This window comes from Cryptosporangium minutisporangium (assembly GCF_039536245.1).
GTDB lineage: Bacteria > Actinomycetota > Actinomycetes > Mycobacteriales > Cryptosporangiaceae > Cryptosporangium > Cryptosporangium minutisporangium.
The window spans coordinates 1-202,264 of the sequence record NZ_BAAAYN010000001.1; the positions used below are offsets into that span (position 1 = coordinate 1).

At 70.6% G+C, this 202,264-nt stretch carries 215 protein-coding genes, 1 tRNA gene and 3 pseudogenes; 116 read left to right on the forward strand and 103 right to left on the reverse strand.

Features of this window, described 5'->3' with window-relative positions:
- The first annotated feature begins 1,424 nt into the window (after positions 1-1,424).
- The gene (locus ABEB28_RS00005) at positions 1,425-1,751 is read left to right on the forward strand and encodes a hypothetical protein (protein WP_345725797.1); all 327 of its coding nucleotides are present in this window, start codon (positions 1,425-1,427) and stop codon (positions 1,749-1,751) included.
- Positions 1,748-2,836: a tyrosine-type recombinase/integrase gene (locus tag ABEB28_RS00010; RefSeq protein ID WP_345725798.1), complete on the forward strand. Its 1,089-nt coding sequence runs from the start codon at positions 1,748-1,750 to the stop codon at positions 2,834-2,836. The genes ABEB28_RS00005 and ABEB28_RS00010 overlap by 4 nt, the downstream gene beginning before the upstream one ends.
- A 192-nt stretch (positions 2,837-3,028) precedes the next feature.
- Here the strand turns inward: ABEB28_RS00010 and ABEB28_RS00015 are convergent, their stop codons facing one another.
- The 3 genes from ABEB28_RS00015 to ABEB28_RS00025 all read right to left on the reverse strand — a co-directional run bounded on the left by ABEB28_RS00015 (position 3,029) and on the right by ABEB28_RS00025 (position 6,643).
- The gene (locus ABEB28_RS00015) at positions 3,029-4,129 is read right to left on the reverse strand and encodes a tyrosine-type recombinase/integrase (RefSeq protein ID WP_345725799.1); all 1,101 of its coding nucleotides are present in this window, start codon (positions 4,127-4,129) and stop codon (positions 3,029-3,031) included.
- Complete coding sequence (locus tag ABEB28_RS00020) at positions 4,126-4,461, reverse strand: AbrB/MazE/SpoVT family DNA-binding domain-containing protein (protein ID WP_345725800.1); 336 nt, start codon at positions 4,459-4,461, stop codon at positions 4,126-4,128. The genes ABEB28_RS00015 and ABEB28_RS00020 overlap by 4 nt, the downstream gene beginning before the upstream one ends.
- 364 nt (positions 4,462-4,825) lie before the next feature.
- Entirely contained in the window at positions 4,826-6,643 is a 1,818-nt protein-coding gene (locus tag ABEB28_RS00025) for an AAA family ATPase (protein ID WP_345725801.1), read from the reverse strand.
- 497 nt (positions 6,644-7,140) lie between these two features.
- Here ABEB28_RS00025 and ABEB28_RS00030 point away from each other — a divergent pair, with 497 nt between their 5' ends.
- Complete coding sequence (locus tag ABEB28_RS00030) at positions 7,141-8,676, forward strand: endonuclease NucS domain-containing protein (protein ID WP_345725802.1); 1,536 nt, start codon at positions 7,141-7,143, stop codon at positions 8,674-8,676.
- A gap of 224 nt (positions 8,677-8,900) precedes the next feature.
- Here the strand turns inward: ABEB28_RS00030 and ABEB28_RS00035 are convergent, their stop codons facing one another.
- On the reverse strand, positions 8,901-9,188 hold the full coding sequence (locus ABEB28_RS00035; RefSeq protein ID WP_345725803.1) for a hypothetical protein: 288 nt from the start codon (positions 9,186-9,188) through the stop codon (positions 8,901-8,903).
- 194 nt (positions 9,189-9,382) lie between these two features.
- Complete coding sequence (locus ABEB28_RS00040) at positions 9,383-10,102, reverse strand: XRE family transcriptional regulator (protein ID WP_345725804.1); 720 nt, start codon at positions 10,100-10,102, stop codon at positions 9,383-9,385.
- A 146-nt stretch (positions 10,103-10,248) separates the two neighbouring features.
- On the opposite strand from ABEB28_RS00040, the gene ABEB28_RS00045 reads away from it, so the two are divergent.
- Together ABEB28_RS00045 and ABEB28_RS00050 are read left to right on the forward strand one after the other, a co-directional pair.
- Complete coding sequence (locus ABEB28_RS00045; RefSeq protein WP_345725805.1) at positions 10,249-10,722, forward strand: GntR family transcriptional regulator; 474 nt, start codon at positions 10,249-10,251, stop codon at positions 10,720-10,722.
- A 29-nt stretch (positions 10,723-10,751) separates the two neighbouring features.
- Positions 10,752-11,306: an HD domain-containing protein gene (locus ABEB28_RS00050; RefSeq protein ID WP_345726037.1), complete on the forward strand. Its 555-nt coding sequence runs from the start codon at positions 10,752-10,754 to the stop codon at positions 11,304-11,306.
- Positions 11,307-11,472: 166 nt separating this feature from the next.
- On the opposite strand, the gene ABEB28_RS00055 is transcribed toward ABEB28_RS00050, so the two are convergent.
- Genes ABEB28_RS00055 through ABEB28_RS00065 form a run of 3 tightly spaced genes read right to left on the reverse strand, consistent with a single transcriptional unit; the run spans position 11,473 to position 13,209 of the window.
- Complete coding sequence (locus tag ABEB28_RS00055; protein ID WP_345725806.1) at positions 11,473-11,973, reverse strand: hypothetical protein; 501 nt, start codon at positions 11,971-11,973, stop codon at positions 11,473-11,475.
- Positions 11,974-11,977: 4 nt separating this feature from the next.
- Positions 11,978-12,454, reverse strand: a complete 477-nt coding sequence (locus ABEB28_RS00060) for an NUDIX hydrolase (protein ID WP_345725807.1) — start codon at positions 12,452-12,454, stop codon at positions 11,978-11,980.
- A gap of 17 nt (positions 12,455-12,471) precedes the next feature.
- On the reverse strand, positions 12,472-13,209 hold the full coding sequence (locus ABEB28_RS00065; protein ID WP_345725808.1) for a DUF5919 domain-containing protein: 738 nt from the start codon (positions 13,207-13,209) through the stop codon (positions 12,472-12,474).
- A 443-nt stretch (positions 13,210-13,652) separates the two neighbouring features.
- Between ABEB28_RS00065 and ABEB28_RS00070 the strand changes: the two genes are divergently transcribed.
- From ABEB28_RS00070 to ABEB28_RS00090, 5 genes are all read left to right on the forward strand, one after another.
- The gene (locus ABEB28_RS00070) at positions 13,653-13,835 is read left to right on the forward strand and encodes a hypothetical protein (RefSeq protein ID WP_345725809.1); all 183 of its coding nucleotides are present in this window, start codon (positions 13,653-13,655) and stop codon (positions 13,833-13,835) included.
- Between the two features lie 56 nt (positions 13,836-13,891).
- Positions 13,892-14,641 (forward strand): DUF2637 domain-containing protein, encoded by a 750-nt coding sequence (locus tag ABEB28_RS00075; protein ID WP_345725810.1) that lies wholly within the window; start codon positions 13,892-13,894, stop codon positions 14,639-14,641.
- Positions 14,631-14,852: a hypothetical protein gene (locus tag ABEB28_RS00080; RefSeq protein ID WP_345725811.1), complete on the forward strand. Its 222-nt coding sequence runs from the start codon at positions 14,631-14,633 to the stop codon at positions 14,850-14,852. Before ABEB28_RS00075 ends, ABEB28_RS00080 begins: the two co-directional genes overlap by 11 nt.
- Positions 14,849-16,630: a cell division protein FtsK gene (locus tag ABEB28_RS00085; RefSeq protein ID WP_345725812.1), complete on the forward strand. Its 1,782-nt coding sequence runs from the start codon at positions 14,849-14,851 to the stop codon at positions 16,628-16,630. Before ABEB28_RS00080 ends, ABEB28_RS00085 begins: the two co-directional genes overlap by 4 nt.
- Positions 16,631-16,919: 289 nt before the next feature.
- Complete coding sequence (locus tag ABEB28_RS00090; protein ID WP_345726038.1) at positions 16,920-18,569, forward strand: recombinase family protein; 1,650 nt, start codon at positions 16,920-16,922, stop codon at positions 18,567-18,569.
- On the opposite strand, the gene ABEB28_RS00095 is transcribed toward ABEB28_RS00090, so the two are convergent.
- Positions 18,551-18,633, reverse strand: a tRNA-Leu gene (locus ABEB28_RS00095). The genes ABEB28_RS00090 and ABEB28_RS00095 overlap by 19 nt on opposite strands.
- An 882-nt stretch (positions 18,634-19,515) precedes the next feature.
- Here ABEB28_RS00095 and ABEB28_RS00100 point away from each other — a divergent pair.
- From ABEB28_RS00100 to ABEB28_RS00110, 3 genes are all read left to right on the forward strand, one after another.
- Positions 19,516-20,850, forward strand: a complete 1,335-nt coding sequence (locus ABEB28_RS00100; RefSeq protein WP_345725813.1) for an FAD-dependent oxidoreductase — start codon at positions 19,516-19,518, stop codon at positions 20,848-20,850.
- Between the two features lie 121 nt (positions 20,851-20,971).
- The gene (locus ABEB28_RS00105) at positions 20,972-21,583 is read left to right on the forward strand and encodes a DJ-1/PfpI family protein (protein WP_345725814.1); all 612 of its coding nucleotides are present in this window, start codon (positions 20,972-20,974) and stop codon (positions 21,581-21,583) included.
- A complete protein-coding gene (locus ABEB28_RS00110; RefSeq protein ID WP_345725815.1) occupies positions 21,580-22,077 on the forward strand; it encodes a MarR family winged helix-turn-helix transcriptional regulator in 498 nt (165 codons plus the stop codon). Before ABEB28_RS00105 ends, ABEB28_RS00110 begins: the two co-directional genes overlap by 4 nt.
- Positions 22,078-22,106: 29 nt before the next feature.
- On the opposite strand, the gene ABEB28_RS00115 is transcribed toward ABEB28_RS00110, so the two are convergent.
- Both ABEB28_RS00115 and ABEB28_RS00120 read right to left on the reverse strand, forming a co-directional pair.
- Positions 22,107-24,458 (reverse strand): MMPL family transporter, encoded by a 2,352-nt coding sequence (locus tag ABEB28_RS00115; RefSeq protein WP_345725816.1) that lies wholly within the window; start codon positions 24,456-24,458, stop codon positions 22,107-22,109.
- A gap of 111 nt (positions 24,459-24,569) precedes the next feature.
- Entirely contained in the window at positions 24,570-25,337 is a 768-nt protein-coding gene (locus ABEB28_RS00120; protein WP_345725818.1) for a TetR/AcrR family transcriptional regulator, read from the reverse strand.
- A gap of 79 nt (positions 25,338-25,416) precedes the next feature.
- Between ABEB28_RS00120 and ABEB28_RS00125 the strand changes: the two genes are divergently transcribed.
- The 4 genes from ABEB28_RS00125 to ABEB28_RS00140 all read left to right on the forward strand — a co-directional run bounded on the left by ABEB28_RS00125 (position 25,417) and on the right by ABEB28_RS00140 (position 28,446).
- Complete coding sequence (locus ABEB28_RS00125) at positions 25,417-26,415, forward strand: ATP-binding cassette domain-containing protein (RefSeq protein ID WP_345725819.1); 999 nt, start codon at positions 25,417-25,419, stop codon at positions 26,413-26,415.
- Positions 26,412-27,200: an ABC transporter permease gene (locus tag ABEB28_RS00130; RefSeq protein ID WP_345725820.1), complete on the forward strand. Its 789-nt coding sequence runs from the start codon at positions 26,412-26,414 to the stop codon at positions 27,198-27,200. Before ABEB28_RS00125 ends, ABEB28_RS00130 begins: the two co-directional genes overlap by 4 nt.
- Positions 27,201-27,257: 57 nt before the next feature.
- On the forward strand, positions 27,258-28,094 hold the full coding sequence (locus ABEB28_RS00135) for a PIG-L family deacetylase (RefSeq protein WP_345725821.1): 837 nt from the start codon (positions 27,258-27,260) through the stop codon (positions 28,092-28,094).
- 118 nt (positions 28,095-28,212) lie between these two features.
- On the forward strand, positions 28,213-28,446 hold the full coding sequence (locus tag ABEB28_RS00140; protein ID WP_345725822.1) for a PX domain-containing protein: 234 nt from the start codon (positions 28,213-28,215) through the stop codon (positions 28,444-28,446).
- 8 nt (positions 28,447-28,454) lie between these two features.
- Here the strand turns inward: ABEB28_RS00140 and ABEB28_RS00145 are convergent, their stop codons facing one another.
- A complete protein-coding gene (locus ABEB28_RS00145; RefSeq protein ID WP_345725823.1) occupies positions 28,455-28,994 on the reverse strand; it encodes a GNAT family N-acetyltransferase in 540 nt (179 codons plus the stop codon).
- A 221-nt stretch (positions 28,995-29,215) separates the two neighbouring features.
- On the opposite strand from ABEB28_RS00145, the gene ABEB28_RS00150 reads away from it, so the two are divergent.
- Complete coding sequence (locus ABEB28_RS00150; protein ID WP_345725824.1) at positions 29,216-30,175, forward strand: NAD-dependent epimerase/dehydratase family protein; 960 nt, start codon at positions 29,216-29,218, stop codon at positions 30,173-30,175.
- Here the strand turns inward: ABEB28_RS00150 and ABEB28_RS00155 are convergent.
- Positions 30,169-30,771, reverse strand: a complete 603-nt coding sequence (locus ABEB28_RS00155) for a hypothetical protein (RefSeq protein ID WP_345725825.1) — start codon at positions 30,769-30,771, stop codon at positions 30,169-30,171. The genes ABEB28_RS00150 and ABEB28_RS00155 overlap by 7 nt on opposite strands.
- Positions 30,772-31,028: 257 nt before the next feature.
- Between ABEB28_RS00155 and ABEB28_RS00160 the strand changes: the two genes are divergently transcribed.
- The 3 genes from ABEB28_RS00160 to ABEB28_RS00170 all read left to right on the forward strand — a co-directional run bounded on the left by ABEB28_RS00160 (position 31,029) and on the right by ABEB28_RS00170 (position 33,923).
- Complete coding sequence (locus tag ABEB28_RS00160; protein ID WP_345725826.1) at positions 31,029-31,238, forward strand: hypothetical protein; 210 nt, start codon at positions 31,029-31,031, stop codon at positions 31,236-31,238.
- A 350-nt stretch (positions 31,239-31,588) separates the two neighbouring features.
- Complete coding sequence (locus ABEB28_RS00165) at positions 31,589-32,671, forward strand: magnesium transporter CorA family protein (protein ID WP_345725827.1); 1,083 nt, start codon at positions 31,589-31,591, stop codon at positions 32,669-32,671.
- 286 nt (positions 32,672-32,957) lie between these two features.
- Positions 32,958-33,923, forward strand: coding sequence for a hypothetical protein (locus tag ABEB28_RS00170; protein WP_345725828.1), 966 nt, complete (start codon positions 32,958-32,960; stop codon positions 33,921-33,923).
- Between the two features lie 174 nt (positions 33,924-34,097).
- Here ABEB28_RS00170 and ABEB28_RS00175 read toward each other — a convergent pair whose 3' ends face one another.
- From ABEB28_RS00175 to ABEB28_RS00200, 6 genes are all read right to left on the reverse strand, one after another.
- Positions 34,098-34,574 (reverse strand): group II truncated hemoglobin, encoded by a 477-nt coding sequence (locus ABEB28_RS00175; protein ID WP_345726039.1) that lies wholly within the window; start codon positions 34,572-34,574, stop codon positions 34,098-34,100.
- Positions 34,575-34,998: 424 nt separating this feature from the next.
- Entirely contained in the window at positions 34,999-35,676 is a 678-nt protein-coding gene (locus ABEB28_RS00180) for an ABC-2 transporter permease (protein WP_345725829.1), read from the reverse strand.
- A gap of 1 nt (position 35,677) precedes the next feature.
- Positions 35,678-36,520 (reverse strand): ATP-binding cassette domain-containing protein, encoded by an 843-nt coding sequence (locus ABEB28_RS00185; protein WP_345725830.1) that lies wholly within the window; start codon positions 36,518-36,520, stop codon positions 35,678-35,680.
- Positions 36,517-36,891: a GntR family transcriptional regulator gene (locus tag ABEB28_RS00190; RefSeq protein ID WP_345725831.1), complete on the reverse strand. Its 375-nt coding sequence runs from the start codon at positions 36,889-36,891 to the stop codon at positions 36,517-36,519. Before ABEB28_RS00190 ends, ABEB28_RS00185 begins: the two co-directional genes overlap by 4 nt.
- A 367-nt stretch (positions 36,892-37,258) precedes the next feature.
- Positions 37,259-38,269 carry an aldo/keto reductase gene (locus ABEB28_RS00195; protein ID WP_345725832.1) on the reverse strand — a complete coding sequence of 337 codons (1,011 nt, stop codon included), beginning with the start codon at positions 38,267-38,269 and terminating at the stop codon, positions 37,259-37,261.
- 49 nt (positions 38,270-38,318) lie between these two features.
- A complete protein-coding gene (locus ABEB28_RS00200; protein ID WP_345725833.1) occupies positions 38,319-38,711 on the reverse strand; it encodes a hypothetical protein in 393 nt (130 codons plus the stop codon).
- Positions 38,712-38,924: 213 nt separating this feature from the next.
- On the opposite strand from ABEB28_RS00200, the gene ABEB28_RS00205 reads away from it, so the two are divergent.
- From ABEB28_RS00205 to ABEB28_RS00220, 4 genes are all read left to right on the forward strand, one after another.
- The gene (locus ABEB28_RS00205; RefSeq protein ID WP_345725834.1) at positions 38,925-39,593 is read left to right on the forward strand and encodes a histidine phosphatase family protein; all 669 of its coding nucleotides are present in this window, start codon (positions 38,925-38,927) and stop codon (positions 39,591-39,593) included.
- 151 nt (positions 39,594-39,744) lie between these two features.
- A complete protein-coding gene (locus ABEB28_RS00210; RefSeq protein WP_345725835.1) occupies positions 39,745-40,707 on the forward strand; it encodes an ABC transporter ATP-binding protein in 963 nt (320 codons plus the stop codon).
- Positions 40,704-41,555, forward strand: a complete 852-nt coding sequence (locus ABEB28_RS00215; protein WP_345725836.1) for an ABC transporter permease — start codon at positions 40,704-40,706, stop codon at positions 41,553-41,555. Before ABEB28_RS00210 ends, ABEB28_RS00215 begins: the two co-directional genes overlap by 4 nt.
- Before the next feature lie 7 nt (positions 41,556-41,562).
- Positions 41,563-41,817, forward strand: coding sequence for a helix-turn-helix transcriptional regulator (locus tag ABEB28_RS00220; RefSeq protein ID WP_345725837.1), 255 nt, complete (start codon positions 41,563-41,565; stop codon positions 41,815-41,817).
- 8 nt (positions 41,818-41,825) lie between these two features.
- Here the strand turns inward: ABEB28_RS00220 and ABEB28_RS00225 are convergent, their stop codons facing one another.
- Positions 41,826-42,821 carry a helix-turn-helix transcriptional regulator gene (locus ABEB28_RS00225; protein ID WP_345725838.1) on the reverse strand — a complete coding sequence of 332 codons (996 nt, stop codon included), beginning with the start codon at positions 42,819-42,821 and terminating at the stop codon, positions 41,826-41,828.
- 89 nt (positions 42,822-42,910) lie between these two features.
- Here ABEB28_RS00225 and ABEB28_RS00230 point away from each other — a divergent pair, with 89 nt between their 5' ends.
- Positions 42,911-44,020, forward strand: coding sequence for an epoxide hydrolase family protein (locus tag ABEB28_RS00230; RefSeq protein ID WP_345725839.1), 1,110 nt, complete (start codon positions 42,911-42,913; stop codon positions 44,018-44,020).
- Positions 44,021-44,137: 117 nt separating this feature from the next.
- A complete protein-coding gene (locus tag ABEB28_RS00235) occupies positions 44,138-45,337 on the forward strand; it encodes an FAD-dependent monooxygenase (protein WP_345725840.1) in 1,200 nt (399 codons plus the stop codon).
- A 16-nt stretch (positions 45,338-45,353) separates the two neighbouring features.
- Here ABEB28_RS00235 and ABEB28_RS00240 read toward each other — a convergent pair whose 3' ends face one another.
- Complete coding sequence (locus ABEB28_RS00240; RefSeq protein WP_345725841.1) at positions 45,354-46,115, reverse strand: PIG-L deacetylase family protein; 762 nt, start codon at positions 46,113-46,115, stop codon at positions 45,354-45,356.
- Positions 46,116-46,459: 344 nt separating this feature from the next.
- Entirely contained in the window at positions 46,460-46,918 is a 459-nt protein-coding gene (locus tag ABEB28_RS00245) for a hypothetical protein (protein WP_345725842.1), read from the reverse strand.
- Positions 46,919-47,131: 213 nt separating this feature from the next.
- Here ABEB28_RS00245 and ABEB28_RS00250 point away from each other — a divergent pair, with 213 nt between their 5' ends.
- The 3 genes and pseudogenes from ABEB28_RS00250 to ABEB28_RS00260 all read left to right on the forward strand — a co-directional run bounded on the left by ABEB28_RS00250 (position 47,132) and on the right by ABEB28_RS00260 (position 48,552).
- Entirely contained in the window at positions 47,132-47,455 is a 324-nt protein-coding gene (locus ABEB28_RS00250; RefSeq protein WP_345725843.1) for a YciI family protein, read from the forward strand.
- A pseudogene (locus ABEB28_RS00255) lies at positions 47,452-47,645 on the forward strand (RNA polymerase sigma factor); the annotation flags it as partial. The gene ABEB28_RS00250 and the pseudogene ABEB28_RS00255, both read left to right, overlap by 4 nt.
- 103 nt (positions 47,646-47,748) lie before the next feature.
- The gene (locus ABEB28_RS00260; protein ID WP_345725844.1) at positions 47,749-48,552 is read left to right on the forward strand and encodes an LLM class flavin-dependent oxidoreductase; all 804 of its coding nucleotides are present in this window, start codon (positions 47,749-47,751) and stop codon (positions 48,550-48,552) included.
- Positions 48,553-48,577: 25 nt separating this feature from the next.
- On the opposite strand, the gene ABEB28_RS00265 is transcribed toward ABEB28_RS00260, so the two are convergent.
- A complete protein-coding gene (locus ABEB28_RS00265) occupies positions 48,578-49,333 on the reverse strand; it encodes an aquaporin (RefSeq protein WP_345725845.1) in 756 nt (251 codons plus the stop codon).
- A gap of 59 nt (positions 49,334-49,392) precedes the next feature.
- On the opposite strand from ABEB28_RS00265, the gene ABEB28_RS00270 reads away from it, so the two are divergent.
- Both ABEB28_RS00270 and ABEB28_RS00275 read left to right on the forward strand, forming a co-directional pair.
- Complete coding sequence (locus ABEB28_RS00270) at positions 49,393-50,115, forward strand: arsenate reductase/protein-tyrosine-phosphatase family protein (protein WP_376980474.1); 723 nt, start codon at positions 49,393-49,395, stop codon at positions 50,113-50,115.
- A gap of 22 nt (positions 50,116-50,137) precedes the next feature.
- On the forward strand, positions 50,138-50,551 hold the full coding sequence (locus ABEB28_RS00275; RefSeq protein WP_345725846.1) for an arsenate reductase ArsC: 414 nt from the start codon (positions 50,138-50,140) through the stop codon (positions 50,549-50,551).
- 12 nt (positions 50,552-50,563) lie between these two features.
- Here the strand turns inward: ABEB28_RS00275 and ABEB28_RS00280 are convergent, their stop codons facing one another.
- Positions 50,564-51,253: a DUF998 domain-containing protein gene (locus tag ABEB28_RS00280; RefSeq protein WP_345725847.1), complete on the reverse strand. Its 690-nt coding sequence runs from the start codon at positions 51,251-51,253 to the stop codon at positions 50,564-50,566.
- 64 nt (positions 51,254-51,317) lie between these two features.
- Complete coding sequence (locus ABEB28_RS00285) at positions 51,318-51,728, reverse strand: VOC family protein (protein ID WP_345725848.1); 411 nt, start codon at positions 51,726-51,728, stop codon at positions 51,318-51,320.
- An 87-nt stretch (positions 51,729-51,815) separates the two neighbouring features.
- Here ABEB28_RS00285 and ABEB28_RS00290 point away from each other — a divergent pair, with 87 nt between their 5' ends.
- The 3 genes from ABEB28_RS00290 to ABEB28_RS00300 all read left to right on the forward strand — a co-directional run bounded on the left by ABEB28_RS00290 (position 51,816) and on the right by ABEB28_RS00300 (position 54,152).
- Positions 51,816-52,847, forward strand: coding sequence for a helix-turn-helix transcriptional regulator (locus ABEB28_RS00290; RefSeq protein WP_345725849.1), 1,032 nt, complete (start codon positions 51,816-51,818; stop codon positions 52,845-52,847).
- A gap of 47 nt (positions 52,848-52,894) precedes the next feature.
- Positions 52,895-53,200 (forward strand): hypothetical protein, encoded by a 306-nt coding sequence (locus tag ABEB28_RS00295; RefSeq protein WP_345725850.1) that lies wholly within the window; start codon positions 52,895-52,897, stop codon positions 53,198-53,200.
- 76 nt (positions 53,201-53,276) lie between these two features.
- Entirely contained in the window at positions 53,277-54,152 is an 876-nt protein-coding gene (locus tag ABEB28_RS00300) for a 5,10-methylenetetrahydrofolate reductase (RefSeq protein ID WP_345726041.1), read from the forward strand.
- A 17-nt stretch (positions 54,153-54,169) separates the two neighbouring features.
- Here ABEB28_RS00300 and ABEB28_RS00305 read toward each other — a convergent pair whose 3' ends face one another.
- On the reverse strand, positions 54,170-54,562 hold the full coding sequence (locus ABEB28_RS00305; protein ID WP_345725851.1) for a nuclear transport factor 2 family protein: 393 nt from the start codon (positions 54,560-54,562) through the stop codon (positions 54,170-54,172).
- A 113-nt stretch (positions 54,563-54,675) separates the two neighbouring features.
- Here ABEB28_RS00305 and ABEB28_RS00310 point away from each other — a divergent pair, with 113 nt between their 5' ends.
- Positions 54,676-55,290: a glyoxalase gene (locus tag ABEB28_RS00310; RefSeq protein WP_345726042.1), complete on the forward strand. Its 615-nt coding sequence runs from the start codon at positions 54,676-54,678 to the stop codon at positions 55,288-55,290.
- Between the two features lie 44 nt (positions 55,291-55,334).
- On the opposite strand, the gene ABEB28_RS00315 is transcribed toward ABEB28_RS00310, so the two are convergent.
- Positions 55,335-56,207, reverse strand: coding sequence for an oxidoreductase (locus ABEB28_RS00315; RefSeq protein ID WP_345725852.1), 873 nt, complete (start codon positions 56,205-56,207; stop codon positions 55,335-55,337).
- A gap of 182 nt (positions 56,208-56,389) precedes the next feature.
- Here ABEB28_RS00315 and ABEB28_RS00320 point away from each other — a divergent pair, with 182 nt between their 5' ends.
- Together ABEB28_RS00320 and ABEB28_RS00325 are read left to right on the forward strand one after the other, a co-directional pair.
- A complete protein-coding gene (locus ABEB28_RS00320) occupies positions 56,390-57,190 on the forward strand; it encodes an META domain-containing protein (RefSeq protein WP_345725853.1) in 801 nt (266 codons plus the stop codon).
- A gap of 51 nt (positions 57,191-57,241) precedes the next feature.
- Positions 57,242-57,685, forward strand: coding sequence for a hypothetical protein (locus tag ABEB28_RS00325; protein ID WP_345725854.1), 444 nt, complete (start codon positions 57,242-57,244; stop codon positions 57,683-57,685).
- A gap of 11 nt (positions 57,686-57,696) precedes the next feature.
- On the opposite strand, the gene ABEB28_RS00330 is transcribed toward ABEB28_RS00325, so the two are convergent.
- Both ABEB28_RS00330 and ABEB28_RS00335 read right to left on the reverse strand, forming a co-directional pair.
- Complete coding sequence (locus ABEB28_RS00330; protein ID WP_345725855.1) at positions 57,697-58,779, reverse strand: winged helix DNA-binding domain-containing protein; 1,083 nt, start codon at positions 58,777-58,779, stop codon at positions 57,697-57,699.
- A gap of 29 nt (positions 58,780-58,808) precedes the next feature.
- A complete protein-coding gene (locus ABEB28_RS00335; RefSeq protein ID WP_345725856.1) occupies positions 58,809-59,921 on the reverse strand; it encodes an epoxide hydrolase family protein in 1,113 nt (370 codons plus the stop codon).
- A gap of 61 nt (positions 59,922-59,982) precedes the next feature.
- Here ABEB28_RS00335 and ABEB28_RS00340 point away from each other — a divergent pair, with 61 nt between their 5' ends.
- On the forward strand, positions 59,983-60,963 hold the full coding sequence (locus tag ABEB28_RS00340) for a helix-turn-helix transcriptional regulator (RefSeq protein WP_345725857.1): 981 nt from the start codon (positions 59,983-59,985) through the stop codon (positions 60,961-60,963).
- A gap of 51 nt (positions 60,964-61,014) precedes the next feature.
- On the opposite strand, the gene ABEB28_RS00345 is transcribed toward ABEB28_RS00340, so the two are convergent.
- A complete protein-coding gene (locus ABEB28_RS00345; protein WP_345725858.1) occupies positions 61,015-61,422 on the reverse strand; it encodes a RidA family protein in 408 nt (135 codons plus the stop codon).
- Between the two features lie 54 nt (positions 61,423-61,476).
- Between ABEB28_RS00345 and ABEB28_RS00350 the strand changes: the two genes are divergently transcribed.
- Together ABEB28_RS00350 and ABEB28_RS00355 are read left to right on the forward strand one after the other, a co-directional pair.
- Positions 61,477-62,121 (forward strand): TetR/AcrR family transcriptional regulator, encoded by a 645-nt coding sequence (locus ABEB28_RS00350; protein WP_345725859.1) that lies wholly within the window; start codon positions 61,477-61,479, stop codon positions 62,119-62,121.
- Positions 62,122-62,153: 32 nt separating this feature from the next.
- Positions 62,154-62,396, forward strand: a complete 243-nt coding sequence (locus ABEB28_RS00355) for a hypothetical protein (RefSeq protein WP_345725860.1) — start codon at positions 62,154-62,156, stop codon at positions 62,394-62,396.
- A 103-nt stretch (positions 62,397-62,499) separates the two neighbouring features.
- Here the strand turns inward: ABEB28_RS00355 and ABEB28_RS00360 are convergent, their stop codons facing one another.
- Positions 62,500-62,850, reverse strand: coding sequence for an SCP2 sterol-binding domain-containing protein (locus ABEB28_RS00360; protein ID WP_345725861.1), 351 nt, complete (start codon positions 62,848-62,850; stop codon positions 62,500-62,502).
- Between the two features lie 38 nt (positions 62,851-62,888).
- Between ABEB28_RS00360 and ABEB28_RS00365 the strand changes: the two genes are divergently transcribed.
- Positions 62,889-63,161, forward strand: coding sequence for a RidA family protein (locus ABEB28_RS00365; protein ID WP_345725862.1), 273 nt, complete (start codon positions 62,889-62,891; stop codon positions 63,159-63,161).
- A 25-nt stretch (positions 63,162-63,186) separates the two neighbouring features.
- Here the strand turns inward: ABEB28_RS00365 and ABEB28_RS00370 are convergent, their stop codons facing one another.
- The 3 genes from ABEB28_RS00370 to ABEB28_RS00380 form a co-directional block, all read right to left on the reverse strand.
- On the reverse strand, positions 63,187-63,933 hold the full coding sequence (locus ABEB28_RS00370) for an MBL fold metallo-hydrolase (RefSeq protein ID WP_345725863.1): 747 nt from the start codon (positions 63,931-63,933) through the stop codon (positions 63,187-63,189).
- Between the two features lie 239 nt (positions 63,934-64,172).
- Positions 64,173-65,063, reverse strand: coding sequence for a PaaX family transcriptional regulator C-terminal domain-containing protein (locus tag ABEB28_RS00375; protein ID WP_345725864.1), 891 nt, complete (start codon positions 65,061-65,063; stop codon positions 64,173-64,175).
- Positions 65,060-65,692, reverse strand: a complete 633-nt coding sequence (locus ABEB28_RS00380; protein ID WP_345725865.1) for a GNAT family N-acetyltransferase — start codon at positions 65,690-65,692, stop codon at positions 65,060-65,062. Before ABEB28_RS00380 ends, ABEB28_RS00375 begins: the two co-directional genes overlap by 4 nt.
- A gap of 82 nt (positions 65,693-65,774) precedes the next feature.
- Here ABEB28_RS00380 and ABEB28_RS00385 point away from each other — a divergent pair, with 82 nt between their 5' ends.
- Entirely contained in the window at positions 65,775-66,830 is a 1,056-nt protein-coding gene (locus ABEB28_RS00385; RefSeq protein WP_345725866.1) for an alpha/beta hydrolase family protein, read from the forward strand.
- Positions 66,827-68,047, forward strand: coding sequence for a DUF418 domain-containing protein (locus ABEB28_RS00390; RefSeq protein ID WP_345725867.1), 1,221 nt, complete (start codon positions 66,827-66,829; stop codon positions 68,045-68,047). The genes ABEB28_RS00385 and ABEB28_RS00390 overlap by 4 nt, the downstream gene beginning before the upstream one ends.
- A gap of 104 nt (positions 68,048-68,151) precedes the next feature.
- Here the strand turns inward: ABEB28_RS00390 and ABEB28_RS00395 are convergent, their stop codons facing one another.
- The gene (locus ABEB28_RS00395) at positions 68,152-68,493 is read right to left on the reverse strand and encodes a cupin domain-containing protein (protein ID WP_345725868.1); all 342 of its coding nucleotides are present in this window, start codon (positions 68,491-68,493) and stop codon (positions 68,152-68,154) included.
- 24 nt (positions 68,494-68,517) lie between these two features.
- Positions 68,518-68,790: an antibiotic biosynthesis monooxygenase gene (locus tag ABEB28_RS00400; protein ID WP_345725869.1), complete on the reverse strand. Its 273-nt coding sequence runs from the start codon at positions 68,788-68,790 to the stop codon at positions 68,518-68,520.
- 168 nt (positions 68,791-68,958) lie between these two features.
- Here ABEB28_RS00400 and ABEB28_RS00405 point away from each other — a divergent pair, with 168 nt between their 5' ends.
- On the forward strand, positions 68,959-69,843 hold the full coding sequence (locus ABEB28_RS00405) for a S41 family peptidase (protein ID WP_345725870.1): 885 nt from the start codon (positions 68,959-68,961) through the stop codon (positions 69,841-69,843).
- A 173-nt stretch (positions 69,844-70,016) separates the two neighbouring features.
- Here ABEB28_RS00405 and ABEB28_RS00410 read toward each other — a convergent pair.
- Positions 70,017-70,380 (reverse strand): annotated as a pseudogene (locus ABEB28_RS00410) (aldo/keto reductase); the annotation flags it as partial.
- 176 nt (positions 70,381-70,556) lie between these two features.
- Between ABEB28_RS00410 and ABEB28_RS00415 the strand changes: the two are divergent.
- The 4 genes from ABEB28_RS00415 to ABEB28_RS00430 are packed head-to-tail and all read left to right on the forward strand — an operon-like array spanning position 70,557 to position 73,295.
- Complete coding sequence (locus ABEB28_RS00415) at positions 70,557-71,228, forward strand: enoyl-CoA hydratase-related protein (RefSeq protein WP_345725871.1); 672 nt, start codon at positions 70,557-70,559, stop codon at positions 71,226-71,228.
- Between the two features lie 47 nt (positions 71,229-71,275).
- A complete protein-coding gene (locus ABEB28_RS00420) occupies positions 71,276-72,238 on the forward strand; it encodes an NAD(P)H-dependent flavin oxidoreductase (RefSeq protein WP_345725872.1) in 963 nt (320 codons plus the stop codon).
- A gap of 56 nt (positions 72,239-72,294) precedes the next feature.
- Positions 72,295-72,846: a TetR/AcrR family transcriptional regulator gene (locus ABEB28_RS00425; RefSeq protein WP_345725873.1), complete on the forward strand. Its 552-nt coding sequence runs from the start codon at positions 72,295-72,297 to the stop codon at positions 72,844-72,846.
- Positions 72,843-73,295 (forward strand): hypothetical protein, encoded by a 453-nt coding sequence (locus ABEB28_RS00430; RefSeq protein WP_345725874.1) that lies wholly within the window; start codon positions 72,843-72,845, stop codon positions 73,293-73,295. Before ABEB28_RS00425 ends, ABEB28_RS00430 begins: the two co-directional genes overlap by 4 nt.
- A 62-nt stretch (positions 73,296-73,357) precedes the next feature.
- Here the strand turns inward: ABEB28_RS00430 and ABEB28_RS00435 are convergent, their stop codons facing one another.
- Positions 73,358-73,612, reverse strand: coding sequence for a hypothetical protein (locus ABEB28_RS00435; RefSeq protein WP_345725875.1), 255 nt, complete (start codon positions 73,610-73,612; stop codon positions 73,358-73,360).
- Between the two features lie 61 nt (positions 73,613-73,673).
- The gene (locus ABEB28_RS00440) at positions 73,674-74,879 is read right to left on the reverse strand and encodes an MFS transporter (protein WP_345725876.1); all 1,206 of its coding nucleotides are present in this window, start codon (positions 74,877-74,879) and stop codon (positions 73,674-73,676) included.
- Between the two features lie 165 nt (positions 74,880-75,044).
- Here ABEB28_RS00440 and ABEB28_RS00445 point away from each other — a divergent pair, with 165 nt between their 5' ends.
- On the forward strand, positions 75,045-75,662 hold the full coding sequence (locus ABEB28_RS00445) for a helix-turn-helix domain-containing protein (RefSeq protein WP_345725877.1): 618 nt from the start codon (positions 75,045-75,047) through the stop codon (positions 75,660-75,662).
- On the opposite strand, the gene ABEB28_RS00450 is transcribed toward ABEB28_RS00445, so the two are convergent.
- From ABEB28_RS00450 to ABEB28_RS00465, 4 genes are all read right to left on the reverse strand, one after another.
- Positions 75,643-76,614 carry a hypothetical protein gene (locus ABEB28_RS00450; RefSeq protein WP_345725878.1) on the reverse strand — a complete coding sequence of 324 codons (972 nt, stop codon included), beginning with the start codon at positions 76,612-76,614 and terminating at the stop codon, positions 75,643-75,645. The genes ABEB28_RS00445 and ABEB28_RS00450 overlap by 20 nt on opposite strands.
- 1 nt (position 76,615) lies before the next feature.
- Positions 76,616-76,963 carry a GntR family transcriptional regulator gene (locus ABEB28_RS00455; RefSeq protein ID WP_345725879.1) on the reverse strand — a complete coding sequence of 116 codons (348 nt, stop codon included), beginning with the start codon at positions 76,961-76,963 and terminating at the stop codon, positions 76,616-76,618.
- A gap of 73 nt (positions 76,964-77,036) precedes the next feature.
- The gene (locus tag ABEB28_RS00460) at positions 77,037-78,215 is read right to left on the reverse strand and encodes a glycoside hydrolase family 1 protein (RefSeq protein WP_345725880.1); all 1,179 of its coding nucleotides are present in this window, start codon (positions 78,213-78,215) and stop codon (positions 77,037-77,039) included.
- 23 nt (positions 78,216-78,238) lie between these two features.
- Positions 78,239-80,446 (reverse strand): glycoside hydrolase family 3 C-terminal domain-containing protein, encoded by a 2,208-nt coding sequence (locus ABEB28_RS00465; protein ID WP_345725881.1) that lies wholly within the window; start codon positions 80,444-80,446, stop codon positions 78,239-78,241.
- Positions 80,447-80,574: 128 nt separating this feature from the next.
- Here ABEB28_RS00465 and ABEB28_RS00470 point away from each other — a divergent pair, with 128 nt between their 5' ends.
- From ABEB28_RS00470 to ABEB28_RS00500, 7 genes are all read left to right on the forward strand, one after another.
- Positions 80,575-82,113: an ABC transporter substrate-binding protein gene (locus ABEB28_RS00470; RefSeq protein WP_345725882.1), complete on the forward strand. Its 1,539-nt coding sequence runs from the start codon at positions 80,575-80,577 to the stop codon at positions 82,111-82,113.
- A 64-nt stretch (positions 82,114-82,177) separates the two neighbouring features.
- The gene (locus tag ABEB28_RS00475; RefSeq protein WP_345725883.1) at positions 82,178-83,119 is read left to right on the forward strand and encodes an ABC transporter permease; all 942 of its coding nucleotides are present in this window, start codon (positions 82,178-82,180) and stop codon (positions 83,117-83,119) included.
- The gene (locus ABEB28_RS00480) at positions 83,116-84,813 is read left to right on the forward strand and encodes a dipeptide/oligopeptide/nickel ABC transporter permease/ATP-binding protein (protein ID WP_345725884.1); all 1,698 of its coding nucleotides are present in this window, start codon (positions 83,116-83,118) and stop codon (positions 84,811-84,813) included. The genes ABEB28_RS00475 and ABEB28_RS00480 overlap by 4 nt, the downstream gene beginning before the upstream one ends.
- Positions 84,810-85,631: an ATP-binding cassette domain-containing protein gene (locus ABEB28_RS00485; protein WP_345725885.1), complete on the forward strand. Its 822-nt coding sequence runs from the start codon at positions 84,810-84,812 to the stop codon at positions 85,629-85,631. Before ABEB28_RS00480 ends, ABEB28_RS00485 begins: the two co-directional genes overlap by 4 nt.
- The gene (locus tag ABEB28_RS00490; RefSeq protein ID WP_345725886.1) at positions 85,628-87,133 is read left to right on the forward strand and encodes a family 20 glycosylhydrolase; all 1,506 of its coding nucleotides are present in this window, start codon (positions 85,628-85,630) and stop codon (positions 87,131-87,133) included. Before ABEB28_RS00485 ends, ABEB28_RS00490 begins: the two co-directional genes overlap by 4 nt.
- A gap of 10 nt (positions 87,134-87,143) precedes the next feature.
- Complete coding sequence (locus ABEB28_RS00495; protein ID WP_345725887.1) at positions 87,144-87,794, forward strand: TetR/AcrR family transcriptional regulator; 651 nt, start codon at positions 87,144-87,146, stop codon at positions 87,792-87,794.
- Positions 87,791-88,828, forward strand: a complete 1,038-nt coding sequence (locus ABEB28_RS00500; protein ID WP_345725888.1) for an alpha/beta hydrolase — start codon at positions 87,791-87,793, stop codon at positions 88,826-88,828. Before ABEB28_RS00495 ends, ABEB28_RS00500 begins: the two co-directional genes overlap by 4 nt.
- Here ABEB28_RS00500 and ABEB28_RS00505 read toward each other — a convergent pair.
- Entirely contained in the window at positions 88,800-89,066 is a 267-nt protein-coding gene (locus tag ABEB28_RS00505; RefSeq protein ID WP_345725889.1) for a hypothetical protein, read from the reverse strand. The genes ABEB28_RS00500 and ABEB28_RS00505 overlap by 29 nt on opposite strands.
- Before the next feature lie 213 nt (positions 89,067-89,279).
- Positions 89,280-89,804 carry a MarR family winged helix-turn-helix transcriptional regulator gene (locus tag ABEB28_RS00510; RefSeq protein ID WP_345725890.1) on the reverse strand — a complete coding sequence of 175 codons (525 nt, stop codon included), beginning with the start codon at positions 89,802-89,804 and terminating at the stop codon, positions 89,280-89,282.
- A gap of 223 nt (positions 89,805-90,027) precedes the next feature.
- Between ABEB28_RS00510 and ABEB28_RS00515 the strand changes: the two genes are divergently transcribed.
- The gene (locus tag ABEB28_RS00515; RefSeq protein ID WP_345725891.1) at positions 90,028-90,231 is read left to right on the forward strand and encodes a cold-shock protein; all 204 of its coding nucleotides are present in this window, start codon (positions 90,028-90,030) and stop codon (positions 90,229-90,231) included.
- 274 nt (positions 90,232-90,505) lie between these two features.
- On the opposite strand, the gene ABEB28_RS00520 is transcribed toward ABEB28_RS00515, so the two are convergent.
- The 3 genes from ABEB28_RS00520 to ABEB28_RS00530 form a co-directional block, all read right to left on the reverse strand.
- Complete coding sequence (locus tag ABEB28_RS00520) at positions 90,506-91,333, reverse strand: SDR family oxidoreductase (protein WP_345725892.1); 828 nt, start codon at positions 91,331-91,333, stop codon at positions 90,506-90,508.
- 72 nt (positions 91,334-91,405) lie between these two features.
- Positions 91,406-92,071: a response regulator gene (locus ABEB28_RS00525; RefSeq protein WP_345725893.1), complete on the reverse strand. Its 666-nt coding sequence runs from the start codon at positions 92,069-92,071 to the stop codon at positions 91,406-91,408.
- Positions 92,068-93,204 carry a sensor histidine kinase gene (locus ABEB28_RS00530; RefSeq protein ID WP_376980478.1) on the reverse strand — a complete coding sequence of 379 codons (1,137 nt, stop codon included), beginning with the start codon at positions 93,202-93,204 and terminating at the stop codon, positions 92,068-92,070. Before ABEB28_RS00530 ends, ABEB28_RS00525 begins: the two co-directional genes overlap by 4 nt.
- A gap of 133 nt (positions 93,205-93,337) precedes the next feature.
- Between ABEB28_RS00530 and ABEB28_RS00535 the strand changes: the two genes are divergently transcribed.
- The 5 genes from ABEB28_RS00535 to ABEB28_RS00555 all read left to right on the forward strand — a co-directional run bounded on the left by ABEB28_RS00535 (position 93,338) and on the right by ABEB28_RS00555 (position 98,382).
- Positions 93,338-94,288: an ABC transporter ATP-binding protein gene (locus ABEB28_RS00535; protein ID WP_345725895.1), complete on the forward strand. Its 951-nt coding sequence runs from the start codon at positions 93,338-93,340 to the stop codon at positions 94,286-94,288.
- Positions 94,285-95,778: an ABC transporter permease subunit gene (locus ABEB28_RS00540; protein WP_345725896.1), complete on the forward strand. Its 1,494-nt coding sequence runs from the start codon at positions 94,285-94,287 to the stop codon at positions 95,776-95,778. The genes ABEB28_RS00535 and ABEB28_RS00540 overlap by 4 nt, the downstream gene beginning before the upstream one ends.
- Positions 95,751-96,560: an ABC transporter permease gene (locus tag ABEB28_RS00545; RefSeq protein WP_345725897.1), complete on the forward strand. Its 810-nt coding sequence runs from the start codon at positions 95,751-95,753 to the stop codon at positions 96,558-96,560. The genes ABEB28_RS00540 and ABEB28_RS00545 overlap by 28 nt, the downstream gene beginning before the upstream one ends.
- Before the next feature lie 191 nt (positions 96,561-96,751).
- Complete coding sequence (locus ABEB28_RS00550; RefSeq protein WP_345725898.1) at positions 96,752-97,300, forward strand: dihydrofolate reductase family protein; 549 nt, start codon at positions 96,752-96,754, stop codon at positions 97,298-97,300.
- Complete coding sequence (locus ABEB28_RS00555) at positions 97,297-98,382, forward strand: RNA polymerase subunit sigma-70 (protein WP_345725899.1); 1,086 nt, start codon at positions 97,297-97,299, stop codon at positions 98,380-98,382. Before ABEB28_RS00550 ends, ABEB28_RS00555 begins: the two co-directional genes overlap by 4 nt.
- 369 nt (positions 98,383-98,751) lie before the next feature.
- Here ABEB28_RS00555 and ABEB28_RS00560 read toward each other — a convergent pair whose 3' ends face one another.
- Entirely contained in the window at positions 98,752-99,567 is an 816-nt protein-coding gene (locus ABEB28_RS00560; protein WP_345725900.1) for an aminoglycoside adenylyltransferase domain-containing protein, read from the reverse strand.
- Positions 99,568-99,670: 103 nt separating this feature from the next.
- Here ABEB28_RS00560 and ABEB28_RS00565 point away from each other — a divergent pair, with 103 nt between their 5' ends.
- The 4 genes from ABEB28_RS00565 (at position 99,671) to ABEB28_RS00580 (ending at position 102,578) form a co-directional block, all read left to right on the forward strand.
- Positions 99,671-100,201: a VOC family protein gene (locus tag ABEB28_RS00565; RefSeq protein ID WP_345725901.1), complete on the forward strand. Its 531-nt coding sequence runs from the start codon at positions 99,671-99,673 to the stop codon at positions 100,199-100,201.
- 88 nt (positions 100,202-100,289) lie between these two features.
- Positions 100,290-100,679: an ester cyclase gene (locus tag ABEB28_RS00570; protein ID WP_345725902.1), complete on the forward strand. Its 390-nt coding sequence runs from the start codon at positions 100,290-100,292 to the stop codon at positions 100,677-100,679.
- Between the two features lie 126 nt (positions 100,680-100,805).
- Complete coding sequence (locus ABEB28_RS00575; protein WP_345725903.1) at positions 100,806-101,729, forward strand: endonuclease/exonuclease/phosphatase family protein; 924 nt, start codon at positions 100,806-100,808, stop codon at positions 101,727-101,729.
- Positions 101,730-101,816: 87 nt separating this feature from the next.
- Entirely contained in the window at positions 101,817-102,578 is a 762-nt protein-coding gene (locus ABEB28_RS00580; RefSeq protein ID WP_345725904.1) for a hypothetical protein, read from the forward strand.
- Positions 102,579-102,622: 44 nt separating this feature from the next.
- Here ABEB28_RS00580 and ABEB28_RS00585 read toward each other — a convergent pair whose 3' ends face one another.
- On the reverse strand, positions 102,623-103,567 hold the full coding sequence (locus ABEB28_RS00585) for a sigma-70 family RNA polymerase sigma factor (protein ID WP_345725905.1): 945 nt from the start codon (positions 103,565-103,567) through the stop codon (positions 102,623-102,625).
- Positions 103,564-104,982, reverse strand: a complete 1,419-nt coding sequence (locus ABEB28_RS00590) for a DHA2 family efflux MFS transporter permease subunit (RefSeq protein ID WP_345725906.1) — start codon at positions 104,980-104,982, stop codon at positions 103,564-103,566. The genes ABEB28_RS00585 and ABEB28_RS00590 overlap by 4 nt, the downstream gene beginning before the upstream one ends.
- Positions 104,983-105,112: 130 nt before the next feature.
- Here ABEB28_RS00590 and ABEB28_RS00595 point away from each other — a divergent pair, with 130 nt between their 5' ends.
- The gene (locus ABEB28_RS00595; protein ID WP_345725907.1) at positions 105,113-105,424 is read left to right on the forward strand and encodes a hypothetical protein; all 312 of its coding nucleotides are present in this window, start codon (positions 105,113-105,115) and stop codon (positions 105,422-105,424) included.
- Between the two features lie 62 nt (positions 105,425-105,486).
- Entirely contained in the window at positions 105,487-105,936 is a 450-nt protein-coding gene (locus ABEB28_RS00600; protein WP_345725908.1) for a DUF4440 domain-containing protein, read from the forward strand.
- A 38-nt stretch (positions 105,937-105,974) separates the two neighbouring features.
- Here ABEB28_RS00600 and ABEB28_RS00605 read toward each other — a convergent pair whose 3' ends face one another.
- Positions 105,975-106,955 (reverse strand): DUF4034 domain-containing protein, encoded by a 981-nt coding sequence (locus ABEB28_RS00605; RefSeq protein WP_345725909.1) that lies wholly within the window; start codon positions 106,953-106,955, stop codon positions 105,975-105,977.
- A 113-nt stretch (positions 106,956-107,068) separates the two neighbouring features.
- On the opposite strand from ABEB28_RS00605, the gene ABEB28_RS00610 reads away from it, so the two are divergent.
- From ABEB28_RS00610 to ABEB28_RS00620, 3 genes are all read left to right on the forward strand, one after another.
- Entirely contained in the window at positions 107,069-107,851 is a 783-nt protein-coding gene (locus tag ABEB28_RS00610) for a hypothetical protein (protein ID WP_345725910.1), read from the forward strand.
- A 354-nt stretch (positions 107,852-108,205) separates the two neighbouring features.
- A complete protein-coding gene (locus ABEB28_RS00615) occupies positions 108,206-109,171 on the forward strand; it encodes a lytic polysaccharide monooxygenase auxiliary activity family 9 protein (RefSeq protein ID WP_345725911.1) in 966 nt (321 codons plus the stop codon).
- 121 nt (positions 109,172-109,292) lie between these two features.
- Positions 109,293-109,847, forward strand: coding sequence for a hypothetical protein (locus ABEB28_RS00620; protein WP_345725912.1), 555 nt, complete (start codon positions 109,293-109,295; stop codon positions 109,845-109,847).
- 2 nt (positions 109,848-109,849) lie between these two features.
- Here ABEB28_RS00620 and ABEB28_RS00625 read toward each other — a convergent pair whose 3' ends face one another.
- Positions 109,850-110,209 carry an MmcQ/YjbR family DNA-binding protein gene (locus ABEB28_RS00625; protein WP_345725913.1) on the reverse strand — a complete coding sequence of 120 codons (360 nt, stop codon included), beginning with the start codon at positions 110,207-110,209 and terminating at the stop codon, positions 109,850-109,852.
- A gap of 121 nt (positions 110,210-110,330) precedes the next feature.
- Here ABEB28_RS00625 and ABEB28_RS00630 point away from each other — a divergent pair, with 121 nt between their 5' ends.
- A complete protein-coding gene (locus tag ABEB28_RS00630) occupies positions 110,331-110,618 on the forward strand; it encodes a hypothetical protein (protein WP_345725914.1) in 288 nt (95 codons plus the stop codon).
- Between the two features lie 55 nt (positions 110,619-110,673).
- On the opposite strand, the gene ABEB28_RS00635 is transcribed toward ABEB28_RS00630, so the two are convergent.
- The gene (locus ABEB28_RS00635; protein ID WP_345725915.1) at positions 110,674-111,510 is read right to left on the reverse strand and encodes a class I SAM-dependent methyltransferase; all 837 of its coding nucleotides are present in this window, start codon (positions 111,508-111,510) and stop codon (positions 110,674-110,676) included.
- Positions 111,511-111,533: 23 nt separating this feature from the next.
- Positions 111,534-112,421 carry a sigma-70 family RNA polymerase sigma factor gene (locus ABEB28_RS00640; RefSeq protein ID WP_345725916.1) on the reverse strand — a complete coding sequence of 296 codons (888 nt, stop codon included), beginning with the start codon at positions 112,419-112,421 and terminating at the stop codon, positions 111,534-111,536.
- A 142-nt stretch (positions 112,422-112,563) separates the two neighbouring features.
- Here ABEB28_RS00640 and ABEB28_RS00645 point away from each other — a divergent pair, with 142 nt between their 5' ends.
- The 3 genes from ABEB28_RS00645 (at position 112,564) to ABEB28_RS00655 (ending at position 116,673) form a co-directional block, all read left to right on the forward strand.
- Entirely contained in the window at positions 112,564-113,043 is a 480-nt protein-coding gene (locus tag ABEB28_RS00645; protein ID WP_345725917.1) for a carboxymuconolactone decarboxylase family protein, read from the forward strand.
- Positions 113,044-113,090: 47 nt separating this feature from the next.
- Complete coding sequence (locus tag ABEB28_RS00650; protein WP_345725918.1) at positions 113,091-115,166, forward strand: P-loop NTPase; 2,076 nt, start codon at positions 113,091-113,093, stop codon at positions 115,164-115,166.
- Between the two features lie 91 nt (positions 115,167-115,257).
- The gene (locus ABEB28_RS00655) at positions 115,258-116,673 is read left to right on the forward strand and encodes an FAD-dependent oxidoreductase (RefSeq protein ID WP_345725919.1); all 1,416 of its coding nucleotides are present in this window, start codon (positions 115,258-115,260) and stop codon (positions 116,671-116,673) included.
- Positions 116,674-116,736: 63 nt separating this feature from the next.
- On the opposite strand, the gene ABEB28_RS00660 is transcribed toward ABEB28_RS00655, so the two are convergent.
- Positions 116,737-117,192 carry a MarR family winged helix-turn-helix transcriptional regulator gene (locus ABEB28_RS00660; protein ID WP_345725920.1) on the reverse strand — a complete coding sequence of 152 codons (456 nt, stop codon included), beginning with the start codon at positions 117,190-117,192 and terminating at the stop codon, positions 116,737-116,739.
- 85 nt (positions 117,193-117,277) lie between these two features.
- On the opposite strand from ABEB28_RS00660, the gene wrbA reads away from it, so the two are divergent.
- Both wrbA and ABEB28_RS00670 read left to right on the forward strand, forming a co-directional pair.
- Positions 117,278-117,955: an NAD(P)H:quinone oxidoreductase gene (gene wrbA / locus ABEB28_RS00665; protein WP_345725921.1), complete on the forward strand. Its 678-nt coding sequence runs from the start codon at positions 117,278-117,280 to the stop codon at positions 117,953-117,955.
- On the forward strand, positions 117,952-119,373 hold the full coding sequence (locus tag ABEB28_RS00670; protein WP_345725922.1) for an MFS transporter: 1,422 nt from the start codon (positions 117,952-117,954) through the stop codon (positions 119,371-119,373). Before wrbA ends, ABEB28_RS00670 begins: the two co-directional genes overlap by 4 nt.
- A gap of 63 nt (positions 119,374-119,436) precedes the next feature.
- Here the strand turns inward: ABEB28_RS00670 and ABEB28_RS00675 are convergent, their stop codons facing one another.
- The 5 genes from ABEB28_RS00675 to ABEB28_RS00695 form a co-directional block, all read right to left on the reverse strand.
- Complete coding sequence (locus ABEB28_RS00675; protein WP_345725923.1) at positions 119,437-120,228, reverse strand: MBL fold metallo-hydrolase; 792 nt, start codon at positions 120,226-120,228, stop codon at positions 119,437-119,439.
- On the reverse strand, positions 120,225-121,019 hold the full coding sequence (locus ABEB28_RS00680) for an alpha/beta hydrolase (protein ID WP_345725924.1): 795 nt from the start codon (positions 121,017-121,019) through the stop codon (positions 120,225-120,227). The genes ABEB28_RS00675 and ABEB28_RS00680 overlap by 4 nt, the downstream gene beginning before the upstream one ends.
- Positions 121,020-121,157: 138 nt before the next feature.
- Positions 121,158-122,153, reverse strand: coding sequence for an AraC-like ligand-binding domain-containing protein (locus tag ABEB28_RS00685; protein ID WP_345725925.1), 996 nt, complete (start codon positions 122,151-122,153; stop codon positions 121,158-121,160).
- Between the two features lie 99 nt (positions 122,154-122,252).
- On the reverse strand, positions 122,253-123,188 hold the full coding sequence (locus ABEB28_RS00690) for a helix-turn-helix domain-containing protein (RefSeq protein ID WP_345725926.1): 936 nt from the start codon (positions 123,186-123,188) through the stop codon (positions 122,253-122,255).
- A 74-nt stretch (positions 123,189-123,262) separates the two neighbouring features.
- Entirely contained in the window at positions 123,263-124,135 is an 873-nt protein-coding gene (locus tag ABEB28_RS00695; RefSeq protein ID WP_345725927.1) for a LysR family transcriptional regulator, read from the reverse strand.
- Between the two features lie 80 nt (positions 124,136-124,215).
- Between ABEB28_RS00695 and ABEB28_RS00700 the strand changes: the two genes are divergently transcribed.
- The 3 genes from ABEB28_RS00700 (at position 124,216) to ABEB28_RS00710 (ending at position 127,600) form a co-directional block, all read left to right on the forward strand.
- The gene (locus ABEB28_RS00700; protein ID WP_345725928.1) at positions 124,216-125,421 is read left to right on the forward strand and encodes an MFS transporter; all 1,206 of its coding nucleotides are present in this window, start codon (positions 124,216-124,218) and stop codon (positions 125,419-125,421) included.
- Between the two features lie 10 nt (positions 125,422-125,431).
- Entirely contained in the window at positions 125,432-126,316 is an 885-nt protein-coding gene (locus ABEB28_RS00705; RefSeq protein WP_345725929.1) for an arginase family protein, read from the forward strand.
- 198 nt (positions 126,317-126,514) lie between these two features.
- Positions 126,515-127,600 carry an MFS transporter gene (locus ABEB28_RS00710; protein ID WP_345725930.1) on the forward strand — a complete coding sequence of 362 codons (1,086 nt, stop codon included), beginning with the start codon at positions 126,515-126,517 and terminating at the stop codon, positions 127,598-127,600.
- Positions 127,601-127,658: 58 nt separating this feature from the next.
- Here the strand turns inward: ABEB28_RS00710 and ABEB28_RS00715 are convergent, their stop codons facing one another.
- Positions 127,659-129,809: an MMPL family transporter gene (locus tag ABEB28_RS00715; protein ID WP_345725931.1), complete on the reverse strand. Its 2,151-nt coding sequence runs from the start codon at positions 129,807-129,809 to the stop codon at positions 127,659-127,661.
- Positions 129,810-130,000: 191 nt separating this feature from the next.
- Between ABEB28_RS00715 and ABEB28_RS00720 the strand changes: the two genes are divergently transcribed.
- Together ABEB28_RS00720 and ABEB28_RS00725 are read left to right on the forward strand one after the other, a co-directional pair.
- Positions 130,001-131,143 carry a sensor histidine kinase gene (locus tag ABEB28_RS00720; protein WP_345725932.1) on the forward strand — a complete coding sequence of 381 codons (1,143 nt, stop codon included), beginning with the start codon at positions 130,001-130,003 and terminating at the stop codon, positions 131,141-131,143.
- Complete coding sequence (locus tag ABEB28_RS00725; RefSeq protein WP_345725933.1) at positions 131,140-131,817, forward strand: response regulator transcription factor; 678 nt, start codon at positions 131,140-131,142, stop codon at positions 131,815-131,817. The genes ABEB28_RS00720 and ABEB28_RS00725 overlap by 4 nt, the downstream gene beginning before the upstream one ends.
- Positions 131,818-131,842: 25 nt before the next feature.
- Here the strand turns inward: ABEB28_RS00725 and ABEB28_RS00730 are convergent, their stop codons facing one another.
- Positions 131,843-132,646, reverse strand: a complete 804-nt coding sequence (locus ABEB28_RS00730) for a hypothetical protein (protein ID WP_345725934.1) — start codon at positions 132,644-132,646, stop codon at positions 131,843-131,845.
- A gap of 31 nt (positions 132,647-132,677) precedes the next feature.
- On the opposite strand from ABEB28_RS00730, the gene ABEB28_RS00735 reads away from it, so the two are divergent.
- Positions 132,678-133,115: a helix-turn-helix transcriptional regulator gene (locus ABEB28_RS00735; RefSeq protein WP_345725935.1), complete on the forward strand. Its 438-nt coding sequence runs from the start codon at positions 132,678-132,680 to the stop codon at positions 133,113-133,115.
- 125 nt (positions 133,116-133,240) lie between these two features.
- Entirely contained in the window at positions 133,241-133,906 is a 666-nt protein-coding gene (locus ABEB28_RS00740; RefSeq protein ID WP_345725936.1) for a maleylpyruvate isomerase family mycothiol-dependent enzyme, read from the forward strand.
- Between the two features lie 9 nt (positions 133,907-133,915).
- On the opposite strand, the gene ABEB28_RS00745 is transcribed toward ABEB28_RS00740, so the two are convergent.
- Both ABEB28_RS00745 and ABEB28_RS00750 read right to left on the reverse strand, forming a co-directional pair.
- Complete coding sequence (locus tag ABEB28_RS00745; RefSeq protein WP_345725937.1) at positions 133,916-134,536, reverse strand: pentapeptide repeat-containing protein; 621 nt, start codon at positions 134,534-134,536, stop codon at positions 133,916-133,918.
- 33 nt (positions 134,537-134,569) lie between these two features.
- Positions 134,570-134,944 carry a nuclear transport factor 2 family protein gene (locus tag ABEB28_RS00750; protein ID WP_345725938.1) on the reverse strand — a complete coding sequence of 125 codons (375 nt, stop codon included), beginning with the start codon at positions 134,942-134,944 and terminating at the stop codon, positions 134,570-134,572.
- 83 nt (positions 134,945-135,027) lie between these two features.
- Here ABEB28_RS00750 and ABEB28_RS00755 point away from each other — a divergent pair, with 83 nt between their 5' ends.
- Positions 135,028-136,065, forward strand: coding sequence for an RNA polymerase subunit sigma-70 (locus ABEB28_RS00755; RefSeq protein WP_345725940.1), 1,038 nt, complete (start codon positions 135,028-135,030; stop codon positions 136,063-136,065).
- 3 nt (positions 136,066-136,068) lie between these two features.
- Here ABEB28_RS00755 and ABEB28_RS00760 read toward each other — a convergent pair whose 3' ends face one another.
- Positions 136,069-137,106 carry a LacI family DNA-binding transcriptional regulator gene (locus ABEB28_RS00760; RefSeq protein WP_345725941.1) on the reverse strand — a complete coding sequence of 346 codons (1,038 nt, stop codon included), beginning with the start codon at positions 137,104-137,106 and terminating at the stop codon, positions 136,069-136,071.
- A gap of 55 nt (positions 137,107-137,161) precedes the next feature.
- Here ABEB28_RS00760 and ABEB28_RS00765 point away from each other — a divergent pair, with 55 nt between their 5' ends.
- On the forward strand, positions 137,162-138,409 hold the full coding sequence (locus ABEB28_RS00765; protein WP_345725942.1) for an MFS transporter: 1,248 nt from the start codon (positions 137,162-137,164) through the stop codon (positions 138,407-138,409).
- Positions 138,410-138,489: 80 nt separating this feature from the next.
- On the opposite strand, the pseudogene ABEB28_RS00770 reads toward ABEB28_RS00765, so the two are convergent.
- Positions 138,490-139,602 (reverse strand): annotated as a pseudogene (locus ABEB28_RS00770) (MerR family transcriptional regulator); the annotation flags it as partial.
- Positions 139,603-139,924: 322 nt separating this feature from the next.
- Between ABEB28_RS00770 and ABEB28_RS00775 the strand changes: the two are divergent.
- On the forward strand, positions 139,925-140,134 hold the full coding sequence (locus ABEB28_RS00775) for a hypothetical protein (protein WP_345725943.1): 210 nt from the start codon (positions 139,925-139,927) through the stop codon (positions 140,132-140,134).
- 43 nt (positions 140,135-140,177) lie between these two features.
- Entirely contained in the window at positions 140,178-140,630 is a 453-nt protein-coding gene (locus tag ABEB28_RS00780) for a hypothetical protein (protein ID WP_345725944.1), read from the forward strand.
- Here ABEB28_RS00780 and ABEB28_RS00785 read toward each other — a convergent pair.
- Both ABEB28_RS00785 and ABEB28_RS00790 read right to left on the reverse strand, forming a co-directional pair.
- Positions 140,627-141,409, reverse strand: coding sequence for an EI24 domain-containing protein (locus tag ABEB28_RS00785; RefSeq protein WP_345725945.1), 783 nt, complete (start codon positions 141,407-141,409; stop codon positions 140,627-140,629). The two genes, ABEB28_RS00780 and ABEB28_RS00785, sit on opposite strands and share 4 nt — an antisense overlap.
- Positions 141,410-141,590: 181 nt before the next feature.
- Entirely contained in the window at positions 141,591-142,487 is an 897-nt protein-coding gene (locus ABEB28_RS00790) for an RNA polymerase sigma-70 factor (protein WP_345725946.1), read from the reverse strand.
- 212 nt (positions 142,488-142,699) lie between these two features.
- Between ABEB28_RS00790 and ABEB28_RS00795 the strand changes: the two genes are divergently transcribed.
- Positions 142,700-143,914, forward strand: coding sequence for a PucR family transcriptional regulator (locus tag ABEB28_RS00795; protein WP_345725947.1), 1,215 nt, complete (start codon positions 142,700-142,702; stop codon positions 143,912-143,914).
- An 85-nt stretch (positions 143,915-143,999) separates the two neighbouring features.
- Here the strand turns inward: ABEB28_RS00795 and ABEB28_RS00800 are convergent, their stop codons facing one another.
- A complete protein-coding gene (locus tag ABEB28_RS00800) occupies positions 144,000-144,848 on the reverse strand; it encodes a hypothetical protein (RefSeq protein WP_345725948.1) in 849 nt (282 codons plus the stop codon).
- A 156-nt stretch (positions 144,849-145,004) separates the two neighbouring features.
- On the opposite strand from ABEB28_RS00800, the gene ABEB28_RS00805 reads away from it, so the two are divergent.
- Entirely contained in the window at positions 145,005-146,246 is a 1,242-nt protein-coding gene (locus tag ABEB28_RS00805) for an SMI1/KNR4 family protein (protein WP_345725949.1), read from the forward strand.
- Positions 146,247-146,293: 47 nt separating this feature from the next.
- Here the strand turns inward: ABEB28_RS00805 and ABEB28_RS00810 are convergent, their stop codons facing one another.
- From ABEB28_RS00810 to ABEB28_RS00840, 7 genes are all read right to left on the reverse strand, one after another.
- Positions 146,294-146,686, reverse strand: coding sequence for a hypothetical protein (locus tag ABEB28_RS00810; protein WP_345725950.1), 393 nt, complete (start codon positions 146,684-146,686; stop codon positions 146,294-146,296).
- A 39-nt stretch (positions 146,687-146,725) separates the two neighbouring features.
- Complete coding sequence (locus ABEB28_RS00815) at positions 146,726-147,130, reverse strand: hypothetical protein (RefSeq protein ID WP_345725951.1); 405 nt, start codon at positions 147,128-147,130, stop codon at positions 146,726-146,728.
- Positions 147,131-147,512: 382 nt separating this feature from the next.
- Positions 147,513-147,818 carry a hypothetical protein gene (locus tag ABEB28_RS00820; protein ID WP_345725952.1) on the reverse strand — a complete coding sequence of 102 codons (306 nt, stop codon included), beginning with the start codon at positions 147,816-147,818 and terminating at the stop codon, positions 147,513-147,515.
- A gap of 152 nt (positions 147,819-147,970) precedes the next feature.
- Positions 147,971-148,522 (reverse strand): hypothetical protein, encoded by a 552-nt coding sequence (locus ABEB28_RS00825; RefSeq protein WP_345725953.1) that lies wholly within the window; start codon positions 148,520-148,522, stop codon positions 147,971-147,973.
- Complete coding sequence (locus ABEB28_RS00830; RefSeq protein WP_345725954.1) at positions 148,519-149,541, reverse strand: hypothetical protein; 1,023 nt, start codon at positions 149,539-149,541, stop codon at positions 148,519-148,521. The genes ABEB28_RS00825 and ABEB28_RS00830 overlap by 4 nt, the downstream gene beginning before the upstream one ends.
- A 38-nt stretch (positions 149,542-149,579) precedes the next feature.
- On the reverse strand, positions 149,580-150,233 hold the full coding sequence (locus ABEB28_RS00835) for a response regulator (RefSeq protein WP_345725955.1): 654 nt from the start codon (positions 150,231-150,233) through the stop codon (positions 149,580-149,582).
- Positions 150,230-151,399, reverse strand: coding sequence for a sensor histidine kinase (locus ABEB28_RS00840; protein WP_345725956.1), 1,170 nt, complete (start codon positions 151,397-151,399; stop codon positions 150,230-150,232). Before ABEB28_RS00840 ends, ABEB28_RS00835 begins: the two co-directional genes overlap by 4 nt.
- 35 nt (positions 151,400-151,434) lie before the next feature.
- On the opposite strand from ABEB28_RS00840, the gene ABEB28_RS00845 reads away from it, so the two are divergent.
- Complete coding sequence (locus ABEB28_RS00845) at positions 151,435-151,887, forward strand: hypothetical protein (protein ID WP_345725957.1); 453 nt, start codon at positions 151,435-151,437, stop codon at positions 151,885-151,887.
- 71 nt (positions 151,888-151,958) lie between these two features.
- On the opposite strand, the gene ABEB28_RS00850 is transcribed toward ABEB28_RS00845, so the two are convergent.
- On the reverse strand, positions 151,959-152,927 hold the full coding sequence (locus tag ABEB28_RS00850; protein ID WP_345725958.1) for a serine hydrolase domain-containing protein: 969 nt from the start codon (positions 152,925-152,927) through the stop codon (positions 151,959-151,961).
- Between the two features lie 243 nt (positions 152,928-153,170).
- Here ABEB28_RS00850 and ABEB28_RS00855 point away from each other — a divergent pair, with 243 nt between their 5' ends.
- Positions 153,171-153,962: an SGNH/GDSL hydrolase family protein gene (locus ABEB28_RS00855; RefSeq protein WP_345725959.1), complete on the forward strand. Its 792-nt coding sequence runs from the start codon at positions 153,171-153,173 to the stop codon at positions 153,960-153,962.
- 72 nt (positions 153,963-154,034) lie between these two features.
- On the opposite strand, the gene ABEB28_RS00860 is transcribed toward ABEB28_RS00855, so the two are convergent.
- Together ABEB28_RS00860 and ABEB28_RS00865 are read right to left on the reverse strand one after the other, a co-directional pair.
- The gene (locus ABEB28_RS00860; protein WP_345725960.1) at positions 154,035-154,655 is read right to left on the reverse strand and encodes a YdeI/OmpD-associated family protein; all 621 of its coding nucleotides are present in this window, start codon (positions 154,653-154,655) and stop codon (positions 154,035-154,037) included.
- A gap of 41 nt (positions 154,656-154,696) precedes the next feature.
- Positions 154,697-155,308, reverse strand: a complete 612-nt coding sequence (locus ABEB28_RS00865; protein WP_345725961.1) for an FMN-binding negative transcriptional regulator — start codon at positions 155,306-155,308, stop codon at positions 154,697-154,699.
- Positions 155,309-155,761: 453 nt separating this feature from the next.
- Between ABEB28_RS00865 and ABEB28_RS00870 the strand changes: the two genes are divergently transcribed.
- Both ABEB28_RS00870 and ABEB28_RS00875 read left to right on the forward strand, forming a co-directional pair.
- A complete protein-coding gene (locus tag ABEB28_RS00870; protein ID WP_345725962.1) occupies positions 155,762-157,603 on the forward strand; it encodes a GAF domain-containing SpoIIE family protein phosphatase in 1,842 nt (613 codons plus the stop codon).
- Between the two features lie 117 nt (positions 157,604-157,720).
- Positions 157,721-158,116: an ATP-binding protein gene (locus ABEB28_RS00875; RefSeq protein WP_345725963.1), complete on the forward strand. Its 396-nt coding sequence runs from the start codon at positions 157,721-157,723 to the stop codon at positions 158,114-158,116.
- A gap of 34 nt (positions 158,117-158,150) precedes the next feature.
- Here ABEB28_RS00875 and ABEB28_RS00880 read toward each other — a convergent pair whose 3' ends face one another.
- Both ABEB28_RS00880 and ABEB28_RS00885 read right to left on the reverse strand, forming a co-directional pair.
- Complete coding sequence (locus ABEB28_RS00880) at positions 158,151-159,092, reverse strand: magnesium and cobalt transport protein CorA (RefSeq protein WP_345725964.1); 942 nt, start codon at positions 159,090-159,092, stop codon at positions 158,151-158,153.
- Positions 159,093-159,437: 345 nt separating this feature from the next.
- A complete protein-coding gene (locus ABEB28_RS00885; protein WP_345725965.1) occupies positions 159,438-162,794 on the reverse strand; it encodes a PAS domain S-box protein in 3,357 nt (1,118 codons plus the stop codon).
- Positions 162,795-162,986: 192 nt separating this feature from the next.
- Between ABEB28_RS00885 and ABEB28_RS00890 the strand changes: the two genes are divergently transcribed.
- On the forward strand, positions 162,987-163,853 hold the full coding sequence (locus ABEB28_RS00890) for a PPK2 family polyphosphate kinase (RefSeq protein WP_345725966.1): 867 nt from the start codon (positions 162,987-162,989) through the stop codon (positions 163,851-163,853).
- A gap of 36 nt (positions 163,854-163,889) precedes the next feature.
- On the opposite strand, the gene ABEB28_RS00895 is transcribed toward ABEB28_RS00890, so the two are convergent.
- A complete protein-coding gene (locus ABEB28_RS00895; RefSeq protein ID WP_345725967.1) occupies positions 163,890-164,510 on the reverse strand; it encodes a HEAT repeat domain-containing protein in 621 nt (206 codons plus the stop codon).
- A gap of 1,544 nt (positions 164,511-166,054) precedes the next feature.
- Here ABEB28_RS00895 and ABEB28_RS00900 point away from each other — a divergent pair.
- The 3 genes from ABEB28_RS00900 to ABEB28_RS00910 all read left to right on the forward strand — a co-directional run bounded on the left by ABEB28_RS00900 (position 166,055) and on the right by ABEB28_RS00910 (position 169,140).
- Positions 166,055-167,578 carry an ABC transporter substrate-binding protein gene (locus ABEB28_RS00900; RefSeq protein ID WP_345725968.1) on the forward strand — a complete coding sequence of 508 codons (1,524 nt, stop codon included), beginning with the start codon at positions 166,055-166,057 and terminating at the stop codon, positions 167,576-167,578.
- Between the two features lie 271 nt (positions 167,579-167,849).
- Positions 167,850-168,362 (forward strand): hypothetical protein, encoded by a 513-nt coding sequence (locus ABEB28_RS00905; RefSeq protein WP_345725969.1) that lies wholly within the window; start codon positions 167,850-167,852, stop codon positions 168,360-168,362.
- A gap of 184 nt (positions 168,363-168,546) precedes the next feature.
- Positions 168,547-169,140 (forward strand): hypothetical protein, encoded by a 594-nt coding sequence (locus ABEB28_RS00910; RefSeq protein WP_345725970.1) that lies wholly within the window; start codon positions 168,547-168,549, stop codon positions 169,138-169,140.
- 116 nt (positions 169,141-169,256) lie between these two features.
- On the opposite strand, the gene ABEB28_RS00915 is transcribed toward ABEB28_RS00910, so the two are convergent.
- Positions 169,257-169,709: a hypothetical protein gene (locus ABEB28_RS00915; protein ID WP_345725971.1), complete on the reverse strand. Its 453-nt coding sequence runs from the start codon at positions 169,707-169,709 to the stop codon at positions 169,257-169,259.
- Between the two features lie 667 nt (positions 169,710-170,376).
- On the opposite strand from ABEB28_RS00915, the gene ABEB28_RS00920 reads away from it, so the two are divergent.
- A complete protein-coding gene (locus ABEB28_RS00920) occupies positions 170,377-170,751 on the forward strand; it encodes a DUF2784 domain-containing protein (RefSeq protein WP_345725972.1) in 375 nt (124 codons plus the stop codon).
- Positions 170,752-170,946: 195 nt separating this feature from the next.
- Here the strand turns inward: ABEB28_RS00920 and ABEB28_RS00925 are convergent, their stop codons facing one another.
- The 6 genes from ABEB28_RS00925 to ABEB28_RS00950 form a co-directional block, all read right to left on the reverse strand.
- Complete coding sequence (locus tag ABEB28_RS00925; RefSeq protein ID WP_345725973.1) at positions 170,947-171,408, reverse strand: hypothetical protein; 462 nt, start codon at positions 171,406-171,408, stop codon at positions 170,947-170,949.
- Between the two features lie 134 nt (positions 171,409-171,542).
- On the reverse strand, positions 171,543-171,866 hold the full coding sequence (locus tag ABEB28_RS00930) for a hypothetical protein (RefSeq protein ID WP_345725974.1): 324 nt from the start codon (positions 171,864-171,866) through the stop codon (positions 171,543-171,545).
- 504 nt (positions 171,867-172,370) lie between these two features.
- Positions 172,371-172,775 (reverse strand): hypothetical protein, encoded by a 405-nt coding sequence (locus tag ABEB28_RS00935; protein ID WP_345725975.1) that lies wholly within the window; start codon positions 172,773-172,775, stop codon positions 172,371-172,373.
- 403 nt (positions 172,776-173,178) lie between these two features.
- Positions 173,179-173,466: a hypothetical protein gene (locus tag ABEB28_RS00940; protein ID WP_345725976.1), complete on the reverse strand. Its 288-nt coding sequence runs from the start codon at positions 173,464-173,466 to the stop codon at positions 173,179-173,181.
- Positions 173,467-174,027: 561 nt separating this feature from the next.
- The gene (locus ABEB28_RS00945) at positions 174,028-174,660 is read right to left on the reverse strand and encodes a hypothetical protein (protein ID WP_345725977.1); all 633 of its coding nucleotides are present in this window, start codon (positions 174,658-174,660) and stop codon (positions 174,028-174,030) included.
- A gap of 307 nt (positions 174,661-174,967) precedes the next feature.
- Positions 174,968-175,390, reverse strand: a complete 423-nt coding sequence (locus ABEB28_RS00950) for a helix-turn-helix transcriptional regulator (RefSeq protein ID WP_345725978.1) — start codon at positions 175,388-175,390, stop codon at positions 174,968-174,970.
- A 56-nt stretch (positions 175,391-175,446) separates the two neighbouring features.
- Here ABEB28_RS00950 and ABEB28_RS00955 point away from each other — a divergent pair, with 56 nt between their 5' ends.
- Complete coding sequence (locus tag ABEB28_RS00955) at positions 175,447-175,809, forward strand: hypothetical protein (RefSeq protein WP_345725979.1); 363 nt, start codon at positions 175,447-175,449, stop codon at positions 175,807-175,809.
- A gap of 18 nt (positions 175,810-175,827) precedes the next feature.
- Here the strand turns inward: ABEB28_RS00955 and ABEB28_RS00960 are convergent, their stop codons facing one another.
- Positions 175,828-177,834 carry a sensor histidine kinase gene (locus tag ABEB28_RS00960; protein WP_345725980.1) on the reverse strand — a complete coding sequence of 669 codons (2,007 nt, stop codon included), beginning with the start codon at positions 177,832-177,834 and terminating at the stop codon, positions 175,828-175,830.
- A 168-nt stretch (positions 177,835-178,002) separates the two neighbouring features.
- Here ABEB28_RS00960 and ABEB28_RS00965 point away from each other — a divergent pair, with 168 nt between their 5' ends.
- Positions 178,003-178,206, forward strand: a complete 204-nt coding sequence (locus ABEB28_RS00965) for a DUF4287 domain-containing protein (RefSeq protein WP_345725981.1) — start codon at positions 178,003-178,005, stop codon at positions 178,204-178,206.
- Positions 178,203-178,952, forward strand: a complete 750-nt coding sequence (locus ABEB28_RS00970; RefSeq protein WP_345725982.1) for a maleylpyruvate isomerase N-terminal domain-containing protein — start codon at positions 178,203-178,205, stop codon at positions 178,950-178,952. The genes ABEB28_RS00965 and ABEB28_RS00970 overlap by 4 nt, the downstream gene beginning before the upstream one ends.
- Here ABEB28_RS00970 and ABEB28_RS00975 read toward each other — a convergent pair.
- The 3 genes from ABEB28_RS00975 to ABEB28_RS00985 form a co-directional block, all read right to left on the reverse strand.
- Positions 178,949-180,379 (reverse strand): RNB domain-containing ribonuclease, encoded by a 1,431-nt coding sequence (locus ABEB28_RS00975; protein ID WP_345725983.1) that lies wholly within the window; start codon positions 180,377-180,379, stop codon positions 178,949-178,951. The two genes, ABEB28_RS00970 and ABEB28_RS00975, sit on opposite strands and share 4 nt — an antisense overlap.
- Positions 180,380-180,392: 13 nt before the next feature.
- The gene (locus ABEB28_RS00980; RefSeq protein ID WP_345725984.1) at positions 180,393-181,571 is read right to left on the reverse strand and encodes a hypothetical protein; all 1,179 of its coding nucleotides are present in this window, start codon (positions 181,569-181,571) and stop codon (positions 180,393-180,395) included.
- Between the two features lie 85 nt (positions 181,572-181,656).
- Positions 181,657-182,211, reverse strand: a complete 555-nt coding sequence (locus ABEB28_RS00985; RefSeq protein WP_345725985.1) for a dihydrofolate reductase family protein — start codon at positions 182,209-182,211, stop codon at positions 181,657-181,659.
- Between the two features lie 154 nt (positions 182,212-182,365).
- On the opposite strand from ABEB28_RS00985, the gene ABEB28_RS00990 reads away from it, so the two are divergent.
- Positions 182,366-183,046, forward strand: a complete 681-nt coding sequence (locus tag ABEB28_RS00990; RefSeq protein ID WP_345725986.1) for a hypothetical protein — start codon at positions 182,366-182,368, stop codon at positions 183,044-183,046.
- A 16-nt stretch (positions 183,047-183,062) separates the two neighbouring features.
- On the opposite strand, the gene ABEB28_RS00995 is transcribed toward ABEB28_RS00990, so the two are convergent.
- Positions 183,063-183,950 (reverse strand): endonuclease/exonuclease/phosphatase family protein, encoded by an 888-nt coding sequence (locus tag ABEB28_RS00995; RefSeq protein ID WP_345725987.1) that lies wholly within the window; start codon positions 183,948-183,950, stop codon positions 183,063-183,065.
- A 79-nt stretch (positions 183,951-184,029) separates the two neighbouring features.
- Between ABEB28_RS00995 and ABEB28_RS01000 the strand changes: the two genes are divergently transcribed.
- Both ABEB28_RS01000 and ABEB28_RS01005 read left to right on the forward strand, forming a co-directional pair.
- Positions 184,030-184,608 (forward strand): TetR/AcrR family transcriptional regulator, encoded by a 579-nt coding sequence (locus ABEB28_RS01000; protein ID WP_345725988.1) that lies wholly within the window; start codon positions 184,030-184,032, stop codon positions 184,606-184,608.
- Between the two features lie 52 nt (positions 184,609-184,660).
- Entirely contained in the window at positions 184,661-184,840 is a 180-nt protein-coding gene (locus ABEB28_RS01005; RefSeq protein WP_345725989.1) for a hypothetical protein, read from the forward strand.
- Positions 184,841-184,947: 107 nt separating this feature from the next.
- Here ABEB28_RS01005 and ABEB28_RS01010 read toward each other — a convergent pair whose 3' ends face one another.
- On the reverse strand, positions 184,948-185,319 hold the full coding sequence (locus ABEB28_RS01010) for a PASTA domain-containing protein (RefSeq protein ID WP_345725990.1): 372 nt from the start codon (positions 185,317-185,319) through the stop codon (positions 184,948-184,950).
- Between the two features lie 141 nt (positions 185,320-185,460).
- Here ABEB28_RS01010 and ABEB28_RS01015 point away from each other — a divergent pair, with 141 nt between their 5' ends.
- Complete coding sequence (locus tag ABEB28_RS01015; RefSeq protein WP_345725991.1) at positions 185,461-185,982, forward strand: DinB family protein; 522 nt, start codon at positions 185,461-185,463, stop codon at positions 185,980-185,982.
- Between the two features lie 3 nt (positions 185,983-185,985).
- On the opposite strand, the gene ABEB28_RS01020 is transcribed toward ABEB28_RS01015, so the two are convergent.
- Both ABEB28_RS01020 and ABEB28_RS01025 read right to left on the reverse strand, forming a co-directional pair.
- Positions 185,986-186,762: a sigma 54 modulation/S30EA ribosomal C-terminal domain-containing protein gene (locus ABEB28_RS01020; RefSeq protein WP_345725992.1), complete on the reverse strand. Its 777-nt coding sequence runs from the start codon at positions 186,760-186,762 to the stop codon at positions 185,986-185,988.
- Between the two features lie 164 nt (positions 186,763-186,926).
- Positions 186,927-187,328 carry a DUF6314 family protein gene (locus tag ABEB28_RS01025; protein WP_345725993.1) on the reverse strand — a complete coding sequence of 134 codons (402 nt, stop codon included), beginning with the start codon at positions 187,326-187,328 and terminating at the stop codon, positions 186,927-186,929.
- Between the two features lie 182 nt (positions 187,329-187,510).
- On the opposite strand from ABEB28_RS01025, the gene ABEB28_RS01030 reads away from it, so the two are divergent.
- On the forward strand, positions 187,511-187,915 hold the full coding sequence (locus ABEB28_RS01030) for a hypothetical protein (protein WP_345725994.1): 405 nt from the start codon (positions 187,511-187,513) through the stop codon (positions 187,913-187,915).
- 4 nt (positions 187,916-187,919) lie between these two features.
- Here the strand turns inward: ABEB28_RS01030 and ABEB28_RS01035 are convergent, their stop codons facing one another.
- Positions 187,920-188,708: a class I SAM-dependent methyltransferase gene (locus ABEB28_RS01035; RefSeq protein WP_345725995.1), complete on the reverse strand. Its 789-nt coding sequence runs from the start codon at positions 188,706-188,708 to the stop codon at positions 187,920-187,922.
- Between the two features lie 47 nt (positions 188,709-188,755).
- Positions 188,756-189,577, reverse strand: coding sequence for an IclR family transcriptional regulator (locus ABEB28_RS01040; protein ID WP_345725996.1), 822 nt, complete (start codon positions 189,575-189,577; stop codon positions 188,756-188,758).
- A gap of 118 nt (positions 189,578-189,695) precedes the next feature.
- Here ABEB28_RS01040 and ABEB28_RS01045 point away from each other — a divergent pair, with 118 nt between their 5' ends.
- Both ABEB28_RS01045 and ABEB28_RS01050 read left to right on the forward strand, forming a co-directional pair.
- Positions 189,696-191,288 (forward strand): PP2C family protein-serine/threonine phosphatase, encoded by a 1,593-nt coding sequence (locus ABEB28_RS01045; protein WP_345725997.1) that lies wholly within the window; start codon positions 189,696-189,698, stop codon positions 191,286-191,288.
- Between the two features lie 125 nt (positions 191,289-191,413).
- Positions 191,414-192,160, forward strand: a complete 747-nt coding sequence (locus tag ABEB28_RS01050) for an alpha/beta fold hydrolase (RefSeq protein ID WP_425558903.1) — start codon at positions 191,414-191,416, stop codon at positions 192,158-192,160.
- Positions 192,161-192,164: 4 nt separating this feature from the next.
- Here the strand turns inward: ABEB28_RS01050 and ABEB28_RS01055 are convergent, their stop codons facing one another.
- On the reverse strand, positions 192,165-192,632 hold the full coding sequence (locus tag ABEB28_RS01055; protein ID WP_345725999.1) for a GNAT family N-acetyltransferase: 468 nt from the start codon (positions 192,630-192,632) through the stop codon (positions 192,165-192,167).
- A 77-nt stretch (positions 192,633-192,709) separates the two neighbouring features.
- Here ABEB28_RS01055 and ABEB28_RS01060 point away from each other — a divergent pair, with 77 nt between their 5' ends.
- From ABEB28_RS01060 to ABEB28_RS01070, 3 genes are all read left to right on the forward strand, one after another.
- A complete protein-coding gene (locus ABEB28_RS01060) occupies positions 192,710-193,210 on the forward strand; it encodes a SigE family RNA polymerase sigma factor (RefSeq protein ID WP_345726000.1) in 501 nt (166 codons plus the stop codon).
- The gene (locus tag ABEB28_RS01065) at positions 193,207-194,346 is read left to right on the forward strand and encodes a hypothetical protein (protein WP_345726001.1); all 1,140 of its coding nucleotides are present in this window, start codon (positions 193,207-193,209) and stop codon (positions 194,344-194,346) included. Before ABEB28_RS01060 ends, ABEB28_RS01065 begins: the two co-directional genes overlap by 4 nt.
- Positions 194,347-194,599: 253 nt before the next feature.
- Entirely contained in the window at positions 194,600-196,906 is a 2,307-nt protein-coding gene (locus ABEB28_RS01070) for an Hsp70 family protein (protein ID WP_345726002.1), read from the forward strand.
- Here ABEB28_RS01070 and ABEB28_RS01075 read toward each other — a convergent pair.
- Together ABEB28_RS01075 and ABEB28_RS01080 are read right to left on the reverse strand one after the other, a co-directional pair.
- On the reverse strand, positions 196,895-197,599 hold the full coding sequence (locus ABEB28_RS01075; RefSeq protein WP_345726003.1) for a response regulator transcription factor: 705 nt from the start codon (positions 197,597-197,599) through the stop codon (positions 196,895-196,897). The two genes, ABEB28_RS01070 and ABEB28_RS01075, sit on opposite strands and share 12 nt — an antisense overlap.
- Complete coding sequence (locus ABEB28_RS01080; protein ID WP_345726004.1) at positions 197,596-198,912, reverse strand: sensor histidine kinase; 1,317 nt, start codon at positions 198,910-198,912, stop codon at positions 197,596-197,598. Before ABEB28_RS01080 ends, ABEB28_RS01075 begins: the two co-directional genes overlap by 4 nt.
- A gap of 166 nt (positions 198,913-199,078) precedes the next feature.
- Between ABEB28_RS01080 and ABEB28_RS01085 the strand changes: the two genes are divergently transcribed.
- The 3 genes from ABEB28_RS01085 to ABEB28_RS01095 are packed head-to-tail and all read left to right on the forward strand — an operon-like array spanning position 199,079 to position 202,220.
- Positions 199,079-199,813, forward strand: coding sequence for a hypothetical protein (locus ABEB28_RS01085; protein WP_345726005.1), 735 nt, complete (start codon positions 199,079-199,081; stop codon positions 199,811-199,813).
- Entirely contained in the window at positions 199,813-200,697 is an 885-nt protein-coding gene (locus tag ABEB28_RS01090; protein ID WP_345726006.1) for an ABC transporter ATP-binding protein, read from the forward strand. Before ABEB28_RS01085 ends, ABEB28_RS01090 begins: the two co-directional genes overlap by 1 nt.
- The gene (locus ABEB28_RS01095; RefSeq protein ID WP_345726007.1) at positions 200,694-202,220 is read left to right on the forward strand and encodes an ABC transporter permease; all 1,527 of its coding nucleotides are present in this window, start codon (positions 200,694-200,696) and stop codon (positions 202,218-202,220) included. Before ABEB28_RS01090 ends, ABEB28_RS01095 begins: the two co-directional genes overlap by 4 nt.
- Positions 202,221-202,264: the final 44 nt, after the last annotated feature.

Sequence of the window (202,264 nt, forward strand, 5' to 3'; positions counted from 1 at the left end):
TCCAGGCTCAGGGGTCAAGGCCCAGCAGCGCACGGAAGGCAAGTTTGTTCCGGGATACCGACTGGGCAAGTACCTGCGATTCCGCCGGTCGGCTGTTCTCCGGTGGCTCGAGGAGCACGCGGACGAAGTCTGACCGGCCCACGTAAGTCACCGTGGTGAGCCTCCGTTGCGTCTGCCGACTCTCTGCACATGCCGACGGGTCACACGGCGAGGTCTGCAGACGCGACGGTAGGCGTCTCCGCGATGTGGGCAGGCTGGCGTTCAGAACCCCCGCCTGAACGGCCGAGGGCCGCCGGCTCTTGGGTGTGCCAGTTCACCAGCGAGCCGTCGTGCCCGTGAGGTGCGGGTAGAGCCCATGGCCCTACCCGCGCTTCCGCGCGTCAGGGCCAGAGTTTTGTGGGACTTCTGTGGGACAGCGCTTCCGTCCCGTACACTGGCAGCACCACAATCTACGGCCTGACCTGCGCTTTTGGCTTGCGAAGCTCCCCCGACTGGACTCGAACCAGTAGCCCTTCGAATTTATGTCCGCGGTTCTCGCGCTCCGACTCGCTGCGCTGAGTTCAGCGACGCAGGTGCTTCCACCACGAATCGCGGCGCGCCTGGTCCGACGTTGTTCCCATGCAGTGCTTGCCCCGGTGGGGATTCGAACCCGCGCGCGGCACCGCCACCCGGCTCGCGTCCATCCCCAAAGTCGCCTACTGGCCTGTTCGCGCGAAGTCCCCGTCAGGCCAACACACTGGAGGTTTGACTCGAGTGCGTGGTCCTCGACGGACCGGCGGGCAAGGCACTCGCCCCACCGGCCGCTTAACGACCCAACGGATCGTCGGATCGTCGGCGCTGCGGCCAGCTCCATGCCGTTGTTGGGTTCACGTTGGGTGAATCGATCACCGCACCCGCAGCCTGTCGCCCGGTTGTTGGGCAGTGGGTAGATGCGAACACGACACTCGTGCGCGGGAGTCACCGCAGCCATGCCCACCGAAAACTATCGCGAGCCTGAACATCAGGATTGGACCGCTTTCGACGGAAAACTCGCGGCGCCCCGCGAGTACAGTGCTTCGCCTGTAATCGATAGCAACACAGCCCGTCCCGGTGACGACTCAGGCGGTGGTCTCCGCGACACACCGCGAGTCGGCGCCGCTCATCTGCCACACGGATTTCAGACGTCGAGCGAGCCAGACAACGCCGCCCCGGTCACCGCGTCGCACAGTGCTTCCGCCAGGTGGACGGAAGCGGGTACGGCGACAGACCCCCACGACACAAGCTCGACCAGCAACCGGTTCGAAACACTCCCAACGTCCGGCGAATGGACCCAAGGCAGCGCGCCTCAGCCCCTCGAGTCGGTGCCCTTCCACCGGGGGCGGCTCACGCTGCCCCTTCCACCACTCAACCCTGACGGGCATGCTTCGACGGCCCTACGCTGCGCCGTGTCCGCGATCGACGACAGTGGACGGATCGCCGACCGGTCGACGGTGCGCGCGCTGGGCTGGCTCCCCGGTACCGCCGTCGCGGTCAGCGCCGCTCCCCGCATCGTTGCCGTCATCGCGCGCGCCGATGCAGCCGAGTCGATCACTCAGCAGGGACGGCTGCGGCTGCACCACACCACCCGGGCGGTCGCCGGTATCCGGACCGGCGATCGGCTGCTGCTGGCTGCCTATCTGGACCGGCGCCTGCTGATCGTTTACACCATGCGGCTGCTGCATCAGCTGCTCGATGCCCATCACGCCCGGCCCGGAGCGGAGTTCCCGTCGTGAGCGGCGATGAGCCGACGGCGGCGTCCGATGCCGAACTGGCCGCCGCCAAGGTTCTCCTCGCGCGTCTGGGTGTCACCCCGGAACAGCTACTTGCCGGCAGCACCGTCCCGTCCGCAGCAGTGGTCGTCGCGCCGCCGATGCCGACCATCGGGGAGTACATCGACCGAGTCATCGGCGCCGTCACCCCTGGAACCCGTCGCCTGTATGAGACCTACTGGAACCGCGTGCGCGCGCACTGGGGCGACCGCCAGCTAGATGAACCGACCCCGTTGGAGATCACCCAGCTGGCGCAACGCGTCCGCGGCGAGGCGGCCGTGCGCCGCAACGCCCGCGGCGGACGATCCGCCGCCGAGCACCTGATCTCCGCGCTGCGCTGCCTCTACCGATACGCCGTCACCGACGGGCTCATCCCCGAGTACCGCAACCCCGCCATCCGGGTCCGCAAACCCCGCCGGCTGGCCAGTACCCGCCACGCCCTCACCGACGCCAGCCTCGCCGCGATCAACCAGGTCGCCACGACCACCGGCAACGATCCCCACCTCGACGCGCTCCTCATCCGCCTGCACAGCGAGACCGCGTGCCGCCGCGGTGGTGCCCTGGCGCTGCGACCCGCCGACCTCGACTCCCAGCAATGCCTGATCAGGCTCCGGGAGAAAGGCGAAACCGTCCGCTGGCAACCGGTCTCCCCCACCCTCATGGACCACCTCGAACACCACCGTGATGCCCGCGGCGAGGGCGATCCGGATGGGCCGCTGCTGCGCTATCGCAATCGGCGGCCCATCACTGCGCGCCGCTACGACCACCTCTGGACCCGCATCGGCAAGCACCTGCCCTGGGTGGCCACCCAGCAGATCAGCACCCACTGGCTGCGCCACACGACGCTGACCTGGGTCGAACGCCGCTTCGGTTACGCCGTTGCCCACGCCTACGCTGGACACCAGGGACGCAGCGACCCGTCGGCCACCGCCACCTACGTCCGGGCCAGCACGTACGAAGTCGCGAGCGCGCTCGCCGCGCTGGCCGGCGAACCGCATCCGCTGGCGATCGGCTCCGCCGAGACCCCGACGCCGGGCTGGCCCGGGTGACAGGTGACCAGCCCTCATCACCCGGCCCAGCCCTGCGGCCTTGCAGGGATCCGACCGGCGGCACTCGGCGGCTTTCGCTCTTCTAGACCGCCGCGGCCGGTGGCGAGGTTCTGCCCCCGGAACCCTCGCACTCCGGCCCCCGGCACCGGGTCCTGCCCGAGCGCAGTTCTCGCCGCTGGCACCGCCAAATGACTAGTCCGCCGCGCCCGCCCCCGCCGCTGAAGCCGGGAGCGGCGCGAGCGGGTGCGGCTCGCCGACCAGGCCGGTCAGCGCCGCCGCGATCTCCTCCTGGGAGGCGCGCACGTAGGTGATCGTCGTGCCCGCCTCTCCGCCGCTGCTCTGGTCGGTGTGGCCGGCGTAGGCGTGGGCGACGGCGTACCCGTAGGTGCGCTCGACCCACGTGAGCGTGGTGTGCCGTAGCCAATGGGTGCTGATGCCTTGCGCGGCGACCCACGGCAGGTGCTGCCCGATCCGCTTCCACAGATGGTCGTAGCGGCGTTTGGTGATCGGCTGCCCGGTGCGGTAGCGCAGCAGCGGGCCGGTCGGGGGCGCGCCGCGTTCGTCGGCGTGCCGCAGCAGGTGGCGCATCAGGGTGGGCGAGACGGGCTGCCAGCGGCTGGTCTCGCCTTTCTCCCGCAGAAGGATCAGGCACTGCGTCGCGTCCAGGTCACACGGGCGCAACCCGAGCGCTCCGCCGCGCCGGCACGCGGTCTCGGTGTGCAGGCGCAGCAGCAACGTATCCAGCGCGGGATCGTTGCCGGTGGTCGCGGCGACCTGATTGATCTCCGCCAGCCGCTCCGGGCCGACCGCGCGGCGGGTACTGGGCACCCGCCGCGGCTTGGGAACCTTCCGCGCCGGGTTGTCACCCTCACGGATCAGCCCGTCGGCGACCGCATGCCGGTACAGACAGCGCAGCGCCGCGATCAGATGCTCAGACGTGGACTGGCCACCGCGGGCGTTGCGACGCACCACCCGCCGCGCCCGCAGCGCCTCCGACAGCTGCGCGATCTCCGACGGGCTCGGCTCATCTAGCCGACGCTCACCCCACTGCTCGACGACCCGGTTCCAGTAGGAGCTGTACACCCGGCGGGTGCCCACCCCCACCGCGGCGGCCACCACCGGCACGTACTGCGCGAACGTCGGCACCGGCACCCGCTCGGCGCCGGCACCCACGAGGTCTTCCGGACGCACCCCTAGACGGGCCAGCAGCACCAGCGCCGCGTCCAGCTCTGCTCGGCCGGCCGCCGCGGGCGGCACCGACGACTCGGGCGGCACGGGCGTGGCGGCGCTCATCGCGGCTCACCGCCCCACACCGCCGTGTGCACCGCGGACACCATCGCCTCCAGCGCCGCCGGAGGATGCACCACCATCCACCCGGCGCCCGGATCGGCCACCACCAGCACCCGGTCGCCGGGGCGCAGCCCGCACCAGTGCCGAACCGCCGCAGGCAGCACCACGAATCCCTGCCCGGTCACCCGGAACACCCCGGCCGGACCCCTGGCCACGACGATCAGACCCTCGCGCTCACAGACCTCCACCGGGGTCCCAGGAGCCCAGCCCAGCGCGGCCAGCAGAGAACGATCGCGGATCCGCCCGCTGTCATCCAGCGCGGTCAGGCAGTACACCAGGGCCCCGGACCTACCCGCAGGCGCAAGCCGTGCCAGCGGCAGCGGCCACGTTGCCGGGCGGCCGGAACCCGGACCCCGGCTGGGACGGAACGTGCCGGAGAACGGAACCACGGAGGGAACCGGCGTAGTCACGAGACCCACCGCCGGACGCCCATCACGGCGTTGAAGAGCGGCAGATGTGCCGCGGAGGAGTGGTCAACGAGGCCTGACCACGAGACCATCAGGAACGGCATGTATGCCGTGCGCGTGTGTCCGAGGACCGAGCCGAACCATAAGCACACCGCCCCTAGTCCTAAGCGGTGAGTTCTGTCTAGGGGTGATCAACAGGCGCGACATGTAGCGATCGCCCATCGCCGTCAAACTAGGGCACGAATGTGTGCGGCTCATAACTGGGGGGCATGTCGTTAGCTACACAGATGTAGGCGACTAGCTCACGAACATTTTCGACGAGATCGAGACTGTCGATCTCCTGACCATCCCAGATTTCCACGACTCGTTCCGCAATCTTTGCCTTATTCGGGCTGGATACCGACAAGTGAGCGAATCGATCTGCAAACACGTCGTCTACAACGCGAGTCGACTTTACGGAAGGATGAACCTGCGTAAGTGCTCGAACGAAGTCTTTAGCTGGCACATAGTTTTCTATCTCGCGACCGTAAGTCACCCAGGCAGGACAGCCCTTATCTGCAAACTCTTGGCAAATCCGTTCCTTGGTGGCGTTCAGAGGACTATCAAGATTCGATTTATCCGAATCGATGACTATTGCCATACTCCGATTGATCCTCAAGAGAGAGATGAAATCCTCGACGTTTCCGTCCGGAGTATCCATCTCCTCGCCGGTCAAATGCGCCAAGAGTCGGCCGCCATAAAACATTATAGAATAGTGTATACCCTCGACCAATCGAGGCTCCGCCACCTCGATCCAGTATCTGAGATAGATTCGGTCCGAAGGACCCTCCACCCATATGATTGCATTCGATTGAATTAGGTCGGATGCGCGGTACCCTAGATGACGCGATACCTGGGCGCGGTCGGCATCGGATATTGCGGCAGAAAGGATAGTTCCCTGATCCGCGGAGTAGGAGACCCGCACAATGCCGATCTCCGGCGCGTCCAGCAGGTGCGCCGAGTGTGTAGTCAAAACAAACTTAGTTCCAGACCTGACCAGAAAGTTGACAAGCTTCCGAAGCATCAAAGGGTGCAGATTGAGTTCCGGCTCTTCGACACAAACCAGGTCGTCCTGATGCCACGTCGCGAAGACGGCAAGGAGAATTAACTGTGATATACCAGTTCCGAGGTTCTCCAGGGGAAGAACTCTGTCATTGATGATGACGTGAACAGTGCTCCGATTATACGGGATAGTAATTTCGACATCTTTATCTTCCAATACCGACTTCAGCAGCTGATTGATCCGACGGAACTTCTCGGAGTCTTCGCGATACCTCTCGGCTGCGGGAGCCTGCCATGCCTGAAGCATCCCGGGAACGCCCAGTCCCGTCGACTCCCTAAGCTCCGGAGACGGCTCACCTCCGTCGGCTCGGATTTGTCGCATCGTGGGAATTACCACCGCGTCCGGAATTTTTAAATTCGCGCGGGTTCGCTGCAATAGTTCTCCTATATTCGGCTCTAGTTCGCTGGTGTGGCCGAAAACCTGGAGCATAAAATCGCTGATATCACGTTGGACATGGCTAAGATGGGCTAGCGCCGCCGTCATCTGAGCTGGTGAGTGCTCAAAGGCTTCGCCAGAGTCTGACTCCATCAGGAGCCACATGAAGCCATCGCCTTCTCCGCCGTCGAGCTGAAACGCTGGACAAGTGACCAGTCGTTCGATTATCGGAGCCCATCGCTGTGAATATTGAGGACTATTTCCGGCGAGTTGCTCCCAACTTCTGAGGACATCGGCTTGCTCGACTCCGACACCGACAATTAAAGGCGGCGAAGAATTACTCTTCAAGATAGGTCGGTCAAGGGGATTATTGGACACACCTGAGCCACCCTTAAATACATGCGCTCTGAGAAGTTGGGTCAAGGCTATCAGGACATTGCTCTTTCCAGCATTATTTGGTCCCGCTAGCACCGTCATAGGGGCAGAAAGATTGAGGTATTGGATCTCGCCGAAAAAGCTGCGAAATCCCGTCAGTGCAAACCCCTTGATCTCGATTTCCTCGTTCGGGTTCAACGAAAGCCTTTCCCTAATGACTTGTTGCCTAGGCGCCCCGGCGCGGGTATTGCAAATCTAGTTTCAGGGTGCGATCTCTGCACGCGGCTGACGCTAGTGGATACTTCGACGGCGCGTTGCCCATTAGCGAAACGATAGCCACACGGGCACACCGTATAGCCCGCTAAATCCGAAGAAGTCACCCGAAAGGGGCATTCGACAGAACGCTGAGTGGCTCGACCACCAATCTATGCGGATCGCTATCCACAGTAGAGCGGGTCATGCGACAAGACAGCTGGGCACGTCCTCGCTGATGCGCCCAGTAAAGCGGCGCAGCGACGAGCGAGGATAACGGCGCTGCGGATCATCGTGCTCAAGGCGACGGCGATGCTTCCTCGACGCCACGTGTCGGCCCTTCGTCGGCTTACCAACCGTGCGGCCAGCTGCAACGCGGGCTTGGACGACCTCTCGATAGTATTGGCCGCTACCACCCAAACTCAGGTCTAAGACGGAGTGCTATGCCAAAGGCGGTCCATGAGAACGAAATCCGAGATGCGCTATCTACGCGCCTGCACCTAATTGAGCCCGGATTGCGCTGTCTTGCAACCGAATACCCACTGTCCAGTGGAATCGGCGGAGCAGGAGGCAGAGTCGACATTCTCGCTCGCGATGTCACGGGCAGTCTCGTTGTGATTGAGCTCAAACGCACGGAAGATGCGGCCGAAAAGGCTCTTCATGAGCTGCACAAATATGTCGAACTCTTCCGGCGCGAGCGGGGGATCGGGCCCGCCGATTTACGGGTTGCGGTGGTTGCCGTGGAGTGGCGCACTCTTCGATTGGCTTTCAGTCAGGCCGCTCGTGAGTGGTCGGCTGACTTTCGTGGTTACCAATTGACCCTTGACGAGGACGGCGTCACGCCGATCGCGGCCGAACGGGTAGAACCGTTGTCCGAGGCGACGATCCGAAGCCTTACACCGATCCAACTGTTGATTCAGCCGCGAGACGGCGACCTAGACGCGGCGTGGAAGTGGGCAGTCGATGGCCTAGCTGCGGTCGGCGCTCATGACGTCGTCGGGTTCGATTTTCGACATCAAACTTACGACGCGGGCGTCTATATCGTCGTCGGCCGAATGCCGCAATACAGTTCGCCCATTGTTGTCATCGTGGATGAACACGGGGAGCGAGAATTGGATGAGGATTCGGACGCACCCGCAGGCTACAAGACCGAATATCGCGCTTTGACGGCACTACTTCGTCGGCCTAATCGCTCGACAATAGAGTGGACCCACCCTGATGCGCTAAACCAGCTACTTTCGGATTCCACCGGCTGGACTCTGGGGGCCGTTCGCAGGGCTGGCGTGTATTCTGACGCTGTCCTATTTTCCGACAGAGATTTGATTCTTGACTCGGCGTCGGGCGGCCTGTCCGATGTAAAGTACACCGGCGCAGCACGCGCGGACCATGCGCGGCGGTGGACGAGATTCTTAGATCGCGCGGAATTCGCCCTCGGCGGCAATCCGAACTGGGGAAAGCTAGTCCCAGCGTGGTGCAAGGAGAGGGCGGCCGAAAATGCCCACGCCGATCTGACGATCCATATCTACAACCCGTGTGACTTCGCGGCGGCCATCGGGTTTGGCTGGCCCGAGCATATACAGAACTATGTCCCCACGCTGTTCTGTGTCGCTACCGCACCAGGCCAACCACGTCGCACGCTGAGGGGCACGTTGTTCGCCACCGGTAGAGGTTTCAGCCCGATTGACGCTTTTCTGATAGCGCACGGTGACGCGCAGAGTTGGCAATTGAGCCGCATGTTCGGCAGTTTCTGGATCCATGACCAGGAGTTCCTTCGGACCCTTGGGCTGGAGTACGTCCTGATAGAACAGGTCGGAGGGGCCGACCAACCTGTAATCCTCCAGTGGGAAGAGGATCGTATAGCCCGACTGCCACAAGCGTCAGGCGCCGCGCAACCACTAGACATTTGGATTACAAGAAATTTCGACACTCTGACGGAGCTTGCAATCATGCTCAAGATCGAGCTTGGGTTGACACAGTAACGGGGCGGATGTCGATCACAGGCGGAGCGGCTTGGAAGCGAATTGCCCGCTTGTGCGCGCTCGGCCGGCACCACGCGCCTAGGAAGTGCCGTCGATTCTTTGGCCCTCATATCCGCCAGTCGGTATGGGGCGGACACTGCGGACGATGGCGCATGCGCAGGCACGTCGGCGCATGACACTCAGAGCTTATCGAAGCGAGCAGCTTCGCCGCCGTGTTTACGCAATCACAGTAGCGGCGTCAGCAGGAATATCAAATCGCGCGCCATTCCGCGATCCCCGCAAGCCAATTCGGCCAGAGCGGTGGCGAGTTCGTCGTCTCCCGTGTTTCCCATCCAATGAGCCATCGCATCGACTAGGGCGATCCGCTGAATTGCGGTGAGGCTCGACTTCCGGACTTCAAGCATCCTGCACGCTTCTCGCCGCTGCGCAAGGGTAATGGTGCTTCCGATCGTCACGCTGTCGCCATCAAGCGTCATCACTTGTTGGCGGACGCGGTCTGCTCTGTCGGCCATACACTGGATTGCATCGGCGCATCCCACCCCGTGAGTACGCGCTACTTGGTGCGTCGACATTGGCACCGCCTTCAGACAGGCTGTCGTAATCGTTCAGTCCACGTAGTCGACATGAGCGAGCAGGACGGTAGAACCTCAGAGAGGGACGCCCTGTGAACGTCCCTGCCGTCCCCAGAAGCCTTGCGTGTCTGTTGCTAGGTTTTTCCGAGTGGCGTAGCACTGGTCCAGATGCGTTCGAAGCTCGCCAGATACGTACTTGCCATAGAGGCCGCCCCCGTCTGACGGAGTCGAAGTACAGGCGCACGTGAAGCACCGACGCCGTGTACGTGGGTGTTGACCAGAAGGTCGGAGTCCGCGCGGTAGAGCGAGTTGTAGAGGACGGTCTGATGCGTTCGCCCCTCGACTCCCGGTAGGTCAAGTAGCGGTTCGGCGAGGATCAGTGCACTCCGAACTTTGGCGCCGAGGGCGTCGTTGATGCCCTCCTCGACGCCTCGCGCCGCGACGCCGGGACTCTCTGGGTCGCCGAAGGCCAGTCGCACGCGCACGCCGGCCTTGGCCCGGTCTGCGATGGTCGTCAGCAGCCGCCCATCCTCAACGAGGAACAAGCCGCTGTACACAAGGACGTCGATGTGCTCCTGCGCGGAGGCAAACAGGCTCGACCACACATCGCGCGGTACGGCACTCCGGTCCGGGTAGACGGTTGCCGTTCCACTGGCGGCCGACTCGACTGCGGCCGGCCAGAGGTCGACCTCGGCTACGTCCAACAGGTCGGCTAACGCCCATCGGTGACGCTGCCTTGGCTGTCGGCCGGCGCACCAGCGTTGGACGGTCTTGGGGTCGACGCCGAGCGCGGTAGCCACGTCGACGTCTTGGAGGCGCTTGTTCGCGAGCGCCTGTTGAAGCGCACGGTTCATGCATCCTCCACGGTCGGTGAAGAGTTAGCCCTTAGCCAACCACAAGACGTCCCCAGACGTCCCCCCCTCGCGGTAGAAGCGTCCGATCGCATCACTGACACTCGGATCCGTCCAGTAGGGGACCTGGCTACTCAGGTGCGAGAGGGGTGCGGACGTTGGCCGGCACGCATGCCGCATGGCGCGCATACGTCGACATCGCTGCCGTCCTGCGGCAGCGCATCGCGGATGGCACCTACCGATCCGGCGCTCTCATGCCCTCCGAGGCGAAGCTGAGCGAGGAATTCGGCGTCGTGCGGAACACGGTCCGCCGCGCACTCGCCGGGCTCGAACTGGAGAACCTCGTCGTCACCATCCCCGGTCACGGGCGCATCGTGCCCAAGCCCGGGGCCACGGCCGAAGAGGCTGCCGCCAACACCGGCTATCGACTCATCGCGTCGAAGCTACGAGCCAGCATCGATGCTCGCGACGTCGTCCCGGGTCAACGGCTCCCGTCCGAAGCATCGCTGGCCGCGGTGCATGGCGCGTCCCGCGCGACCGTGCGACTCGCCCTCTCGGAGCTTGAGCGTGACGGGCTTGTCGAGGCGATTCAAGGAAAGGGCTGGTTCGTCCGTTCTGACTGACCGGCTCTAACCTTGCACATGTGCGACATGTGCAAGTTGACCGGGCGCGCGCGCTCGCAGAGTCTCTGCTCGCTGAGCCGCTGCCCCGTCGCTGGGCACACTCGCGGGCCGTGGGCGCACAGGCCGAGACGCTCGGACCGCTCCTCGGCCCAGACACTGAGCTGCTCGTCGCTGCCGCATGGCTCCATGACATCGGCTACGCGCCCTCGATCGCTCACACGGGCTTCCACCCGATCGACGGAGCGCGGTACCTGCGGAACATCGAGCAGGCCGACGACGTGCTTTGCCGTCTGGTCGCGCACCATTCGTGCGCCGTAATCGAGGCCGAGGAGCGTGGCTTGGCCGACAAGCTGACGACCGAGTTCGCCCCGCCCCCGGACTACCTCGCCGATGCGCTGCTCTACTGCGACATGACCACAGGACCGTCCGGCGAACGCCTGGACGTCGAGCAGCGGTTGGAGGAGATTCACGGCCGCTACGGCGACAAAGACGTCGTTAGCCGCTCGATTCGTCGCGCGACCCCGGGCATCCTAGCCGCGGTGAAGGCGACTGCCGAGGCGCTCGCTCGCGCGAGAAGCGCATGAAGCGGCAGGTTGTCCGGCACGATGGGCCTGTGCGGAGGTTGTCACTGTCGGGCCGCGTCGCGGGCGTCATCGCCGCTGCAAGCGTCACCTTCATCGTGCTCGTTGTCCTTCTGGGGCTGGCCTACCTTGCGATGACTGGCGCGCTGATCGGAGACATGCCCGCGGATTAGCCGGCCGGCTTGCCGTCCCGGTTCGTATCCGGGCTCATGCGCTCCGGGTTGCGACAGAGGAAGCCCTGCTCGTCCCGCGTCCAGAACCAGCCGGCGCTGTCCAGGAATTCGAGCTGCACCGGCTCTGGCGAGTAGTACGAACTGAGCCAGTCCGCCGGGGCCGGTCGTTGGATGGTCTGCCCCGGCGGCACGAGACCGACGAACTCGGACTCCGCTTCCTCGCCGGGTCGCGCAGGTAACGGCAGCGCGGTCTCGTAGATCGGCATGTCGCTGGCGTTGTGGACGTGGAACATCAGCTCTGGCTTGCCGTCGCGCGCGTGCTGGACGGCGACCCAAGCGCTGACCTTGGCGGCTTGTGCCCGCCGTGAATCCTCGGCGTGGCTCTCCTCGCGTCGGTGTTCGCGGCGGAACAGCACCAAGCCGACGCCGAACGCGCCGACGGTCCCGAGCGCGGCGAACGCGTCCGCGCCTGCTTGGATCCAGTCGGTTGCCGCCATCCGGCTACCCGAGGTAGGGCGTCGGGCGTTGTTCGAGGTAGTGGCCGATGCGCAGCCGCATGGACCGATCCATCGTCAGGCCGTCGACGTCACCGGGCTTGACCCAGTGCACCTCGCGGGACTCGCTGCTCGGCGTGGGCTGACCGCCGACGCAACGGGCGGTGAAGACGACGGAGAACTCCTGCCGGGCCTCATTGTTGCTCGTGTAGAGGATGACGTGCTTCGGGTCTGTGTAGATGCCGACCAGGCCGGTGATCTCGCAGTCGACGCCGGTCTCTTCCTTGGTCTCCCGGACTCCGCACGTCGGTAGCGACTCGCCGGGGTCCATCGCACCGCCCGGGACGGCCCAGTTGCCGTTGTCGGTGCGGCGAATCATCAGGATTTCGCCGGCGTCGTTGGTGACTACGACGTTCGCGGACGGGACGACGCTGTTCGCGGCCGGCCCGTCTGGGTCGTCGTAGTAGTCAATCCGTGCGCCCACCGGGCCGCCTCTCGTGGTTACTCGACACGTCGGGCTTCTGACCAGACCCGCTCGAAGCTGTCCAGGTACGTGGTGACCATGCCGCCGCCCGCGACCTTGCGTAGATGCAGCACGGGGGCGTTCGCTGCGGGCGAGCCGTAGATGTGCGTGTTGACGTACAGCTCGTCGTCGGCCCGGTAGATCGAGTTGTAGAGCGTCGTGTCGTGCAACCCGATCTCGACGTTGTCCCGCCCGCGAAGAGGCCGGTAGAGCGCGAGCGCGTTGCGGATTCGGGCGGACATGCCGTCCTCGATGCCCTCATCTGCGCCGCGCTGTGCGACGTGCGGACTGTCCGGGTCGCCGAGCAAGAGACGGACGCGGACGCCGGTGTCGGCCTTGTCGGCGAACAACCGGACCATGCCGGTGTCATCGGCGAGGAACAAGCCGCTGTAGACCAGGACGCTGATCTCGTGTTCGGCCGTGCCGAATAGCCGGCCCCAGGTCTCCCGCGGCACCGCCCAACGGTGCGGGTACACAGTGACGATCTCGCTCTCCGAAGCGTCCGCAGCCTGCTCGGGGGTGAGGGCATCCGGCCACAGGTAGTTTTCGTCGAGCTTGAGCAGAGCCGCGACGAGGTAACGGTGACGCCGGTACGGGATGCGGCCCTGGGTCACCCAACGCTCGGCGGTCTTGGGATCGACGCCGGCCTGAGGGGCAAGGCTCTCGGGCGTCAGTCCCTGCTGTAACAACGCTGCCCGCAGCCGCTCGTTCGCCATTGCCCCCGGAACTCGTCCCTAGACGTCGCTGGACGCGCTCACGCTAGCGAGACGTCTTGCACACGTCTAGTCACGTGGTGAAGTCGTCCCCCTCTTTCGGCGGATTCTCGTTCACGTCCCGCCGCGAGGAACGGACGCGATCAACCCCAGCAGATGAGCGCCGAAATTGCACCTAGCGCCTGGCAGATCGAGTTCTTGCACATGACTAGTCATGTGCCTTTCCTCCCGGCAGATCGATCCGAGAGGAACTCGCCATGCACACCCTCGAATTAGGACTCCCGGCCCGACCGCTCTGCCTCTGCGGACGCCCCGCCGAGCCCCATCGCGACCTCTGCCGAAAGTGCCTCGGCCGCACTCGCTGGATTCGCCGCCGGACCGGCCGCAAGAACCGCCGACCCGCCACCGACGACGCCTGACTACTCGACTCGCAAAGGAGGTTCCTGTTGGTACTGACTCTCTCCGCTGTCCTGTGCTTCGGCGCAGCCGTCGCTTTCCTCTGCCGCTATGCCGGCCTTCGGATCTGGCACGCGATCGTCTGCACGCTGTTCGGCTTCTACCTCGCCTCGTCGGCCGCCGCTCCCTTCGTTCGTGAGGCCGTCTTCGCCGTCCTTGGGTTCCTGTCCTGAACGCCAACCCGCAGCCGGCGAGCGTGGTCGGGCGCGACTGGTGGGTTATAGCCGGCATGACCGTCTCGGCAGCCTCCGCCGCCGTGGCGAGTTTCTCCGGCCTCCGAGGTCTGGCCGAGGCATCCGGTTGGGCGGCCGAACTCGCCTGGCTCCTGCCGGTAACGGTCGACGCCTACGCCACCACCTCGGCGCGCGTGTGGCTCACCGCCTCGACGCAATCGCCGGAGGCCCGTCGGTTCGCCCGCGCCAACGCGCTTGGCGCGATCACCGTCAGCATCGCGGGGAACGCCGTCTATCACGCGGTCGGCGCTGGACTGCTGACGATCACGTGGCCGGTCGTCGTCACGGTCGGCGCGATTCCGGCTGCTGTTCTCGGACTGACGGCTCATCTTCATGCGCTCCGTACCCGTCCCGGACCGCCCGCGGACTCGACGTCAGTACCGCCAGGCTCGCCGAGTTCCACGCTGGTCCACGCCGAGCAAGAGGCGTCCGCCGAGGTGCCGCTGCCGGCCTCGGTCGCGCCCAACTGGCCCACTCGCCGTACTCCGCCCACGAGCAACCACGGAACGCGATCGGACGCGGACCTCTTGGTCGCCGCCCGCGTCGCGGACCAGCGGTACCGCGCCGAACACGATGGCCGGCCGATCACCCGCGACGCACTCCGTGCAGCCCTGCACATCGGTGGCCGTCGAGCCACCGAACTCCGTCGCCGACTCGCCGCCGAACCGGCCGGACCTACTCCCGTACCGGCCGCCGAGACCCCCGTACCCAAGCGAGAGGAGAACTCCAACCCCGATGACGCCTGAGCCGCTCAGCTCCGAGAACGCCCGTCTTCGCGCCGCTGTGACCGACCTCCGGATCCGGTACGCCTTCCTGCTCGCCGCCGTTCGCGCGACGCTCGCCGCCGACCGCGACGGAGAGCCGGACCCGCTGTACTACGTCCGCGACGAACTGAGCGCGAACCCGGTCCTGCCGCCGTACCCGGATGCGCCGGAACCTCCTTGGGGCGGCCGATGACCCGACGCTCCTACCGCCGCACCCAACGCCGGCTCCGCCCCCGGTACGGCACTCGAACTACTCCGGTCGTGCTCGTCGATGATGGGTACGGCAGCACGGACCTCGCCATGCTGGGACGAGTCCTCTACCGGTACCGCTCCGAACTCGCCCCGTTCCTCCTCGGAGGCATCACCGGCTTGGCGGGACTCTTCCTGCACGCCCGGCACCAAGGCTGGTGGCCCGGACTAACCAGCGCCACGATTCTCGGTACGGCCGGAGTCCTGTTCCTCGCCCGCCGATGGCTACCCCGCGGCGTCGAGCGCGCATACGCGGCCATCGTGCTATCCGCCATCGGAGCGTGGCTCACGCTCGCAACCGCCTACGGTCCCGGCGCCGGCCCGCTGGCGAAGGTTCTTGGACTCGGCACGATCGTCGCCGGCATTCCGTGGTGGTGGCACCGACGGCGCCGAGCCCGAGTCCAGGTCGAGAGGACCTTGGAGGCGTGGCCCGAGATCACGGAACAAGTAGGGCTGGCCGGTTCCCGGGTGATGTCCGCACTTGTCGACGCCTGGGGGTGGCGCGCCCGCGTCGCGCTCCGCCGAGGCCAGACCGTCACCGATGCTCTTAACCGTCTGCCAGCCCTGGAATCCGGACTCGGTACCCGACCCGGGGCGCTCCGGATCGAAGCCGACCCGAATCGAGCCGACCACGTTCTCTTGCGAGTGCTCAACCGTGACCCGCACGCCGAACCGCTCCCGTGGCCAGGCTCCACCGCCCAGACCATCACCCAGCCCGCGGACCTCGGTATCTACGAAGACGCCGGCCCGGTCCGCGTCTCCCTGCTCCGCCGACACGGACTGATTGGTGGCGTCGCCGGATCCGGCAAGAGCGGAGTGCTCAACGTCGTACTCGCCGTCCTCACGGGATGCCGTGACGTCGTCCTGTGGGGCATCGACCTCAAGGGCGGCATGGAACTCCAGCCGTGGGCCGGATGCCTGGACCGGCTGGCGACTACGCCACGCGAAGCCGCCGAGCTGCTCGCCGATGCCGTGCGCGTTCTCGACGCCCGCGCGGCCGACCTAACCGCCCGCGGACAACGCGTCTGGGACCCGACGCCCGATCGGCCCGCGCTGGTCATCGTGATTGACGAGTACGCCGAGTTGGACGATGAGGCAGCCGGCTACGCCGACTCGCTCGCCCGCCGAGGACGCGCGCCTGCAGTGACCCTGCTCGCCGCGACACAGCGACCGACCCAGGACGCCATGGGCAACGGCGCTGTCCGCTCGCAGATGGACATTCGCCTATGCCTCCGCGTACGGGAGCGACGCGACGTCGACCTGGTCCTCGGCCAAGGCATGCTCGTCGTCGGCTGGCACGCACACACGCTGGACGCCCCGGGCAAGTTCCTGCTCTCCGCACCGGGGCTCGACGTTCCCCACCGGGCGCGCGCCTACCTGATGACCGACGCCGCGGTGAGCAAGACCGCGGCCCGCCACGCGCCCACACGGCCACGGCTGGACCCCCTCTCGGCCCAGTCCCTCCGCAGCGGCCTCAACGGCTCCCAAGGCCACGCAGACGTCATCGACGCCGAAGTCGTAGACGAACACCCGGCCGACGCAGCCCAAGCACTCTGGAGCGCTCTGCTCGCCGCGCCGAACAGCGGGCTCTCGCTGCCCGACTTGATCGCAGCGACCGGGCTGAGCCGCTCGTGGGTCTACGAGCGGCTCCGCGAACATGCAGACGCCGGCCGCGTCTACCAAGTCACCCGCGGACGCTGGCGCGCACACAACGTCCAGTAACCGCGTGGACGTCCACGGCCTCGCGCGCGCCTGCGCGCGTAGGGACACGCGCGCCCCGTGGACGTCCGCGTGGACGAGTACGCACCGTCACCGAGTGAAGGGAGACCACGACGCCAAAGAACACGCGCCGCCTCGACCCATCGCGTTACCCTGCCGAGGAGTCAACCGAGAACCTGATCCGGGTGACGATGCCCGATCAGCCTCCGGTGCTGTCGCCCCGGGCCGCCGCAGCACTCCTTCGCCTCATCCGATCAGCCACCGCACGGCGCGGCCGATCCGAGGAGTTCGCGTGAGGTTCGCATTCGCCGGCCGCGTCTCGACCGAGGACCAGCAGGACCCGGAGGCATCGCGACTGTGGCAGCGCTCGCGCTCCGAGGCGCTCATCGCGCCGGTCGGTGGCGAAATCGTGGCCGAGTTCTTCGACGTCGGGATGTCCCGATCGCTTCCTTGGTCTCGGCGCCCGCGCGCCGCCGGGCTCCTGGCGGCGCTTCGCGACGCCGGCCGCGGCTTCGAGGCCGTCGTCATCGGCGAGCCGCAGCGTGCGTTCTACGGCAACCAGTTCGGGCTGACGTTCCCGCTCTTCGTCCACTACGGCGTCGAGCTGTGGGTGCCCGAGGTTGGTGGCGCGATCGACCCGGGCTCGGATGCTCACGATCTCGTGATGCAGATTTACGGCGGCATGAGCAAGGGCGAGCGCAGCCGGATCAAGATTCGCGTTCGCTCGACGATGGCCGCGCAGGCCGCGACTGAGGGACGGTTCCTCGGCGGACGACCGCCGTACGGCTACCGGCTCGCAGACGCCGGGCCGCACCCCAACCCCGCGAAGGCTGCCGACGGTAAGCGGCTACACGTGCTCGAACTCGACCCGGTCGCTGCGCCGATCGTCGTACGGATCTTCGCGGAGTACCTCGACGGCCGAGGGTTCTTCGCCATCGCCCAGGGCCTCACGCGCGACGGCATTCCGTGCCCGTCGGCGCACGACCGGAAGCGCAACAGCCACCGAACCGGCGTCGCCTGGAGCAAGTCCGCCGTCCGCGCCATCCTGCTCAACCCGCGATACACGGGCCGCGAGGTTTGGAACAAACAGCGCAAGGACGAGGTCCTGATCGACGTCGAAGATGTCGCGCTCGGCCACGAGACCAAGATGCGCTGGAACGACCGGGACACCTGGATCTGGTCAGCCAAGCCCACGCACCCCGCGATCGTCACGCCCGAAGACTTTGAGGGTGTCCAGGCGCTCACAGCCGCTGGGGCTCGCCGACCCAATGTGCGCAAGACCCGCACCATGCAGCGCCACTACCTGTTCTCCGGCCGAGTCCGCTGCGGGCTGTGCGGCCGACTCATGCAGGGCAACTTCAACAACGGTCGGAACCACTACCGGTGCCGTTACCCGGCCGACTACGCCGCCGCTAACCACGTCGAGCACCCGAAGGCGGTCTACCTCCGGGAAGACGTACTCGCCGGCCCGGTCGACGAGTGGCTCACCCAGGCGTTCGCGCCGGCCAAGCTGACCGAGACGCTCACCGCTATGAGCGAGGCAGAAGACAGCACGGACGACACTGCACTCGCTGCCGCGAAGGAAACCATCCAGTCCTGCGGACAGCGACTCCAGCGCTATCGGGCCGCGCTGGAAGCTGGCACCGACCCGGCGCTCATCCAACAGTGGACCGCCGAAGTGCAGGCCGAACGGGTCCAGGCGGAGGCCAAGATCCGCGAACTGACCGGACGCCAGCGGATGACCACCGAAGAGATAAATGCGCTGGTTAACGCGCTAGGGGGTATTCGGCGAGTCCTGATCGACGCCGACCCGATCGACCGGGCACAGGTCTACCGGAGTCTGAATCTGGATTTGACCTACCACCCGGGCCGGCGAACCGTCACGGCCGAAGCCAGGCCCGAAGGCCATGTGCTTATGGGTTGTGTCCGAGGGGGGACTTGAACCCCCACGCCCTTTCGGGCACTAGCACCTCAAGCTAGCGCGTCTGCCATTCCGCCACCCGGACGCGGGACCGCCTTGCGGCGACCGCTGGGAAAACCTTACCCAATGCTCTGACCAACTCCCAAGTCGGGTCGCACCCACCGCCCAGTCGAACACAGGTCCGACTCCTCGACGATGCTGCACACCCGCGTCGAGCGCACCCACGACCCCCTGCCGCCACCCAAGGCACGACCGCGACGAAGCCCACACTTCCGAGCCGGCGCGACTCCGCGTGCACCACCCGGCCAGGCACAACACTGCGCCGGCCACGTACCGTGCCGGACGGCTGCGCAAGAACTCCTCCCCTCTGGTGCGATCGCTGTTCATAGAGCCCGAGATTAGGCATTAGGGCTTGTTATTTTGGACCACGATCTTCGTCGGGAGCGTCCTGACAATCGGGAGCGGCGCCGTGGACCGGCCCGTTCGTAGGTTCCGTATAGGTACTTCGTCGTCGTACTTCGCGGCTCCCCTGACGACGGTGCTGGTGGCCGCGGCGTGCGCAGGGCTCGCCACAGTGGCGGCACGGCTCGGGTCCAGGTGGCCGGCCACCGCGACTAGCAATGGCGAGGCCGGGCCGGCCGGGCGTCGCGGCGAGTCCGCACGGACGGACGTCGCACACGCCCCGCTGTCGTAGCCACCCGAGGCCACCGGTGACGGAGTGGACTACCGGGTCAGAACTGCGATGCTGCGTCCCTGCTGGACCTATCCGCGCGATCAGGGCATTACTCCCCCGGCCATACCCTCTCCGTCACCGCGTCGCCGGACGTCGGCTTTTCCGGGGGCGGTTCGCGGCCCGACCTGTCGCATCCCTAGCAGCAGCGGTGCTGGAGCCACCGGCCACTGTCAGCCTCGCTGGATCACCCGGCCGCCTCCGATGCAGCCGGGACCGACAGGAAGTTGACGAACCATGGCATTGACCAACGGGGGACATGCGCTGGTTCTCGGTGGCAGCATCGCCGGCCTACTGGCCGCCCGCGTACTCGCCGAGCATTACACCAGCGTCACGATCGTCGAGCGCGATCGCTTACCGAGCTCGGCGGACCACCGCCAGGGCGTGCCGCACGGGCAGCACGTGCACGGCATGCTGCCCGGCGGGCTGGAGATCATCGAGAACCTGCTGCCGGGCTTCGCCGACCAGATGACCTCGGCCGGCGCGTTGACCGGCGACATTCTCGGGAACGCCCGCTGGTACCTCAACGGCCGGCCGCTGCGTAGGGCGGTGACCGGACTGACCGCCCTCTCGGCCAGTCGGCCGCTGATCGAGGCGACGCTCCGGGGGCGGGTCCGGGCGTTGCCCAACGTCACGGTCCGCGATGGACTCGACATCACCGGGCTGTGCACCTCGGCCGGCGGCGACCGGATCACCGGTGCGACGGTGACCGACCGCGCCGACGGGAAGGCGTGGGCCCTGTCTGCGGGCCTGGTCGTCGACGCGACCGGCCGCGGCTCGCGGACGCCGCGCTGGCTGGCGGATCTGGGTTACGCGCCGCCGCCGTCCGATCGTGTCGGCATCGACCTCGCGTACACCTCGTGCGTGTTCACTGCGGCGGACGAGTTCTTCGACGGTGACATCGTGATCGTCACCGCTCGCTTCCCCGGGCAGCGGACGAGCTCGGTCATGCAACGGCTGGAGGGCGGTCGGGTCCTGCTGACGCTCGCCGGCGTGCTGGGTGAGCGGCCTCCGTCGACGCTCGACGGGTTCGCCGCGTACGCGCGGACGCTCGCGACGCCGGACACCGCCGAGATGCTGCGGGTGGCCGAGCCGATCGGGGCTCCGGCGACGTTCCGCTTCCCGACGTACGAGCGGCACCGGTACGAGCTCCTGGACCGCTTCCCGGCTGGTCTGCTCGTCGCGGGTGATGCGGCCTGCGCGTTCAACCCGGTCTACGGGCAGGGCATGGCGGTGGCGGCGATGGAAGCCGCGGCGTTGAGCGAGGAGCTGCACCGCGGCGGCGAGCCGGACCGGGTCCGCTACTTCGCGGCGGTCGGCCGGGCGCTGGAGGCGCCGTGGCGTCTCGCGGTCGGCGCCGACCTGGCGCTGCCCGAGGTGACCGGTCCTTCGCTGCCCGACTCGCCGCTGACCGGTGAGTACCTTGGCCGGCTGCAGCTCGCCGCCACCGAGGACGCGGAGCTGGCGACGGCCTTGATCCGGGTGATGGGTCTGGTGGATCCGCCGCCGATGCTGCTGCGGCCCGACGTCGTCGAGCGGGTCATGGCCGCGCCGGTGGGCACGGGCGGCTGATCAGCGCTGCCCCAAAAGATGCGCGGTCGGCTGAGCTTCACGCCGACGCGCTCCTTGCACGGCTCCAATTGACAGGGTACTGTCAAATCAGATGACAGCAGCCTGTCAATTGGAGCGCCTCATGAAGAACGTCGTGCTGTACGCCACCGACACCATGTCCGACTGGGAGTACGGCTACCTGGTCGCGGGCCTGGCGATGGCCGAGGCGCAGATGCCAGGGCGGTACCGCCTGCGGGTCCTCGGCGCCCCCGGCAAGCAGACTGTCCGCACGCTGGGTGGTCTGGGCCTGCTCGTGGACGGTGCCGTCACCGAGGCCGCGATCGCCGACACCGCGGTCCTCGTCCTGCCCGGCGCCGAGACCTGGGAGTCCGGCCACGAGGAGGTTCTCGACCTGGCCAGGCGCTGCCTGGCGGCGGGCGTTCCGGTGGCCGGGATCTGCGGGGCGACGTTCGGGCTGGCACGCATCGGGCTGCTCGACGACCGCGCGCACACCAGCAACGCGCCGGAGTTCCTGGCAGCGTCCGGCTACGGCGGTGCCTCCCGGTACCGGGAGGAGAAGACGGTGGTCGACCGCCAGCTCATCACCGCACCGGCAACCGCGCCGGTCGACTTCGCCCGCGCGGTCTTCGAGGCGCTGGAACTGTTCCCCGCCCCGATCATCGAGGCCTGGCACGGCCTCTACACCACCGGCGAGCGACGCTACTTCGACCAGCTCATGGGTGCGGGCGCGTGAGCGAAACGAGACGGTCACCGGCCGGCGACGCGCTGACGGACCTGGTGCTGCCGGTGTTCGACCTCAACAGCGAGATGCTGGCCGCAGCGCGCGACATCAGCGAACCGGCCGGGCTGACGCCGGCATGGTGGCAGGTGCTGGGCGCCACGCTCGACGAGCCGCTGAGCGTCTCCGACATCGCCCGGCGCGTCGGGCTGGGGCTGGCCCGGCAGAGCGTCCAGCGCACCGCCGACGTGCTGGTGGAGAAGGACTGGGCGGTCTACCTCCCCAATCCGCGTCACCGCCGGGCCAAGCTCGTCGCCCCGACCGAGGGCGGGCGGGCGACGCTGCTGCGGCTGCGCGCCGCACAGCACGCGTGGGCCGACGCGGTGGGCACGGCGGTCGGCGAAGCGGAGTTGCGGGCGTTCCGCGAGACCGCACAGCGGATCGCCGAGGCGTCGCGCGCCTACCGCGCGAGCGCCACTTCCGGGGCGGACCCCCGAGGATCCGGCTGACGGCGTCCCTCGGGCGGGCCGCTACGCGCTCAGTCGGCGCCGGACGCGAGTTTGGAAGGCCACCAAATCCGCTTGCCGATGTCGTAGCTGAGCGCCGGCACCAGCACGCTTCGCACGATGATCGTGTCGAGGAGGACGCCGAACGCCACCGCGAACCCGATCTCGGCGAGGAACACCAGCGGAAGGATGCCGAGCACCACGAACGTGGCCGCGAGCACGATGCCTGCCGAGGTGATCACGCCACCGGTCACCGACAGCCCGCGCAGAACGCCCTGGCGGGTCCCGAAGCCCAGTGCCTCCTCCCGGACCCGCGTCATCAGGAAGATGTTGTAGTCGATGCCGAGCGCGACCAGGAACACGAACGCGAACAGCGGGAACGACTGATCGGCGCCGGCGAACCCGAAGACGTGCTCGAACACGAACCCGCAGACACCCAGCGTCGCGGCGAACGAGAGCACGACGGTGGCGATCAGCAGCACCGGCGCGAGCAGCGCCCGGAACAGCGCCGCCAGGATCAGGAAGATGACCGCGAGGACGATCGGGATGATCAGGTTCCGGTCGCGGACCGACGCGTTCGAGACGTCGAGGTTGGCCGCGGATGCACCGCCGACCTGGGCATCGGCGCCGGAGACCCCGTGGACCGCACCCCGCAGCCGGTCGATCGTGTCGTACGCGGCTGGCGAGTCGTAGGAGTCGGCGAGCGTGGCGTTGATGACCGTGCGCCCGTCGATCGGAGCGACCTGCAGCGCCGGCGGGAGGCAGCCGTCCGCCCCCGCCTGCGGCGGCCCGGTGCCACTACCGGCCGCCGCGGCCAGCTTCGCGTAGTCGGGCTGCACGCACACCGCGCCGGGCGTTCGCGCCACGCCCTCGGTGCCGCGGGCCGCGGCGATCACCGCGTCCGCCGAGTCCGCGTCGGCGACGATCACGGCGGGAGCCCCGGCGCCCTTGTCGAAGTTCTCGTCGTAGAGCTCCTGGCCGATCACCGCGTCCGGCTTCGTGGTGAACCCTTCGGCGGTGGTCAGCCCGTCGGTCTTCAACGAGGTCAGACCGGCCAGGCAGATGAGCAGCAGAACGGTCGCGCTGATCCACGCCACCCGGTGCCGGCGACCGATCAGAGCCGCCAGCCGGCTCCAGAACCCGTGCGAGGCGACGTCGCTCTGGTGGTCACGCCGCGGGATGCGGGGCCAGAACACCCACGAGCCGTCGAGCGTCCAGAAGATGCCCCGGGCGCCCTCCGGCCGGGCGCGCCGCAGCCGCGGCACGACGTACGCCAGCAACTGGGGAATCGGCCAGAACCAGAGCTTCGGGACGAGGACCAGCGACAGCGGCAGGAACGTCGTCATCACTACCAGGGTGCAGACGATGCCGATCGCGGCGACGGGGCCGAGGCTCTTGTTCGAGTTCAGCTCGGAGAAGCTCAAGCACAGCAGCGCGATCGTCACCGTCGCCGCCGAGGCGGCGATCGCCTGGATCGACGCCTTCCAGGCCGCGATCATCGCGTCCACCGGCGGGTACTCGTGCAGCTCCTCGCGGTACCGGGCGATGAGCAGGAGTGCGTAGTCGGTGCCCGCACCGAGCACCAGCACCGACAGGATGCTCTGGCTCTGCCCGGTCAGCGTGAGCACCTCGTTCTTCGCGAGGTAGTAGATGATCAGCGAGGACAGGCCGAGCGCGAGGCTGGCGGAGATCAGCGGCAGGAACGGCAGGACGATCGAGCGGTACACCAGCAGCAGGATCACGAAGATGACGCCGACCGCGGTCAACAGCAGCGTGGTGTCGAGCCCGGAGAACGCGTCGATGAACGCGACGAGCAGGCCGCCCGGGCCGGCGGAGTGCACCGCCAGCCCCTCGGGTGCGGCCTCACGCGCGGTGCTGAGGACCCGTTTTTCGTTCTCCAGCAGCTCCTCGCCGTTGAGCTCGGCGCCGTCCGCGGACGCGATCAACGGCGCGTACACCGACGCCGTGCGGCCGTCCTCGGAGAACTCCGGCGGGGTCACCGCCTGCTTGTCGACCCCCGGCAGATCGCGGACCGCGGTGGCCACCGAACCGACCGCCGCCTTGTCGGCCGCGGTCAGACCGGCCTCGCGGTGGAAGACGACGAACCCGGGGATGTTCTGCACCGGGTTGAACTTCTCGGCCTCGTTGCCGGCCTCGGTCGACTCGGCCGACGGCGGCAGGTAGGAGGCGTTGTCGTTCTTCTGGACCTCGCTGAGTTTGCTCTGGTACGAGCCGCCGGCGCCGCCGAGCAGGAAGACCGCCACGCCCACGGCGATCACCGCGAAGACGGGCCAGGTCCAGCGGCGCGGCCGAGCGGGAGGCTCGGGCGGACGCGTGTCGAGGTCGATGGTGCCGCGCGTTCCGGTTGACGGTTCGTCCGTCATAGCCTGTCCCCTGGCGATCGAGTGGCGCCGTCCGTGGAGCTTTTGACCTCCACAGTGAACCATCGGGGTGCGACTCTTTTTTCGTGCGCTCCCCGGCGCGAAGGCCTCCGGCTAGCCGGGGTCCGCGCGGATCAGCGCCTCCACCCCGTCGAGCAACCGCTGCAGGCCGAACTCGAACGCCCGCGCCGGATCCACCGCGGCGTTGTACTCCACGCCGGCCGCGGCCCCGACGCGCGCGGCCGTCGGATACCGCGCGGGCTCGTACACCTTCTCCAGGACCGGCCCGGCCTGGCTCCACCACTGCTCGTCGGTGAGCCCGGTGCGCTGGGCGACGAGCGTGGCGGCGACCGCGGTGCGCGCGGCACCGTGCACGTAGTCGCCGAGCATCTGCACCACGAGGTCCATCTCCAGGTCGGTCAGGCCGATGCCGTCGACGGCGCGCAGCTCGTCGTCGTACTTGGCGACGAGGTTGGGGCCGAGCGGAGGACGAGCGGTCGCGACCTGCAGCAACCACGGATGACGAAGGTAGAGCTCCCAGTTCGCCCGGGCGATCCGCTCCAGGCGCACCCGCCAGTCCGCCGTGTCCTCGTCGCTCCGCGGCACCTCCGCGTAGACCGTGTCGAGCATCAGGTCGATCAACTCGGCCTTGCCCGGCACGTAGGTGTAGAGCGACATCGCGCTCACGTCCAGGCGTTCGGCCACCCGGCGCATCGACAGCGCGGCGAGTCCCTCGGTGTCGGCGAGCGCGATCGCCGCGGCGGCCACGTCGTCGACGGTGAACCGCGGCTTCGGCCCGCGACGGGGGCGCAGCGGCGGCACCCGCCACAACAGTTCGATGCTGCGCCGCGGATCCCCCGCGCCACTGAAATCGGTGGTCACGGTCGATCACTTTACATCGTACGGAGTTCGGCTACACTTCGGCTCCCGAACTCCGTATGGCGTAAGGAGATTGAGTCCCATGAACGAGCCAGCGGTCCTCGCCGACGGCCTCACCAAACGGTTCGGCGACGCCCTCGCCCTCGACGGCTTCGACCTGACGGTGCCGGCAGGCACGGTCCACGGCCTGCTCGGCCCCAACGGGGCAGGCAAGACCACCGTGGTGCGGATCCTCACCACGCTGCTCCAGGCGGACGCCGGGCACGCGCGGGTGGCCGGACACGATGTCCGGCGCTCCCCCGACCGGGTCCGGGCCCGGATCGGCCTGGTCGGCCAGAACGCCGCCGTCGACGAGCAGCTCAGCGGACGACAGAACCTGGAGATCTTCGGCCGCCTGTACCACCTCGGTGCGTCTACGGCACGGCGTCGGGCCGACGAGCTGCTGGCCCGGTTCGACCTGGTCGAGGCGGGACGGAAGCCGGTCGCCGCCTACTCCGGCGGCATGCGGCGCCGGCTCGACCTCGCGGCGAGCCTCCTCGTCGACCCGGCGGTGCTCTTCCTCGACGAGCCCACCACCGGCCTCGATCCGCGCGTCCGCACCGAGGTGTGGCGCATGATCCGGTCGCTCGTGGCCGACGGCACCACGATCGTGCTCACCACCCAGTACCTCGAGGAGGCCGACCAGCTCGCCTCCGCCCTCACCGTGATCGACCACGGCCGGGCCATCGCGACCGGCACTGCCGACGAGCTCAAGGGCCGGCTCGGTGCCGACCACGTCGAGGTGGTCCTCCACACGCCGGACCAGCTCGACAGGGCGGCAGCGCTGCTGGCCCGGATCGGCGACGGCGAGCCGCAGCAGGATCCCGACCGCCTCCGGGTGAGCGTCCCGGTCCGCGACCGCGTCACCGCGCTGGCCGACACGGTCCGCGCGCTGGGCGAGCACGGCCTCGACGCCGCTGACCTCACCGTGCGCCGGCCGACGCTCGACGAGGTCTTCCTGTCCCTGACGGCGCCGGACGACGCACCTCCCGCGTCGACCGGCCCCCTCACCGCAGCGGCCTCCGAAGGGCGGACCCGATGACCACCGCGTACTGGATCGCCGCCGACAGCTGGACCCTCACCCGCCGCGCGCTGCTGCAGTGGGCGCGCCAGCCGGCCGCGCTGCTGCTCGGCCTGCTCTTCCCGGTCATGGTGCTGTTGATGTTCGGCTACCTCTTCGGCGGCGCGATGGCGGTGCCCGGCGGCGGGGACTACCGCGAGTTCCTGCTGCCCGGGATGTACACGCTGACGATGGTGTTCGGGCTGGAGACCACGTTCACCGCGGTGAGCACCGACGCGGCCCGCGGCGTCACCGACCGCTTCCGTACGATGCCGATCTCCGCCGCCGCGGTGGTGACCGGCCGCAGCGCCGCCGACATGCTCAACGCCGCGACCGGCCTGACCATGATGGTGCTCTGCGGGCTGGCGATCGGCTGGCGCTGGCACCACGGTGCGGGCGACGCCCTGCTCGCGATCGGGCTGCTGCTGTTGCTGCGGTACGCGCTGCTGTGGTTCGGCATCTGGCTGGCCCTGGTGTCCGGGCGTCCGGAGACCTTGATCGCACTGCAGGTCCTGGTGTGGCCGCTGGGCTTCCTCTCCAACATCTTCACCGCGCCGGAGACGATGCCCGGCTGGCTGGGCGCGGTCGCGGAGGCCAACCCGCTCTCGGCCACGGCCACCGCGACCCGCCGGCTGTTCGGCAACCCCGGCTGGGAGGGCCAGTCGTGGCTGTCCGACCACGCCCTGCTGCTGGCGGTCGCCTGGCCGGTGCTGGTCCTCGCGGTGTTCGCGCCGCTGGCCGCCCGCCGGTACCGACGGCTCACCTGACCGGCCCCGCGGGTGACGGCGAGCCGGACTGTCACACCCGATGCCTACGCTAACGGCATGAGCGATCGCCCCTTGACTCTCATGGCCGTGCACGCCCATCCCGACGACGAGGCCACCGGCACCGGTGGTGTCCTCGCCCGCTACGCGGCCGAGGGCTTCACCACCATCGTCGTCACCTGCACCGACGGACGCTGCGGCGACGGGCCGGACGGCGTCAAACCGGGCGAGCCCGGCCACGATCCGGACGCGGTCGTGGCCACCCGGCGGGCGGAACTGGAGGCGAGCTGCGCCGCGCTGAAGGTCACTCACCTGGAGGCGCTGGGCTACCCCGACTCCGGGATGATGGGCTGGCCGACCAACGAGGCACCCGGCTCGTTCTGGACGACGCCGGTGCCCGAGGCCGCCGGGCGGCTCGCGGAGCTGATCCGCCGCTACCAGCCGGACGTCGTGGTCACCTACGACGAGAACGGCGGCTACGGCCACCCCGACCACATCCAGGTCCACCGCGTCACGATGGCCGCGGTCGAGCTGGTCGGCTCGGCGGGCACGGCGGTGCCGAAGGTCTACTGGAGCACGGTGCCGCGCTCGTGGATGGAGAACATCGGCGAGCACATGCGTGAGCTCGGTATCGAGTGGGACGAGCCAGAGCCGGTCGACGCACCCCCGATGGGCATGCCGGACGAGCAGATCACCGCCTGGGTCGACGTCACCGCGTTCACCGACCAGAAGTACGACGCGCTGGCCGCGCACGGCAGCCAGAGCGACGGCGCGTTCTTCCTCAACCTGGGGCGGGAGCGGTTCGGCCAGCTGATGGGCACCGAGACGTTCGTCCGCGTCCGCGACACCACCGGCGCCCCTACCCAGGAGGACGACCTGTTCACCGGCCTGCGCTGAGGAAAGACACCGAAGATTTCGCGGGCCACGTATCACCCGGTACGTGGCCCGCTCTGTGTCTGCGGAGGAAACACGTCGTCCCGCGGTACGGCGTCCACGCAGGGCAAGGGGAGCAGTGATGGACTACGCCACGACCTTAGAGGTGGTCCGGTTGGCCGAGCAGTTCCACGGCGTCTTCGACGACGCCCGGCGCGCCGGTCGGTTCGACGGGATCGCCGAGCAGCGCCGCAAGGCCTGCGAGGCACTGCCGTACGACGCCGAGGCCATGTTCCGCCGGCTCACGACGCTGCCGTGCCTGATGGGCCGCCCGGACCTCGCCGAACACTTCCTGGACGGCAACTTATCCGAGTGACGGCGGCGTTACCCGCTCGACGGCAGCCGCCGCCGCATCCGCACGCGGGTGAGGACCTGACCGTCCAGGTGCACGGTCTCGACCTCCTCGCGGGCGTAGCCGTACCGCTCGAACACCGGCGCCGCGCGCCAGGAGGCGTGGGTCACCAGCCGGTCCAGCCCGTGTTCCGCCGCGGCCGCGTCCACCGCCGCGAGCAGGGTCCGCGCCACACCCCGCCCGCCGAACGCCGGGTCGACGAACAACTGGTCCACCTCGCCGCGCTCCAGCTTGCTCCAGGGCTCGAGCGCGAGGCTCGCGAAGCCCGCGGGAGCGTCGTCGACAACCGCGAGGAGCGTATGGGTGTGCTCGATCAGGAGCTGGTGCTGCTCGATCGAGCGGGCGCCGACCCAGGCGTCCAGCTGGGCGGCGTCGTAGTGCTCGGCCGCGGATCCACGGATCGCACGCAGGCTCAGCGCGTAGAGCTCGGCGGCGTCCTCCGGGGTCGCCCGCCGGAGCTCACCGGGGCGGGGGGACGGCCCGGTCGGCGAGAGGTCTGCTGGCTGCGTCACCCGGTGACCGTACCCCTGGCTCGACAACCACCGGCTCGGCGTCCTCTGATGTCCCTGTTTCGCCGATCTCCAGCCGGGAATCCGACTCCGACCGGAGGAGGTCACGATGACACGGTGCCCGGAGGACCTGCGCCTGGAGGTCGACGATCACTAGGCCGCCGACGCCGAGCGCGACGCCCACCAGCGGCCGCGCCACCCCTGAGACCAGGCTCACCATCGCCGTGACCGGCCCGACCGGCACTCTCGGCGCCGGACTGCTGCCGCTGCTGGAGTCCGACGACCGCGTCGCCCGCGTCGTCGGCCTCGCCCGCCACCCGGTCTCCCCCGATCCGGACAGCAAGCTCACCTACCACCAGGGCGACGTCCGCGACCCGGACGATCTGCACACCGCCTTCGACGGCGCGGACGCCGTCGTCCACCTGGCGTTCGTAGTCGTTCGCGCGGCGTCGCCGGAGACCACGCGGCAGATCAACATCGACGGGACGCTGCAGGCGTTCCGGGCGGCCGCGGCAGCGGGCGCGCGGCGGTTCGTCTTCGCGTCCTCGCTGGCGGCCTACGGTTTCCACCCGGACAACCCGGTCTGGCTGACCGAGGACTGGCCGACCCGCCCGGCCGCGCGCCTCTGGTACGCCCAGGAGAAGGCCGAGCTGGAGACCCGGCTGGCCGACGAGGCCGCCCGCCATCCGGAGACCGACGTCTACGTGGTGCGTCCGTGCGCGGTCGCCGGTCCGCGGTTCGTCGGGGCGAAGGGCCCGGCCTGGGCGCAGCGGCTGCTGTCGCGGCTGCGCGACCCGTCGGGTCGCGTACGGCGGCTGCCTCCGCTCCCGGTGCCGGCCCCGGCGATCGACGTGCAGTTCGTGCACGCCGACGACGTCGGGCAGGCGCTCCACCGGTGTGCGCTGGGTACCGGGCCGGCAGGCGCATACAACCTGGCCGGCGACGGTGTGGTGAACCTCGCCGAGGTCGCCAGGGCGGTGGGCCTGCGGCCGATTCCGATCCCCGCGCGGGTGGTCAGGCCCGCGGTGCGCGCAGCGATGCGCCTGCCGCTGCCCGGGGCGCTGACCTGGCTGGAGTTCGCGGTCCGACCGGGTTTCCTGGACACCTCGAAGGCCCGCGAGCAACTGGGTTGGGCGCCGCGCTACACCGGCCTCGACGCGATCCGGGACACCGTCGGTCAGTAGTAGTCGCTGCGCTCGCCGCCGTACCAGCCGTAGCCGCACAGCCGACGGTCGTAGCCGCCGAGCGCCACCGGGTCGCCGTCCTCGCAGGTCCCGTCGGCGCCGGCGAACCCCACGACCTTGAACATGAACGTCTGCGTCCCGCAGTCGACCCGCTCGATCGGCACCCACGCGTCCTTCAACGACTTCAGGCACTCCCCCGGGCCGGCGATGTTGCCGCCGTCTCCCTGTCCGAGGCAGGCCACCATCCCGGTCTTCACCGGGTGCAGCACGCGGCTGAGCGTGCCGGCCGGGCACGGCGGATCGCTGGCCGGGGTGCCGCGGACGACCCCGGTGACGGTGGCGAACCAGCCCTTCGTCGCGCACGGGGTCTCGACGATCCGGTCGTTGGGGGCGGTCGTCGAGTTGGCCCGGATCACGCTGACGCAGTCGCCGGTGACCAGTTGACCCTGGCCGCCGCCGGGATCGCCGGGGTGCGGGGCGGCCAGCCTCCGGACGCAGGCGATCTGCTCGGAGCGGTCGGCGGGTGCGACCCAGTGGACGTCGTCGGTGTCGTCGGGGCAGCGTCCGACGGCTTGTGTCTCCTGGGCTGCGGTCACGTCGACGACCGCGGTGATCTTCGCTTGCGCATCGGATGCGTCGCAGCCGATCAGTTCGAACGTCTTCCGTTTGTCGTCGGCGAGCCGGTCGGTGGCGGACGGGCTGCCGGTGGGCGCCGCGGTCGGACCGTCGACCTGGTGCAGGCACCGGCCGACGGCCCAGGTGTTCTCGGCGGCCGCGCGGGCCTCCGGCCCGCCGCCGAGGTACCAGACCCCGGGGCCGGCGCTTCCCGTGNCCGCCGAGGTACCAGACCGCGGTGCCGGCGCTTCCCGTGATCAGCAGGGCGGTGACCCCGAGCGCGATGATCGGTACGGCCCGGCCGGGTACGGCCGCGAACGTCGCTGATCCGGACGCCACGGAGCGGGGCGCCGACGTGACAGGCGCGCGCCGCGGCCGGATCGCGGCACGGGCCATGGCGAGCACCACGACCAGCGCGACCAGCGCGCCGACGCCGATCAGCGCGTAACCCCCGAGCCGCCGGGTGCGGTACTTCGCCGCGAGCTTCTCCGGAGTGACCGTCTCGTTGTACTCGGTCCGCGACTTCGCCTCGTCACCGCCGCCCAGGCAGACGTCCCCCTCGCCCAGCTCCTGGTCGCCGCATTTCGGAACGTAGTTCGCCATCAGCAGGGTGGATTCCCGCTCCAGCTCGGCCGTGGTCCGCGTGTTCTCTCCGACGACCCACACGCCCGGCGCAGCCAGTAACCCGGCTACGAGCAGGCCGATGATCCACCCCACGACTCTGCGGTTCACAGGGACGATTTCTAGCAGTCCGCCCTCCGTCGGCCGCGCCACCACCGGGTGGAAAGCTGGGCCACTGTGACCGACGCTCCTGTTCCCGCTCCCCGGCCGGCCGCCGGTGACCCGCAGACGCCCGGCGCGCACGACCGCAGCGTCACCACCGCCCAGCCGCCGCAGTGCCCCACCCGCACCCGGCTCTACCAGCAGGGACGCATGACCGCCGAGGGCTTCCCGGCCGAGGAGATCAGCGACCGCCTGGCGTCCGCGCCGGACGCCGTCGTCTGGCTGGACCTGCACGAGCCGAACGAGGCCGACCTCGGCATCGTCGTCCAGGAGTTCGGCCTGCACCCGCTCGCGGTCGAGGACGCCATCCAGGACGAGCAGCGCCCCAAGCTCGACCGCTACCCCACCCACCTGTTCGCCAACATGTACGCGGTGGCCTTCGACGCGGAGTCCGCGGACCTCAGCGCCACCGAGATCAGCGCGTTCGTCACCCCGCGGGCGCTGATCACGGTGCGCAAGTCCGCGTTCGACGTCGACGCACTGCAGGACCGGTGGGACGCCAGCCCGGAGCTGGCCTCCGGCGGCGTCGGGTTCCTCGTGCACGGCTTGTTGGACGCCGTCGTCGACGGGCAGTACGACGTGTCCGAGCAGCTGGACGACACGCTCGACGACCTCGAGGACCAGGTGTTCGTCCCCCGCCGCGACGCCGGCACCGACATCCGCCGCCGCGCGTTCGAGCTGCGTCGCGTCGTCCTGCAGCTGCGCCGGCTGGTCGCGCCGATGCGGGAGGTCGTCGAACGGGTCCTGCGCAACACCGGCGAGCACCATCTCGCACACGACTTCCTCACGCCGTACTACGAGGACGTCCACGACCACGTGCTCCGGGCCGCCGAGACCGTGGAGAACGCCCGCGACCGGATTGCCAGCATCCTGGAGAGCGAGCAGAACATCCAGGGCCAGCAGCTCAACGAGGTGACCAAGAAGCTCGCCGCGTGGGCGGCGATCATCGCGGTGCCGACCGCGGTCACCGGCTACTACGGCCAGAACGTTCCGTACCCGGGGTTCGACCAGCACTGGGGGTGGATCACGAGCACGGCGGTGATCGTGATCCTTTCCGCGGGGTTGTGGTTGCTGCTGCGCCGGCGCAACTGGCTCTGAGCTTCGCTCCTGCAGCCCTCGCTCCCAAAGTCCGACAGAGTTCGCGAATTACACGAAGTTCACGTGTTTTGACGCCATTTGCGCGGATACACGGGGACCGCGCGTTCCGCCGACGAGCATCTCGGGGTACAGCTAGGCCACCCCTGGGAGACCAGGCCGAGATGCCGCCGCGTGGTCACGAGGCCGCTCCCCGCAGCAGGGCACTGTCTGCGTCGTGGTAGCCACGGCCCCGGTTCGCGCAGTCCAACGTGTACACACGCACTCTGTTTTGGAACGGAGCCTCGTTGTGAAAGCGAAACTCTTCCGCAGTGCGATCCTCGCCGGCGCGGTTGTTGCCGGTCTCGCGGCCGGTGCGCCGGCCGCCTACGCCGAGACGTCCGGAACGGAAACACCGAGCCCGAGTGGAGCATCGGTGATGCCGGGCACCGTGTCCGGTTCCTTCCCGGGCTTCGGGCAGCACGGAACGTCGACCCCGCCGTCCGGCTCGTGGTGGGTCGGCTTCTACATCGTCTTCGGCGCGAACGGGCCACAGATCATCCCGGCAACCAACCCGAGCCAGGGACAGCCGGATCAGGGGACGACCAGCCCCTCACCGACGCCGACACCGACTACCGGAACTCCGACTACGGGAACCGACACCGGAACCACGCCGACGACCGGAACCGACACCAGCGGGACCGACACCGGCACGGACACCACCCCGGCCACCGGCACTGACACCACCGGGACCGACACCGCCGGAACCGGAACCGACACCGGGACCGGCACCACCCCGACCACCGGAACCGACACCGGGACCGGCACCACCCCGACCACCGGAACCGACACCGGGACCGGCACCACCCCGACCACCGGAACCGACACCGGGACCGGCACCACCCCGACCACCGGAACCGACACCGGGACCGGCACCACCCCGACCACCGGAACCGACACCGGGACCGGCACCACCCCGACCACCGGAACCGACACCGGGACCGGCACCACCCCGACCACCGGAACCGACACCGGGACCGGCACAGACGCGGGCACCGGCACAGACGCGGGCACCGGCACCACCCCGACTACCGGCACTGACGCGGGCACCGGCACAGACGCGGGCACCGGCACAGACGCGGGCACCGGCACCACCGGGACCGACGCCGGCACGGGCACCACCCCGGCCACCGGGACCGACGCCGCTGGCACCGACGCCGGCACCACCCCCGCGGCGGGAGCCGACGCCACCGGCGCCACCCCGGCAGGCACCTGACCTCGACGCCCGGGACCGATCACCCCGGCTGACGCCGGGCAGTCGAGTCCACACGGGTTGGCAGCTGAGACACGATCGACCCGAAGCGCCCCGACGCGGCGGCTGACGCCCCGCGTCGGGGCCGACCTCGGGCTGCGGGAGTTCGCCGTCAGCCAGGCGTGCGTCCCGGAACGGTCACGTGCCCGGCACGTACGGCGGCGCGACGCCCCAGCCCCAGCGGGGCACCGGCGCCTGCTGCACCACGTCCGCGCCGGGCGCGGAGTTCGCCAGCGCGATCCGCGTCCCCCACTCGACGTAGCCGACGAACGCGGCGCGGAACTCCGGGTCGTCCGGCAAGCCGGCGTCGTCGGCCGCCAGGCTCATCAGCGACGCGAAGCGGTTCCGCTGCTCGGCGCTGATGCCGAGGTTGACGTGCTTGTTCACCATGCGGTGGTAGCCACCGTGGGAATCGGTGTAGTCGGCGGGGCCACCGAAGACCTCGCTCCACCACGCGGTGACGTGGGTGCGGTGCTCGTCGGTCACTCCGCCGGGGAACAGCGGGGACAACAGCTCGTCGTGCTCGACGCGGTCGTAGAAGGCGTTGATCAGCCGCTCGAACGCCGCTGATCCACCGGCCCAGTCGAAAAGCGTGGGAGTCTCTGTCACCTGCAACACTGTAATCATTGCCCGCGCTCGACGGTGGCCGAACGGCTGATCCCCGCGCAGCTCTCGAACGCATTCGCGACGACGGAACCGGCTCTCGCCAACGCAGACCAACTCCGACGGCCGCCCGTCACCGTCGGGCAGAAAGTCACCGCCGGACAACCGATCGGCGTCGCGGGCACCAGCGGCCACTCCTCCGGCCCGCACCTGGTTCCGAGATCCATTCAGGACTGGAGGCGAGTCCTGTCAACGCCCTCGACCCGCCAACCTTCCTAGCCGGCCGCGGAGTCTCACTCCATGCCGAGACCCGGTTGAGCAATCCACGGCCGGCGGCGCTCCGCCATGCGGTTTGCGTTTTGGGGTAGGGCGGGCCTTGGGGTCCAGATCTTCATCAATCCCAGCATCGGGGCCTTGAAAGGTGAAAGCGGTCGAGCTAGAGATCGCGCCGGGCGTACAGGCGTGCGGAGAGCGTGGTGGAGGCGAGTCCGAAGATGCTGAGGGTCGCGATCGCGGTGATCGCGGCGACGGCGAGCCGGGCGGGGCTGGCGTCGTCGAGCCACGACAGCACTGCGGCGCGGACAGCGGGGAACCCCCATGCTCCGAATACGACGGCCATGACGATGGCGGGAGGGAAGATGGCGACGATGCGAATCGGGCCCGGGCCGGTCGCGAAGTACGCGGGTAGTTGGGTGGCGAGCAGCGTGCCGATGAGTGTGACGCTGGCGGCGGCGACGGTGGCGGCGACGGCCCAGTCGAACTCGGCGCCGAAGGCGAGCGCGGCAATCGGAGCCAGGAGGGTCCCTGCGACGGTGAATGCGATCAGCATCAGTAGGCAGGTCGCATGACGGCCGAGGACGACGTGCTGGCGCCGGATGCCGAGCGCGGTGTAGAGGGTGTCGAGGCGGCCGCGTTCGTCGTTCCCGAACAGGTGATGCACGGTGTTGAGGACCACCAAGCAGGACATCGTCGGGATCAGCGGGTACGGGCTCAGGAGCACTGCGCTGGACGCCAGGTTCGCGACGACGACGATCGCCCCAGGGATGATCAAGAACTTCGCGTTGGGCCGCATGGACCGCAGGTCCAGGCCGACGAAGCGGGCAATGGCATACATGTCAGGGCTCCTCGTCTCTGGGCCGCATATGATGAACGACGATCCGCTCGATCGTTGGGGTCTCGATCTGGACGCCCGGCCCGAACCCGGCGGTGTCGGCGGTGCGGATGATGCCGTCGAAGTTGTGCTGGCCGCGGCGCAGGCCCCGGATCAGTGGTGTGTTCTCCGCGGTGAGGTCCGTCAACGCTCCTTGAATATGGGCGAACTCCTCGACGAGTTCGTCCACGGCGCCGGAGTAGACGACCTGGCCGCCATCGACGAACACCAGGTAGTCGGCGAAGTGCTCCAGGTCGCTGGTGATGTGCGTGGAGAACAATAGCGACGCATCCTGACGGCGCATGTGCTCGCGCAGAAGGTCGACGAGGTCGGCGCGCGCGGCCGGGTCGAGACCGCTGGTGGGCTCGTCCAGGATCAGCAGATCGGGATGGTTACCCATCGCCAGCGCGATCATCAGCTTGTTGCCCTGGCCCCGCGACAGCTTGTTCACCCGCTCGTCGGCCCCCAGTCTTAACCGGCGGCACAACCGGTCGAACCAGTCCTGGTCCCAACCGGGTCGAGACGCGGCATAGACGGCCGCCGCGTCACGGACACGCCAGTACGGCAACACGAACGGCTGGTCGAACACGACCCCGACCTCGCCGATCGGCGGCATCGCGATCCTTCCCGCATCCGCGCGGACGAGCCCGAGCAGCGTCCGCAGCGTCGTCGTCTTGCCCGAGCCGTTGGCACCGACCATTCCGGTGACGAATCCCCGCGGAACACGAAGGTCCAGCGGGCCGAGCGTGAAGTCTCCGCGGCGCTTCACGAGCCCGACGGTCTCCACCACGTGCTCTGTCGTGTTCATCGCTCCCACTCCTCCGCGAGCATCGCGGTCAGCTCCTCCAGCGAGACCAGCCCGGTGTGCCGGGTGCGGGCGACGATCTGCCGCAATCCGGCCCGGGCCCGCTCCAGCGAGCTCCGGCGGGCCTCGTCCGGGTCGATCTGTGCGACGAACGAGCCCTTGCCGGGCACGTTCACGATCAGCCCTTCGGCGGCCAGGTCGTTGTACGCCCGCGTGGTCGTGATCAGGCTGACCCGCAACTCTCCGGCCAGCGCGCGCAATGACGGCAGCGGCGTCCCGGCCGCGAGCTCCCCGGCCATGATCTGCTGTCGAATCTGCTCAACGATCTGCTCGTACAGGGGTACTCCGGGGACAGGCGAGACGATGACGTGCATCCGCGAAGCCTCCAACACCTCTACTGTCTATATTCAGTATGGACAGTAGTCGCCTGCGGGGTCAAGGGGGCGAGGTCGCGCTGGCCTGCGAAGCCGGCCGAGGTACAGACCGGCACCCGCGTTGTTTCGTTTCTGAACTGAACCGTCGCTACGGTCACCACAGGCCCCGGGCTCAGCCGTACGCAGTGACAATCACGAGATCTTGGGTACCCGCACCGGCGACGGCGACGAGACACACGCCGCGGGGCCGGCCGGGGCCTGAACCGATGACTCAGCCGCAAGCTCCGCGAGGGTCTCCCGCGTAGCCCTGCCGCCTAGCTGCCGGACCTGGCCGGTTTCCGCGCCCGCGCTCAGACGAGGGAAAGAGTCAGCGGCCGGTGATCAGATCGCGCATCGTCGCGTCGTACGGATACTGCCCGTCGATCTCGCTGACCGCGGTGAGCCGGTCGAGCTCCTCGTCCGTGAGGCTCCAGCCGGTCGCGCCGAGGTTGTCCTCCAGCTGATCGAGCCGGGACGCGCCGATGATCGGCGCGGTCACGCCCGGCCGCTGCGCGACCCAGCGGAGCGCCACCTGCGCAACGCTCTTCCCGCGTGCCGCGGCGATCTCCTGGAGCGCGTCGATGATGCCCCAGGTGTGCTCGTTCGCGTAGACGGACCAGGTCTCGCTCCAGCCCTCCTTCTCCGCGGTCTCCACCCGCGAACCGGCCGGCGGCCCGGACATGTCCCGGGTGTAACGACCGGACAGCCACCCACCGCGCAGTGGCGACCAGGGCACGACGCCCAGGCCTTCCTCCTGGCAGACCGGGATCAGCTCCCATTCGGTGGCGCGCGCCAGCAGGTTGTACTGCGGCTGCAGCGTGAGGAACCGTTCGTAGCCGAGCGCCCGGCTCACGTCGAGCGCCTTCTGCAGCTGCCAGCCGGTCACGTTGCTCGCCCCGATGTACCGGACCTTGCCGGCGGTGACCAGGGCGTCCAGCGTCGAGAGCGTCTCCTCCAGCGGCGTGGCCCGGTCCCACGCATGGATCTGGTAGAGGTCGACGTAGTCGGTCTGCAGGCGGCGGAGGCTGGCGTCGATCGAGGCCATGATGTGCTTGCGGCCCAGTCCGACGTTGTTGACACCGGGGCCCGACGGCATGCGCACCTTGGTCGCGATGACCCACTGGTCGCGGTCGCGGCCCTTCAGCCAGCGGCCGGTGACCTCCTCGGAGGCGCCCTCGCCGTAGACATCGGCGGTGTCGATGAAGTTGCCTCCGGCGTCGGCGAAGGCGTCGAGCATGCGGCGGCTGTCGGGCTCGTCGGCCTCGCGGCCGAACGTCATCGCGCCGAGGCACAGCTCGCTGACGGTGGTCCCGGATCGTCCGAGGTATCGGTATTCCATGTCCGGAAGTCAAACGCCTGGAGCGCACTCCAGGTCAAGCCGTCGGCGCTCAGTCCGGCGTCGTCAGCGCCGAGGTGGACGCGCAGACGCGGCTGACCTGCTGGGAAAGCTCTTGTGCCCGGTCGAGCCTGGCCCGGGTGATCTCGGTCCACTCGTCGACCACCCGCAACTGCGCTCGCATGACGTCGGCGCGGGCGGCGTCGACGGCCGAGGTCGCCGCCACGACGTCGGCGCGCGGGCCACCCTCACGGGTCACCGCGGCGAGTTCGGCGGCGCGCGCCGCGAGTCGCTGCACGCTCCCGGCGAAGTCGTCGAGGATGGCAGCGCACCGGGCCTGGGCGACACCGTCCTCCGCGTCGGCGACCACGCAGGCCTCGGTGAGCGCCTCCCGCTGCGCACGCTGGGCCTCGAGCAGTTCCGGCAGGGACGGTTCCGCCGCCATCGTCAGTCCTCTCTTGGGTCACGCGGAGGCGGCTCGCCCCACCTCGTCCTCGTGCTCCGGCGGTCCGGGTCGACCGACAGTTACCCGTTCCGATCGGCCGCCGCCGACCGGGGTTGAGCATTCTGCTCCGGGCAGGCACCCGCCCTGCACCTGTCACACGGTTTGAGACAATCGGTCGGTACGTCCCCTCACCTTCGCGGAGTTGACCCCGGCATGCGCCTGATCCTGATCCGCCACGGCCAGACTCCGTCGAACGTCGCCCACCTGCTCGACACCGCTGTGCCGGGACCGGGGCTGACCGAACTGGGCCACGAGCAGGCGGCGGCTCTGCCGGAGGTGCTCGCCGACGAGGACATCGACGCGATCTACGTCTCCACGCTGGTCCGCACGCACCTGACCGCGGCGCCGCTGGCGGCCGCCCGCGGTCTGCAACCGCTGGTCCGGGACGGCCTGCGGGAGGTCGCCGCGGGCGACCTGGAGATGCGCAGCGACGAGGACGCGGTCCACACCTACCTGACGACGCTCTTCGGCTGGTCGCAGGGGGACCTCGAGCTCCGGATGCCGGGCGGCGAGAACGGCGTCGAGGCCCTCGGCCGGTTCGACGCGGTCGTGGACGAGGCGGCGGCGAGCGGCGCCGGCTCGGTGGCCATGGTCAGCCATGGTGCGGCGATCCGGGCGTGGGTCGCGGCGCGTGCGGTCAACGTCGACGTCGAATGGGCAGCCGAGCACGCGCTGAGCAACACCGGCGTCGTCATCCTGGAGGGCTCGCCGACCGACGGCTGGAAGGCGCTGACCTGGGAGGGCAACGCGGTCGAGCTACCGGAGGCCGACGTCGACAGCGGACCAGCCGGGCAGCCGGTCCACGATCAGGCGGGGCGGTGACCGGCTCCGGAGGAGCCGCGCACAGCTGCTGGCCTCGGCGCCGCGCTGAGTAGCCGAATCGAGCCGATCCGCATCGCTCTATTGTCCGCCTACTCATAGATGTAGTACACCTACTATCAACGGAGGTACCCGTTCGACTTCTGGGGTAGCCATGTTCCTGCTGAGCGAGGAGGCGACCGAAGTGACGGCCGCCGACGACTTCGACCGCACGATCGACGTCCGGGACCTCCGGATGCGGTACGGGAAGACCGATGTTCTGACCGGCGTGACGTTCAGCGCCCGGCCGGGCGAGGTCATCGTGTTGCTCGGCCCGAACGGCGCCGGCAAGACGACGACGATCGAGATCCTCGAAGGATTTCGGATGCGGTCCGCCGGAGAGGTCACCGTGCTCGGCGCGGACCCCGCCCACGAGGGGGAACGCTGGCGCGCACGGATCGGCATCGTGCTCCAGTCGTGGCGCGACCACAGCCGCTGGCGGGTGAGCGAGTTACTCGAGCACCTCGGGATGTACTACCGGGCGTTCGCGGCCGACTCCGACCGCCGGCCGTGGAACGTGGGCGACCTGCTCGACGCCGTCGGGCTGAGCAGCCAGGCCAACGCGAAGATCGGTTCGCTCTCCGGCGGTCAGCGGCGGCGGTTCGACGTGGCCATCGGCATCGTCGGCCACCCGGAGTTGCTGTTCCTCGACGAGCCGACCGCGGGCTTCGACCCCGAGGCGCGCCGCGAGTTCCACGACCTCGTCCACGAGATCGCCGACGACGACACCACGATCCTGCTCACCACCCACGACCTCGACGAGGCCGAGAAGCTGGCGGACCGGATCCTGATCCTCGCCGGGGGCACGATCATCGCCGACGGCTCGCCCGACGCGCTGTCGCGCCAGGTGTCCAGCCAGGCCGAGGTGCGCTGGAGTCTCGACGGCACGCGGTACGTGCACTCCAGCGACAACGCGACCGCGTTCGTGCGCGACCTGTTCCGGCAGCACGACGAACGGATCACCGATCTCGAGGTACGCCGCGCCAGCCTCGAGGACACGTACATGGCGATGGTGCGGCAGTTCGAGGCCGGCCGCCGGGACGCCGCGGTCCGCGAGTTCGAGGTGGTGACCCGATGAACCCGACCCTGAGCGCCGTCCGCGCCGGGCTGATCCGCGGCCGGATCGAGCTCCGGCAGACGCTGACCACTCCCCAGGACCTCTTCAGCCACGTGCTACCCAGCGTCATCTACGTAGCGGTCATGTTCTTCACGCGCGGCTCGACGCTGCCGGGCACCGACTTCTCGCTCGGCTCCCGCACGCTGGCCAGCCTGATCGGCATGACCGTGGCGTTCAGCGGCGTCATGACGATGATGATGACGCTGGCGGTCGAACGTGAGGACGGAACGCTGCTGCGGGCCAAGGCCGTGCCCGGCGGCACGGTGGGCTATCTGGTCGGCAAGATGGTCATGGTGGCCGCGATGACGCTGATCAACATCCTGATCTTCCTGGTGCCGAGCGTGTTCTTCCTCGACGGCCTCGCGATCGGCAGCGTCTCGGGCTGGCTGACGCTGCTCTGGGTCCTGGCCCTCGGGCTCGTCACGATGCTGCCGCTCGGCGCGATCTTCGGCGCCGTGCTGACCCATCCGCGCAACGCCGGGCTCGTCACGCTGCCGTTGATGGGGGTGATCGCCCTCTCCGGGGTCTTCTACCCCATCGACGGTTACCCGGGGTGGCTGCAGACCATCGGGCACCTCTTCCCGGTGTACTGGCTGGCGCTCGGCACTCGCGCGGCCTTGCTGCCGGACAGCATGGCCGCGGTGGAGAGCGCCGGCTCCTGGCAGCACCTGGAGACGCTCGGTGTCCTCAGCGCGTGGGCGGTGGTCACGCTGATCGCGGCGCCTATCGTGCTTCGGAGGATGGCGCGCCGGGAGTCCGGCTCCACCGTGGCGGTGCGGCGGGAACGGGCGCTCCAGCGCGCCGCGTGAGGGAGACATGGACAAGAAGGACAGCCACGAGACGATCTACAACCGGATCGCGATGCTGCGGGCCGAGCGTGGCATCTCGCGGCGCGAGCTGGCCGAAGCGCTCGGCGTGCACTACCAGACGGTGGGTTACCTGGAGCGTGGCGAGTACAGCCCGTCCCTGCACCTCGCGCTGCGGATCGCCGAGTACTTCGAGGTGGCGGTGGAGGTGGTGTTCTCCACCTCCCCGTTCCCCCGCCTGGGCAGTTCGCGCCGCTCGGCCTGAGTCCCGCCTCAGTGAGCGGGCAGGCCGGGCCGGGCGCTCGGTGGGTCGTCGGGAGTGATCGCGCGGCGGTAGCGCTCGGCGAGCCGGCCGACCGCCTCGACGAGCTCGGGACCGTCCACGACCGTGAAGTCCGCGTCGAGCAGACCGAGGTAGTGCGCGAGCCGCTGCGGGTTGTCCGAGCCGGGCGTGAACTCGCACCGGTCCGGGCCGAGTGGCTGCACGTCGACCGGTACCGGAATGCGATCCCGGACGTACTCCGCGGGCGCGTGCACGATCACCCGGGCCCGGTAGTGCCAGGGCGCCGCGCCAACGCTCCGGGCCACGGCGGCGGTGATCTCCGCGTCCGGCGGCAGCGCCCGCGGGGTGAAGCGCGGGCCGCCCGGCGTGCGGGGCGTGATCCGGTCGGCGCGGAACGTCCGCCAGTCCGCCCGATCGGTGTCCCAGGCCACCAGGTACCAGCGGCTGCGGTCGTGGACGAGGCGGTACGGCTCGACGTCCCGCCGGGTCTCGGTGCCGTCGTGCGACCGGTAGTCGAAGCGGAGCCGCTCGTGGTCACGGCAGGCGCCGGCGATCGTCGTGAGCACCGCCGAGTCGACCCGCGGGCCGGACACGGGCATCGGCAGCGCGAACTCCCGGAAGGCCGCGGCCCGGTGACGCAGCCGCGCCGGCAGCACTTGGTGCACCTTGGCCAGTGCTCGCACCGAGGTCTCCTCGATCCCGGCGACCGAGCCGCCCGCGGCGGTACGTAGTCCGACGACGACGGCGACGGCCTCCTCGTCGTCGAGCAGCAGTGGCGGCAGGGCGGCACCGGTGCCCAGTCGGTAGCCGCCGGCCACCCCGGGGCGGGCGTCCACCGGGTAGCCGAGGCCGCGCAGGCGCTCGACGTCCTTACGGATCGTCCGCGCAGTCACCTCGAGCCGCGCCGCGAGCTCCGCCGAGGTCCAGTCACGACGGCTCTGCAAGAGCGACAGCAACCGCAGCAGGCGTCCGGAAGTTTCTTGCATGCCCACCATCTTCGCTGCAATTGCGGAACGAACTGATCCGCAATGGACTCTACCGTCGCTCTCGACACCAACTCAGAGGGAGACGCACGATGAGCGAGGCCGTCCGACCGTTCCGAATCGCTGTTCCGCAGTCCGACCTCGACGACCTGCATGCGCGCCTCGCGGGCGCCCGCTGGCCCGCCGAGTCGCCCGGCGAGGGCTCCACCCGGGGAGTGTCGCTGGCCCACCTCCGGGAGCTGGCCGACCACTGGCGGACGACGTACGACTGGCGGGCCGCGGAGGCCGAGCTGAACCGCTATCCACAGTTCGTCACCGAGGTCGAGGGCCAGCGCATCCACTTCCTGCACGTGCGGTCGGCGCGTCCGGACGCCACCGCGCTGATGCTCACGCACGGGTATCCGAGCTCCCCCGCCGAGTTCCTGGACCTGATCGAGTTATTGACCGCGGACTTCCACCTGGTCGTGCCGTCGCTGCCGGGGTACGGCTTCTCGACACCGCTGTCCGGAGCGGGCTGGACGTTGAGCCGGACCGCGCGGGCGTGGGCGGAGATCATGCGCCGGCTGGGCTACCCGCGCTACGGGGTGCACGGCGGGGACATCGGCGCCGGCGTCTCCGGCGCGGTCGCGGCGATCGACGGTGACCACGTGCTCGGCATCCACGTGGTGACCGAGCCGTTGACGGCTGCGGCCACCGCGACGTTCATCCCGGGAATGGCCGACAACCTCGACGAGTCCGACCCCGTCGACAAGCTGATCCTGGACCGGATGGCCGCGTTCCGCGACGAGGGCTCGGGCTACCTGGCCATCCAGAACAGCCGCCCGCAGACGATCGCTTACGGGCTCAGCGATTCGCCGGTGTTCCAGCTCGCCTGGATCGCCGACAGCTTCGAGGCGTGGACGCAGCTGCCGGTTGACCGCGATCGGCTGCTGACCAACGTCAGCCTGTACTGGTTCACCGGTGCGGGGTCGGGCGCCGCGCACACGCTCTACGACCAGGCGCACTCGTCGGACTGGGGCGGGCCCGTGTCGGCGCCGCAGGGGTTCGCGGTCTTCGGTGCCGACGAGACGGTCCGGCGGCTCGTTCCCGCCCCCGAGGGGACGCACTGGACCGAGTTCGCCCACGGCGGGCACTTCCCGGCGCTGGAGGCACCGGCCGATCTCGCCGCCGACCTGCGGGCGTTCTTCGGGCCGCTGTCCTGATCTCCGGTTCCTCCCGCCTCGGCCGGCCGTCGGATATTCGACGGCCGGCCGAGGCGGACGCCGGTAACGTCGCCGTCGCAGCGCACCCACCACGCCGGCCGGGCGAGGAGGAGGACGATGAGCACGCCGGGATTGTCGATCGGGGTCATCGGCGGGGGGATCGGCGGTCTGAGCGCGGCGTTGTCCCTGCGGGCGGCGGGCTTCGACGTGCACGTGTACGAGCAGGCGTCCGCGCTGGGTGAGGTGGGTGCCGGCGTCCAGGTCAGCCCGAACGCCTCCCGCATCCTGCACCGCCTGGGGCTGGGTCCCGCGCTCGCACGCACCGGCGTCGAACCGCTGGCCATGCACCAGCGTCGCTGGGACGACGGCCGGACGCTCCTGCGTACGCCCCTGGCCGAGCGGCTTCGAGCCCGATTCGGCTTTCCGCACTACCAGATGCACCGCGCGGACCTGCTCGCCGCGCTCGCGGCTGCGCTGCCCGCCGAGCGGATCCACCTCGGACACCGGCTGGTCGACGTCGTCGACCACGGCGACGTCGTGGAGGCGCGATTCGCCGGCGGGCAACGGGCCGAGGTCGACGTGCTGGTGGGCGCCGACGGCATCCACTCCCCCGTCCGTGCCGCGCTGTTCGGACCCACCCAGCCCCGGTTCACCGGCTGCGTCGCCTACCGCGGGCTGGTCCCGGCCGAGCGGCTCGAGCACCTCTCGCTGGAGGTCACCGCGCAGATCTGGATGGGGCCCGGCCGGCACTTCGTGCACTACTTCGTCGCCGGTCGGCGGCTCGTCAACTTCGTCGCGGTCGTCGAACAGGACAGCTGGACCCGGGAGTCCTGGACCGACGCCGGCGACGTCGCCGACGCGCTCGCCGCGTTCGACGGCTGGCACCCGCAGCTGCGGGAGATTCTGAAGGCCGTCGACGGGACGTTCGTCTGGGCGTTGTTCGACCGGGCGCCGCTCGACCGGTGGTCCAGCGGCCGGGTGACGCTGCTCGGCGACGCCTGCCACCCGATGCTGCCATTCATGGCGCAGGGCGCGGCCATGGCGATCGAGGACGGCGCCACGCTCGCCGCGTGCCTGGCCGACGCGGGAGCCGCCGGAAGCGCCGCGGACCCGGCCGAGGCGTTACGCCGGTACGAGCAACTCCGGCTCCCCCGCACCGCACGCCTGCAGGCGATGTCGGCGGAGAACAAGACACGCTTCCACCTGCCCGACGGGTCCGACCAGCACCAGCGCGACGCGCTGATGGCCGCCGGCCGGACGGACTTCTCCTTCGACGCGGTGGCCTGGATCTACGAACACGACGCCGGCGTGCTCTGAGACCGCCGGAGCGACCTCAGAGGAGCCCGAGCCGGAACACCTCGAACGCGGCTCCGTACGTGACGCCCAGGCGGCTGCCGATCTGCCGGGCGAAGCCCTCCAGGAATTCCTCGGCGTCGAAGTCCCCCGAGCCGAGACCGCGCAGGTAGACGGCGTGCGCCTCGAGCGACCGGACGCCCAGCCCGAACGTGTCAGTGGTGTCGACGCCGTGCTTGGACAGCGGTGAGCTCGCCGCCCACACCTCTCGGACGCCGCCCCACCGCTCCAGGCCCTCGTCGATCTGCTCGCGGAACACCCAGCGGTTCGCGGCGTCGCGCACGGCGTCCAGGACGGCCCGGCCGGTGACGATGTGGTCGGACATGTTCAGCGCGTCGCCGGTCTCGTCCCAGCTGTCCCGGAAGTTGTTCGTGATGACGATCTCCGGCCGGTACTCGCGGATCACCCGGCTCAACGTCCGGCGCAGCGGGATGCCGTACTCCAGGACGCCGTCGGGCAGCCCGAGGAAGTCGACCCGGGACACTCCGACGATCTCCGCGGACGCCCGCTGCTCCGCCTCCCGCGCCGGTCCGGCCTCGGCGGGGTCCATGCCGTCGATACCGGCCTCGCCGCTGGTGAGCAGCGTGTAGGCGACCTCTTTGCCCTGCGCGGTCCAACGGGCGACCGCCGCCGCGGCACCGAACTCCAGATCGTCGGGGTGAGCCACGATGGCCAGCGCGCGCTGCCAGTCCTCGGTGACGGGCTCGAGCGGATTCGGAACCGCAGGGGCGTCAGCAGTCATGGACCTATCTTGGTGGACCGGCGGTTGCCGCGTCAGCAGGCCCGACCCCCGTTTACACCATGATCCTGAGGAATCGGCAGCCGACCGAAGACCATTTCGGACGGCAGAGCAGGCCCTCGGTGGAGGTAATCGAGAGCGAGTCACGAGGAATGGTGGGACGACCTGGAGCCTCGTACTGTCGGGTGACGGCAAAGCCGGGACCGCGGGTCATGCGACGACGCAATCGACGGCGGGGTACAGGTCGGTCGACCAGCGTGGGAGTGGTGGTCATGGGCCCTCCTCAAAGTGAAACGGGCAGATAAAAGAAGCAGTAATCAACAGCCATGAGATTCGAGCGCTCTCGGTCAGCGCCAGACTTTGTATCGGAGCGCTTGGAGGTCGGGCTCGATGTAGTCCACGTCGTACAGGACCATGAAAACGGCACCGTTGGGCACGTTGGTGGCGAGCACGGTCCGCTTCCATGCCGGGGTCGAACAGGCGCGAACCGGCTCGGTGTAGGTCGGGTCGGTGCCGTCCTTGGACAGGAACGCCACCAGGAACGTCTGGCACCGGTCGCGGGGAACGCGCGGGTCACGGATGTGGGAAACGGCGATCGTCGTGCAGCGGGAGCGGGGCACCGTGATCGGTTTCGAAGCGACACGACCCGCCTCGTAGAACGCGATGTCTGGTCGGGTGGGCAGGCATCTGTTGCCGTGTCCTGCGCTGCTGGAGGCGGGTTGGTGGGCGGCGGCGGGGGTGAGGGGAGTCAGGGCAGCCAATCCGGCTGCCGCGAGTACGGTCGTGGCCGATACGAATCGTTTCATGAAAATTACTATCTTCTGTCCGGCGTTTTTTTATTCGTCTCATTTCTGACAGATTGCCGGATCCAGAATTGGCCTACCGGTTGCGTCCCGGGAAGTTCGTCGAAGAAATCCAAGAAAAGGTGTCCGATCGGCGCGCTCGCGTTCGTAGCAGGAGTACGGCCGCTCGTACGGGGGCGGCGCCCGCTGTCTCGACTCCACAGGAGATGACTTCCGATGCAGTACCTGGTTTCGGTGATCGACGACAAGGACAACCCCGGCAGCACGGACAGCAGGCCCGCCATCAGCGCGTTCAACGAGCGACTGATCGCCGAGGGTTACTGGGTATTCGCGGGCGGACTCGCGGACACCGACACCGCCACCGTCATCGACAACCGGGGCGAGCAGGCGGTGTTCAGCGACGGGCCGTTCGTGGAGTCGAAGGAGTACCTCGCCGGCGTCTGGGTGTGGGAGGCACCCGACTTGGATGTGGTGCTCAAACTCGCCGCCGAGGCGTCAAAGGTCTGCGACCGGAAGATCGAGGTGCGGCCGTTCCAGTGAGCGACCTCGAGGAGGCGATCACCCGGGCCCACCGCGGCGAGTGGGCACGAGTGTCGCCGGCCTGGCGCGGCGGTTCGGGGACCTCGACGTCGCCGAGGACGCGGCGGCCGAGGCGTTCGCGATCGCCGTCGAACGGTGGCCGACCGACGGGGTACCGCCCAACCCCGGCGCCTGGCTGACCACCACCGCCGCCGCGACCAACTGCGGTAGCGCACCCGATCACCATCCCGCGCGCGGCGGTGGCCGACCCCCGGGCCGCCCTGCCGATGCCTGCTGAGCCGAGGAGTACCGGCATGACCAGACCATTCCGCTTCGGGGTCGTGGCCCCGCTCACGACCGACCTGCCGACGTGGCTGGCCCACGTGCGCCGCATCGCCGACAGCGGCTACTCGACGCTGCTGATGCCGGACGTCCCGCGATGGCAACCCGCGCCCGGCCCCACGCTGGCCGCCGCCGCGGCCCTGACCGACCTGCGCGTCGGCACCTGGGTGTACGCCTCCCCGCTCCGCCCGGCGTGGATGACGGCGTGGGAAGCGCACTCGCTGTCGGTGCTCACCGACGGTCGCTTCGAGCTGGGCATCGGCACCGGCCGGCCGGGAATCGAGGACGAGCTCCGCGAACTCCGACTGCCCGCGGTCCCGCCGAGCGAGCGGCTGGCTCGGGTACGGGAGACCGTCAGCGCACTGCGAGAGCTCGACGGCCCCGACCGTCACACGCCGGTGGTGATGGCCGTCAGCGGTCCGAAGGCTCGGGCTCTGGCGGCCGACGTCGCGGACACGGTCACCTTCGCCCTGCACGAGGTGCCTCGGGGCGAGGTCGCGCGCCTGGCACACGACGTCCGCGCCGTCCGGGACCTCGAACTCGCGCTCCACGTACCGGTGGTCGGTGACACGGTCGCACCGTTCATGGCGCATCCCGCCACCGACCCTGCTGCGCTCCGCGCGATGGACTCGCTGGCGGTACTTCCGGCTGACCCGACGGCGGCCGCCGAGGAAATCCAGCGGCGACGGGAGGAGACCGGCTTCTCCTACTTCGTCTTCGGCGCCCACGTCGCCGACGCGTTCGCTCCGGTCGTCGCCGAGCTCGCCGGACGTTAGGGCGCGTTTCCCAGGCCCGCTCGTTTCAGCGGCGGGCCGACGGCTCGGCGGTCCCCGCGGCGTCCGAGGGCACGACGGCGTCGGCGGCTTGCGCCGGGGTCAACCGGGGGTAGAGCACCGCGATCAGCGCGACCCCCACCGCACCCCCGACCAGCTGCGCCGCGATGAACGCCGGTGCCGACGACGGGGCGATCCCGGCGAAGGTGTCGGAGAACATGCGGCCGACCGTGATCGCGGGGTTGGCGAAGCTGGTCGAGGAGGTGAACCAGTAGGCCGCGCCGATGTAGGCCGCGACGGCCGCCGGTGCGGTCGCGGCTCGGCCGGAGCGGGCGAGGGAGAAGATCACGAGCACCAGGCCGGCGGTGGCCACGACCTCGGCGAGCAGATGTGGGCCGGTGGCCCGCTCGGTGCCGCTGACGCTGACCGCAGGCTGGGCGAACATCGCGTTGGCCAGCACGGCTCCCGCGACACAGCCGACGATCTGCACCGGCACGTAGGCGGCGGCGGTACGCCACGGCAGCCCGCCGAACGCGGCGTCGGCCAGCGAGACGACCGGGTTGAAGTGGGCGCCGCTGACCGGTCCGAACATCAGGATGATCGCGAACAACCCGGCCGCGGTGGCGGCGGCGTTCTCCAGCAGCTGCAGCCCGACGTCGTCGGAGAGCTGCTGCGCCGCGATGCCGGATCCGACGACCAGCGCCGCGAGCAGCGCGCTACCCAAGCCCTCGGCGAGTAGTGGTCGGACCAGCGGAAAGGGGACCCGGCCCTTGACTCCAGACATGCGCACACCATACTTGGCTCAAGATTTATTGAGTCAATAGCGATTGAGGTGAATGTCGGGTGGGCGTGTCCGAGGACGTCCGGCGCCGGGCGGCGCTGCACGCCGCACTCGGCGAACCGGTCCGTCTGGCGATCGCCGACCGGCTCGCCTTCGGCGACGCTTCACCCGGCGAACTCGGCGCCGCGCTCGACGTCCCGACCAACCTCCTCGCCCATCACGTCCGCGTCCTGGAGGAAGCCGGAGTGATCCGGCGAGGCCGTTCGGAAGGCGACCGGCGACGCAGCTACCTCCGCCTGGCGCTCGACGACCCCCGGGTGGCTCGCCTGACCGCTCCGTTGCCGACGCCTCGGCGTGCGGCCGCTGATCAGACCGGCTCGAGCGCCGAGCGGGTCGTCTTCGTCTGCACTCGCAACTCCGCACGCTCGCAGCTGGCCACCGCCGCGTGGGCCCGCGTCAGCCCCGTACCCACCGCCTCGGCGGGAACCCATCCGGCGCCGCGGGTCCATCCGCGGGCCGTGCGCATCGCGCACCGGCACGGCCTGCACCTCGACGCCGCCGGAACCGCACGCCTCGACGAGGTCGTCCGCACCGGCGACCTCGTCGTCGCGGTCTGCGACAACGCCCACGAGGAACTCGCCGGCCCGTCGAGCCGCCTGCACTGGTCGATTCCCGATCCGGCGCCGCTCGATACCGACGAGGCCTTCGAAGCCGCCTACCAGCTGATCACCGAACGCGTCGACCGACTCGCCCACGCCGTCCACACCGACGCGCTCCCGGCCTGAACTCCGAGTAAGGAACCCCGTCATGGCTGACAAGCCCAGTGTCCTGTTCGTCTGCGTCCACAACGCCGGCCGCTCCCAGATGGCCGCCGGGTGGCTCACCCACCTGGCCGGCGACACCGTCGAGGTCCGCTCCGCCGGATCGGCCCCCGCCGACTCGATCAACCCGGTGGCGGTCGAGGCGATGCGCGAGGTCGGCATCGACATCACCGACCAGAAGCCGAAGATCCTCACCACCGACGCCGTCCAGGCCTCGGACGTCGTCATCACGATGGGCTGCGGCGACACCTGCCCGATCTTCCCCGGCAAGCGCTACGAGGACTGGGAGCTCACCGACCCGGCCGGCCAGGGCATCGAGACCGTCCGCGCGGTCCGCGACGAGATCCGCGGCCGCATCGAGAAGCTCCTCGCCGAACTGGGCGACGCGCCGCGCGCCTGACGCGTCGAGGGCTCAGCGTCGGGCGGTGACCGCGGTCGCCCGGTCCGGCGTCCGCGCCGACCGGGCGGCCGACACCGCCCACCGCGCCAGGAGCAGCACGGTGGTCACCTCGGCCAGCCCGAGCAGCCGCTCCACCCCGCCCAGCGGGATCGCCCGCCACCAGCGGACGCCCGTCCACGGCTCGGACAGCAGCGCCCAGAGAATCGGCGAGAAGCAGAGCAGCGAGGCCACCCCGCCCAGAGCGACCAGCCGCGCCGGACGCTGGGCACCCGGCCCGCGCTGGTGCGGCGCCGCGGCCAGCAGCGCGCCGGCGGGCAGGCTCAGGAACGCGAGTAGGCTCGCCGCCCGGTGGACGTCCCCGCTGAACGACGGACCCACCGCCCAGTTGTGCTTCTCGAACCACACCACGCCGACGAGCCCGGCGACCCACAGCAGGAGCGCCACCACCGCCCCCTGGCGTGCCACGCCGGCGCGCCGCAGCGCGGCCAGCACCGCCAGCGACCCCGCGGCGAGCAGCAGCGTCGCGACGTCGAACACCCAGCCGTTGGAGAGCAGCGCGTACGAACTGATCGTGCGGCGGGTCCACCCCAGCGCCGCCGACGGCGGCACCAGGTGCAGCAGCGCGTACAGGGCCAGCGACGCCACCACGCACCCGACGCCCAGGCCGGACAGCGTGAGCACGGCGCGGTATCGGTTCCTCATCGCCGTCCAGCGTGCCACTCGCCGGACGGCGGGCGGGCACGGGACCGTGCCCCCCGCGCGTCGCTCAGGCGACGACGTCCAGTACCCAGACGACGCCGAACCGGTCCCGGAGCATTCCGTAGAGCGGCGCCCAGCCGGCCGGTGCGAGGTCCTGGACGATGGTGGCGCGGTCGGACAGGCTCTTCCAGTAGGACGTGATCTCCTCGGCCGACGTGCCGCGGACCGAGACGAAGAACGCGTTCTGGCCGGGCTCCCACGGCAGGCTGCCCGGGACGTCGTAGGCCATCACCGCGAACCCGTCGGCGCTGCGGACCTGGCCCCACATGATCTCCTCCGCCGCGGCGGGGTCCTGCACATTCTGCGCGTCGGCGTAGCTGACGAGGGTGAGCTCGCCGCCGAAGACGCCTCGGTAGAACTCCAGCGCGGCGCGGGCGTCGCCGCGGAAGTTGAGGTGGGTAGTCGTGGTCACGGCCATGAGGGCTCCTTCGTCGATAGGGACGGCCGCCAGCCTCGGCGGAGAAGAGGACAGGATCTGGCCGCTACTCCGGGCATGCTGGGTGCCATGCGTCACACCTCCGGGCGGCTGCTCGCTCTGCTCTCGCTGCTGCAGGCCCGCCGCGACTGGCCGGGCCAGCTGCTCGCCGAGCGGTTGGACGTCAGCCCGCGCACCGTGCGGCGCGACGTCGACCGGCTGCGCGAGCTCGGCTACCCGATCCGGGCGGTCAAGGGCCCCGACGGCGGCTATCGGCTCGACGCCGGCACCCAGCTGCCGCCCCTGCTCTTCGACGACGAACAAGCGGTAGCGCTGGCCGTGGCGCTGCGGATCGCGGTCACCTCCGGGGCGGGTATCGAGGAGGCCGCCGCCCGAGCGCTGACCACCGTCCGGCAGGTGATGCCCGCCCGCCTGCGGCACCGCATCGACGCCCTGGAGCTGACCGCCGTCGAGCGCGGCGGCGTCCGCACGACGCCCCAGGCCGACAGTGGGGTGCTGCTGACGCTGGGCGCCGCGATCCGCGCCCGCGAGGTGCTGCGCTTCGACTACGCGCCCGCGACGCGCCGGGCCACCGGCGCCGCGGAGGGCGCCACGGACGACGCCGCGCAGGACCTCGTGCCGCCGCGCCAGGTGGAGCCGCACCACCTGGTCACCTGGGGCGGACGGTGGTACCTCGTCGCCTGGGACCTCGACCGGAACGACTGGCGTACGTTCCGCGTCGACCGGATCGTCCCGCGCACCCCGACCGGCCCGCGGTTCACTCCGCGCGAGGTGCCCGGCGGAGAGGTGGCGGCCTTCGTCGCCCATCGTTTCCGTGGCTCCGTCGGGCCGGATCCGTGGCCCTGCCGCGGCGAGGTGATCCTCGCGCTGCCCGCCGAGGTCGTGGCCCGTTACGCCGGCGACGGCGTCGTCGAGGAGCTGGCCCCCGACCGCTGCCGGCTGGTCCTCGGCTCCTGGTCGTGGACCGGGCTGGCCGCCGCCCTCGGCAAGTTCGACGCCGACCTCGAGGTGATCGACCCGCCCGAGCTGCGGCACGCGTTCGCCCGGCTGTCCCGGAGATACGCGGCCGCCGCGGCGTCGAAGGGCACCGCCTCCGCCTAAGGCGGGTCTCCGGCCGGGGCGCCACCGCCGGGAGGTACGGTCGGCACATGCGCCTCCCTACCGCAGCGATCACGGCAGGCTCTCTCATCGGCGGCTGGCAAGTCGCCCGCCGGACCGGCGTCCGGCCCCTCGGCGGCCTCGTCCTCGCGGCCGGCGGCGTCCTGGCGGGGCGTGAGTGGCTCCGCCTGACCAGCCCGGCGGTCACCGGCGCGCTGGTGGCGACGTACGTCGGCGCGTTCGGCCTCTCGCACCCGCTCGCCAAGAAGATCGGCTCCTGGCCGTCGGTGCTGACTGTCTCCGCGCTCACCGCCGCCGCTTCCTACGCCGCCGCGGACCGCCGCACGCTCTCCTGACCAGCGGGGGCCTCGATTGACTGATCGACGGTTGTTGCCGGCGCAGCTCGCCGCCGCGTCGGGCGAGGTGCTGCTGATGGGGCTCACGCCCCCGCGCCGAAGCGTCTCCCCCACCGAGGCGGCCCGGATCGCCGACGTCACGCTGGCCCGCCTGGACGGGCTGGGTCTGGACGGCCTGATCCTCTACGACATCGACGACGAGAGCGACCGCAACCCGGAGCAGCGACCGTTCCCCTACCTCCCGACGATGGACCCCGCCGTGTTCCACGCGGAGTACCTGTCCGCCTGGCGGGAGCCGGTGGTGATCTACCGCTGCGTCGGCAAGTACCCGGAAGCCGATCTCTCCGGCTGGCTGCGCACGGTCGACACCGACCGGGTGCTGAGCGTGTTCGTCGGCTCCTCGTCCTCCGCCAAGCCGGTACACACCCGTCTGAACCGGGCGCTCACACTGCGCGACCAGCTACGCCCCGACCTCGCCCTCGGGGCCGTCGCGATCACCGAGCGATACACCGCACGGGGCGACGAGCACCTGCGGATGGCGACCAAACAAGACTCCGGCTGCTCGTTCTTCGTCTCGCAGATCATCTACAACGTCGACGCGACGAAGAGCCTCGTCTCGGACTACTTCTACTCCTGCGTCGAACGTGGCGCGCAGCCCCGCCCGGTGATCTTCACGCTCTCGGTGTGCGGGTCGCTGAAGACGCTGACCTTCCTGAAATGGCTCGGGGTCGACGTCCCCCGCTGGCTGGAGAACTCACTGCAACGGTCACCGGACCCGCTGACCGACTCCTACCAGCAGTGTCTCGCCAACGCCCGGGAGCTGATCGGCTTCTGCCGGAGCATCGGGATGCCGTTCGGCTTCAACGTCGAGAGCGTCTCGATCCGGAAGGTCGAGATCGACGCGTCGGTGCTGCTCGCCAAGGAGATCGGCGCCCTGCTCCACCGGCTGTGAGCCGGACGACGGACGCGTCACCCCATGACGTCGGGGTGGAAGTAGTCGCGTAGCGACGCGATCAACCCGTCTTGCAGACGGAAAATCTGCACCAGCGACACCGACGAACCGTCGACGAACACCGCGTCGACCTCGGCGATCAGCAGCTCGGACGCCGGCAGGTGCAGCACCAGCCGGGACCGACCGGCGTCCACGGCACCGGTCGCCGGCTGCGGACGCCGGTAGTACTCCCCCAGGCCCCGGCGGATCTCCGCGCGCCCTTTCAGCCGGGCGGGGAACGGATGTCCGGGCGGCACCAGTGGCGCCTCGAAGACACCGTCCTCGGTGAAGAGGTCGGCGACCGCGTCGGCGTCTCGCCGAATCGCCCCCGCCCCGACGTAGCGCTCGTAAATCTCCTGTGGCGACGGCACGACACCTCCCGTTGAGGACCGGTCAGGAATCAAGAAGCACTGGTCACCGGCCCGCGCCTAGCGTGATCGCCATGGACGTCACCGTCCACCGAATCCCCGGAAAGGACCTCACGATGACCGCCATCAAGTCCCTCGTCCTCGAGACCCCCGACGCCGAGGCCGCCGACGTTTTCTACACCACCGCCTTCGGCCTGAACGGCCAGGTGGCCGTCCGCTCCACCGACGCACCGAGCGAGGGCTTCCGCGGATACACCCTCTCGCTGGTCGTGTCCCAGCCCGCCAACGTCGACGCGCTCGTCGGTGCCGCCCTCGACGCCGGCGCCACCACGCTGAAGCCGCCGTCGAAGAGCCTGTGGGGCTACGGTGGCGCGATCCAGGCACCGGACGGCGTCATCTGGACGATCGCGTCGTCCTCGAAGAAGAACACCGGTCCGGCGAGCCGGGAGTTCGACGACATCGTGCTCCTGCTCGGCGTCGACAACGTCTCCGCGACCAAGCAGTTCTACATCGGCCACGGCCTGACCGTGACGAAGAGCTTCGGTAGCAAGTACGTCGAATTCGCGGCCCCGGACGGCCACGTGAAGCTCGCGCTGTACAAGCGCCGCGCGCTGGCCAAGACCGCTGGTGTCTCGCCGGAGGGCTCGGGCTCCCACCGGATCGTCGTCAACAGCGACGCCGGATCGTTCACCGACCCGGACGGGTTCGTCTGGGACGTCGCGCCGGTGTGAGGCCGCCGTCGGAGGCCGCGCGGTTGTCTCTGCGGGCGAGACGATCAGAGCCGCGCGAGCGAGTACCGGACCCCGGTGAGTCGTTCGGACCGCGCCCACAAGTCGGCAGCGAGTTCTGCGTTCCGGGAACTGCGACTGGTCCGGACGGTCGTCGGATGGCCACGACGCTGCAGCAGCCCGTCCGGCCCGACGCAGACGCCATCGAGACCGGGCACGGTCGCCGCGTAGAGGATGGGCAGCGCACCCATCCGGGGCGACTGCGCGGGCCCGCCGGCCAGGATCTTGCCCTGCAGCGACCGGTCCCGTCGCTGCCCTTCGGTCGCGGCGACGCCCGGGTGCGCCGCGACCGAACCGGTGCTCCGACCGGCCGCGGACAATTGCCGGTCCAGTTCGTAGGCGAAGAGCAGGTTCGCCAGCTTCGACTGCCCGTACGCTAGCCAGCGCTGGTAGCGGCGACGTTCCCAGTTCAGGTCGTCGTCGATCCGGCCGAGCCGGTGCAGACCACTGGAGACGGTGACCACCCGGTCGCGCACCCGGTCGAGCAGCAAGCCGGTGAGCGCGAACGTCCCGAGATGGTTGGTGCCGAAGTGCCCCTCGAACCCGTCCGTGGTCGTGCCTTTCGGCACGCCCATGACACCGGCGTTGTTGATCAGCACATCGACGTCGTCCGCGACGCCGTCGGCGAACGCGCGCACCGAGGAGAGATCGGCCAAGTCCAGCGTGCGCACCTCGGTATCCCCGACGATCGTGTCGGCCACCGCGCGTGCCTTACCCGGGTCGCGGCAGGCGAGCACGACCCGCGCGCCCGCTCCGGCGAGCACCCTGGCTACCTGGGCGCCGAGCCCGCTGTTCGCTCCGGTGACGATCACCGTCGTACCCGTCCGATCGGTGACGTCGTCCGCGGTCCACTTCGTCATCTCGCGCTCCTCGGCCAGTAGTTGTGTCCACTCGCAGGTCCACGATCGCGCCCGGGCCCGCCCGGCGCGTCGTCCGGCGGGTGGCACCGCGGCTACGCCCAGCGCGGCAGGAGCGGGCACCCCGTACCGCGCGGGGCGCACGCGCGCGGGAACCGGAGCGTTCCGGCGCGCGTCGAAGGCTCATGATCCGGACCGCGTTCGTCGTCCTGGCCGCTCTCGTGCTGACCGGCTGCACGGAACGATCGGACTCGACCCTCACGCCCGCCACCCACGCCGCCTCGCCGGGAACCAGTCTGATCGGCAAGTCGTTCGAAGCCGTCGAGGTGACCGAGGACGGCGCCCGGCGGCCGCTCGTCCGCGGCACCACGCTCGAGGTCCGCTTCGGCGCGGACGGCTCGGTCGAGATGGAGGCCGGCTGCAACCGGCTCAGCGCCCCGGTCACGATCGGTCGCTCCCGGCTCGACGTCGGGCAGATCATTCAGACGGACAAGGGCTGCAGGGGTGTGCTGCATGCGCAGGACGACTGGCTGGCCGACTTCTTCGGCGGCGACCCGTCCTGGCGTCCGGAGGACACCGAGGTCGTGCTCGAACGCGGCACGACGACGATCCGGCTGGCGGTACCTCCGCCCGTGCGCCCGGAGGCGATCGTCGGCCGGAAGTGGGTGATCTACGGCCTGATCGACTCCGGGACCGAGGGCGGCATCCAACCCGGGTTCCAGCCGGACCTGAACTTCGACGGCTCGTACGTCACCGGAGACACATCGTGCGCCCAGCTGAGGGCTCCGGCGAGCGTCGGTGCGGGCACCATAGAACTGGGCACCGTCCGGCTGACCTCGGTGAGGCCGTGCCCCAGCGGGGGCGACGCCATCCACACCGCGATCATGGGCGTACTCGGCGGGGGCGCGACGCTCACCGTGACCCTCGAGGACCGCACGCTTCGCCTCATGTCCGGCGACAAGGGCCTGCTCCTGAAACCACGGTGACCGGCCGTCCGCCCGCGTTTGGCGGCGGCTCGGACCGGCAACGAGCGTGCCATGTGGACCACGGAGCACATGGGAACCGGCCGGATCGTCCGTCGCGCGATCGTGCTGGCGGCCGCCGGAGCCTTCGTCGCAGGCCTCGCGATCGTGGTCGAAACGCTGCGCAACCCGGACGTGAGTACGTCCGACGTGATCTGGGCGATCGTCCGCGGCCTCGTGTTCGCCTCCCTGGCCGCCGCGTGGGAGCCGTTGGCGCGACGGTTCGACCTCATGCAGCTTCCGAAACGGTCCGCCGAGCCGACCCGGGCCCACACCGTGGTGCTCAGCCTGATCGCTGTCGTGGCGCTCGTCGGACTGGGGTGGCTGATCGCCCAACCGGACGCGTCCGCGCTTCGGCGTACCGGCCTGCTCCTGGTAGCGGCGGGAGGAGCGCTGAGCGTCGGCATCGTGAGCCGTCGCCTACTGGGCCGGCGTGCCGCACGTCGGTCACCGTGCTGAGCGCCTGACCGTCAGGACACCGCGTCGAACCTGACGTCGTGTGACGCATCGGGTTCGAGGAATGCGAGCAGGTCGAGCCCTTCCGCCGTCGCGGCGTCCCGGTCGGCGGTGGACAGCGGCAGGAACGTCCGTACGACCAGTGTGGCATCGCCGCGGGTCTTCTCGACCGTCCACGCCGCCGCGGTGACACCGTCGACGAGCACGGGGTGCGGTACCGGCCCGTGCGGCGTCACCGCCTTGGTGCGGAACTCCTCGGAGACGAATCGGCCGCGGTCCTTGTGTGAGAGCAGCAGGTTGTCGAAGTCGTACAGGAACCGCACGGGTGCCGGCGTGTCCGGATCGGGACGCGGGGCGTCGGGCAGGTCGAGGTACCCGCCGGCGAACTCGACCAGCCGGAGCCGCTCGACGATCTCGCTCAACTTCGTGAGCCCGCACCACATCTGGATGTCCTGGACCGTCGCCGGTCCGTACGCGGCCAGGTACCGCAGCACCAACGTCTCCAGCGACGCGGTCCGTGCCGGCGCGTCGACCCATTCGTCCAGCGGCGCGTGCGTCGTGCGGCCGCTGCGTTTCCACACTCCCCGCGGCGGGATCTGCACCACCGGCAGAAGGTTGCGCACCGTGTACGCGAGCGCCGCGGCATCGTTGTCGGGCCACCGCTCCAGCAGCGCCTCGCCGAGCTCCGCCGGGGTGCGCGGCCGCTCGGCCAGGATTTCGTGGCCGGCCGCCACGACCGCGTCGGTGTCGAGCCCGCGCGTCCAGCGCCCGTGGGTGCTGTTGCGGAACAGGTCCCGGTCGAGTGCCGGCTGCACGAGCGGGCGCAAGGCCACCGCATCGGCCGCGCTGACGAAGTGGATCGTCGAACGCATCAACGCCATCCGCACCGCCCGGCGCGAGGTGAGCAGATCGGCCACGTCGGCGGGCGGGCATCCGGCGACACGCGCCCACAGACCGACGTACCAGGTATGCGGCGTCTGCGCCTGGAGGCCGACGAGGTGCTCGGTCACCTCCAGCGGCGGCAGCCCGGTCCGCCGCAGCAGGAACTGCCGCGCCAAGGTGGCCCGGTTCAACGCCCGGTGATCGAGCACGCTCATCGGCGTCCCCTCTCCTGGTTGTCGCGTACCTACTGGTTGTTACGGAAGAACTCGCGCATGTCGGCGACCAGCGTCGCCGGCGCATCGTGCGCGGAGTAATGGCTACCTTCGTCGTAGTACCGCCACGAGACGATGTTCGCGTGGTCGCGTTCGCCGAGCGCGCGGATCGACTGGAAGTCGTACTTGAAGTTGGCCAGCCCCAGCGGGACCGTCGTCGGCCCCTCCGGCTTGTCGGACGCGTGCCGGTCCTCGAAGTACAGCCGCGCCGCCGATCCGGCCGTGTTCGTGAACCAGTAGATGCTCACGTTCGTGAGCACGAGGTCGGAGTCGAGCGAGCCGATCAGCTGCGCGCTCCACGCCAACTGGGCCACCGGCGAGTCGGCCAGCGCGTGCGCGATCGTCTGCGGCGCGAGCGACTGCATCTTGTCGTGCGCGCCGCCGTTCTCATTCCACCACTGCAGGAACTGCACCCGGCCCCGGTCCTCGTCGGACAGTCCCTCGAGTTCGGCCGGGTCGCCCGACGGGAACGAGAACACCTGCGTCACGTGGACGCCGGCCACGTGCTGCGGGTCGGCCCGCCCGACCTCCGGTGCGATGAGCGCCCCGGCGTCGTTGCCATGGACGCCGTACCGCTCGTAGCCGAGGCGGCGCATGAGCTCCGCCCACGCCCGGGCGATCCGGTACCGGTTCCAGCCCTTCTCCGCGGTACGGCCGGAGAAGGCGAATCCAGGGATCGACGGGATCACGAGGTGGAACGCGTCGGCCGGGTCGCCGCCGTGCGCCCGCGGGTCGCTCAACGGCCCGATCACGTCGATGAAGTCGAGTACCGAGCCCGGCCAGCTGTGCGTGAGGATCAGCGGCGTCGCGTCGGGCTCCGGCGAGCGGACGTGCAGGAAGTGCACGTTCTGCCCGTCGATCGTCGTCGCGAACTGCGGAAAGGCGTTGAGCCGCTTCTCCCAGGCGCGCCAGTCGTACCCGTCGCGCCACCGCTGGACCAGCGACCGGACCCGCTCCAGTGACACGCCGTAGTCTTCACCCGCGTCGGGCAGCTCGTCGGTGAACCGGGCCCGCGCCAGGCGGTCGGCGAGGTCGTCGAGGTCGGCCTGCGGGATGTCGATCGTGAATTCGCGGATCTCTGTCATGCCGGAACCCTCGCACCGCATTAGGAGAGGTTCGTTCCTAATAGCGTGGGATCCTGAAACCATGTTGGAGACGTCCGCGCGCCTGTTGCGCCTGTTGTCGCTGCTGCAGAGTCAGCGGGATTGGACCGGCACCGAGCTGGCCGCACGCCTCCAGGTGAGCGGGCGCACGATTCGGGCCGACATCGAACGCCTGCGCACCCTCGGATACCCCATCGAGGGACTCCGCGGGGCGGTCGGCGGCTACCGGCTCGGCGCCGGCGCCGACATGCCTCCACTGCTGCTCGACGACGACGAGGCGGTCGTGGCCACCGTCGCGCTCCAGGCTGCCGCGTCGGGGTCGATCGGCAGCTCACCGCGCGGCGTGGAGGAGACCGCGCTCCGCGCCCTCACCAAACTCGAACGGGTGCTCCCGCCCCGGCTCCGCCGCCGGGCCACCGCCCTACGGATGGTCACCGTGGCCGTGCGTCCCGATACGGCCGGCCCGGTCGTCGACCCCGCCGTGCTGTCGACGCTGGCCGCCGCCTGCCGCGAGCACGAAGGCATCCGCTTCGACTACGAGTCCCACGGCGCGGTGGCCTCGCGGCGCGAGGTGGAGCCATATCGGCTCGTCAACTGGGGCCGCCGCTGGTACCTGTTCGCCTACGACCTGAGCCGCTCTGACTGGCGCTCGTTCCGCGTCGACCGGATCAGCCTGCGGACGCCGAACAACCCACGGTTCACCCCACGCCCGCTGCCCACCGACGACGTGGCCGCGCACGTCTCCCGCGGCGCCTCCGCGGCTGCCTGGCGGTACCGGACCGCCGTCATCGTCCACGCCCCGGCGGCCGACATCGCGGCCCGGATCAACCCCGCGGCCGGCTCCGTCGAACCCGGCGACGACGGCCAGTCCTGCGTGTTCCACACCGGCGCCGACTCCATCGAGACACTGGCGGTACACCTGAGTCTCCTCGACGCCGACTTCACGGTCACCGAACCGGTGGAACTGGTCGCCCATCTCCGCGCGCTGGCCGACCGTTACACGCGCAGCACGCGGGGAGGCTGACCGTACCCGCCCCGCGGCGACGCCGCCCAGCAGGCCCAAAAGGCGAGCCGCTTACGGGAGAACCGCGACCGCTTCCACCTCGACCAGCAGGTCGGGCTCACCGAGCGCCGCCACGCCGATCAACGTCGTGGGCTTCATCGGGTTGACACCCAGCCGCTCGGCGGCGCGGATCGCGCCTGACATCAGCGCCTCGCCCTTGTCGAGGCTCCAGTCGACCACGTAGATCGTGAGCTTCGCGATGTCGTCGAAGGTACCGCCGGCGGCCGCCAGCCCGGTCGCGACGTTGAGGTACGCCTGCTCGGTCTGCGCGCTGAGGTCACCCGCCCCGACCGGTTCCCCCTCGGCCGTCCGGGCCACCTGCCCGGACAGGTAGACGGTCCGGGTTCCGGTGGCGATGGCCACCTGCACGTACGCGTCGGGCTTCGGTAGCCCGTCCGGATTGATCAGTTCGATCGCCATGGCTCCTCCTCAGGTTCCATAACAACGCTATATCAGTGCTATATAATCGGCAAGGTGCCGAGAAATCGAGAAGCGGGCGTCCGTCTCACGTTGGTGGAGAAGGCCGCGGAGCTACTGATGACCAACGAACCGGTGACGCTGCGGCGGGTCGCTGCCGCCGCCGGCACATCGACCATGGCCGTGTACACGCACTTCGGCGGTATGCCCGGGCTCCTGCGGGCGGTCCGCCAGGAGGGGTTCACCCGGCTGGGCGCGCGGCTGCGGACGATGGCGGGCACTGACGACCCGGTACGGGATGCGATGGCCCTGGCCTCCGGTTATGCCGCGAACGCGTGCACGAACCCGGCCCTGTACCGGGCGATGTTCGACACGCGCTACGACCTCGACGACCCGCTGGCCGCCGACGAGACGTTCGGGGCACTCATCGGCGCGCTCGGCCGAGCGGTCGAGGTTGGACGGTTCGATCCCGACACCGATCCGACGGGCGCCGCGGTCGAACTCTGGGCGATGGCCCACGGTCTGATCATGCTGATCCTCACCGGGGCACTCCCGTTTCCGACACTCGCCGAGCACCTACCGTCGATGGCGGTGGCGGCGTTCGTCGGGTTCGGCGACGATCCAGCCGCGGCGCGGAGATCGGTCGACGCCGGCTGGTCACCACCCGAGCCACCCTCCGGGGCGGAGCCCCAGCCTGGGTGAATGATGGGGGAAGTCGCCGAGAAGGGCTCGCCATGATCCCGACACTGATCGTGTTCGGCTTGGTAACCGGACGGTGGTGGCGGTCGTCGCTCATCGCCGCCGCGGTCGGTTGGCCAGTCCTACTCGTCACCGCCGACGTGATGGGTGTCGAGGTGGGACTGCTCGGGGCGTCGACGCTCGCCGTCGTCGACGCCGCCGCGGGCGCCCTGATCCATCAGGCGATCTGGCGGACACTCCGGCGACTGCGGTCGTGCGAGTCCTTGGTTGATCCGTAGCACCGGCCCCGCCGGAGCGGCTGCGATAGCGCGTTCCGGTTCCGCATCGGCGCCCGGCGGTGCCGCCGGGCGCCGTCGATGCTGGCGGCCGCACCGAGCCGTCTCAGTGAATGGCCGGCCGAACGTCGAACCCGTTGCCCGTACTGTGCCCGAGATCGTTGGGTCGCACGGCGTCGAAGAGGCGTTGGCCGGCCTGCCCGTCTCCGGCGATGGTGAGCCGGTCCTCGTTGATGGCCTCGGTGAGCGCCTGAGGTGAGCGGAGGACGCGGACCAGGGTGTCGGGATCCGTGTCGAGGATGGTGTCCGGCCGTTCATGCGGTTCGCCGCGATTCATTTCGACGAGGCGGCCGTCGGCGACCCGGACGGTGAAGCGGTCGCGGTCCAGACGCATCTCGTAGACGGCGGTCCAGGGGTCCTCTGGCTGCGTGTTGAAGAGGGTGCGCAGCCAGATCATCGCCGAGTCCGCGCCCACCGGAACTGCGAAGGATTCCGGTGCCTGCGCAGCATCCGGGCGACATGGCTTCCCAGCTCAAAGCGTCGCTGGACAACCTCGAAGCCGTCCTCGCGGGCGCCGAGATGACGCTCGCCGACGTCGTCAACCTCCACGTCTACACCACCGACGTCGACACGCTTCTGGGGCACTTCGGCGTGCTGACCGCACGGTTCGAGGGCACTGGTGAGCGCTTCGCCAGTACCCTGCTCGGCGTCGCGCAGCTGCCCGCCCCGCAACTGCTCGTCATGCTCGAAGCCACCGCGATGGACTGAGACGCCGGCCGGCCTGCCGATCGACCTACGCTCTGCTGCGCAGGTAGTTTTCGGCCAACTGGCGCAGACGTGTCCGGTCGAAGCTCTGCCCGTGGCCGGGATGGACGACGGACACGTCGAGGTCGACGAGGAACTCCATGCTGCGGCGATAGGCAGCCACATCGGAGTTCGGCAGGTCGTCGATCAAGGCGCCGTCGTAGACGATGTCGCCGGAGTACAGCGTTCCGGTGCGCTCCTCCAGCAGGGCGACGCTCCCCGGCGTGTGGCCGGGAAGGTGCAGCACAGTCAATACCCGCCCGCCCACGTCGATTCGGTCGCCGCCGTCGAGCATGCGGCTGAGGGTCATGGGCTCGACGCGGTAGGTGCGCGGGTCGTAGTCGGGACCGGGCAGGACGTCGATCATGAGCTCCGGGACGGGTTCCCCCGCAGCGGCGATCCCCAGTTTGTCGTAGAGCTCCGCGCCGTACAGGCTCGCCGGTACGCCCGCCGCCAGCAGCCCCGCCTCGGCGGGGTGGGCGGCCCGGTCACCGAACTCGGGTGCCCCGCCGACATGATCCAGGTGCGCGTGGGTGAGCAGGACCATCGGATCCCGCTCGAACAAGCCCGGGATCGCCTCACGCAAGGCGACGACGCCGAGCCCCGCGTCGATGACGAGGTCACGATCGTTGCCGCGCAACCACCAGAAGTTCGCCGACAGCAGCTCGTTGACGTGCGGCTCCGAAATCCGGATGACCCCGCTACCCACCTCGGCCTGCGTGAACCAGTCGACCATGTCCGCGAGTGTGCCAGCGCGGCGATTCCGTTTCGCCGGGCCGGTCCCGGCAACCGGGCCTCGGCGGGCCCGCCCGGTGGACCACCGCCGTACGGCACGGCAAGGTCACCCGCTGGCAAGTTGCCGATGCTTGACGGCGCCCGAGCGCTCGCTGCGGCGGCTGACACGTGAGAGTGGTGTGGGCGTTCGCCCACACCACTCTCAGGTGTCAGGACGCGTGGCCCGCACGGGCACGGCGGTCACGCGGGACGCAGTTCGCTGTAGAGCCGGAACAGGCGCAGGCGCGAAGCCTCCGGGGCTTTCTCGGGTGCGGCCTGGTCGAGTCGTTCCCAGCAGGCCGCGGCGAGGTGGCGCGCCGTGACGCCGGGCCAGGGCGATGGCAGCAGCTCCGGGGGCAGCAGGGGGTCGGGCTCCATCGCCCGGGTGAACTCGGCGGCGAGTTCGACGGCCATCGTCAGCCGCTGGGTCGCCGCGCGGTCGGGGTCGGTCGCCGGTGCGGCGTCCAGGGCCGCGAGACACTGCTCGGCGAAGGCGGCGAGCCGTTCGTGCCGGGCGCGGATCTCCCCTAGTGGCCAGAGCGTTGCGGCCACCGCAGTGGGGTCGGTGATCGTTCCGAGGCGTAGGTCGGTGCTGGTGAGGAACGTGACCGAGTCGAGGACGTCGAGCGACTCGGCGTGCGCCTCGACGATGTCGGCGACGGGGTTGGCGGTGACGTAGAGGCCGCCTTGGAGCGGCGCGGCGCCGAGGTGGAGGAGCGTCTCGCGCAGGGCGTCCCGGGCGGAGCGGCGGGATTCGGGTATCGCGAACGCGAACAAGCGCCAGGTCCCGTCCCAGGGGGCGAGCCCTGCGTCCTGGCGATAGGCGAAGCGGACGTAGTCGGCGTCGGGCGCGAGGTTCCCCGCGGGGTCGGACACCGCCCGCAGCAGGGCCTTGCGCCCGCGGCCGGACTGCGTGAAGCGGCCCTCGTCGACCAGGCGTTTGACGCAGAGCCGGACCTGCTGGTCGGTCATCCGGAGAAGGTTCGCGACGGTGTAGAGGTCGCCGGCGTCGACCGTGCCGTCCTCGCGCAGAAGGGCGTGGACGAGCAGGCGGGTCGGGATCTCCGGTCGCCCGGTGGCGATGGCGCTCACTCGCCACCCCGGCTCGCGGCGGGGAGTGCGCGGTGCATGGTGGTCACCGCGCCGAAGCCCAGCAGGCGGCGCAGGTAGGGCGTCTGCTCGGTGCGCTTCGCCACGAAGCCGTGGCGCTCGTACAGGACGCGTGCGCCGGGATTCGTGTCGATGACGTCCAAGCGGATCCGTCGGCACGCGTTCTCGGCCGCGATGGCAGTGATCTCCGTCAGCAGCCTGCTGCCGATGCCGTTGCCGCGGTGCTGCGCGTCCACCGCGATTCCGTCCATGACCAGTTCTCCCGGTTCGGGGGTGCGCTCGAACAGCGCGAGGATCGCCAGCCGTCGCAGCCCGCGGAGGACACCGTAGGCGGACAGCACATCCGCCGCACCGCCGCCGGTCAGCGCTCGCCCGCCGAGCTGGTAACCGGCCACGCCGACCACTGTGCCGTCGGCGATCGCTGTCACGCCCCGGTCGGGGTTCAGGTGAGCGGCGATGAAGGCGCGTCCCGCATCCGGCGGATCGAGCGCCGGGCCGAGTTTGCGGCCGAACGCCTCCCAGTAGAGCGCGGCCACCACCTGCTCGCTGCCTGGTGGGACGCCGCGCCGATACACCAGCCCGCGACCGTCCGAGTCCTGCTCCGAGTTCACTACGCCTCCCTGTCACTTGCATGATCAACTCTATACGTTCATTCTCAGAACGAGCGTTTAAGAAACGAGCGATTGGGCGACGGTGAAGCGACTCACACAACTGGGACGTGGGCAGCGACGGGTCCTCTGGGCTCTGCTGGCCGCGTTCGTGCTGGTAGCCGGGGCGACCGGGGTGGTGGTGCACCAGAACGCGTACGCGCTGCGCGAGGCGCAGGTGGAGTTGTCGCACGACGGACGGACGCTCCAGGGGGTGCTGGCACGACCCAAGACCGGCGACGGGCCCTTCGGTCTGGTCGTCTTCGTCCACGGCGACGGACCGATCGACGCGACGCACGAGACCTTCTACCGCCCGGTGTGGGAGGCGTTCGCTCGCGCGGGGTACGCGTCGCTCTCGTTCAGCAAACCGGGTATCGCCGGGTCGGAGGGCGACTGGCTGGCGCAGAGCATGGCCGACCGAGCGGACGAGACCCTGGCCGCGGTGGCCTGGGCACGCGCCCGGAGTGATATCGACGGCGAGCGGATCGGTCTCTGGGGAGCCAGTCAGGCCGGCTGGGTACTGCCGAAGGTGGCCGCGGCGGATCGGCAGCTCCAGTTCGTCATCGCGGTCTCACCGGCGATCAACTGGCTGCGGCAGGGCCGCTTCAACCTGCTCGCCGAGCTCCGCCGGGACGGCGCCGACGAGCGGCAGGTCGATGAGGCGCTGCGGCGGAGCGACGCGACGATCGGCCGGCTCCGGCGGGGGGCGTCCTACCAGGAGTACCGCGCCGCGGTCGGTGACGCCGAGGCCATGACGCCTGCCCGGTGGCGCTTCGTCAGCAAGAACTACACCGCCGACGCCGTCGCTGACCTGCGCGCCATGCGCAGGACGCCGGTCCTGCTCGTGTTGGCCGGCCACGACGTCAACGTGGACGTCGCCGAGACGGAGACCGTCTACCGGCAGATCCTTCCGCCCACGACGATCGACGTCGCGCACTATCCCGACGCGTCGCACTCACTGGTCGACCACGACCTCGAGCGCTCGGAGTGGCGTCTGGCCCTCACCGCGATCTGCGCGCCGCGGAGGCTCTACACCGACGGTTTCCTCGCAGACCAGCGCCGGTACGTCCGTGAGCTGAGCACAGGCGAGACGCAGGCATGAGCGGAACCACCGCGCTCGGCACGCCTGCCGAGGCGACCGCCGGACGGCTGGCCACGATGGACGCCCTGCGCGGTTTCGCCCTGCTCGGCATCCTGATGGTGAACATCACCTACCTCGCCTCCGCCTACCACGGCACCGGCGTCGAGGACCCGGCCTTCGACGGCGCCTTCGACACCGCGGTCCGCTGGCTGGTGGCGATCTTCTTCGAGGCCAAGTTCTTCCTGCTGTTCTCGTTCCTCTTCGGCTACAGCTTCACCCTGCAGATGGCGTCGGCCGCGCGCGCCGAGGCCCGGTTCGCACCGCGGTTCGCTCGACGGCTCCTCGGCCTCTTCCTGCTGGGCGTCGTGCACGCGGTGGTGCTCTTCCCGGGCGACATCCTCACCACCTACGCCGTTCTCGGCCTGCTGCTGCTCGCGCTGCGTCGGCTGCGCCCGCGCACCGCCGTGCGGGCCGCGGTGGTCCTGTTCGTAGGCACCGCTGCCGCGTACGCAGCACTCGCCGCGATGCTGTGGTCGGCGGGCGGTGCGGGAATCGATGAGGACGCCGCGGCAGCCGACGCGGCCCGTGCCACCGAGGCGCTACGGGGCGACGCCGCGTCGGTGGTCGTCACCCACTTGCAGCAGCTGCCGGACGTCGTCCTTCTGCTGGTGTTCTTCCAGGCCCCGGCCGCGCTGGCCGCGTTCCTCCTCGGGCTGGCCGCCGGCCGCACGAAGGTGTTCAGTGACCTCGCGCGCCACCACCGCGTCCTCGTGCGGCTGCAGTGGGCCGGCTTCACCGCGGGGCTTGCCGGCGGCGTCATCTACGCCCACGCCAGCCTGACGCACCCCGGCGGCGCCTACCAGGTCCTCGCGCTCGGGGTGGACATGATCACCGCTCCCCTGCTGGCCTCCGCGTACGCGGCCACCCTGCTGCGCCTCACCGGCGGACGCTACGGGCGAGCCTTGGTCAGCGCCTTGGCCCCGGCCGGACGGATGACGCTGACCAATTACCTCGGCCAGTCCCTCGTCTGTGCCCTGCTGTTCACCGGCTACGGAGCCGCACTCGTCGGCCGCATCCCACCGCCCGGCGTCGCGGCGATCGCCGCCGCGCTGTTCGGGCTGCAAGTGGCCTGGTCGCGCTGGTGGCTCCGGCGCCACCCCTACGGGCCCATGGAATGGCTGCTCCGGGCGTGGACGAACCTCGTCCTGCCGCCGTGGAGCGGCGCCGCGGTGCGGTAACCGGCGAAACTCCGTCGCCGCCGCGACGGTCAGGGCCCCTCTCGGCCCGCCGGCCGTGAGGCCCGCGTCGCCGTGGCCCATGGTGCCCTTGAGCACTCACTCGGTCAGTGAGCGGGTACCGAGACGCAGACCATGGTGGTGTCGTCGAGCGCCTCGACGACGCCGGGGGCCTGTTCGGGGACGTGGAGGTAGTCACCGGCTCGGGCCGTCACAGCGTCACTGCCGGCGCCGACGCGGAGCAACCCGCTGAGCACCACCCAAACCTCCGCGTAAGGCGCCGGTAGCTCGGCCCGTGCCCCCTCTTGGAGGAACGTTGTGTAGGCGCTCATCGACCCGCCGGTCTCTTTGTCGAGCCCGGAAGCGATGAGAATGCGGTCGCCGAAGGGAACGGCGTCGTCACCGATCGCCGAGCTGAACCTCTGGACCCGTGAGGGCAGATCAGCCATGCGGACATCCTTTCGCGTCGTCGGTCAGGCGTCGAGGGCGGTTGCGGCGACGGCGTGCACGGGTGGCGCCTCCAGCCCGAGCTGGCGTGCGATCGCCGGGATCTCGGGGTCCGCGAGGAAGCCTTCGTAGTCCTGGGAGTCCCAGTCGAAGACCGACCACACCCGGTGGGCGTCGTCGGGATCGACGTAGACGCGGGCGCCCCGGCAGCCGTGTTCCCTCCGTTTGGCGACGCCGACAGTCTCGAAGATCTCCAGAAACCGACGGAGGTCGGTCACCCTGGCGACGGTGACGATCATTCGATACTCCTCTGCGTTCTCAACGCCTCACCCGATCGACCCAGAACGGTAGGACCTCAACCGAAGTTGACGTCAAGCCGAGCGCGTCGCGGCGCACGCTGTTCGGACGGTGCGCGCAACTGATCAGAGGGACGAGCGAAACCATCCGGCCGTGGTTAGCTTTCGGCGATGGATGTCGACAGGGTCGTCGGGCAGATCGTCGACCTCGTGGAGGAGCACTACGTCTTCCCCGAGATCGGCGAACGGATCGGCCGGTTGCTGCGCCAGCGGCTCGAAGCCGGAGCTTATGCGGGTCTGTCGCCGGAAGAACTCAGCGCGCAGGTCACGACTGACCTCCAGTCGGTCAACGGTGACGGCCATACCCGCCTGCGTTACCACGCCGACGCGCTTCCCGAGGATCACGGCGACGCTGCGGCGGATGCCGTCCGGCGGCGCGAGTTCGCTGCCGAGTGGGCCGGTGGAGTCGCGCAGGTGCGGCGGCTCGAGGACAACGTCGGCTACCTCGAACTCGCTCCGCTGTTGTTCGCGCCGGGCGACGCCGGACCGGCCGTCGGGGCTGCGATGACCGTGCTCGCCGACACCACGGCGCTGATCATCGACGTTCGCCAGTGCCTCGGCGGCGACCCTCGAACGGTCGCGCTGATCTGCGGCTACCTTCTCGATGACGAAGCCGTGCTCGTCAACAGTCTGCGTGACCGCCAGGGCGACCTCGTGCAGTTCTGGACGTCACCCGCGGTACCGGGCCGTCGCTACGGATCCGAACGGCCAGTCGCAGTACTGACCAGCGACGTCACCTGGTCGGCGGCGGAAGAGTTGGCCTACGACCTGCAGCAGCTCGGCCGGGTACGGGTGGTCGGCGAACGAACGCTGGGCGGCGCACACAATCGGCGGACGTTCAAGGTCGACCCGCACCTGGAGGCAACGATCTCGACGTCGGCGGCGGTGAACCCGATGACCGGAAGCAACTGGGAAGGCGTGGGGGTGCAGCCGGACATCGTGGTGTCCTCCGACGACGCCCTGGAGACGGCACACCGGCTCCTCCGAGGCCGCTAGATCGGCGAAGCGTGGTTCGGGCGTCGGTCCGTGACGTCATGTGGACGCAACCGCGGCGTCGGTTACGTCCACATGACGTCACGGCGGTGGGCAGGTTGAGCACCCCAACACGGCGGTACGACAGTTCGGTCAGGCGCAAGCCCTCGGTATCTGCTCGGCGATCGCTCACCACGCGTATGCAGCCGCCGGAGGCTCGCCTTGCACGCGCGCCGGAGGTGGTACGCGGACAGTCGGCGGTCGTTCGGACCCAGCCCCATCGGTTGGTACACCTTGGTGGCCAACACGATGTCGTCGCGACGCCCGGTGCGCTGCAACCACCGGCCGACGGTCTCTTCCGAGACGCCGTACCCCTTCTTCATGTCCGGCGACTGCGGCCCGCCGTAGACGTCGGCCGTGTCGAAGAAGTTGATGCCTGCCTCGAACGCGGCGTCCATCACCGCATGACTGCTCGGCTCGTCGACGAGATAGCCGAGTTCATCGTCCCCAGACCGATCCGGCTGACGAGCAGACCTAGCGTCCCAAATGTCCGTAGGTCATCACGTCGCTCATGTCGTGAGCATAGGTAGCCCTCGCCACGCACAGCCCGCAGCGGCGGCTCCGGCGTGAGCTACCCCACGCTTGCATGTTCTATGTCATACACCTTAAGTTACTGCCGAGTAGCAGGCGAGAGCGCTCAGCTCCGCCCGCCCGGTCTTCCACTCGAAGGAGTCGCCATGCCCACGCTCGACCGTCAGGATTCGGTGTTCGTGCTCGACCTCGGCGATGGCGAGAACCGATTCCACCCCGACTGGATCGGTGCCGTGCAGGCCGCGCTGGACGAGGTGGAGAAAGCGGAAGGGCCGCGCGCGCTGGTGACCACCGCGACCGGGAAGTTCTTCTCCAACGGCCTGGACCTCGACTGGATCTTCGCGAACGCCGACCAGCACGAGAACTACGTCGTCGCTGTTCATGCGCTCCTGGCCCGGGTGCTGAGCCTCCCGGTGATCACGGTGGCGGCGCTGCAGGGTCACACCTTCGCCGCCGGCGCGATGTTCTCGCTGGCCCACGACTTCCGCGTGATGCGCGCGGACCGCGGCTACTGGTGCCTGCCCGAAGCCGACATCAACATTCCGTTCACCCCGGGGATGTCCGCACTGATCCAGGGCCGGCTCACCCCGCAGACCGCGCACGAGGCGATGACCACCGCCCGGCGCTACGGAGGCACGGACGCCCTGGCGGCCGGCATCGTCAATTCCGCCGTCGAGGAGGACGCGGTCCGCCGTACCGCCGTGGAGATCGCCCAATCGCAGGCGGGTAAGGCGGGCTCCACCCTCGGCACCATCAAGAGCCGGCTGTACGGGACTGCCCTGGACCTCTTGCAGACGAAGGACAACCCGCTCGGCTGAGAACCGCGCGACCTGACCACCGCTCCCCTCACGACGGAGGAACCTCCATGCCCCTGCCCGCTGTCTTGGCGACGCCCTTCACCGTTCCGGTGGTGGCCGCACCCCTGTTCCTCGCCTCCGGCCCCGACCTGGTCATCGCCCAATGCCAGGCCGGTGTCGTCGGGTCCTTCCCGGCCTTGAACGCCCGGCCCGCCGCCCTGCTCTCGGAGTGGCTCGACCGGATCACCGAGGAGAACGTCGCCTTCCAAGCGGCACATCCCGAGGCCATCGTCGCCCCGTTCGCGGTCAACCAGATCGTGCACCGATCCAACGATCGGCTCGAGCAGGACATGGCCGTGCTCGTCGAGCACCAGGTCCCGATCGTGATCACCTCGCTGGGAGCGCGCAAAGAGATCAACGACGCGGTCCACTCCTACGGTGGGATCGTCCTGCACGACGTGATCAACAACGACTTCGCGCGCAAGGCCATCGAGAAGGGCGCGGACGGCCTCATCGCTGTCGCTGCCGGCGCCGGTGGCCACGCCGGAACCCAGTCGCCGTTCGCCCTTGTGCAGGAGATCCGCGAGTGGTTCGACGGCCCGCTACTGCTCTCCGGAGCGATCGCACACGGCCGGTCGATTCTGGCCGCCCAGGCCGCAGGCGCAGACCTCGCCTACGTCGGGTCCGCCTTCCTGGCGACCACCGAAGCCAACACGGTTCCCGGCTACAAGCAGATGATCGTCGACAGCACCGCGAAGGACATCGTCTACAGCAACCTGTTCACCGGCGTCCACGGCAACTACCTGCGGGGCAGCATCCAGGCCGCAGGCCTCGACCCCGACGACCTCCCGCTCTCCGACCCCTCGGCCATGGACTTCCGGTCCGGCGGGCGCATGGACGCCAAAGCCTGGCGAGACATCTGGGGCGCCGGTCAGGGAGTCGGCACGATCACCGAGTCCACGTCGGTCCAGGCGCTGATCACACGGCTCAAAGCGCAGTACGACGCCGCGCGACTGGCGCTCACCGCCTGACCTCCGCCATGAGAAGCTGACGCGTGAGCCCACGCAAGAGCGATAGCCGCGCACGCATGGTAGCGACCACCGCAGCGATGTTGAGCGAGTACGGGGCCACCGCCACCAGCATCGACCGCGTACTCGCCGGCAGCGGCGCTCCGCGCGGATCGGTCTACCACCACTTCCCCGGCGGGCGTACCCAGCTCATCGACGAGGCGGTGGCGTTGGCCGGTGATTTCATCACCGGTCTGATCGAGACCACCATCAAGGACGACGAGGACGCGCTCCAGGCGATCGACGCCTTCTTCGCCCTCTGGCGGTCCCGGCTCGTGGACAGCAACTTCCGTGCCGGCTGTCCGATCGTCGCGGTCGCCGTGGAAACCAACGACGACGCCCCGCAACTGAAACAAGCCGCCGCGGCGGTGTTCACCCGCTGGCGCGAGGCACTGGCCGCCGCGTTCGCCCGGCAAGGCCTGCCCGAACACCGCAGCACCCGGCTGGCCACCTTCGTCATCGCCGCCGTCGAGGGCGCCGTCATCATGTGCCGCGCCGAGCAGTCGATCGCCCCGCTCGAAGCGGCCGCCGACGAGATCCATGACCTGCTGATGGCCGCGTTCCGCCGATGATCACCGACCCCACCCTCCTCCGCATCGGCCAGGCGGTGCAGCTCAGCCACCAGGGCCAGCGGCAGGTCGCGCATCGCCTCTTCGCAGAGATCTGGGACGAGATCGGCGGCGAGCAGGGAGACCCCCTGCACCGGTCCACGCTCGCGCACGCGATGGCCGATGTGCAGGATGACGTGCACGAAGAGCTGGTCTGGGACCTACGCGCACTGACCGCCGCTGCCCTGATCACCGACGCGCGCATGGGGCAGGCCGGGCTGTCGCTTCCGGTGGCCGGCTTGTACTCGTCGTTGCACCTGAACCTGAGCGAGTGTTACCGGAAGCTCGGCGATCTCGACCGTGCCCGTGAGCACCTCGAGCAGGCGCGGGCCACGCTCGGCGCGCTCGGCGACGACGACTACGGACGTCTGATCAGGGATGGGCTGGAGCGAGTGGCCGAGCAACTGCGCTGACGCGTCGGCAGCGTGCTGACGTTCGCGATCCCGCAGGAGAGCGTCCGCACGGGGTCGGCCGGTCACGGCAGCCGGTCGTCCGCCTCGCGGTAGCCGTGAGCCGACAGCACGGCCAGCAGCCGTTCCTCCCACGCTCGCTGATCCGGCTCACTCCAGCGATGCCACTGGGAGCACTGCCAATCGGCCGGCCGCTCGGGCAGGACGCAGCCGCCGAGCGCCACCTGACCCTCCGCAGCAGCCGCCATCGCCTCGGGGCCGGGGAGACCGAAGAGCAGCGGCACACCCGCCGCGCCGCACTCGGGACACTCAGAGATCACCATTCGTACGGTATCCGCATCCGTGGACGGCCAACGGGCCACGGCCAGAAACTGCGGCAAGTCACCGCCGTCGGGTCGTGGGCTGGGCGGCGGAACGCCCGACGAGGACGAGAGGAATCGTCGCTGCCGCCAGGCCGGCGCCGATCCAGGCGACGGTCGTGATCGGCGCGTCGGCCCTGAGCGCGAGGCCGGCCAGCAGGGGCACGAGGCTGATACCGAGTTGGAAGGCGGACACCGTGGTTGCCCCGGCGAGGGTGGGTGCGTCGGAGGCGATGCTGAAGACTCGGCCGTAGAGGGCGGGGTTGAGCACGAAGCCGGCGACGCCGAGAAGCAGCACGAGCGGGACGACGGCGAGAGCGTGCTCGGCCAACGCGGCGATCAGCGCGGAGCAGACGACGATCCCGATCAAACCGGCGGCCATCGCGTGGTGGGGCCGCCGGTCGGCGATACGTCCCCCGATCGCCAGACCGAGGTACGCGCCGACGCCGAACAGCATGAGGACGGCCGCGATCCACTCGTCCGGGATCCCGGTGACACGGTCGAGAAGTTCGGCGAGGTAGTTGAACGTGACCATGTACGCCGCCGTACTCAGCAGCGTCACCGAGTAGACGAGCCACAGGGGTGGCTGCCGCATCGTCCGGAGTTCTCGTTCGATGCTGAGGTCCGGCGCAGCGTCCGTCCGTGGCATCGCGGCAGTGACGGCGGCGGCAGCCGCCAGCGTGAGGGCGACCACGGCCCAGAAACCCCCTTCCCAGCTCGTGCGGTACCCGATCAGAGTCCCGGCGGGACCGCCCAGGATCATGGCGAGGCTGAGACCACTGACCACGACGCCCGACGCGCGGGCCGCCCGGTCGGGCGGGACCAGGCTGACCGCGGTCACGGCTGCGACGGCGAAGAACCCCGCGTAGGCGAGTCCGGCGACGAAGCGGGTGATCAACAGGGCGGGGTAGCTGCCGACGATCAACCCGCCGGCGATGCAGGCGGCGAAGACGAGTTGGGTCAGCACGAGCGCGGTCCGACGTGGCCACCGCAGGCTGACGACCGCGAACGGCGGACCACCGACGACGACCCCGATCGCGAACGCCGTGATCAGCCCGCCCGCAGTGGCCAGCGTGACCTCGAGATCGGCGGCGACCGCGGGAAGCACCCCGGCAAGGAGGAACTCCGCGCTGCCCATGGCGAACAGGCTGAACGCCAGCAGATAGACCCCGAGCGGCAGAAGACGCCCGGCCGAGCGAGCGGGCCGGGTCGCGGTGTCGACGTTCACCGGGCGACCCCCCGCCGCCTCGGCCCGGCCTGCGCGCCAGCCAGAACGATTCCTACAGTGCGATGGTTCTCCACCACTGTCACCTCCGGGAACGACCGTGACGCAGCACATCGCTCAACGGCAACGAGCGTTGCCGAAACCGGAACGAGCTGATGTGCTGGGTCGGTGAAGTCTCATCCCGCGATCGACGCGACCCTCGACCAGATCGGTCACCGCCTGCGTCGGGTCAGAGAGACGAGAAACCTCTCGCTCGCGGAGCTCAGCCGCACCACCGGTATCTCCAAGAGCACCCTGTCGAGGCTCGAATCGGGGCACCGGAAGCCCAGCCTGGAGCTGCTGCTGCCGATCGCCGCCGCCATGGCCGTCCCACTCGACGAGATCGTCGCGGCGCCGCGCATCGTCGACCCACGGATGCCGCAGGCACCCCGGCGAACCGGCGGCCGCGTCATCGTTCCGCTGTCGCGGACACAAGGTGAGCCCAAGGCGTACAAACTCACGATCCCCGCGAGCGAATCCGAGCCGTTCCCGCGCACCCACACCGGATACGAGTGGCTCTACGTACTCAGCGGCCGGTTGCGCCTCATTCTCGGCGACTACGACCTGCTCCTCGGTCCCGGGGAGGTCGCCGAGTTCGACACCCAGCAGCCCCACTGGTTCGGATCGACCGGACGGGGCAGCGTCGAGGTTCTCAGTCTCTTCGGCGGGCAGGGCGAACGTGCCCACATCAGGGCGAGGCCGAGTCGCGCTGCCGCTCGGAAAGGTCCTACCGGACCGATGGCGTAGGGGACGGGCCGCGGCCCGCTCGGAGCGTCTCCAGAAGCGCCGCCGGCTCGTGTGGATCGTCGAGCGTCACCGCGAACCGCTTGCCGTTGGTCGTCGTGACGACCAGCCCTGGGCCGTGCCGCAACACGATCGCCGACCGTCCGGGCATCCAGCGGTAGCCCCAGCCGCCCCACTCCGCTGGATTGACGTCGACGGCGCCGACCTCGGCGACGCGGTCGAGCGGGATCCGCTTGAGGGGTATCCGCAACGCCGCCGGCACGACACGGAGCCCGCGCCAGTCAACGGTCACTCGCAGCCGGACGAACAACGCGACGACCAGTCCGAGGAGGATCAGCGGTGTGAGGCTGAGCGCGCCCGATCGCTGGCCGGTCGCCCACATGATCGCGCTGTGGACGACCCCGATCGCGAGCAGGCCCGCGCCGGCCCAGGCGAACAACGGTGCGGTGATCGTGCGGCTCCAGGCGCCGGTCTCCCCTGGACGCAGATCGACCCGATCCGCGGAGACCGGAGACACCGGGGCCGAGCCGGGCGGCGACAGCAGGTACGGCACCGCGCCGTAAGCGCCGCTGGCCACCAGCGCCACGACCCAGCCGCCCAGCACCGCGTCGTCCGGTGAGCCGGCGCGGAGCGTCAAGGCGGTCGGTACCAGCCAGAGGCCGGCCGCCATGCCCCCGATGAAGCCGACGACCGCGAAGGCTCCGCGGCGGGTCGCGTCCGACTGCGTCGTCACCGCCGCGGTCACGGCGCCGGCCACCGCGGCGCCGAGCGCCGCCGCACCGGTGCCCGCCAGGGCGGCATCGGTGGCCATCGTGCCGTCGGGCGCGGAGGTGAGATCGGGCCAGTGCGACGCCACACGCATGGGGAGCCGGTCGTGCCAGGCGAGCCAGGAGACCCCGATCGCCAGCGGCGGCACCAACAGTGAGGCGGCGGCCACTACTCGTCGAATCCGCATCTCACGCCCTCCCGATCAGCCGGACGATCTCCTCGTGCGTCATCCCGAGCCGACGCGCCTCGGCCGTCAACTGGTCAGCCAGCTCGCGGACGCGGATGAGCCCTGCGTTCGCCTCTGGACGCACCCGCGCACCCCGGCCCTGGCGCATCTCGATGACGCCGTCGTCGCGCAGCGCGGCGTAGGCGCGCAACACCGTGTGCATGTTGACCTGCAAGGCCGTAGCGAGGTCGCGCGCGGGCGGCAACCGCTCGCCCGCCGTGAGCGACCCGTCCACCACGCCACGACGCACCTGCCGGGCGATCTGCTCGGCTAGCGGCACCGTGGACGAGTGGTCGATCCGGAACAACATGTTCACAATGATACTAGAACAATGCTCGAAGAAGTCGGTCGCGGTGCAACGGTTTCGTCGCGCTCGGAACGCATCAGCGGTCATCCGGCAGCCGGCTGGAACGGGCTACGTCGCTGTACCAATGTGCGCTGGGTTTCACGGTGCGGCGGAACGTTTGTCGATCGACCGCGACGAGCCCGAACGTGTGCGCCCAGGAGCCCCACTCGTAGTTGTCCAGAAGCGACCAGTGCAGGTAGCCACGGACGTCGACGCCGTCGGCGACCGCTCGCCCGAGGCCCGCGAGAGCCCGCTGGGTGTACTCCCGACGCTCGCCGTCGTCGGCGGTGGCGATGCCGTTCTCGGTGACCAGAATCGGTACCGGGATCCGACCGGCGGTGTGCCGGACGGCGTACTCGAGGGCCTCCGGGTAGAACTCCCAACCGGTCTGGGTGCGGCGGGCCGCCGGGTCGGTCGGCACCGGTCCGTCCGGTCCGATCACCACCCGGGTGTAGGCCTGTACGCCGATGAAGTCGTCGGCGCGGGCGGCGTCGAGGAACTGGTTCTCCCGCGACCACGCCCATTCTTCGGTGACCGCTTCGGCTCCGGGTAGGGCCTGGAACGTCTGGTTGGCCACGGTCCAGCCGCTGGCCGTTCCGTCGAGGTCGGCGAGCTCCGCGCGGGCCGCGTGGTGTGCGGCGACGAGCGCGTCGGCGAGGCCTTGATCCGGCGGTGGCAGGGCACCGGCGACCAGGTCGGGGGCGTCGTGGCGCAGCCGGGCGGCGACCATCGCCAGCATGTTCGGCTCGTTGATCGTGCACACCCACGGCACGCCGTCGAGGATGGGGCGGACCGCGCGGACGTAGTCGGTGAACCGTTGGATGCCGTCGGGCCCGGTCCAGCCGCCGCCGTGGCGGAACCAGGCGGGCGAGGTGAAGTGGTGCAGCGTGACCACCGGGGTCAGGCCGCGCTCCAGGCAGCCTTCGATCATCCGCCGGTAGTGCGCCAGCGCCGCCCGCGAGAGGTGGCCCGGCACCGGCTCGACGCGGGCCCACTCGATGCCGAACCGGTAGGCGTTGAGGCCGAGGTCGCACACGAGGTCGAGATCCTCGCGCCAGCGGTGATAACTGTCGCAGGCGTCCCCGCTCCGGTCGGGCAGGGGCGAGCCGGGTGCGTTCTCCAACGCCCAGAGGTCGCTGGCGGTGTTGTTGCCCTCCACCTGGTGCGGCGAGGTGGCCGCGCCCCAGAGGAAGGACGGGGATACGGGTACGGGCACGGGGCGGTCCTTCGGGAGCAGGGTCACCGGTCGCGGTACGCGCCGGAGCGGATCAGGTCGGCGCGAGCACGCTCCGCCTGGTCGACCAGTTCGGCCACGACGTCCTCGGTGAGGCCGACGCCGAACGTGCGCAACGTGCGCAGCGGTATGCCGTCGACCATCCGCAGCAGCTCGGGAGCGATCGGGGCAGCCTGCCTGCGTCGAGCCAGAACCCGGCCGAGCAGCGGACCGCCGGCCGGATGGCTACGCCACTCGCCGACCGTGGAGGTGGCCGACAGCGGCGGCAGGAACCGGTCGCCGTTGGTCCGCAGATCACCGGTGAGTCGAATGTCGCGGGACGAGGCACCCACCCGGATCGGATAGCTGCCGGGGTCGACCGTCCAGCGCTGGTGCCGCACGTCCCAGACCGCGAGGTCGCGTGGGGTGAGCACCAGCGCCACGCGACGCTCCGCCCCCGGCTCGAGGGAGATCTTCGTGAACGCGCGTAGCCCGGTCGGGGTGTACAGCTGGACGACTTCCTGCCCGGCACGATCCCCGGTGTTGGTCACCGTGCAGCCGATCTCCCAGCGCTCGTCGTCGACCGGAGTGATCGTCAGGTCGGCGTAGCCGAACGTGGTGTAGGTCAGACCGTGGCCGAACGGGTAGGCGACCGGGGCGTCGACCGCGTCGAAGTGCCGGTAGCCGACGAAGACGCTCTCGCCGTAGACCACCTGACCGTCGCGGCCCGGGAAGGTCAGATGGCTCGGGTGGTCGGCCAGGCGCAGCGGAATGGTCTCGGCCAGCCGCCCGGACGGGGCGTGCACGCCGAGCAGCAGATCGGCGAGGGCGTCGCCGCCGGCCTGACCGGGCAGCCAGCCCTCCAGAATGGCGCGGGCGTGCTCACGCCACTCGGCTACCGAGACGACGCCGCCGTTCGCCAGCACCACCACGATCTCCGGGTTGACCTGCGCCAACTGCGTGAGCAGGCGCAGCTGATCGGCGGGCAGCGAGATCGTGGTGCGGTCGAAGCCTTCCGATTCGGCCTCCGCGGGCAGTCCCAGTAGCAGCACGACCGCGTCGGCGCCCTCGGCAGTGGCCAGCGCCTCGGTGAGCAGCGCGGAGTCGCCGGTGCCGTCCAGGCGATAGCCCGGGGCGAAAGTGACCGCGTCGCCGAGCCGGTCGGTCAGCGCGTCCAGCAGCGACGAGACCGCGGTGGGGACCACCCGGGAGGAGCCGCCGCCCTGGTAGCGCGGGGTGCGGGCGAGCTCGCCGACGACGGCGATCCGGCGCAGCGTGACCGCGTCCAGGGGAAGGACCGCGTCGTCGTTCTTCAGCAGCACGGCGGCCTCGGTGGCGGCCTGCCGGGCCAGTTCGGCGCCGGCGGCCTGCGCCTCCTCCAGCGAAGCGGCGGCGGTTCCGCGCACGCGCTCGTGTAGCCGGTGCAGGCGGTCCCGTACCCGCTCGAGGGCGGCCGCGTCCAGGGTGCCGGCGCGGACGGCGTCGGCCACCAGGTGGTCGGTTCCGGTCGGCGGCATCTCGACGTCGCAGCCGGCGCGTACCGCTGCGACGCGGTCGACGACCGCACCCCAGTCGGAGACCACCACACCGTCGAAGCCCCACTCGCCGCGCAGGACGTCGGTGAGCAACCACGGGTGCTCGCTGGCGGGCACCCCGTTGACCCGGTTGTAGGCGCTCATCAGCGCCCACGGTCGGGCGGTGCGCACCACGTGCTCGAATCCGGCCAGGTAGACCTCGCGCAGCGCACGCTCGTCGACCTGGGCGCTGATCCGCATCCGGTCGGTCTCCTGGTTGTTGACCGCGAAGTGCTTGACGCAGGCGCCCACCCCGGCCGACTGGACGCCGTCCACCAGGGCCGCCGCGAGCACTCCAGTGAGGAGCGGATCTTCGGCGAGGTACTCGAAGTTGCGTCCGCCCAGCGGCGACCGCTTGATGTTCATGCCGGGACCGAGCAGAACGTCGACGCCGAGCGCGCGCGCCTCGCGTCCGAGCGCCTGTCCGACGCGCCTGAGCAGTGCCGGGTTCCACGTCGACCCGAGCGACACCGCCGGCGGGAAGCAGGTGGCCGGGATGCTGTCACCGATGCCGAGCGCGTCGCCGCCGGGGCGGGTGCGCCGGACGCCGTGCGGGCCGTCGGCCAGGGTCAGCGGCGGCAGGCCGGCACCGTCTCCGGTCGTGTGCCACGTGTCGCTGCCGGACGTGAGAGCGGCGAGCCGATCCGGATCATCCGTCATGCGGACCCCTCCTGAGCAGGCGTTTCAATGAGGCGAGAAAAATCTACCACGTGGTAGATTTTTCGCTATGCTTCGTGCCGCACGCGGGGCTCCGCGGCGCATCACCAACCACAACGAGGTGTTTGTCGATGAGACGGACTCTGCGCACCGCCACGGCCGCGCTCGCGTTCGGCGCGCTCCTCGCCTCGGGCGCGTGCACGACCGACGGCGACACGTCCACCGGCGCGACCAAGACGACCTTGACGATCGGCACCATGACGCCGGCGCGCAGCATGGACCCGATCGACGCCGGCGGCGGCGGTACGCCGTACTTCCAGGCGGTCTACGACACGCTGATCAAGCGGGAGCCGGACGGCAAGCTCACGCCGATGCTGGCCAGCGCCTGGAAGTACGACGCGAGCCTCACCTCGCTCACGCTGACCCTGCGCGACGGAGTCACGTTCGACGACGGCACACCGCTGGACGCACCGGCGGTGAAGGCGAACCTCGACCGGTTCCGCAAGGCCGCGAGCGCGGAGGCCGCGCAGGCGCTGAGCACCAAGTCGGTCGCGGCCCCGGACGCCAAGACGGTCGTCCTCACGCTGAACGGCCCGGACCCGGCGCTACTCGACAGCCTCTCCGACGCGTACGGCTTCATCGCGAACCCGGCCAAGTTCGGCCGGGACAAGCCGTTCGCGACGCTCCCGGACGGCACCGGCCCGTACGAGCTGGACGCCGAGAACACCACCACCGGCTCGATCTGGACGTTCACCCGCAAGAGCAAGTACTGGGGTGAGGCGCCGCCGTTCCAGAAGGTGACGATCCGCGTGTTCGACAACGAGAACGCGATCGTCAACGGGCTCAAGACCAACCAGATCGACGCCGCCGTGCTGCAGAACGTCGACCAGCAGGTGGCCGCCACCTCCGGGACGAAGCTCAAGACCGCGTCCCAGGAGATCGACCTCAAGCTCTTCAACATCTTCGACCGCAAGGGCGCACGGGTGCCCGCGCTGGGCGACGTTCGGGTCCGGCAGGCGATCAACTACGCCCTCGATCGCGACGTGATGGTCAAGCAGATCCAGCAGGGTCGTGGCACGGCCACCAACCAGATCTGGGGCACGCAGGCGCCGGGGTACGACAAGGAGTTGGACTCGTATTACGCGCACGACCCCGCCAAGGCGAAGGCGCTGCTCGCCGCGGCCGGCTACGGGTCCGGCTTCACGTTGACGCTGTCCCGGCTCGCCGCGCTGGTGCCGGACTCGCTGGCCGAGGCGATGAAGTCAGATCTCGCCGCGGTCGGCATTACCCTGAAATGGGACGACCTGGACCAGGCTTCGTTCCTGACCAAGACGTTCCGTGAGTTCAAGTACCCCGGCGTCGTGATGAACGGCGGCCAGCCCGCGAAGGACTGGGCCACGGTCAGCGCGTCCCTCCTGCCGAGGACGATCTCCAATCCGTTCGGCGACACCGACCCGACGGTCGAGCAGTTGGCGGCCAAGATCCGTGCCAGCGAGCCGGCTCGGGCCGCGACCTACGCCCAGCAGCTCAACCGGCACATCGTCGAGCAGGCGTGGTTCGTTCCGCTGTACCGGATGCAGTACCTGCACGTCACCGTCCCCACGGTGACCGCCGTACCGCAGGCAGGCCTTGCCGTACCCGCCCTGTACAACTACCGCCCGGCCGCCTGAGGCCGACTCGTCGCCCGGCGCCACGGTGGCGTCGGGCGGCGCTGCCCCGAGAGGAAGATCCGGCGTGCTCGGATTCGTGCTCCGGCGAGCGGGCGCAGGACTGCTGCTCGTGTTCGTCATCTCCTTCGTGACGTACCTGCTGTTGTCGATACCGGACAACGACGTGGCGCGTGCCCTGCTCGGGTCGAACGCGCCGGAGTCCCTGGTCCGGGCGAAGAACGCCGAGCTGGGCGTCGACCGGCCGGTGCTCGTGCAGTACCTGGACTGGCTCAGTCATGCGGTCCGCGGTGACCTGGGGCGGTCGTGGTTCACCAGCGAGAACGTGTCCACCGCGATCGCGGCCCGGCTCCCGGTCACGCTGAGCCTCATGGTCGGTGTCACGCTGCTGACCGCACTGGTCGCCTTCGCGCTGGGGACCTGGGCCGGAGTACGCCGGGGCGCGGCCGACCGGTTCGTCCAGGTGCTCGGCGTGCTCGGCTACGCGCTGCCGGGCTTCCTCGTCACGCTCGTGATCGTCCTGGTCTTCGCGGTACGGCTGGGCTGGTTCCCGGCGATCGGCTACATCCCGCTGACCGACTCGGTGAGCGGCTGGTTGTCCACGATCACCCTGCCCATCCTGTCGCTCTCGATCAGTGCGGTGGCAGGCACCAGCCAGCAGGTGCGCTCGGCCGTGATCGAGGTGTCACGCCAGGACTACGTCCGGACGTTGCGCTCCCGCGGGCTGCCCACGCGAACCATCCTGTGCAAGCACGTGCTGCGCAACGCCTCCGCGCCGGCGCTGACCGTGCTCGGCATGCAGTTCGTCGGCCTGCTCGGCGGCACGGTCCTGGTCGAGCAGATCTTCGGCCTCCCCGGCCTGGGGAGCATGGCCGTGCAGTACACGACCCGAGGCGACATTCCGGTGATCATGGGGCTGTTGACCGTCACGGTGATCGGCGTCGTCCTGATCAACCTCGCCGTGGACCTCGCCATCGGCCTGCTCAACCCGAAAGCGAGGCGCGCATGAGATCCGCTCGCCGGCTGCTGCGCAATCCGCTCGGCGTGGTGTCCGCGCTGATCCTGATCCTGGTCGTCGGTGCAGCGCTGGCCGCGCCGCTGCTCACCCAGCAGCAGCCGGACGCCGCGTCGCTGCGCGACGCCTTCGGCGCCCCGCGCGCCGACCACCCGCTCGGCTTCGACTCCGCCGGACGCGACATCTTCAGCCGCCTGCTCTACGGGGCCCGCAACACGCTGGGCGGCGCCGCCCTCGCCGTCGCGGTGGCGGTCGCGCTCGGCATTCCCTCCGGCCTACTCGCCGGATACGCCGGCAAGTGGTTCGACGCGATCGCCAGCTGGCTGGTCAATCTGATCATGGCGCTGCCGGCCATGATCGTGCTGCTGGCGTCGCGAGCCGTCCTCGGGCCGACGGTCTGGGCCCTCATGGTCATCCTGGGCGTGCTGGCCGCCCCCAGCTTCTTCCGGCTGGTCCGAGGCATCGTCGTCAACGTCCGCGGCGAGCTCTACGTCGACGCCGCCCGGGTCTCCGGGCTGCCGCCGTGGCGGATCGTCGTGCGGCACGTGCTGATCGTGGTCCGCGCGCCGATCATCATCCAGCTCGCCCTGGTCGCCGGCCTCGCACTCAGCCTGCAGGCCGGCCTGGAGTTCATCGGCGTCGGCTCGAGCAGCGCCCTGCCCACCTGGGGCGCGATGCTCAACGAGGGGTTCCAGAACGTCCAGCGTGCTCCCCGGCTCATGCTCTGGCCCGGCCTGGCGCTCGGGCTGACCAGCGCGGCGCTGGTGCTGCTCGCCGCCGCGCTGCGCGATGCGCTGGAGGATCGAGGCACCGATCCCGCCCCGGTACGCCGCCGGCGAGTCGCCGAGGCACGTCCCGCACGGACGGACGGGAAGCCGGAACGGGCTGCCCTGCTCTCGGTGCGTTCGCTCGCGGTCGCGTACCGGCTACCGGACGGCACGGAACGGGAGGTCGTCCACGACGTCGACCTCGACGTGGCGGCGGGCCGCATCGTCGGCCTGGTCGGAGAGTCCGGATCCGGTAAGACCCAGACCGCCTTCGCGATCCTGGGCATCCTGCCGGACGGCGGCCGGGTCAGCGGCGGGAGCATCACGATCGACGGTGAGGACGTCGCCGGGTTGAGCGCCCGCCGGTGGCGCACGCTGCGCACCTCGGTCGTCGCGTACGTCCCGCAGGAGCCGATGAGCAATCTCGACCCGTCGTTCACCGTCGGCTCGCAGCTCGTCGAGGCGATCCGGGCGGCAGGCGGGCGATCGCGCGCCGCCGCCAGGCAGCGCGCCGTCGAGCTGTTGCGGGCGGTGGAGATCCGGGACCCGCAGCGGGTGCTGCGCAGCTATCCCCACCAGATCTCCGGCGGGATGGCCCAGCGGGTGCTGATCGCCGCCGCGATGGCCGGCGACCCGCGACTGCTGATCGCCGACGAGCCGACCACCGCGCTCGACGTCACGGTGCAGGCGGAGATCCTGGCCCTGCTGCGCCGGCTCCAGGCCGAACGCGGTCTCGGGGTGCTGCTGGTGACCCACAACCTCGGTGTGGTGGCCGACCTGTGCGACACCGTCGCGGTGATGCGCCAGGGCCGGATCGTCGAGAGCGGGCCGGTCGCCGAGGTGCTCGGCGCACCGTCCCACGACTACACCCGTGCGCTGGTCGACGCGGTGCTCGATCGGCCCGAAACGGAGGTCCGGTGACCCTGCTGCAGCTCACCCAGGTGCGGGTCAGCTATCCGGGCCGCGGCTGGCGTGGCCGTCCCACCGAGGTACTGGCCGGCGTCGATCTGGCGCTCGAGGCCGGGCAGACCCACGGCCTGGTCGGCGAGTCCGGATCCGGCAAGACGACGATCGGGCGGGCCATCCTCGGGCTCGTCCCGATCAGCGGCGGCGCCATCCACCTGGACGGCGTACCGATTCACGGCCTGCGCCCACGGCAGCGACGTGCGCTGAGCCGGGACGTCCAGGTGGTCTTCCAGGACCCCTACACGTCGCTGAACCCGTCCCGGCCGATCGGGGACACGCTCGCCGAGCCCCTGTACGCCCAGGGGCGTCGACCGCGTACCGCCCGGGACCGCGTGGCCGGGCTACTGGAGCGAGTCGGACTGCCCGCCGACGCGATGCACCGGCTGCCGCGGGAGTTCTCCGGCGGCCAGCGACAGCGCATCGCGATCGCCCGCGCGCTCGCCATCGAGCCGCGCCTGATCGTGTGCGACGAGCCGGTGTCCGCTCTGGATCTGACCACCCAGCGCACGGTGCTCGACCTGTTGCTCGAGATCCAGCGTGACACCGGGGTGGCGTACCTGTTCATCTCGCACGACCTGGCCGTGGTCCGGCACGTCAGCCACGTCGTCTCGGTCATCCGGCACGGCGAGATCGTCGAGTCCGGCCCGGCCGCGACGGTGACCGGCGCGCCGCAACATTCCTACACGCGCCAGTTGCTGCTGTCCGCGCCGGTCGCGGATCCGGTGCGGCAACGGGCACGGCGGGAAGCCTACGAGCGGGAGTTCGCCCGATGATCCGAGCAGTTGTTCCGAACCCGCAGCAGCTCGCCTGGTCCGGACGGGTCCGCCCGTTGGAGGCGGGTGTGCTGCGGGTCTGCGGTCCGGACTCGCTGATCGCCGACGTCGCGGCCCTGGCCGCCCGCTGCGGCGGTCCGACGCTCCGGGCCGCCGCGGCGGACGCCGCCGACGTGGTCGTCGAGATCGACGCCGAGTGGCGACCCGATCCGGTGTGCGAGGAGCCGATCGGCCTTGACCCGGGCTGCGGCCCGGAGGCGTACGCCGTGCACGGGCGGCTGGTGCAAGCCGCCACCGAGGCCGGGGCGTACCGGGCGCTGACGGTGATCCTGCAGGCGATCGATGCGGACGGGCTCCCGCTGTTCGAGGCCGTGGACGCACCGGCCCTGCGCTGGCGAGGTCTCACCCTCGACGTTTCTCGCCACTTCCTTTCGATCGCCGAACTCGAGGCGATCGTGGACCTGCTGGCCTACTACCGGCTGAACGTGCTGCACCTGCACCTGACCGACAACCAGGCGTGGCGGCTCCGGATGCCGGGCCGGCCCGCGCTGACTCCGCCCGAGGGCAGCTACAGCGCCGACGACCTGGCCGCACTCGCCGCGTACGCGGGTCGTCGGCACGTGACCCTGCTGCCCGAGATCGACATGCCCGGGCACGTGCTCGCCGCCCTGACCGCGTACCCGGACCTGGTCGGCGATCGGCCCGCCCCGCTGCCGGGGCTGGGCCATCTGCGGCCGCGCGTCCCCGCCGCGGTCCGGTTCGCCGAGGAGGCCGTCGACCTGCTCTGCTCGCTGCTGCCCGGGCCGTACGTGCACGTCGGCGGGGACGAAGCGATCGGCATGGACCCGCAGGAGTACGCGGAGTTCGTCCAGCTGGTCCACGCCCGGGTCCGCGGCCACGGAAAGCGCCCGGTGGCCTGGCAGGAGGCGTCCCGGGCACGGGTCTTCCGCGAGGGTGACGTGCTGCAACAGTGGATCTCACCGCGCGATGCGCCCCGGCCGGAGGACCTCGACCGGCTGCCGCCCGAGTACGCCGCATTCCGCGACACCTTCGCGGCCGCCTTCCGCCCGGCGCCGCAGGACCTGCCGCGTGCGCTGGCAGACGGCGCCTGGCTCCTGCTGTCGCCGAGCCATCCGTGCTACCTCGACCGTCGATACGCCGAGCCGTCCCTCGATCCGGCGCAGGACGCGCTGATGACCCGCCTCGGCCATCCGGGGTATCCCGCGGAGCACACCCGAGATCTTTACCGAACCACCTGGGACGACCTGCCCCGGGTGGCCGGCGCGCAGGCGGCTCTGTGGGCGGAGACGATCACCGGCATCGGTGATCTGGCCGCGCTGTTGCTGCCGCGCCTGCCGCTGCTGGCGGAGATGATGTGGAGCCGACGCCGCCGCCCCTGGCCGGAGGTGGCCGCTGGGATCGCTGGGCACGCGCCGGTCTGGGAAAGCCTGGGGCTGGCCGGCTACTACCGTTCCGCCGATGTCTTCGTCCGCCATTCCTAGGAGAGATCGCTTGTCCCAGACGGAACGCCTCACCAAGGGTGAGCGCACGCGTCAGCGGATCCTGGCCGCGGCCCTGAAGATCTTCGCCGAGCGTGGCTACGCCGGCGTGTCCCTGCGCGAGGTCGCGGCCCGCGCGGATATCACCCACGCCGGCCTGCTGCACTACTTCACGGGCAAGGACGACCTGCTGCTGACGATGATGATCGAGCGGGACCGGGCCGAGATCGAGGCGATTCGGAGTTACGTCGCCCGGCGCGGTGCCGGCGCCGAGCAGGTGATCATCCCGTGGATGATCCGGGACATCGCCCGGAACCAGAGCCGCCCGGACATCGCGCCGCTGTTCGTGAAGCTCTCCGCCGAGGCCACCGAGAGCAGCCACCCGGCGCACGAGTACTTCCGCAATCGGTACGCCCAGCTTCGCGAGTCGCTCGCCCGCGGCTTCGCGTACGCGTTCGCCACTGCCGACCCACCGGTGCGCGGACGCGACCCGCAGCACTGCGCCCAGCAGCTGATCGCGCTCGCCGACGGACTGCAGGTGCAGTGGCTGCTCGACCCGAACTCCACCGACATGGTCGCCTCGCTCCTGGACTACCTGCGCGGCGTCGGTGTCGAGGCGGACGGGTGGGCCGACATCGCCGTCCCCGAGGACCGGTCCACGTGACGTGGTTACTGGTCGCGGTGGTGACCGTGGCCGCGTTGGTTATCGGCACCTGGTCGGCGTTCCGGCTCAGCCCCTGGCCGCTCGTGCTGCTCATCCGGCACCTGCCCGCGCTGTCCGGCGAAGCGCTCAACGACCGCTTGGCCGGCCTCGTGCCGGACGGTGTCGCCTCGGTGGTCGACGAGCGATACGACGACGCCGACCGCGACGCCTACCTCGACGTGTTCCGCCCGGCCGGGAGCGCCGCCCTGCCGACGATCGTCTGGGTGCACGGCGGCGCCTTCATCGCGGGCACCCGCCTCGACATCCGCAACTACCTGCGCATCCTCGCGGACCGCGGCTTCACGACGGTCGGTGTCGAGTACTCGCACGCCCCCGAGCGCCGGTATCCGACCCCGATCCTGCAGGTCACCGCGGCACTGAGGTACCTGCAGCAGCACGCCGACCGACTCGGCGTCGACCCGGACCGGATCGTGCTCGCCGGGGACTCCGCGGGTGCGCAGATCGCCGGGCAGACCGCGTTGGCCCTCTGCGACCGGGAGTTCGCGGCCAAGGCCGGGTTGCCGCTGGTCCCACCGGCGGTCCGGATCCGGGCGACGGTGCTCGCCTGCGGGCCGTACGACCTGCACCTGCCGGACTACCAGGGCCAGTACGGCCGGTTCCTGCGCGCGATCATGTGGGCGTACACCGGCACGAAGGACTTCGAGAGCGATCCCCGCGTCGCCTGCGCCTCCCTGCCGCAGCACGTGAGCGCGCACTTCCCGCCGACCTTCCTGACCGTCGGCAACGGCGACCCGCTCCGCCGCCACTCAGTGGCCCTGGCCGAGGCACTGCGTGCGGCCGGTGCGCCGGTGGACACGTTGTTCTACCCCGACGACCACACGCCGCTGCTCGATCACGAGTACCAGCTCGACGTCACGACCGAGGCCGGCGCGGCCGCGTTGGAGCGGATCGTGGCGCACGTCGACGCGTACACGTCAGCTGAGCGGCCCGTCCGTCCCTCAGGACCTAGCCGGCGCGGCGCAGCCCGCGACTGAGCAGCGCGGACAGACCCTTGACCAGCGCGCCCGCGGCGTTGACCAGGCCGGGACGCCGCCGGCCCAGCCGCGCGGCCAGCGGGAGCGTCGCGACCGCACCCAACCCGAAGAGCACCCACAGCACGCTGTACGTCGCCTCGCCGGCGCCCAGCCGTTCCCGGACGAACGCCGGGCTCGCCGACTCGAAGGGCCCGTACACGAAGTAGTACGCGGTCGACAGGGCGATGAACAGCGCCACCCCACGCCCGGAGCGCGTCGCGGCGCGGTCCTCGCCGCCGGAGCACCAGGATCACCAGCGCGGTCTGCAGCCCCGACCAACCCTGCGGCTGCGCGATCCAGAGCAGCAGCATCAGCACGAAGTTCTCCGCCGACGCGGAGAGGAACGACACCGCGCTGATCTGCCAGACGACCCGCGGAAGCCGTCCGCTTCCGGGCCGCGTGGCGGTGACCGTCACCGGACGTCCGCCGAACCGGCGCCACCGTCCTCGCGGGGCACGCTCAGGTCGACCGGGCAGGTCCGGCCGCACGCGGACCAGGTGCAGGTCCGGCAGGTCGTGTCGGCCTCGGCGCGCTGCCGTGGCTCGGTGATCAGGACGGTCGCCAACGCCTCGACGAACGGCCCGCGTTGCTCCGGGGGGAGCCGGACGAGCAGCGAGTCGACGGCGGCGTCCCGCGCGTGTTGCCAGGCGGCGAGCCGCTCGGCCCCGGCCGGGGTCAGCCGCAGCGGCACCCCCCGCCCGGTCGATCGGTCACGGCGCAGCAGGTCCCGGGACGCCAGCCGGTCGACGAGGCGCACGGTGCCGGACTGGGTGAGCCCGACCCGCGTCCGCAGCCACTCCACCGAGCAGCCGTCGTGCTCCGCGACCAGGGTCAGCGCGGCGAGTTCGCGAGGGTCCACGTCGGCGTCCCGGGCCGCGTCGCACATCCGGTCGTGTAGCACCGAGGCGAACGCCATCACCACGTTGGCGGTATGCATGAGTCATTCATATCGCATCGACGACTCGCGTCATGGCGGTCGGGCGCAAACAAAGGTCGTGTGGTATTGGCCATCGCCGATCCCCGCTCGTGCCCTGTGATTCGCGATAAAAGAGGCGACCTGAGCGAGATCTCTTTCGATTGAGCCTTGACGCGCGGCGTGAACCTGGCAGCCTTATACCCAGTGGTTCGCAATGGGGCCGCGCTTTCAGAGGACATTGAGTATGGCTACTGGCACCGTTAAGTGGTTCAACGCTGAGAAGGGCTTCGGGTTCATCGCACCCGACGGAGGCGGCGCAGACGTCTTCGCCCACTACTCGGCTATCCAGACGCAGGGTTACAAGGAGCTGAACGAGGGCCAGTCGGTCGAGTTCGACGTCACTCAGGGGCAGAAGGGCCCGCAGGCGGCCAACATCCGCCCGCTGTAGGCCACCGCGCCACCGCCTCGGCGGTGGCGTTTTGCACGTAGACGCAGCGGGCCTGCGCCCGGTCAAGCGACCGGACGCAGGCCCGCTGCTCTGTGCTCAGAGGCGGAACGCCGGCGCGGCGGTCCGTACACCTAGCCGACCATCCGGCAGGCGTCTGCTCAGGACGACTCGGCGACCGAGTACCGCCGCGGTTATACGGCACGACCCTGGCGAACCCCCGGATGGATCGACGGACCGTCAGGGGCCGAGACCCATTCGTGATCGGTCCCGGAGGTCACCGGAAGTCGTCGGCGTGGAGCGCCGCCCACTCTCCGAAGGAACGCGGTGGGCGCCCGGTGACCTTCTCGACGTCGGGGAAGACTTGGGACTCGTCGAGCGTGCCGTCGCCGTAGAAGCTGAAGAACGCGTCGACGTACTCGGCCGGCGTGCCCTGCTCCATCTCGGCGCGGGCCTCGTCGTCGGAGAGCCCCACGCAGCGCAGCTCGCGGCCGATCGCGTCGGCCAGCACGGCGACCTGATCGGCGGGCAGCAGCGACTGCGGGCCGGTCAGATCGTAGATCCGCCCTTCGTGCCCGCCGCCGCTCAGCGCCCGGGCGGCGACCGCCGCGATGTCCTCCGGAGCGACGCACGCGACCCGGACGTTCGGGAACGGCACCCGGACGACGTCGCCCTCGCGCAGCTGCGGCAACCAGCGCAGAGCGTTGGACATGAACGCCCGCGGCCGCAGCATCGTCCAGGTCAGGCCCGAATCGCGCACCGCCCGCTCGGAGAGCGTCATGTAGCGGGAGATCGCGTTGGTCAAGTCCTCCAGCGCCGCCGACCCGCCCGACAGCAGGACCACGTGCCGCACACCCGCCGACCGGGCCCGCGCCAGCATCTCCGGCATGCCGGCGTAGCCGGGCAACAGGAACATCGCGTCCACGCCGGCGAATGCCTCGTCCAGGGACTCGGGACGATTGAGGTCCCCCAGGACCGCCTCGACGCCGTCCGGGTGCGCGGCCTCGCGCCTGCGGACCAGGGCACGCGCCGGTAGCCCGGCTTCGGCCAGCGTGCCGACCAAAGCACTGCCCACGTTGCCGGTGGCGCCGGTGATCAGAAACATGCTGCTCCTCGTCTCACGGGGACCCTGAATCCTCTCATCACGCCGCCAGGACGAGACTGAACAGCGCGTCGCTCAGGGGCCACCGGGGACGACCAGGCCGGACTCGTACGCCACCACCACGGCTTGCGTGCGGTCACGCAGTCCCAGCTTGGCGAGCACCCGGCTGACGTGCGACTTGACCGTCTCCTCGCCGACCACGAGACGAGCGGCGATCTCCGGGTTCGACAGGCCCTCGGCGATGAGCCGGAGCACCTCGGTCTCGCGGGCGGTCAGCGTGCGGAGGGCGGGGCCGAGCTCACGCCGTCGCACGCGCATCCGGGCGAACTCCGCGACGAGTCGCCGGGTCACGGTCGGGGCGAGCAGAGCCTCCCCGGCGGCGATGACGCGGACGGCGTCGAAGACCCGCTCGGCGGTCGCCTCCTTGAGCAGGAATCCGCTGGCGCCGGCGTCGAGGGCGTCGTAGACGAGCTCGTCGAGGTCGAACGTCGTCAGGATCAGGACGCGCGGTGGCTGACGGCCGGCGAGTAGACGGCGGGTCGCCTCGATGCCGTCCATGCCCGGCATCCGGATGTCCATCAGCACGACGTCGGGGTGCAGCTCGCGGCAGACCCGCAGTGCCTGCTCGCCGTCGGCGGCCGAGCCCACCACGGTGAAGTCGGGCTGGGTGGAGAGCAGAAGCTCGAAGGCCGTCCGCACGACGTCCTGGTCGTCGACGACGACGATGCGGGTCGCCGTCATCGGGTCGCTCCCTTCGTCGGCAGAACCGCTTCGACCAGGAACCCGGCGCCCGGCGCGGCCCCCGCCACGACCCGGCCACCGACCACCGCGGCCCGTTCCCGCATCCCGGCCAGGCCGTGTCCGTGTCCGCTGTCGGCCTCCGGCTGCGGGCCGGGGCCGTTGTCGTGGATGCGAACGACCAACTCCTCGCCGTTGTACCGCAGTTCGACGTCGACCGCCGCGCCGGCGGCGTGCCGGCGGGTATTGGTCAGCGCCTCCTGCACGATCCGGTAGGCGGCCAGCTCGATCCCGGGGTCGAGTGGTTCGACCGCGCCACTCACGATCAGCCGGACACCGCTGCCGGACGCCGCGTCGCGTACCTCGTCGAGGAGCGCATTGAGCTGGTGGAGTCCCGGCTGGGGCTCCAGTGTGGACTCCGCGTCGACGTCCTCCCGTAACACGCCGAGCAGCCGCCGCATCTCGGTCAACGCGGTGCGGGCCGTGTCGCCGATCGCGGTGAGCCGGCGGGCGCCGTCGGGCGGCAGCCCCGGGGTGGCGAGCCGAGCCGCCTCCGCCTGCAGGGCGATCATCGTGATGTGGTGCGCGACGACGTCGTGGAGCTCCCGGGCGATGCGGGCGCGCTCACCCCGGGCGGCGTACTCCATCAACGAAGCGGCCGCGGACTGCTCGGCCGCACGGTGTCGGCGGCGGGCCTCGCGCAGCCGTAGCGTCGCTCCCACCGCGGTCGCCAGCGTCGTCACCCCCAGGAGGGCGAGGGCGAGGGCGAGCCCGCCGGGCCGGTCGTCCCACGCCGCCAGGGCGGCGTACGCGACGAACGGCAGGACGAGCGGGGCAGCGATCCGCAGTGGACGCGTCCGTCCGGCGGCGCCGTAGAGCACCACCAGCGCGGCGATTCCGGCGACCGTCACCGGGGACACGATCAGCAGACCGGACAGGACGGCCACGGCCGACAGCGCGGCGGCCGTCGCCGGCCAGAGCCGCACCAGCGCGACCGGAGCCACCCCGGCGAGCGCGACGAGCACGGCCAGGGCCAGCGGAGGGCGATCGGAGGCGCGCACCACCACCTCGGTCACCGCGGCGGCACCGAGCGCGGCCGTCAGGGCAGCCGCCCCCACTCCCTTCACCTCCGTCATTGTGACCGGCCCGGACATCGGTGTCGTCCATCCCGGCAGGGATGCGTACCCCCCAACTGAGGGAGATCGGCGGCGGCGAAGAACCCCCTGCGCCGGGACGCGTGCGGCGACCCCGGCTGCATAGCCTCCCGACATGGACCCCACCATCGAGGTACGCGGACTGCGCAAGCGTTACCGCACGACCGTCGCGGTGGACGGACTCTCGTTCACCGTCCGGGCCGGCGAGGTGACCGGCTTCGTCGGACCCAACGGCGCCGGTAAGTCGACGACGATGCGGCTGATCCTCGGGCTCGACTCGCCGGACGAGGGCGAGGCCTTGGTCAACGGTCACCCCTACCGCCGGTTACGGACGCCGCTCACGCAGGTCGGTGCGCTGCTGGACGCCGCGGCCCTGCACCCGGGCCGGCGGGGTCGCGATCATCTGCTGTGGCTGGCCCAGAGCAACGGCCTCGGCAAACGCCGGGTGTCGGAGGTACTCGACCAGGTGGGGCTGGCGTCGGCGGCGCGTCGCCGCGCCGGCGGCTACTCGCTCGGGATGCAGCAACGGCTGGGCATCGCCGCCGCGCTGCTCGGCGACCCGCCGATCCTGCTCTTCGACGAGCCGGTGAACGGGCTCGACCCCGACGGCATCGTCTGGATCCGCGGCCTGATGCGATCGCTGGCCGCGGAGGGCCGCGCCGTCCTGGTCTCCAGCCACCTGATGGGCGAGTTGGAGGAGACCGCCGACCGCCTCGTCGCGATCGGCCGGGGCCGGGTGGTGGCCGACACGAGCGTGGCCGAGCTCCTGGCGGCGGCCTCGAAGGGCCGGGTGGAGGTGACCACCGCGCGGCGGGCGGACGCAACCAGAGTGCTCGCCAACGCGGGCGCCACCGTCGCGGTGGCCGGCCCGGAGACCGTCATCGTCGAAGGCCTACCCGGCGACCGCGTGTCGGCGCTGCTGACCGAGGCCGCCATCCCCTTCTCCGAGCTGCGGCGGCACCGGGCTTCGCTGGAGGCGGCCTACATGGACCTGACACGCGGTGCGGTCGAGTTCGCACCCGACGCTCCCGGTGGCGCACCCGAGACCGAAGGGAGCGTCCGGTGACCGGCCGCGAGTCCTTCCGTGGCCTGCTGCTGGCCGAGTGGACGAAGCTGCGCTCGGTGACGCGGTGGGTCGTCACCCTGGTCGCCGCCGTGGCCCTCACGATCGGCTTGAGCTACCTGGCCGCCTCGGGTAGCCGCAGCGACATCAACAAGCACGCCGACTTCGTCGCCGGGCCGCTCGACGAACCGGTCGCCGACTCGTTCTACTTCGTGCACCAGCCGATCACCGGGGACACGACACTGACCGCCCGGGTCGCGTCGCTGACGCCCCACTCCCAGGGCGGCTCCCCCGGCAACGGGCTGACCCGACTGGACGATCCGAGCCCGTTCGCGTCGCCGGCCGCCGGACTCATGATCAAGGACGGCACCCGCCCGGGCTCCTCGTACTCCTCGCTGATGCTGACCCCTTCGCGGGGCGTCCGCATGCAGTGGGACTTCGACGCCGACCGCGGAGGCAGCGCGAGCAGCGGTACCCGCTGGCTACGGCTGGTCCGCTCCGGCGACACGATCACCGGCTACGAGTCGGCCGACGGCGTCGCCTGGGAAAAGGTCGGGACGGCGACGCCGAAGAGCCTCCCAGACACGGTGGAGGTCGGCTTCTACGTCTCGTCGCCCCCGGACGTCTTCACCTCGCGGGGCGGGGGCAGCTCGTCGGTGGGCGAACGCCCGACCCTCACGTCGGCGACGTTCGACAGCGTGCGGGTCGACTCCGGGACCGCGTGGCGCGGTGAGCAACTCGGCCGGACGGTCGTCGGCGAGAAGGGCGCGCCGCCGGGCGGCCGCGTCACTGAGCGCACCGGGACGTTCACGGTGACCGGCACCGGCGAGGTGGGCCCCGAGCCGCCGGACGACGACATGGTCTCGATCGCCCTGATCGGCATCATCGCCGGCATCATGGCGCTGGTATCGGTCGGCGTCCTGTTCGCCACCTCGGAGTACCGCCGAGGGATGATCCGCGCGACGCTGGCCGCGACGCCCCGGCGTGGCCGGGTGCTGGCCGCCAAGGTGATCGTTCTCGGCGGCACGTCGTTCCTGGTCGGTCTGGCGGGAACGGTCGGGTCGTTCCTGCTCGCGATCCCGGCCCTGCGTTCGCGGGGATTCACGCCACCCGGCTTCCCGCAGCCGTCGCTCACCGACGGTGCGGTGCTGCGGGCGATCGTGCTGACCGCCGCCTTCATGGCCGGGGTCGCGCTCGTCGGACTCGGCATCGGCATGGTGCTGCGGCACACGGCGGGTGCCATCACGATCACGATCGTGCTGGTCCTGCTGCCGCTGATCGTCGGGATGATCCTGCCCGGCAGCTCACCGAAGTGGTTGATGTACACCACGTTGGCCGGTGGAATGGCGACGCTGCGCGCCAAGCCACCGACGATCACGCTCGCCGAACCGTGGGCGCTGATCGGTCCGTGGGCCGGGATCGGCGTCGTGGCGGCCTGGGTCGCCCTCACCCTCGGGCTGGCCTGGTGGCGCCTGCGGACGCGGGACAGCTGATGCGGGCGGCCCACGCCGAGTGGACGAAGCTACGGACCCTGCCGAGCACGGGCTGGCTGATGCTGCTCACCGTGGCCGGCACGGTGGGCCTCGGCCTCGCGATCACCGGATCGCTGGACTACACCCACTGCGCGCCACCCTGCCGTGTCGACACCACCAAGCTGTCGCTGACGGGTGTGCGGCTGGGCCAGGTCGGGGTCCTCGTCCTCGCGGTGCTGGCGACGACGGCGGAGTACAGCACCCGAACGATCCGGCCGACGCTGCTGGCGGTGCCCCGGCGGCCTCGGGTGGTGCTCGGCAAGCTCGGTGTGCTGACCGTCCTCGGAGTCGTCACCGGCGTTCTGGCCGTCGCCGGATCCCTGGTCGCGGGGCGGGCCGTTCTGCCCGGCAACGGGTTCACCGCGGCGCACGGGTTCCCGGCGCTGTCGCTCGCCGACGACCTCACTCGGCGAGCGGCGCTCGGCACGGTGGTCTACCTCGGTCTGGTGGCGCTGCTCGGGGCCGGGCTCGGCCTCCTGCTGCGGGACACCGCAGGAGCGCTCACCGCCGCCCTCGGCCTCCTCTACGGCGCGCCGGTGCTCGCCCTGTTCGTCAGCGACCCGACCTGGCAACACCGCATCCACCGGTACGCCCCGATGGACGCGGGCCTCGCCATTCAATCGACCCGCGACCTCGCCGCCGCACACATCGGACCGTGGGCAGGGCTCGGCGTGCTGTCCGCGTACGCCGCGGCGGCGGTCGTCGCCGGCCTGGTCCTGTTCCAGCTGCGCGACACCCGCTGACGCTCCCCGCTGACGCCGGGACCGGACGGCCGGCGGCACAATCGGGCCCGTGCGCGAACGCTCGGCCTCACCGTGTTCCGGCCGTGGGAAGCCTGAGTTGCCGACCTCGGTCGATGAGTTCTCGTCGCTCGTGGCGTCAATGGTGGTGTGCCGACCGCCGTCGGCCGGATTCCGAACGAGGAGGGTCACGAGTGGGCAGCATCTGCGCGTCGGTGTTCATGACGCTGGACGGTGTCGTCGAGGCGCCGCACGTCTGGCACCCCGCTTTTGTCAGCGAGGAGAGTCTGGCCGCACTCTCCGACCAGCTGACCGATGCGACGGCCATGCTGCTCGGTCGCCGCACCTACGAGGAGTTCGCCGACTACTGGCCGGACCAGCCGAGTGACGTGCCGCTCGCCGATGCGACCAACAGCATCCCCAAGTACCTGGTGTCCCGGACCCAGCCGGCCGCGCAGTGGAACAACACCACGGTGTTGGACGCCGGCCTCGTCGCGGCCGTCCGCGCCGTGAAGGAGCGGGAGCGCAGCGTCTTGGTACCGGGCGGAGCTCAACTGATCCGCGGGTTGCTGCGCGAACACCTCCTCGACGAACTGCGGATCACGCTGGATCCGGTCATCGTCGGCTCCGGTCACCGGCTTCTCGTCGACGGGCTCCCCCAGACCCGGCTGGAGCTCCTCGACGTTCGTCGCCTTCCACACGGCGTGACCTACCTGGTGTACCGGCCGGAGCGTCCGGCGTGACCCGGCCGAGCGGTCCGATCGACCCGTCCACCGCCGAGGACGCGGCGCTGGCCGACGCAGCCGGTCGAGGTGACGACGCGGCCTTCGCGCAGCTGGCCGCGCGTTACCGGGCCGACGTGCAGCTGCACTGCTACCGCATGCTCGGCTCGCTCGAGGACTCCGAGGACGTCACCCAGGAGACCCTGCTCCGCGCCTGGAAGGCCATCGGGGGGTACGAGGGACGCTCCGGCGTTCGCACCTGGCTGCACCGCATCGCCACCAACGCCTGCCTCGACGTCCTCGCCCGGCAGCAGCGCCGACGGCGACTGCTGACGCTCGCGTCCGGGAACGAGCCGCTCCCGCCTGCGGCGGTCGCGGTTCCGTGGCTGCAGCCCTACCCCGACCACCTGATCGGCGATCCTGCCGACACGTCTCCCGAGCCCGCCACGGCGACGGTGACCCGGGAGACAGTCGAGTTGACGTTCATCGCCGCACTGCAATTGCTTCCGGACGCTGCGCGCGCGGCCCTGATCCTGCGGGACGTCCTCGGCTGGCCGGCCACCGAGTGCGCGCAGGCGCTCGGGCTCTCGGTGCCCGCGGTGAACAGCGCGCTCCAGCGTGCTCGCGCGAAGCTGCGGACGCGACTCGGCCCGGACCGTTCCCAGTGGCGCCGGAGCACCGATCTCACCGAGCAGGAGACCGCGCTGCTGCACCGGTACATGCGCGCGATCGAGGCCGCGGACGACCAGGCCCTCGCGGCGCTGCTCGCACCGGCCGCCCGAGTCAGCCACCAGCCCGGTGCCGGCGGGCACCACGGCACCGAACCGGTCTGGTACGCCGGTCGCGCCACCATCCTCGAGAGCTGGGCACCCGTCCTGCACAGCTCCCCGGCACTCCGCTTGCGGATGCGAGCCGCCCGAGCCAATCGGCAACCGGCTGCGGCCACCTACCTCCACGTCCCCGGCGAGTCCGCTTACCGGGCGTTCTCGCTCTCGGTCGTGACCATGCAGGACGGTCTGCTCACCGAGCTCGCGCAGTTCGGTCCGGAGCTGTTCCCCGCGTTCGGGCTCCCCGACGCCCTCCCTCTCCGCGAGCCGGGCTAGTGCGGTGTCCACGAAGGTCCACCGGGTCCGACACATCATGCGGGGATGGAGTGATCCGGTTCGTCATCAGGTTGGGCTGCTCAAGCGCGTGTGCACTAATGCAGGCTGTAACACGTCAAAGTGCGCACGTACCCCGGATCGCTTGCCCAGAACCGGACTCCAAAGCCAGCATCGGACGCTCCGCTCGCGGATATCAGACCTGCACACGATGCGCGTCCCAGTGGCCGAGATTGCGTTCCACTAACTGAACACTCAAGCCGGCATCCTTGGTCACCGCAGCGGCCGCTCGTCGGGCAGACAGGCGCGGTTGCTTCCCAACGCAATCCGCCTCCGGCTTCAGCGACCCCCGTGAACGATCTGGTCACCGGGCTAACTGATGCCCGCTGCGGACAGACGGTCGCCGACCATCCGGGCGAGCGCCTGCAGCTCGCTCGTCCGGACCTCGGCACCGCTGGGGTCGGCGTACTCGTCGAGGGCTGCGGTCGCCAGAGCAGCGAACCGTGCCTCCCGCGCCAGTAGCCAACGACCGCCTCCCGCCTTGGACAGCACGGCGCGATCCTGCAGCCAGGCCAGCGTCCGGGCACAGTTGAGCACCGCGTACACCGGAACGGGTGTCCACTCCGCGGTGAGACGCCGCAGGTCGTCGCAGCTCTCCAGCACGTCAGCGCCGACGGAGGCGACGAACTCCGCGTCGGCCACCCGGCGCAGCACCCGCCGCGCCGGCGGCCCCCAGGCGGACACGCCGACCTCGTGCGCGACGAGCAGATGCCCAGCCAGGTCCGGGTCGTTCCCGCCGACCGACAGATCCCACGTTCCCGGATCCTGGCCGGCCAGGCGGCCTCGACTGAAGTGGTACAGGTACCCGATCGGGTGCCGATCGTTCGCCGCCTGGGCGCGCGACAGGATCGAGAGTTCGAACCCGCCGCCCGGAGCGCGAGCGTCCTCGGCGAGCAGTTTCGGGTGGAACTCCTCGAGCCCCGCCCGGCTCTCGACGACGATCAGGACGTCGAGGTCGCTCGCCGGACCCCAGCACCCCCACGCCAGCGAGCCGTGGACGACGATCGACACCAGGCTCCCCGGAAGGGTCTCCCGGGCCGTGCCGACCAGCCGGGTCACCGCTTCCCGGGCCGCCGGCGGGAAGGCGGCGACGACGGTTGCCGGAGTGTCGAAGGCGGGCGCGGGCACGCCGCGAAATGTAGTGCTGCCGCTCGCTGGCTTCCGGTCAGGAACTGGCCGGAAGGGCCTCTAGCGTGGCCGGAAGCAGCAGAAATCAACGAGAGGACCGGCGATGCCCGAGCACACCGACGCCACCCCCACGGGCTACACCACCGTCGCACCGTGGGTTGTTACCGACGACACCGGAGCGTTCCTGGAGTTCGTCACCGCGGCGTTCGGCGGCACCGAGCTCGGGCGGGTGACCACCGAAGACGGCCTGGTCGGCCACGGGGAGATCCGCGTCGGCGACACCGTCGTCCTCGCGTTCGACCGGCGCGCGGACTGGCCGGTCATGCCCAGCCTGCTCCGTGTGTTCGTCGCCGACGCTGACGCGGCGTTCGCGTCGGCCCTCGCCGCCGGCGGCACCGTCGTCACCGCGCTGGCCAACGACGCCTTCGGGATGCGCGGAGGCCGGATCAAGGATCCGTTCGGCAACATCTGGTGGGTGTCCAGCAAGATCGAAGACGTTCCCGAGGACGAAATGTGGAAGCGGCTCGGGCAGCCCGCGTACGCCGAGTCGATGCGGGTCGCGCAGGAGACGCTGGACGCCGAGCTGAGCGGCCGGTCCCACGGGCGGAGCAGCACACCGCTGGAGCGGCGCTGACGGTGACGTCGGCGGGTATTGGCCGGTCGCCGTCGCCGCGCGCTTCTACGCTGGGCGGGGAACGGTGGGAGCACTAGGAGGCCGAGCCATGTCCCCCTCGCAGAAGGCGGCCGCGCGCAGTGTCTTCGCGGTCTGGACCAACGGCGATCTGGACGCCCTCGACGCGGTCGTCGCACCCGACGTCGTGCACCACGACCCCTACGACCCGCACGGCGCCCACGGGCTGGCCGGCATGAAACAGTCCATCGCCGACCGTCGGCGCGCGTACCCCGACCTGACGTTCACGATCGAGCGTCAGGTCGCCGAGGACGACACGGTGGCCACGCACTGGACGGCCGGGATGACGCACGACGGGAAGCGGGTCACCCTCTCCGGGATCACCATCGACAGGTTCGCCGACGGAAAGATCGTCGAGGCCTGGCGCGTCATCGACATGCTCGGCTTCCGCAGGCAGATCGGCGCTCCGTCGTCCGAGTAGACCTCGCGCGGCCGCAGGCGGGGCGGTCCGCTCCCGGAGGCGCGAGTTCGGCCGGACCGCAGCGGGCCGACGCCGCGGTGCGCCACACTCAGCACGGCTGACGGGAACTCATCGAGGAGCGACCGCATGAGCGTGGCACCGCACCGCCTGATCCTCGCGGCGCTGGTCGCCGCCGTCCTCTCCGTAGTATTTCCGCTGTCGGGCGCCCCCGGCGTGGATCGCCTGGGCACACCGGCCGCCTCGGCGGCGTCCGGCGGCACGTTCTCCCTGCTCACCTACAACGTGGCTGGGTTGCCCGAGCCGCTGTCCTCCAGCGAGCCGGCGACCAACACGCCGCTCATCGGCACCCGGATCCAGCCGTTCGACGTGGTCAACGTCCAGGAGGACTTCAACTACCACGCCGCGCTCTACCGGGCCGACAACCATCCTTACCGGACGCCCACCAGCGGTGGGGTGCCGTTCGGCAGTGGGCTCAACACGCTCTCCCGGTACCCGATCAGCGGGCTGACCCGGGTCAAGTGGAGCCGGTGCAACGGCTTCGACTGCCTCACTCCCAAGGGCTTCACCCTGCTCCGGGTGCGGCCGGCCGACGGAGTCACGCTCGACCTGTACAACGTGCACGCCAACGCCGGTAGCACCAACGCCGATCTGGCCGCGCGCCGCGCGAACCTCGCTCAGCTCGGCTCGTATCTGGCGACGCACTCGGCCGGCAACGCCGTGATCGTCGCGGGCGACACCAACACCCGCTACACCCGGACCGGCGACACGATTCGCGAGCTGGTGAGCGGCGCAGGCCTCACCGACGCGTGGGTCGAGCTGGAGCGGGCCGGCGTGCCACCCGCGCTCGGCGCCCCGGCGCTGACCTGCGATCCCGCGGCCGTGACCGACGCCTGCGAGGTCGTCGACAAGGTGCTCTACCGGTCGAGTCCTCGGCTGGCCCTGACCGCCGTCGACTTCGCCAACGAGCACGCCGGGTTCGTCCGGGCCGATGGTCAGCCGCTCTCCGACCACTACCCACTGCGGACGACGTTCCGCTGGACCGCGCCGTAAGCCCACCGGGCGTCGTCCGGGCATTGATGCCGAATCGACACGTGTCACCAGGACCGCGGACGGCCCTCGTCAGTAACGTGCCGAGGCATGTCCGACGCACGGGAGGGCGAGCCACGCGCCGCGCTCCGGCGGCGTCGGAACCTCAAGACCGTCCTCGTTGTCCTGCTCGCCCTCGTGCTGTGCGGCAGCTGCTGCGTCGGTTGCCGAGAGGTGCTGATCGGCGACGTCATCGTCGCCGACAGACCCGACCTGGACAGCACCGCCGTGAAGACCGCCCGAACGAACGCCGAGACGCGGCTGGAGCGGAATCTCAGCATCGCCCGGCTCCCTGGCACTGTCGTCGCCGACGCCGGACAGGCAGCGTGTTACCCCGGCGAGCACTCGATCAAGTTCAGCACGCCCTACGACCACCTTTGCATCAGCCGTCACGTCGTCTACCTCGCGATCACGGCGACCTCCGTGCGCGCGACGCTGCGGACGATCCACACAGCACTGGTCAACGAGGATTGGTCGGCCCAGCGCCCAGCGGACCGCGGCGGTGACCGGCTGACCCTCAACGACGAGAGCACCCACGAACCCTCGACCGGTCCGACTGCTCTCTCCCTTCGTGAAGCGGCATACGCGCGGGACGAGGACCAGCTCGCTTTCCGCTACGGACCGGTGAGCAAGGACCTGCTGACCACCCTCACCGCCTGGCAGGACATCTCCCTGTACGCGTTCACCCCGGCGTACTGGTCCGAACGGCACCGGGTCACCGACGCCGATCTCGGTGCCGCGGTGCGCACCTCTGGCGGCGACGTGCTGATCGCAGTCGCCGCCGAGCAGACCTGGTTCCGGAACGGCGACTGACCAGCCGCTCGGCCGGCGCGACGGCGGCTCGGCCACACGCGTCCTCAGGACCGGTCGATCGGGAGGCCGAAGAGCGGGAACAGATCAGCCCGGTGGAACGCCAGCACCGCGGAGATGCCCGCCTTGTCCAGCGTCAACACCTGCAAGGAGTGCGCGTGGAACGCGCCGTCGCGTCCCCGGATGTAGCAGGCGAAGGCGGGCTGCCCGTTGGCGGACGTCTCCACCATGAGGCGCCAGCCGACGCCCGGGCGCAGCTTGGAAGCCAGTAGGCGCAGCACGTCCTCGCGGCCGTCGAACCAGGTCGGAATCGGCGGCATTTCCCACCGGGTGTCCTGGGTGACGAGGCTCTCCAGAGCGGTCAGGTCGGCCGTCTCGAACGCCGCGGCGTACCGGTCGAGCAGCGCGCGGCGGACCGGCTCGTCCGGCTCGCTGAACTGGTCCTCGGTCGGCGCGAGCGTGGCGAGTTCGGCGCGGGCCCGCTGGAGCGAGCTGTTCACCGCCGCCGTCGTCGTTTCGAGCAGGCTCGCCACGTCCGACGCCGGCCAGGCCAGCACGTCCCGCAGGATGAGGACAGCGCGCTGCCGCGGCGGCAGGTGCTGCAGCGCGGCGACCATCGCCAGCCGGAGGCTCTGGCGAAGGCCGACCACCACGGCGGGGTCGGCGTTCAGCAGGACGTCCGGGAACGGCTCCAGCCAGGGCGTCTCCAGTGCGTGCGCCTCGAGGTCGTCCGGGTCGGTGCCGGGTGCGCCCAGCGCCGACGGCACCATCCGGCGGCTGCTGTGCTGCAGGGCGTTCAGGCACACCCGGGTCGCGATCCGGTAAAGCCACGTCCGCACCGAGGCGCGCTGCTCGAAGTCGGCGAAACCGCGCCACGCCCGCAGGTAGGTCTCCTGGACGGCGTCCTCCGCGTCGTGCAGCGAGCCGAGCATCCGGTAGCAGTGCGCGACCAGCGCGCCCCGGTGCTCCGCGAACTCGTCCTCCAGGTTCACCGCATCTCCTCGACCGGCTCCCGCTGCGGCTGGGCCACCATCGGAGCCGGAGTACGCCGCGCGGCGATCCCGAGCCCGGCGAGCGCGCCCAGTGCCGACAGTACGCCGGCGGTCGCGAGTGCCCCGCTGAATCCGCTGGTGAACGCCTCGTAGCCACCGGCGGTGGCGAACACCGCGGCCATCACCGCGACTCCCACGACGCCGCCGAGCTGCCGCATCATGGCGTAGACGCCGGATGCGATCCCGACCGCTTCGCGGGGGAGGGCTCCGACGCTGGCGCTCTGCGCTGCGGGCATCGCCATCGAGACACCACTGCCGGCGACCATCAGCGGCACGACCAGGTCGGTGTAGTCCGGCGAGCCGGTGCTCAGCCGGCTGATCCAGAACATGCCTGCGGCCTGCAGCGCCAACCCGGCCACGACGAGGGGCCGCTCGCCGATCCGGTCCACCAGGCGGCCGGCGATCGGCGCGACCAGGAAGAGCGTGGCGGTCCAGGGCAGCACCTGCAGGCCCGCCTCCAGCGGACCGGAGCCGAAGGCCGCCTGCATGTACTGGGCGACGAAGAACACGGCGCCGAAGAGTGCGGCGGTGAGGAAGAACCCGGCCGCGTTGCCCGCCGAGAACACTCGGGAGCGGAAGTACGCCAACGGCAGCATCGGCTGCGGAGTGCGCTGTTCCCAGGCGAGGAAGGCCAGCAGCAGCGCGCCTCCGACGACGAGCGAGCCGACCACCTCCAGGCTGGTCCAGCCGGCCGCTCCGCCGCGGACCACGCCCCAGACGATGCCGAGAACGGCGAGAGCGAGCAGGAGCGCGCCGCGGTAGTCCACGCGCCGTGCGGGTCCCCAGCTCTCGCGCATCGTGCGGAGTACGAGCGGGATCACGAGGACGCCGACCGGCACGTTGATCCAGAAGATCCACCGCCACGCCAGACCCTCGGTCACCGCCCCGCCGATCACCGGTCCGCCGAGCACCGCCAGTCCGGTGAGACCGCTGAAGATGCCGATCGCCCAGCCGCGGCGCTCGGGCGGGAAGGCGGCGCCGAGCAGGCCCATCGCGAGCGGCATCACGACGGCCGCGCCGACGCCCTGGACCGTGCGGGCCGCGATCAGCATCGGGACCGAGGTCGCCAGCGCGCAGCCGATCGAGGCCACGGTGAAGAGGGCGAGGCCGGCCGCGAACGTACGGCGGCGCCCCCATCGGTCACCGAGGGCCGCGGCGGCCATCAGCAGCGTCGCGAAGCTGAGGCTGTAGGCGTTGACCGTCCATTCGAGCTGTTCGATCGAGGCACCGAGGTCCTGCCTGATCGTCGTCAGCGCCGCCGCCACCACCAGGACGTCGAGCGCCACCATTACCGAGCCGACCGAGGCCAAGGCGAGCACCCAGCGCTGCTCGACGGTCGTCTGCTGCCTGCTCATCACGAGCGTCCTCCTGAAGTTTCGCTGTCATCGGTACTGACAAGCGAGGAGGGCCGAAGTCATCGCGGCGATGAGTTCGGGGCGCCCGCCCGGTCAGAAGGAGTGACAGCAACCTCACGAGGAGAGCCCGATGACCACAGCAGTGATCAGCTACCGGACCAAGCCCGAAGCCGCCGACGAGAACCAGCGCCTGGTCGAGAACGTGCTCGCCGAACTCGCGACCGTGTCGCCGCCGGGCCTGCGGTACAGCGTCTTCCGGCTGGCCGACGCGGTGTCGTTCGTCCACGTCGTCGACGGCGACGGGTTGGCCGAGCTGCCCGCCTTCCAGGAGTTCCAGCGTGGGCTCAACGACCGTCTCGCGGCCGGCCCCACCCGGCAGGACGCGACGCTGGTCGGCTCCTACGCCCCAGCCCTGGCCGAGAGGAGCGGCGTCCGTCCTTGACCTGAAGCGCGGTTGACCTCCTAGCGTGCGGAGCATCGCGTCGTCGATGCTCAGGAGGCATGATGTCCCGTCCAACGCTCGGTGATCCGGCTGCCCAGGCGGCCGCCGAACTCGCCGTGAAGGAGTTCGCCGCGGAGTTGCAGCGCGGGGGTGACACGTTCGACGCCGACCTCTACGACCGGTCGTTCGCCGAGGACGTGCTCTGGGGTAGTCCCTACGGGGCGACGCTCGCCGGTTTCGCACCGCTCAACGCCATCCATCACCACCTGATGGAGTCGGCGCGCGGGGCGACCGACCCGGACGCGCCGCCGCGGGGAGCCCCGCCCTCGCGATTCGAGGTCGTCTCGGTGCTCGCCCCGGCGCCGGGCGTTGCAGTCGCACAGATCCGGCGGCAGGCCGCCACCGCGGACGGGTTCTCCGAGATGGCCCTCTACGTTCTCGTCCAGCGCGAGGGGCGGTGGTGGCTCGCGGCCGCGCAGAACACCCCGATCCGAACTCCTCCGGCGAGCTGACGCGCCGGCGCGTCAGCGCGGGCTGACCCGTCGGCGCGTCAGCGTGGGCTGACGGCTGCGGTGCGGCGCCGATAGCTCTCGTCGCGAGCGCGGGCGAACGTCTCCCCGGGCGTGCTGCCCAGGTAACGCCACGGCCACGCCGTCACCTGGTCGCCGAGGACGTCGAACAGCTCGGCCGCCGCGTCGTACTCCTCGGCCAGCCAGAACGCCATCGCGAGCCGGTTGTGGTCAACCTGCCAGCCGAGCCGGGGCCGGTAGGCAGGGTGGCGCACCGACCGGTCCGCCGCGGCGTGCAGCTCGGCCCGGGTGTCCGGCCGTCGGAGATGGGCCCGGCCGTCCTCGTCCCGGGTGAGGTAGAGCCAGCGCTCGAGGTGCGCGTCGGCGATCAGGCCGGCCAGCCCGGTCTCGGGCGGGGCGGTCGCCGCCGTCTCCAGGGCGAACCGGTGCATCAGCTCGTCGGACCCGCCCCACTTCAGGCAGAGCTGCATGAACAGGCCGGAGTGCGCGCCGAGGTGCCAGCGGTGCCGGGCGACGGCCTCCCCGAACCGGCGCTGCGCCTCCTGCACGCCCAGCCCCATGCCGACACCGCAGACGATCAGCTCGGCCCACGCGGTCGGGTCGTGCGGGTTGCGGGCGATCGCCTCCACCAGGTACTCGTGCGCGAACCGCAGCCGTCGCTCGAAGATGCGGAACTGGGCCGTCGAGGTGTTCTTGGCCCACTTGTTCCCCCGGGCCAGCCACGCCCAGTCGATGGCGTGCGCCCCGCGGACCAGCATCGGCAGGTGTGAGCGCGGCTCGGCGTCGGCCCACTCGCCGGCCCACGCCTGCACGCCCTTCGCTCGGCTGGCCAGCCCCACGTAGAAGCTCAGCGCGTCGGGGTCGTCGACGACACGCAGGAACTCGTGCACCGCCCGCCAGTCCCGGCGCTCCATATCGGCCAGCAAGCGGGCGGCCGCCGGGTCGCCCAGCGTGGGATCGACGGCGGGGATGGGCCTGGACTGCCGCCGGAACGGCGCCATCGATACACCCTCCTATCACGACTCGGCGTCGCGCGCCGATGGCCCCGCACCCTACCGGCCCGGCATCGCCCGCAGTTGCGGTTGCCCTGCTCCGGCGGCTAGCTTCCAGCCTCGTGTCCGATCCCCGTACGGTGCTGGGCGGTTTCGCCGCTCTGAAGGTGGACGGCGTCCCGCACGACGTGCTCGTGCTCCACTCCGGACTGCTGCTGCTCGCCGACCAGAAACGGTCCGGGTCCGACGTCAAGCGGCTGAACGGGCTGGTGGCCGCGGTGGGAGTCGAGGAGCTGATCCGGCAGCACCGCTTCCTCCCGTTCGAGGAGGTCACCCACTCCCGCGTGCACAAGCGGACACCGCTGCGGGTGGAGCTGGATCTGCTCGGCGGGGGCACCTTGACACTGGCCGCGGGGTGGACGACGCCGCTGCTCACCAAGGACAGCGACCGGCTGCTGTGCGACCTGCTGACCGAACTCCCGGCTACCCGGCCGATGCCTGCGGACGGCGCCGAGCAGGCCGCGCGCGCCTGGGCCGAGGACGCGATGGTGCTGGACGGCGTCGCCAACGTCACCGCGAACGAGGTCCCCCACGACCTGCTCGTCCTCGACATCGGGCTGGTGCTGATCGCCGACCCGGGCCCGTTCGAAGTCGGAGAGGCACGCCTCGCCCGGCTGGTGGCGCGCATGCCGGTGTACGAGATCGTCGGCCGTTACTGGCTCGTCCGGTACGAGGACGTGGTCGACGCCCGGATCGTCAAGACCTTGCCGTTGCGCGCCGAACTCGAGCTGTACGACGGGCTTCGGCTGACGATCGCCGAGCGGATGGTGAGCCAAAGCCTCACCCGAGACGGCCGGGCGGTTTTCGTCGACGCTCTCCGGTCGGTGGGCGCGGTCACGCCGTAGCGGTCCGACCGAACCGCGTATTTCGCAGCTCCGGCCCACTCGAGTTAACCGGACTTAAGGGAGAGTCACGCTGCGGAGCGAATTCCCACACCGCCGCAGACTCTCTTCGTCGCGGCGATAGGCGATTCGCGCGGAAAGGCCGACCTCTGCCAGAAGTCCTTCAAGCGGGCGTTAAGTGGCATGTAAAGAACGGGTCAGGCTCTTCGCAAGACCGCATCGCACCTGGTGAGGTGGGTTCCGGATCAGCGCGGCACGGCGTGCAGATGCCGAACCCGGACGGCCTCGACCGCACGGGAGGCCAACGACGCTGCCGCGCGAAGCACTATGGACAGCACTAGGTCAGCAGGAGCATTCATGACTCTCGGTAACAGGTTGACCCGCCTCGCGGCGGCGTCCGGCGCTACCGCGGTGGCCACGGCCGCGCTCGTCGGTTTCGCGGGAGTCCCCGCCCAGGCCCACGGGACGTTCGCCGGCCCGGTCAGCCGCGTCTACTCCTGCTACCTGGAGAACCCCGAAGCACCGAAGTCGGCGGCGTGCAAGGCCGCGGTGGCGGTCAGCGGGACGCAGGCGTTCTACGACTGGACCGAGGTCAACATCGCGAACGCGGCCGGCAACCACCAGGCGCTGATCCCCGACGGCAAGCTCTGCAGCGCCGGCCGGGCCAAGTACGCCGGCCTCGACCTGGCCCGTTCCGACTGGACCGCGACGAAGTTGCCGACGAGCGGCTCCTTCACGTTCTCGTTCAAGGCGACCGCGCAGCACAAGGGCCGGTTCGACCTCTACGTCACGAACAGCACGTACCGGCCCACCCAGCCGCTGAGGTGGTCGAACCTGGAGGCCACCCCGTTCCTCTCGGTCACTGACCCGGTCGCGGTCAACGGTGCGTACCAGCTGACCGGCCGGCTGCCCGCCGGTAAGACCGGTCGCCACCTCGTCTACGGGATCTGGCAGCGTTCGGACAGCCCGGAGGCGTTCTACGCCTGCTCGGACGTGGTGTTCGGGTCGGAGAGCAGCTCCGGAGGCGGCACCGTCGTCACGCCGACCACGCCGACCACGCCGGCGGCCACCGCCTCGGCGGCGCCGAGCAACTCGGCGTCTCCCAGCGCCTCCGCGTCGTCCTCGCCCGGCGGCTGCGGGACGTCGTCCGGTCACCACCACCACCGCCGCACCGACCCCAGCGCCACGGCGGTGCGCAAGGCCAGCAGCAACAGCACGCTCGCGCCGGCACTGACCGGCTCCCTCGGCACCGCGTTCCTGTTCGCGATGGGGACTGCTGCCCTCTTCGTCGGCCGCCGCTACATCGGCAAGCACCGCCACTGACCAGCTTCCGTCGCCGGTGCCCGGCCGGGTATCTGCCGATCGGCAGATACCCGGTCGGCTGCCCGGTCGAGATGCTGGTGACGTCGCCGCCCGACCGGGCGGGTCGCCCGAGGAGGTCACGATGTCCCTGGCTACCGCCATCCCGAGCAGCCGGTCCACGACGAACGAGGCTCACCTGGTGCCGCCGCCTCCGCGCCACGCGGTGCGGGCCGCCTACGCCGCCGCTGCTTCCGCCACGATCGGCTTTCTTCCGCTGCACGTGATCTGGGCGCTGGGCATTCCGCTCTTCGCCGACCCTGACCTGTTCCGGCCCTGGTACCAGGACGGCGGCGGCGTCTATCTGCTGACGCTGAACCTGCTGGCGCTGCTGCCCGCGGTGCTGGCCGTCGCGTTGATTCGCCCCTGGGGCCTGGTCTTCCCCCGCTGGGTGCCGATCGTCCGCGGTCACCGAGTGCCCCGGATGCTCCTCATCGCACCCGGTGCTGCGCTCTCCGGCTTCCTCCTCGCCTACACCGCGTTCGCCGCGGTCCTGATGCCCCTCCAGTGGGACGACCCGGCCGCGATCTTCGACCCCCGCACGGGCATCTACGGGATCGCACAGTTCCTGGTCTGGATCGCGGGGCTCGCGATCGCCACCCGCTCCTACGCCTGCCGCACCCGCCCGAACGCCAGCTGAGGTCAGGCGTCGAGTTGCGCCACGAGACGAGCCGGTGCGACGACGCGGTACGCGTCGGTGACGATCTCGGTGACCTCCGCCCAGTCGACCTCCACGTCCAGGTAGACGCCGACCCAGCCGCGGTGGCCGACGTACGCCGGGCGGAAGTACCGGTCCGGCGCGGCGGCGATCAGGGCTTCCTGCGCTCCGGGCGGTGCCGCGCACCAGCACGCCAGTCGGTCGTCATGATGGTGGTCGGCGTAGGTGACGAACGTCTTCTTCCCCCGCACGAACCAGGTGGGCTCGCCGTGGCTGAGCCGCTCGGTCGTCTCCGGGAAGGCCAGACAGATCCGCCGTAGCCTCTCGAGCGCAGCATCCGTCATGCGGTGATTGTGCGGGACCGAGGCCCGCCGCACGGAGCAAAGCCGCCATCGCGGCCGGTCTTCCCGGGCGAGAGGCAGAACTACTCAGGTGCTCGACGCCGTCGACGACGACGCTGAAGCCATGACGATCACTGAGTCCCGCCGGTTCCTCGCCCCGGGCCGCTCTCCGCAGAGCGGCGCACGGAAACTCCTGCTCGGTCTGTTCGGTACCCAGCGCTCCGGCGTCCCCGCCGCGATCCGGCCGAGCGCCACGGTGGCCGGCCCCGTCCCGCCGCGGACCGAAGCCCCGGGTCGGGTGATCTGCTGGCCCCTCGACCCGGTCGCGCGCGAGCACCTCGCGTCCCGCGCGGAGAAGCGGCTGGTCGAAGGCGCCGCCCCGGACGCCCCCGCTCCGACCGAGTCCGACTAACGGCTGCCTCGGGCTCGGCTGGCGGCCTTGCCGCTGCGCGGTGGGTGGGCGCCGGTCAGGGACGCCACAGCAGGACGGAGATCCCGTGCGGCGTCTCGGAGAACCACCCGTCGTCCGACGTCCGGATCAGCAGCCGACGCAGGTCCGCCTCGAACGCCGGTAGCTCGGCGGCGAACAGATGCGGCGTCGAACCGGACAGGGAGAAGACGGCGGCCATGATCTCGTCGACACTCCGGTCCACCACCGGGGCCGTCCCGACCTCGATGCGGGTCGGGCCGGTGAAGCCGGCCTGCCGCAGGATCTCCTCCTCGCTGCCGCGGGTCCCGCCGGGCAACGTGCTGCGACCGGCGCGGCGAACCGGGCCGAGATAGCGGGCGACCAGCGCGTCGATCCGATCCCACGGCGGCCGCGGATGCGGCAGCGGGTCCGCACCCTCCGCACCCCGGTGGGTGGTGGCGCCCACGTGGATCCAGGTGCCGTCCGGCGTCAGCAGGCCGCGGACCCGCCGAGCCACCACGCTCCGATCCATCCAGTGGAACGACTGCGCGAACGTGGCCACCCGGAAGCTGCCGAGGTCGTCGGAGAGGTCCTCGGCCCGCGCCCGGACCCACTCTACGGTGGTGATCCCCAGGTCGCGGGCGCGGCGGGACGCCTCGAGGAGCATTCCGGGGTCCGCGTCGACGCCGACCGCGGCCTCGAACAGCGGGGCGAGCAGGAGGGTCAGGGATCCGGGGCCGCACCCGACGTCCAGCAGCCGGCCGGTGCCGTCCAGACCGAGTGCTTCGCCGATCACCTCGGCGAGGCCCGGTGGATAGGGCATCCGGCCGACGACGTAGTGCGGTGCGCTGCCGGCGTAGAGCGTCTCGTCCCACTCCCACCCGTCCCCGGTCACTCGCGGAGGCTACTGCCCCGCGCTCACGGCGTCACGCCGTCCAGGTCGAGTCGCGCGAGCCGTCCGGCGTCGGACAGGATGTCGATCGCGGCGATCCTGCCGTCGGCGATCGTGAAGCTCATGACCGAGAACGGCTCGTCGTCGACGGTGTTGACCAGGCCGGCGACGCCGTTGATCACCGCGGGGTGGGTGGCGGCCGCGGTGGCCATGCGCCGGAACGTGTCGGCTCGAGCGGCCACCGCTGCGGCGCCGCTGATCACCCGCAGGCCGCCGGTGAGCACTCCGCCGTCGGTGCGCAGCACCACGTCCGGGTCGAGGAGCGCCAGGAGCGCGTCGAAGTCGCCGCCACGCGCGGCGGCGAGGAACGCGTCCACCACCCGACGTTGGGCAACCAGATCGCCGTCCGGGGTCGGTGCCGCGCCGCGGATACGCTGACGCGCGCGGCTCGCCAGCTTCTTGGCCGCGACCGGCGTCCGGTCCACGATCGGGGCGATCTGGTCGAAGGGCAGGCCGAACAGGTCGTGCAGCACGAACGCCAGTCGTTCGGCGGGCGTCAGGACGTCCAGCACCACCAACAGGGCGAGGCCCACCGAGTCGGCGAGGAGGGCTTGCTGCTCGGGGTCGGCGGCGTGCTCGCTGCTCACCACCGGATCCGGCAGCCGATCCGGGGTCGCCTCTTCCCGGCGACCCTTGCGGGCGCGCAGCATGTCCAGGCACACCCGGGCGACCACGGTGGTGAGCCAGCCTCCCAGGTTGTCGATACCGTCCGCGTCCGCGCGAGCCAGTCGCAACCACGCCTCTTGAACGGCGTCGTCGGCGTCGGTCAGTGAGCCCAGCATCCGGTAGGCAACCGCCTTCAGATGTGGCCGGTGCAGCTCGAACTCGGCGGCCAGGCGGTCAGCGGCGGTCACGGTGGCGTCCCTTTCGTCGGCGGTCGTAGCACTGACGGATCGGAGCCGGAAAAGGTGACCGGGTCGGCGTCGCGGTCACCTCTCCGGCCCGCCATCCGTCAGAGCAGCGACGCATTCCTGTTCCGCGAGAGGACACACCACCATGACCATCGAGTCCCGGCTGCCGAACCCCGCCCAGCTCATCCCTGAGCTGGGGCAGATCGGCGGCGCCCTGTTCAAGGCGACCGGGAACGGGTCGATCCCGGCGACCACGATCAGCCTGGTGCAGCTGCGCGCCGGGCAGATCGTCGGGAGCACATACCTGACCGTTCTGCACGCCGGAAACCTCCGCAAAGCCGGAGAAACCGAGCAGCGCCTCACCGCAGTGGCATCCTGGCCGGACGCACCGTTCTTCACCGACGCCGAGCGGATCGCGCTCGCGCTGGTGGAGGCCGTGTTGACGGCCAACCCGTCCGGCGAGCGGGTGTCCGACGAGCTCTACGCGCGGGCCAGCGAGCACTACGACGACACGGCGCTGGCCACGCTGATCATGGCGATCGGCCAGGTCTGTTTCTTCCTTCCGCTGGCCCTGATCGGGAAGCCGCTTCCCGGTGTCGCGCCCACGGAGCAGTGGCGGAGCTGACCCCCCAGCGGCTCCGGACGAGACACGCTCTCGCCTAGAGTCGGCTCGTGGCATCCTCCCCCTCCGGTCGCGGTGCGGTTCGACTGGCCGAGCGGCTGCGCGCGGCCCGCGACCGGAGCTTCGTCGGCCGCGAGAGAGAGGTCGAGAGCTTTCGCTCCGCGCTGGCCGGCGACCCGGACGCGCCGATCGTCCTCTACGTCCACGGCCCTGGCGGGGTGGGCAAGAGCGCGTTGCTGCGCCGCTTCGTCACGCTGGCGGAGGACGCCGAGCGGACCGTCGTCCAGATCGACGGCAGGATGCTCGATCCGACGCCAGCCGGCTTCCAGCTCCAGGCCGGCGAGGCGCTCACCGACGAACGGGTGGTCCTGCTCGTCGACAACTTCGACCGCTGCCAGGGCCTGGAAGCGTGGTTGCGCGAGCACTTCCTCCCCGGCGTCCTGGACGGCGTCGTCGTCGTGCTGGCCGGACGGCAACCTCCGCACGCGGATTGGCGGTCGGACGGCGCCTGGGGGGAGGCGCTCGCGGTCTGGGCGCTGGCCGACCTGTCGGCCGACGACGCCGCGGCACTGGTGCGGGCCCGCGGCGTTCCGCCGGAGTCCCAGGCCGCGGTGTTGCGATTCGCCGGCGGGTATCCGCTCGCGTTGAGCCTCGCCGCGTCCGTCGCCGTCCGCGACGTCCGGGACACCGACGCCTGGACGCCGCCCCGGGACGTGCTCTCCGCCCTGCTCCAGCAACTCGTCGGCGACGTGCCGTCCCCGGCGCACCGGACCGCGCTGGAGATCTGCGCGCACACGATCTCCACCACCGAGGACCTGCTCGCCGCCGTCGTTCCGGCCGCGAACGCCGCCGAGCTGTTCGGCTGGCTGCACAGCCTCCCGTTCGTGGAGGCCGACCGCCACGGCCTGCGCCCGCACGACGTGGTGCGCGAGGTGCTCGAAGCCGATCTGCGCTGGCGTAACCCCCGCAGTTACGAGGCGATGCACCGCCGGCTCACCGCCTACCTGGTGCACCGGGCCCGGGAGTCGTCGCCGGTGCCGTCGATGGCAGAGGTCCGGTCGCTCTACTACCTGCAGCGGCACGACCAGATCGTCACCGAGTACTTCGTTCTCGACGGTGACGGCACGGTCTACCCGGGCGCGTACCAACCGGCTGACCGGGAGGCCGTGCGGCAGCTGGCGCTGGTGAGCGAGGGCGCGGAGTCCGCGTCGATCGTCGATTTCTGGTTGGAGCGGCAGCCGGAAGCGTTCACGGTCTACCGGCAGTCGAACAGCGACGAACTGGTCGCGTTCATGGCGTGGCTGCAGCTCGGCACCGACGACGAGGACACCTGCGCCGTCGATCCGGTCGTCGCGGCGGCTTGGGCACACGCGGCGGCGACCGCGCCGTTGCGTGGCAGCGAACAGCTGGCGATCGCGCGGTTCCTGATCTACCCACCGGCCTACTACGAGCCCTCCGCGCCGCTGGACCTGATGCGGATGCGCATGCTGGTCGGCTGGATGGGCACGCCGCGGCTCGCCTGGTCGTACGTGGTCAACCCCGCTCCGGCGTCGTTCTGGGAGCCCTTGCACCGGTACCTCGAGCAGCTTCCGGTAGCGACCACACCCACCGTCGGTGGACGGCCGTACGCGCTGTTCGCCCACGACTGGCGAGCGATGCCGGTCGAGCCCTGGTTCGACCTGCTCAACACCCGTCTGCTGCACGGCTGGGATCCGCGGGCTCCGGCCGAGCCCGAGGAGCTCTCGGTGCTGCCCCGGTCGGAGTTCGACGCCGCCGTGCGCAGCGCGCTGCGGTCCTGGCACCGGCCGGACCAGCTCGCCGCCAACCCGCTCGTCCGCAGCCGGACGGTCACCCGCCGCGGTGCGTCCGACCCGGTGCTGACGCTGCGCGAGGTACTGATGGCGGCGATCGCGTACCTCGCCGAGGACCCGCGGGCGAGCAAGCTGCACCGCGCGGCGACGGTCACGTTCCTGAAGTCGACGCCGAGCCAGGAGGCCGCCGCCGAGCGCCTCGGTATCCCGTTCAGCACCTATCGGAGGCATCTCGCCGCCGCGGTCGACCGGATCGTCGACCACCTGTGGCAGGAGGAACTGCACGCTTCGGCCGAGCCGCTCACACCGGACTGAGCAGGAACTGAGCACCGGATCGGCCTGGGAACCGAGCACCGGAAACAGCGAATCTCCTCGGTGACACCCACCGATCGAGGGAGCTGGCCCGATGGCCGACGTACTAGTCCTTGGCGCCGGAATGACCGGCCTGACCACGGCGATGCTGCTGGCGCGCGATGGTCACCACGTCACCGTGCTCGACCATAACCCGGCTGGGCCCGCGCACGACGCGTGGTCGAGCTGGGAGCGCCCCGGGGTTCCGCAGTTCCGGCTGCCGCACATCGCGCTCCCGCGCTGGCGCGCGCTGATCGAGCAGGAGTTACCCGACGTCCTCGCCGAACTGCTGGAGCGGGGTGGCCGGCGTTTCAACCTGCTCGGTGAGGGCGTGTGGCCGATGGAGGCCGGCTCGTCGTACCGGCCCGGCGACGAGCGGTTCGACGTCGTCGGCGCGCGCCGACCGATCCTGGAGGCCGCGGTGGCCGCGACCGCTGACCGGACCCCCGGCATCACGATCCGGCGTGGCGTGACCGTCACCGGGCTGCTGACCGGCCTGTACTTGACGCCCGGCCCGCCCCGCGTCACCGGGGTCCGCACGCGGGACGGCGAGAACATCCACGCGGAGCTGGTCGTCGACGCCACCGGACGGCGCTCGCCCCTCCCCCGGCTGCTGGCCGGAATCAACGCCACCGCGCCACTCGAGGAGCGGGAGGACGACGGTTTCGTCTACTACAGCCGGCACTACCGGAGCACCGACGGTTCCCGGCCGACCTATCTCGGCTGGCTGGCCGAGCACTTCGAGAGCCTCTCGGTGATCACGCTCGCCGCCGACAACGACACCTGGTCGGTCGCGCTCGTGATCTCCAGCCAGGATCGGGAGCTGCGCGCGCTGCGCGACGTCGACTCGTTCGAGCGGGTCGCGGCCCTGTTCCCGAACTCGGCCTCCTGGTCGAAAATCGGGGAACCGATCACCGGTGTGCTGTCGATGGCGAACCTGGAGGACCGGTACCGGCGGCTCGTCGTCGAGGGTGAACCGGTGGTGACCGGCCTGGTCGCGGTCGGCGACGCCTGGGCGGCCACCAATCCGACGCTCGGGCTCGGCCTCACCCTGGGCGCCCTCCACGGCACCGTGCTGCGGGACCTGCTTCGCGAAACGGATCCGCAGGAGCACGAGAAGCTGGCTCGCCGCTTCGACGAGGACACTGAGGAGACGGTGACGCCGGTCTTCCAGGCGCTCCGGTCCTGGAGCCGGCACCGTCGCGCCGAGGTGACCGGCGACATCGCCGGGCGGCCGTACGAGACGAACGATCACGAGTGGCTGATCACGAAGGCGCTGGACGCGGCGAAGTTCCGCGACCCGGAGCTGCTGCGGGCCGCCGCCGACATCGGCTCGCTGACCGCGCCCGCCCCCGACGTCCTCGACGCGCCGGGCCTGGTCGACAAGGTGATGGCCCTGGGTGGCGCCGCGCCGCAGTACCCCGCGCCGGGCCCACGCCGCGCCGAGTTGCTGGCCGCGATCGCCGACTGACGCCGGGCCGCGGGGCCCCGCCGGCGCCTCCGGACCAGACCGCGGAAGGCTGGGGCGACCAGTTCAGCGAGCGGCCCGGGGTGGCCGGGACCTGGCGTCCACGTTCTCGCTCATCGCCGTGATGAGGCCGGGCAGCTCGGCCACGGTGCCGGCAGGCAGGCCGGCCACCGTCTCCTCCGCCAGCGTGCGCCAGAGCTGTTTGACCTGATCGGCGAGCGCCTTGCCGCTCTCGGTGAGCTCGACGACGCTGGCGCGTTTGTCCCCCGGCACAGGCCCGCGACGGATGTGGCCGGAGGCTTCGAGCTTCCGCGTCATCAGCGTGACGCTGGGCGGCTCGCAGCCGAGCGCCTCGCTGAGCTGGGCCTGGATCCTCGGACCGGTCCGGTCGAGTTCGAGCAGTAGAGCCTCCTGGCCGGGGTGCAGGCCGAGCGGAGCCAGCAGCGCGGCGGCTCTGGCCCGGTGGCGCAGGCTCAACAGGCGAATGGCCTGGTTGAGGGCGTCGGCGTACTCCACGTCCACGAGCTCTCCTTGACACGCGAATTAGTTATGCGCATAACATTATGCGCATAACTAATCCTACCGCGACGTCCCCGAGGAGCTCGATGTGACCGTCAAGGTCGCCGTCATTTACTACAGCGCGACCGGCGCTGCGCACACGCTCGCGCAGGCCGTCGCCGACGGAGCCGCCTCGACGGGTGCCGACGTTCGGCTCCGGCGGGTGGCCGAGTTGGCGCAGGACAGCGCGATCGACCAGAACCCGCGGTGGCGGCGGCACGCCGACGCCACCGCGTCGATCGCTCAGGCCTCGCTCGACGATCTGGTCTGGGCCGACGCCTTCGCCTTCGGAACGCCGACGCGATTCGGCACCCCGGCCGCCCAACTCAAGCAGTTCCTCGACCAGACCGGCGGACTGTGGCGGGACGGCGTGTTGGCCGACAAGCCGGTAACCGCCTTCACCTCGGCGTTCAATCGGCACGGCGGCAGCGAGGCCACGATCCTGTCGCTGGGCAACGTCTTCTACCACTGGGGGTCGCTGATCGTCCCGCCCGGCTTCACCGACCCGGCCGTCGACGCCGCGGGCGGCAACCCCTACGGCACGTCGTTCGTGACCGGCCCGACCGGGACCGACCTCGATGCCCAGGCGCTGGACGCCGCCAGGTACCAGGGACGACGACTGGCCCGGACGACGATCCGCCTGCGGGGGAACGCACCCAATAACGAAGGGGAAGCCCTGGCCGGAATGACGGCGGAAGCGGCGATCCGGACCGGCAGGACCTCGTGACGGAGACCGGTACCGCGACGCGGCCGGCGGCGCCGCGCGCCGCTGCGGCCTGGCTGGTCCTGTCGCTGGCGTGCGCGTGCCAGTTCATGGTGATCTTGGACGCGTCGATCGTGAACGTGGCTCTGCCCTCGATCCGCGCGGATCTCGGCTTCACCCCGACCGGCTTGGCCTGGGTGGTCAACGGATACCTGCTCACGTTCGGCGGGCTCATGTTGCTCGGTGGCCGCGCCGCTGACCTGTTCGGGCAGCGCCGGATGCTGGTCGCCGGGCTGGTGGTGTTCTCCGCCGCGAGCCTGCTCGCCGGGGTGGCGTCCAATCCGGATGCGCTGGTCGCGGCCCGGGCCGTGCAGGGCGCGGGGGCTGCGCTGCTCGCCCCGGCGACGCTCGCGGTGATCACCACCTACTTCACCGAGGAGCGTGCCCGGGCGCGGGCGTTCGGTGCCTGGTCCGCGTCGGGTGGCGTCGGCGGGATGGCCGGCGCGCTGGCGGGTGGCGCCCTCACCACCGGGTTGTCGTGGCGCTGGGTCTTCCTGATCAACGTGCCGATCGGTGCGGTCCTGATCGCCGTGGCCCTCGGGTCGCTGGTCCGCACGCCCGCCGTCCGACACCGATCGCTCGACCTCGCCGGGGCCGTCACCGGGACGGCCGGACTCGCCGCACTGCTGTACGGGGTCACCCAGACCGCCGAGCACGGCTGGTCGACCCGGCCGATCGTCGTGCCGGTCGTGGCTGGCCTGGGCCTGCTCGTCGTGTTCGTCGTGGTGGAGGCCCGTTTCGCCGCCCAGCCGATGGTGCCCCTGCGGCTGTTCCGGCTCCGCGGAGTGGCCGTCGGCAACGGCATGCTGCTGCTCTTCGGAGCCATCGCCATCGCGATGTGGTACTTCACATCGCTGTTCCTGCAGAACGTGCTGGGCTACAGCGCGCTGCGTGCCGGGCTGGGGCAGACACCCGCGGCCGTGATGTTCGTGGTCGTCGCGCGTTCGGCCGCGGCCCTGCTGCCCCGGATCGGCGTGCGCCCCCTGCTGCTCGCCGGCTGCGCCGGTTTCGTGGCCGGGTTCGGCTGGCTGGCCCGGGCCGGCGCGGACAGCGCCTACCTCGCCAGCGTCCTCGGCCCCACCCTGCTCATCGCGGTCGGTATCGGGCTGACGTTCCCCACCCTGATGGCCGCGGCGACCGCAGACGCCCCCGACGGCGACGCGGGAATCGTTGGCGGACTGGCCAACACCGCCAGTCAGGTCGGCGGGTCGTTGGGCCTGGCAGTGCTCGCCACGGCCGGCAGCGCACGCGCCGCGTCGGCAGCCGGAGAATCTGCCGCAGCCTCGGGCTACAGCCTCGATTTCCTGCTGGCGGCCGGACTGGCCGTGGCCATCGCGCTGGCTAGCGTCCTGTTACCGCGGCACCGGCCGGCGCGGGGATAGGCCGCGGCAGGCGTGCCCGGCCGGTCCCGGTGTCGGCGGGTTGTCGCCGACACCGGGACTCCGTCAGACCCGTAGGCACGTGGCCACACCTGGGATCAGCCAGTGCAGACTGCGTCGGATGGGATCGGGTTGGAGGGCGAACGCGGACTCGATCGCCGATTGGCCCTCGGTGAAGTGGCCCCAGCCCTCGTAGTGCACCGGTAGGACCGTGCGGGCCTCGATCAGCTGGCACAGTTCGGCGCCGTCGGCTGCTGTCATCGTGTAGCGCAGCGGGCCGGTCAGGCCGAACTTCACCGCACCCAGGTGCAGCACCATTGTGCCGATGCTGAAGCGCTCGGCCACCTGCCGTACCCCCGAGTAGAGCACCGTGTCACCGGTGATCCACAGCGGGCCGTGCTGCTGTCCCGGCCAGAGCAGGACGAAGCCGGTCACTTCGCCCGCCACTGGCCGACTCAGTGGCGGGCCGTGACGGCATGGGGTCGCGGTGATCTCGATGGTTGGTTTGTCGGGAGCCGTCAGTTCGGTGACGTGCCAGGGCGCGAGCCCGGTGGCCTGGGCGCCGAGCCGCCGTCCACCGGCGATGGTGGTGACGACTCGGTCTGCCGATGGCAGTAGTGCGCGGCCGGTGTCGTCGAGGTTGTCGGCGTGGTGGTCGTGGGTCAGTAGTACAGCGTCGATGTTGCCCAGCGAGTCCGCTGGGATCGCCGGGCCGGTCAGCTTGCGCGACGCCGTGCCCCAGCCGAACTTGTAGGTCCGGCCTGGGGCGTCGAACGTCGGATCGGTGAGGATCCGCCAGCCGGCGACCTCGATCAGCGTGGTCGGGCCGCCGATGTGGGTGATCTGTAGGTCGCTCACCGGGCGTGCCGCAGTGCCCAGTCGAGGACTTCGTCCGCGATCTCCTGCCAACCCTTCTGGGCCGGCAGGAGGTGGGCGTAGCCGTCGTATTCTTGCCGTTCGGTGACGGTATTCGACTTGTAGTGCTTGGCGTTCGACTCCTGGATCGCCGGGGGCATGATGTGGTCCTCGGAGCCGGAGACGAACAGCAGCGGCGCCCGGTTGTCGTTGTGGTAGTCGACCCAGGTGTCTTGGTGTCCGGGCTGGAAGTTGGCCAGGACGCTGCCCCAGAGGATGCCGCCGTTGGCCGGGATGGCGTAGCGCTCCCAGAGCGCCCGGCCCTCCTCCTCGGTGAACGTGTTGGTGAAGGCGTACTGCCACTGCTCGAAGGTCAGCGGCACCACCTTGTGCCGGTTCGCCGGGCTCTTGAGCACCGGGAACGTCGACTTGACCTGGGAGAGTGGCACTACTCGGACGCCCTCGGTGGGTGCGGAGTTCATCGCGACGCCGGCTGCGCCGAAGCCGTGGTCGAGCAGGATCTGCGTGAAGGCGCCGCCGGCCGAGTGGCCGATGATGATCGGCGGCGAGTCCAGCCCGCGGAGCACGTTCTCGTAGTGGTTGATGATCTGCGGCACGGTGGAGTGCAGGATCGGTGTCGGGTCGGCGTTGAGTGCCTCCACCTCGACCTCGTAGCCGGGGTAGGCGGGTGCGAGAACCCGGAAGCCCTTGCTCTCGTAGTGGCTGATCCAGTTCTCCCAGCTGCGCGGGGTGACCCAGAAACCGTGGACGAGGACGATCGTGTCAGGTGCCATGTCAGGCGTCCTTTCCGGAGAGGAAGTCGAGCGGTCGTGGCCGAGTTGGTGGGCCGGCGGCAGCAATGTCGCACCTGGGCGACGGCCGGAGTTTTCTGGTGATGCACAGGGCTGTCGCCTCGCTGCACACCTTCGACATCAGCCGGGAGGGCGGTGGCTGCCCGAGGTCGCAAGGTCGGGGTTCCCGGGTGTGGTCCTCGCCGCGACCAGTTGCCGGGGGGTGACGCCGAAGGCTTCGCGGAACCTGGTGGAGAAGAAGCTCGGGTTCGAAAAGCCCCAGGCGCGGGCGACCGCGGCGATGGTGGCGAACCGGCGATGCGACGCCGTCAGGTCGGTGCGGGCACCGTGCAGGCGCTGCTGGATGATCGACTGTTCCAGGCTCTGCCCCATTGCCTCGTACATTTTGTACAGAGCGCGTAGGGAGATGGCGTTCGCCGCGGCGATACGGGCCGGGGTCAGTTCAGGATCGCGCAGGTGGTTGCGGATGTAGGCCTGGACCCGGGCCTGCATCGAGGACTGCATCGTCTCCCTCAGCCGCCGGTCGTCGCCTGCGGCGGAGACCACCAGCGCCCGCATCAGCTCGGAGGAAGCGGCGCCGAGTGCGGCCGCTCCGGGGCTGTCCGCCAGCTGCTCCGCCTGCGCCGTCACACGGGTGACGTGATCGCGCACCAGCTCGTAGAGCGGGCTGCGTCTCGGCTCACGGGCCGCGGCGTGGATCATGTCCCTGGGGAGACCCAGCTGGTCCACGTCGACGTGCAGCGCGTACGAGGCGCCGCCGCCCTTCCAGCCGTAGACGTAGGGCAAGGACAGATCGACCAGTATCAGATCCCGGGGCCCGAACAGCCGCTCCTCGCGTGCCCACGTCATGTGGTTGTCGGTGCGCATCGGCAGGGCCAACACGATGGACGATTCGTCCGAGGACCGCGAGATGCGCGGTGTGCGGCGCAGGGTGGTACCGGACGCCTCGATGTTGAAGACCTTCGCGGGACCGAAATCGGAGACGGTCATCCTCGCGTGGATCGCCGACGGATCCTCGAACGACGCCATGCTGGCGGAGCAGTTGGCGCTGACCGTGGTCTGGAACGCCTCGGCGCGTTCTCCGGCTGGCAGTGACTGTGTATCGAGAACGAGCACGATTCGAACTCCCTTTCGCACCTGACGGTGCGAAAGGTAATTTCAGCGCTCTGGTTTCTGACCGGCCCTGCGTGCACGAATGTTTCCCACAGTGCACGATCAGGAGGGCGGCGTCTCCTCGTGCGAGCGTCGCCACCGGCCCGGCGAGACGCCGTAGCGGGCCTTGAACCGTCGGGCGAAGTGCGTTGAATCCCGGAACCCCCAGCGGTGAGCGATCACGGCGACCGGCACATCCCGCTTGTCCGGCTGGCGCAAGTCGTGCCACACGTTCTGAAGCCGCTGGCTGATGATCCACTGTTCGAGGCTGATCTCGGCCTCCGCGCACACCTTGTACAGCTGTCGCAGCGAGACGTTGTGCGCCGCGGCGATGCGGCCGGGCGTGAGATCCGGGTCAGCGAGGTGCTGGCGCACATATGTGCGCACGCGGGTGAGGAGAGTCTCGGCGAGCACCTGGCTCGTGAGCCGCCCACTGCGGTCCGCGGACACCAGCAGCGCCCGAGCCAGCTCGACGCTGGTGGTGGCGATGATCGCCGCCGCGGGATCCGCCGTGATCCCCGCCGGATCCCTCGTGAGGTTCCTGATGTGGTCGGTGACCATCCGGTAGAGGGGACTGGCTCGTAGCCGCGGGATGGCGTGCCGGATGACGTCGATCGGCAGTCCGAGCTGGTCACTGGGGATCTGGATACAGCCGGCCGCTCCTTCACCCGACCACGAGTAGTCGTAGGGCCCGGACAGGTCCACGGCGAGGAGTTCGCCCGGGGGGACCACCTGCAGGTAATTGCGCTGCTCGAGGTGGCCATGGGCGCTTCGCTGGACGGACAGCGCGACGACCGGCATCGCGTCCTGCCTGGCGAGTTTCGCCGTGCGTAGCAGGCGGATACCGGACGACCGGCTGAGGAAGATGTTGGCGTTGCCCAGATCCCACAGTTCCATCCGGCAGAAAACGTCACCGTCGGGATCCTCATGGATGACGTGGCACGGCGCCGACGCGTACATCATCGCGGTGTAGACCGCCTCGATACGATCTGAGGGCATTATGTCCGCTGTGTCGAGAATATACGACATAGGTTCCGCTTCTGCTTTGCGCGCGCCTGATCCAAAAGGATAGGTCAAGCGTCGCTGGGAGACCGAACCAGCTCGACGAAGGCCGTGGCCGCCGGCGTCGGCCGGTTGTCCCAGATCAGGTGCTCCACCCGCCGGGGCGCGTCGCGGAGCCGGATGAGGCGTAGGTCGGGGAAGCGCGGCACGTACGCGGCAGGCAGGAGGCCCACTCCGAGGCCCTGCCGCACCAGATCGACCAGGAAGTCAGCCGACGAGACCTCGAACGGCACCTCACGTCGTATCCCCGCCGCCGCGAAGGCTTGGTCGGACTGCGCTCGTCCGGCCGCTCCGGCGCGGAAGTCGATGAACGGCTCGTCCGCCAGGCTCTGCAGGTCCACCTCGGTCTCCGTCCGGTGGTGATCCGGTGCGACCACGGCGACCAACTCGCCTCCCCCGAGCCGGAGACTCTGGACGCCTTTCGGCTCCGCGCCGAGCGGCAGCCCGAGGAACGCGACGTCCACGGCGCCCCGCCGGACCCGCTCGATCAAATCGTCGCTGCCCGCCGAGGTGAGCGTGATGTGCACCTTCGGCCAGCGGAGCCGGTAGTCCTTCAGCGCGACCGGCACGTTGACGGCCGCGACCGTGGGAATCGCGCCGACGGCCAGGCGCCCGCGGATCTCGCCGGTCGCGGCCGCCACCTCGCTTCGTGCCCGGTCCGCGGCTTCCAGGCACTCCAGCGCCGCGGGCAGGAACGCCTCGCCAGCGGCGGTCAGCCGAACCCGCCGACTGGTCCGCTCGAACAACCGAGCACCCAGTTCCCGCTCCAACCCGGCGATCTGGTGACTGAGTGCGGACTGCACCACATGGCAGCGCTCAGCCGCGCGCGTGAAGTTCCGGGTCTCCGCGACCGCGACGACGTATCTCAGCTGCTGCAGCTCCACCCGACCATCATGCACAGCGATTGATATCGATGAGAACTATGCGTTGGACTCATTGATCGCGCCTCGCCAGGCTGACGACCGTGACAATCCTCGAAAAGACCTCGTCCTCGGCCGTGCGGCCATGGCTGGGCGTCGCAGCCATCACGGCGAGTCTGTTCGTCTTCCTCACCACCGAGTTGATGCCGATCGGCCTGCTCACTCCGCTGAGCACCAGTTTGAGCGTGTCGGTCGGGCTCGCCGGGCTGATGGTCACCCTGTACGGGGTCTCGGCCGGCCTGGGCGTGCCGTTCCTCGCGGCGTGGACCAGGCGCGTCAACCGGCGGGTCCTGCTGTCGGTGTTGTTGGCGGTGCTGGTGCTGGGAAACCTGATCACCGCGGCCTCGCCGAGCTATCCGGTGGTCCTGACGACCCGCCTCGTCATGGGATTCGCCAGCGGGGTGTTCTGGGCGATCGGCGTCAGCATGGCGATGCGCCTGGTTGCCGGACGTCAGGCGAGCAGGGCGGCCGCGATCGTCATGTCCGGTATCTCGATCGCCGCCGTGGTGGGAATACCGCTGGGTACCTATCTGGAGAGCCTCACCGGCTGGCGGACCACCTTCCTCATCTGGTCCGGTCTCAGCGCCCTGGTGTTCCTGGCGGTCGCCGTCACGATCCCGTCACTGCCGTCGGACAACGCGGTTCCGGTCCGGGAGGTCTTCCGACTCCCCCGCACGAACGTGCGGCTGCGCCTGGTCCTGCTCACCGTGGTCCTGTTCGTGCTCGGCCATTTCGGCGCGTACACGTTCGTGCGGCCGTTCCTGGAGGACCACGCGTCCGCCACGCCCGGCTTCATCACGTTCGTGCTGATGATCTACGGCGTCGGCGGCGCAGCGGGGAACTTCGTCGCCGGATTCACCACGACCAACCGGCTGCGGGGCAGCTTCCTCGTCGGCTGCGCGGGACTCGTCCTGTCCTTGCTGTTGCTGCTGGCGATCGGCGACAGCCGGGCCGGTGCGATCGTGTCGCTGGCGCTGTGGGGACTCTGCTTCGGCGTCGTGCAGCTGTGCCAGGTCACCATGACGCAGCGTGCCGCACCGGAGACCTTCGAAGCCGCGATGTCGCTCAACACCATGGCCTACAACACGTCCATCGCGATCGGAGCGCTGGTCGGTGGAGTGTTCGTCGACCATGTGAGCGTGGCGAGCGTCGTCTGGTTCGGGGTCGCGCTGACGGGTGCCTCGCTGCTCCTCACGCTCAGCGCGGGGCGGAACTCCGCGGGCGCTACCGGAGGCGGCGTGGCGCCGTGATGATGGTGCGGTGGATCTGATCACCGTCCCGTTCAACTCGTCGGGTGCGACGGCCGGAGTCGCACGGGCGCCGTCGGCCCTGCTCGACGCCGGGCTGCTCGCCGCGCTTCCGGGCGCCCGGGTGGTCGCGGCGGACGTACCGGTCGCCGACCCGGCCCGCGGCCCGAGTGGCCTGGCCGCGGAGGACGCACTGGCCGCGATGGTGACGTCGGTGTCCGAGCGGGTGCTGGAAGCCTGGGCCGCCGATCGGGTTCCCGTCCTACTGGGCGGTGACTGCCCGGTGCTGCTCGGCGCACTCGTCGCCGCCGAGCGCCGGAACTACGGCGCCGGGCTGGTCTTCGTCGACGGGCACGAAGACGCCTGGGACCCGCATCGCTCCCCCACCGGGGAAGCCGCCGACAGCGAGATCGCCCTCGCGCTCGGGTGGGCGTCGGCGCCCCCGGCGCTGGCACCGGTGCTGCCGTGCCTGCGCCCATCGGACCTCGTGCAGCTCGGCCCCCGCGACGCCGACGACCTGGCCGACGGCGGCCAGCCGAGCATCGCCGACCGCGTGGAGCTGCTCAACGGGGACCGCCTCGCCGCTCCGGACGGCGTCGCGATCGGACACCGGATGGCGGCGGCGCTCGTCACGAGGGTTCAGCACTGGTGGCTGCACGTGGATCTGGACGTCCTGAGCACGCAGGCACTGTCCGCCGTGGACTACCCGCAGCCCGGCGGACTGTCCTGGGAGCAGCTGGAAGCCCTCACCGAGACCCTGCTCGGCATCGGCGGCTGCGGCGGCCTGAGCGTCTGCATTTACAACCCCGACCTCGACGGCGGTGCGGCCGCCGGACGGATCGCGGAGTACGTCGCCGGTGCCGCACGTCTGGTGGAAAGGCACGCCGCCGACTCCTGAGCGCGCGGTTATGGTGGAACTGGACAAGGTTGTAGCCACCGCCCCTGACCGTCCGGGGGAAAGGCGGCAGGTTCCCGTCAGGGCGGCCCGAGGGCCGCCGTGCGCGATTTCCGCAGTCGTTCCGTCGTTTTTGGTCTCTGGACCGTCTTCTTCGTCAACGGGGCAGTTCTCTCGAGTTGGGCCCCGCGGATCCCCGAAGTGCAGCACAGCCTTCGGCTCACCGACGGCGAGCTGGGCCTCGCCTTGTTCGGGGTCGCCGCCGGATCGGTGCCCGCGCTGCTCCTCACCGCCCGGCTGCTCCGGTCCCTGCGGTCCGGTGCGGTCAGCGTGGTCACCGCGCTGATCTTCGGTGGGTCGCTGCCCCTGATCGGCGCCGCCGGTGACGCCGGGCAGCTGACCGCGGTACTCGTGGTGCTCGGCGCGGCCAGCGGCGTCCTCGACGTCGCGATGAATACCTCAGCCGTCATCCATCAGCAGCGGACCGGCCGTCGGGTGCTGTCCCGGCTCCACGGGGGATACAGCCTCGGTGTGCTCGCCGGGGCCGGCGGGGGTGTGGTCGCGGCGCAGGTCGGCGCCACGGTCACCGAGCATCTCACCGCGGCTGCGGTGCTCCTGGTCGCCGCCGCGCTGACGACCGCGCCCCTGCTCTGGCCGACCGGCCGTCCGACCACCGTCGCGCGGCAGCCGGCGAACGTCGAGCGCCCGCCGGCGAACGTCCGGCGCGCGGCGCGGATCCCGCTGACCACCGCCCTGCTCGCCGTCTGCGGCCTGTTCGTCGAGGGCCTGGTCCTCGACTGGTCGGCGCTGCTGGTCGTCCGCGACCTCGGCGGATCACGCTCCTCGGCCGCCACCGGTCTCGCCCTCTTCAGCCTGGCGATGTTCATGTCGCGTACGGCGGGCGACGCCGCTCTCCACCGCTTCGGAGAGCGCCGAGTGCTGACCGTCGGCGCGGTGGTTCTGGGAACCCTGACGCCGGTCGCGTGCTTCGCCGGTCAGCCCGTCGGCATGGTCGTGGCGATCGGCGCCTGCGGGCTGGCGCTCGGTCCGGTCTTTCCGTTGGCGGTGCACCGCGCAGGCCGCTCGGACCCGGCGCGGACCGCGGTGATGGCCGCACGAGTCAGCGCCGTCGGCTACCTCGCGTACCTCACCGGGCCACCGGCGGTCGGCCTCCTCGCCGACACCGTCGGCCTTCCGGTCACCTTCGCCGCGGCCACCCTCGTGAGCTGTGCCGGGATCCTCTGTTCCCGGCGTGCGGCGCGGGAGACGGTCGGCGCCGAACCGTGAGGCGCGGCGTCCCCCGGAGTGCGGTGTGCACTCCGGGGGACGTGCGCCGTCCGGGCACTCAGCGCAGAACCGTCACCGGCTCGAGCGGCGCCTCGGCCGGCACGTCCGGCTTCGGCTGCCCCAGCCTCGGCAGGCGGCGGTCCAGCCAGCCCGGCAGCCACCAGTTGGCGCGGCCCATCAGCGTCATGGCGGCGGGCACGAACACCAGCCGGACCAGGGTGGCGTCGAGCAGGACGGCCGTCGCCAGGCCGAGCCCGAGCATCCGGGACAGCGGCGACGGGCTGAACACGAACGCGAGGAACACCGCCGTCATGATCAGCGCGGCCGACGTGATGACCCGGCCCGTGCCGGCGATGCCCCGGGCGACCGACCCGACCGCGTCACCGCTCTGCAGGTACGCCTCGCGGATGCGGGAGAGCAGGAACACCTCGTAGTCCATCGAGAGACCGAAGAGGACGGCGAAGAAGATCGTCGGCAGCGGTGAGGCGATCGGGATCGTCTCGTCCAGGCCGAACAGGTCCTTCAGCCAGCCCCACTGGAACACCGCGACGATGACGCCGTACGCGCCGCCGATCGACAGCAGGTTCATCAGCACGGCCTTGAGCGGCACGACGATCGAGCGGAATACCACCATCAGTAGCAGGAACGACGCGATCAGGATCCCGCCGATGAAGATCGGCAGCGAGCGCGCGAGCTGGCGGGTCAGGTCGTCGGTGAGTGCCGTGAGCCCGGCGATCGCGACGTTCTCCGGCGCCAGGTCGCGGAGGCGTTCGAGTGTGTCCGAGGTGGCCGCGTCGGAGGGCGGCGTGTGGGTGAGAACCCGGAGGACGACCGTGTCCCCGCCGGGCGAGGTGACCGGTTCCCCGACCGAAGCGACGCCGGGGTCGGCGGCGATGCGGCGCGCCAGCGCGTCGAGATCGCCGGCGCCGGCGCCCGAATCGCGCAGGTCCACCACCACCAGCAGAGGACCGTTGACACCCGGTCCGAACCCTTCGGCCAGCAGGTCGTAGGCGCGCCGGTGGCTGATGCTCGTCGAGTCGTCGCCGGCATCGGGAAACGCGGTCCGCATGCTCAGCGCCGGTGCGGCGAGCGTGAGCAGCACAACGGTGGCGGCGAGCAGGTAGCGCACCGGTCGCCGGGAGACGTGCCGGGCCAGCCGTCCCCACGCTCCCTCCTCCGGGGAACGGGTCGTCCGCCGGGTCAGCGGAACACGGCCGCGGTCGATGCGGTCCCCGAGCAGCGACAGGATCGCCGGGAGCAGCGTCAGCGCGGCCAGCACGGCAGCGAGCACGACCAGCGCGGTGCCGAGCCCGATCGAGATCAGGAAGCCGATACCGGTCAGCGGGAGCGCCGCCATCGCCACCACGACCGTGCCGCCGGCGAACAGCACGGAGGTACCCGCCGTCCCCATCGCGTCACCGAGCGCCGACGCGTTGTCCCGCCCCTCGGACCGGCTCTCCCGGTACCGGGCGGTGATGAACAGCGCGTAGTCGATGCCGACGCCGAGCCCGATCATCGCCGCGATCGTCGGAGCGGCGGTGGAAACGTCCATCGTGTTGGCGAGCAGCGCGATCCCCCCGAGGCCGCCACCGACCACGAGTAGCGCCAGCCCGATCGGGATCAGCGCGGCGACCACGGTGCCGAAGGCGATCAGCAGCACGATCAGCGCCGCGAGCAACCCGACCGCCTCGGCGCCCGAGGTCGCGCTCTCCGCGTTGATGAAGGCCGCATCCCCGCCCAGCTCGGCGGTGAGACCGGCCCGGCGAGCCAGCGCCAGGGCGTCCGCGACGGCCGTGATCGGCGCCGGGCCCAGTTCCGTCGTGGGGCGGTCGAACGTGATCTCGGCGTAGCCGACCCGCCCGTCGGGCGAGACGGTGCCGGCCGCGAACGGGTCCGCCACGGCGGCCACGTCCTCGACGTCCGCGATCCGGTCGACCGCGGCCTCGACGGCCGCCCGATGACTCGCCAGGTCGTCGTCGACCGCGAAGACGGCGCTGGCGACGCCGTCGGCCGCTTCCGGGAACCGTTCCTCGAGGAGCTGCGTCGCGCGCTCGCTCTGGCTACCCGGTGCGACGAAGTCGTCGGCGAACGAACCACCGACCGTGCTGCCCAACCCGAGCAGGACGGCCGTAGCGACCGCCCAGGCGAAGAGAGTGATCCACGGCCTGCGGGCGCTGGCCGAGCCGAGGCGCCGAGTGAAGGAATTCATGGCCGTCAGCGTGGGCGCCGGGCCCGGGCGCCGTCGCCCGGCGCGGGACGGGCCGGACGCTCCCCCGCCGGGCGGGACGCCGCAGGTGGCGCCTCCCCCGCGCGACGGAGAGCAGGCTCTGCCCCCAGGCGGATGCGACTCGGCCCGCCCGGCCATACCGTGCTCAGCAGCAGAGCAGATCCGGAGGAACGATGAAGCTGACCGGCCCGTTCGCGCGCTGGCCGCGGGGTTCGGACGCGGTGCTGGCCGTCGTGCTGTTCGTCGCGGCGGTGCTGGTGATGGAAGGCCCCGGCGATTCGTTGCGGGTGCGGCCGGTCACCGACGTTCCGCTCGCGGTACTCCTCGTCCTGGCGGTAGCGGCGGCGGCGCTCTACCGGCGGCGGCGTGCGCCGGTACCGGTGCTGGGAGTCGTGCTCGCGTGCTGGTTGCTGCTCCTGTTCACCCGCGACTACAGCATCGGCTTCATCATGATCGCCGCGCTGTACAGCGTCGGCCGGTACGAGACGAGCAACCGGAAGGGAGCGGCCGGGCTCGCGGCCGCGCTCGTGCTGCTCCTCCTCGACGGTGTCGTCCGGTCCGAGCCCTGGAGTGGGACCAGCTTCGGTGTCGTGTTCCTGTTCGTCACCTGGTACATCGGGCGGCGCCTGCGACTGCGCAAGGACCTCGCCGAGCAGCGACAACGCCAGCGCACGGACGAGTTGCGGCGGATCGTCGCGGAGGAGCGCACCCACATCGCCCGTGAGCTGCACGACGTCGTCGCCCACCAGGTGAGCATGATGACGGTGCAGGCCGGGGCGGCCCAGGCCGTCGCCGCTACCGACCCGGACGGCGCCCGGCAGGCGATGGCCGCGGTCGAGCAGGCCGGGCGCCAGACGCTGGACGAGCTGCGGCACCTGCTGGGTGTCCTCCGGCCGCAGCCCGAGCGCGACGGCACCGGCCCGCAGCCCGGGCTCGCCGACCTGCCCCGGCTCATCGACCAGGTCAGCGCCGCCGGGCTGGACGTCCGCATCACCGACGACCTGCGGAGCCCGCTCCCCACCCGGGTGCAGTTGTCGGCCTACCGCATCGTTCAGGAAGCATTGACCAACGTGCTGAAACACGCCGGGACCGGCACCCGGGCCGACGTGCACCTCCGAGAGGACGGAACCGACGTGGTCATCGAGGTCACCGACTCCGCCGCCCCGGCGTCGGCCCAGCCGCAGGCGGCGGGGCACGGCATCGTCGGCATGCGCGAGCGCGCGACCCTGCTCGGTGGCTCCCTGGAGGCCGGCTCCTGCCCCGGGGGCGGTTTCCGCGTCGTCGCCCGCTTCCCGCGGGACGGAGTGCCCGCGTGAGCATCCGCGTCGTCGTCGCCGACGACCAGGCACTGGTCCGCGGCGGGTTCAGCATGATCCTGCGGACCCACGCCGACATCGACGTCGTGGCCGAGGCCGGTACCGGGCTGGAGGCCGTCGCGGCCGCGGAAGAGCACCATCCGGACGTCATCCTGATGGACATCCGCATGCCCGAGCTCGACGGCCTGGAAGCGACCGCGCGGATCCTGGCCGCCGCGGACTGGCCGGTCCGGGTCCTCATCCTGACGACGTTCGACCCGGACGAGTACGTCTACCGGGCGCTACGTGCCGGTGCCAGCGGCTTCGTGCTCAAGGACATTCCGCCGGCGGAGCTGGCCACCGCCGTCCGGACCGTCGCGGGCGGTGGTGCGCTGATCGCCCCGTCGATCACCCGCCGCCTGATCGCCCGCTTCGCTGCGCGCCCTGGTGTCAACACCGTTGTCGCCGAGCGCGCGCAGCGGCTCACCGATCGGGAGCGGGACATCGTCGTCGCGGTCGCGCGCGGCGCCACGAACACCGAGATCGCCGAGCGGCTGTTCGTCGGGCCGGCCACGGTCAAGTCGCACGTCTCGAACATCCTGACGAAGCTGGGCCTCCGCGACCGCGCGCAGATCGTCGTCTTCGCCTACGAGAGCGCGCTGGTCGAGCCCGGCGATCACGACATCGGCCGGTGAGACTGCTCCGCCCCGGGCTGAGGTATCACCGCCGCCACGAGCTGCGCGTGGCCCGCCGCCGTACCGATTCCGGCCCGAGCGGCCGGGTGGTCGCGGTAGTAGCGGATCGCGTGCGCGAGGAACGCGGGATCGATGAGGATTCGCCGGGTGTCCAGCCGGTAGCGGCTGTACCCGGGGGGTGAGAGCTGCCTCGCTCCGTTCGCGGTCGGGTGTCCGAAATCGACCAGCAGCCAGATCGCTCTCTCGCCGGTCGGCGACGGTCCGCCCGGGGCCAGCGCATCCCACGCGAACGTGTACGCCCGGGCTTGGAGCAGTCCGCTAGTCCAGCGGACGAACAGCTCACCGGGGTGAGGACGAGGAACGGCCGGCGGAACAGCGTGAACCAGGTGGCGGCCGCCACTGCTCCGATGGCCGCAAGCACCGAGGCCGCGACGAAGGATGCGGGAAGCGCCGAATCCCCGCTCGGGGTCCGGTCGAGGACCACCAGCACGGTCGCCAGGGCGGCGAACACCGGGACCGGGGCATGGTCGATCGGTGGAACCGCGCCCACGAAGGCTGGTCGTCCCCGTACGCGGCCGAGCTGGAACGCGGTGGGACGTCGTCGGGACGCCGACCGGAACAGGGCGGCGTGCACCGCGAAGAGGAGCAGGGCCACCGCACCGGGCCCCAGGAACATCAAGGTGTTCTCGTAGCGGGCGCCGTCGAGGCGGGGCGCCAGCATGAGTCTCAGCGCGATCGCCGCACCGAACGCGACCACACCGAGGCCGAGGGCGACGATGCGGCTGTGCTGCTGTGTTCTCGCGACGTCCGCCGGGTCGGTCGTGGGCATGGAGGAACCGTAATATGCGACGATTCTGCGGGTGACCACCACCTCCGCCGCGCAGCAACTGCGGGATCTCGCGCGGCTACGGCGTGTGCGCGACCGGATCGACCGGGACTACGCGCAGCCGCTGGACGTCGAGGCGCTCGCCCGCGGCGTGAACATGTCGGCGGGGCACCTGAGCCGGGAATTCCGACGGGCGTACGGAGAGTCGCCGTACTCGTACCTGATGACGCGGCGGATCGAGCGTGCGATGGCGCTGCTGCGCCGGGGCGACTTGAGCGTGACCGACGTGTGTTTCGAGGTCGGCTGCTCGTCGTTGGGAACGTTCAGCACCCGCTTCACCGAGCTGGTCGGGATGCCGCCCAGCACCTACCGGCGGGAGGCCGCGGAGGCGACCGCGGGGATGCCCTCCTGCGTCGCGAAGCAAGTCACCCGACCGGTCCGGAACCGCGACGCACCCGCCGGCACGTCGTAGCGCGGTCTGATCCCGGGGGTGGCGTCGGAGCGGGGCGAGAATTCGGCTGGCCGGGCGCGATGAGTTCGGCGCGTGGGCGCGGTCTCCACTGCGAAACACCGACCCGCACGAGGAGAGGCCGCGCCATGACCCCCACCCAGTACGCCACCGTCCTCCCGTCCGAGCAGATCGCCGCCGCCGTCCGCACCGAGCGTCTGCGCCTCTGCGACTACCTGGACCGGCTGGACGACGCCGCCTGGGCCGTGCAGTCGCTGTGCTCGGAGTGGACCGTGCGCGAGGTGGTCGCCCACCTGACGACCACCACCCGGACGACGGTGTTCACGGTGCTCAAGGGTGCGATCAAAGCCCGGGGCAGCTTCCACCGGATGGAGGCCGACACGGCGCACGACCGGGCTGCCCGCTTCTCGCCGGCGCAGCTCGTCGCCCAGCTGCGGGAGAGCGCGGAGTCCTCCCGCCGGACGCCGTTCAGCAGCGCGATGGATCCACTGATGGACATCCTCGTCCACGGCCAGGACATCGCCCGGCCGGTGGGCAGGAGCCACCCGATGCGGGTGGAGGTGACGCTCCCGGCGCTGGCCTACGTCGCGACCAACCGTTTCCTCGGCGGTCCGGCGCGGATCGCGGGCCTCCGGCTGAGCACGACCGACGCGAATTGGTCGACCGGCGACGGCCCGGTGGTGCGGGGAACCGCCGAGAACCTGCTGCTGGCGGCGGCCGGGCGCGCGGCCGGGCTGGCGTTCCTGGAGGGGCCCGGCGTCGACCGCCTCACCGATCGGCTCGCCGCGGGATGACCCGCACGGTCAGTCCTCGACGACCCGCATCCCCAGCGCCATCGCGACGACCACGGCCTGGGACGCGCTGATCAGCGCCTGACGGACCTCGGTCACCGCCGGATCGAGGGCCGACAGGTCGCTGCCGCGCAGATCACAGCCGGTGAGGTCGGCGCCGTGCAGCCACGCGGCGGACAGGTCGACGTCGCGCAGCGTGCCGTTCCGGTAGCGGACTCCGGTGAGGTCCGCCTCACGCATCCGCACACCGGTGAAGGAGGCCCGGCTCAGGTCGGCACCCGGCATCCCCACGAACGACCAGTCGCCGCCGGTCACCGTCATCAGCTCGAACGTGCACCGGTCGAACATGCTGCCGGTGAGCTTGCAGTCGGCGAATGTGGCGTCGAAGAAGTTCCCGGTGGTGAACGTGCAGTTGACGAACGCCACGTCCGCCAGCTCCGCGCAGTTGAAGCGGGCGTTGCGGAACGTGCAGTCGGAGAACTCCACGTTCCGCAGCGTCGCTTCGCAGAGATCGAGGCCGACGAACGCCACCCGCTCGTGCCGGTCGCGCTCGCCGACGCCCTGGTCCCAGTCTTCGGTGTGGACGGTGCTGACGGTCTCCGGGGCGGGGAGACCGTGCTTGCGCTCAGCCATGTCCGAACCGTAGGACCCGGCTACGACACTTCCCTATCCGGCGGTGCCCGCCCGGGCCAGCTCGAACGGCAGCCGGTCGAAGATGAACCGGTTGGCAACGATCTTGCCGTCCCGGACGGTCACGCACTCGGCGGCCGGTGCGCTGCCCACGAGCGCCGAGGCGGTGTCGTAGACGATGATCGCGCGCTCGTCGTCCCCGTAGGCGGCGATCAGGCTGGTGCTGCGGAGTGCGCGCGCGAACGGTTCGACGAACGCACGGTAGGCCGCGGCACCGTCGATGCGGCCGACGGGTGCGTCGCACACCACGTCGTCGGCGAGGTAGGTGAGGGCGTCGTCGAGATCACCGCTCGTCCAGGCCCGGTAGTAGCTCAGTGCAACGGTCACAGCGGCACCCTGCTGGTCGGTCATCGCGTCTCCCACTGGTGAGGGTTCGGTCGTCGGTATGGACACCGCCGCGGACGGGAACGGAACGGTCGCGGCAGAATTCACCGGTGACCGACGACGTGGTGGCCCGCGCTCGCAGCGGCGACGAGCAGGCGTTCGCCGAGCTGGTCGGCCCTTACCGCCGGAAGCTGCACCTGCACTGTTACCGCCTGCTGGGCTCCCTCACCGACGCCGAGGACGTCCTGCAGGAGACGCTCGTCGCGGCCTGGCGCGGACTCCACGAGTTCCAGCAGCGGGCCTCCGTCCGGACATGGCTCTACCGGATCGCGACGAATCGGTGCCTCAACCACGTCCGGGACCGCGCCCGCCGGGTGCCGCCCTCGCCGGTACCGCCGTTCGACCCGCCCGCACGCACCCGCCGCTCGGAGATCACCTGGCTGCAGCCCTATCCGGACGCACTGCTCGACCAGCTGCCCCAACCGGCGTCCGACCCCGAGACCCGCTACGGCCTGCGGGAGTCGGTGGAGCTGGCGTTCGTCGCCGGCCTCCAGCGCCTCCCGCCGCGGCAGACCGCCGCGCTGGTGCTCCGCGACGTGCTCGGCTACTCGACGGCCGAGGCCGCCGCGATCCTCGGCGTCACCCCGACCGTGGTCAAGGGCGCGCTGCAGCGGGCCCGCGCCACGCTCGCCCAGGACCGGCCCACCGAGCCGTCGGCCGAGCGCACGGCCGTCGGCCCGCAGGAGGAGCAGGACCTGCCCCATCGCTTCGCGGCGGCGTTCCTCGCCGGTGACGTTCCCGGCCTGCTCCGGCTGCTCACCGACGACGCCTGGCTGGCCATGCCCCCGGCTCCGCACGTCTACCGGGGACCGGCCGCGATCGCCGCGTTCCTCCGGGCCAGCGGGGAGTGGCGCGACCGCCGAACCGGCGTCCTGCTGCCCACCCGCGCCAACCGGCAACCGGCGTTCGGCTATTACCTCGCCGAGGGCGGTGAGCCGCTGGCGCGACCGGCCGGGATGGTGGTCCTGACGCTGCGGGCCGGGCGCCTGGCCGGCGTCACGCGCTTCCTGGACGATCGGCTGCTCGCGCGGTTCGGCCTGCCCGCCGCCGCGCCGACGGCCGGGGCTCGCGACGGTGTGCCGACGTAACGGTCAGCGCCGGGTGCTGCCACGGCGGACGACCGACCACGCCGCCGTCCGGACCGTGCGTCCCTGACCGAGCGCGACGTGCGCGCAGGCCGCACCCTGCTCCCGCAGCGATTGCGCGACGGTGGTCAGTCCGAGCTGTTCCGCCACTGCCGCGTCGTCCCAACCGGTGACCGCCAGGTCGTCCGGGATGGCCACGCCCGCGGCACGGGCTGCCCGGATGACCCCGGCCGCCTGCTGGTCGCTCATCGCGGCGATCGCGTCCGGCGGCCGCGCGGACGCCAGGAGCGTCGCCGCCACCTGTTCGGCCTCGGCGGCCTCGTTGCGGGCGCAGACCGCGACGACGACCTCGTGCCACCCGAACCCGGCCTCCTCGGCGGCTCGCCGGTAGCCCTCCAGCCGATCCCGCGTCACCGGGAACGTGATCTCGCCGAGGTTCCCGCCCTCGGTGAGCGTGCTGATCCGCGCGCGGGACAGCGGAAAGCTCAGAATCGCCGGGCGGCGGGCGCCGGCGAACGCCACCGCGCCGATCGCCGACGCCGCCGCCCGGTTGTCGATGCTGACCAGCTCCAGTCCACGGACCGCCGGCCCGCTGTGGATCACCGCCGGACGCTTCGTCGCCTGGACGGCGGTGAGGACCGGGTCGTCGTCGGACGTCGTCCAGACGATGAAGCCGTCCACGGCGGCGTTGTGGATCCGCGGGACGTCGTCGGCCGCGCCGGTGATCGGCAGGAGCGTCATGCCGTAGCCCTGCTCGGCGCAGACGTCCGCGATCCCGGCGAGGAACGACACCGCCTCCGGATCGTCGAACGCGTAACTCAGGTGCTCGCCCATGACGACGCCGAGCGTGCGGGTACTGCCGCGGCGCAGCGACCGGGCGCTCGGGTCCGGTCCCGCGTACCCCAACGTGTCCGCCGCGGCGAGCACCTTGGCGCGCGCGTGGTCCGAGACGCGCTCCGGGCGGTTGTACGTGTAGGAGGCGGTCATCACCGACACACCGGCCAACTCGGCCACCTGCGCGAGGGTCACCCGCTTCGTCCCCATGTCGATCAGGCTAGCGATGATGTGTATCGTTAAAACTCAGTGTATCGTTACACACATGACACGGACGTCCACCGATTCCCCTCGTCAGCTGGTCGCCGCGGCGTTCATCGCGTTCGCCGCCTTCGGCGCGTTCTGGGGGGTGTGGGGCGCCTCGGTACCGGGAGTGCAGCGCCAGGCCGGGATCACCGACGGCGAGCTCGGCATCGCGCTGCTGTTCGTCGGCGCCGGCGCCCCGCCCGCGATGCTGCTGGCGGGCCGAGCACTCGATCGCTGGGGCCCACGGGTCGCCGCGGTGGCCACCGGCGCACTCGGCTGCGTCGGCGCCGGGTTAGCGCTGACCGCCGTGAACCTGCCGAGTCTCTGCGCCGGGCTCGCTCTCGTCGGTGCCACCAGCGGGGCGGCCGACGTGGCTGAGAACGCGGTCGCCGGCCGGGCCGAGAAGATCGCCGGCCGCCCGGTCATCACCCGCGCTCACGGGATCTTCTCCAGCCTGGTCGTCCTCGGAAGCCTCGGCACCGGATTGGCGTCCGCCGCCGAGCTGCCGCTCGCGATCCCGTTCGTCGCCGTCGCGCTCCTCTCCCTGGTAGCGACCGCGAGTCTGTGGAAGACGCTGCCGGCAGGTGTCGCTCCGGCATCGGACCACCGCTCCGGCGCGCCCGATGCCGCACCGCCCGGCCGACTACCGCTCGTTCCGCTCCTCCTCGTCGGAGTGCTCGGCGCGCTCGCGTTCGCCAGCGAGAACGCACACCAGAGCTGGAGCGCGGTCTTCGCCCAGGACGTACTCCACTCGGGCGCCGGGATGAGCGCCGTGGCGCCCGCCGTGTTCGCGGGCACGGTCGCGATCACCCGGTTCGCGTTCGGCGGGCTCGACGCCGCCCACGCGCGCACGGTGCTGCTCGTCGGTGCGTCGGTCGCCGCGGCGGGCGCGGCGGTCATCGCCATCGCCCCGACCTTGCTCGTCGCCGGGCTGGGGCTCGCTGCGGCTGCCGCCGGGACCGCGGTGCTGTTCCCCACCCTCGTCGGCGTCGTGTCGCGCCACGTCGACGAGTCCCACCGGGGGCGCGCGACGTCGATCCTGACGACCGTGTCCTACCTCGGGTTTCTTCTCGGCCCCGTCTACGTCGGACTGTGGGCGGACGCGGTCGGGCTGCGCGGCGCGATGATCGCGGTCGCGGTCCTCGGGGCCGCCTTGTTCGTCCTCGCGCCGGTGTTGCTGCGCGTGAGCGGCCACGGCGTCAGGGGATCCGGGCCGGGCCGCCGAGCCGACGACACGTTGGTCCGCGCCGCCAACGGCGCAGAGTGACCGGGAAGCGCTGTGCACTTCGGCGACGGATAGCCGGCCGATACGCACAGCGCTCCGCCCGACGGTCGGTCCGCGACCGCGTCGGCGACGACGCAGGCGATGTTGTCCGGGGCGCCGGCCGCGTGCGCGAGGCTGATCAGCCGCTCGACCGTCTCCTCCGGAGCGGCGCCCGCGGTCAGCGTCGCGGCGAGCCCGGCTCGGTCGACGACCGCGGACAGCCCGTCGGAGCAGAGCAGGTACCGGTCACCGGGGATCACGGTCCGCAGCGCCAGGTCCGCCTCGACCGGCTGCTCCCCCGCGCCGAGCGCACGCACCAACAGCGCGCGGTCCGGGTGGGCTCCGGCTTCGGTGGGGCTCATCGCACCCCGGTCCACCTGTGACTGCACCCAGGTGTGATCGGTCGTCAGCTGGTACAACTCGCGACCGCGGACCAGGTACGCCCGGGTGTCTCCGATGTGCACCAGCGCCAGCTGCGAGCCGGCGCGCAGCAGCGCGGTGAGCGTCGTCATCGGCTGGTGTTCGTCGGACGCCGCCGCGCGCACCGTGCGGTCGGCCTCGGCCACCGCGCCGGCCAGCAGCGTCAGCAGTTCGGCCGCCGGAGCGTCGGTCAGCTCCAGCGCGGTGAGCGCCTGGACGGCGGTGGTGCTGGCGGCGGCGCCACCCGGTCCGTGGACGCCGTCGGCCACGGCCAGCAGCCGCTCGCCCGCGTACACGGAATCCTCCATCGTGGCCCGCGACCCCGCGTCGGACGCAGTGGCATAGGAAAAGTTGAGTGACATGGTTGCCCTTCCGGAGAGGTGCTCGACGAGGAGGGCTGCCACCCGTGCCCGCGCCGCGTTCTCGACCGTGACGCGCTGCCAGTAGGCGGCGATCGCCTCGGCCGCGGCTGCGGCGTCCAGCGCACAGACCGTGCGGATCGTCGCCAGCGGCATACCGACCCGGCGTAGCTCGGCCACGAGCCGGGCGGTCTCCAGCTGCGCGGGGTCGTAGAGCCGGTACCCGGAGTCCGGATCGACCGCCGCCGGCGGCAACAGCCCCGACTCGTCGTAGAGACGCAGCGCCTTGGGTGTAAGCCCGGTTGCCCTGGCAAAGGCTCCGATGGTCAGCAAGCGCACGGATACAGCCTCCTCGCACCGGCCACGGCGGCCGGTGCGCCCCACCGTGAGGCCTCCCCGAAGGGCAAGGTCAAGCATGGAGCTTCCACCACCTCCGCCGGGCACCGCGCTCCGGATCCTGGCGACCACGGATCTCTGCGCGGCGTTCGTCCCGGTGGGACGAGCTTCGGCACCGCCGGAACCTGCGCGGGTGTCGCGGCGCTGCTCGCCGCCGAGCGCACCCGGCACCCACGGTCTGGCTGGACCCCGGGGATCTGGCGGTCGGCCCGGCCCAGGCGCTGCTCGGCCGCCGCCCCTGGGCCGAGCTGGGCGCGCTGCCGCTGAGCGCGGCCGCGGCCGGGAACCGATCGCCCGGCTACGCGCCGGTGAACTGCCGCGCGCACAGCGGGCGCTGGCCGACGTGTCCGATCCGCACTCCGAGTCCGCGGACGACGTCTGGTGGAGCTGGTGCCGGATGCCCAACGCCGTCCGCGCCACTCGGGACGACGCCCGGACGGTCGCGGTGCTGCCGCACGTCGTTCCGCGACTCGGCGAGGTGCTGGGGCGAGAACTCGACAGCGAACTGGTCGAGGTCGGTGCCCGCCAGGCCCTGCTGGACGCCCTGCGGTAGCGCGTACGCTTCCGTCCGGCGGGGCCCGCCGAAAGGAGTGTCCGTGCGCTCACTCGCAGGAGCGATGTACGTCGTGTGTGTCGGCGCGCTGCTGCTCGTCGCCGCGCTGTTCCTCCCGCGATCGCGGTCCGTCGACTTCCTCACCGGGCAGCAGACCGATCGCCCCAACACCGTCGAGAGTGGCCTCCTGGTCGCCGCCGCGGTCCTGGCCGTGGCGCTCGCCGTGCTGGGCTCGACCCGTGGACGACGCTGGCTCGTGGTCGCCGCGGCGCTGCCGGGACTGGTGACCGCGGCCGCCTGGCTCTGGTACGTCCTCGACGTCCGCAGCGGCAGCCGCGACGTCCAGACCTGCACCGACGCGTTCTCGTGCACGGATCTCCTGGTCATCCGCCCGGGTGCCGGAGCGTACGTGATGGTGGCCGGCGGCTTGGTGATCACCCTCGGCGGCGCGCTCGCCATGCGGAGCGCGCCGGTGGGCAAGCACGAACGGCGCTAGCCGATCGGCTCTCCGTGCACGTAGCGGGTCAGCAGCGTGCCGCCGGCGACCGCCGCCGGGATGACCAGGATGTTGGCGAACGGGATCAACGCCATCGCCGCGATCGGAAGGCCGAAGCCCAGCGCCAGCGCGCGGTGCTGCCGCAGCACCCGGCGGCGTTCCCGCAGGAAGATGCCGCGCCGGTTGAACGGGATGCCGGTCAGGTCGACGCTCAGCAGCCAGCCGCCGATCAGGAGGCCCAGTAGCGGCGCCAGCACCTGGCCGACGAACGGCACCAGCCCGAGCAGCAGCACCGGGATCACCAGCACGAGCTGGGTGCCGATCACCCGGACCGAGTCGATCGCGTTCCGCGGGAGCGTGCGGTACCAGGGCAGGTCCGGGTAGTCGCCGGCGCCGAGCCGGCGCTCGATCTTCTCCGAGATCTTCTCGTAGAACGGGTCGCCGATGATCAGCGTCACCCCGGTGTAGGTGACGACGCTGAGCCAGAGCGACCCGACCACGATCGCGGCCTGGACGACGATGCGTGCCGCGTTCCGCCCGTCGGTCGACCAGCCGTCGGCGAACCAGCCGCTGATCCAGTCGCCGAGGTCGCCGAGGAACACCAGCAACACGACGAACACGGCCAGCAGGAGCAGGAACGCCAGGACGGCCGGGATCAGGCCGAGCAGCAGCAGCCCGGGGTACTTCCCGTACATCCCGAATCCACGCCCGAGCAGACGCAGCCCGAGGAAGAACTGGGATCCGGTGGACGGACGGACCGGCGGTGCTTCGGCGCTCACGCGCGCAGCTTAGGCCGTGTCCTGCGGATCTCGCTCGCAGCGAGGCCCCACCCAGGTGTCGGCCGGCAAGGCGGAGGGGTCCGCGGATACCGTTTTTGTATCCGTGGATCCCGACAACGCGGCCGGTCGGCGCCTGGGCGGGCCGCAGCCGAGCATGGATCCGCAGTGCACGGCCAGAACCTCATCGCAGGGTGAGCGGCGTCGCGGAGTCGACGCGGGTCAGTTTCTCCGGATTGCGGACGTAGTAGAGGCCGGCGATGCGGGCGTTCTCGACCCGAATCGCGATGACGCCGTCGAACTCCCCGTCCAGCTGGACGGCGAGCGCCGGACCGCCGTTGACCACGGTGGGCCGGACGGCGACCCTGGCTCCCACCTTGCCGGCCCTGCCGACGATGAAGCGCGCCACCTTGTCGGCGCCGGCGATCGGCCGCAGCGCCGCCCGCTTGACGCCGCCGCCGTCGGCCATCAAGACGACGTGCGGCGCGAGTACGTCGAGGAGGCCTTGCACGTCCCCGGTCTCGTACGCGCGCCGGAACGACTCCAGCGCCGCCCGGGTCTCGCTCGCGGAGACGACCTCGCGCGGGCGGCGGGCGTCGACGTGCTGACGGGCGCGGTGCGCGATCTGGCGGACCGCCGCCGGGCTTTTGTCGACGGCGGCCGCGATCTCGTCGTAGCTGACGTCGAAGACCTCACGCAGCACGAAGACGACCCGCTCGGTCGGCGACAACGTCTCCAGGACGAGCATGAGCGCCATCGACACGCTCTCCGCGAGCTCGACGTTCTCGGCCACGTCCGGAGTCGTCAGCAGCGGCTCCGGGAGCCAGGAACCGACGTATGCCTCGCGGCGGCGTTTCACCGTGCGCAGCCGGTTGAGCGCCTGGCGGGTCGTGATCCGGACCAGGTAAGCGCGCTCGTCGCGGACCTGCTCGACGTCGACCTCGGACCACCGCAGCCAGGTCTCCTGCAGGACGTCCTCCGCGTCGGCCGCCGAGCCCAGCATCTCGTAGGCGACGGTGAAGAGCAGGTTCCGGTGGGCGACGAAGGTCTCGGTGGCCGGGTCGGTGCGGTGTTCGCTCAACGCTCGATCCGTTCGGGGTAGTTCTGACATGGTGCTCCCTCGCGCGCAGGAGTTCAGCCACCAGACACCGCGCGGTCGGTTGTTGTGACACGATCGTCCGCCCCTGTCACGAACGACCCTCTACATTGCCACAGGGTATCGACAGCGTTACATTTGGTAGCCCGCCTTCCGATTCGCGCATGTCGTGTCGGTTGGTTCGCGGTCGGTAGGAGGTGATCGGAGTGGTCGCCGCCGAAGCCCTCGATCGGACGGTCGTCACCGTCGCAGCGCGGTCGCTCCGCGCCCGCCTGCCCGAGCTCACCGACCACCTGGTGGGAGAATTCGCCGTCCGCGAGGAGCTGGTCCTCGCCGACGAGGTCCGCACCTCCCTCGCCCAGCTCTGCGCGGAGGGTCTGCGGGCTGCGATCACCACCCTGGAACAGCCCGACGGCGACCGCGCCGACCTGCGACTGGCCGCCGAAACCGGAACGCTCTGGGCCACCCGGGGTCTGCCACTGGACTCGCTGCTCCGGCTCTACCGGCTGGCTGGACGGCTGCTCTGGGAGAACCTGCTCCAGGCGGCCGGGCCAGCCGGCGCCAGCACGCTGGCCTACCAGGCCGGAGCCGTCCTGCGCGGCATCGACCAGGAGTCGACGGCGGCGGCCGCGGCCTACCGACAGGCCGAGCGGCGCCTGCTCCCCCGTGGGCTCCTCCGTGTGGCGGCGGCGATCGACGCGCTGCTCAGTGGCCGACCGCCCGACGCCACCGAGCTGGAGTCCGCCGCGGACCTGCTCGAACTTCCGCTGACCGGGCCGTACGTCGTGGCCGTGCAACGACCGGGGGCGCAGCGCTCGCTGGTCGCCGCGCACGGCCGCACCTCCCACCGGGGCATGCGGTTCTGCTGGCGCCGCGGCCGGGACGCCGACCGGGTCCTGGTACTGCTCGGCAGCGCCGGCCCGGACGACGTCGAAGCGGTGCTGCGCCCGCTCACGCTGCACCACGTCGGCATCGGCCTGCCGGTCGCCGGCTTGGCGGAGGTGGCGAAGAGCCACCGCTACGCGGAGCTCGCGGTGCGCAGTTGCCGGGCCGACGGGCCGGAGATCGCCCGGTTCGACCGTCGGCTTCCACAGGGCCTCCTCCTGGCCCAGCCGGAGCTCGCCGACGACCTGGTCCGCGAGGTGCTCGGCGCGGTGCTCGTCCTGCCCGCGCGCTACCGGGAGGCGCTGCTGGACACGCTGGAGGCGTGGCTGTGCTGCGACGGCTCGGCGGTGGCGACGGCCCGCGCGCTCTACTGCCACCGCAACACCGTCCTCTACCGACTACGCCGGCTGCAGGAGCTGACCACCAGGTCGCTGGGCAAGCCCTGCGACCTGGTGGACCTCACGCTCGCGCTCTACGCGTTCCGCGCGTCCCCGACGCCGAGCACCGCTCGGGCCAGCGGCGCGTAGCCGCCCTCTACCGGGCCCATGACCCAACGGCCGGCCCGAACCGCGTCGACCGCTGACATGTCCATGCCGGAGCGCGCGACATGCGTCACGAGTTGATGAGCTCGTACACGTCGTCGGTGGTCGGGGCGGTCTCGGCGGCGGTGGGCGGCACGACCGGGGGTATCTTGCCGTAGTGGCGGTAGGCGATCCGCTGCGTGATCGGCTTGCTCTTCGCGGAGGCCGGCACCTTCAGCACGACGTCCAGGATCCGCCCCTCGGAATCGAGCAGGGCGCGGAACGGGATGGCCTTCGCCTTCGGGCCGAGCGCCGTCACGATCTCCCCGTCGACCGCCTCGGCGAGCTTGGCTTTCGTCAGGTCGATCGTGCCCTCGAACACACTCGGGCCGGTCTCGCGGACCTCGACGATCGCGCGGAACAGGAGACCGACGCGAGCGGGATCCTTGCTCAACAAATCCCAGGCGAGCGAGAGCCCACTGTCCTTGACCAGCTCCTGATCGATGAGCCCCCACTTCCGCGGGTACTCCGGGAACCCTTCCAGGTTCTGCGGGTTGTCCAGGAGGATCCGCAGCCAGGTCTGTGGGTGGACGACGCGAAGGTGCCAATTCGTGGCGACTCCGGTCTCGACGTCGCGGACGACGTTCACGAGCTGGTACGTCTTGGCGGGCGGGTTCACCACGCCCTCACTCTCCGTCCACCCGTCCCGTAATCCCTCGTTGACCACTGACCACGAGTACGACGGGGTTCGGTAGGTCGGCACCGACGCGGTCAGTTTTTCGTGAGCCGTTATCGGTGCTGCGCTCGGGGACGGGCTGACCGACGGGCTCGTCCAAGCGCCGCTCGGGCCTTCCTCGACGATCGAGCAGCCAGAGAGCAGGAGGGCGAGCACGGCGACGGCACCCAGCGCACGCACGCGGGGGTTGAACTGTGTGAGCATGCGGCACATCATCCGGGGCCGCACTGCCGTTCCACTGCGGAGGGACGGCGGTCGCGCCGTGGACGCCCGGCGTCGGCCGATTTTGTCGGTGCTTTCTGAGATGGTGCCATCCGAGGACGGTCAGGTGGTGTCGACGACAGCGAGAGGCAGCCGGCGATGATCGAGGTGCAGTTACACACTCCGGACGACTGGCGGCAGTTCCTGCGCGACTGGAGTGCCGAGTGGATCAGCGCGGCAGCCGAGGAGCCAGACCGTCAACGCATTCCGGCCGAAGTGGTGGAAAGCGGCTGGCTCGGGTACGACCCAGCGACCGAGGAGGTGATCGGCGCCGCCGAACAGCGCCTCGGCACCCGGCTGCCGCCGTCGTATCGCCAATTCCTCGCGATCAGCGACGGATGGCGCAACACCAGCCCGTTCATCGACGACCTTCTCCCGGTTGGTGAAGTCGGATGGTTCCGGGACTTGAACACCGACTGGCTGAGGGCCTGGGCCGAGGGCGCCGGTACCGACCAGGAGGACCTCGCCGTCCTGCTGGGCGATCTTCCGGCCGACGAGGACGAAGGCGAACCCGACGTGATGTTCGAGGTCGTATTGATGGCGCGCGCACTGCAGATCTCCGGCCGCGGGGACAGCGCGGTCCTGCTGCTCGATCCGGACGGGGCCGGCCCGGACGGCGAGTGGCGCGGCTACTTCTTCGCGAACTGGCAGGGCGCGTTGGGAGGCGGCTCGCCTTCGTTCGCGGCGCTGATGCGATCCGAGCACCAGACCTTCGTCCGGCTCAACCAGCCCGCCGGCCCGACACTCCAGGCCGTCGTCGAGCAGACGGGCCGGGCCCGGCGGCTGCTGCTGGACGGCCGGCTCGACGAAGGGCTGCCGCTGCTCGTCCAAGCCCGCGAGTACGGCCTTCCGCTCGCCGAACTCCTCGACGCCCAAGCGCAGTTCCTGCTCGGCGACTCCTCTCAGGCCCAGTCCAATCTGCGCATGGTGTTCCCCCACCATCACCCCGAACTGGCGACCGACCGGTTCATCGCGAGCGAGATCGTGCCGCTGCTGCTCGGGGGCCACAACGAGTACCACGTCACCAACTACCGGACGCAGCGAACCGATGCCCTGGCCACCCTGCTCAACGACCGGGTAGCCGACCCCGATGCACCGATCACCTTCGCCGATCCCCAGTTCGACGCGGCGGCCCGGCACGCGCGCGAGCTCGTCGCGGCCGGTCGGCTCGACGACGCCTGGAACGCGATTGTCGCCGCGCTGCCCGCGTGGCGGGCCACCAGCCAGTACGCACTGTTGCCGGCCGGACTGATCGCCGACCCGATTCTCGGAGCACTACTCGACGGGCCCGACCGCAAGGAGCGAGGTGAGGCGCTCCTGCGCACACCGCGCGATCGGTGACCATGAGCGGATGCAGCTGTCTGCTGGGGCGGTGCCGCACCATCGTGCTACCGCGTCCTCGCGGCACTGTGACCGGCAAGCATTCCGAGGATCCCGGTGATCGCGGCGAATGCCAGTCCGAGCGTCATCACCGCCGTGCCAACGACGGTTCCCGCGTCCCCCGAGGTGAGGTTGGGAGTGAGTTGGTCGGCTGCCCAGCCACCAACAACGATCCACAATGAGATCAGCACCGCGAAGATCGGTGCCCACCAGCGGCCGGATGCCAGCACTACCAGGGCAGCACAGACCACAAGAAAGACGATTCCCGGCGGAAACCCCGGGAATTTGGCTGGATCGGCGATCCATTGGACGATCAATCCCAGGACGCCGACCCCCAGCCCCGACAACGACAGCTTCGTGATCGTCGGCGTCCGTGAGAATCGTGCTGCGATCGACTTCATGGACTGGTCTCTCCTCGTTGCGGTGGCCTGCTGGTCCGGTTATCGCGTGCTGACAGCCGGTCTGGCGCGGCGCCGGCGCACAGCGGCTGTCCCGCAGATGACCGCTGCGGCGAAGCTGAGCATCTGGAGCCATGCGGCGACGAACGCGAGATCTGTCGGGGCGGCGAGCCGCCTGGCGAAGTCGGCGTCCGCGAGTCCTCCGAAGAGGAAGAGGGCGGACATCACCACGGCCAGCAGCGGCGCGAAATGCCACCGCACCGTCGCGAGGATGGCGGCGACGCCCAGGTAGATCAGGGGTCCTGGCCCGTCATAACCGGCCACCAGGCTGCGCGACTCGATGATCTCCGGTCCGGCATCCCCAACCGCTGCCAGGACGAGGGCAACGCAGGTTGCGACGACCCACTTCCGGCGCGGATCCGTCTGGTTCATGCGCTCATTCGGCATGGCTCGATCCTCGGGCGCGCATCCGCGATGGGCGTCAACTCACGGACGTATCGAAGGTACGTAAATCCGCGTAGCACCCGGGTCATTCCGACGACGCCGAAGTAGGCGGTCAGGCTCCCTCCGACGAACAAGCCGGTGCCGAGCACCAGCCATCGCGGGACGGCACGGCCACGCAGTGGTAGGAACCAAGCGGGCCACAGTCGGCCCCAACGGTGCGCCAGAGCCAACGGCAACAAAGTTCCGGCCAGGCTCATCAGCACCATGAAACCGCCAGCGCGGTCGACGATGTGCCGTTGATCCGGGTGTCCGCGGACGGCCATCCCCCGGCGACCGTATCGGCCAACCACACGCTCATCCGCGCCACGTGCCCGGCCACGGCAAGTTAAGCGCCGGCGAAGGCCCAGCCGAGGGCCTGGTCCAACCGGCTCTCCGGCGATCGGCCGTGGACGCGCCCGCAGAACTCGCACGGACGCGCGGCCAGTCGCCGTTCACCCGCGGCGATGATCAGGCAGAGCACTCCGCCACCGACGCCGAAGCCGGTGGCAAGCAGGCTGGTGACGATGCCTGCACCGACGCCCTCGAACAGCAGCGACACCAGGAGCACCGGGAACAAGAACGAATACACACACAGAGCGACGCCCGCGACCGCATCGAGCCCCGCGAGCGCGTAGCGGACAGCGTCGTTCACCTCGTGGCGGGCGCCGGCCGCAGCGGCGGCGCACCCGACAAGCGCCAAGACGCCGATAGCGACGGGAACCCATTCGCCCGGAAAACACGACCAGCCGCGCTGGTCTGCTGGACCTGATCGCCTCGCGCAGCGGCGTCATCACGCTGCCCGTCCTATAGCGGGTCGCCGTCAGCCCGTCTCCGGGCCCAGTACGCCACGGTGACCGCACCGAGTAGCGGACCCCAGAGCACGAGCGGCGCGTAACACGCCGCGAAGAGGTAGGAATGCAGGTCGTCCGCTGCCCACGGGACGGCCGACGGATCGGCGAGGGCGCCTCCGGTGATCGACCGGTTCCGCACGACCGCGACCGCCGCCGCGGTCCACAGGGCGGTCAGCGCGCTCGCCCCGGCGGCCGCGGCGAGCGTGGGTACCCACGGAGGGATCCGACGTCCACGCAGACCGGGAACCCATCCCGGGACGACCTCGCCCCACCGCGCGACCAAGCCGACCGCAGTGAACGCCACCAATTCGGAGACCACCGACAGGAAGGCCACGTAGATCGCCTCGCCAGGTCCAGCCGACTGGCGGAACGCGATCGCTCCGATGCGCCACAGACCCGCCGGCAACACGCAGATCGGGATCGCGTAGGCGGCCAGTACGGCCCAGCCCGGGGCGTCGTGCACGGGCGTGTGGGCAGCCCTCCAGGCCGTGCGCAGCCGGCTCATGCCGGCCTGCCCGCGGTGAGGCCCGCTGGCGTGTGGCTGTCCGCGGAAACGGCACCGGCTCCGCGGGTCGCCCGGTGATAGCCGACCGCGGTGGCGCCCAGCGCCACACCCCAGCCGACGAAGACCAGCAGCGTGGCCGCGACGGCCCAGCCCTCGGCCAGGTCCGACCAGGTTCGCGAACCGTCGGCGAGCGAGCGGACGAGCACACCGACGCTCAGCGCGCCGTACGTGACGAGCGCGACTGCGACGATCCCCGCGGGCACCAGCGCGAGCAGACGCGGGACCGCGCGGTCGCCGAGTGCCGGCACCCAGCGGGGAAACCGCTGCCCCCACGGTTGCACCAGCCCGAGCGTGAGCAGCCCGGCGAGAGGAGGAACCGCGGTGATCGCCACCGCCGCCTCGAGCGACAGGTTCCGGCGGATGTCGTCGAGCTCCGTGGCGGCGATGCCGAACGGCACGTCCAGCACCCACAGCCCGTGCGGTACTGCCCAGCCGAGGAGCGGCAACGCGACGGCGACGTAGGCCGAGCGGCGAGCCCAGGGCGCCACCGGCCGGTACGCGCTGTCCCGCGGCCGCCGAGGTGGGCTCAGTGTCGTCGCCAGCCCGGCGAGGGCGGCCGCACCCAACACCAGCGCCAGCCGGGCCAGCAGGTCCCGCCAGTCGGAAGGGCGGCCGGTCGCCGCAGCCGGGATCTGGAAGAGCAGGTGCAGGGGGAACGCGGCGGTGGCCAGAGCCGCGGCAGCCGCCCAGACGCTGCCCACCGCGACCGGCGAGCCGGGATGCCGCAGTGCCCAGCCGACGAGGACGGCCAGCGCGACGCAGACGCCGAGCGTTCCCCAGCCGGGCCAGAACGGCAACGACGTCACCTGCGCGGCGCCACAGCCGTTCGACGGGTCGCCCAGATCGGTGCGGTCACAGGCGGTGTAGCCCCAGCGACCGCCGGAGAGCCAGTACGTGCGGAGCAGCGCTTCGCCGGCCAGGAAGGTCAGGGCGGCCGTCGCCCAGAGTTTGTGTGCCATGCCTCCAGGCTCGCGAGAGCCCCGGCCCGGGAACTCCCCTAGAGGTGCCGGGCGCTTCCCTCTTCCGAGGGAGGGACCAGTCCGGCTTCGTACGCGACGATCGCCGCCTGGGTGCGGTCCCTGACCTGGAGCTTGGACAGCAGGTTCCCCACGTGCGTCTTCACCGTCTCGACGCCGACGTGCAGGGCAGCGGCGATCTCCGCGTTGGACCGGCCGGCGGCGAGCAGGCGCAGCACATCGAGCTCGCGCTGGGTGAGCGGAAGTTCGCGGGGTCGGCTGTGCGGCCGAGCCAAGCGGCGGATCGCCGCCGGGAACAGCAGCGAATCGCCACGAGTGACCACTCGCACTGCGTCGACGATCTGGTCCGGCGTGGCCCGCTTCAACAGGAAGCCGCTGGCGCCGATGCGCAGAGCGTCATAGACGTAGTCGTCGTTCTCGAACGTGGTGATGACCAGGACGCGAGGAGGCTCGGCCGACCGGGAGAGCAGCAGGCGGGTGGCCTGCAGTCCGTCGACGCCAGGCATCCGGACGTCCATCAGCACGACTTCGGGACGTGTCCGCGCCACGATCGACAGCGCTTCGGCGGCGTCGGCCGCCTCCCCGACGACCTGGAGATCCGGTTCGTGGTCGAGGATCGTGCGGAGGCCGACGCGGACCAGCTCGTCGTCGTCCACGATCACCACCGTGGTCATCGGCGTCCACTCCTCGGTAAGCAGATGGCCAGCCGCCAGCGTCCGCCGGTGGCGCCGCGCTCCACAGTTCCGCCGAGCAGGTCGGTTCGCTCGCGGATACCGGCCAGTCCGCGGCCGGATCGTCGGGTTGGGCCCTCGGCGACCGGGTTGGTGAACTCGATCCGGATCGCGTCGACCGTGACCAGCACGCTGAGCCTCACCTCGCCCGGTCCGGCATGGCGGACGGCGTTGGTGAGGCCTTCCTGCACGATGCGGTAGGCCTCCCGGGAGACGGCGGCGGGTACCTCCGCCACCGGTCCGGTCTCCGTGTAGTTCAGTACGACGCCGCTGTCCCGGACGGTCGCGCAGAGCTGGTCGAGTTGGGTGAGATCGGGAGCGTCCGCCGGCTCGGCGACCCTGTCGTCGCCGCGGAGGACGCCGAGCGCGTGGTCGAGATCGGCCGCCGCCGCCCGGCCCACCTCTTCGATTTTCGCCAGCGCCCGCCGCGCGAACTCGGGGTCGGCGTCGAAGACGCGCTGGGCGGCGGCGACCTGCAGCGTGGTGGCCGTCAGCGCGTGCCCGATCGAGTCGTGCAGCTCGCGGGCGATGCGGTTGCGCTCGGCCAGCTTCGTCGTTTCAGCCTCCGCGGCCGCCACCCGCTCGGCCGCCTGATCGGCCGCCGACGGCCCGAGCAGGACGGGAGCCATCTGCCGTGCCAGGGCTCCGAAGCCCGCAACGACGTAGACGAGGGCGAGGGCGTAGACCGGCACGGCCCAGGCGGTGAGGCGGTAGACGAACGGGATGCCCGCAAACGTCAGCGCGCCGACGAGACCGCCGCTGACCAGATGGAGTGCGAACCACAACGCGGAGCGGAGCCGGGCCTCGCGGGACGGTCGCTCCGACGACTCGGCCGGGAGGTCAGCGTCGAGCAGCAGGCGGGCTGCGGCGATCTCCAAGGAGCGGAGAACGCCGAGAAACGCGACCGCACCCCCGGCGACCACCAGGATCAGCAAGGGGATCAAGCCGGCCCGCCAGCCGTCGCTCTGGACCGTCTGGGCGGTGGCCACCGCCCAGACGAGGTAGGGCAGCAGCAGTACCGAGCCGAGGAAGAAGTACACGCCGCGCCGGTAGGTCGCGACACTGACCAGCGGCCCTGCGAAAATGACACCAGCGCCGGGGCGGGACATGAGGGAAGGCTAGACCGATCGCGGCACTCAATGGGATGGGCGGGCCAGACGTCGTCCCCCTCCGGTCGCGTCGAACGCTAAGCCGACGTCCAGAACAGGCGGGTGAGCATTCGCTCGACCGCGATGGCGGCTACCTCGGCGCGTTGTCCATACCGAACGCGAGCCGCGAGGCGTCGCTGTACCGCGACGCCGTCGCTGACGCTCAGGCCGCCACCCCGCAGCGGCCAAGCATTGTTCACGGCCAGATCGCGGCTGCCACCAGCGGCGCGTTCGGCGATGTCCAGTCCACCGGGCGTACCAGCGGCAACACGCTGTTCATCAACCCTTTGATGGCGATCTACTTCACGGTCAGCCTGAATGAACTCGCCGCTCGCTGCCTCTATCTGGACCGCATCGAGAACACCATCGGCCGACGCCAGGTAATCGGGCGCATCGAGAAGTTCCGAGAGGAAACTTCTACCCGCATCCCACGCGCGTTCCCTCACTGATGAGCCGCGAAGAGCCGGACCGAGATATCCGCGCGCTGAGCCGGTGTTCGGCTCGGGCACGTCCGTCGTTGTCAACGCCCGGCCGAGGTGGCGTCCGTTTCGCCCGCCGGTTCCCGCAGGACCGGCAGCAGATGCTGGTGCACCAGCTCCAAGGCGGGCCGCCAGTCAACAGGTAGCTCGTCACGCGGCGGGGGCCCGGGGTCGAATCGAGGATCGCCGGTGGTGACCACCACGACGGTCGGGAGGATCACGACGTGCTGCCCGGCCCAGCCGCCGGCCAGCAGCATGTCGTCGCCGACCCAGATGCCGAAACCGTACGGCAGCTGCTCGGGTGGTCCGCCCGGCGTCTGTGCCGTCGTCATGGCGGCCGCGAAAGCCGGATCGACCAGCGGCTGCCCGCCGGCTCGCCACAGTTCCCCGAGCCGACCCAGAGCGTCGGCTGACAACCGCAGGTGCGCGAAGCCGTAGCTGACCCCGTCGGGATCCGCCGGCCAGGTCGCATCCCGGATGCCGAGCGGCGCGAAGAGCTCCGCAGCGGCGTAGTCGGCGACCGAGCAGCGGAGGATCTGCGACAGGCCAGCCGACAGCAGGTGCGCGGCGCCGTTGTCGTAGCGGAAGGCCTGGCCCGGCGTCCCGGTGCACGGCGCGGACGCGACCCGCGCCACCTGCCCGCCAGGCAGGGCGGTGATCGCGTCGATGTCCCACGCCCCGTCGACGGCGGCGCCACGGGTCATGGTCAGCAACTGTCGCCACGTCTGCCCGCGCGACGGGGTGTCCCGCAGTGCGGGCAGAACCGCGTGCAACGGCTCATCCAGACCGGGCAGTAACCCGCGGCGAGCGGCGATACCCGCCACCGTGGCGACGACCGTCTTGGTCACCGAGAACACGTCCGCGACCGTCGGACCACGGTAGTGCTCATCGAAGACCGGTAGCCCTTCGACGAGCACCCGGAGATGACTGGTGTGGGCATAACGCGGGTCCGACCGGACCGCATCCCCGATCCGACGGCCGGCGGCCCGGACAGCGACTCGATCCAGCATCAGCCGAGACTGCCAGCCGCACGACCCACCCGCACCACCGTTTCCGGTTCCGCGGGTGATCACCGATCCGTGAGCTATTCGCCCGGTACCAACCGGAGAGCCCGGGATCGTGCACCGGTCACAGGATTTCTCCCGACTCGTTGACGCCTCCAGGATTCGCGCCGGACGCTCGATTCGCCCCTCGGCGACCCGATAGCGCGCGATCGCGTCGACGTGGCGGCCTCATCGAAGAGGAGACCCGCCATGGTTCGTGTCCTCCGTCGGCTCGCGCTGCTAGTCGGCGCGACGATCCTGATGTTGACAACGGTCGGCGTCACGCCGGCTGCGGCCGCCCCCGACCAGTACGTCGCGCTCGGCGACTCGTATTCGGCCGGCAACGGTGCCGCCAGCGCCAATTTGAGTCTCTCCTGCGGCCGCAACACCTACGCCTATCCGTACCTGGTCGGTTCCCAGCGTCCGAACACGACGCTCACGTTCGCCGCCTGCCAGGGCGCGGTCACCACCGACGTGACCAACTCCCAAGTCGGCTCGCTGAGCGCGTCGACCAAGTACGTGACGATCACGATCGGCGGAAACGACATCGGTTTCGCTAATCTGGTCATTTCGTGCACGCTGACGAACTGTGCGTCGACCATCGCCTCGTCCAACGCCCAGATCGCCAACCAGTTGCCGGCGAAGCTCGACACCACGTATGCCGCGATCCGCTCACGGGCACCGAACGCGACCGTCGTCGTACTCGGCTACCCGAAGCCGTTCGCGAACCGCACCTGTGCGGCAACGCCCGGCGCGACGCTCTCCGAGCAGTCCGCGCTCAACGCGCTCGTCGACAACCTCGACGGCGTGATCCGCGCCAGGGCCGAGGCCGCCGGCTTCGTCTACGTCGACCCGAACGGGAAGTGGAGCGGACACGACATCTGCTCGGCCACCCCGTACACCAACGGCTGGTTGACGTTCCGGCCGACCGACAGCTACCACCCGACCCGCGCCGGGTACGCGGGTGGCTACGCGCCGCTGGTCCGGTCGGTCATCGGCTGAGTCCGGAACGCGTACAGCGCGAGCGTGCGGTCCACCAGGTCGCGGAGCAAGCTTCGCGACCTGGTGGACTGCTCAAGCGCGAATGCGTACCGGTGGCACCGCCGGCCTGGCTCGCTGCGGGTAGAACGTCTCGTGCCGGGCCAGCATCGCCACGCACTCGGCGATCTTCCGCGTTCGCGTCTCGGCCCGCTTGACCCCATTGACCCGGCCGATGAGGGCAAAGCGGTTGGTCTTGGTGAGCACGTCGAACATCGCCTGCGCCGCCGGGTCGGCGGCGATCGCTGCTCGCAGGTCGGCCGGGACCTCCGCTTCCGACGGCGGCGCATAGGCGGCCGCCCACCGCCCGTCGGCTTTCGCCGCGTTCACCGCGTCGCGGCCGGGAGGCAGCATCAGACCGGCCGCCTCCAACCGGGCCACGTTGGCCACGTTGCGTTGAGACCAGATGCTGCGGGGCCGGCGCGGGGTGAACCGCCTCCAGGAACTCCCCTCGTCGCGCTTACGGGCCTGCCCGTCGATCCAGCCGAAGCACAGCGCCTCGTCGACCGCCTGCTGCCAGGTCAGCGTGGTGACGGAGCCGCCCTTCCTGGTCAGAGCGAGCCACACGCCAGGAGAGGTTGTGTGGTTGTCCAACAGCCACGCGCGCAGCGACGCGCCGTCAGCCACGATCAACTCGTCCAGTTCGGCTCCGGCCACCACCGCAGGCTAGTACCCCAACCCGGTGTTGCGCCTGGCTCTCAACCGGCAAAGAGTGTTCGCTGCATCTCCTCAGCCAGCTGCGGATGGTGATAGGCCCCTGCAGCGCGGAGGGCGCTGATCACTCGCCGCTGCGTCTCGCGGTCCTTGTCCTGGCTCATCTTGACCTTGCACTCGAAGCGGCTGATCGGCAGTCGCAGCCCGACCGTGCCCCTGGCGATCGGCCTCGCCCACTCGAGATCCAGCAGCATCGGGCTCTCGACGTGACGCTCGAAATGCTCCACCAACCGCGCCAGCGTCTTCAGGTTCGTCTCCTCGTCGAGGATCTCCGGTACCCCGTAACAGTGGACCGCGGTGAAGTTCCACGTCGGCGCCCGCAGAGCTCCCGGCGCGTACCAACTCGGAGAGACATAGCCGTGCACACCCTGAACGATGAGCACGACTTCCCGTTGGCCGAAGCCGTGAAGCTCCTCATCAGGCCGGCCCACGTGCGTGAACACCGCGAGCTCGTCACAGTCCTCGTCGAGGATCACCGGGTAGTGCGAGGCCACGAGGCCGTGCTGATCGCTCACCAGGATCGCCCACGGGTTCTCCCGGATCAGCCGCCGGACCAACTCGGGATCATCGACGAAGTGGTGCGGATTGTGACGCATCGGCGTCTCCCTCTCGATCGGAGACGCCCTTACAGCACCCTGCGAGTCCCGAGCGTGGCGGAAGACTCCGTCGCAGCGTCCCTCGGGCCCACGGCGACCGTACAACAGCGCCTCCACGTCACTTGCTCGATCTCGTCCGACGATTGGCCACGGTCGGCACCCGCCTGCTCATGGCGTATCACCGCGAAGTAGGTAACCTTGCTCTTCGGCCGTCCGTCCCCGGGTCGGGCGAGCCGACGTCAAGCAACGGCGTCCGCGGCTTCGAGGTAGGAGTTCGCGACCCCTCCGCCGCAGGGTGGAGTGAAACCACGACCTGGAGCGTCGTCCGGCTGAAGGCCGTGCGCCTCCCCGACCGGATGACCGGGAACCGCCGTGCGCCCTCTACTCACCCCCAGGGTGTCGTTGCCTCCGCGACAGCCCGCGCTCTACCGCGGTACCTCGGCGGTGCGATAGATGACGCACCACTCCGAAGCGCTGAGCGCCACCGTCGCTCCTCTGCCCGACCCCGCGCGCCTCGCCGCGCTGCACCACACCGGGCTCACCGCCCAGCCCGACACCGCGTTGGACCGCTTCGCCGACCTGGTCCGGAAAATCCTCGACGTTCCGGTCGTCCTGATTTCGCTCGTCAACGACACCTGTCAGTTCTTTCCCGGCGCGTCCGGGCTGGGACAGCCCTGGATGACCGAGCGGCAGACCCCGTTGAGCCACTCGTTCTGCCAGCAGGTCGTCGTGTCCGGCCGGCCGCTCGTGGTGACCGACGCGCGGCAACATCCCGATCTGCGCACGAGCCCGGCGATCCCCGACCTCGGCGTCGTCGCCAACGCGGGAATGCCGTTGACCGACGGCGAGGGACACGTCTTGGGGTCGCTCTGCGCGATCGATCACCGGCCCCGGAACTGGAACGCCCACGAGCTCGATCTGCTGACCGACCTGGCCGCGGCCTGCTCCTCGGAGCTACGGCTGCGTATCAGCGGCCACCGCGCTGAAACGGCGCTGCAACGCACCGTCGACGCGTCCGCGGCCCGCGAGCAGGCCCAGGCCGAAGCCGAACGACTCGCCGCAGACGTCGATACCGCCCTACGCCACAGCCGCGTCCTGCTCGGTGCCAGCGAGGCGCTCCAAGGCGCACTCACCGTCGATGACGTCGTGCGCGCCGTCTCGGATCTGGTCAGCGGTGACCTGGCGCCGACCCACGTCGGCGTCATGTTCCTCGACCGTCGATCCCGGCGACTGAACCTCGTGACGCCCGAACCGCTGCCAGCCGGCCCGGCGGAGCGGTGGGCGACCGTACCGGCCGACAGTGACCAGCCCGCCGCACGCGCCGTCCGCGATCAACGCCCGCTGTTCTTCCGTAGCCGCAGCGACTTCCAGGCCCTCTTCCCGGATCAGGTCGGCGACCTCGACCAGATCGGCTGGCAAGCCCTGGTCTGCGCGCCCCTGCTCAGCAGCGACGGCCCGCTGGGTACGCTGCGCTTCGCCTGGACGGATCCGCAGCGCCTCGACGTCGGCGAGCGGGCCGTCATCCTCTCCCTCGCCGGCTATGTCACCCAAGCCCTCGAGCGCGCCCGCCATCTGCACGAGCGCAGCACCGTCGCCGAAACCCTGCAGCGAGCAATGCTCACCGACCTGCCCACCGCGCCGCCGTACCAGCTGGCCGCCCGCTACGAACCGGCACACCGGGTGGAGCAGGTCGGCGGCGACTGGTACGACGCCGTGGCCCTCCCCGACGACCGCCTCGCCCTGGTCATCGGCGACGTCACCGGTCACGACATCGGCGCCGCCGCCCGCATGGGGCAACTGCGCAGCATGCTGCGCGCCTACCTCATCGACCAGCCAGACAGCCCGGCCGACGCGCTCCAACGCCTGGACAGCGCCAACTACGTCCTAGGTGACCGCACCCTCGCCACCGCGCTCGTCGCCGTCGTCGAGCCCGACGGCGAAGAAGGCCACCGGCTGCGCTGGTCCCCCGCCGGCCATCCCCCACCGATCGTGCTTCATCCCGACGGGACGACTGAAGCGCTCACCGCGAGTGACCTGATGCTCGGTGTGCGCCCCCGCACCCGCCGGACCACCCACACCGCGCCGATCCCCGCCGGAGGCACGCTGCTGCTGTACACCGACGGTCTCGCCGAAACCCGGACCGCGAACATCGACACGGGAATCGCCCGCCTCCGCCAGTTCCTCACCGCCCACCGCCACCTGCCGCTCGAGGAACTCCTCGACGCGCTGCTGTCCGACGGCTTCGGCTTCACCCACCACGACGACATCGCCGTGCTGGCGCTTCGCGTACCGTGACACGTCGGCGCTCATGGCAGTAGTGGTGCCCATCGGTGCGCGGAGCCCGATGACGTTTCAGAGACTCCGTCCGAGCTATCCCTGCGCTGGACCGGAACTCACGAGGAGTCACGCGAAGTGAACGCCGAGCCGTCCTGTGAGATGCACCAACTCGAGAACGAGTACCCGCCCGAGGCAGCCGCCGTCACTCACGTGCGACACGGCGTCCAAACCATGCTGACGCAGTGGAAGGTTCCGGAGACCGCCGCCGAGGACATCGTCCTGGTCGTCGAAGAGCTGCTCGCGAACGTCATCGACCACGCACGGACCCCGTTCCGCATCGCCGTCGACCGGCACGACTCGACGGTCCGGATAGCCGTCCACGACAAAAGCTCCGCGCCGCCGCAGGTGCGCGATGTCGACCTCACGGCACTACGCGGGCGCGGTCTGCGCCTCGTCGCGGCGATCGCTCAGCGCTGGGGTTACGACAACGAAGCCACCGGTAAGCGCGTGTGGGCAGAGATCTCCGTGTGACCGGCACGCCGTCCACGGGATGGCGGTTGGCTCGTCACAGCCATCCGTTGCGCCGGAACAGCACGTACAGGGTGAGGCAGAAGGCCGCGATCACCGCGAGGACACCGAAGTAGCCGTACTCCCAACGCAGCTCGGGCATGTTGTCGAAGTTCATGCCGTAGACCCCGGCGATCGCGGTCGGGGCCAGGCCGATCGCCGCCCACGCCGAGATTCGCCGCATGTCCTCGTTCTGGCGGGCGGTGACTTCGTTCTGCTTCAGCGCCAGCTCACTCTGCCGGACGCTCAAGCGGCTCAGGTCGGCTTGCAGGACGTCGCTGAGCAACCGGTCGTGTGCCTCGATCGCGTCGATGGTGCGCAGCACGTGGTCGTGGACGTCCCGGAAGTGCTCGGCGAGCTTCTTGTCCACGCCCGGCACCGTTCCCGCTGCCAGCCGCTGCACCGGAGCACTCAGCGGCACCGCTGCCCTACGGAACTCGGCGATCTCCCGTTTGAGCTTGTAGATGCGCTCGCCGTGGTCGCTGTCGTCGTTGCCGAATACCTGGGACTCGATGTCGTCGACGTCGACGTTGATGGATTCGAGGGCAGCCTCGTAACCGTCTACCACCAGATCGGCGGCTCGGTAGAGCACACCGGCTGGCCCGTACGCGACCAGCGGGCAGTCCGGCTGATCCAGCTCACGGCGTACCTGTCCCAGCACATCGCTGTTGCCGTGCCGGACCGTGACGACGAAGTGCGGACCGAGGAACAGGGCCAGCTCGGCGGTCTCCAGAACCTCGTCGTGGTCGACGTACCGGACCGGCTTGAGGACGGCGAACAGCACGTCGTCGTAGCGCTCGAGCTTCGGTCGCTGATGGGCGCGGACGGCGTCCTCGACGGCCAGCGACGGCAGCGAGAGCTCCTCGGCCAGGGTGGCGATGTCCTCGCTGGTGGGTTGCTGCAACCCGATCCAGACGAACCCCTCGGTCGTCGCAGCCACGTCACCGACCTGCGTGAACGGAACCGGACGATGCTGACGCCTGCCGTTCTCGTACAGGGCGCAGTCACCGATCACCGCATCGATCCCACGCGGGACGCTCGACCGGGCGACAGGAGAGTCAGGAATGCCGAGATCGGCCGCCGGGGCCCCCGGGAGGTTCCCGCCAGGCCGGGCCTGCTGTGCGCTCGTCGTCCTCATCCTCCCCAGCCCGGTGGGCCTGCACCGTCCCGCCCGCGTCGACCTCGTGGTCGGCGCCCTGCTGATCACCGTATCGGGAGGTCCGACACCGGTCCGCGCTGCGCTGCGCCTGGGTCCTCGAAGAAGACGCGGTCGGTGGGGCGCCGGTTAGTTGGTAGGCAGGGTGAGGCTGATGCGGGTGCCGCCGCCGGGATTGTCGGTGGCGGCGATCGTGCCCCCGTGCCGGTGCACGATCTGGTGGCAGATGGCCAGTCCGAGACCGGTGCCGGCGTAGGTGCGGTGGGCGTCGACTCGGTAGAAGGTGCCGAAGACGTGGGGCTGGTCGGCGGCGGGGATGCCAATGCCGCGGTCGGCGAGGTCGATCCGCGCGTAGCCGGGCTTGTCGCCGGGGAGCTCGGCGCTGATGGTGATGTCGGCGGGCTGTCCCGGTGGAGTGTATTTGAGGGCGTTACCGATCAGGTTGTCCAGCAGTTGTCGAGCCAGCACCGGGTCGGCGTCCACGGTCGGTAGCGCGCTGACCTGGATGCGTGGTGCGTCGGTGCCGGTCGGCGGCGGGTGCGCGGTGCGTTCGGTGATGATGTCGGCGACGACCGTGTTCAGGTCGACCGGCTGCGGCTGGAGTTGCCTGTCGCGCGCGGTGGCGTAGCCGAGCAGGTCGTCGATGAGTCGGCGCATGCGCTCGACGCCGGCCTGCAGGCGGGTCAGCATCGGTGCTGTGGTGGCGGCGTACTCGCTGCTGCCGTCGTTGTCGGGGTCGAGGGTCTCGGCGATCAGCTCGGCGTATCCGGCGATCGCGGCCAGGGGTGCCTTGAGGTCGTGCGCGACGACGCCGGCGAAGGCTCGTAGTTCGGCTTCGCGTTCGCGGAGCGCGGTGATGTCGTGCGAGGCGGCGACCGCACCGATGATCCCGCCGTGGGGGTCGCGCAACGGCCGGGCGTGCATCAGTAGTGAACGGCGTGACCCGTCGGGTCGCGGGATGGCGGCCTCCAGGCCGTCCACGTGGATTCCCTGCAAAGCCTGCATCAGCGGCGTCTCGTCCATGGGTACCGGAGTGCCGTCGGGGTAGGCGAGGGCAGCCTTCGGGGTTGCGTCTGCGATGGTCAGGCGTCCGTCGCCGGGCGGCAGAGTGCGCCTGGCGTTGCGGTTGGCGTGCACGATGGTGCCGTCGGTGGCGCAGGTGACGACGGTGACGTCGATCGCGTCGAGGACCTGCGTCAGGTAGTCCTTGTGGGCGGTGAGTTCGTCGCGGGCCGCGCGCAGACGATCTGCGGTGGCCCCGAGATCCGCCTCGACCGCCTTCCGGCGGCTGATGTCGGTGCAGACACCGTCGACGAACAGCCGGCCGTGCTCGTAGCGGGCCGACGCACGGGTCCAGACCCACCGGATGATGCCGTCGTAACCCGTGACCCGGCACTCGACGGCGGCCGATTCGCCTCCCGAGACCTGCGTGTGAAAAGCAGCGAACGCCGGCCGATCGTCGGGGTGGACGCGGTCGGCCAGCACTCGGCCGAGGTCGGCGGTGGGCAGGTTGCCGCCGAAGATCGCCGAGCCGTCGGGACTGGCGTAGACGCTGCGCACCGTGCCGTCGGGCATGATTTCGACGGTCCAGAGATAGTCGTTGACCTGTTCGACGATGCGGTCGAAGTCGCGGCGGACCGCCGCGAGGGTCAGGGTGAGTTCCTCGGCGCGGCGGCGTTCCACGAACCGGCCGAGGTGTGCGCTGACCGCGTCGAGCACCGCCAGCACGTCGGGGTCACGGGGCAGGTCGGTGTCGGTGAAGAAGGCCAGTACGCCCAGCACCCGCTGGCCGCTGCGGACCGGCAAGCCGATGCCGGTGCGCAGCCCAGCGCGACGGGCCGCGGCGGCGCGGGTGAAGTTGGGGATGTCGTCGAACAGCGAGCTGGTCCAGACTTCCGCGCCGCGCTGCCAGACCGCACCGGCCAGTCCCTGACCTCGCTCCAGGACCAGCGGACTGTCCCCGGTGAACATCGTGAGGTCCTGGCCGGGCGCGGTCCAGGAACTGATCCGGGCGATGCGGCAGCGGTCGTCGCTGACCTCCCAATACTCACCGCAGGCCCAGCCCAGCTCGCCGGCGATCGCGGCCACCGCACCGACGGCGGCCTGCTGCGCGGACGACGCTTCGGACAGCACCTGCGCCACCGCGTGCCGGGCCCGGCGCAGGACCTCGGCCCGGTGAGCGTCGGTGACGTCGTGCAGAGCCGCCACCGCACCGAGACAGCGCCCGTCGGGTGTGTTGATCGGGCGGGCATTGGCCAGGAACCGGTGGAGCTCGTCGTCCTGACCGCGGAGCGCCAGCTGCTGACCGTGCACAGTTTCTCCGCTCAGCGCACGCACCAGCGGTAGCTGCTCGACGGCGAGCCGAGTGCGCCCATCCGGCTCGTAGACGTCGAGTCCCCTGACCCAGGTCTCGACGTCAGGCGGAGGAGCGCCGCCGTGGCTCTCGCTCATCGCCCGGTTGACCAGCAGGAGCTGGCCTGCGGGATCGCAGGCGGCCACCCCGGTGTCCAGGCTGTCGAGCAGGGTGTGCAGAAACGTACGCTCGTCGGCCAGCCTCCGGCGCTCCTCCTCCAGCTGCTCCTGAGCGGCCTTCCGGGCGGTAATGTCGTGCAGGAACGCATGAAATCTCGATCGACCGCGTTCCATGCTGACCTGCAGTGTCATCTCGATCGGGAACTCCCGGCCACCCTTGTCGATCGCCGCCAGCTCCAGCCGCTGCCCCGCCAACGCCGACACCCCGGTGGCCCGGACCCGTGCCAGCCCGGCGTCATGAGCGGCCCGGTACTGAGCGGGAACGATCAGCTCGGTGACCGGCCGGCCGAGCGCCTCGGCTGCCGAGAATCCGAACAGCAGCTCGGCTGCGGCGTTCCACGCCACCACTCGCCCGGCCGCGTCCATCGACACGTACGCGTCGTGGGTGCAGTCGAGTACCGCCTGCATCCGTTCGGCCGCCAGCAAGACTTCTCCGTGCGCTAGACGCAGCGCGATCTCCGACTCCGCTGCCGCGGCGAGATCTCCGAGGATCTCGAGCTCGCGGGCGCTCCACTGGCGGGACTTGGTGTCGGTGACGCAGAAGGAACCCAGCACGTGTCCGCCGGGGTCGTGCAGCGGGACACCCGCGTACGCGATCGCGTCGTAGTCGACGATCGCCGGGTTGGTACGCAGCCGCTCGTCCACCCGGGCATCCGCCACCACCAGCGGGGCGTCATCGGCTACCACGTACTTGCAGTACGAGTGAGACAGGGGCGTCTGCCGCGACGCCGCCAGTTCCCCGGACAATCCGCAGTCGCTGGCGAAGACCTGACGTTCAGCATCCACCAGGGAGACCAGTGCAACCGGCACATCCAGCACCCGCGCCGCCAACGCCGTCAACCGATCCAGCGACGGAACCATCGCGCCACCGGTCAACCCAGTGGCGCGCAGCGCCTCCAGCCGGGCCGCATCGGCGACCCGGCCCGTCGCGCCCGAAACCGAGCCTGACGTCACAACCCCTCATCGGCCGTCGGCACGGCCAGCTGAGAAAGCCCACATCTCCGTGGTCGGTGAGCGCCGACGAGATCGAACCGCGACGTCGGCGTGACCGGTGAGCAGACATCGCCCGTAGCCCGATGCGGTGATTGAAGCTCGTCTCGGGGTAAGGAAACGGTTCCGAGTCGCCTACCGCGGAGGGAGCACATCATGGCTGGTCTGCGTGAGCTGCTGATGGTTGGGCCGGGCGGTCTCCGGCTCGCGGAGGTCGACCCGCGCAGCACCCCGGGCCTACCGGAGCAGCGGGTAGTCGGTGACGACCCGAAGCAATGGTCGAAGACCCAGGTGACCGCCATCTCCGAGGAGCTCAACGCCTACCAGGAGCGGCTCTACGCCTCAGCGAAGGAAGGCGCTACCAATCGGCGGGTGTTGCTGGTGCTGCAATCCATGGACTGCGGCGGCAAAGACGGCGCCGTCCGTAACGTCACCCAGCGCATGAGCCCGGCGGGAATGAAAGCCGTCAGCTTCGGCCCGCCCGACCAAGAGGAGCGCCGCCACGATTTCCTCTGGCGCGTCCGGAGAGCGCTGCCCCCCGTCGGCCACGTCGGTATTTTCAACCGGTCGCACTACGAGGACGTACTCATCGCGCGAGTGCACGACCTGGTCGGCGAGGACGTGTGGTCGCAGCGTTACGACCTGATCAACGATTTCGAGGCCGAGCAAGCAGCCGAGGGGCTGACCCTGGTGAAGGTCATGCTGCACATCTCCAAGGACGAGCAGAAGAAGCGTCTGCTGGCTCGGCTGGACGACCAGAGCAAGCACTGGAAGTACGACCCGGGTGACCTCGACGACCGGGCCCGCTGGGACGACTACCAGCGCGCGTACGAAGACGCGATCAACCGGTGCAACACCGCCGCCGCGCCCTGGTACGTGGTGCCCGCCGACCGCAAGTGGTACCGCAACTGGGCGGTCGCCACCCTGCTGCGCGACGCCTTCGCCGCGATCAACCCACAATATCCGGAGCCGAAGTTCGACGTGACCGCCGAACGCGCCAAGCTCCTCGCCGCCGACGGATGACAACGCGCCCGACTCAGCGAATGCCTGCGCTCGACCCTACGAGCGATGGCACTCCGTCGAGCCCGACAGCAACGGCCGACGTGGCGTGTCGATGACGGACGCGCCACACCCGCCTAGTACTCCAGTGACAGTTAGCTGGTAGTGGGCTGGCAACGCCGACGGCTCATAGATCGGTGGCCGCCCGCGGCGACGGGTAGAGCGGCGGCACAAGTAGGTGACTGCTTCACTGAAACCGACCAACGCGCGTTGACGAACGAACTTGAGCACCAGGCCCCACGCGCGGTCGTCGCCACACGCGGCGAGGCAGAAGACCGCATACTGCCGCACCGCGACGTTCTTATCCGCCGCGCAGGTCGCGAAGTCCTCGCTCGCTGCCTCGCCAACTCGCCTAGCCAACGCGATCAGCGCCGCACAGCGCAGATCGACCGACCCGGTTCCACGCGCGGTCAGAGCCTCGCGGAGAGCCTCCAGGCCAGCCGGGCCGGCCGTCTCGCCCAGCGCCGCGGCGATCCCCACCCTCTGATATCGCGAGGAAGCCGACCCGAACGCGCCCGCGAGCAGCCCGTCACCGTCAGACGCGCGCAACGCAGCCTCCTCGAGGGCCGCCTCGAAAACGTCCGACCGGCGACTACACAACCGCTCAGCCAGCGGCTTCACTGACCGCCGCTCCTTCCCCCATCAAGGGTCGAACCTCACAACGGACAGAATCCCACAGGTCTGCGCTGCTGAATTCCGACGACACTCGTCACCGCCGCAGGACCCAACCCACCACCGATCTGCTACGCCGAAACCGGCGTCTGGGATTGAGGCGCGAGAACGTCCGCTCCTGGCTCCCCTCTATGTCAAGACGCGGCTCGACGAGGGGTCGTAGGGTGGATTTTGGCGGGTCCGGGAAGTGACTTTTCCGAAGCGTCGACGTCGGGGTTGGAGTCGGCCGCGCTGGAGTCAGTAGTCGTCCCCGGTTGTCCTCCCGGGTCCGTCCCTCCCGCGCCGACGCCGTTCATCGCGTCGTTGAGCATCGTGCGATAGACGACGCCGGAGAGCCGTCGTTTGAGTGCGCCGAAGTGCGGCTTATTCGGGAAACAAGTGATGTCGCCGACCTCGACCAGCAGCCGCACGAAGCTGGTTGAGATCAGGTTCCCCTCCGGGAGTTCGGAGTGTGCAGCAACGCTATACCTGCCAACGATTGTTGACAATCCCGTACTTTGCATCGTGATGGCTCACGGACTGGGGGGAACTCGCCTGGATGGTCTCGTGCAGCGGTGGCCACTGCTCGAAGCCGTTCCGAAATCGACCCCAGCCGTATAGGGCTTTGGGGAACTTCATTGAGTGGCGGGCATGTAATAGTAATCTCAGCCGCTGACCCGGAAATTGCTGCAGTGGTCTCCCAGACTCCATTCGCCGATGGTTGGGTCGGTGATCGTAACCGCAATCCACGTAATATCATGCACCTGCTGTATGCTGGCGTGCATGACGCACTTAACGCGTTGATTGGGCGGCCCCCGAAATTGATACCCGTCTTCGCACAGCCGCTCCGAGGCGCGATTATTCGCGCTGACGATTCGAAGATGAGCATGGTGAACCTAGTCGGCCCGGGATCACGATGGCGTAACGAGTTCTGCGCCCGGGCCGCCCTACGAATACCCTTCTACCGACCGACACGCAAGGCGTCCAAAGTCAGGGCGCCAGTTCTCGTTTGCGTAGCAGATGTGGATACAATGACCTCATGTGACGCCACGATCGCCATGGCACTCAAAATGCCCAGAGCAACGTGTATTCGGTATCCCATAGACCACTTTGATATCCACTTCGGCGAGACGTTCGATCGAGCAGTGAGCGAACAAGTGGACTTTTTCTGCCAACATCTTCGCTAGTGCATGAGCCTGCCGCCCACCTGCCTGTGTGCAGTGTCCATATGGCGCAATGACGATCGCTCACACGGTCAAAATAGCGATCGCCAATCAGACGTCGGCGGCCGCGGGCTGCACGCTTCTAGCCGCGGATAGCGCGTCGGGGTGCGCGCTGCGCGGCGGTAGGCGCGGGCGGTGGTCGCGGATCCCATCGGCAGCGGCCATCGACGGACCGGTCAATCCGCTGACGGGTAATGGGCCGAACAGGTGGAAGACGCGTCAACACGGCTGATCGGGGCTGCATCGGCGGTACCTACTCAAGGACTCTCTCACCACCACGGGGGAGATGAGATGAGCCAATCAGCAGGTCGATTGATTCACCGGATCGGCGGGGCGATCGCCGTCGTCCTGGTAATAGCCTTCGTCGGGACCGGTGTCCACGCGGCGGCTGCCCGACACGATGACTTGCATACCGCGCTGTCGTTCGTCCTAGCAGCGGTCAGCACGGTGGCAGCTGTGCTGCAATTACACAAGCCGTCCTACCGGACAATTCGCGAGACCGGCAGGACCGTCGTCGCCGTTTTTGCGGCGGTTCTACTGGTCATGTCGATTCCGGCGATCTGGGTCCTGACCACGCCGCCCACGATCAAGATCGGCGTATCGCTCCCCCTGACCGGCGGCAATCTGCCCGACGCCCTACCGATCCTTCGCTCCGTCCGGCTCGTCGTTGACAAGGTCAACGACGAGACACCAATCGGCAATCACCGGATCGAGGCGGTGCCGTTCGACGACAGCAGGGTAGAAGACTCGATTCGATTCGCCGACGACGACGGGAAGCTCGAACGCGGCACCCACGAGCTCGACGACGTAATCGACGACGCCCAGGTGGCCGGCATCGTCGGGCCGTTCACCAGTGGTGCGGCACTAACCGAAATCCCGGCCGTCAACGAAGCCGGGATGGCGCTGATCAGTCACTCAACGACACTGCATTGCTTGACCTCGGCGCGATGCAATGAAGCCCCTGCGAACTCAAGGCGCACGTTCTTCCGGCTCGTCGTCTCGGACGACGTCCGGACCCGTGAACTGGTGCGGCGGCTCTCACCTCAGCTCGACCCAGGCCGTCGTGCGCCCGGTAGGGCCGGCGCAACAGCCGAGCCGCGGGTGATCGTCTTCACCGACGCCACGCCTTTCGGAGACGGATTTGCGGAGGAGTTCATCTCAGCTTGGACCACGGCGGGGGGAGAACCACCGAAGAGGGCAGTAGCGCGCATGCACGCGGGCGTGCTCGGGGCACGCAGAGAGCCGCCAGCGCTCGTGGTCTTCGCCGGTACCGGAACGGACGGACTCACCGTCTATCGGTATCTGCAGCGACAGCCGAAGCGGTTCGCCGGCACTATGTTCGCGGGCTCCGGAACGATCACGAACGGCGCGTTCACCCGCAGCATGCAGCGGCTCGAGCCGGTCGGGCGGCTCTATGCGATCGCGCCGGTCCCATCAGACGAGACACCCGACGTGACGGACTTCGCCAGCACCTACATCTCCCGCTACCAACAGGACCTCACCCCATACTGCGTAACCGCTGCGGACGCGACCACAGCGCTCTTGATGGCGGTCCGCGCAGCCGCCGAGAGGGTGCGGCCACCGAGCTCGAGCTGGGATCCACTCAGCAAGCATCAAGCAAAAGCCTTCCGAGCCGCAGTCGTCCACAACCTCCGGCTGCTCAACCGCTCCGCCGACATGACGTTCCCCATGCTGACCGGGGCGACACGGTTCGACACCAAAGGCGACGTCGTGCACGAGGGGCCCGAGTCCGACCGCGTATCGCTCTACTCCTGGAACGATAGGGACAAAGCGTGGCGCCTCAGTCGCGAATGAGAAACCTCTCCAGCAACGTAGATGAGCGCAGCAGATGAGCCGTGAGGCGCCGCAGACGACGCGACTACCGGACACGACTGGCGAGTTCGCGCGCCTACCCGACACACTCATCCGCCGCATTCATTCGAGCGAGATGCCTGCCCCGACGTCGAGCCCTCGACGAACCAGCACGCCGTCGACCGGCTAGACAGCGACCACTGCCTCTCGCAGGCGGGAGTGAGGCGGATGCCGCAGGCTGCAGCGGGACTGCAGCGGGCTACTGTCGACCGCTGTGATCAGTACGCGGATCGACTATGGCGACCTCCCCACTTGGGTGTCGGCGGTCGGTGGCCTCACGTCACTCATCTTTGCCGCAGTTGCCGCCGTGGCTGCGTGGCGGATCCTGCGGACCGAGCAGCAAAGAGACGATCGCGCCTCCGAAGCCGAGCGACGAGCCCAGGCCGGCACGGTTGCCGCCTGGCTGCCCGATGCTGCAGATCGTGAAGGCTACGACGCCGGACCCATCCGCGTGAATGTCCGGAATGGGAGCAGCCTTCCCATCTATCGAGTCCTGATCTCGGTTGTGGTGCGGTCAGACGGCCAAAGCTTCCGCGAAATCGCCCACTCTGGTGGACCGGATCGCACTTACCGTGAACTTGCAGCACCCGGCGACAACGAGTTCCTGTTAGACGTGCCCGCAGCGCGCAGTCGTCGGCGCGTTGCCCTGGAGTTCCGAGACGCCTCCGGCCGAGATTGGAAACGCGATCACGATGGATCGCTGATCGAGCTAGGTGGCTTCTCGTAGCTCAATCGAGGCAATGTCAACCGGCACCCGCCGCGTGCTCATCTGCCGCGCTGTGTGCTGGCGGTCCGTGCCCGCTCATCGCGTCGTCCCGCCGCCGTGGGTAGCAGGCGATCGATCTGGCATTCTGCGTGTTCTCGGGTCGGGCGGAGATTGCCCGGCTAGCGACAGAACGGACGAGGTGACGATGAGCGATCTGGGGCTGGACGCGTTAACGGTCAGGGCGAAGACAGGTTGCGAAGCGGTGACCGTCGGGGGTGTGCCCATGGGCGTCACCGTGCTGGACTTCTGGCAGTGGGCATGTTCGGACCTGGCCAACAACGCCATGCGCGGTGTCCTCGCGGAGTACCTCGTCGGCCAGGCCCTCGGCTGTGTCAGCGGACAGACACGGACAGAATGGGACGCCTACGATCTGCTGACGCCAGAGGGCCGACGGGTCGAGGTAAAGAGCGCCGCATATCTGCAGAGCTGGTCGCAGACCCGTCTGTCCGCGATCGCGTTCGACATCCGGCCCACCACAGGCTGGGACGCGACGACGAATACCACCGCGGCAGAACGCCGTCGCCAGGCGGAAATTTATGTCTTCTGTCTCCTGCACCACTGCCACAAGCCCACGGTCGATCCCCTCGATACCGACCAGTGGACTTTCTACGTCTTACCGACAGCGAGACTTGACGCCGAACTCGGCACCCAGAAACGGCTCTCGCTGAACGGACTCAAGCGGCTTGACCCCCGAGTAGGCACCTTCATCGATCTCCCCGCGCTGGTCGCCCTGGAATAGGCGCGTCGTCCTTCTGGCTCGGGCCGCGAACAGTTACGGAACGTGCTCATCTGCCGCGAGCAGGGGACAGACCCGGTCGACGTGCGTCCGCAGCATTCCCTCGGGTCGTCGAGCCTTCAGCTTCGCCGTCTCTTCCAGACTCGTAACGTCTGATGGCGCAAGGGCTGCGAGCGTTCCTTCGCCTGCGTCAACACGACGAGTTCATCGATTACCTCCTCCGAGGAGAAACCCTCCTCCAGCCACCGCAACGCCAGACCCGGCCAGTAGTCCGTCGGCCAGCCCAGAGCAATCCTCACCAGCGCCCCCAACGGCGGACCAACCTGACCCGGGACCAGCTGCTCAGCAAGGACCTGGCTCACCCGTACATAGGACAGCTCAAGCATGGGCAGCGCCATCCGCAAGTCGCCCAGCATCGGACGGGCGGTCTGCAGTCCACGCCCGACCCACCACGATCCGTCATCGTCGGCGACCAACGCCAGGCCATGGCTATTGATGACCCACGCATGCCGCCACGACTCGGTGGCCTTGGCGATGGCGGAGACAAACGCGAGCTCGCCAGGCAGTTCCACGAGGGCGGGCCTGCGTGCAACGCGCCCAAGGGATTACGGGTGCGTGGGTCCGGCAGCGTCACGAGGCGCGCCGCTACTGCCGAGACGACCCGCAGACCGATCAGGATGTCGTCGGCACTCCCTCACGCACCTCAGTACCGCGAACGGTGCGAACAGGTGCCCTGACCCGAAGCCGCGCATCGCGAAGAGAATGCGAACAGTGTTGGTCCACGGTCCCCCGCCCAGTCGGAAGCACCTTGGGCACATCCACCATGAGGAGACTGTCTATGCCGCAAATTGGCCCGTCGATCGGTGTCATAGGGCCCGGCGAAGGCGTCGCAAACGATCACGAAATCGCACTGGCCAGACAAGTCGGTCGTCTGCTGGGCGAGTTGCTGACGGGTCCTTTGCTGACAGTTGGCCCGCTTCGCAGCTTGCTGGGACGGATGGTGCTTGGACTCATAGCATCGATCGGTGGGCATCCTCTGGACCACCGATTCGGGGCCGGACCCGTCGCTGCGGCAGGTATTCGCTGCCGACCGGCCATCTGCCATCGCGACGGCTGTGGTCGGTGGAATCGACGTCCTCGTCACGCTGACGGACGAGCACGAGGATTTCGACTGCCACCTTGGAGAGCTCATTTGGCGGTCGTCAAATAGAGGGCAGACCCCACCGCTAACGTCGAATCATGGGCTTCCGGGTTCTGGCGTGCGTGGTCATGGTGACGCACTTCGCCTTCATGGGGCTGCTAGTTTTCGGCGGGTGCCTGGCCTGGCGGTGGCCGCGGGCGCTCGCCCTGCACGTGCCCGCCGTCCTCTGGGCCGTCACGACGCTGATGGTCTCCATCCCCTGCCCGCTCACCCGGCTCGAGAACGCGCTGCGTGCCCGCGGCAGCTGGCCGCACCTAGCGCCGGGCGGGTTCCTCGACCACTACATCGAGGGCGTCTGGTTCCCGGAGGAGTACACGCCCCTCGTCCAGGCTGCGGTTGCCGTCGCCATCGCCGCCTCGTGGGTCGGCGTTGCGATCACGACAGGCCAGCGGAGGAGGATCACCGCCCGGTAAGGCGTCAGTCTCGGCGGTGTCTTCGACGGGAGCGGTGGCAGCGCTGGCTCGACTGTCACGGCGATCGATGGTGTTGGCAGTTGTCAGCGCTGTGATCAGCCGATGTGCACTGCCGCAGGTGGCGCTCGACATTGACCCATCTACGAGCGGGCGGTGTGTTGGGGCTTTGGTTGTCAATGAGTGGCTGGACAGCTACTAAAGGCTCATCCAGCAGTGAAGTGACTCGCCGTGCTCACGGGCCCGGGTGGCCAGCGCGGTGAAGTCGGCGATCACTTCGCGAAGAAACTCATTGTCGGCGTAGCCGCCGAACTCCTCAACGGTTGCCCACCGGTCGGCAAGGCCCGGCACCTGATCGGCAGGGATGCCAGCAAGTTCGTCTCGGGCGCGGTCGTCGAGGACGGTGACCCACGGACCCTCGTGGGCCATGTCCTGCTCTCCGCCCTCCGGCCAGATCAGGCGCTCGTCAACCAGGCCTGGGCGCCACTCCTGGTCGGTCGCGAAAGCGACCAACTGGCCGAGAATGACGCACGGGTCAATGGTCTTCAGCTCGATTCCGTCGAAGACGCCCGGCACGGGTGAGGCCGCGTCGTTCTCGTTCATATGACCGCGCACCTCGGCCTCGCTGGGCGCCCGGAAGTAATCGAAAAGAACACCCACTGCTATCCTTTCCAGGTCGGATCGAAGCTCACGAGCGTCGGATCATCCGGCCACCGTTCTACTGTCGGACGCTCGGGACTTATTGCGCCCACGCCGGCCGTTCCTAGTCCATCCTTCGCTGACGAAACGCTGGCTCACCACAGTCCGCGCTCGCGGGCGAGGTGCTCGACCGCGCCCGCTGCCTCCCTCAAGTCCACGCCGGTAAGAGCGCGGTATTCCTTGATCACCGCCATCCTCCGCCCATTCCGCAGGAACTCCACAACGCCGGTCAGGTCGGGTTGGTGCGGCTCGACACCCAGGCGCTCGTTCACGACCGCGAGCTGACGTTCGAGCGCGGCGAGCCGCGCGTCAGTCCGTCGCTGATCGCTGCCTCGATCGAGGTAGCCAGCCAGCAATGTCCGAGCCAACCATCCCACCACCACGATCACCGCAATGGTGATGAATGCGGCATCCTTCATGTGGGTTATCAAAGCAAGTGCCCCATCGGACGCAGGGAGCGGCCGACTGTCCGGGCGGCTTACTCGTCTGCCGCTGCGGGGCCCTGCGATAGTCCTCGCGTGACGTTCCCGCTGGAGGCGCTGGAACCAGAACCACTACTACTGCGGCGGGAAAGGGTCCTCGACGGATACTGCTCCGTCGACCGGTGGCCGTCGTCGCCGACGGCGAGCGAAACGGACGCGGCGTATCCCCGGGCAACCGGTATCGCGGTAGCCGGCGTCAAGCGCCCGGCCGACCGGCACGCCAACGGCGGCGCCTGTCGACCGCGCGCTCCAGCGTCAGGACAACCACTACCATTTCGAGCGCGGACCGCCAGCCGAATCGGCCCTCCGGGTACTCCCCGAGTGTGTCGAGCGCGACGAACACTGCCACGAGGAGATAGCCGACGGCGGCACGGCCAGCCTTCCGATCGCGAGTAGTGACCGTCCTGGCCGGCAACTCCTGGCACGACCGTCGTTCGCCTGTCATCCCTGCCCCAGGGCACGGCGGACCAGATCTCCCCGATCCGTCCAGATCGCCCGCGCCTCGATCCCTTCGGCGAGCAGGCGACCGAACACCGGGCTGCGTGCGGCTGCGCGGCGTATCAACGCGACTGCCTCGTCGGAGGGAATGCCGTCGACCCAGTCCTCCACGACGCCCGCACACAAATGCACCCGCGCGTCGTCGCCGGCCGGCGCGGCCTCGACGATCCGGATCACCAGCTCGGTCGAGGCGACCGGATCCATCATGACCTCACCCAAAATGCGAAAGTAGGCCACCGACGCCGGCGAGGGGTCATCACGATCCTTGAGACGCCAGGCGCGATCACCTGCCCCGCCTGCCTGCTCGGCACGGTAGCGCCAGTACAACCCCGCGTCCGACCCGGTCACCTCAACCCTTCCCAGACGCAAGCGCCGGGGTCTGTCAGAGGAGCCTCGGTCGACTCGATTGGTTAGTAGGAAGCTACCTACGTGAGTGGCCTGAGCGAACGTAGCTCGTGCCGCAGTCATTGGGTAAGGACGTGGGTTCAGCGATCGATGTGTCGGTCGAGGTACTCGGCGGTCATCCGCCAGTGCTGGTCGTCTTCGTACCGAAGCCCGCCCAGGGCTGCTCGCCGCGCGGCGCCACGACGCAGTCATATGAACCTAACGCCCATCGCGGTTACGGCCATATGCCGTCGGCGCCGTGCCGCGAACGCACGCACACGCCGCTGAGCCGATGGAACTGGTCGGCGGTGTAGTCGACCTCCGTTCCGCACGGAAGCGATTCCAGTACCTTCCGAACTCTCTCGCCTCAGGTCTGCAGAGCCTTGCGTTCGACCTCCATGGCTTCGAGCCTCCGGTTCAGCGACGGGGGAAACGCGCGCCTGTACTTCGCCGCTATCTGCTCGACGACGCTCGCAGCCGCTATCAGTCGCTCAGTGTCGGAGTCGTCGGTCGCGGGATCGCCGAGGGCCGACAGCGCCGGTCCTAGGTTCTCCTGAATCTCATCGGGCATGGAGTCGAATAGCTCCATGTCGTCCGTGAACACCAGGTCGACAAGCGCTTGCGCCGAGTCACGGAATCTACGATCGTCGCCCACTCGCTACCCCTTGATGTCGTGTCGTAGCCGATCTCCGGCTCGGCGAGGCGTGGCCGGCAAGTTACCCAGCTGGGAAGCCCGGTAGTTCCGTGGCCACGGCTCGCTCGTGCCGCGCTGCGGGCCCGCTCATGGGACTCGAAGATGCCGCGCTGGCGACCTCATTCCGGTTCCACATCCATGCTGCAGCAAGCTGAGCTGACGTCCCTCGCTGTCGGGGGCGGGACGTGAGGTCAGCGGATGGCCGAAGCCGTCGGCCTTGAAGGCCTCCGGTGAGACAACGGCCATCGCCCACTCGATCGGTCCGTAGCGGCACCAGCGCGCAGACCGACCGCAGCCCAATCCACTGCAGCCGTCGCAGCGTCGGCGATCGCGGACAACGGTGCAGCGGCGGCTGCCACGATCAGGCCCCACGACGCGTGCCTCGCTCACAACTGACACCTAACCGCGCGTGACCGCGATTGTTCGTCAGTTCCGACTGCAGGATCGCCCGGACGGACGCCACGATGTTCGCGAGGGCTGACCGCGGCCGGGTGTCCCGACGTAGGTCGCATCACGTCCGAATCAGCGTACGAACGGGGTAAGGATGGCTGCCAGTGCTTCGTCGGTCGGTTCCACGTAGTGCTTGGTGCGGTCGTCCTCGTCGTAGCTGAGGTGGGTCGCTGGGCACTCACCTGCTTTGGTGCTCATGCGTCGGTCGAGCAGGCTCTTGCCAGTGCGCGACTCCAGAATCTGGATGCGCCACGTCGTGTCGTACAACACGACGGTCACCGGCGCGCCGTCCTCGAAACTGTCGTTCATGGCGCAGGTCTCGGCCGACGCCGTCGCGGCCACGCGCTCGCGGCAGAACACGAGGTCGACGTTGTTCACGTCGTCGCCGCCGGCGTACCACACGTTCGGTGGGTCGCTCGGCGGGCTCTCCTGCACATGCCAGATCGAGTCGTAGTACAGGTACGCGACCGAGTGCTTGGCACCCTTGGCAGCCGAGTACGCAGGCAGGCCCCGGAAGCCTGGCTCGTCGATGCACACGCGCCGGAGCCGCACCGGTTCGGGCGGCAGGGTGAGCTCGGGAGTGGGAGACACAGACACCTCACTGCCCGCGTCGGCGACCGGTCCGTCGGACAGTCCGCATGCCGTGGTGGAGAGCGCCAGTAAGGAGGCGGCGACGGCAGCGCCGTTTCGAAGTTGGACGATCATGACTTCCTTGTGACGAGGTGGCTGGCCACGCCCAGGCTAGAGAGGCACGCAACCGTGCATGCGGTGCGCACCAGTTCGGCATGACACTGCGCTCCCAGGCGCGCTGGTGTCCACCACGAAACCACTCAGCCGCGGTGACAGCTGCGAGCACCAGAATCAGTCATCACCGCCCGCACTGACGTCATCACGGATGGCACCCGGAAACGGGTTCATCCCCGTCCGATGAACCGCGAAAAACCGCCGACGATCCACGCAGAGTTCATTAACCGTCTGAGCGGTCCAACGCAGTACCAACAAGTCCGACTGGTCAGTGGTCGGTAGCCCCTGCCGCGTCGAACGCGGCCGTCAGTTTGCGCATCGCCGACGCCGCGCTCTCCGTGGCCGTGGGTCCCAGCGCGGCCAGGCTACTCATCAGCGCCACCATTTCCGGGAAGTCCAGCGTCAGCGCGATCCGTCCCGGCGGCAGCGGAAGGCTGACGCCACCGGCCCGGCCGCGCCGGGTGCGCAGCGGGATGCCGCTGGAACGAAGACGCTCGACGTCACGGGCGATCGTCCGCGGGGAGACCGAAAGCTCACGGCCGAGCACGGCGAACGGAACTAGCCGGCCACGTGCCGCGCTCAGCCGCTCGACGATGACTTGGTGCCGTTCGACCCGGCGGAGCACCAGGTGCGCGTCCCGGGACGACGCCGCCAGATTCGTGGCGACATCGTGCCTACCGGCGTGCTCCACGGTTCTCAGCGTATGACGACACTAGCGCGTCGTCTTTGCTGTTTAGCGTTCCCCGCATGACTGATGCACTGCAGACAGCCCACGACTTCTTCGACCGGTACGCGCACGCGCTGCTCGCTCGCGACGAAAAGGCCGTTGCCGAGCTGTATGGCGTGCCGTCGCTCATTCTGTTCCCCGGCCAGGCGATCGCGGTCAGCGAGACCCGGCAGACCGCGGAGTTCTTCGCCTCGTCGTGGGACCAGTACGACGGCGTCGACACCGTCGACAAGCGCCTCACCGTGCTGGCCGAAGCCCCCGGCAGCCTCTGGGTCGACGTCACTTGGAGCTACCGCGGCGCTCCGCGCGAACGGTTCTGTTACCAGCTGGTGGAGGGCCCGGCGGGACACCGGATCGCCGTACTGACCCCGCTGGAGCTATGACGGCACCCCGCCCCGGGCTCAGGGTGCGGCGACCGCCCGCGGCAGCTGGATCACGGCCCGGGTTCCGCGGGGCTGGTTCGGCGTCAACCGGATCACGCCGCGGTGCGCGTGGACGATCGCGCGGCTGAGCGCGAGCCCGAGCCCGGCGCCCGGCAGCTGCTGCTCACGGCTGAGCACGGTCCGGTAGAACGGGCTGAACACCTGGTCGTCCTCGTCGGTCGGGATGCCGACCCCGGTATCGGCCACCGCGATCTCGACCTCGGTGGTGTGCACCGGCGCCGTGGAGAGCGTCACCGAGCCGCCCGGGCTGTGCGAGACCGCGTTGCGGAGCAAGTGGTCGAACACCTGCCGGAGCCGTTCGCCGTCACCCTCGACGGTGAGCCCCGGCTCGATCCGCGCGTGCAGCGTGACGTCGGCCTCCTCGGCGGCCGTGCGGGTGTCCCGCAGCGCCGCGGCGGCGATCCCCGCGACGTCGATCTGCTCCCACACCAGGTCGGCGTGGCCGGAGTCGAGCGCGGCGAGGTCGAGCAGCTCGTCGATGATGTGCCGCAGCCTGCTGGAGTTGCGGTCGATGACCTCCAGCAGCCGCTGGGCGTCGGGGTCGAGGCCGGGCGTCTCGGCCAGCAGCTCGGTGTAGCTGGCGATCGAGGTGAGCGGCGTGCGGAGTTCGTGGCCGACCAGGAACAGGTACTCGTCCTTGCTGCGAGCCAGGGCCAGTTCGGCGTCCTCGGCCCGGCGTCGCTGCAGGAACTGCGCGACCTGTCCGGCGATGCCGGAGAGCAGGACCGCGACGGTGTCCCCGGCGTCCGCGGCCACGTCCGTGTAGAAGCAGAGGACGCCGAGCGTGGAGCCGCCGTTGGGCACCGGGATCGCCACTCCGCTGCGGAGCCGGGAGTCACCGACGCCCTCGGCGGAGATCAGCGCGTCCGGGGCGTCCAGGTCCTCGATCCACACCGGCTGGTTGCGATGCCACGCGGTGCCCGCTAGACCGGACCCCCGGCTCAGCTGCGGCGGCACCCGCAGACCCGCGCGGTCGTCGTCGCGGTAGGTGGCGATCGGACGCAGCACGTCCGCCTCCTCGTCGGCCAGCCACAGTTCGGCCGACGACCAGCCAAGCGTGCGGCAGACCGCGCGGAGAACGATAGGCCCGGCCTGTTCGATGCTGTGCGCCTCGACCAGTGCCTCGGCGACCGCGCGCTCGGCGTCGAGGTACCGTTCGGCACGGCGCCGGCGGGTGGCGTCCCACACCGACAACACCGCGCCCAGCTGCTCCCCGCCCGCGCTCCGGAGGGGCTCGGCGTCGGCGAGCAGCACCCGGTCGTCGCCGTCCGGAGCGGCCAGCACGATCTCGACGTCCCGGACGACCTCCCCCGCGAGCGCGCGGGCCAGCGGCGCCGACGCCGGCTCGTCCGGGCGGTGCCGCACGTGCAGGTGCTGGTCGAGGCCGAGCCGACCGAGTGCGGTGTTCGCGAACACCAACCGGCCGTCCGGATCGCACCCGGCCACGCCGACCCGCAACCGGTCGAGCATCGCGTCGAGGTAGACGCGCCGACGGTCACACTCGGTACGGGCGCCGAACTCGCTCACGAACGTCGAGCAGAGCCGGGCCGCGCTGTCGATGCCGGCCAGCTCATCGGCGCTCCAGCGGCGCGGCTCGTAGTCCATCGCCGCACAGACGCCGATGTTCTCGCCCTGCGCGTCCCGGACCTGGAACCCGGCGTAGGCACGGCCGCCCACGTCGGAGATCGGGGAGTTCGGCGGCACCCGTTCGTCGTCCCCGACGTCCTCGATGATCACCGGCTGCCCGGAGGCGAGCACCAGCGCGCCGATCGTCCGGGACGGCGGCAGACCGCCCGAGGGCTGCCAGCCGTCCGGGAGGCCGTACGCCCCGACCAGCCGGAGCTTCTCGCCGTCGGCCAGGTACACCAGGCCGGCTGCGGCGTGGGCGGCGCGGGCGGTCAGGGCCGCGAGGTGGGCCGCTGCGGAGTCGGCGATCGATAGCCCGCTCAGGTCGAGCGACCGCACGGGCATTCCGCGAACGACGAGTTCCGACGGCTCGACCACTTTCGGCGATCGCGACTCGCGCCTCGTCATCCTTGCGCCCTCCGGGAATCCGCTCTAACGGAGCAGCATAGCATTCTCTGCGCAAAACGGACTTCACCCGGCGCTCCGTTTGGCTCGTAGAGTGACCCCATGGCAGAACCGGTGAAGGGTCCCGCGTCCTACTTTCCCTCGATCGAGAAGAAGTACGGACGACCGATCAGCGAGTGGCAGGACCTCATTCGCACCTCGCCGTTGACGAAGCACCTGGAGCTGGTCAACTGGCTCAAGGCCGAGCACGGGCTCGGCCACGGCCACGCGAACGCCCTCGTCGCCCACACGTTGCAGGACAAATGACCGACTACGCTGCGGCGCTCCTCGACCAGGACCGGCGCTTCGCCGAGCAGCTGCGCGGCGCCGAGCTGGACACGCCGGTACCGACCTGCCCCGATTGGACGCTCTCCCAGCTGCTCCGCCACCTCGGACGCGGGCACCGGTGGGCCGCGCAGATCGTCCGGGAGCGGCGGGACTCCCCGCTCGACCCGCGCGTCGTCGAGGACGGCAAGCCGCCGGCGGACGAGGACGGCGCCCTGGCGTGGGTCGGCGGCGGCGGACAGATACTGCTCGACGCGGTGGCCGGCACCGGTCCGGACACGCCGGTCTGGACGTTCCTCGGCCCACGCCCGGCGGCCTGGTGGATCCGGCGGCGCCTGCACGAGACGACCGTGCACCGCGCGGACGCGGCGATCGCGCTGAGCGTCGAGTACGACCTAGCAGCAGAGCTGGCCGCGGACGGCGTCGGCGAGTGGATCGACTTGATCGCGACCGAGACGGTTACCGGCGCCCGCCCGCAACAGCCGCTGGAGACCGACCTGAGCCTGCACCTGCACGCCACCGACATCGACGCCGAGTGGACGCTGCGCGGCACGCCCGACGGAGTGTTCGTCGAACGGGAGCACGCGAAGGCGACCACCGCACTCCGCGGGCCGGCGCGTGACCTGCTGCTGGCCATCACCCGCCGCCGTCCGGTCGGGGAGACCGAGGTCGAGCTGTTCGGCGACGAATCGGTCTGGCGCACGTGGCTGGAGCGCACGCCGTTCTAGTCTGCGGGCACGAAACGGACGCGGCGGGTGGCCGGGTCAGCCTCCTGCAGACGAACCCGCAGCCGCTGACCCGCCCGTAGCCCCGGCCCCGCACAGCGCGCCCACACCGGCGGCTCGTCCAGCGCGACCGTGCCGCTCTTCCCCTCGCCGGAGACGTCGACCACCGCCGCGTCGAACTCCTCGCCGACGCGGTCGGCGAGGAGCACGGCCTCGGTGAGGTCGACGACCGCGCGCTCGAACTCCCCCGCCCGGCGGGTCGCCGCGGCCATCGTCGCGGGCAGGCCGGGCAGCGCGGCCAGCACCCACTCGGGCACCGGCGTCCCGGCGTACAGCGCGAGACACACCTCGGTCGCGTACCGGTCGGCTAGCCGGCGCAGCGGCGCCGTGACGTGCGCGTACGGTGCGCCGACACCTGCGTGGAACGCCTGCTCCGGCGCCCCGTCGGTGAACGGCGTGTAGCCGGAGCCGCGCAGCAGCGAGGCTGCGAGGTCGAGGAACGCGGCGCCCCGCGGATCCGCCGGGTCGACGCTCGCCACCACGCGCCCCGGCGTCGCGCCCGCCGGCCAGTCGACGCCGAGGCTCGGCGCGACCGCGCGGAGCCGCTCGACGTCCTCCGGCGCGGCCGGTGGCAGCGTCCGCAGCAGGCCGATCCCGCCGCCGAGCATCAGGGCTGCGGCGCACTCCCCGGTCAGCAGCGAGACCTGCGCGTTGTACCGTTCGGCCGGGCTCTGGGCCCGCAGCACCAGTTTCCAGCCGCCGTCGTCGGTGTGCTCGACGTCCTGCTCCGGGACGTCGAGGTCGATGCCACCCCGCGCCAGCACCCGGTCCAGGCGCACCGTGCCGAACCCGGCGAGCCCGGTGAGCGCCTCCGGGCGGGCACCGGCCTCCACTTCCGGATAGGAAAGCTGCGCAATGCTGCGGACGGTGGCCCGCTCGACCCGGACGTCCAGCGGGGTGGCGTCCGCGTCGGTACGGATCGTCCAGACGACCGCGGGCCGGACCTGGTCCGGCAGCAGGCTGGCCGCGCCCTCGCTGAGCACCGCAGGGTGCAGCGGAACCCGGCCGTCCGGGAGGTAGAGCGTGACGCCGCGCGCCGCGGTTTCCCGGTCGAGCACACTGCCGGGCCGCACGAACGCGGCGACGTCGGCGATCGCGTAACGCAGCAGGAACCCGTCGCCGTCCGGCACCAGGTGCAGTGCCTGGTCGAGATCGCGGGATCCGGGCGGGTCGACCGTGACGAACGGAACGTCGGTGAGGTCGGTCCGCGGAAGGTCGGCCGGCGGGGCCGCAGCCTCGGCGAGCGCGTCCGGGGTGAAGTCCGGCGGGGTTTTGAGGTCGGCGCGGATCGCCGCGAAGTCGATCTCCGGCGCCCGCAACCGCCGGGTCGGGACGCCCGCCGCGGGCCGGGCGATACCGGTGTCAGCCATCGTCCGCACGTTATCAGTCGGCCGGGCGCCGGCCGGGGCGGCGCCGCAGCCGGTCGCCGACCGCCAGGAGGATCCGGTCCCGGACCAGCACGAGCAGCGCGACGACGAGCGCGCCGAACACCAGCGGCAGCAGCTGCCCCTGACCGAGCCGGTAGGCGGAGTGACCGATGCCGCTCCGCAGGATCCAGGGCAGCAGCACCGACCGCAACTCGGTCTCCCCGGTCACGGCGACCGTCGTCTCCTCCTCGTCGTCGGCCAGCCGATCGACGACGCCGGTGGCCTCCGGATACGTGGCGACCACCATCTTGCGCGGCGCGACCAGCGCGAACGTGGAGCCTGCCGCGGGCACCAGCCGCAGCGAGTCGCGGACGACGACCTCCGGGACGTCGATCGTCGTCGCCGCCGGCCGCAGCACCGGCCGAGCGGCCAGCGCGGATCGCTCCCGGGCGAGGACCACCGCCCCGTCGGGCCCCGGCGTCGCGCTCCAGCGCTCCTCCGCCAGCCCTGCCTGCAGGTACTGCCAACGCAGCCCGCCGCTCCGGAGCTCCTCGTCTGCGCACCCACGGGCGACGCAGTCGACCACGCGGGCGTCGATGCCGAGCTCCGCCGCGACCGTCGACACGTCGAGACGACCCGCGGCGACGAGCGCACGCAGGTCGTCGTCGGGGGTGGCGGTGGCGCGCGCGGCGTCGTCCGGAGCCCCAGCCAGGTCGGCCAGCGCGTCGGTGAGCGTTCGATCGACGCCGGAGCGCAGCTCCGGATGGGCGGTGAGACTCGGGTGGATCGTGATCCGGTCCTCGATCCGCCAGATGCCGTGCCGCCACGACGCGGTGCCCGCGTAGCGGACCGCGGCGCGCCGATCCGGGCCGATGCCGGTCGGGGGATCGTCTTCGTCGCCGGTGCTGAGCAGCACGGCGATGACGACGAGGGCAGCGGCGGCCAGAAGCCCGGTGACGACGACTGCCCAGCGCAGCGCCGCGCGGGGACGGAACCGGATCAGCGCGACGAGGGCTCCGATCAGGACGCCGAGCGCCACGCCCCGCGCGAGGGACCAGAAGCCGCGGGCGGAGAGGACCGCGATCGCGACGGCGGTGACGACGACCGCGGCCGCGACCACCGCGAGGCGCACACGGGGGGACGGCCGCGGCACCCGCCGCGCGCGCTCGGTGGCCCCGCCCCGGCTGCCCGCCATCCGGCCATCATGCTCGCCGCCCCGAGGCGGCAGTACCTCCGCCGGTGCCGTCCGGGTCCCACGAACGGATACCGGCGGTGGCCGCTTACGGCCGGTAGGTGAGCAGGACGATGCGGTCGTCCAGCACGGTCGTGCCGGCCAGCCGCAGGCCGGCCCGTGGATGTCCGGTGTAGGCGGGCTCCCGTCCGTCGGCCCCCAGCGTGAGCGGGAAGACCATCAGCCGCAGCTGGTCGACCAGCCCGAGCGCCAGCAGGCTCCGCACCAGCGACAGGCTGCCGATCGTCCGCACCGGCGCGTCGGACTCCCGCTTCAGCGCCGCGATCCCCGGCGCGATCCCCGCCGCCGGGTCGGTGCTCAGCACGCGGCTGTTCGCCCAGTCGAGCGGTTCGCGCAGCCGTCCGGAGACGACGACCTTCGGCAGCGCGGTCATCCGGACGCTGCTCGGGTCGGTGGCCGCGGCGGACATGTCGGCCATCAGCTCGTAGGTCACGCGTCCCATCAGGAGGGTCTGCGGGCGTGCGGTCTCGGTGGTGATCCACGCACCGAGGTCGGGGCCGTAGTACCCGAAGAACGGGCCGACGTCCTCGCCGGCGGCGAAACCGTCGACGGAGACGAACAGGTCGGCGATGAGCTCCGCCACGGGCAGCTCCCTCTCGTCGGCGGTTCGGTGCCAGCCTAGGTCGGGAAGCTGAGCGTTCTCACATACTTCGGAACCGCGGACGGCCACCGACCGATACTCGGATGCCGCTCGCGCGGTCGCCACGATCGTCGTCAGGGAGTGACCCACCGCACCGATGCACCAGTACCAACAGCCCTACCGGGTTGTCGACGCGCAGAACCAGGGATGGCGGCTGACCACCGGCACCGGCAGGTACGCGCCGGACTTCGGCTTCACCCGTGGGTTGCCCGCCGCGGTCAGTCTCGCCGAGCTCGCCACGAGCCGCGGCCCGATCCGGCCGGTGGTGCCGGCCCCCGACGCCGACCGTCTGGTGCTGCTGCGCGCGTTCCGGGACGCCGGGGACAAGGCTGCGGTCTCGTTGCTGGTCGCGCTGGCGGAGGTCCTCCGGCAGGCGGGCGACGGCACCGACCACGACACCGCCCGGCGGACGCTGGTCGCCGGTGCCGAGGAGTCGTGGGAATCCGCCCATCTGACGATGCTGCTCGGCGGTGCAGCGATGGGGCCGGGCACCACGCCCGCCGGGTACGACCCGGCGGCCGTCGGCACGATCGTGTGCGTCCTGGGGCCCTGGGTCGTTGGAAGCGACGTGTACGTGGAGGTCGCGCAGACGCTCTCCGCGGTGTTCGCCGACTACCTCGACGAGGACGTCGACGGCCGTCCGCGGGGGTGGGGTGGCGCGGCGGATCCGTCGCTCCAGCCCGGCGCCACCGGCTTCGAGACCAACGGCGGGCGGCTGCTCTACAGCTGGCTGGCGTCCCGGTCCCGCCGGAAGCGGGCGCACACCGTCGGCTGGTAGTTCGGCGCCGCCGGGCTCACCGCGTGCCGCTGATCGTGGTCGGACCGGCGCCGGCGACGCCGTCCAGGCCGACCCGGGTGGTCAAGCCGACGTGGTCGGACGCCCAGATCTTGGTGTCGTCCTCGGTCGTCAGCTGCTCGGCGAAGAGGGTGTCGGAATCGAGGACCGGGAATCGCGCCTCGTCGCCGCTGAGCAGGACGTAGTCGATCCGGTGACCGGTGGCGCCGGCCGGCAGGAACTCCGGGTGATAGGTCACCGCGTCGCTGTCCCGGAACGGATCGCGCCACGCACCGTCCTCGGTGATCAGCGGGTAGAGCTTCGAGTCGGCGGCGATGTTGAAGTCACCGCTGACCACCGTCAGCGTGGTCTCCGGCGACCGGACCTCCCGGAGGAACGTGTGCAGCACGGCGACCTGCTCCTCGTGGAATCGGTAGTACCGGCTCCCGGGCGACCAGTCGCCGTCCTTGTTCGCGGTCAGGTGCGCGTTGCCTATGACGACGTTCCACCCGGAGATCGCGGTGGCGAGCATGCCCTGCCGCCGGGCGTTGATCGCCCGCTGGGCCCGGAACGCGAGGCTGCTCGTGCGGGGCGCGGTGCCGCTGAACGAGCGGAATCGCGGCTCGTCGAGCGGGTATCGGGAGAACGTCACCAGCCCACCGGCCGGGCCACCGTGGACCGCGCGGCGCCAGGCCGCGAACGGGAACGACGGCAGGTGCCGCCGGACGGTCGCGAGCGAACGGCCGCCCCAGACCTCCTGCAGGTTGAAGACGTCCAGGTTCGACGCTTCGATCCGGCGGCCGATCTCGGCGGCGCGGACCTCCAGCGGTGGGAGGCGGGAGAGCGCCGGCGGTAAACCGCAGATGTTGAGGGTGGCCAGGCGGAGCGTCGCCGGTCTCGTAGGCATGTGGTTCAGGGTGGCACGCCTCTGACCACTTCACCCGCTGTACTCTGCGCGCCGTACCGCTATCGCTCCGGAGGTTCCCGTGCGGCAGAACCCCGCCCGTCGTCACGCGCTGCTCGACGCGGCCATCGAGGTACTCGCGAGGGACGGCTCGCGCGGCCTGACCCTCCGGGCGATCGACAAGGAGGCCGGCGTCCCGACCGGCACCGCCTCGAACTACTTCGCCAACCGCGACGAGCTCCTCGTGCAGGTCGTGCGGCGCACCCGCGAACGACTCGCCCCGGACCCGGACGCCGTGGCCGCGACGATGGACCAGCCGCCCTCCCCCGCGCTCGCCACCGAACTCATGCGGCAGCTCCTCGCCCGCCAGCGAGCCGACCGGACCAGCAACCTCGCGATGCTGGAGCTCCGCCTGGAGGCCACCCGCCGACCGGAGCTGCACGCCCAGCTGAGCGACTTCCTCGCCACCGAGCACCGGGAAGTGGTGGACTTCCACCTGGACGCAGGGCTGCCCGGCGACCGTCTCGGCGTGGCACTGCTGTACTTCGGGATGCTCGGGCTGATCGTGGACGACTTCACGCTGCCGGCGATTCTCGAGCCCTACGACGTCGACGAGCTGATCGAGCAGCTAGTCACCCGACTTCTCCGCCAGCGCACCTGATTTCCACCCTGCGGACGAGTGACCTGCAACTTTCGTCGCGCAGCGTTGCGGTGTGGTGTGCTCCTGTTGCGGAGAGTGGGCGATCGAGCCGGTCGTGCTCGACGACGTGCCGCGCCTCCGGCTGTCGTGCCGCGGGTACCTCGTCGGGTACTTCACCGCACCCGAGACGATCGCCGCCGAGCTACGCCGTCAGGGCGGCCCCGATCTCGCCGACTTCCGCGCCGCCGCGTAAGGGCGGGGCCAGCGCTACCCGAGGGTGGGGCCACCGGCCAGATCACCCGCGCCTACCGCCCGAGCTGACCGGAGCTCGGTCGGCGGCCCGGCGCACGGACAGCCGCGCTACCGCTCGGCGGCGGTGAGGAGGAACAGCGCCCTGTCGGGGTCGACGACCGTGCCTGCGGCCGGCCTCGTGCGCACCACGACGCGGTGCGCCGGCGGTGTCGGTTCGGGGGTCCAGAACTCCCCCGACGGGGCCAGGACGGTCGTGAAACCGGCTGCCGCCAGTGTCTTCTGGGCGACTACGAGGTCTAGCCCGACCACGTCGGGCACCGCGACCCGTCGGCCGGTCGCGGTCGCCGACGGCGTGGGAACGGCGGGCGCCGACGAGGTGCGCGCGGTCGACGGGGTGGGCGCCGGATCGCTGCCGCCCGGCGAACACGCGGCCATCGCCGCCAGCAGAAGGGCGGCGCCGACGATCGGACGGACGCTCATGGCGCCTCACCGTAGGCGACGGCGCTCGCGCCCGGAGCGTTTCCGTCCGGATGACACCGACCGTTGGAGGAGCGTGGGGAAGCACGCGCCGCGGCCGAAATCGCCGTGACGGACGTGGTCGCGCGCTGCCAGGATCACCCGGTGCACGCCACCCGAACCGAGCTCCTGCGCTGGCAGTTCGACCTTGCCTGGTCGCTGCTCGACTATCACCTGGAGCGCCTGGAACCCGAGGACTTCCGGTGGGAGCCCGCCGCACTGTGCTGGACGGTCCGGCGCGACCCCGACGGCGCCTGGGTCCCGGACTGGGCGGACACCGAGCCCGATCCGATCCCGGTGCCGACCGTCGCCTGGCTCACCTGGCACGTCGGATGGTGGTGGACCGTCACGCTGGACCACGCGCGCGGCCGGACCCCGCGGGAGCGCACCGCGGTGACGTGGCCGGGAGACGGCGCACCGACCGTGGCCTGGCTGCGGGACCTGCGAACCGAGTGGCTCTCCGTTCTCGACCGGCTCACCGACGACGATCTGGATCGGACGGCGCCGTTCCCGTGGCCGGACGACCCCGAGCACACGGTGGCCCACCAACTCGCCTGGGTGAACGCGGAGCTGATGAAGAACGCCTCGGAGATCGGCCAGCTGCGCCTGCTCCGCGCGACCGGCTGATTCTCAGGCCAGCGTCACCAGCCCGTAGTCCCCGTCCCGCCGCACGTAGAGCACCGTGCCGCGGTCGGTGGCCACGTCCGTGAAGAAGGCGAACGGCCGCTCGCCGCGGGCCAGCCGGACCGCCGCCACCTCGACGCGCAGCCGCGGCGCCGGATCCCGCTCGATCGACACGGCGGTCGCCGGGCACGCGTCCAGCGGGCACCGCCGGGCTTGGACGAGCCGGTAACCGGTCGGTCCGGCCCGGTGGACCAGCGTGTCCACGCCGGTACCGGCATCGCGGAACAGCTCGAAGTCCCGGTCCAGCAGGTCGAGCACGGCGATCGCTTCGTCGACCGTGCAGTCACCCGACACCACACCGGGCACCCGGATCCGCGGTGCGGCGGGCAGCGAGGCGGCCGCCGGCCTGCGGTAGGCGTCCGCGCGGCGGTCCTGGTCGAGACGCTCCAACGACGCATGCAGCTCCTGCCGGAGCTCGTCCAGCCCTTCGTAGGGGTTTCTCGCGGTGGTGTGGACGCGAATCCGCACGCCGTTGACGTTGACGGCCGCGTACGCCGCCACCGGGCGGGACAACGCGGGGTCGGCGTAGCGCACGACCCGCACGTCGGCCCGCAGAACCGGCTCCCGCCGGGACGCGATCGCCGCCCGGACCGCTGCTCGTGCATAGCCGGCGACGTCGGCGGGGAGCTGGCCGTCGAGCGTCACCCCGACCGCGTAGCCGCGCTCCGCCGTCGTCATCGGGGCGAGCTGGTGCTGCACGACCGTGGCTTCCTGCGTGGTCATCGTCGACCTCCTTCACCGTCGAGTCTCGGCGTCACCCGCCTGCCGACCCAGGGTCGAAGGTCCCGGATGGTCAATCGGCCGTCACCGACCGGCATCTTGCCTGTTCAACGACGCCGGCCGACGGACGCCGCGCCGAGCGAACCCGGACCCACGCGACAAAACTGTCAGCAGCGGGTGAAGCGGGTGATCAGGCGCTGGTTCTTCGTCGGGCCGGTGACGTCCCACAGCGTCCGGAGCCGGGTGCCGTCGCGGTCCACGACGACGAGCCCCGCGTAGGTGTCCGCGGCACAGGGGTGCACCACCGGCGAACCCGGACGCCACGGATGGAACGGCCGCCCGTCCTCGAAGTGCATCCACCACTCGCCGTCGCGTCGGCGCAGCCGCGAGACCCGGCTCACCGGATACCGGGCGCCCTGCCACGCCAGCACACCGCGCTCGGCGAGGCGCACCCCGTCGCCGTCCGGCGTCACCTGCAGCGTCCCGGCGACGGACCCGTAGGCGCCCGCCGTCCGGTCGACGAGCCGGCGCGCCAGCGTCCACTTCCCCACCAACCCGCGCGGATCCACCCGGCCACGGTACCCAGCCCGGGAGCGGGCGTGCGCCGCAGTTCGAGGCCGGGCCGCAGTGCCATATCCGTGCCGGGCCGCCACAACCGGGGCCGGTACTGTATTTCCTGCGGTCGATCCAGTGCCGGGCGGAACCGCGGTGGTGAGAGGGGTCCCGCGGCCCCCGGTTCGAGGGAGACTTGATGCGAGCAGTGGCGGCGATGGTCGCGCATTCAGCCCACGTGGAAGCCGGGCTGTTGTACGTGGAGGGCGCGGGGTGGGAGTGGGCCAAGCTGCCTTCACTGCCCGCGACCGCCAACGTCACGTTCGCCGCCGTCTTCGGAGTCGAGCCGGACGAGGTCGATCGGACGCCGCTGGTCCGGATCGAGATCGACGGGCCGACCAAGTCGCTCGGCCACGTGGATCACCCGTTCACCGCGAACACCATCCACCAGATCCCCGGGACGCCGATCCACGAGCCCCGGGTGATCGAGCTGACCGACATCACGTTCGTCGAGTGGGGACTGCACCGCCTGACCGTGCTGCGCCTCGAGGGCGACGAACGGCAGGAGCTGGCGGTCGTCGAGTTCTCGATCGTGCAGGCGTAGCGACTCACACCACCGCCACCGTCAGCAGGTGCGAGCTGATCCCGAAGAGCGACTCGTCCCGCTCGACCAGGCGCAGGGCGTCCAGGAGCAGCGCGGTCCGCTCCTCGTCGTCCAGCCAGCCTTCACTGGCGGCGAACAGCCAGGCGGCATTCTCCAGCGCGTACCGGTCCGCACCGGCCAGCCCGGCTTCGGCGAACTCCGCGAGGATCTCGTCGGAGTGGTGGAAGTAGGCGAGCGTGAACAACTCGCGGCCCTGCGGGTCGTACACGCCGGTCTCGACCTCCGCGTCGATGAAGCGGCGGATCTCCGGCTGCAGGTAGCGGCGCCGGCGCAGGGCGTCCCAGAGTCCGGCGTGCCGGCTGATCGTTGCGGCCGCCACGACCCCGCCGGGTGCGGTGACGCGGACGGCCTCGCGCAGCGCCGCCAGTCGCTCGGCGCGGTCGGTCAGGTGGTAGAGCGGGCCGAGCAGGAGGGTCGCCTGGTAGGCGTCGTCGGGCTCGTCCAGCCGCCGGGCGTCGCCGCGGACGGCGTCCACACCCGGAATCGTCGCGGCGTGTGCCACGTGCAGCGGGACCGGATCCACCAGGCGGACGTCGTAACCGGCCTCGGCGAGCCAGCGTGCATGCACGCCGGTCGCCCCACCGACGTCCAGCACGCGGCCCGGAGGCGCCGGGAGCACGCGTCGCAGCACGTCCTGCGTGCGCAGGAACTCGAGCCTGCCGTTCTCGACGTCGAGCCGGGTCAGCTCGCCGCCCTGCTCGTAGTACGCCTGGATCCGCGCGGACAGCTCCATGCGTCCATGCTCACCGCACCGACAACCCGATTTCGCGTGGCGCGCGGTCAGCGGTGGACGCGCTGCAACTCGCGGCCGAGTGCGCCCGCGGCGACCATGAGCACCGCGGCGAGCTGCCGCACCTGCGCGCTGGACGCGCTGACGTGCTCCGCTGCGGACGGCGGCGACTGCTCCGCCGCGGACGACGCCGGGCTGGGGGCTTCCGGACCGCGCGCGACCACGGCGAGCGACGCCAGCGTCGTCCGGACCGGCCCGGGGACGCCGACCGCGACCGACCAGGTGCCCGGCGTCGCCTCGCCCAAGCTGAACGCGTAGCCGCGCGCCCGCACCTCGGCCAGGTCGCGGCGGAGCGCCGCGGGGTCGGTGAGCGTCCGCGGTGTGACCTGCTCGGGCGCGCTGACGACGGCGTCCACCACCACCGCGGGCGCCGCCGCGAGCAGCGCCTTGCCTGCCGCGGTCGCGTGCAGCGGCAGCCGCCTGCCGACCTTGCTCTCCAGCGGCACCGAGGCGCTGCTCCAGATCCGCTCGATGTACAGCGAGTGCCGCCCGTCCCGGATCGCCAGGTGCACGTTCTCGCCGGTCGCGCGGTGGACGTCTTCCAGGAACGGCATCGCGATCTCGCGGAGCTCACCGTGGATCGGCGCGAGCAGCGCGAGCTGCCAGATCCGCCGCCCGACGACGTAGGCGCCGTCCGGCTCCCGGTCCACCGCGCCCCACTGCTCCAGCTCGGCCACGAGCCGGTGGGCGGTGCTGAGCGGTAACCCGCTCCGCCGGGCCAGCGCGGAGAGGCGCAGCCGCGGATGGTCGGTGTCGAACGCACCGAGCAGGCGCAGCGCACGGGTGGTCACGGCCCGGTCGGTCGCGCTCACCGCCGCGGGGACCTTCGGGGAACAACACCCATGAGCGCATCTTCCCAGGTCCGGTACCTGCCGGGGCAAACGGACAGCTCGCCGCGCGGTCCGGCCCGGAAATCGTTACAGTTCGCCGGTGCGAGACCTCTTCGATGCGGCAGGCACCCTGCGCGACGCCTACCGCCGCGTCGACTGGGCGGCGACCCCGCTGGGCCCGGTGGAGCACTGGAGCCCGACGCTGCGCAGCACGGTCGACCTGGCCCTGCACAGCCGGTTCGCGGTCACGCTGTTCTGGGGGCCGGAGTTCGTCCTGGTCTACAACGAGGCCTACGTCCGGATGATCGGCGACAAGCACCCCAGCGCGCTGGGGTCCCCCTGCGGGCAGGTGTTCGCTGAGATCTGGGACACGATCGGACCGGTGATCGACTCGGTCGCGGCCGGGTCGGGCACCGCGTGGGTCGAGAACCAGCGGCTGATGATGAACCGGCACGGCTTCGTCGAGGAGACCTACTTCACCTACTCGTACTCGGCCGTCTACGGGCCCGGCGGCGCGATCGAGGGCGTGATCGACATCGCGTCGGAGACGACCCCGGAGATCCTCGGGCGTCGTCGGCTGGAACTGCTCAGCCGGCTGACCGACCGGCTCGGCGACCTGGACCATCCGCACCAGCTCGACGAGGTGGCGCTGCCGGTGCTGCGTAGCGCTCCCGAGGATTTCCGCGACGTCGCGATCGAGCTGCCCGGCACGCTGCCGGCCGGTCGGGACTTCGCACTCGAGCAGTACCCGGACGGGCCGGTCGCGTCCCTCCGGTTGACCGCGGCCACCGATGCCCAGGTCGACGCCACGTTCGTCGCCCGGCTGAGCCCGCACCTGACGCTGGACGAGCGCTACCTCGGATTCGTCCGGCTGGTCGGCACCGCGCTGATCCAGGCGTTGAGCCGGGCCCGGCAGCGGGACGCCGAGCGCCGCGCCGCCCGGATGGAACGGGAGATGTCGGAGACCCTGCAACGCAGCCTGCTCACCCCGCCACCGAAACCCGACGGGCTCGACGTGGCGGTCCGGTACCGGGCAGCGGTCGAGCAGGCGCAGGTCGGCGGCGACTGGTACGACGCGTTCCTGCTGCCCGACGGCCGGCTGACCGTGGCGGTGGGCGACGTGACCGGCCACGACCGGGACGCTGCGGCCGCGATGGCGCAGCTGCGCAACCTCCTGCGCGGGATCTCCTACACGCTGCGGCACTTCCCGTCCCGGGTCCTCGTCGGCCTCGACGACACCCTGCACGGGCTGGGGGTGAGCGCGTTCGCCACCGTGGTCCTGGCACACGTCGATCGGGAGGGTCCGCAGGGACGCCGGGAGGTGCGCTGGTCGAACGCGGGTCACCCGCCACCGGTGCTGCTCGCGCCGGACGGCACGGCGCGGCTGCTCAGCACCCGGCCGGAGCTGCTGGTCGGCGTGCACACGACCGCACCGCGTACCGACCACACGATCGTCCTCGAGCCCGGCTCCAGCCTGGTCTTCTACACCGACGGGCTGGTGGAGCGACGCGGGCAGGCACTCGACGACGGCCTCACCCATCTGGTGGAGGCCCTGGTCGGCCGGCAGGACCTCTCCGCCGACCAGTTGTGCGAGCACCTGCTCGGCTCGTTCGGTGCGACTAGCGAGGACGACGTCGTCCTCGCCGTGGTTCGGGTGCATACTCTCGAACGGTGGACGAATTCGGGTCTCTGACCGAGGCCGCTGACGAGCTCGACATTCCGCGGGACCGCATCCCCCGGGTCACCAGGAGTGCGGTGGAGGTCTCGCCCAGTCGCGAGGTCAGCGTGCTGACCTGGGGCGAGAAGCCTCCCGAGCTGGTGTTCCTGCACGGCGGCGGCCAGAACGCACACACCTGGGACCTGGTCGCGCTGTGCCTGGACCGCCCGGCGATCGCGATCGACCTGCCCGGCCACGGGCACTCGTCCTGGTGGGACGACCACGACTACGGGCCGGTCCGGAACGCGCACGCCGTCGCGACGGTGGTCGAGCGGATGGCACCGGACGCCGCGGCGGTGGTCGGGATGTCGCTGGGCGGGCTGACCGCGGTCCGGCTCGCCGCGACCCGTCCGGATCTGGTGCGCCGCGTGGTGATCGTGGACGCGACCCCCGGCTCGCCCGAGGTGTACGCCCGAATGACCGATCAGGAACGCGGCGCGGTCGCGCTGACCCGCGGTCCACGGACGTTCGCCACGCTCGACGAGATCGTGGCGGCCANGCCCCCCGTGCCCCCCTCGCCCCGGCGGCCGGCCGCCGCCGTCCGGCGGGGCGTCGTCCACAACACCAAGCAGTTGCCGGACGGCCGGTGGGCCTGGCGGTACGACGTGCCCGACAGCCGGATCCTCGACGCGAGCCCGCTGCTCTGGGAGGACCTGGCGTCGCTGACGATGCCGACGCTGCTGGTCCGCGGCGCGGAGTCCGCGTTCGTTTCGGAGGCGGACGTCGCCGAGGCCCGGCGGCGGTTACCGGCGCTCCGCGTGGAGGTGGTCGCGGGTGCCGGCCACGCCGTCCAGAGCGACCGCCCCGTGGAGCTGGCCGCCCTGATCGACGGGTTCGTCCGGAGCTGACCGGCTACAGCTCCTGCAGGTAGCACAGCATCCGGTAGTCGGCGCCCGGCTCGATGTTCACGAAGCCGTGCCGTTCGTAGAAGCGACGGGTATCGGTGTCGACCTCGTCGACGTTGATGTGCATCTCGCCGCCCCCATGTTCCCTGACCACCTCGATCGCCGTCCGTAGCAGCACGGTGCCGATGCCCTGATCGCGCAGCTCCGGCCGGACGTAGAGCTCCTCCAGCTGGGCGAGCGGACCGTCGTAGTACGGCGTCGGCCGCAGAGTCAGGAACGCGAAGCCGACCGGTTCCTGGGCGTCTCCGGCGACGAGAACGACGACATCGTGGCGGTCGAGTAGCCGTCCGAACCGGACGCCGAACTCCGCCGCGCTCGGCCCCGGTGTGTCGAACTCGGTGTTGAAGTCGTACAGCAGCTGCCCGACCATCGCCGCGTGGTCGGGGCCGGCCCGGAAAACCTCAGGTGCACCCATCAGCACATCGTGCAGGAGCCGTTCCACAGAACACCATCTCACCGCGTGTAGAGAGGACGTGGACGAGAGGGGCCGGGGTGCCGAGCACGCCATTCGACGAGTACGTCGCCGCACGGGGCATGGGGTTACTACGCTTCGCCTACCTGCTGACCGGCGACCATCACCTCGCCGAGGACATCCTGCAGGAGGCGCTGGCGAAGCTGCACGGCCGCTGGTCGCGCCTGGCCGACACCGACCAGCTCACGGCGTACGTCCGAAAAGCGATCCTGCGGCAGTACCTGACCTGGCGGCGGCGCCGGTCCTCCGGTGAGACGCCGTCGGAGCTGAGCCTCGACTTCTCCGCCCCGGGCAGCGACCACGCCGAGGCGCTGGCCGAGCGCGACTCGCTCTGGCACGCGCTGGCCGGCTTGCCGCGCCAGCAGCGGGCCGCGGTGGTCCTGCGGTTCTACGAAGACCTGGACGACGACGAGATCGCCCGGCTCCTCAAGTGCTCGGTGCCCACCGTGCGCAGCCACATCAGCCGGGGCCTGGCCCGGCTCCGCGACTCCGTCCACACCGTGCGGGGGGAGGCCCGATGAACGACGTCGACACCGCGGTGCGCGCGATGCTCACCGATCGAGCCGGTGACGTTTCCGAGGTGCCTGGACTGCTGGACGGTGTGCACCGGCGGGTGCGGCGCAAGCGCAACCGGAAGCTCGCGGCGACCGGGGTGGCCGTGGTGCTGGCACTGGTGGTCACTGGAGTGGTGGGCTGGTCGGTCGAGCGGGACGACCGGCTGGTGCCCACCGAGCGGCCGACCGCGAGCCCCACCGCCGAGTCGAGTCCGTCGCCGCGCGGCGCATCGGCACCGGCCTCGCCGGTGAGCCTGGGCCGGCTGCCGGCCGGATTCACCCGGCCGCTGGCGAGTCTGGACTCGGTCCACAGCTGGACCCTGAGGACGACGCGGAACGCCCCACCCGCGACGGTAGAGGTGCAGATCAGCACCGTGCCGCTGACGACCAGGACCGGACCGGGAGCCCCGCAGGCGAAATTCGGAACCACTCGGCAGATCGGCCTCGGTGGCGGAACGGCCACGTACTACTCGGTCCCGCACCGGCCCGACTGGCAGGACGCGGACCACCAGGGCTACCTCGGGGCGTACTCGGAGCTGACGTTCGCCCGCCGACCGGGCCAGTGGATCCGGATCGAGGCGTACGGCGGCCCCGACGACAGCAGCTCCGATCCGCGCGTCACCGAGGCGGATCTCCTCACGATCGCGGACGGCCTGGTCGACCGGGCGATGCCGCTGCCCGATCGGCTCCGCTTCCCGCCGCTGCCCGCCGGGTTGACGTTCGGCAGCACGGACGACGGCGGGGACGGCCAGGGCCCCTCTGTGCAGCTCGTGGACCCGGCCGCACCGGCGGACTCCACCAACCGGCCGTACGGCGGCTCCCAGTGGGAACTGCGCCGCGCTCCGATCGTCGTGCTGGTCGTGCCGAAGACGTTCTCCCCGGCCGCCTTGCTCGCATCGGATGTCAGTCGACCCACGGTTCTGCGGGTCGACGGCCACGAGGTCGTCCGTTACCCGCCGGGCTATCCGGATCGTCGGGTTCTGACCACGTCGTTCGGGCCGGATCGGGTGATCGGGCTGACCGCGGCGGACTCGCTCGGGCTCTCCGACGAGCAGCTGGCGCGATTCCTGCTCGGCATCCGACCGGGAGCGGAGTTCCGCTGAGTGGGCGGCGCGCCGGGTGGTTGTCGGGCTTTCGGGGTGGCGCCCCGGGTGGTTGTCGCGCATTCCGGGCGGCGCCCCGGGTGGTTGTCGCGCATCCCGGGCGGGCGCCCCGGGTGGTTGTCGGGCATTCCGGGCCATGGCACGCGAGGCGTGACAACCATCTCGACGGGACCCGGAAACCGCGACAACCACCCGCCCCGAGTAGTCGTTTTATGAAACTGCATCCCCGAGGTGGCGGATCTACTGTGGTCAGGTGAGTCTCCGGCTCGGCGTCGACTTCGGCACCTCCACGACCGTCGCTGCGTTGAGCGCACCGGATGGCCGGGTCCGTCCGCTGCTCTTCGACGCGTCGCCGCTGCTCTCCTCGGCGGTGTTCGCCGGAACCGCACCGTCGACCGGCCCCGAACTGCTCACCGGCACGGACGCCGAGCGGGCGGGCATCGCGCGGCCGGCGGGCCTGGAGCCGAACCCGAAACGGCGGATCGACGACGGCTACGTCTGGCTGGGCGAGCGCGAGATCGCCGCCGTGGACCTGATCGCCACGGTGCTCGGGCGGGTCGCGCGGGAAGCGCGGCGGGTGGCCGGCGATCCGCCCGCCGAGGTGGTACTGACCCACCCGGCGGCCTGGCAGCGCACGCGGCTGGGCCTGCTGGCCGGCGCGGCGGGGCTCGTCGGGCTCGGCGACGTCCGGTTCGTCCCCGAACCGGTGGCGGCCGCCGCGTACTTCGCCCACGCGCTCGGCCGGCGGCTGCCGCCCGGCCGCTGCCTGGTGGTCTACGACCTCGGCGCCGGCACGTTCGACCTCAGCGTCGTCCGGCCGGAAGGCACGGGCTACGACGTGGTCGCCTCGGCCGGTCTTCCGGACTTCGGCGGCCTGGACCTGGACGCGCTGGTCGTCGCGCACGCCCGGGCCCTGACCGCCGACGCCACCGACGCGTGGGCCCGGCTGGAGGAGCCCCGGACGCTCGCCGACCAGCACGCGCGCATCCGGCTCTGGAGTGAGGCGCGGGCCGCGAAGGAGCAGTTGTCCCGGCACTCGACGGCCGAACTGCACGTCCCGCTGGCCGAGGTGACCCTGCACGTGACGCGGGGGGAGTTCGAGGAGGCCGCGCAGCCGGCCCTGGCTCGGACGACGTCCCTGGCGCTGGAGATGCTGCGGACCGCCGGGCTGACGAAAGAGTCGATCGGCGCCGTGTTCCTGGTCGGCGGGTCGTCGCGGATCCCGCTCGCGAGCACGCTGCTGCACCGGGCGTTGCAGGTGGCGCCGACCGCACTCGACCAGCCGGAGCTCGTCGTCGCCGAGGGCAGCCTGTACGCGGATGCCGCCGACGCTCCCGCCCCGCGGCGGGCCGCGGCGGTCCCCGCCCTCGCAGCGCCCGCCGCGGACGAGGCCGCACCGTCACCTCGGACAGTCCCCGCCCTCCCCGCGGACGAGGCCGCACCGCGGAGCGGCGTCGTGGCGGCGGTGCTCCGCCCGGTGGAGCCGCCCTCCGCCGACGTCCTGGACCTGGGTGTGCCCGAGGCACCGCCACCGCGCCGGACCTCGCGGCCGCTCTGGCTCGCCGCGATCGCCGTCGTCCTCGTCGTCGGATTCGTGGCCGCGCTGATGGCGAACCAGCCGAACGACTACGACCCTCGCTCCGGCGCGAGGCTCCTCACGAAGCTCACCGGCGGAGCCCTCCCCGGCAACGACGCGGTACGGAGCGTCGCGTTCAGCCCGGACAGCACCATGCTCGTCACCGGTGGCGACACCCGGTTCCCCCAGCTCTGGGACCTCGAGAGGCGCGCGGTTCTGCAGACCTTCGCGACGAACTACCAGGTGGCCGTCAGCGCGGTCGCGTTCAGCCCGGACGGCAACACGATCGCCACCGTCGGCGGCCCCCTGCACTTCTACGACGTCGCGCGGCTGGAGCGACGCGGTGGCGACGCCACCCAGCGGCAGGTCGTCGGCGTCACCGCCGTGGCGTTCAGTCCGGAGGACTTCCTGGCCGCGACCAGCGACACCCGTGGACTCGTCTACTTCTGGGACACCGTGCAGTCCACGCAGGTCGGCGAGACGGTAGCCGCGGCGCCGGGCGGCGACGTCATGGACGTGGTGTTCAGCCCGGACGGGAAGCTCCTCGCCACCGCCGACGGGAACGGCGTCATCCGCTTCTGGGAAGTCCGGACGCGGACGTGGATCGGCACCGTCCTGACCGGGCACACCGGCGCGGTACTGGGCCTGGCCTTCGATCCCGACGGCGAGACGCTGGCCAGCGCGGGCGAGGACGGCACGGTCCGGCTGTGGGACGTGGCCGGCCGCACCCTGATCGGCGACCCGCTGACCGGCCACGAAGGCACGGTCTACGAGGTCGCGTTCAGTGCGGACGGGCGCACGGTGGCGAGCGCCGGGCAGGACGACACCGCGCGGCTGTGGGACGTCGCTGACCACGAGCAGATCGGGGAGCCGCTGATCGAGCACGGCGCGGACGTGTACGACGTCGCGTTCAGCCCGGACGGGAAGTACCTCGCGACCGGCAGCGCGGACCGCACCGCCGGCCTCTGGGAACTACAGCTCTGATCTCGGGCGCGCGTCGCTCCCGCCCGGCGGCGCCTCTCCTGCCTCGCTCCGGAGGTAGGTCAGTACGGCCAGCACGCGACGATTCGAGTCGGCGGCCGGCGGCAGGTCGAGCTTCGCGAGCACGTTCCCGACGTGCTTGCCGACCGCGGCCTCGGACAGGAACAACCGCCGGGCGATCGCGGAGTTGGAGTGGCCCTCGGCGATCAGACCGAGCACGTCCCGCTCCCGCGTGGAGAGTCGCGCCACCGGATCGCGGCGCCGCCGCAGCAGCCGCCGGACGACCTCCGGATCGACGACCGTGGCTCCGTCGACGATGCGGCGGAGCGTGCCGACGAACTCGGCGACGTCGACCACGCGGTCCTTGAGCAGGTAACCGACGCCCCGCCCGCCTCCCGAGCCGATCAGGTCGGCGGCGTACGCGTGCTGCACGAACTGGCTGAGCGCCACGACCGCGAGATCCGGATGGTCCCGGCGCAGCGCGACGGCGGCACGCAGCCCCTCGTCGGTGAAGGTCGGGGGCATCCGGATATCGGTCACGACGAGGTCCGGCGCGTGCTGCTCGACGGCTCCGACCAGCGCGTCCGCGTCACCGACCGCGGCGACCACCGCGAAGCCGAACCGCTCCAGCATGCCGGCCAGTCCTTCCCGTAACAGGACGCCGTCCTCGGCCAGCACGGTCCGCACGGCGCTCATTCGCCGCTCCACGGCAGCTCGACGCGTAGCCGGGTGGGCCCGCCATCCGGGCTGGACAGCAGGATCCGGCCGCCGACCACCGCGACCCGGTCGGCGAGTCCGGTGAGGCCGGTGCCCTGCCCCGGGTCCGCGCCGCCGTGTCCGTCGTCGCGGACCTCCAGGACCAGCGTGTCGGCGCGCCGCTCGGCGATCACCGTCGCGGTGGTGGCTCCGCTGTGTTTCGCGACGTTCGTCAGCGCCTCCGCCGCGACGAAGTACGCGGTCGACTCGACGGGGGGTGCCGGGCGGACGGTCAGCGGCGCCCGCACGGTGACCGGGATCGGCGCGCGGTCGGCCAGCTCGCGCAACGCGTCCGGCAGACCGAGTTCGGTGAGCAGCTGCGGATGGATGCCGTGGACGAGCTCCCGCAGCTCGGCCATGAGCCGCTTGGCCTGCTCGTGCGCGTCGGCCACCGCGACACCGGCCTCGGCGTCGTCGGCCAGGTGCACGCGGGCCATCCCCAGCTGCAGGGTCAGGCTGACGAGCCGCTGCTGGGCGCCGTCGTGCAGGTCACGCTCGATGCGGCGGCGCTCGGCCTCGAACGCGTCGACCAACCGGGCACGCGACCGGGCCACCTCCACGAGCTCGGCGCGCAGCTCCGCGTCGTCCGGGGCACGGAGCAGCGCCCGGGCGACCGCCGCGTGCAGCCCTGCGACGAGCCCCGCCAGGTACGGAAGGCCCGGCAACAGCGCCAGGCCCGCGAGGGCGTACGGCACCGCCTCCCGCCGCGTGGACACGGTGCCGAGGCCGAGCGTCACCGGTCCGTCGTGGACGACCGCCGGTGCGCTCAGCCACGCCACGTCGAGCACGACGACGAGCAGCAACGCCCCGTACACCAGTGGAGCGACCGCGAGGAGCAGCAGCGCATACGCCAGCGCGCGCCACGTCGCCGCCTCGGTGTACCGGGTCCGCAACCAGGACCACATCCCGTCGGTGGGCGGCGTCCGGTGCCCGGACCGCGCCGGACGGGTGTCCGCGAGCCGCAACCGCGCCCGCTCGACGTCGGCGAGAGGCACGGCGACCAGCGGGCCGAGCGTCCCGAGCAGGAGCACCCCGATCGGCACCAGCAGCAGGTCCGACCACGTCCGCCACTCTCCGTGCACGGCACGATCGAACAGCACCAGCCACGGCAGTCCGAGCACGGCGAACGGCAGGCTGGCAGCGACCCCCACCGGCACTGTGGAGGCGAGGTAGGCGATGGCCCGCCAGGGCCACGCGCCGATCAGGAAACGACGACGCCCGAGGGCGTGCAGGACGGTCGGTGGTGCTGGCACGCCGGGGACGCTATCCGCTCGGGCGCCGGCTCCCCCAGCCGTCTGGACTTACCGCCGGGGTAGGGCCAGCTCTACCCCGAGTCGATGCCTACGCTCCGTGTCCGCCGGGCCCCGCCGGTGATGTGCTCTGCCGGTCACTCCGCAACGGACCGACAGGAGCCTCCCCGTGCCCCCACCTGCCCGACTGACGACCACGCTGTTGCTCGCCGCGCTGCTGGGCACCACGGCCTGTACCGACCTCCGGGCGATCAACGAGACCAGCCAGTCGAAGCGCACGTTCCGGCTGTCCGGCGACGCGCTCACGGTGGACAGCGCCGGCGCCGACCTGCGGCTGGTCACCGGCGAACCGGGCACCGTGACCGTCGACCGCACGCTGACCGGGAAAGCGACCGCGGACGGCAACGCGACCTGGTCGATGGACGGCGACCGGCTGCGGCTGCGCGTCGTCTGCAGCGGGTTCGTTCCCGACTGCACCGGTCGGCACGTCGTCTCCGTGCCCGCTGGAACCGCACTGACCGTGACCAACGACGCGCCCACCCGGGCGGTCGAACCGGACGGCGCGCTCACCGCCACCGTGGACGGCAGCTGGCTGACCGTCGAGCGGCCGACCGGCCGCCTGCGGCTCCGCGCCGAGCTGGCCGTGAACGTCACCGGTGCCACGTCCCCCGACGTCTTCGCGTCCTCCGACACCCGCGCGGTCAACCTCGGCTTCCGGCGTGCACCGCAGCAGGTGGACGCGCGGGCCGCCGCCGGTGCGGTCACGGTCACGCTGCCGACCGGCCCGGAGACCTACCGGGTCACGTGCACGCCGGGCCGCTCCACTGTGCCCAGTGACGCGGCCAGCAAGCGAGTGGTCAACGCGGTCGCCGGGACGACTGCTCAGGTGCGGAAGGCGGCGTGATGCTGGAACTCGTCGAAGTGAGCAAGGTCTACCGGGGCGGCCGGCGCGCGGTGGACGGGCTGACGCTCAGCCTCGGCACCGGCGTGCTCGGCCTGCTCGGCCCGAACGGCGCCGGCAAGTCGTCGCTGATGCGGGTCGCGGCCACCGTGACCCGACCGACCAGCGGCCGGGTGCTCTTCGACGGCGTCGACGTGGTCGCCCGCCCGGACGCGCTGCGGCGGACGCTCGGCTACTTACCCCAGGACTTCGGCGTCCACCCCCACCTGACCGCCCGGGAGTTCCTCGCCTACCTGGCCGCGGTCAAGGGACTGTCCGCGCGGTCGGCGCGCACCCGCATCCCGGAGCTGCTGGAGCTGGTCAACCTCACCGGCGCCGCGAAACGTCCGCTGGGCGGATACTCCGGCGGCATGCTGCGGCGGATCGGGATCGCGCAGGCACTGCTCGCCGATCCCCGCGTGATCATCGTCGACGAGCCCACCGCCGGGCTCGACCCGCAGGAGCGGATCCGGTTCCGCACGCTGCTCAGCGACCTCGCCGTCGACCGGGCCGTGCTGGTCTCCACCCACATCGTGTCCGATCTGGAGACCATCACCGACGACGTCGCGGTGCTCGCCGGCGGACGGCTCCTCCACCGCGGCAGCCTCGATCGGCTGCTCGACACGGTGGCCGGGCAGGTCTGGGAGCTGACCGTCGATCCCGCCGAGGTGCCCCGTCTCCAGGCCGGCTACCGGATGACCCGGCTGGTCCGCACGGCGTCCGGGGTCCGGGTCCGGGTACTGGCTCCCGGGCCACCGGATCATCGCGCCCAGGCGGTGCCGCCGGACCTGGAGGACGCCTACCTGAGCATGGTGGCCGCCTCGCCGTCGCCGGAGCCGGTGCGATGAGCGCCCGGGCGATCCTCGCGGTCGCGCTGGCGGGCTTCCGGGAGCGGCGACGGCGCCCCGCTTACGCGGTCGTGCTGCTCGCCGCGGTCGGGCTGGGATACCTGGCGCTCCCGGCGGCGGGCTCGCACTGGACGATCGTGAGCCTCGGCGGCTACCGCGGCGTCTACAACAGCGCCTACACCGGGGCGGTCGCCGCGCTGGCCGGCTCGCTCTGGCTCACCGTCGGCGGCTTCTACGTCGTGCGGACGGCGCTGGCCCAGGACCGGATGAGCGGCGTGCGGGAGTTGCTCGCCGTCACCCGGCTACGGAGCGCCGGGTACCTGCTCGGCACGTTCCTCGGCAACCTGCTGGTACTGGGCTCGATGGCCGGGGTGCTCGCGGTGACCGCGCTCGTCCTCCAGCTGGCGCGTGGCGAGTCGTCGGCCGTCGATCCGAGCGCGCTGCTGCTCCCGTTCGTCCTGTTCACGCTGCCGGTTCTCGCGGTCACCGCAGCGCTCGCCGTGTTCTGGGAGACCGTGCCGCTGCTGCGCGGCGGCTTCGGGAACGTCGTCTGGTTCGCGCTCGCCGTCGTCGGGATGATCGCTGCTCAGTCGCCGACCGCGCCGCTGGGCGGCCTCGGCACCCCGGCGCTCGCGGCCTCGCTGCGCGAGGTCATGGCCGCGCAGGGCCTGCCCGTCACCGAGGCTGCAATCGGACTCATGTACCTCGACGACCCGCCGGTCACGTTCGTCTGGGGCGGGTTCCCGGTCACCGCCGGGATGGTCGGCGAGCGGGCGCTGCTGGTGGCGTGCGCCGTGGTGATCGCGCTGGTGCCCGCGCTCTGGTTCGGCCGGTCGAACGCGGTGCGCTCGACCGGCGACTTCCGGCGGCCGGCGTCGGCGGCGGACGAGATCACGGACGCGCAGCCGGTCGCCTACCCCCGGGGCGGCGTGCGCGCCGGGGTGCGGTTTCCCCGGCTGGTCGGTGGCTCGCTCCGCGTCTTGCTGGCGGGGGTGTCCCGGTGGTGGTGGGCGGTGGCGGCGGTGCTGTTCGTCGCCGCGCTGGTGCTGCCGGTCGGTGCGGCGTTGCTGCTCGCCGCGTGGGGCTGGCCGGTGCTGGTCTGGTCGCGGCTGGGGATGGAGGGCCGGGACCACGGTGTCGACGCGCTGCTGAGCGCCTGCCCGGCCCCGGTGACCCGGGTGCTGGCGGAGTGGGTGGCCGGAGTGGTGTTCACGGCGATCGTCGGCGCCGGGCCGCTGCTGCGGATGGTGGCCGGCGCCGACCTCGCCGGAGTCGCCGCGTGGCTGGCCGGCGCGGTGTTCATCCCGGCTCTCGCGCTCGCACTCGGGCTGGTGAGCGGGGCTCCGCGGCTCTTCCAGGCGGTGTATCTCGCGCTCTGGTGGTGCGTGGTCAACGGTCTGGCCGGGCTGGACTACCTGGGGGCGCTGGCCGGCGGCCCCTCGCCGCTCGTCGTCAGCACCGGGGCCGGGCTGTTGCTGGCCGCCGTGTTCACGACCGCCGCGGCCCGCCGGATGCTCCGGTGATCGCCGAGCGGTGTGCGTTCCGGCGACCTATGGCTCGCCGGAAC

What these genes read in the sequence shown, in the direction of transcription:
- ABEB28_RS00510 (WP_345725890.1), bottom strand. Translation starts at nt 89,804, where the DNA reads ATGCATACCGCCAACGTGGTGATGGCGTTCGCCTCGGTGCTACACGAC.
- ABEB28_RS00245 (WP_345725842.1), bottom strand. Translation starts at nt 46,918, where the DNA reads ATGAAACGATTCGTATCGGCCACGACCGTACTCGCGGCAGCCGGATTG.
- ABEB28_RS01075 (WP_345726003.1), bottom strand. Translation starts at nt 197,599, where the DNA reads ATGAGCGCCGTGCGGACCGTGCTGGCCGAGGACGGCGTCCTGTTACGG.
- ABEB28_RS01095 (WP_345726007.1), top strand. Translation starts at nt 200,694, where the DNA reads ATGAGCGCCCGGGCGATCCTCGCGGTCGCGCTGGCGGGCTTCCGGGAG.
- ABEB28_RS00715 (WP_345725931.1), bottom strand. Translation starts at nt 129,809, where the DNA reads ATGAATTCCTTCACTCGGCGCCTCGGCTCGGCCAGCGCCCGCAGGCCG.
- ABEB28_RS00615 (WP_345725911.1), top strand. Translation starts at nt 108,206, where the DNA reads ATGACTCTCGGTAACAGGTTGACCCGCCTCGCGGCGGCGTCCGGCGCT.
- ABEB28_RS00355 (WP_345725860.1), top strand. Translation starts at nt 62,154, where the DNA reads ATGATCCCGACACTGATCGTGTTCGGCTTGGTAACCGGACGGTGGTGG.
- ABEB28_RS00335 (WP_345725856.1), bottom strand. Translation starts at nt 59,921, where the DNA reads ATGACAGAGATCCGCGAATTCACGATCGACATCCCGCAGGCCGACCTC.
- ABEB28_RS00315 (WP_345725852.1), bottom strand. Translation starts at nt 56,207, where the DNA reads ATGACGAAGTGGACCGCGGACGACGTCACCGATCGGACGGGTACGACG.
- ABEB28_RS00345 (WP_345725858.1), bottom strand. Translation starts at nt 61,422, where the DNA reads ATGGCGATCGAACTGATCAATCCGGACGGGCTACCGAAGCCCGACGCG.
- ABEB28_RS00285 (WP_345725848.1), bottom strand. Translation starts at nt 51,728, where the DNA reads ATGGCCGTGACCACGACTACCCACCTCAACTTCCGCGGCGACGCCCGC.
- ABEB28_RS00465 (WP_345725881.1), bottom strand. Translation starts at nt 80,446, where the DNA reads ATGACGGATGATCCGGATCGGCTCGCCGCTCTCACGTCCGGCAGCGAC.
- ABEB28_RS00995 (WP_345725987.1), bottom strand. Translation starts at nt 183,950, where the DNA reads ATGCCTACGAGACCGGCGACGCTCCGCCTGGCCACCCTCAACATCTGC.
- ABEB28_RS00210 (WP_345725835.1), top strand. Translation starts at nt 39,745, where the DNA reads ATGTTCCTGCTGAGCGAGGAGGCGACCGAAGTGACGGCCGCCGACGAC.
- ABEB28_RS00470 (WP_345725882.1), top strand. Translation starts at nt 80,575, where the DNA reads ATGAGACGGACTCTGCGCACCGCCACGGCCGCGCTCGCGTTCGGCGCG.
- ABEB28_RS00105 (WP_345725814.1), top strand. Translation starts at nt 20,972, where the DNA reads ATGAAGAACGTCGTGCTGTACGCCACCGACACCATGTCCGACTGGGAG.
- ABEB28_RS00100 (WP_345725813.1), top strand. Translation starts at nt 19,516, where the DNA reads ATGGCATTGACCAACGGGGGACATGCGCTGGTTCTCGGTGGCAGCATC.
- ABEB28_RS00265 (WP_345725845.1), bottom strand. Translation starts at nt 49,333, where the DNA reads ATGTCTGGAGTCAAGGGCCGGGTCCCCTTTCCGCTGGTCCGACCACTA.
- ABEB28_RS00320 (WP_345725853.1), top strand. Translation starts at nt 56,390, where the DNA reads ATGATCCGGACCGCGTTCGTCGTCCTGGCCGCTCTCGTGCTGACCGGC.
- ABEB28_RS00085 (WP_345725812.1), top strand. Translation starts at nt 14,849, where the DNA reads ATGACCCGACGCTCCTACCGCCGCACCCAACGCCGGCTCCGCCCCCGG.
- ABEB28_RS00125 (WP_345725819.1), top strand. Translation starts at nt 25,417, where the DNA reads ATGAACGAGCCAGCGGTCCTCGCCGACGGCCTCACCAAACGGTTCGGC.
- ABEB28_RS00450 (WP_345725878.1), bottom strand. Translation starts at nt 76,614, where the DNA reads ATGCGGATTCGACGAGTAGTGGCCGCCGCCTCACTGTTGGTGCCGCCG.
- ABEB28_RS00825 (WP_345725953.1), bottom strand. Translation starts at nt 148,522, where the DNA reads ATGAGCCGGCTGCGCACGGCCTGGAGGGCTGCCCACACGCCCGTGCAC.
- ABEB28_RS00945 (WP_345725977.1), bottom strand. Translation starts at nt 174,660, where the DNA reads ATGATCGTCCAACTTCGAAACGGCGCTGCCGTCGCCGCCTCCTTACTG.
- ABEB28_RS00760 (WP_345725941.1), bottom strand. Translation starts at nt 137,106, where the DNA reads ATGGGGACGAAGCGGGTGACCCTCGCGCAGGTGGCCGAGTTGGCCGGT.
- ABEB28_RS00080 (WP_345725811.1), top strand. Translation starts at nt 14,631, where the DNA reads ATGACGCCTGAGCCGCTCAGCTCCGAGAACGCCCGTCTTCGCGCCGCT.
- ABEB28_RS00955 (WP_345725979.1), top strand. Translation starts at nt 175,447, where the DNA reads ATGACTGATGCACTGCAGACAGCCCACGACTTCTTCGACCGGTACGCG.
- ABEB28_RS00745 (WP_345725937.1), bottom strand. Translation starts at nt 134,536, where the DNA reads ATGGCTGAGCGCAAGCACGGTCTCCCCGCCCCGGAGACCGTCAGCACC.
- ABEB28_RS00765 (WP_345725942.1), top strand. Translation starts at nt 137,162, where the DNA reads ATGACACGGACGTCCACCGATTCCCCTCGTCAGCTGGTCGCCGCGGCG.
- ABEB28_RS01030 (WP_345725994.1), top strand. Translation starts at nt 187,511, where the DNA reads ATGCGAGCAGTGGCGGCGATGGTCGCGCATTCAGCCCACGTGGAAGCC.
- ABEB28_RS00595 (WP_345725907.1), top strand. Translation starts at nt 105,113, where the DNA reads ATGACCACAGCAGTGATCAGCTACCGGACCAAGCCCGAAGCCGCCGAC.
- ABEB28_RS00975 (WP_345725983.1), bottom strand. Translation starts at nt 180,379, where the DNA reads ATGGCTGACACCGGTATCGCCCGGCCCGCGGCGGGCGTCCCGACCCGG.
- ABEB28_RS00340 (WP_345725857.1), top strand. Translation starts at nt 59,983, where the DNA reads ATGTTGGAGACGTCCGCGCGCCTGTTGCGCCTGTTGTCGCTGCTGCAG.
- ABEB28_RS00805 (WP_345725949.1), top strand. Translation starts at nt 145,005, where the DNA reads ATGATCGAGGTGCAGTTACACACTCCGGACGACTGGCGGCAGTTCCTG.
- ABEB28_RS00420 (WP_345725872.1), top strand. Translation starts at nt 71,276, where the DNA reads ATGCCCCTGCCCGCTGTCTTGGCGACGCCCTTCACCGTTCCGGTGGTG.
- ABEB28_RS00520 (WP_345725892.1), bottom strand. Translation starts at nt 91,333, where the DNA reads ATGTTTCTGATCACCGGCGCCACCGGCAACGTGGGCAGTGCTTTGGTC.
- ABEB28_RS00390 (WP_345725867.1), top strand. Translation starts at nt 66,827, where the DNA reads ATGAGCGGAACCACCGCGCTCGGCACGCCTGCCGAGGCGACCGCCGGA.
- ABEB28_RS00030 (WP_345725802.1), top strand. Translation starts at nt 7,141, where the DNA reads ATGCCAAAGGCGGTCCATGAGAACGAAATCCGAGATGCGCTATCTACG.
- ABEB28_RS00810 (WP_345725950.1), bottom strand. Translation starts at nt 146,686, where the DNA reads ATGAAGTCGATCGCAGCACGATTCTCACGGACGCCGACGATCACGAAG.
- ABEB28_RS00690 (WP_345725926.1), bottom strand. Translation starts at nt 123,188, where the DNA reads ATGCCCTCAGATCGTATCGAGGCGGTCTACACCGCGATGATGTACGCG.
- ABEB28_RS00280 (WP_345725847.1), bottom strand. Translation starts at nt 51,253, where the DNA reads ATGAGGAACCGATACCGCGCCGTGCTCACGCTGTCCGGCCTGGGCGTC.
- ABEB28_RS00835 (WP_345725955.1), bottom strand. Translation starts at nt 150,233, where the DNA reads ATGACCACGGTGGTGATCGTGGACGACGACGAGCTGGTCCGCGTCGGC.
- ABEB28_RS00035 (WP_345725803.1), bottom strand. Translation starts at nt 9,188, where the DNA reads ATGGCCGACAGAGCAGACCGCGTCCGCCAACAAGTGATGACGCTTGAT.
- ABEB28_RS00065 (WP_345725808.1), bottom strand. Translation starts at nt 13,209, where the DNA reads ATGGCGAACGAGCGGCTGCGGGCAGCGTTGTTACAGCAGGGACTGACG.
- ABEB28_RS00185 (WP_345725830.1), bottom strand. Translation starts at nt 36,520, where the DNA reads ATGAACACGACAGAGCACGTGGTGGAGACCGTCGGGCTCGTGAAGCGC.
- ABEB28_RS00840 (WP_345725956.1), bottom strand. Translation starts at nt 151,399, where the DNA reads ATGTCCCGCCCCGGCGCTGGTGTCATTTTCGCAGGGCCGCTGGTCAGT.
- ABEB28_RS01065 (WP_345726001.1), top strand. Translation starts at nt 193,207, where the DNA reads ATGAACGACGTCGACACCGCGGTGCGCGCGATGCTCACCGATCGAGCC.
- ABEB28_RS00415 (WP_345725871.1), top strand. Translation starts at nt 70,557, where the DNA reads ATGCCCACGCTCGACCGTCAGGATTCGGTGTTCGTGCTCGACCTCGGC.
- ABEB28_RS00575 (WP_345725903.1), top strand. Translation starts at nt 100,806, where the DNA reads ATGAGCGTGGCACCGCACCGCCTGATCCTCGCGGCGCTGGTCGCCGCC.
- ABEB28_RS00620 (WP_345725912.1), top strand. Translation starts at nt 109,293, where the DNA reads ATGTCCCTGGCTACCGCCATCCCGAGCAGCCGGTCCACGACGAACGAG.
- ABEB28_RS00535 (WP_345725895.1), top strand. Translation starts at nt 93,338, where the DNA reads ATGGACCCCACCATCGAGGTACGCGGACTGCGCAAGCGTTACCGCACG.
- ABEB28_RS00325 (WP_345725854.1), top strand. Translation starts at nt 57,242, where the DNA reads ATGTGGACCACGGAGCACATGGGAACCGGCCGGATCGTCCGTCGCGCG.
- ABEB28_RS00720 (WP_345725932.1), top strand. Translation starts at nt 130,001, where the DNA reads ATGAAGCTGACCGGCCCGTTCGCGCGCTGGCCGCGGGGTTCGGACGCG.
- ABEB28_RS00890 (WP_345725966.1), top strand. Translation starts at nt 162,987, where the DNA reads ATGGCTGGTCTGCGTGAGCTGCTGATGGTTGGGCCGGGCGGTCTCCGG.
- ABEB28_RS00525 (WP_345725893.1), bottom strand. Translation starts at nt 92,071, where the DNA reads ATGACGGCGACCCGCATCGTCGTCGTCGACGACCAGGACGTCGTGCGG.
- ABEB28_RS00910 (WP_345725970.1), top strand. Translation starts at nt 168,547, where the DNA reads ATGAGCGATCTGGGGCTGGACGCGTTAACGGTCAGGGCGAAGACAGGT.
- ABEB28_RS00300 (WP_345726041.1), top strand. Translation starts at nt 53,277, where the DNA reads ATGGGGCTCACGCCCCCGCGCCGAAGCGTCTCCCCCACCGAGGCGGCC.
- ABEB28_RS00515 (WP_345725891.1), top strand. Translation starts at nt 90,028, where the DNA reads ATGGCTACTGGCACCGTTAAGTGGTTCAACGCTGAGAAGGGCTTCGGG.
- ABEB28_RS00565 (WP_345725901.1), top strand. Translation starts at nt 99,671, where the DNA reads ATGCCCGAGCACACCGACGCCACCCCCACGGGCTACACCACCGTCGCA.
- ABEB28_RS00530 (WP_376980478.1), bottom strand. Translation starts at nt 93,204, where the DNA reads ATGACGGAGGTGAAGGGAGTGGGGGCGGCTGCCCTGACGGCCGCGCTC.
- ABEB28_RS00330 (WP_345725855.1), bottom strand. Translation starts at nt 58,779, where the DNA reads ATGAGCGTGCTCGATCACCGGGCGTTGAACCGGGCCACCTTGGCGCGG.
- ABEB28_RS01035 (WP_345725995.1), bottom strand. Translation starts at nt 188,708, where the DNA reads ATGGAGCTGTCCGCGCGGATCCAGGCGTACTACGAGCAGGGCGGCGAG.
- ABEB28_RS00480 (WP_345725884.1), top strand. Translation starts at nt 83,116, where the DNA reads ATGAGATCCGCTCGCCGGCTGCTGCGCAATCCGCTCGGCGTGGTGTCC.
- ABEB28_RS00900 (WP_345725968.1), top strand. Translation starts at nt 166,055, where the DNA reads ATGAGCCAATCAGCAGGTCGATTGATTCACCGGATCGGCGGGGCGATC.
- ABEB28_RS00850 (WP_345725958.1), bottom strand. Translation starts at nt 152,927, where the DNA reads ATGCTGGATCGAGTCGCTGTCCGGGCCGCCGGCCGTCGGATCGGGGAT.
- ABEB28_RS00075 (WP_345725810.1), top strand. Translation starts at nt 13,892, where the DNA reads ATGACCGTCTCGGCAGCCTCCGCCGCCGTGGCGAGTTTCTCCGGCCTC.
- ABEB28_RS00570 (WP_345725902.1), top strand. Translation starts at nt 100,290, where the DNA reads ATGTCCCCCTCGCAGAAGGCGGCCGCGCGCAGTGTCTTCGCGGTCTGG.
- ABEB28_RS00040 (WP_345725804.1), bottom strand. Translation starts at nt 10,102, where the DNA reads ATGAACCGTGCGCTTCAACAGGCGCTCGCGAACAAGCGCCTCCAAGAC.
- ABEB28_RS00845 (WP_345725957.1), top strand. Translation starts at nt 151,435, where the DNA reads ATGGGCGGGCCAGACGTCGTCCCCCTCCGGTCGCGTCGAACGCTAAGC.
- ABEB28_RS00115 (WP_345725816.1), bottom strand. Translation starts at nt 24,458, where the DNA reads ATGACGGACGAACCGTCAACCGGAACGCGCGGCACCATCGACCTCGAC.
- ABEB28_RS00740 (WP_345725936.1), top strand. Translation starts at nt 133,241, where the DNA reads ATGACCCCCACCCAGTACGCCACCGTCCTCCCGTCCGAGCAGATCGCC.
- ABEB28_RS01090 (WP_345726006.1), top strand. Translation starts at nt 199,813, where the DNA reads ATGCTGGAACTCGTCGAAGTGAGCAAGGTCTACCGGGGCGGCCGGCGC.
- ABEB28_RS00750 (WP_345725938.1), bottom strand. Translation starts at nt 134,944, where the DNA reads ATGACCGACCAGCAGGGTGCCGCTGTGACCGTTGCACTGAGCTACTAC.
- ABEB28_RS00275 (WP_345725846.1), top strand. Translation starts at nt 50,138, where the DNA reads ATGGCTGACAAGCCCAGTGTCCTGTTCGTCTGCGTCCACAACGCCGGC.
- ABEB28_RS00430 (WP_345725874.1), top strand. Translation starts at nt 72,843, where the DNA reads ATGATCACCGACCCCACCCTCCTCCGCATCGGCCAGGCGGTGCAGCTC.
- ABEB28_RS00295 (WP_345725850.1), top strand. Translation starts at nt 52,895, where the DNA reads ATGCGCCTCCCTACCGCAGCGATCACGGCAGGCTCTCTCATCGGCGGC.
- ABEB28_RS00290 (WP_345725849.1), top strand. Translation starts at nt 51,816, where the DNA reads ATGCGTCACACCTCCGGGCGGCTGCTCGCTCTGCTCTCGCTGCTGCAG.
- ABEB28_RS00230 (WP_345725839.1), top strand. Translation starts at nt 42,911, where the DNA reads ATGAGCGAGGCCGTCCGACCGTTCCGAATCGCTGTTCCGCAGTCCGAC.
- ABEB28_RS00310 (WP_345726042.1), top strand. Translation starts at nt 54,676, where the DNA reads ATGACCGCCATCAAGTCCCTCGTCCTCGAGACCCCCGACGCCGAGGCC.
- ABEB28_RS00235 (WP_345725840.1), top strand. Translation starts at nt 44,138, where the DNA reads ATGAGCACGCCGGGATTGTCGATCGGGGTCATCGGCGGGGGGATCGGC.
- ABEB28_RS00870 (WP_345725962.1), top strand. Translation starts at nt 155,762, where the DNA reads ATGACGCACCACTCCGAAGCGCTGAGCGCCACCGTCGCTCCTCTGCCC.
- ABEB28_RS00605 (WP_345725909.1), bottom strand. Translation starts at nt 106,955, where the DNA reads ATGGCGCCGTTCCGGCGGCAGTCCAGGCCCATCCCCGCCGTCGATCCC.
- ABEB28_RS00455 (WP_345725879.1), bottom strand. Translation starts at nt 76,963, where the DNA reads ATGTTGTTCCGGATCGACCACTCGTCCACGGTGCCGCTAGCCGAGCAG.
- ABEB28_RS00655 (WP_345725919.1), top strand. Translation starts at nt 115,258, where the DNA reads ATGGCCGACGTACTAGTCCTTGGCGCCGGAATGACCGGCCTGACCACG.
- ABEB28_RS00865 (WP_345725961.1), bottom strand. Translation starts at nt 155,308, where the DNA reads ATGCGTCACAATCCGCACCACTTCGTCGATGATCCCGAGTTGGTCCGG.
- ABEB28_RS00730 (WP_345725934.1), bottom strand. Translation starts at nt 132,646, where the DNA reads ATGCCCACGACCGACCCGGCGGACGTCGCGAGAACACAGCAGCACAGC.
- ABEB28_RS00015 (WP_345725799.1), bottom strand. Translation starts at nt 4,129, where the DNA reads ATGAGCGCCGCCACGCCCGTGCCGCCCGAGTCGTCGGTGCCGCCCGCG.
- ABEB28_RS00405 (WP_345725870.1), top strand. Translation starts at nt 68,959, where the DNA reads ATGGATGTCGACAGGGTCGTCGGGCAGATCGTCGACCTCGTGGAGGAG.
- ABEB28_RS00625 (WP_345725913.1), bottom strand. Translation starts at nt 110,209, where the DNA reads ATGACGGATGCTGCGCTCGAGAGGCTACGGCGGATCTGTCTGGCCTTC.
- ABEB28_RS00200 (WP_345725833.1), bottom strand. Translation starts at nt 38,711, where the DNA reads ATGGCGGCGGAACCGTCCCTGCCGGAACTGCTCGAGGCCCAGCGTGCG.
- ABEB28_RS00250 (WP_345725843.1), top strand. Translation starts at nt 47,132, where the DNA reads ATGCAGTACCTGGTTTCGGTGATCGACGACAAGGACAACCCCGGCAGC.
- ABEB28_RS00990 (WP_345725986.1), top strand. Translation starts at nt 182,366, where the DNA reads ATGCACCAGTACCAACAGCCCTACCGGGTTGTCGACGCGCAGAACCAG.
- ABEB28_RS01055 (WP_345725999.1), bottom strand. Translation starts at nt 192,632, where the DNA reads ATGGGTGCACCTGAGGTTTTCCGGGCCGGCCCCGACCACGCGGCGATG.
- ABEB28_RS00490 (WP_345725886.1), top strand. Translation starts at nt 85,628, where the DNA reads ATGATCCGAGCAGTTGTTCCGAACCCGCAGCAGCTCGCCTGGTCCGGA.
- ABEB28_RS00180 (WP_345725829.1), bottom strand. Translation starts at nt 35,676, where the DNA reads ATGTATGCCATTGCCCGCTTCGTCGGCCTGGACCTGCGGTCCATGCGG.
- ABEB28_RS00195 (WP_345725832.1), bottom strand. Translation starts at nt 38,269, where the DNA reads ATGGAATACCGATACCTCGGACGATCCGGGACCACCGTCAGCGAGCTG.
- ABEB28_RS00920 (WP_345725972.1), top strand. Translation starts at nt 170,377, where the DNA reads ATGGGCTTCCGGGTTCTGGCGTGCGTGGTCATGGTGACGCACTTCGCC.
- ABEB28_RS00855 (WP_345725959.1), top strand. Translation starts at nt 153,171, where the DNA reads ATGGTTCGTGTCCTCCGTCGGCTCGCGCTGCTAGTCGGCGCGACGATC.
- ABEB28_RS01020 (WP_345725992.1), bottom strand. Translation starts at nt 186,762, where the DNA reads ATGACCACGCAGGAAGCCACGGTCGTGCAGCACCAGCTCGCCCCGATG.
- ABEB28_RS00190 (WP_345725831.1), bottom strand. Translation starts at nt 36,891, where the DNA reads ATGCACGTCATCGTCTCGCCTGTCCCCGGAGTACCCCTGTACGAGCAG.
- ABEB28_RS00980 (WP_345725984.1), bottom strand. Translation starts at nt 181,571, where the DNA reads ATGGCGGGCAGCCGGGGCGGGGCCACCGAGCGCGCGCGGCGGGTGCCG.
- ABEB28_RS00815 (WP_345725951.1), bottom strand. Translation starts at nt 147,130, where the DNA reads ATGCCGAATGAGCGCATGAACCAGACGGATCCGCGCCGGAAGTGGGTC.
- ABEB28_RS00360 (WP_345725861.1), bottom strand. Translation starts at nt 62,850, where the DNA reads ATGATCTGGCTGCGCACCCTCTTCAACACGCAGCCAGAGGACCCCTGG.
- ABEB28_RS00930 (WP_345725974.1), bottom strand. Translation starts at nt 171,866, where the DNA reads ATGAAGGATGCCGCATTCATCACCATTGCGGTGATCGTGGTGGTGGGA.
- ABEB28_RS00645 (WP_345725917.1), top strand. Translation starts at nt 112,564, where the DNA reads ATGACCATCGAGTCCCGGCTGCCGAACCCCGCCCAGCTCATCCCTGAG.
- ABEB28_RS00800 (WP_345725948.1), bottom strand. Translation starts at nt 144,848, where the DNA reads ATGCTCACACAGTTCAACCCCCGCGTGCGTGCGCTGGGTGCCGTCGCC.
- ABEB28_RS01010 (WP_345725990.1), bottom strand. Translation starts at nt 185,319, where the DNA reads ATGAGCGTCCGTCCGATCGTCGGCGCCGCCCTTCTGCTGGCGGCGATG.
- ABEB28_RS00225 (WP_345725838.1), bottom strand. Translation starts at nt 42,821, where the DNA reads ATGCAAGAAACTTCCGGACGCCTGCTGCGGTTGCTGTCGCTCTTGCAG.
- ABEB28_RS00130 (WP_345725820.1), top strand. Translation starts at nt 26,412, where the DNA reads ATGACCACCGCGTACTGGATCGCCGCCGACAGCTGGACCCTCACCCGC.
- ABEB28_RS00580 (WP_345725904.1), top strand. Translation starts at nt 101,817, where the DNA reads ATGTCCGACGCACGGGAGGGCGAGCCACGCGCCGCGCTCCGGCGGCGT.
- ABEB28_RS00240 (WP_345725841.1), bottom strand. Translation starts at nt 46,115, where the DNA reads ATGACTGCTGACGCCCCTGCGGTTCCGAATCCGCTCGAGCCCGTCACC.
- ABEB28_RS00630 (WP_345725914.1), top strand. Translation starts at nt 110,331, where the DNA reads ATGACGATCACTGAGTCCCGCCGGTTCCTCGCCCCGGGCCGCTCTCCG.
- ABEB28_RS00395 (WP_345725868.1), bottom strand. Translation starts at nt 68,493, where the DNA reads ATGGCTGATCTGCCCTCACGGGTCCAGAGGTTCAGCTCGGCGATCGGT.
- ABEB28_RS00220 (WP_345725837.1), top strand. Translation starts at nt 41,563, where the DNA reads ATGGACAAGAAGGACAGCCACGAGACGATCTACAACCGGATCGCGATG.
- ABEB28_RS00425 (WP_345725873.1), top strand. Translation starts at nt 72,295, where the DNA reads ATGGTAGCGACCACCGCAGCGATGTTGAGCGAGTACGGGGCCACCGCC.
- ABEB28_RS00135 (WP_345725821.1), top strand. Translation starts at nt 27,258, where the DNA reads ATGAGCGATCGCCCCTTGACTCTCATGGCCGTGCACGCCCATCCCGAC.
- ABEB28_RS00400 (WP_345725869.1), bottom strand. Translation starts at nt 68,790, where the DNA reads ATGATCGTCACCGTCGCCAGGGTGACCGACCTCCGTCGGTTTCTGGAG.
- ABEB28_RS00830 (WP_345725954.1), bottom strand. Translation starts at nt 149,541, where the DNA reads ATGGCACACAAACTCTGGGCGACGGCCGCCCTGACCTTCCTGGCCGGC.
- ABEB28_RS00370 (WP_345725863.1), bottom strand. Translation starts at nt 63,933, where the DNA reads ATGGTCGACTGGTTCACGCAGGCCGAGGTGGGTAGCGGGGTCATCCGG.
- ABEB28_RS00205 (WP_345725834.1), top strand. Translation starts at nt 38,925, where the DNA reads ATGCGCCTGATCCTGATCCGCCACGGCCAGACTCCGTCGAACGTCGCC.
- ABEB28_RS00260 (WP_345725844.1), top strand. Translation starts at nt 47,749, where the DNA reads ATGACCAGACCATTCCGCTTCGGGGTCGTGGCCCCGCTCACGACCGAC.
- ABEB28_RS00680 (WP_345725924.1), bottom strand. Translation starts at nt 121,019, where the DNA reads ATGGCACCTGACACGATCGTCCTCGTCCACGGTTTCTGGGTCACCCCG.
- ABEB28_RS00600 (WP_345725908.1), top strand. Translation starts at nt 105,487, where the DNA reads ATGTCCCGTCCAACGCTCGGTGATCCGGCTGCCCAGGCGGCCGCCGAA.
- ABEB28_RS00965 (WP_345725981.1), top strand. Translation starts at nt 178,003, where the DNA reads ATGGCAGAACCGGTGAAGGGTCCCGCGTCCTACTTTCCCTCGATCGAG.
- ABEB28_RS00215 (WP_345725836.1), top strand. Translation starts at nt 40,704, where the DNA reads ATGAACCCGACCCTGAGCGCCGTCCGCGCCGGGCTGATCCGCGGCCGG.
- ABEB28_RS00055 (WP_345725806.1), bottom strand. Translation starts at nt 11,973, where the DNA reads ATGGCGGCAACCGACTGGATCCAAGCAGGCGCGGACGCGTTCGCCGCG.
- ABEB28_RS00140 (WP_345725822.1), top strand. Translation starts at nt 28,213, where the DNA reads ATGGACTACGCCACGACCTTAGAGGTGGTCCGGTTGGCCGAGCAGTTC.
- ABEB28_RS00590 (WP_345725906.1), bottom strand. Translation starts at nt 104,982, where the DNA reads ATGAGCAGGCAGCAGACGACCGTCGAGCAGCGCTGGGTGCTCGCCTTG.
- ABEB28_RS00970 (WP_345725982.1), top strand. Translation starts at nt 178,203, where the DNA reads ATGACCGACTACGCTGCGGCGCTCCTCGACCAGGACCGGCGCTTCGCC.